The sequence below is a fragment of the Pigmentiphaga sp. GD03639 genome, from assembly GCF_029845405.1.
Lineage (GTDB): Bacteria > Pseudomonadota > Gammaproteobacteria > Burkholderiales > Burkholderiaceae_B > Pigmentiphaga > Pigmentiphaga daeguensis.
Genome location: NZ_JAOCLR010000007.1, coordinates 1 through 230,686 on the forward strand (window position 1 = coordinate 1; position 230,686 = coordinate 230,686).

Annotated in this window: 199 protein-coding genes, 1 tRNA gene and 1 pseudogene (1 of these 201 cut by a window edge); 85 read left to right on the plus strand and 116 right to left on the minus strand. The window is 67.9% G+C overall.

Going from position 1 to position 230,686, the window contains the following annotated elements:
* Positions 1-153: 153 nt before the first annotated feature.
* Positions 154-1,053 carry a LysR family transcriptional regulator gene (locus N5K27_RS09400; protein ID WP_279815947.1) on the minus strand — a complete coding sequence of 300 codons (900 nt, stop codon included), beginning with the start codon at positions 1,051-1,053 and terminating at the stop codon, positions 154-156.
* Positions 1,054-1,176: 123 nt separating this feature from the next.
* On the opposite strand from N5K27_RS09400, the gene N5K27_RS09405 reads away from it, so the two are divergent.
* The 7 genes from N5K27_RS09405 to N5K27_RS09435 all read left to right on the plus strand — a co-directional run bounded on the left by N5K27_RS09405 (position 1,177) and on the right by N5K27_RS09435 (position 7,127).
* Positions 1,177-2,439, plus strand: coding sequence for an alpha-hydroxy acid oxidase (locus N5K27_RS09405; protein WP_279815949.1), 1,263 nt, complete (start codon positions 1,177-1,179; stop codon positions 2,437-2,439).
* Positions 2,440-2,523: 84 nt separating this feature from the next.
* Positions 2,524-2,910, plus strand: a complete 387-nt coding sequence (locus tag N5K27_RS09410) for a RidA family protein (RefSeq protein WP_087839872.1) — start codon at positions 2,524-2,526, stop codon at positions 2,908-2,910.
* Positions 2,911-2,955: 45 nt separating this feature from the next.
* Positions 2,956-3,840 (plus strand): polysaccharide deacetylase family protein, encoded by an 885-nt coding sequence (locus N5K27_RS09415; protein ID WP_087839873.1) that lies wholly within the window; start codon positions 2,956-2,958, stop codon positions 3,838-3,840.
* Between the two features lie 24 nt (positions 3,841-3,864).
* Complete coding sequence (locus tag N5K27_RS09420; RefSeq protein WP_087839874.1) at positions 3,865-4,857, plus strand: tripartite tricarboxylate transporter substrate binding protein; 993 nt, start codon at positions 3,865-3,867, stop codon at positions 4,855-4,857.
* A gap of 16 nt (positions 4,858-4,873) precedes the next feature.
* Positions 4,874-5,350, plus strand: coding sequence for a RidA family protein (locus N5K27_RS09425; RefSeq protein WP_087839875.1), 477 nt, complete (start codon positions 4,874-4,876; stop codon positions 5,348-5,350).
* Between the two features lie 25 nt (positions 5,351-5,375).
* Positions 5,376-6,344 carry a tripartite tricarboxylate transporter substrate binding protein gene (locus N5K27_RS09430; protein WP_087839876.1) on the plus strand — a complete coding sequence of 323 codons (969 nt, stop codon included), beginning with the start codon at positions 5,376-5,378 and terminating at the stop codon, positions 6,342-6,344.
* A gap of 9 nt (positions 6,345-6,353) precedes the next feature.
* On the plus strand, positions 6,354-7,127 hold the full coding sequence (locus N5K27_RS09435; RefSeq protein ID WP_087839877.1) for an SDR family NAD(P)-dependent oxidoreductase: 774 nt from the start codon (positions 6,354-6,356) through the stop codon (positions 7,125-7,127).
* Between the two features lie 145 nt (positions 7,128-7,272).
* On the opposite strand, the gene N5K27_RS09440 is transcribed toward N5K27_RS09435, so the two are convergent.
* From N5K27_RS09440 to N5K27_RS09475, 8 genes are all read right to left on the minus strand, one after another.
* On the minus strand, positions 7,273-13,548 hold the full coding sequence (locus N5K27_RS09440) for an autotransporter outer membrane beta-barrel domain-containing protein (RefSeq protein ID WP_279815954.1): 6,276 nt from the start codon (positions 13,546-13,548) through the stop codon (positions 7,273-7,275).
* A 146-nt stretch (positions 13,549-13,694) separates the two neighbouring features.
* A complete protein-coding gene (gene lon / locus N5K27_RS09445; RefSeq protein ID WP_087839879.1) occupies positions 13,695-16,124 on the minus strand; it encodes an endopeptidase La in 2,430 nt (809 codons plus the stop codon).
* A 44-nt stretch (positions 16,125-16,168) separates the two neighbouring features.
* On the minus strand, positions 16,169-16,573 hold the full coding sequence (locus N5K27_RS09450; RefSeq protein WP_087839880.1) for an Hsp20/alpha crystallin family protein: 405 nt from the start codon (positions 16,571-16,573) through the stop codon (positions 16,169-16,171).
* 39 nt (positions 16,574-16,612) lie between these two features.
* Positions 16,613-18,235 (minus strand): efflux transporter outer membrane subunit, encoded by a 1,623-nt coding sequence (locus tag N5K27_RS09455; RefSeq protein WP_087839881.1) that lies wholly within the window; start codon positions 18,233-18,235, stop codon positions 16,613-16,615.
* A gap of 13 nt (positions 18,236-18,248) precedes the next feature.
* Positions 18,249-19,364: an ABC transporter permease gene (locus N5K27_RS09460; RefSeq protein ID WP_279815957.1), complete on the minus strand. Its 1,116-nt coding sequence runs from the start codon at positions 19,362-19,364 to the stop codon at positions 18,249-18,251.
* Between the two features lie 3 nt (positions 19,365-19,367).
* The gene (locus N5K27_RS09465; protein WP_087839883.1) at positions 19,368-20,507 is read right to left on the minus strand and encodes an ABC transporter permease; all 1,140 of its coding nucleotides are present in this window, start codon (positions 20,505-20,507) and stop codon (positions 19,368-19,370) included.
* Entirely contained in the window at positions 20,504-22,264 is a 1,761-nt protein-coding gene (locus N5K27_RS09470) for an ATP-binding cassette domain-containing protein (protein WP_087839884.1), read from the minus strand. The genes N5K27_RS09465 and N5K27_RS09470 overlap by 4 nt, the downstream gene beginning before the upstream one ends.
* Positions 22,261-23,277, minus strand: coding sequence for an HlyD family efflux transporter periplasmic adaptor subunit (locus tag N5K27_RS09475; protein WP_087839885.1), 1,017 nt, complete (start codon positions 23,275-23,277; stop codon positions 22,261-22,263). The genes N5K27_RS09470 and N5K27_RS09475 overlap by 4 nt, the downstream gene beginning before the upstream one ends.
* A gap of 72 nt (positions 23,278-23,349) precedes the next feature.
* On the opposite strand from N5K27_RS09475, the gene N5K27_RS09480 reads away from it, so the two are divergent.
* On the plus strand, positions 23,350-24,072 hold the full coding sequence (locus N5K27_RS09480) for a CerR family C-terminal domain-containing protein (RefSeq protein WP_243724414.1): 723 nt from the start codon (positions 23,350-23,352) through the stop codon (positions 24,070-24,072).
* A gap of 3 nt (positions 24,073-24,075) precedes the next feature.
* On the opposite strand, the gene N5K27_RS09485 is transcribed toward N5K27_RS09480, so the two are convergent.
* The 10 genes from N5K27_RS09485 to N5K27_RS09530 all read right to left on the minus strand — a co-directional run bounded on the left by N5K27_RS09485 (position 24,076) and on the right by N5K27_RS09530 (position 34,762).
* On the minus strand, positions 24,076-25,062 hold the full coding sequence (locus N5K27_RS09485; RefSeq protein ID WP_279815961.1) for a tripartite tricarboxylate transporter substrate binding protein: 987 nt from the start codon (positions 25,060-25,062) through the stop codon (positions 24,076-24,078).
* A gap of 256 nt (positions 25,063-25,318) precedes the next feature.
* Positions 25,319-26,566, minus strand: a complete 1,248-nt coding sequence (locus N5K27_RS09490; RefSeq protein WP_279815962.1) for an amidase — start codon at positions 26,564-26,566, stop codon at positions 25,319-25,321.
* A complete protein-coding gene (locus tag N5K27_RS09495; protein ID WP_279815963.1) occupies positions 26,563-27,615 on the minus strand; it encodes a 2,5-dihydroxypyridine 5,6-dioxygenase in 1,053 nt (350 codons plus the stop codon). Before N5K27_RS09495 ends, N5K27_RS09490 begins: the two co-directional genes overlap by 4 nt.
* Before the next feature lie 39 nt (positions 27,616-27,654).
* Positions 27,655-28,668: an alpha/beta fold hydrolase gene (locus N5K27_RS09500; RefSeq protein ID WP_279815965.1), complete on the minus strand. Its 1,014-nt coding sequence runs from the start codon at positions 28,666-28,668 to the stop codon at positions 27,655-27,657.
* Positions 28,669-28,682: 14 nt separating this feature from the next.
* Positions 28,683-29,180, minus strand: a complete 498-nt coding sequence (locus tag N5K27_RS09505; RefSeq protein WP_132979250.1) for a flavin reductase family protein — start codon at positions 29,178-29,180, stop codon at positions 28,683-28,685.
* A gap of 26 nt (positions 29,181-29,206) precedes the next feature.
* A complete protein-coding gene (locus N5K27_RS09510) occupies positions 29,207-29,500 on the minus strand; it encodes a putative quinol monooxygenase (RefSeq protein ID WP_132979249.1) in 294 nt (97 codons plus the stop codon).
* 12 nt (positions 29,501-29,512) lie between these two features.
* Positions 29,513-31,000 carry a 4-hydroxyphenylacetate 3-hydroxylase N-terminal domain-containing protein gene (locus N5K27_RS09515; protein ID WP_207958596.1) on the minus strand — a complete coding sequence of 496 codons (1,488 nt, stop codon included), beginning with the start codon at positions 30,998-31,000 and terminating at the stop codon, positions 29,513-29,515.
* A 56-nt stretch (positions 31,001-31,056) separates the two neighbouring features.
* Positions 31,057-32,049 carry an ABC transporter permease gene (locus tag N5K27_RS09520; protein ID WP_207958595.1) on the minus strand — a complete coding sequence of 331 codons (993 nt, stop codon included), beginning with the start codon at positions 32,047-32,049 and terminating at the stop codon, positions 31,057-31,059.
* A gap of 4 nt (positions 32,050-32,053) precedes the next feature.
* A complete protein-coding gene (locus N5K27_RS09525; protein ID WP_165963059.1) occupies positions 32,054-33,613 on the minus strand; it encodes a sugar ABC transporter ATP-binding protein in 1,560 nt (519 codons plus the stop codon).
* A 96-nt stretch (positions 33,614-33,709) separates the two neighbouring features.
* The gene (locus tag N5K27_RS09530) at positions 33,710-34,762 is read right to left on the minus strand and encodes a substrate-binding domain-containing protein (RefSeq protein WP_132979247.1); all 1,053 of its coding nucleotides are present in this window, start codon (positions 34,760-34,762) and stop codon (positions 33,710-33,712) included.
* 318 nt (positions 34,763-35,080) lie between these two features.
* Between N5K27_RS09530 and N5K27_RS09535 the strand changes: the two genes are divergently transcribed.
* The 5 genes from N5K27_RS09535 to N5K27_RS09555 all read left to right on the plus strand — a co-directional run bounded on the left by N5K27_RS09535 (position 35,081) and on the right by N5K27_RS09555 (position 43,409).
* Complete coding sequence (locus tag N5K27_RS09535; protein WP_207958594.1) at positions 35,081-35,722, plus strand: TetR/AcrR family transcriptional regulator; 642 nt, start codon at positions 35,081-35,083, stop codon at positions 35,720-35,722.
* Between the two features lie 142 nt (positions 35,723-35,864).
* Positions 35,865-40,196 (plus strand): DEAD/DEAH box helicase, encoded by a 4,332-nt coding sequence (locus N5K27_RS09540; protein WP_132979246.1) that lies wholly within the window; start codon positions 35,865-35,867, stop codon positions 40,194-40,196.
* 193 nt (positions 40,197-40,389) lie between these two features.
* Positions 40,390-41,412 (plus strand): amidohydrolase family protein, encoded by a 1,023-nt coding sequence (locus tag N5K27_RS09545; RefSeq protein WP_087839888.1) that lies wholly within the window; start codon positions 40,390-40,392, stop codon positions 41,410-41,412.
* Between the two features lie 184 nt (positions 41,413-41,596).
* Entirely contained in the window at positions 41,597-42,433 is an 837-nt protein-coding gene (locus N5K27_RS09550) for a fumarylacetoacetate hydrolase family protein (protein ID WP_279815975.1), read from the plus strand.
* Between the two features lie 34 nt (positions 42,434-42,467).
* A complete protein-coding gene (locus N5K27_RS09555) occupies positions 42,468-43,409 on the plus strand; it encodes a VOC family protein (protein ID WP_279815978.1) in 942 nt (313 codons plus the stop codon).
* A gap of 123 nt (positions 43,410-43,532) precedes the next feature.
* Here N5K27_RS09555 and N5K27_RS09560 read toward each other — a convergent pair whose 3' ends face one another.
* Together N5K27_RS09560 and N5K27_RS09565 are read right to left on the minus strand one after the other, a co-directional pair.
* On the minus strand, positions 43,533-45,212 hold the full coding sequence (locus N5K27_RS09560; protein WP_279815981.1) for an FAD-dependent monooxygenase: 1,680 nt from the start codon (positions 45,210-45,212) through the stop codon (positions 43,533-43,535).
* Positions 45,213-45,234: 22 nt separating this feature from the next.
* Positions 45,235-46,218: a tripartite tricarboxylate transporter substrate binding protein gene (locus tag N5K27_RS09565; RefSeq protein WP_087839891.1), complete on the minus strand. Its 984-nt coding sequence runs from the start codon at positions 46,216-46,218 to the stop codon at positions 45,235-45,237.
* A 107-nt stretch (positions 46,219-46,325) separates the two neighbouring features.
* Between N5K27_RS09565 and N5K27_RS09570 the strand changes: the two genes are divergently transcribed.
* The gene (locus tag N5K27_RS09570; protein ID WP_087839892.1) at positions 46,326-47,219 is read left to right on the plus strand and encodes a LysR substrate-binding domain-containing protein; all 894 of its coding nucleotides are present in this window, start codon (positions 46,326-46,328) and stop codon (positions 47,217-47,219) included.
* 9 nt (positions 47,220-47,228) lie between these two features.
* Here N5K27_RS09570 and gtdA read toward each other — a convergent pair whose 3' ends face one another.
* Genes gtdA through N5K27_RS09585 form a run of 3 tightly spaced genes read right to left on the minus strand, consistent with a single transcriptional unit; the run spans position 47,229 to position 50,319 of the window.
* A complete protein-coding gene (gene gtdA / locus N5K27_RS09575; RefSeq protein ID WP_279815986.1) occupies positions 47,229-48,260 on the minus strand; it encodes a gentisate 1,2-dioxygenase in 1,032 nt (343 codons plus the stop codon).
* Positions 48,257-49,447, minus strand: a complete 1,191-nt coding sequence (locus tag N5K27_RS09580; RefSeq protein WP_279815988.1) for a 3-hydroxybenzoate 6-monooxygenase — start codon at positions 49,445-49,447, stop codon at positions 48,257-48,259. The genes gtdA and N5K27_RS09580 overlap by 4 nt, the downstream gene beginning before the upstream one ends.
* On the minus strand, positions 49,444-50,319 hold the full coding sequence (locus N5K27_RS09585; protein ID WP_087839895.1) for a fumarylacetoacetate hydrolase family protein: 876 nt from the start codon (positions 50,317-50,319) through the stop codon (positions 49,444-49,446). The genes N5K27_RS09580 and N5K27_RS09585 overlap by 4 nt, the downstream gene beginning before the upstream one ends.
* A 115-nt stretch (positions 50,320-50,434) precedes the next feature.
* On the opposite strand from N5K27_RS09585, the gene N5K27_RS09590 reads away from it, so the two are divergent.
* The 3 genes from N5K27_RS09590 to N5K27_RS09600 all read left to right on the plus strand — a co-directional run bounded on the left by N5K27_RS09590 (position 50,435) and on the right by N5K27_RS09600 (position 52,440).
* Positions 50,435-51,328 (plus strand): LysR family transcriptional regulator, encoded by an 894-nt coding sequence (locus tag N5K27_RS09590; RefSeq protein WP_087839896.1) that lies wholly within the window; start codon positions 50,435-50,437, stop codon positions 51,326-51,328.
* Positions 51,329-51,389: 61 nt separating this feature from the next.
* Complete coding sequence (locus N5K27_RS09595; RefSeq protein ID WP_087839897.1) at positions 51,390-51,866, plus strand: hemerythrin domain-containing protein; 477 nt, start codon at positions 51,390-51,392, stop codon at positions 51,864-51,866.
* Between the two features lie 94 nt (positions 51,867-51,960).
* Positions 51,961-52,440, plus strand: coding sequence for a hemerythrin domain-containing protein (locus N5K27_RS09600; protein ID WP_087839898.1), 480 nt, complete (start codon positions 51,961-51,963; stop codon positions 52,438-52,440).
* 31 nt (positions 52,441-52,471) lie between these two features.
* On the opposite strand, the gene N5K27_RS09605 is transcribed toward N5K27_RS09600, so the two are convergent.
* Positions 52,472-53,854: a gluconate:H+ symporter gene (locus tag N5K27_RS09605; protein ID WP_087839899.1), complete on the minus strand. Its 1,383-nt coding sequence runs from the start codon at positions 53,852-53,854 to the stop codon at positions 52,472-52,474.
* Positions 53,855-53,973: 119 nt separating this feature from the next.
* Between N5K27_RS09605 and N5K27_RS09610 the strand changes: the two genes are divergently transcribed.
* Positions 53,974-55,917 (plus strand): FAD-binding monooxygenase, encoded by a 1,944-nt coding sequence (locus N5K27_RS09610; RefSeq protein ID WP_087839900.1) that lies wholly within the window; start codon positions 53,974-53,976, stop codon positions 55,915-55,917.
* Positions 55,918-55,936: 19 nt separating this feature from the next.
* On the opposite strand, the gene N5K27_RS09615 is transcribed toward N5K27_RS09610, so the two are convergent.
* Positions 55,937-56,680: a sulfite exporter TauE/SafE family protein gene (locus N5K27_RS09615; protein ID WP_279815993.1), complete on the minus strand. Its 744-nt coding sequence runs from the start codon at positions 56,678-56,680 to the stop codon at positions 55,937-55,939.
* Between the two features lie 158 nt (positions 56,681-56,838).
* On the opposite strand from N5K27_RS09615, the gene N5K27_RS09620 reads away from it, so the two are divergent.
* The 4 genes from N5K27_RS09620 to N5K27_RS09635 all read left to right on the plus strand — a co-directional run bounded on the left by N5K27_RS09620 (position 56,839) and on the right by N5K27_RS09635 (position 62,057).
* Positions 56,839-57,369 (plus strand): sigma-70 family RNA polymerase sigma factor, encoded by a 531-nt coding sequence (locus N5K27_RS09620; RefSeq protein ID WP_279815995.1) that lies wholly within the window; start codon positions 56,839-56,841, stop codon positions 57,367-57,369.
* Entirely contained in the window at positions 57,366-58,319 is a 954-nt protein-coding gene (locus N5K27_RS09625; protein ID WP_279815997.1) for a FecR domain-containing protein, read from the plus strand. Before N5K27_RS09620 ends, N5K27_RS09625 begins: the two co-directional genes overlap by 4 nt.
* 86 nt (positions 58,320-58,405) lie before the next feature.
* The gene (locus N5K27_RS09630) at positions 58,406-60,883 is read left to right on the plus strand and encodes a TonB-dependent receptor (protein WP_279816000.1); all 2,478 of its coding nucleotides are present in this window, start codon (positions 58,406-58,408) and stop codon (positions 60,881-60,883) included.
* A 4-nt stretch (positions 60,884-60,887) separates the two neighbouring features.
* On the plus strand, positions 60,888-62,057 hold the full coding sequence (locus N5K27_RS09635; RefSeq protein ID WP_279816003.1) for a PepSY-associated TM helix domain-containing protein: 1,170 nt from the start codon (positions 60,888-60,890) through the stop codon (positions 62,055-62,057).
* Between the two features lie 28 nt (positions 62,058-62,085).
* On the opposite strand, the gene N5K27_RS09640 is transcribed toward N5K27_RS09635, so the two are convergent.
* Both N5K27_RS09640 and soxC read right to left on the minus strand, forming a co-directional pair.
* Positions 62,086-62,661 (minus strand): c-type cytochrome, encoded by a 576-nt coding sequence (locus N5K27_RS09640; RefSeq protein ID WP_279816006.1) that lies wholly within the window; start codon positions 62,659-62,661, stop codon positions 62,086-62,088.
* Entirely contained in the window at positions 62,648-63,970 is a 1,323-nt protein-coding gene (soxC, locus tag N5K27_RS09645; protein WP_279816009.1) for a sulfite dehydrogenase, read from the minus strand. Before soxC ends, N5K27_RS09640 begins: the two co-directional genes overlap by 14 nt.
* 153 nt (positions 63,971-64,123) lie before the next feature.
* Here soxC and N5K27_RS09650 point away from each other — a divergent pair, with 153 nt between their 5' ends.
* Positions 64,124-64,756, plus strand: coding sequence for a TetR/AcrR family transcriptional regulator (locus N5K27_RS09650; RefSeq protein WP_279816012.1), 633 nt, complete (start codon positions 64,124-64,126; stop codon positions 64,754-64,756).
* 46 nt (positions 64,757-64,802) lie between these two features.
* On the opposite strand, the gene N5K27_RS09655 is transcribed toward N5K27_RS09650, so the two are convergent.
* Both N5K27_RS09655 and N5K27_RS09660 read right to left on the minus strand, forming a co-directional pair.
* Positions 64,803-65,975, minus strand: coding sequence for an FAD-dependent monooxygenase (locus tag N5K27_RS09655; RefSeq protein ID WP_279816014.1), 1,173 nt, complete (start codon positions 65,973-65,975; stop codon positions 64,803-64,805).
* 68 nt (positions 65,976-66,043) lie between these two features.
* On the minus strand, positions 66,044-67,015 hold the full coding sequence (locus N5K27_RS09660; protein ID WP_279816016.1) for a tripartite tricarboxylate transporter substrate binding protein: 972 nt from the start codon (positions 67,013-67,015) through the stop codon (positions 66,044-66,046).
* Between the two features lie 134 nt (positions 67,016-67,149).
* On the opposite strand from N5K27_RS09660, the gene N5K27_RS09665 reads away from it, so the two are divergent.
* The 6 genes from N5K27_RS09665 (at position 67,150) to arsH (ending at position 71,302) form a co-directional block, all read left to right on the plus strand.
* On the plus strand, positions 67,150-67,941 hold the full coding sequence (locus tag N5K27_RS09665; protein ID WP_279816018.1) for an IclR family transcriptional regulator: 792 nt from the start codon (positions 67,150-67,152) through the stop codon (positions 67,939-67,941).
* Between the two features lie 254 nt (positions 67,942-68,195).
* Positions 68,196-68,540: a helix-turn-helix domain-containing protein gene (locus N5K27_RS09670; protein ID WP_176400786.1), complete on the plus strand. Its 345-nt coding sequence runs from the start codon at positions 68,196-68,198 to the stop codon at positions 68,538-68,540.
* 31 nt (positions 68,541-68,571) lie between these two features.
* A complete protein-coding gene (locus N5K27_RS09675) occupies positions 68,572-69,063 on the plus strand; it encodes an arsenate reductase ArsC (RefSeq protein WP_087839903.1) in 492 nt (163 codons plus the stop codon).
* A gap of 9 nt (positions 69,064-69,072) precedes the next feature.
* Positions 69,073-70,140 (plus strand): ACR3 family arsenite efflux transporter, encoded by a 1,068-nt coding sequence (gene arsB, locus N5K27_RS09680; protein WP_087839904.1) that lies wholly within the window; start codon positions 69,073-69,075, stop codon positions 70,138-70,140.
* A 21-nt stretch (positions 70,141-70,161) separates the two neighbouring features.
* Positions 70,162-70,584, plus strand: a complete 423-nt coding sequence (arsC, locus tag N5K27_RS09685) for an arsenate reductase (glutaredoxin) (protein ID WP_087839905.1) — start codon at positions 70,162-70,164, stop codon at positions 70,582-70,584.
* On the plus strand, positions 70,562-71,302 hold the full coding sequence (gene arsH, locus N5K27_RS09690) for an arsenical resistance protein ArsH (RefSeq protein WP_165963058.1): 741 nt from the start codon (positions 70,562-70,564) through the stop codon (positions 71,300-71,302). Before arsC ends, arsH begins: the two co-directional genes overlap by 23 nt.
* 137 nt (positions 71,303-71,439) lie before the next feature.
* Here the strand turns inward: arsH and N5K27_RS09695 are convergent.
* Both N5K27_RS09695 and acs read right to left on the minus strand, forming a co-directional pair.
* Positions 71,440-71,529, minus strand: a tRNA-Ser gene (locus N5K27_RS09695).
* A 424-nt stretch (positions 71,530-71,953) separates the two neighbouring features.
* Positions 71,954-73,933 carry an acetate--CoA ligase gene (gene acs, locus N5K27_RS09700; protein ID WP_279816029.1) on the minus strand — a complete coding sequence of 660 codons (1,980 nt, stop codon included), beginning with the start codon at positions 73,931-73,933 and terminating at the stop codon, positions 71,954-71,956.
* A gap of 239 nt (positions 73,934-74,172) precedes the next feature.
* On the opposite strand from acs, the gene N5K27_RS09705 reads away from it, so the two are divergent.
* The 3 genes from N5K27_RS09705 to N5K27_RS09715 all read left to right on the plus strand — a co-directional run bounded on the left by N5K27_RS09705 (position 74,173) and on the right by N5K27_RS09715 (position 76,973).
* Entirely contained in the window at positions 74,173-74,811 is a 639-nt protein-coding gene (locus tag N5K27_RS09705) for a YqhA family protein (RefSeq protein WP_242621400.1), read from the plus strand.
* 67 nt (positions 74,812-74,878) lie between these two features.
* A complete protein-coding gene (locus N5K27_RS09710) occupies positions 74,879-76,390 on the plus strand; it encodes a fumarate hydratase (RefSeq protein WP_132979235.1) in 1,512 nt (503 codons plus the stop codon).
* A 184-nt stretch (positions 76,391-76,574) separates the two neighbouring features.
* Entirely contained in the window at positions 76,575-76,973 is a 399-nt protein-coding gene (locus N5K27_RS09715) for a hypothetical protein (RefSeq protein ID WP_132979234.1), read from the plus strand.
* Here the strand turns inward: N5K27_RS09715 and N5K27_RS09720 are convergent.
* On the minus strand, positions 76,954-78,279 hold the full coding sequence (locus tag N5K27_RS09720; RefSeq protein WP_279816034.1) for an MFS transporter: 1,326 nt from the start codon (positions 78,277-78,279) through the stop codon (positions 76,954-76,956). The two genes, N5K27_RS09715 and N5K27_RS09720, sit on opposite strands and share 20 nt — an antisense overlap.
* A gap of 23 nt (positions 78,280-78,302) precedes the next feature.
* Positions 78,303-78,710 carry a heme-binding protein gene (locus tag N5K27_RS09725; RefSeq protein ID WP_087839910.1) on the minus strand — a complete coding sequence of 136 codons (408 nt, stop codon included), beginning with the start codon at positions 78,708-78,710 and terminating at the stop codon, positions 78,303-78,305.
* Between the two features lie 252 nt (positions 78,711-78,962).
* Here N5K27_RS09725 and N5K27_RS09730 point away from each other — a divergent pair, with 252 nt between their 5' ends.
* Positions 78,963-79,598 carry a C40 family peptidase gene (locus tag N5K27_RS09730; protein WP_132979233.1) on the plus strand — a complete coding sequence of 212 codons (636 nt, stop codon included), beginning with the start codon at positions 78,963-78,965 and terminating at the stop codon, positions 79,596-79,598.
* Here the strand turns inward: N5K27_RS09730 and N5K27_RS09735 are convergent.
* The 3 genes from N5K27_RS09735 to lptF all read right to left on the minus strand — a co-directional run bounded on the left by N5K27_RS09735 (position 79,552) and on the right by lptF (position 82,252).
* On the minus strand, positions 79,552-79,944 hold the full coding sequence (locus tag N5K27_RS09735) for a DUF2325 domain-containing protein (protein ID WP_087839996.1): 393 nt from the start codon (positions 79,942-79,944) through the stop codon (positions 79,552-79,554). The genes N5K27_RS09730 and N5K27_RS09735 overlap by 47 nt on opposite strands.
* A gap of 121 nt (positions 79,945-80,065) precedes the next feature.
* The gene (locus N5K27_RS09740; protein ID WP_087839912.1) at positions 80,066-81,013 is read right to left on the minus strand and encodes a CysB family HTH-type transcriptional regulator; all 948 of its coding nucleotides are present in this window, start codon (positions 81,011-81,013) and stop codon (positions 80,066-80,068) included.
* Between the two features lie 159 nt (positions 81,014-81,172).
* Positions 81,173-82,252, minus strand: a complete 1,080-nt coding sequence (gene lptF / locus N5K27_RS09745; protein ID WP_132979232.1) for an LPS export ABC transporter permease LptF — start codon at positions 82,250-82,252, stop codon at positions 81,173-81,175.
* A 76-nt stretch (positions 82,253-82,328) separates the two neighbouring features.
* Here lptF and N5K27_RS09750 point away from each other — a divergent pair, with 76 nt between their 5' ends.
* The 6 genes from N5K27_RS09750 (at position 82,329) to N5K27_RS09775 (ending at position 88,414) form a co-directional block, all read left to right on the plus strand.
* Complete coding sequence (locus N5K27_RS09750) at positions 82,329-83,837, plus strand: leucyl aminopeptidase (RefSeq protein ID WP_087839914.1); 1,509 nt, start codon at positions 82,329-82,331, stop codon at positions 83,835-83,837.
* Between the two features lie 13 nt (positions 83,838-83,850).
* Entirely contained in the window at positions 83,851-84,282 is a 432-nt protein-coding gene (locus tag N5K27_RS09755) for a DNA polymerase III subunit chi (protein ID WP_087839915.1), read from the plus strand.
* Positions 84,283-84,288: 6 nt separating this feature from the next.
* Positions 84,289-84,693: a hypothetical protein gene (locus N5K27_RS09760; RefSeq protein WP_087839916.1), complete on the plus strand. Its 405-nt coding sequence runs from the start codon at positions 84,289-84,291 to the stop codon at positions 84,691-84,693.
* Between the two features lie 108 nt (positions 84,694-84,801).
* Positions 84,802-87,651, plus strand: coding sequence for a valine--tRNA ligase (locus tag N5K27_RS09765; protein WP_087839917.1), 2,850 nt, complete (start codon positions 84,802-84,804; stop codon positions 87,649-87,651).
* 155 nt (positions 87,652-87,806) lie between these two features.
* Positions 87,807-88,115, plus strand: a complete 309-nt coding sequence (locus N5K27_RS09770; RefSeq protein WP_279816043.1) for a type II toxin-antitoxin system RelE/ParE family toxin — start codon at positions 87,807-87,809, stop codon at positions 88,113-88,115.
* The gene (locus tag N5K27_RS09775) at positions 88,112-88,414 is read left to right on the plus strand and encodes an addiction module antidote protein (protein WP_087839919.1); all 303 of its coding nucleotides are present in this window, start codon (positions 88,112-88,114) and stop codon (positions 88,412-88,414) included. The genes N5K27_RS09770 and N5K27_RS09775 overlap by 4 nt, the downstream gene beginning before the upstream one ends.
* A gap of 17 nt (positions 88,415-88,431) precedes the next feature.
* On the opposite strand, the gene N5K27_RS09780 is transcribed toward N5K27_RS09775, so the two are convergent.
* From N5K27_RS09780 to N5K27_RS09795, 4 genes are all read right to left on the minus strand, one after another.
* Positions 88,432-89,556: an SGNH/GDSL hydrolase family protein gene (locus N5K27_RS09780; RefSeq protein ID WP_132979230.1), complete on the minus strand. Its 1,125-nt coding sequence runs from the start codon at positions 89,554-89,556 to the stop codon at positions 88,432-88,434.
* A gap of 108 nt (positions 89,557-89,664) precedes the next feature.
* Positions 89,665-89,892: a sulfurtransferase TusA family protein gene (locus N5K27_RS09785; RefSeq protein WP_087839997.1), complete on the minus strand. Its 228-nt coding sequence runs from the start codon at positions 89,890-89,892 to the stop codon at positions 89,665-89,667.
* A gap of 38 nt (positions 89,893-89,930) precedes the next feature.
* Positions 89,931-92,546, minus strand: coding sequence for an alanine--tRNA ligase (gene alaS, locus N5K27_RS09790; RefSeq protein ID WP_087839921.1), 2,616 nt, complete (start codon positions 92,544-92,546; stop codon positions 89,931-89,933).
* A 164-nt stretch (positions 92,547-92,710) separates the two neighbouring features.
* Positions 92,711-92,902 carry a YqaE/Pmp3 family membrane protein gene (locus tag N5K27_RS09795; RefSeq protein WP_087839922.1) on the minus strand — a complete coding sequence of 64 codons (192 nt, stop codon included), beginning with the start codon at positions 92,900-92,902 and terminating at the stop codon, positions 92,711-92,713.
* Between the two features lie 356 nt (positions 92,903-93,258).
* Here N5K27_RS09795 and N5K27_RS09800 point away from each other — a divergent pair, with 356 nt between their 5' ends.
* Positions 93,259-94,119: a CAP domain-containing protein gene (locus tag N5K27_RS09800; protein WP_279816050.1), complete on the plus strand. Its 861-nt coding sequence runs from the start codon at positions 93,259-93,261 to the stop codon at positions 94,117-94,119.
* 30 nt (positions 94,120-94,149) lie between these two features.
* Here the strand turns inward: N5K27_RS09800 and N5K27_RS09805 are convergent, their stop codons facing one another.
* From N5K27_RS09805 to N5K27_RS09855, 11 genes are all read right to left on the minus strand, one after another.
* Positions 94,150-94,809, minus strand: coding sequence for a hypothetical protein (locus N5K27_RS09805; protein ID WP_279816052.1), 660 nt, complete (start codon positions 94,807-94,809; stop codon positions 94,150-94,152).
* Between the two features lie 9 nt (positions 94,810-94,818).
* Positions 94,819-96,387 carry a type II secretion system protein gene (locus N5K27_RS09810; RefSeq protein WP_279816055.1) on the minus strand — a complete coding sequence of 523 codons (1,569 nt, stop codon included), beginning with the start codon at positions 96,385-96,387 and terminating at the stop codon, positions 94,819-94,821.
* Positions 96,388-96,396: 9 nt separating this feature from the next.
* Positions 96,397-96,981, minus strand: coding sequence for a prepilin-type N-terminal cleavage/methylation domain-containing protein (locus N5K27_RS09815; RefSeq protein WP_087839925.1), 585 nt, complete (start codon positions 96,979-96,981; stop codon positions 96,397-96,399).
* 9 nt (positions 96,982-96,990) lie between these two features.
* On the minus strand, positions 96,991-98,094 hold the full coding sequence (locus tag N5K27_RS09820) for a general secretion pathway protein (RefSeq protein ID WP_279816057.1): 1,104 nt from the start codon (positions 98,092-98,094) through the stop codon (positions 96,991-96,993).
* Entirely contained in the window at positions 98,091-100,016 is a 1,926-nt protein-coding gene (locus N5K27_RS09825) for an ATPase, T2SS/T4P/T4SS family (protein ID WP_087839927.1), read from the minus strand. Before N5K27_RS09825 ends, N5K27_RS09820 begins: the two co-directional genes overlap by 4 nt.
* Positions 100,013-100,543, minus strand: coding sequence for a hypothetical protein (locus tag N5K27_RS09830; protein WP_279816058.1), 531 nt, complete (start codon positions 100,541-100,543; stop codon positions 100,013-100,015). Before N5K27_RS09830 ends, N5K27_RS09825 begins: the two co-directional genes overlap by 4 nt.
* A complete protein-coding gene (gene pilO2 / locus N5K27_RS09835) occupies positions 100,530-101,843 on the minus strand; it encodes a type 4b pilus protein PilO2 (RefSeq protein ID WP_279816060.1) in 1,314 nt (437 codons plus the stop codon). Before pilO2 ends, N5K27_RS09830 begins: the two co-directional genes overlap by 14 nt.
* Before the next feature lie 6 nt (positions 101,844-101,849).
* On the minus strand, positions 101,850-103,409 hold the full coding sequence (locus tag N5K27_RS09840) for a hypothetical protein (RefSeq protein ID WP_132979227.1): 1,560 nt from the start codon (positions 103,407-103,409) through the stop codon (positions 101,850-101,852).
* A gap of 54 nt (positions 103,410-103,463) precedes the next feature.
* Positions 103,464-104,270 carry a TcpQ domain-containing protein gene (locus N5K27_RS09845; RefSeq protein ID WP_165963056.1) on the minus strand — a complete coding sequence of 269 codons (807 nt, stop codon included), beginning with the start codon at positions 104,268-104,270 and terminating at the stop codon, positions 103,464-103,466.
* Between the two features lie 139 nt (positions 104,271-104,409).
* Positions 104,410-105,387 (minus strand): tripartite tricarboxylate transporter substrate binding protein, encoded by a 978-nt coding sequence (locus N5K27_RS09850; RefSeq protein ID WP_279816064.1) that lies wholly within the window; start codon positions 105,385-105,387, stop codon positions 104,410-104,412.
* A gap of 47 nt (positions 105,388-105,434) precedes the next feature.
* Positions 105,435-107,081: a GMC family oxidoreductase N-terminal domain-containing protein gene (locus tag N5K27_RS09855; RefSeq protein ID WP_279816067.1), complete on the minus strand. Its 1,647-nt coding sequence runs from the start codon at positions 107,079-107,081 to the stop codon at positions 105,435-105,437.
* Between the two features lie 264 nt (positions 107,082-107,345).
* Between N5K27_RS09855 and N5K27_RS09860 the strand changes: the two genes are divergently transcribed.
* From N5K27_RS09860 to N5K27_RS09875, 4 genes are read left to right on the plus strand one after another with little or no spacing between them, the layout of a single operon-like run.
* Positions 107,346-108,824, plus strand: coding sequence for an aldehyde dehydrogenase (locus N5K27_RS09860; protein ID WP_279816069.1), 1,479 nt, complete (start codon positions 107,346-107,348; stop codon positions 108,822-108,824).
* A 58-nt stretch (positions 108,825-108,882) separates the two neighbouring features.
* Positions 108,883-110,052, plus strand: coding sequence for an enolase C-terminal domain-like protein (locus tag N5K27_RS09865; RefSeq protein WP_279816072.1), 1,170 nt, complete (start codon positions 108,883-108,885; stop codon positions 110,050-110,052).
* A gap of 37 nt (positions 110,053-110,089) precedes the next feature.
* Complete coding sequence (gene pcaC, locus N5K27_RS09870) at positions 110,090-110,467, plus strand: 4-carboxymuconolactone decarboxylase (protein ID WP_279816075.1); 378 nt, start codon at positions 110,090-110,092, stop codon at positions 110,465-110,467.
* Complete coding sequence (locus N5K27_RS09875) at positions 110,464-111,339, plus strand: NAD(P)-dependent oxidoreductase (protein ID WP_279816077.1); 876 nt, start codon at positions 110,464-110,466, stop codon at positions 111,337-111,339. Before pcaC ends, N5K27_RS09875 begins: the two co-directional genes overlap by 4 nt.
* A gap of 10 nt (positions 111,340-111,349) precedes the next feature.
* Here N5K27_RS09875 and N5K27_RS09880 read toward each other — a convergent pair whose 3' ends face one another.
* The 7 genes from N5K27_RS09880 to N5K27_RS09910 all read right to left on the minus strand — a co-directional run bounded on the left by N5K27_RS09880 (position 111,350) and on the right by N5K27_RS09910 (position 118,753).
* Positions 111,350-112,474 (minus strand): PrpF domain-containing protein, encoded by a 1,125-nt coding sequence (locus N5K27_RS09880; RefSeq protein WP_279816080.1) that lies wholly within the window; start codon positions 112,472-112,474, stop codon positions 111,350-111,352.
* A 31-nt stretch (positions 112,475-112,505) separates the two neighbouring features.
* On the minus strand, positions 112,506-113,489 hold the full coding sequence (locus tag N5K27_RS09885; RefSeq protein WP_279816082.1) for a tripartite tricarboxylate transporter substrate binding protein: 984 nt from the start codon (positions 113,487-113,489) through the stop codon (positions 112,506-112,508).
* On the minus strand, positions 113,486-113,995 hold the full coding sequence (gene leuD / locus N5K27_RS09890; protein ID WP_279816084.1) for a 3-isopropylmalate dehydratase small subunit: 510 nt from the start codon (positions 113,993-113,995) through the stop codon (positions 113,486-113,488). The genes N5K27_RS09885 and leuD overlap by 4 nt, the downstream gene beginning before the upstream one ends.
* 12 nt (positions 113,996-114,007) lie before the next feature.
* Positions 114,008-115,273: a 3-isopropylmalate dehydratase large subunit gene (locus N5K27_RS09895; RefSeq protein ID WP_279816086.1), complete on the minus strand. Its 1,266-nt coding sequence runs from the start codon at positions 115,271-115,273 to the stop codon at positions 114,008-114,010.
* A gap of 11 nt (positions 115,274-115,284) precedes the next feature.
* Positions 115,285-116,184 (minus strand): isocitrate lyase/PEP mutase family protein, encoded by a 900-nt coding sequence (locus N5K27_RS09900; RefSeq protein ID WP_279816088.1) that lies wholly within the window; start codon positions 116,182-116,184, stop codon positions 115,285-115,287.
* Positions 116,178-117,689: an FAD-dependent tricarballylate dehydrogenase TcuA gene (gene tcuA, locus N5K27_RS09905; RefSeq protein ID WP_279816091.1), complete on the minus strand. Its 1,512-nt coding sequence runs from the start codon at positions 117,687-117,689 to the stop codon at positions 116,178-116,180. Before tcuA ends, N5K27_RS09900 begins: the two co-directional genes overlap by 7 nt.
* 71 nt (positions 117,690-117,760) lie before the next feature.
* Complete coding sequence (locus N5K27_RS09910; protein WP_279816093.1) at positions 117,761-118,753, minus strand: tripartite tricarboxylate transporter substrate binding protein; 993 nt, start codon at positions 118,751-118,753, stop codon at positions 117,761-117,763.
* A 175-nt stretch (positions 118,754-118,928) separates the two neighbouring features.
* Here N5K27_RS09910 and N5K27_RS09915 point away from each other — a divergent pair, with 175 nt between their 5' ends.
* Together N5K27_RS09915 and N5K27_RS09920 are read left to right on the plus strand one after the other, a co-directional pair.
* The gene (locus tag N5K27_RS09915; RefSeq protein ID WP_279816095.1) at positions 118,929-119,855 is read left to right on the plus strand and encodes a CysB family HTH-type transcriptional regulator; all 927 of its coding nucleotides are present in this window, start codon (positions 118,929-118,931) and stop codon (positions 119,853-119,855) included.
* A gap of 49 nt (positions 119,856-119,904) precedes the next feature.
* Entirely contained in the window at positions 119,905-120,648 is a 744-nt protein-coding gene (locus tag N5K27_RS09920) for a metallophosphoesterase (protein ID WP_279816098.1), read from the plus strand.
* A 4-nt stretch (positions 120,649-120,652) separates the two neighbouring features.
* Here the strand turns inward: N5K27_RS09920 and ugpQ are convergent, their stop codons facing one another.
* The 12 genes from ugpQ to N5K27_RS09980 all read right to left on the minus strand — a co-directional run bounded on the left by ugpQ (position 120,653) and on the right by N5K27_RS09980 (position 132,176).
* A complete protein-coding gene (gene ugpQ / locus N5K27_RS09925; protein WP_279816100.1) occupies positions 120,653-121,429 on the minus strand; it encodes a glycerophosphodiester phosphodiesterase in 777 nt (258 codons plus the stop codon).
* Positions 121,426-122,877 (minus strand): extracellular solute-binding protein, encoded by a 1,452-nt coding sequence (locus tag N5K27_RS09930; protein WP_279816103.1) that lies wholly within the window; start codon positions 122,875-122,877, stop codon positions 121,426-121,428. Before N5K27_RS09930 ends, ugpQ begins: the two co-directional genes overlap by 4 nt.
* 42 nt (positions 122,878-122,919) lie before the next feature.
* Entirely contained in the window at positions 122,920-124,170 is a 1,251-nt protein-coding gene (locus N5K27_RS09935) for a D-amino acid dehydrogenase (protein WP_279816104.1), read from the minus strand.
* Positions 124,171-124,309: 139 nt separating this feature from the next.
* The gene (locus N5K27_RS09940) at positions 124,310-125,521 is read right to left on the minus strand and encodes an FAD-dependent oxidoreductase (RefSeq protein WP_279816106.1); all 1,212 of its coding nucleotides are present in this window, start codon (positions 125,519-125,521) and stop codon (positions 124,310-124,312) included.
* Positions 125,518-126,090 carry a MarR family winged helix-turn-helix transcriptional regulator gene (locus tag N5K27_RS09945; RefSeq protein ID WP_087839998.1) on the minus strand — a complete coding sequence of 191 codons (573 nt, stop codon included), beginning with the start codon at positions 126,088-126,090 and terminating at the stop codon, positions 125,518-125,520. The genes N5K27_RS09940 and N5K27_RS09945 overlap by 4 nt, the downstream gene beginning before the upstream one ends.
* A 34-nt stretch (positions 126,091-126,124) precedes the next feature.
* The gene (locus N5K27_RS09950) at positions 126,125-126,445 is read right to left on the minus strand and encodes a 2Fe-2S iron-sulfur cluster-binding protein (RefSeq protein WP_087839938.1); all 321 of its coding nucleotides are present in this window, start codon (positions 126,443-126,445) and stop codon (positions 126,125-126,127) included.
* 11 nt (positions 126,446-126,456) lie between these two features.
* Positions 126,457-127,656, minus strand: coding sequence for a cytochrome P450 (locus tag N5K27_RS09955; protein WP_087839939.1), 1,200 nt, complete (start codon positions 127,654-127,656; stop codon positions 126,457-126,459).
* A 33-nt stretch (positions 127,657-127,689) separates the two neighbouring features.
* Positions 127,690-128,409, minus strand: coding sequence for an ABC transporter ATP-binding protein (locus tag N5K27_RS09960; protein WP_279816110.1), 720 nt, complete (start codon positions 128,407-128,409; stop codon positions 127,690-127,692).
* Positions 128,406-129,146, minus strand: coding sequence for an ABC transporter ATP-binding protein (locus N5K27_RS09965; protein ID WP_279816112.1), 741 nt, complete (start codon positions 129,144-129,146; stop codon positions 128,406-128,408). Before N5K27_RS09965 ends, N5K27_RS09960 begins: the two co-directional genes overlap by 4 nt.
* A complete protein-coding gene (locus N5K27_RS09970) occupies positions 129,143-130,141 on the minus strand; it encodes a branched-chain amino acid ABC transporter permease (RefSeq protein ID WP_087839942.1) in 999 nt (332 codons plus the stop codon). Before N5K27_RS09970 ends, N5K27_RS09965 begins: the two co-directional genes overlap by 4 nt.
* Entirely contained in the window at positions 130,138-131,001 is an 864-nt protein-coding gene (locus tag N5K27_RS09975) for a branched-chain amino acid ABC transporter permease (protein ID WP_279816115.1), read from the minus strand. Before N5K27_RS09975 ends, N5K27_RS09970 begins: the two co-directional genes overlap by 4 nt.
* 11 nt (positions 131,002-131,012) lie before the next feature.
* Positions 131,013-132,176 carry an ABC transporter substrate-binding protein gene (locus tag N5K27_RS09980; RefSeq protein ID WP_279816117.1) on the minus strand — a complete coding sequence of 388 codons (1,164 nt, stop codon included), beginning with the start codon at positions 132,174-132,176 and terminating at the stop codon, positions 131,013-131,015.
* Between the two features lie 296 nt (positions 132,177-132,472).
* Here N5K27_RS09980 and N5K27_RS09985 point away from each other — a divergent pair, with 296 nt between their 5' ends.
* From N5K27_RS09985 to N5K27_RS10000, 4 genes are read left to right on the plus strand one after another with little or no spacing between them, the layout of a single operon-like run.
* The gene (locus N5K27_RS09985) at positions 132,473-135,604 is read left to right on the plus strand and encodes a response regulator (RefSeq protein WP_087839945.1); all 3,132 of its coding nucleotides are present in this window, start codon (positions 132,473-132,475) and stop codon (positions 135,602-135,604) included.
* A 20-nt stretch (positions 135,605-135,624) separates the two neighbouring features.
* A complete protein-coding gene (locus N5K27_RS09990) occupies positions 135,625-136,446 on the plus strand; it encodes a CheR family methyltransferase (RefSeq protein ID WP_087839946.1) in 822 nt (273 codons plus the stop codon).
* A 1-nt stretch (position 136,447) separates the two neighbouring features.
* Positions 136,448-137,062 (plus strand): chemotaxis protein CheB, encoded by a 615-nt coding sequence (locus N5K27_RS09995; protein ID WP_087839947.1) that lies wholly within the window; start codon positions 136,448-136,450, stop codon positions 137,060-137,062.
* A gap of 12 nt (positions 137,063-137,074) precedes the next feature.
* Positions 137,075-138,235 carry a hybrid sensor histidine kinase/response regulator gene (locus N5K27_RS10000; RefSeq protein WP_132979218.1) on the plus strand — a complete coding sequence of 387 codons (1,161 nt, stop codon included), beginning with the start codon at positions 137,075-137,077 and terminating at the stop codon, positions 138,233-138,235.
* Here N5K27_RS10000 and N5K27_RS10005 read toward each other — a convergent pair.
* The 3 genes from N5K27_RS10005 to N5K27_RS10015 all read right to left on the minus strand — a co-directional run bounded on the left by N5K27_RS10005 (position 138,223) and on the right by N5K27_RS10015 (position 142,965).
* Positions 138,223-140,559, minus strand: coding sequence for an ATP-dependent DNA helicase (locus tag N5K27_RS10005; protein WP_279816124.1), 2,337 nt, complete (start codon positions 140,557-140,559; stop codon positions 138,223-138,225). The two genes, N5K27_RS10000 and N5K27_RS10005, sit on opposite strands and share 13 nt — an antisense overlap.
* A 100-nt stretch (positions 140,560-140,659) precedes the next feature.
* Positions 140,660-141,850, minus strand: coding sequence for an acetylornithine transaminase (locus N5K27_RS10010; protein WP_087839950.1), 1,191 nt, complete (start codon positions 141,848-141,850; stop codon positions 140,660-140,662).
* A 68-nt stretch (positions 141,851-141,918) separates the two neighbouring features.
* Positions 141,919-142,965: a CDP-6-deoxy-delta-3,4-glucoseen reductase gene (locus N5K27_RS10015; RefSeq protein ID WP_087839951.1), complete on the minus strand. Its 1,047-nt coding sequence runs from the start codon at positions 142,963-142,965 to the stop codon at positions 141,919-141,921.
* Between the two features lie 32 nt (positions 142,966-142,997).
* On the opposite strand from N5K27_RS10015, the gene N5K27_RS10020 reads away from it, so the two are divergent.
* On the plus strand, positions 142,998-144,038 hold the full coding sequence (locus tag N5K27_RS10020; protein WP_087839952.1) for an NAD(P)-dependent oxidoreductase: 1,041 nt from the start codon (positions 142,998-143,000) through the stop codon (positions 144,036-144,038).
* On the opposite strand, the gene N5K27_RS10025 is transcribed toward N5K27_RS10020, so the two are convergent.
* Both N5K27_RS10025 and N5K27_RS10030 read right to left on the minus strand, forming a co-directional pair.
* Entirely contained in the window at positions 144,035-144,694 is a 660-nt protein-coding gene (locus N5K27_RS10025) for a LysR substrate-binding domain-containing protein (protein WP_279816273.1), read from the minus strand. The two genes, N5K27_RS10020 and N5K27_RS10025, sit on opposite strands and share 4 nt — an antisense overlap.
* 48 nt (positions 144,695-144,742) lie before the next feature.
* Positions 144,743-144,850: pseudogene (locus tag N5K27_RS10030) on the minus strand (LysR family transcriptional regulator); the annotation flags it as partial.
* Here N5K27_RS10030 and N5K27_RS10035 point away from each other — a divergent pair.
* Complete coding sequence (locus N5K27_RS10035) at positions 144,822-145,283, plus strand: hypothetical protein (protein WP_256369617.1); 462 nt, start codon at positions 144,822-144,824, stop codon at positions 145,281-145,283. The pseudogene N5K27_RS10030 and the gene N5K27_RS10035 overlap by 29 nt on opposite strands.
* 67 nt (positions 145,284-145,350) lie before the next feature.
* Here N5K27_RS10035 and N5K27_RS10040 read toward each other — a convergent pair whose 3' ends face one another.
* The 8 genes from N5K27_RS10040 to N5K27_RS10075 form a co-directional block, all read right to left on the minus strand.
* Positions 145,351-145,965: a LysE family translocator gene (locus tag N5K27_RS10040; RefSeq protein ID WP_087839955.1), complete on the minus strand. Its 615-nt coding sequence runs from the start codon at positions 145,963-145,965 to the stop codon at positions 145,351-145,353.
* A 16-nt stretch (positions 145,966-145,981) separates the two neighbouring features.
* The gene (gene panD, locus N5K27_RS10045) at positions 145,982-146,347 is read right to left on the minus strand and encodes an aspartate 1-decarboxylase (protein WP_087783350.1); all 366 of its coding nucleotides are present in this window, start codon (positions 146,345-146,347) and stop codon (positions 145,982-145,984) included.
* 148 nt (positions 146,348-146,495) lie between these two features.
* The gene (thpD, locus tag N5K27_RS10050) at positions 146,496-147,428 is read right to left on the minus strand and encodes an ectoine hydroxylase (protein ID WP_087839956.1); all 933 of its coding nucleotides are present in this window, start codon (positions 147,426-147,428) and stop codon (positions 146,496-146,498) included.
* 67 nt (positions 147,429-147,495) lie between these two features.
* Entirely contained in the window at positions 147,496-147,894 is a 399-nt protein-coding gene (locus N5K27_RS10055; RefSeq protein WP_087839957.1) for an ectoine synthase, read from the minus strand.
* Positions 147,891-149,210: a diaminobutyrate--2-oxoglutarate transaminase gene (gene ectB / locus N5K27_RS10060; protein ID WP_087839958.1), complete on the minus strand. Its 1,320-nt coding sequence runs from the start codon at positions 149,208-149,210 to the stop codon at positions 147,891-147,893. The genes N5K27_RS10055 and ectB overlap by 4 nt, the downstream gene beginning before the upstream one ends.
* A 93-nt stretch (positions 149,211-149,303) precedes the next feature.
* Entirely contained in the window at positions 149,304-149,837 is a 534-nt protein-coding gene (gene ectA / locus N5K27_RS10065) for a diaminobutyrate acetyltransferase (RefSeq protein WP_132979214.1), read from the minus strand.
* Between the two features lie 67 nt (positions 149,838-149,904).
* Positions 149,905-150,432 (minus strand): MarR family transcriptional regulator, encoded by a 528-nt coding sequence (locus N5K27_RS10070; protein ID WP_087839960.1) that lies wholly within the window; start codon positions 150,430-150,432, stop codon positions 149,905-149,907.
* A gap of 204 nt (positions 150,433-150,636) precedes the next feature.
* On the minus strand, positions 150,637-152,868 hold the full coding sequence (locus N5K27_RS10075; RefSeq protein ID WP_279816136.1) for an acyl-CoA dehydrogenase: 2,232 nt from the start codon (positions 152,866-152,868) through the stop codon (positions 150,637-150,639).
* 127 nt (positions 152,869-152,995) lie between these two features.
* Between N5K27_RS10075 and N5K27_RS10080 the strand changes: the two genes are divergently transcribed.
* The gene (locus N5K27_RS10080) at positions 152,996-154,078 is read left to right on the plus strand and encodes an exonuclease domain-containing protein (RefSeq protein ID WP_279816139.1); all 1,083 of its coding nucleotides are present in this window, start codon (positions 152,996-152,998) and stop codon (positions 154,076-154,078) included.
* A 22-nt stretch (positions 154,079-154,100) separates the two neighbouring features.
* On the opposite strand, the gene N5K27_RS10085 is transcribed toward N5K27_RS10080, so the two are convergent.
* Positions 154,101-154,307: a hypothetical protein gene (locus N5K27_RS10085; RefSeq protein ID WP_087839963.1), complete on the minus strand. Its 207-nt coding sequence runs from the start codon at positions 154,305-154,307 to the stop codon at positions 154,101-154,103.
* 99 nt (positions 154,308-154,406) lie between these two features.
* On the opposite strand from N5K27_RS10085, the gene N5K27_RS10090 reads away from it, so the two are divergent.
* Both N5K27_RS10090 and N5K27_RS10095 read left to right on the plus strand, forming a co-directional pair.
* A complete protein-coding gene (locus N5K27_RS10090) occupies positions 154,407-155,438 on the plus strand; it encodes an NADP-dependent oxidoreductase (protein ID WP_279816142.1) in 1,032 nt (343 codons plus the stop codon).
* 87 nt (positions 155,439-155,525) lie between these two features.
* Complete coding sequence (locus N5K27_RS10095) at positions 155,526-155,987, plus strand: secretin and TonB N-terminal domain-containing protein (protein WP_279816145.1); 462 nt, start codon at positions 155,526-155,528, stop codon at positions 155,985-155,987.
* Here N5K27_RS10095 and N5K27_RS10100 read toward each other — a convergent pair.
* The 7 genes from N5K27_RS10100 to N5K27_RS10130 form a co-directional block, all read right to left on the minus strand.
* Complete coding sequence (locus N5K27_RS10100) at positions 155,974-157,317, minus strand: sigma-54 dependent transcriptional regulator (RefSeq protein WP_087839965.1); 1,344 nt, start codon at positions 157,315-157,317, stop codon at positions 155,974-155,976. The two genes, N5K27_RS10095 and N5K27_RS10100, sit on opposite strands and share 14 nt — an antisense overlap.
* Positions 157,310-159,214: an ATP-binding protein gene (locus tag N5K27_RS10105; protein WP_087839966.1), complete on the minus strand. Its 1,905-nt coding sequence runs from the start codon at positions 159,212-159,214 to the stop codon at positions 157,310-157,312. Before N5K27_RS10105 ends, N5K27_RS10100 begins: the two co-directional genes overlap by 8 nt.
* A 92-nt stretch (positions 159,215-159,306) precedes the next feature.
* Positions 159,307-160,281: a tripartite tricarboxylate transporter substrate-binding protein gene (locus N5K27_RS10110; RefSeq protein ID WP_132979209.1), complete on the minus strand. Its 975-nt coding sequence runs from the start codon at positions 160,279-160,281 to the stop codon at positions 159,307-159,309.
* 12 nt (positions 160,282-160,293) lie between these two features.
* Positions 160,294-162,507 (minus strand): DUF6351 family protein, encoded by a 2,214-nt coding sequence (locus N5K27_RS10115; protein WP_279816149.1) that lies wholly within the window; start codon positions 162,505-162,507, stop codon positions 160,294-160,296.
* 221 nt (positions 162,508-162,728) lie between these two features.
* Positions 162,729-163,796 carry an AI-2E family transporter gene (locus tag N5K27_RS10120; RefSeq protein WP_087839968.1) on the minus strand — a complete coding sequence of 356 codons (1,068 nt, stop codon included), beginning with the start codon at positions 163,794-163,796 and terminating at the stop codon, positions 162,729-162,731.
* Positions 163,797-163,809: 13 nt separating this feature from the next.
* Positions 163,810-164,424: a trimeric intracellular cation channel family protein gene (locus N5K27_RS10125; RefSeq protein ID WP_207958600.1), complete on the minus strand. Its 615-nt coding sequence runs from the start codon at positions 164,422-164,424 to the stop codon at positions 163,810-163,812.
* Between the two features lie 101 nt (positions 164,425-164,525).
* Positions 164,526-165,428 carry a LysR family transcriptional regulator gene (locus N5K27_RS10130; RefSeq protein WP_279816152.1) on the minus strand — a complete coding sequence of 301 codons (903 nt, stop codon included), beginning with the start codon at positions 165,426-165,428 and terminating at the stop codon, positions 164,526-164,528.
* 126 nt (positions 165,429-165,554) lie between these two features.
* Here N5K27_RS10130 and N5K27_RS10135 point away from each other — a divergent pair, with 126 nt between their 5' ends.
* The 4 genes from N5K27_RS10135 to N5K27_RS10150 all read left to right on the plus strand — a co-directional run bounded on the left by N5K27_RS10135 (position 165,555) and on the right by N5K27_RS10150 (position 169,657).
* Positions 165,555-166,814, plus strand: a complete 1,260-nt coding sequence (locus N5K27_RS10135) for a flavin-dependent oxidoreductase (RefSeq protein WP_132979208.1) — start codon at positions 165,555-165,557, stop codon at positions 166,812-166,814.
* 226 nt (positions 166,815-167,040) lie between these two features.
* Positions 167,041-167,559 carry a VOC family protein gene (locus N5K27_RS10140; protein ID WP_132979207.1) on the plus strand — a complete coding sequence of 173 codons (519 nt, stop codon included), beginning with the start codon at positions 167,041-167,043 and terminating at the stop codon, positions 167,557-167,559.
* Between the two features lie 35 nt (positions 167,560-167,594).
* Positions 167,595-168,806, plus strand: a complete 1,212-nt coding sequence (locus N5K27_RS10145) for an alpha/beta hydrolase (protein ID WP_132979206.1) — start codon at positions 167,595-167,597, stop codon at positions 168,804-168,806.
* 32 nt (positions 168,807-168,838) lie between these two features.
* Positions 168,839-169,657: an IclR family transcriptional regulator gene (locus N5K27_RS10150; RefSeq protein WP_279816159.1), complete on the plus strand. Its 819-nt coding sequence runs from the start codon at positions 168,839-168,841 to the stop codon at positions 169,655-169,657.
* On the opposite strand, the gene N5K27_RS10155 is transcribed toward N5K27_RS10150, so the two are convergent.
* From N5K27_RS10155 to N5K27_RS10175, 5 genes are all read right to left on the minus strand, one after another.
* Entirely contained in the window at positions 169,650-171,356 is a 1,707-nt protein-coding gene (locus tag N5K27_RS10155) for a TRAP transporter large permease subunit (RefSeq protein WP_087840001.1), read from the minus strand. The two genes, N5K27_RS10150 and N5K27_RS10155, sit on opposite strands and share 8 nt — an antisense overlap.
* 2 nt (positions 171,357-171,358) lie before the next feature.
* Positions 171,359-171,982 carry a TRAP transporter small permease subunit gene (locus N5K27_RS10160; protein WP_087839975.1) on the minus strand — a complete coding sequence of 208 codons (624 nt, stop codon included), beginning with the start codon at positions 171,980-171,982 and terminating at the stop codon, positions 171,359-171,361.
* 109 nt (positions 171,983-172,091) lie between these two features.
* Positions 172,092-173,180 (minus strand): TRAP transporter substrate-binding protein, encoded by a 1,089-nt coding sequence (locus N5K27_RS10165; protein WP_087839976.1) that lies wholly within the window; start codon positions 173,178-173,180, stop codon positions 172,092-172,094.
* A 189-nt stretch (positions 173,181-173,369) separates the two neighbouring features.
* Positions 173,370-174,344 carry a tripartite tricarboxylate transporter substrate binding protein gene (locus tag N5K27_RS10170; RefSeq protein WP_132979205.1) on the minus strand — a complete coding sequence of 325 codons (975 nt, stop codon included), beginning with the start codon at positions 174,342-174,344 and terminating at the stop codon, positions 173,370-173,372.
* 85 nt (positions 174,345-174,429) lie between these two features.
* Positions 174,430-175,344, minus strand: a complete 915-nt coding sequence (locus tag N5K27_RS10175) for a ferritin-like domain-containing protein (RefSeq protein WP_087839978.1) — start codon at positions 175,342-175,344, stop codon at positions 174,430-174,432.
* A 174-nt stretch (positions 175,345-175,518) separates the two neighbouring features.
* Between N5K27_RS10175 and N5K27_RS10180 the strand changes: the two genes are divergently transcribed.
* Genes N5K27_RS10180 through N5K27_RS10190 form a run of 3 tightly spaced genes read left to right on the plus strand, consistent with a single transcriptional unit; the run spans position 175,519 to position 177,583 of the window.
* The gene (locus N5K27_RS10180; protein WP_087839979.1) at positions 175,519-175,899 is read left to right on the plus strand and encodes a RidA family protein; all 381 of its coding nucleotides are present in this window, start codon (positions 175,519-175,521) and stop codon (positions 175,897-175,899) included.
* 35 nt (positions 175,900-175,934) lie between these two features.
* On the plus strand, positions 175,935-176,642 hold the full coding sequence (locus N5K27_RS10185) for a TetR/AcrR family transcriptional regulator (RefSeq protein ID WP_132979204.1): 708 nt from the start codon (positions 175,935-175,937) through the stop codon (positions 176,640-176,642).
* Positions 176,639-177,583 carry an alpha/beta hydrolase gene (locus N5K27_RS10190; protein ID WP_279816165.1) on the plus strand — a complete coding sequence of 315 codons (945 nt, stop codon included), beginning with the start codon at positions 176,639-176,641 and terminating at the stop codon, positions 177,581-177,583. Before N5K27_RS10185 ends, N5K27_RS10190 begins: the two co-directional genes overlap by 4 nt.
* Here N5K27_RS10190 and N5K27_RS10195 read toward each other — a convergent pair.
* The 12 genes from N5K27_RS10195 to N5K27_RS10250 all read right to left on the minus strand — a co-directional run bounded on the left by N5K27_RS10195 (position 177,466) and on the right by N5K27_RS10250 (position 191,852).
* Positions 177,466-178,878, minus strand: a complete 1,413-nt coding sequence (locus N5K27_RS10195) for an MATE family efflux transporter (protein WP_087839982.1) — start codon at positions 178,876-178,878, stop codon at positions 177,466-177,468. The genes N5K27_RS10190 and N5K27_RS10195 overlap by 118 nt on opposite strands.
* Before the next feature lie 13 nt (positions 178,879-178,891).
* Positions 178,892-180,190 carry an MFS transporter gene (locus N5K27_RS10200; RefSeq protein WP_087839983.1) on the minus strand — a complete coding sequence of 433 codons (1,299 nt, stop codon included), beginning with the start codon at positions 180,188-180,190 and terminating at the stop codon, positions 178,892-178,894.
* Between the two features lie 12 nt (positions 180,191-180,202).
* Complete coding sequence (locus N5K27_RS10205) at positions 180,203-180,808, minus strand: TetR family transcriptional regulator (protein WP_087839984.1); 606 nt, start codon at positions 180,806-180,808, stop codon at positions 180,203-180,205.
* 68 nt (positions 180,809-180,876) lie between these two features.
* Positions 180,877-184,020 (minus strand): CusA/CzcA family heavy metal efflux RND transporter, encoded by a 3,144-nt coding sequence (locus N5K27_RS10210; RefSeq protein ID WP_279816171.1) that lies wholly within the window; start codon positions 184,018-184,020, stop codon positions 180,877-180,879.
* 23 nt (positions 184,021-184,043) lie between these two features.
* A complete protein-coding gene (locus N5K27_RS10215) occupies positions 184,044-185,237 on the minus strand; it encodes an efflux RND transporter periplasmic adaptor subunit (RefSeq protein WP_279816173.1) in 1,194 nt (397 codons plus the stop codon).
* 12 nt (positions 185,238-185,249) lie between these two features.
* The gene (locus N5K27_RS10220) at positions 185,250-186,359 is read right to left on the minus strand and encodes a TolC family protein (protein ID WP_347944597.1); all 1,110 of its coding nucleotides are present in this window, start codon (positions 186,357-186,359) and stop codon (positions 185,250-185,252) included.
* Positions 186,360-186,579: 220 nt separating this feature from the next.
* Positions 186,580-186,924: a cation efflux protein, CzcI family gene (czcI, locus tag N5K27_RS10225; protein ID WP_087837435.1), complete on the minus strand. Its 345-nt coding sequence runs from the start codon at positions 186,922-186,924 to the stop codon at positions 186,580-186,582.
* 101 nt (positions 186,925-187,025) lie between these two features.
* Positions 187,026-187,448, minus strand: a complete 423-nt coding sequence (locus tag N5K27_RS10230; RefSeq protein WP_132979199.1) for a hypothetical protein — start codon at positions 187,446-187,448, stop codon at positions 187,026-187,028.
* 99 nt (positions 187,449-187,547) lie between these two features.
* Complete coding sequence (locus N5K27_RS10235) at positions 187,548-188,390, minus strand: amidohydrolase family protein (protein ID WP_087837437.1); 843 nt, start codon at positions 188,388-188,390, stop codon at positions 187,548-187,550.
* Positions 188,391-188,408: 18 nt separating this feature from the next.
* A complete protein-coding gene (locus N5K27_RS10240) occupies positions 188,409-190,049 on the minus strand; it encodes an AMP-binding protein (RefSeq protein WP_279816178.1) in 1,641 nt (546 codons plus the stop codon).
* A 9-nt stretch (positions 190,050-190,058) separates the two neighbouring features.
* Positions 190,059-190,820, minus strand: a complete 762-nt coding sequence (locus N5K27_RS10245; protein ID WP_132979198.1) for an SDR family oxidoreductase — start codon at positions 190,818-190,820, stop codon at positions 190,059-190,061.
* Between the two features lie 36 nt (positions 190,821-190,856).
* A complete protein-coding gene (locus tag N5K27_RS10250; RefSeq protein ID WP_132979197.1) occupies positions 190,857-191,852 on the minus strand; it encodes a tripartite tricarboxylate transporter substrate binding protein in 996 nt (331 codons plus the stop codon).
* Between the two features lie 116 nt (positions 191,853-191,968).
* On the opposite strand from N5K27_RS10250, the gene N5K27_RS10255 reads away from it, so the two are divergent.
* The 5 genes from N5K27_RS10255 to putA all read left to right on the plus strand — a co-directional run bounded on the left by N5K27_RS10255 (position 191,969) and on the right by putA (position 199,124).
* Positions 191,969-192,880, plus strand: a complete 912-nt coding sequence (locus tag N5K27_RS10255; RefSeq protein WP_087837441.1) for a LysR substrate-binding domain-containing protein — start codon at positions 191,969-191,971, stop codon at positions 192,878-192,880.
* On the plus strand, positions 192,877-193,764 hold the full coding sequence (locus N5K27_RS10260) for an oxygenase MpaB family protein (RefSeq protein ID WP_279816182.1): 888 nt from the start codon (positions 192,877-192,879) through the stop codon (positions 193,762-193,764). Before N5K27_RS10255 ends, N5K27_RS10260 begins: the two co-directional genes overlap by 4 nt.
* A gap of 65 nt (positions 193,765-193,829) precedes the next feature.
* The gene (locus tag N5K27_RS10265; RefSeq protein WP_087837443.1) at positions 193,830-194,534 is read left to right on the plus strand and encodes an MBL fold metallo-hydrolase; all 705 of its coding nucleotides are present in this window, start codon (positions 193,830-193,832) and stop codon (positions 194,532-194,534) included.
* A gap of 117 nt (positions 194,535-194,651) precedes the next feature.
* On the plus strand, positions 194,652-195,338 hold the full coding sequence (locus N5K27_RS10270; protein WP_279816185.1) for a metallophosphoesterase: 687 nt from the start codon (positions 194,652-194,654) through the stop codon (positions 195,336-195,338).
* A 42-nt stretch (positions 195,339-195,380) separates the two neighbouring features.
* Entirely contained in the window at positions 195,381-199,124 is a 3,744-nt protein-coding gene (gene putA / locus N5K27_RS10275; RefSeq protein ID WP_279816188.1) for a trifunctional transcriptional regulator/proline dehydrogenase/L-glutamate gamma-semialdehyde dehydrogenase, read from the plus strand.
* A 10-nt stretch (positions 199,125-199,134) separates the two neighbouring features.
* Here putA and N5K27_RS10280 read toward each other — a convergent pair whose 3' ends face one another.
* Genes N5K27_RS10280 through N5K27_RS10295 form a run of 4 tightly spaced genes read right to left on the minus strand, consistent with a single transcriptional unit; the run spans position 199,135 to position 201,961 of the window.
* On the minus strand, positions 199,135-199,434 hold the full coding sequence (locus N5K27_RS10280; protein WP_087837446.1) for a hypothetical protein: 300 nt from the start codon (positions 199,432-199,434) through the stop codon (positions 199,135-199,137).
* A 2-nt stretch (positions 199,435-199,436) separates the two neighbouring features.
* Entirely contained in the window at positions 199,437-200,177 is a 741-nt protein-coding gene (locus N5K27_RS10285; RefSeq protein WP_087837447.1) for an ABC transporter ATP-binding protein, read from the minus strand.
* Positions 200,165-200,932, minus strand: a complete 768-nt coding sequence (locus N5K27_RS10290; protein WP_176400659.1) for an ABC transporter permease subunit — start codon at positions 200,930-200,932, stop codon at positions 200,165-200,167. The genes N5K27_RS10285 and N5K27_RS10290 overlap by 13 nt, the downstream gene beginning before the upstream one ends.
* A gap of 15 nt (positions 200,933-200,947) precedes the next feature.
* The gene (locus N5K27_RS10295; RefSeq protein ID WP_087837448.1) at positions 200,948-201,961 is read right to left on the minus strand and encodes an ABC transporter substrate-binding protein; all 1,014 of its coding nucleotides are present in this window, start codon (positions 201,959-201,961) and stop codon (positions 200,948-200,950) included.
* Positions 201,962-202,406: 445 nt separating this feature from the next.
* Between N5K27_RS10295 and N5K27_RS10300 the strand changes: the two genes are divergently transcribed.
* Genes N5K27_RS10300 through N5K27_RS10315 form a run of 4 tightly spaced genes read left to right on the plus strand, consistent with a single transcriptional unit; the run spans position 202,407 to position 210,771 of the window.
* A complete protein-coding gene (locus tag N5K27_RS10300) occupies positions 202,407-205,943 on the plus strand; it encodes an indolepyruvate ferredoxin oxidoreductase family protein (RefSeq protein ID WP_279816195.1) in 3,537 nt (1,178 codons plus the stop codon).
* Positions 205,944-205,986: 43 nt separating this feature from the next.
* Entirely contained in the window at positions 205,987-207,159 is a 1,173-nt protein-coding gene (locus N5K27_RS10305) for an isovaleryl-CoA dehydrogenase (RefSeq protein WP_343927927.1), read from the plus strand.
* Between the two features lie 22 nt (positions 207,160-207,181).
* Positions 207,182-208,783 carry a carboxyl transferase domain-containing protein gene (locus N5K27_RS10310; RefSeq protein ID WP_279816201.1) on the plus strand — a complete coding sequence of 534 codons (1,602 nt, stop codon included), beginning with the start codon at positions 207,182-207,184 and terminating at the stop codon, positions 208,781-208,783.
* A gap of 23 nt (positions 208,784-208,806) precedes the next feature.
* Positions 208,807-210,771 carry an acetyl/propionyl/methylcrotonyl-CoA carboxylase subunit alpha gene (locus N5K27_RS10315; protein WP_087837451.1) on the plus strand — a complete coding sequence of 655 codons (1,965 nt, stop codon included), beginning with the start codon at positions 208,807-208,809 and terminating at the stop codon, positions 210,769-210,771.
* A gap of 13 nt (positions 210,772-210,784) precedes the next feature.
* Here N5K27_RS10315 and nhaA read toward each other — a convergent pair whose 3' ends face one another.
* Entirely contained in the window at positions 210,785-212,155 is a 1,371-nt protein-coding gene (nhaA, locus tag N5K27_RS10320; protein ID WP_279816204.1) for a Na+/H+ antiporter NhaA, read from the minus strand.
* 132 nt (positions 212,156-212,287) lie between these two features.
* On the opposite strand from nhaA, the gene N5K27_RS10325 reads away from it, so the two are divergent.
* From N5K27_RS10325 to wrbA, 4 genes are all read left to right on the plus strand, one after another.
* Positions 212,288-213,319, plus strand: a complete 1,032-nt coding sequence (locus tag N5K27_RS10325) for an NAD(P)-dependent alcohol dehydrogenase (RefSeq protein ID WP_087837452.1) — start codon at positions 212,288-212,290, stop codon at positions 213,317-213,319.
* Positions 213,316-214,026 (plus strand): glutathione S-transferase, encoded by a 711-nt coding sequence (locus tag N5K27_RS10330; RefSeq protein ID WP_087837453.1) that lies wholly within the window; start codon positions 213,316-213,318, stop codon positions 214,024-214,026. The genes N5K27_RS10325 and N5K27_RS10330 overlap by 4 nt, the downstream gene beginning before the upstream one ends.
* Before the next feature lie 44 nt (positions 214,027-214,070).
* Positions 214,071-214,943: a peptidoglycan DD-metalloendopeptidase family protein gene (locus tag N5K27_RS10335; protein WP_279816206.1), complete on the plus strand. Its 873-nt coding sequence runs from the start codon at positions 214,071-214,073 to the stop codon at positions 214,941-214,943.
* 95 nt (positions 214,944-215,038) lie between these two features.
* Positions 215,039-215,638: an NAD(P)H:quinone oxidoreductase gene (wrbA, locus tag N5K27_RS10340; RefSeq protein ID WP_087837454.1), complete on the plus strand. Its 600-nt coding sequence runs from the start codon at positions 215,039-215,041 to the stop codon at positions 215,636-215,638.
* Between the two features lie 37 nt (positions 215,639-215,675).
* Here the strand turns inward: wrbA and N5K27_RS10345 are convergent, their stop codons facing one another.
* Together N5K27_RS10345 and N5K27_RS10350 are read right to left on the minus strand one after the other, a co-directional pair.
* On the minus strand, positions 215,676-216,068 hold the full coding sequence (locus tag N5K27_RS10345) for a DUF4168 domain-containing protein (RefSeq protein ID WP_087837455.1): 393 nt from the start codon (positions 216,066-216,068) through the stop codon (positions 215,676-215,678).
* A 236-nt stretch (positions 216,069-216,304) separates the two neighbouring features.
* Positions 216,305-217,720: an MDR family MFS transporter gene (locus tag N5K27_RS10350; protein ID WP_087837456.1), complete on the minus strand. Its 1,416-nt coding sequence runs from the start codon at positions 217,718-217,720 to the stop codon at positions 216,305-216,307.
* A 132-nt stretch (positions 217,721-217,852) separates the two neighbouring features.
* On the opposite strand from N5K27_RS10350, the gene N5K27_RS10355 reads away from it, so the two are divergent.
* The 10 genes from N5K27_RS10355 to N5K27_RS10400 all read left to right on the plus strand — a co-directional run.
* Complete coding sequence (locus N5K27_RS10355) at positions 217,853-218,467, plus strand: DUF2501 domain-containing protein (protein ID WP_347944606.1); 615 nt, start codon at positions 217,853-217,855, stop codon at positions 218,465-218,467.
* Between the two features lie 105 nt (positions 218,468-218,572).
* Positions 218,573-220,690, plus strand: a complete 2,118-nt coding sequence (locus tag N5K27_RS10360) for a hypothetical protein (RefSeq protein WP_279816208.1) — start codon at positions 218,573-218,575, stop codon at positions 220,688-220,690.
* 123 nt (positions 220,691-220,813) lie between these two features.
* On the plus strand, positions 220,814-221,941 hold the full coding sequence (locus tag N5K27_RS10365; RefSeq protein ID WP_165963054.1) for an ABC transporter substrate-binding protein: 1,128 nt from the start codon (positions 220,814-220,816) through the stop codon (positions 221,939-221,941).
* Between the two features lie 76 nt (positions 221,942-222,017).
* Positions 222,018-223,898 carry an ABC transporter permease gene (locus tag N5K27_RS10370; RefSeq protein WP_279816211.1) on the plus strand — a complete coding sequence of 627 codons (1,881 nt, stop codon included), beginning with the start codon at positions 222,018-222,020 and terminating at the stop codon, positions 223,896-223,898.
* 130 nt (positions 223,899-224,028) lie between these two features.
* The gene (locus N5K27_RS10375; protein ID WP_279816214.1) at positions 224,029-224,889 is read left to right on the plus strand and encodes an ABC transporter ATP-binding protein; all 861 of its coding nucleotides are present in this window, start codon (positions 224,029-224,031) and stop codon (positions 224,887-224,889) included.
* A complete protein-coding gene (locus N5K27_RS10380; protein ID WP_207958592.1) occupies positions 224,873-225,664 on the plus strand; it encodes an ABC transporter ATP-binding protein in 792 nt (263 codons plus the stop codon). Before N5K27_RS10375 ends, N5K27_RS10380 begins: the two co-directional genes overlap by 17 nt.
* A gap of 2 nt (positions 225,665-225,666) precedes the next feature.
* Positions 225,667-227,382, plus strand: a complete 1,716-nt coding sequence (locus tag N5K27_RS10385; RefSeq protein WP_087837462.1) for an FAD-binding protein — start codon at positions 225,667-225,669, stop codon at positions 227,380-227,382.
* Positions 227,379-227,750, plus strand: coding sequence for a 2Fe-2S iron-sulfur cluster-binding protein (locus tag N5K27_RS10390; RefSeq protein ID WP_087837463.1), 372 nt, complete (start codon positions 227,379-227,381; stop codon positions 227,748-227,750). Before N5K27_RS10385 ends, N5K27_RS10390 begins: the two co-directional genes overlap by 4 nt.
* On the plus strand, positions 227,740-228,288 hold the full coding sequence (locus tag N5K27_RS10395; protein WP_087837464.1) for a winged helix DNA-binding protein: 549 nt from the start codon (positions 227,740-227,742) through the stop codon (positions 228,286-228,288). Before N5K27_RS10390 ends, N5K27_RS10395 begins: the two co-directional genes overlap by 11 nt.
* On the plus strand, positions 228,285-230,686 hold the 5' portion of the coding sequence (locus N5K27_RS10400; protein WP_087837465.1) for a hydantoinase B/oxoprolinase family protein. 1,264 nt of this gene lie beyond the right edge of the window; 2,402 of the gene's 3,666 nt are visible here — the first part of the coding sequence; the start codon lies at positions 228,285-228,287; its stop codon lies off the right edge, out of view. Before N5K27_RS10395 ends, N5K27_RS10400 begins: the two co-directional genes overlap by 4 nt.

Below are 230,686 nucleotides of genomic sequence, written 5' to 3' on the forward strand. Positions count from 1 at the left end.
GAAGCGGCCGCCACGCGGGCCACGCTGGGCGGCATGGGCTTCGACGTCGCCCCCGGGGCCCCGTCGCAACTGGGCGCACTGATCGCGAAGGACCTCAAGCTGAACGCGAAGCTGGTGCGCGACGCCAACATAAGGCTCGACTAGGGCCTGTTCCTACAGCAGCCGGTTCCGTGCCGAGAAGTCGATGGCCTGGCGGGCGATGGCCAGCATGCCGGGCACCACCGGCCGCGTATCGTCCCGCCGCCAGCGGAACGAATAGGGCAAGGGCCCCAGCGCGGGCGAGCTCTTGAGCACCCGTATGCGGCCGCGCCTGGCCAACTCGGCGGCCCAGGCGGCGGGCAGCATCCCCACGCCCACCCCTTCGCTGACCAGGCCGGCGATGGCCCCCCAGTTGTTGCAGATCAGGCGCTGGCGGACATCCAGTCCGCTGTCGTTCAACCAGTCGTCCAGCAGCCTCGTGGTGCCGGCGCCCAGCGCCAGCGTGATCAGGGGATGGGCGTCCAGCAGGCGATCGCTCATCGCGCTTGCCGCGGGCTCGGTATCCGAGGCGATCACCCACGAGAAACGGGCCTCTCCTATGCGTTCGGAACAGATGTCCGGGCGGGGCGAGCGGCCGGCGATCACGGCGCAGTCGAGCTGGCCGCTTTCCAGTCCGTGCTCCAGGGCCGCGCCCACCTCCACCGTGGGCTCGACCACGAGGTCGGGATGCTCGCGCCGCGCCAGCTTCAGCAGCCGGGGCAGCCAGGTCAGCGCCGTCAGCTCGCCCACGCCTATGCGGCACCGGCCGGTCAAGCCGGTATCCACCGCCACGCAGCGCCGCACGGCTTCGGCTTCCTGCAACAGGTTCCATGCCCGGGGAACCAGTCTGCGCCCCGCCTCGCTCAGCTCCGCCCTGTGGCCGGAACGGTCGAACAGGCCCACGCCCAGCGACTGTTCGAGTTCGTTGATGCGCTTGGACAGCGAGGAGATGGACAGGTGCAGGCGCTCCGCCGCGATGGCGAAGCTGGCGCAGGTAGCCGCCCAGTAGAAGGCCTCGAGTTGCTTGAGCGTCATGGCGTGGCGGGCGGATCTATTTTCCAAAAAGCGAAATAGCTTATTGGGATTTTATCGCTTTCTTCATACAAGCAGGGTCCGTAGAGTGGCGTTCGACTGGAACTACCGCACGCCGCGATCCCGATGAGCGCCAACGCCGACCCCACGCCTACGTCCCTGCCTTTGGGCACAGCTCCGGCCCAGCCGTCCTCCCGGCCGGCCGGGCTGGACGAGCCGCGCATCCTGCGCGAGGCCCTGTGCCTGGACGACTTCGAGGATCTGGCCCGGCGGCGCCTGCCCCGCCCCATCTTCGGCTACGTCGCCGGCGCCGCCGAGCGCAACAGCTCGCTGCGCGACAACGCCTCGGCCTTCGCCGAGTACGGATTCGTTCCCCGCACCCTGGTCGACGTGTCCCGGCGCAGCCAGTCCATCACGCTGTTCGGCACGCGCTATGCGCGTCCCTTCGGCATCGCCCCCATGGGCATCAACGCGCTGTCGGCCTACCGGGGCGACATCGTGCTGGCCGCCGGCGCCGCCGAGGCGGGCATGCCGTCGATCATGAGCGGCAGTTCGCTGATCCCGCTCGAAGACGTCGCCCGGCACGCCCCCGGCACCTGGTTCCAGGCCTACCTGCCCGGCGACACCACGCGCATCGATCCGCTGATCGACCGCGTGGCGCAGGCCGGCTACCGCACCCTGGTGCTGACCGTGGACATCCCCGTCATGGCCAATCGCGAGAACAACCTGCGCACGGGTTTCTCGACGCCGTTGCGCCCCAGCCTGCGGCTGGCCTGGGACGGCGTGAGCCATCCGCGCTGGCTGTGCGGCACCTTCCTTCGCACGCTGGCCCGGCACGGCATGCCGCATTTCGAGAACTCGTTCGCCACCCGCGGCGCCCCCATCCTGTCCGCCCGCGTCATGCGCGACTTCACCGCGCGCGACCACCTGAACTGGGAACACGTGGCCCGCATCCGCCGGCGCTGGCAGGGTCATCTGGTGCTCAAGGGCATCCTGCATCCCGCCGATGCCGCGCGCGCCCGCGAACAGGGCGTGGACGGCATCATCGTGTCCAACCACGGCGGCCGGCAACTCGACGGCGCGGTGTCGCCGCTGCGCGTCCTGCCCGCCATCGTCGAGGCGGCGGGCGGCCTGGCGGTCATGATGGACGGCGGCGTGCGCCGCGGCACCGACGTGCTCAAGGCGCTGGCGCTGGGCGCCCGCTGCGTGTTCGTGGGCCGGCCCTTCAATTACGCAATGGCGGTAGCGGGTGGCGCGGGCGTGCGCCATGCCGTCCGGCTGCTGGGCGACGAAGTGGACCGCGGCATGGCCATGCTGGGCGTCAACACGCTGGACGAACTGGATGCCGGCTTCCTCGCACCCGTGGGCGCAGGCCGCCGCGCCGCCTGAAGGACAACGACCACCTTTTCGCGGCGGGCCCCGCGCCCGCCGCCTCCTCCACCCCTGGATCCATCGAACACGGAGATCTCCGCCATGACCAAGACCGTCATCTACAGCCCCAACGTCACCCGCACCAAGGCGCCCCACGCCCACGCCGTGCGCACCGGCAACCTCGTCTTCGTGTCGGGCTGCCCCGCCTACTTCGGCGAAATGCAGCTGGCCAAGGGCGACTTTCCGGCACAGATGCGGCAATGCCTGACCAACCTGAAGAACATCCTGGAAGAAGCCGGCTCCAGCCTGGAAAAGGTGGTGAAGGTCAACATCTTCCTGGACCGCCGTGCCGACTTCGACGAGATGAACGAGATCTACCGCGAGTTCTTCGGCAACGACTCCATGCAATGGCCCGCCCGCACCACCGTCGAGGCCCGTCTGCCGCGCAAGGACTTCCTGCTCGAGATCGAATGCGTGGCTGAAGTCTGATCACCTTCCCGGCCGCCACCTCCCCGCCATCGCAAGGACCATCCCATGCCCGCACCCACCCTAGACGTCCATGCCGGAGGCCAGGAATACCTCCTGCCTCCCGATTTCCTCTGGCCCGGTGGCAAGCGCATCGCCGTGTTCTTCCGCGTCGCCTGCGAAGGGTGGTCGGACGGCGCCTGGCCCTCGCTGGGGCCGATGGGCAATCCGCTCAAGCCCGGCGTGCCGGACCTGAACGCGCTGGGGTGGGTGGAATACGGCATGCGCCGCGGCATTCATCGCATCCTGGACATCCTGGAACAGCATGACATCCGCAGCACGATGATCATCTGCGGCGTGCTGGCCGAGCGCTATCCCGACGTGGTGCGCCGCATCGCGGATGCAGGGCATGAGATCGTCGCCCATTCGTACGGCATGGACGTGATCCCCGCCTACCTGGACGAGGAACAGGAACGCGCCAACCTGGCGCGCACCACGGCGCTGTTCGAACAGGCCACCGGCCGCCGGCCGCAGGGCTGGATCAGCCCGCGCGCCACGCCCAGCCCGCGCACCGCCCGCCTGCTGGCCGAGGCCGGCTACCAATGGCACGGCGACACCATGAACGACGACCTGCCCTACCTGGTCCGCTTCGGCGACCGCGAGATCGCCGCGTTCCCAGGCGGCATGGAGTTGAACGACACGCCCATGTACATCCGCTACGGCAATTCGCCGCGGATGATGGTCGAGATGTTCGATGACTGGCTGGACTACGTACGCACCCGCGAGAAAGGCGCCGTGCGCATCGACCCGTCCATCCACGCCCACGTGTTCGGCCGCATCACCGGCATCCATGTGTTCGAACAACTGATCGAAAAGGCCAAGGCCGCGGACGACATCTGGATAGGCACGCGCCAGGAAGCCATCGCCCACGTGCGCGCCGCCATCAGGCGCTGATTCCCTTCCCACCCGGAGGTTTCCATGAGCACCAGCCACCCCCGCATCCGGCGCGCCCTGCTGGCCGCCACGCTGTCGACGCTGGCCTGCGCCGGCACGCCCGCCCTGGCGCAGGCGCCCTTTCCCGACCGGCCGCTGAAGCTGGTGATCGGCTTCGCGCCCGGCGGCTCGACCGACGTCGTGGGCCGGATGATCGCGCAGAAGATGTCCACCGAGCTCGGCAAGCCGGTGGTCGTCATCAATCGTCCCGGCGCCTCCGGCGCCATCGGCACCGCCGAAGTGGCGCGCGCCGAACCCGACGGCTATACGGTGCTGGTGAACATCGTGACCACGGCGGTCATCAACCCGCTGACACAGAAGAACCTGCAATACGATCCCATCAAGGACCTGCAACCGGTCGCCATGGTGGGCAAGCTGCCCAACGTGATCATCCTGAACAAGAACGTGCCCGCGCGCAATCTGCAGGAATTCATCGCCTGGGCCAAGGCCAATCCCGGCAAGGTGACCTTCGGCACGGGCGGCGCCGGCGGCGTGCAGCACCTGTCGGGCGAACTGCTGGCCAAGATGGCCGGCATCCAGATGACGCACGTGCCCTACAAGGGCGCCGCGCCGGCCATCCAGGACCTGCTGGCCGGCAACATCACCGCCGTGTTCGACAACGTGACCGGTCCGATCAGCCTGATCAAGGCGGGACAGGTCACGGCACTGGGGGTGACCACGGAAGAGCGTATCGCCGTGCTGCCCGACGTGCCGACCATCGCCGAGTCCGGCCTGCCCGCGTTCAAGAACTCGAGCTGGATCTCCATCTTCACCCGTGCCGGCGTCCCGCCCGCCGTGCTGGCCCGCCTGGAGTCGGCCGTGCTGGCCGCCGCCCGGGATCCGGAAACGGTGGCCAAGCTCAAGGAGCTCGGTGCCGTCCCCTCGCCCATGAACACCGCCGAACTCGACCGGTTCTGGCGCTCCGAATTCACCTATTGGCGCGACGCCATCAAGGCCGCCAACATCTCTCTCGAATGACAAGGAAGCAAGCACCATGTCCGCGATCGAAAACCGCCTGAAGGAACTGGGCATCACGCTGCCCGACGCGCCCGTCATCAAGGCAAACCCGGCCCTGGTCCCCGGCGTGGCCGCCGGCGGCCTGTTCTTCTGCCAGGGCACCCTGGGCCACACCAACGGCGACTTTCCCTACCTGGGCAAGGTCGGCGACAAGGTCACGGTGGAAGAGGCCTACCAGTCGGCCCGACTGTGCGCGATCAACCACCTGGCCCAGGCGAAGGCGGTGCTCAAGGACCTCGATCGCATCGTGCGGGTCGTGCAACTGGTGGTGTACGTGAACGGTGCGCCGGGCTTCGAGCGCGCACCCTATGTGTCCAACGGCGCGTCCGACCTGTTCGTCGAGGTGTTCGGCCCGGAACGCGCCGCCATGGCCCGCGCCAGCCTGAGCGTGCCGGACCTGATCTACACCGCGCCGGTCGAGACCTTGTGCACCTTCGAAATCACGCCGGCTTGACCGCCTCCACGCGACAGGATCCCTCATGAAATCCTCCCTACGCATCGCGGCCGCCGTTGGCCTGATGACGGCCGCGGCCTGCGCCGCCGCCCAGGACTACCCGGCCAAGCCCATCCGCCTGATCAGCGCGTGGACGCCCGGCGGCGCCAACGACATCCTGGCCCGCGCGCTGGGCCAGGCCATCTCCCAGCGCTTCGGTCAGCCCGTCGTGATCGAGAACCGCCCCGGCGCCTCGGGCACGATAGGCACCGCCCACGTTGCCCAGTCGCCCGCCGACGGCTACACGATCACGCTGGGCAGCATGCCTTCGTACTCCACCGCGCCCAGCATGTTCCCCGACCTGCGCTACGACCCCATCAAGGACCTGACGCCCATCGCCTTCGTGGCCATCGTCCCCAATGTGCTCGTCGTCAACCCGTCGCTGCCGGTCAAGTCCGTGCCCGAGCTGCTGGCCTACGCCAAGGCCAATCCGGGCAAGCTGGCGTTCTCGTCCGTCGGCAACGGTTCATCGTCCCACCTGGGCGGCGAACTGTTCAAGCTGATGGGCCACGTGGACATGACGCACGTGCCGTACAAGGGCACGGCGCCGGCGCTGGTCGACCTGGTGGGCGGCCGCGTGCAGCTGGCCTTCGAGAACATGCCGGCGCTGCTGCCCCTGATCAACGGCGGCCAGTTGCGCGCGCTCGCGGTCACGTCCCGCTCGCGCTCGGCCCTGCTGCCGCAGGTCCCGACCGTGGACGAGGCGGGATTGAAAGGCTACGAGATCGGCGCCTGGTACATGATGTTCGCGCCGGCCGGCACCCCGCGCAAGATCGTCGACAAGCTGAACGAGGCGGTCAACGCCGGGCTGCAGCAGCCGGACATCCGCCAGCGCCTGAAGGATCTCGGCGCCGAGATCGTCGGGGGCACGCCCGAACAGGCCGCGGACTTCCTGAAACGCGACCTGGCGCGCTGGACCGACGTCATCAAGCAGGCCCACATCGTCTTCAACTAGGACCCGCCCATGAACGCTTCCCTGTGGAACACCATGCGGCTGGACGGCCGCACCGCGCTGGTCACGGGCGCCGGCAAGGGCCTGGGCCGGGCCATCGCGATGGGACTGGCGCAGGCCGGCGCCAACGTGGCGCTGCTGGCACGCACGGCACGGGACGTCGAATCGGCCTGCGAGGAAATCCGCGCGACCGGCGCCCGCGCCCTGCCGCTGGCCGCCGACGCGACCGATTCCGCGCAGGTCGACCGCGCCGTCTCGGCCGTGCTCGAGGAATTCGGCACGCTGGACATCCTGGTGCACTCGGCCGGGGGCAGCCAGCGCAAACCCGTGCTGGAACTGGCCGACGATGAATGGAAGCGCCTGATCGGCGCCAACCTGGACTCGACCTTCTATGTCTGCCGCGCGGCGGGACGGGCCATGCACGCGCAAGGCCGCGGCTCCATCATCAACATCGCCTCGGCCGCCGGCCTGCGCGGCCGGCCCAACAACTCCCCCTACAGCGCGGCCAAGGCGGCCATGATCAACTTCTCGCGCGCGCTGGCCATGGAGTGGGCGCCGCAGGGCATCCGCGTCAACACCCTGGCGCCGGGGCGTTTCCTGACGCCACTGACTGAAGGGGAAATGAGCGATCCGGCCAAGCACGCCGCCTTTGTCAGGAACGTGCCGCTGGGCCGGATCGGGCGGCCCGAGGAATTGAAGGAGATCGTGGTCTGGCTGGCCTCCGACGCCTCGGCGTTCGTGACCGGTTCGACCATCGTGATCGATGGGGGGCAGACGCTGCTTTAGGTGGAATCGACGGTCGTGAATGGCAGGGATCAGGTTCTTGAACCGTCCTTGATCGGTGCGGTGGGGCGGCTCGCGTTGGGGCGCAGCGAAGCCGGTCCCGGCACCCCGGACAAGACCGGGTAAAGAACCCAATTCAACCCAACCCCTAGAACCGCACCCCCAGCTTCAGGCTGGCCGTCTGCGCCACCAGATGCTCGCCCGCCTGGATCCCGTACTCCGCCCGCAGCGACCACGCATCGGCCGACATCACCTCGATGCCGGCCGTCGCGCTGCCGAATACCCCCGGCACACGGGTCGACAACGTGAACGCATCCTGCGGCGCCACCGCCAGCCGCACATCGGTCGACACCTTGCGCCCCGCCACCAGCCCCACGCCCAGCGCAAGATAGGGACGCGCGACCGCCTTGCCCATACTGACCTTGCCGCCGAACTCGATGCTGGGCGTCAGCACCGCGCTCCACCGGTCGCTGGCGTCGTGCACCAGGTCGAAGAGGCCCGCGCCCGACTCCCTGTATCCCGGCGTGCGATCGTAGATGAGGTCCAGGTCCGCATACGGCTTGGCGTACCAGTCGCCGAACGAGAACTGATAGGCGGCCCGGGCACGCGCCGCCAGCTGGTAGGAATCGGGCTTGCTGGTCGCTCGCGCGGCCATGCCCGGCAGCACGATGCTTCGCGCCTGGTCCGATTCCTCGTAGCCCCCCATCAGCGCGCCGGCGAACTGCCAGGCCCCCGTCTGCCGCTTCAGCGTCAGGCCGGCATGGAAGCTGTCGCTGGCGATGCGCACGGTGTTGTCCGCGGAATAGGTATTGGTGCGGCTGTAGCTGGCCGAGGCCCCCAGGAACCAGTCCGGCGCCAGTTGGCGCTGCACGCCGAACTGCACCGTGGTCTGCCGGTTGTCGTAGCCTGCGCCGTCGGCGGACGCCGAACGGTCGAAGCGGCCGCCTATCACACGCGCCCACGCGCATTCGCCCTCGGCCAGCTGGACGCTTCGATCGCTGAAGTGGGGGCAGCTCATCATCCGGTCCAGCGCCGAGTGAAGTTCGTAGGTGCGGTTGCTCGCGCGGCTCAGCGCCGCGTCGGAGGCCACCGCGCCCAGCGCTTTCACATACGCATCCGTACCTTCCAGCCGCGCGAAGGGATCGAACAGCGTCGTCAGGCCGCGATCACCCCGGTCCCACAGGGTTTGCAGGTAGCCGGCGATGCTGGCCTGGTTGGCGGTCAGGCCCAGGTTCTGCGGACGAAAATTCGCCTGGGGCGTGACCCATAGCTGGCCGTCGCTGGTCAGCGACACGTCGTAGTTCACGACCGGCGATTGCCCCGCAAGGCTGAACGAGCCCGTCGGCGTGGTATTGAATTGGGCGATCAGCATGGGCTGGCCGCCGGCCAGGTTGTGCCCCAGCACCAGCAGGCTGCCGCCCAGTTGCGCCGGCCCGCTCACGCCGATCACGTCGGCCAGTCCGCCCGCGCTGAAATCGACGTCGGCCTGGAAGACGCCTCCCGGGCCTTGCGTGAAACCCTGCATGAACGTCGTCTGGTACGAACCACGCTGGTCGACCGGACCTCCCGGGTTGAACACCCCCTGGTTGACCAGGGAGGCGTCCAGCCGCTGGCCGCTGGCCAGCACCGCGCCCGGGTGATTGACGAAAGTACCTCGGGCAGCGTCGCCGCTCGTGACGCTGCCGATGAACAAGCCGTAGTTGTCCACGGCCACCCGGCCGGAGGCATCGATCGCGGTCGCGCCGGCTATCAGGCCCTGGTTGGAGACCGAGGTGGCGTTGTCGGTGACCGTCCGGATCGCCGTGCCACTGGCAACGTCCGCGTAGACGGCGGACGATGTGCCCACGCCTATAGTGACGGCACCGCCGCTGTCCTGCGCCGCGCTGCCGGCGCTCACGGCCAGGATGGCCGGCGCGCCGCCGCCCTGCGCGGTGACCAGGGAACCCGTGCCCAGCCCGATGTTGATTGCCCCACCCGCGCTGCCCGTTCCGCCGCCGCTGCTCCGAACCTGGATGCCGGCTTCCGAGAAGACGGCGCCGCCGCCCAGGCTGAGCGCGGCGATGGCAGGCGCGTTCCGGCCCTGCGTGGCGACCATGACGCCCACCTGCACGTCGACCGCGCCGCCATTGCCTGCGCCCCCCGCCACGTCGACGGCCTTGACCAGGGTGTCGTCGTAGCTGACCGAGGACAGGTCCCCGGCCAGGCCTCCGCCGCCACCCACGCTCTGCGCCAGCACGCCGATGGCGCCCGCCCCTTCGGTCAGCACCGAGCCTTCGACGTTCACGTTGACCGCGCCGCCCGCGCCCGAGCCCTGCGACGCGGGCGCGGCCAGCGTAGTCCTGCCCGCGGCCGTCGACAGGCCGGCGATACCACCCCCGCCGCCCACGCTTTGCGCCAGCACCCCCACGGCGTTCCTGCCCCGCGTGTCGATGGAGCTGTTGACCGCCACGCGCGCATCGACCTGGCCGCCGTCGCCCACCGCGCCGCCCAGCGCTCCCAGCGCGACGCTGGCGGTGGCCTGCGCCTGCCCGCCACTCAACAGGCCCACGTAGCCGCCACCCGCGCCCACGCTTTGCGCCAGCACGCCGAAGGCCAGGTCGCCCGAGGTCTGGACCATCGTATGGGTGATCGTGCTCGCCCCTTCGTCGTATTTGCCGGTGGTCACGGAAACGTGTCCGCCGTCGGTCCGCACGGCTTCCTGGTTCGACGCATCCATGCCCAGCGTCACTTGCGCCGGCGCCAGCATCGGCGCCGCGGCGGCGCTGGTGGCCAGCGTCGCCGCTCCGCCTCCGCCGCCTATGCTCTGGGCCATCACGCCATGGGACAGCGTGCCGGACGTGACGATGTTGCCGCCGGTCGTGGTGACCGTCGCGTCGCCGGCGTAGACGGGGGGAATCGAGAACCCGCCCACCACGCTGATCTTCCCGCCCAGCGAAATGACCGGCGCCTGTGCCGCGTGCCCGGCTCCCAGCCCCGCCGCGTCCAGGCCGTCGATGCTGATCGAGGCCAGTCCGCCCCCGCCGCTCACGCTCTGCGCGATCACCGCCGGCGCATCGTCGCCCTGGGTACGGACCTGTCTCGTCGTGACCGAGGCGCCGCCACCGCTCATCACCGCCGCCTCCGACATGAAGCCCGGCAGGGTCCGGCTGCCTCCCATCGTGATCGTCAGCGGCGCTTCCGTCTGTCCGGCCGGCGTGGCCAGCCCGCCGGCCCCGACCAGGAAGCTCGACACCTCGGCCTTGCCACCGCCCCCGCCCACGCTTTGCGCCACGATGCCGGGCGCATGGTCGCCCCTCGTCGCCACCACGCTGCCCGCCGCGCTGGCATCGACCGTGGCCAGGCCGCCATTGCCGCCGCCCCCTCCGCCGCCGCCCACGGTCACGTTGATGTTGCGGGTCAGGGACATACCCTTGGACGCCAGGAGTTCGGCGATCTGGTCGATCTTCTCCAGGATCTCGGCGGCCTGGTCGCCGCCGTGCGCTTTCACCAGTTCGGCCAGGTCCTGTTCCGAGACCGTGCCCACGCCCCCGCCGCCACCCACGCTTTGCGCCAGGATGGCGGCCGCGGCCTTGCCGGCGGTCGAGACCGTGCCGGTGTTGGCCACCTGCACCGTGCCCCCCTGCCCGCCATCGCCGGCATTCCCGCCCACCGACAGATTGGTGCCTATCGAAGGCGCCAGGGAAACCACGTTGCTGACGCCTTCGTTGGCGGCCTTCAGCAAGGTGTCGATCGCGGACAGCAGGCTGGATGCGCCCGCCGAGCCGATGGCCCCGGACCGCCCGCCGCTGCCGGCGATGCTTTGCGCAATGATGCCCGCCGACGCCAGGCCCTGTGTCGCGATGGCGCCGTCGTTGGCGACGGCGACGTTGCCGCCATTGCCGCCACTCCCGCCGTTGCCGCCGACCCGGGTATCGAGCGCGTAGCTCAGCCCTCCGAACGAGATCGAGCTGGGCGCTTCCTCCAGCCATTCGGAAACCTTGGCCAACGTCTCCAGGAATGCGGTGGGCGACCCGACCACGGGTTCGAACGAACGCTCGGTCTCCTGCTGGACGAGGCCGCCGTTGCCGCCCCCGCCGCCCACGCTCTGCGCCAGCACGGCCACGGCATGGTCGCCGGCGGTGGTGATCGCGCCGCCGCCCTGGTTGTGTACCGAGATCGCCCCGCCGTGCCCCCCGCTGCCGCCCTCGCCCCCGGTCGTGACGCCGTAGCTGATGGTGAAGCTGGACGCGCCTATCGTCGTCGGCCGCAGCGGCGCGGCCGCCACGCCGCCGCTGCCGCCACCGCCGCCGCTGCTTTGCGCGAAGATGCCGTGGCTCTCGTGCCCCGAGGTGGCCACCGTGCCGGCATTGGCGATGTCGACCTCCCCGGCGTTGCCCGCCGAGGCGCCGCGGCCGCCCACCGTAACCTGGATGCTGGCCGTGCCCGACGGGATGTCCGGCCCCAGTTCCGGCGCGATGGTCGCCTGCACGGACTCGGCGAACGCGCCGTTGCCGCCTCCGCCTCCGACCGACCGGCCGACCACCGCGCTGCTGAGGGCCCCCGAGGTCGTGACCGAGCCGCCCGGACCGAGCCCGATGGCGACGTGCCCGCCCGCCCCGCCCGCGCCGCCGTCTCCGCCGGTGGACAGCGCGACGCCGACCAGCACGCCCACCGAGGCCGCCTTGGCCGATCCGCCGTGCCCGCCGCCCCCGCCTATGCTTTGCAGCATCACGCCGGTGGAGCCCGCGCCCTGCGTGGCGATCCGTCCGGACGAGGTCAGCGACAAGTCGCCGCCATCGCCCGCGACGCCGCCCCGGCCGCCTATCGCCATCGACACGATCAGGCCGGTGCTGTCGGCATCGCCGCCCACGCCGCCGCCACCGCCGGCGCTTTGCATGAGCACCGCGCCGCTCTGGTCGCGCGTGGTGGAAATGCTGCCGGTATTGGTCACGCGGCCGGCGCCGCCATTGCCCCCGCCGCCGCCGTTGCCGCCCACGACGAACCACCCGGCCGCCTCGGCGCCCGCGCCGCCCTCGCCGCCGGACGCCTGGGCGACGATGCCGAAGGATCCCGTGCCCGTGGTCCCGTCATCGTCCTCGGCGCCCGCGCCGGCGATCGCGATCGAACCGCTGTTGGTGATGTCGTAGGCCAGCGCGCCCACGCCGCCGCCGGAACCGCCGCTGCCGCTGTGGCCCGACAGCCCGCCATCGCCGCCCTTGCCGCCGTCGCCGCCCGCGACCCGGACCTGGATGCCGCTGGAATAATCGCCGTAGGTGGCGATCCGGCCCGAATTGGCGATGGTGACGCCGCTGGCCGACCCGCCGTCGCCGCCGTCATGTCCTGACGACCAGGAGCCGGCCCCGCCATCGCCCCCCCTGCCGCCCTGGCTGCTGGCCAGGATGGCGGCGGACGCCGTGCCGTGCGTCGTGATGGCGCCCGCGTTCAAGACGGTGACATGCCCGGCGTTTCCACCGCGATTGGCGCGCACGTCCTGGGCGGGTTCGCCCTCGTCGCTTCCTTCCGCGCCTCCGCCCCGGCCGCCCTGGGTGCGCGCGATCACGCCTGCCGTTCCCGTGCCGTCGGTAGTGATGGAACTGCTGCCGTCGATGCTGACGCTGACATCGCCGGTGTCGCCGCCCTGCCCTGCCGTGCTGTGTCCGCCACCGACGCCGCCGTGAAAACCGTCCCCGCCCCGGCCCCCGACGGACTGGGCCAGCACGCCGGCGGTCTCCGACTGCCCCGTGCCGCCGGACACGGTCACGGACGTTCCATAGCTCAGGTTCACGCTGGCCGCGCCCGCATTGCCGCCGCGCCCGGAATCGCCGGACGGCAGGATGTCGCGGATCGAGGGTTCCTGGCCCGCGCCGCCCAGGGAATCGACCCATATGCCATAGGTCCCGGCCGTGATGCCGGTGCCCGAGACCACCACGCTCGCGTCGTGGCCGTCTCCGCCCTCGCCGTAGCGCCGCCCCCCGCTCTGCATCGCCCACCTGCCTCCGTCGCCGCCATGCGAGGCGGCGCGCAGCCCGACTCCGCCGCTGCGCAGGGTGCTGTCCAGCAGGTTGTAGCCCAGCGTCGCGCCCTCCCCGCCGTTGCCGCCCCAATGGTTGTAGTTCGTATCGCCCGGGTCGGTGGAACCCTCGCTGTCGCCGCCATGGCCGCCGCTCACGTCCACGAAGACCGCGGTGCCGGCGCCGACCGAGACGTTCAGCGACGAATCGGACGCGCCGACGAAATCCGCGCCATTGCCGCCGTCCGAGCCGTTGTGGTCATGGCAGCAGGAACCATCGGCGCCCCGGTAGTCGTGGACGACCTGGGCCTGCACGGTACCGGCCAGCGACGACAGGGCGGCCAGCGTCGCCGCCGCCAGGAGGTCCAGACGGAACGGCCGCCTGCAAGCGCCTTCGTTGCCGGCGGCCGTCGGGGAATGCGGATACGTCGTCATGTGCGTACGGGTCCCATGCGCGAGAACTCGACAAACGAACGCAACCGTGCGTTTGTCGTACGCGAACGATCTTATTTGTCAGGATGCGGGCACCGCAATCCCTGCCGACGAATCGACACTGCCAGCCGACGAATGACATCAGGCCATCAGCTGGCCGTCGTCTCCCCCGGCTTGCCGGCCTGGCCCACCGCGCGGATCGCGTCCTCGACCGTCTCCAGGAAAATGAACTGGAGCTGCTTGCGGGATTCCTCCGGGATGTCGTCGACGTCCTTGCGGTTGCGCGCCGGCAACAGCACGGTCTTGATGCCGGCCCGCAACGCGGCCAGCACCTTTTCCTTGATGCCCCCGACCGGCAGGACCAGTCCGCGCAGGCTGATCTCGCCCGTCATCGCCCGGTCCGAGGGGACCGGCGTATTGGTCATCAGCGACGTCAGCGCGACGAACATCGCCACGCCGGCGCTGGGGCCGTCCTTGGGAATCGCGCCCGCCGGAACATGGACGTGGATGTCGCTGTGCTCGAACAGCGCGGGATCGACATTCAAGGAGGCCGCACGGCCCTTGAGCAGCGTCAACGCCGCCTGCACGCTCTCGCGCATGACCTCGCCCAGTTGTCCGGTCAGGATCAGCCTGCCGTTGCCCGGCGTGCGGCTGGCCTCGATGAACAGGATGTCGCCGCCGACCGGCGTCCAGGCCAGCCCGGTAGCCACGCCCGCCAGGCCGGTACGCATGGCGATCTCGCTTTCGAAGCGTGGCGCGCCCAGGATCGCATGGACCTCGTCCACGTCGATGCGCACGTGCTGCGCCGTCCCTTCGGCGACGCTCATGGCGGCATGGCGGAAGGTACTGCCGATCTCGCGCTCGAGATTGCGCACGCCGGCTTCGCGGGTATAGCCGTTGATCACCTCGTGGATGGCCGCGTCGGTGATCTCGCACTGCGTGGGCGCGAGGCCATTGGCCTCGAGCTGGCGCGGCACCAGGTAGCGGCGCGCGATCTGGGCCTTCTCCTCCTCGGTGTAGCCCGGCAGCGTGATGACTTCCATGCGGTCGCGCAGCGGCCCGGGAATGCCGTCGAGCACGTTGGCCGTCGCGATGAACAGCACCCTGGAAAGATCGAAGGGCACGCCCAGGTAGTTGTCGCGGAAGGTATCGTGCTGCTCGGGATCGAGCACCTCGAGCAGCGCCGCGGCGGGATCGCCCTGGGCGCTGGCGCCCAGCTTGTCCACCTCGTCCAGCATCATCACGCAGTTGTTCGAACCGGCCTTGTGGATGGCCTGGATCACGTTGCCCGGCAACGCGCCGATGTAGGTGCGCCGATGGCCGCGTATCTCGGCCTCGTCGTGCACGCCGCCCAGGCTCAGCCGCACGAACTTGCGTCCCGTGGCCTTGGCGATGCTCTGGCCCAGCGAAGTCTTGCCCACTCCCGGCGGCCCCGCAAAGCACAGCACCGGACTCTTGCCGGTGGGATTGAGCTTGCGCACGGCCAGGTACTCCAGGATGCGGCGCTTGATCTTGTCGAGCCCGTAGTGGTCCTCGTCCAGGATCCGCCGGGCCTCGGCGATGTCGATGCGGTCCTCGGTGGATACCGACCAGGGCAGCTCGATCAGCCAATCCAGGTAGGTGCGGATCATCGAGTACTCGCCCGATGCCTCGGGTATGCCCTCCAGCCGCTTGAGCTCCTTGCGCGCCTGCTTCTCGGCCTCTTCCGGCATGCCGGCCTTGGCGATGCGCTCGCCCAGCTCCGCCAGTTCGGCGCTGTTGCCCTCGGCCTCGCCCAGTTCCTGCTGGATGGTCTTGAGCTGCTCGCGCAGCATGACCTCGCGCTGGCGATCCTCGAAGCGCGCCTTGGTCTGCTGGTCGATGTCGCGGCTGATGCGCAGCACCTCGATCTGGTGCATCATCAGGGCCAGCACCTTGTCGGCCCGGGCAACGACGTCCACGGTCTCGAGCACGTCCTGCTTTTCCTCCGGCCGGATCTCCATCAGCCCGGCGATGAAATCCGTCAGCAGCGGCGCCGAGGTCATGTTCTGGATGGAGCCCGCCAGTTCCGCCGGCGCCTGCGGCAACAGTTGCAGGATGTCCAGCGCGCGCGCCTTGAGCTGGATCAGGCGCGCCTCGATGTCCGAGGTCATGATCTCCGGATCCTCGAAGCGCTGGACCCGCGCCACCATGAACGGATAGCCCTGCAGCAGCTCGATGATGCGGAAACGCTGCACGCCCTGGCAGATGACGTGGTGCGTGCCGTCGGGCGTGGTCACGTAGCGCATGACGTTGGCCACCGTCCCCATGGGATGGAGGTCGCCGTCGCCCAGCTCCTCGGCCTCCGGGTCGCGCTGCAGCACGACTCCCACCTGGCGGCCGGCCCGTGCGGCCTCCTGCGCGCCGCGCACGGTGCTGTCGCGGCCGATGGAAATGGGCGCCACCAATCCCGGGAAAAGCACGAGATTGCGCACCGGGACCAGCGTCAACGCGTCCGACGGCAGCGCGATCGATGGCGCCGGCCCCTGGCCCGCGGGCTGCGCACCCTGCGCCTCCTGCCGTTCCTGCCCCGATTGTTGGTCTCGAAATTCGTTTGCCATGGCTTCTTACCTGTCCCCGGTTCGAGTTGCGGCGTGCCGCCGGTCTATCCCAGCTTGAGCAGGGTCAGCAGGAGGCAGCCGTCCACCATCCTGTGCTCCCGGATTTCGAACGCGCCCGGCGGCAGCGCGATGCGCCGCTCGAAGCGGCCGTAGGGAATTTCTATGCGGCGGATGTGGGCCTCGGCCGGCGCCGGCAAGGGGCGTTCGCCCACCACGGTAAGCGTCGGCCCGTCGATCAGCACCTGGACCTGGTCGGGCGCGACGCCGGGCAGCGCGACCAGCACGGACAACGCCCGGCCGGTCTCGAAGATGTCGATGGGGGGTTCCCAGGTGGGCCCCTGCGGGCCGCCGTGGCCCGGACGGAAGAATTGGCGGTGCAGGTTGTCCGCCTGCTCCAGCAGCCTGACCGCGTCGATCCACATGGCGTTGGACGGTTTGCGATAGATCATGGTCCTTGTCCTTGCTCGGGGCGCCCCGATGGCTCCAAATTAAGGCGGCGCGTGGCATCTGGCAATAGGGGATGGAAAGGCCGCACCCCGCCGCCGGGCCGGAACGCACGCGGGGCGCGGGGTCGCGGATTCGTAACAGATGTCGCAGTCAGTGGCGGGGACGCCCGGCGCCACCTGCCCGCCCCCGCCTATGGCCTTGTAGATCGCGACCAGCCCGATACGCAGTTGACTGTCGCTCTGCGCCAGGTCGCGCCTGGCTTGCGACAAGGTGCGCCGGGCGTCGAGTTCCGGCAGGAAATCGGTCATCCCGCCGGCGTGGCGGGCCCGGGCCAGTTCGAGAGCGTCGCTGCTGGCGCGCAGCCTGCGGCGCAGCTCGATATTGCGCCGGCGTTCGGCGCCGTACCCGGTCAGGGCATCGTCGATCTCCTGCCACGCCCGCAACACCGTCTGCTGGTAGGACACCGCCGCCTCCTGCTGCGCCAGTTCGCGCAGCGCCACGGTGGAGCGTCGCCGCCCCCGGTCGAACAGCGGCAACGACAGGCTGGGACCGACCGACCAGCGCCGGCTGCCCCATTCGCCGAACCTGCCGTCCTTGAACGACTCGTAGCCGAAACTCGCGCCCAGCACGATGCGCGGATACAGGTCGGCCGTCGCGATGCCGATGTCGGCCGTGGCCGCATGCAGCCGCGCTTCGGCCGCCCGTATGTCGGGCCGGCGCAGCGCGACCTCGGAAGGCAGCCCCAGTGCCAAATCGGGCATGGGGGCGTCCGTGTCCCGGGTTTCCGCCAGCATGTCCCGCAGCGCCCCGGGAGGCTGGCCGGCCAGGAACCCAATGCGGTTGGCCGCCGCGGCCTCCTGCGCGCGCAGCGGCGCCAGCCGGCCGGTCAGGTCGGCCAGCAACGCCTGTTGCCGCGACACGTCCAGCGCATCGATCTGCCCGCCGTCCCGCCGCGCCTGCAAGATGTCCAGGGACTCCCGCGCCGCGGCGATATCCTCCTGCAACCATTGCAATTGCGCCTGGATGCCGCGCAGTTCGAAATAGTCGCGCGCGATCTCGCTGGCCACCGACAGCCGCGCCTGCGCCAGCGCCGCCGCCGATGCGTCCACGTCGGCATCGGCCGCCTCGATCGAACGTGCGACCCGGCCCCACAAGTCGATTTCCCAGGACATGTCGAAGCCCGCCTGGTACAGCGTGAACGGGTCGCTCAGCACCGAGACGAGCTGCTCGCGGTTGTCGGGCGCGATCGCGTCCAGCAGGCGGGTGCCGGCGCCGTACTCGCTCTGGCGCTGGCGCGACACGCCCGCCGACAAGCCCACGTCCGGCCCGCGCTGCGCGGCCACGGTCTGCCGCATGAGCCGGCTTTGCGCGAAACGCAGCGCCGCGGTCCGCAGGTCCGGGCTCGCCTCGCGTGCCTGCGCCAGCAGCGCGTCCAGCCTCGCATCCTGGAAGGTTTCCCACCAGCGCTCCGATGGCGCCGCCGTGGAGACGGGATCGCGCAAGGCCTCGGGAGCGCCGCGCCAGCTGTTCCAGTCCGCGGGCTGCGCGGGGGCGGGCGCCGTGAAGTCCGGCCCCACGGCCGCGCAACCGCCCAGGCACGACACGAGCAAGGTCGCCTGCAGGAAAAAACGGGTCCCGGGCCGGCGGATCGGATCGCATGCCATGCTTGGCCTCCAGTCAAACCAGACGATGGCGGAACAGCCACGCCGCCAGCGGCAATGTGAGCGCGCCCAGGACGAACATGGGCACGAGGTTGCGCCACAGCGACGGCAGGCCCGCGCCCTCCAGGTACACGCGCTGCACGAGGTCGATGGCGAAGCGCAGCGGATTCGCCAGGGTAGCGACCTGCACGGGATCGGGCATGTTGCGCACCGGCGTGGCCAGTCCCGACAACAGCATCAGCGGCATGATCAGCACGAAGGTGTAGAGCATGGCCTGCTGCATGTTGACCGAGACGGCCGAGATGGACAGCCCGATTCCCACGCAGGCCACGGTGAAGATCGCCAGTCCCGCGTAAAGCGTCGCCAGCGACCCGGCCATGGGAATGCGGAACCAGAACAGCGCGACGCAAAGAATGATGGACGATTGCACGAGGCCGATCAGCACCGGCGGAACGGCCTTCCCGAGCATGATCTCCATGGGCGTATAGGGCGTCACGAGCAACTGGTCGAACGTGCCCTGTTCGCGCTCGCGCGCGACCGAGAGCGCGGTCAGCATCAGGGTCTGCATCATGCTGAGCGCGGCGATCAGGGCCGGCATGATGTTCCAGCGCGTCTCGAGGTTGGGGTTGTACCAGACGCGCGGCACGGCGGTGACCGGCATCCCACCGCCGCGCAGTTCGGCGTTGTAGGCCGCCACGATCTCGGCGACGTGGGCCGATGCCTGGCCGGCGGTGGTCGAGTTGCGGCCATCCAGGATGACCTGCAAGGGGGCCTCCTGCCCCTGGGCCAGCCGGGCCTCGAAGTCCGGCCCGAATTGCAGGACCAGCAGGGCGTCGCCGGCATCCACCACGCGCGCGATGTCGCGGGGCGCGGTCAGCGTGGCGACGCGATGGAAGACCCCGGTGCCGTCCAGGCGTGCCAGCAGCCGGGCCGACGCCGCGCCCTGGCTCTGGTCCAGCACGGCGTATGGCACGTTGGTCAGGTTGTAGGTCGCGGCATAGCCGAACACGACGCTCTGGAGCAAGGCGGGAACGACCAGGATCGCCCGGTTGGCGGGATCCTTCAGGATGGCCAGCAGTTCCTTGCGGCACAGCTGGGCCAGGCGTCGCCAGAAGTCGATGAAGGCATCCATGCGTCAGTCCAGCCTCTTGCGCGTGACCAGGCGCGCCACGCCCAGCAGCACGACGGCGTAAGCCGCCAGGATGGCGCAGTTCCTGGCCACCAGCGGCCAGTTGTTCCCGGCCAGGAACAGCGACTTGATCAACTCCATGAAATAGGTGGCGGGCAGGATCTGCCCGATCACCCGTATGGCCGTCGGCACGTTGCGCAGGTCGAACATGAATCCGGACAGCATCAGGGCCGGCAGGAAGCTGGCGATCAGGGCCACCTGGCTGGCCAGGAACTGGTTGCGGGTCACCGACGAGATCACCAGGCCTATGCCCAGCGCGACCAGCAGATACAACATGGCGCTGAACAGCAGGACCGGCAGCGATCCGTACATGGGCACGTGGAACAGGAAGGCCGCGGCGGCCAGGCACAGCGCCAGCCCGATCATTCCCACGCAGAAATAGGGAATGATCTTGGCCAGCAGCACTTCCACCGGCCGCACCGGCGTGACGAACAGCGACTCCAGCGTACCCCGTTCCCACTCGCGCGCCATGACGAGCGCCGTCAGGAAGGCCCCCACCAGCGTCATGATCAGCACGATCAGCCCGGGCACGAGGTACCACGTGCTGTCGTTGGCGGCGTTGAACCACATGCGGTCGACCACCTGGACCCGGCCCGCGCCCGGCCCCGCAGCCTCGCCGCGGTCGGCCCGCTTCTGGCTCCACGAGGCCAGCGCGCCGGCGACGTAGCCGCGTATCATGGTCGCGCGGCTGGCGTCCGCGCCTTGCAGCAGGACCTGCACCTGCGCGTCGCCGGCGGCCAGCCGCCGCGAGAAATCCGCCGGCACCAGCACGGCGGCATCCACCTCCCGCGCGCGCATCAGCGCGTAGGCCTCGTGCGCCGAGCCCACCACGCGGGGCGCCAGGTAGCCCGGCGTGGACAGCCCGGCCACCACGTCGCGCGCGACCGGCGAGGCATCGTCCAGCACCACCGCCACGGGCGCGTTCCGGACATCCAGCGACAATCCATAGCCGAAGATCAGGATCAGGACGATGGGCAGCGCGATGCCCATCATCAGGTTGGCGCGATCACGCAGCAACTGCCGCACTTCCTTGCGCGTCAGCGAGACCAGGCGCCGCCAGAAGCCGCCGGACCGGGATTCGCTCATGCCGTGGCCTCCGCGGTCTCCTGCCTGCGGCCACGCTCGACGATGCCGATGAATGCCTCTTCCATGTTCATGCGATGCGCGGCCGTCTCGCCCGCCTGTTTGCGCACCTGCTGCGGCGTGCCCAGCGCCAGCAGCCGCCCGGCATCCTGAATGACGATGCGATCGCAGTACTCGGCCTCTTCCATGAAATGCGTGGTCACCACGATGGTGGTGCCGTCGGCGGCCAGCGTCGTGATCCGGCGCCAGAACTCGCGCCGCGCCAGCGCGTCGGCGCCGCTGGTGGGCTCGTCCAGGAACAGGATGTCGGGCTCGTGCAGCAGGCCGACCGCCATCGCCAGCCGTTGCTTGTAGCCGCCCGGCAGGCGTCCGCTAGCCGCTCGTGCCTGGGTTTCGAGCCCGAACTGCGCCAGCACCGCCGCGATGCGCGCGCGCAGGCGCTCGCCATGCAGGCCGTAGGCGCTGCCGAAGAACGTCAGGTTTTCCATCACGCTCAGGTTGCCGTACAGCGCGAACCGCTGCGACACGTAGCCGACGCGGCGCCGGGCCCGCGCCGGCGCCGTACGCAGGTCCACGCCCGCCACGCGCAGGAAACCGCTGCTGGCGGGCAGCAGTCCGCACAGCATGCGGAAGGTCGTCGTCTTGCCCGCGCCATTGGGGCCGAGCAGGCCGAATATCTCGCCCTTGTTCACCGTGAAGCTGGTGCGGTCCACGGCGACGAAATCGCCGAACTTGCGCACCAGGTCGCGGACCTCGATGATGGCTTCGCCGCTGGCGGCCGTCGCGCTCGGCACGGGCAACGGCGCTGCCTCGGCTTCCGGCCGGCGTTCTCGAAGCAGCACCATGAAGCCGTCTTCCAACCTGGCCGCGACCGGCCGCCAGGCCAGGGAGCGTCCTGGCTCTTGCGCGGGTTCGCCCCGCGCCGCCGGGCGACGGATCACGCGCACCTCTCCCCCCTCTGGCACGGCATCGATGACGCGGGCCGTGTCGTCCAGCAGGCGCGCCTGCAGCAGCCGGGCCGGCTCGCCCGGCGGCGGCGCCGCCACGAAGCACAGCCCGCGCGCGGGCCGGCGGATATCCTCGGGCCCACCCTGCGCCAGCAGCCTGCCTTCATGCAGCACGAACACGCGGGCGCAGCGCTCGGCCTCGTCCAGATAGGTGGTGCTGACGATCACGGACAGGCGCTCGTCGTCGACCAGTTGCCGGACGATCTCCCAAAGCTCCCGGCGCGACAGGGGATCCACGCCCACCGTGGGCTCGTCCAGCAGCAGCAGTTCCGGCGACCGGACCAGCGTGCAGGCCAGCCCCAGCTTCTGCTTCATGCCGCCGGACAACTTGCCCGCCGGGCGGGCGGTGAACCGGCCGAGATCGGTCATCTCCAGCAGGCGCGCATAGCGCTCGCCCCGCCGTTGCCGGGGCACGCCATGCAGGTCCGCGTACAGGTCCAGGTTCTCCTGCACGCTCAGGTCCTCGTACAGGCCGAAGCGCTGCGGCATGTAGCTGATGCGGTTCTGCACGGCCTGGGGATCCGCAGCGACGTCGATGTCCAGCACCCGCAGTTGTCCCTCGGCCTTCATCAGCCCCGCGACCAGGCGCAGCAAGGTCGTCTTGCCCGCCCCGTCCGGCCCGACCAGCGCGGTCAGCGCGCCCGCGGGCGCGTCCAGCGAGATGCCGTCCAACGCCACGACCTCGCTTCCCCCGCGCGCGGCCGGAAAACGCTTGCGCACGCCGCGCGCCACGACGACGGCGGCCTCGCTCATCTGGCCGGTGCTCCGTCGTCCCGCCGGTCCGGCGCGATGCGCACGGTGGCCGGCATGCCCAGCCGCAGCCGGTCCTGCGGGTCGTCCACGAGCACACGCATCTCGTAGACCAGGCTGGTCCGCAACTCCTCGGTCTGCACGTTCCTGGGCGTGAATTCGGCCACCGACGAGATGTAGCCGATACGTCCGGCGATGGGCCGGTCGGGCTGGCTGTCGGTGAATACCTCGGCCGCCATGCCCGGCCTGACGCGTCCCAGTTGCGGCTCCGACACATAGACACGCACCCACTTGGGATCGGCGATCGCCAACGTATAGGCGGGACGCTGGGGCGAGGCCATGTCGCCGGGTTCCAGCAGCCGGGCGCGCACGACGGCGTCGGCCGGCGCCTTCAGTTCGGTCTGCTCCAGGCGGTAGGCGACCAGCGCCAGCTCGGCCCGCGACACCTCCAGTTGCGCCTCGGCCTGCGCGATGTCTTCCCTGCGCGGTCCGACACGCGCAAGTTGCAGTCCCTTGCTGCGGCTGTCCCATTGTGCGCGCGCCACCCGCAGGCGCGATTCGGCATTGTCCAGGTCCTGCTGGCTGACCCCGCGTCCGCCGGTGTTCGCGGCGATGCCCCGGAGGCGCGCGAGCTGCTGCTGCGCCAGTTCGACCTCGGCCTGGGCCGACGCCACCTGTGCCTGCGCCTGCGCCACTTCCTCGGGCCGGGTGCCGTTGCGCAGCCGCAGCAGCGCCTGCTCCTGCACCGCGATACGCGCGCGGGCCTGGACCTCCTGCAAACGCAGCGAACGGTCATCCAGCACCGCCAGGACGTCGCCGGCCTTGACGCGGTCGCCTTCCTCGACCCGCATCCGGACCACCCTGTCGCTGCCGTCGAACGCCAGCGTCACCTGCCGGATATCGACGTTGCCGTATAGCGTCAAGCCATCCTGTGCGGGCGCCGGGCGCAAGACATACCACGCAGCCCCCGCCAGCACCGCCGCCACCAGCACGCCCCCTGCCAGCACCTTCTTCATCGCCGCCGCCCTTGGAAACCGTCGGTCGGCAAATTATATAACTCAAATTTCAATTTGATGTATGATTTTTACATGCCCACTCCCGCGTCCCCGGCGCCTTCCCGCATGGCCGTCACGTCCCGACCGTCGATCCCCGCCCGCTCTCCACGCATGGACGGCGAAGCCACCCGCGCCCGCATCCTGGAGACCGCCGGGCAACTGTTCGCCGAGCGGGGCTACGCGGACACCACCAGCAAAGCCATCTGCGAGCGGGCACAATGCAACATGGCCGCGGTCAACTACCACTTCGGCAGCCGCGACGGTCTCTACCTGGCTTTATTGAAGGAAGTCCACAAGCATCTGATCAGCCTGGACTACCTGACGCGCCTGGCGCACAGCGCCCAGCCCCCGCGGCGCAAGCTCGAGGAATTCCTGGACGGACTGACGGCCAGCCTGCTCAATGCCGACAGCTGGCACATCCGCCTGTGGGCACGCGAGGTGCTGGCGCCCTCGCCCCACCTGGACGGCATCATCGAGGCCGAGGCCCTGCCGAAGTTCGGGCTCATCAGCGCCATCATCGGCGAGATCACCGGCATCCCCGCCGGGGACCCGGCGCTGACCCGGTGCGTGCTGAGCGTCATGGCGCCCTGCATGGTGCTGCTGATCGTCCACCGCGACATGAACAGCCCCATCCAGGCACTGTTCCAGCAGCCGGCGGCGGACCTGGCCGCGCACCTGAAGACCTATGCGTTCGCGGGACTGGATGCCATCGTCGCCACCCGCCCCCCGCGCCGGTCCGCGCGCAAGCCGCGCTGACGCCTACTCCGCCTGCAGGCCGTGGCGCGCGACCACGTCCTTCCAGCGGGCGAATTCCTTGCGGTTCAGTTCCGCGAATTCCTCGGGCGAAGTCAATACGACGTCATAGCCCTTCTCGAGCAGGTCCTTGCGCATCTGCGGCGCCCCCATGATCGCGCCGATCTCGTCGTGCAGGCGCTGGACGATGGCCTTGGGCGTGCCGGCCGGCGCGTACATGCCCACCCAGATCGACAGGTCGTAGTCGGGATATCCCGACTCGGCCACCGTGGGCAGATCGGGCACCAGTTGCGAACGCAGCCTGCCGGTCTGGGCCATGGGCTTGAGCTTGCCCGAGGCCACGTTCGCGCGCGAGGCCTCGACCGTGCTGATCAGCATGGTCGAGCTGTTCTGCATGACGTCCATGGCCGCCACGCCCATGCCATTGGCCGGGATGTGGCGCATCTTCGTTCCCAACATGTCCTGCAGCACCAGGGAATACAGATGGGTGGTCGAGCCCGGGCCCGGCGAACTGTAGCTGACCTCGTCGCCCATTTTCTTCAAATAGGCGACGAATTCCGGAAAGGTCTTGGCCGGCACGGACGGGTGCGTCAGGATCAGCATCTGGCCCGAGGCGATCTGCCCGATGGGCGCGAAATCCTTGACCGGATCGTAGGGCGTCTTGCGCGAAGCCGGGGTGATGACATGCGTGTTCAGGGACATCATCAACGTGTAGCCGTCGGGCGCGGCCTTGGCCACGTAGGCGGTGCCGATGGCGGCCGCCGCGCCGGGCTTGTTCTCGACCACGACGCTCTGGCCCAGCCGCGCCGCCAGCTTCTCGGACAAGAGCCGCGACAGGGTATCGGGGCTGGTACCAGGGGTATAGGGAACGACGATCTTGATCGGCCGCGATGGATAGTCGCCCCCGGCCCTGGCGGCGGCCGGGACGGCGACACCAGCCAGGCCCAGTGTCACGGCAAGCGCGGCCCGGGTGGGCGAAAAGCTGCGTTTCATGTTGTCTCCTCATCTATCTGGCAGTTCCCGGCGATATGCAGGTGAACCCCCATTCGGTTCTGCGGCCGACGAGGTCCGGCGCCCGGCGCGTACTGCCAGGCGTCGAACACTCTAACAAACATACTATATGCTTTTTTTGAGGAATGGCGGCCGGCCTAAGGGAAGTCACCAAGGCGTACCGATGTGTTTGATTCACGCCAGCAGATGCTGGGTACTCCGGAAGCGGCGGCGGACGATTGAGGAGATCAAGCGCGTTTCAAGTACGCTGCAACCTGGCCTCGACCCACGCGCCGACGGCCAGTAGACCGGCATCCTCCCCGGGCGCTGCGACCAGTTGTATGCCCAGCGGCAAGCCGCGGGGCCCCTTCCCCACCGGCAAGCCCAGGCAAGGCGCCCCCAGGGCCGTCCAAAGAATGCACATCAACGGGCTGCCGGTACCTTCAACGGCCGGTGGCGCCTCGCCCAGTGCGGCTGGGGCTATCCAGGCATCAAAGCCGGCCAGGTGCGCGCCAAGTTCCGCTTTCAAGCATCTCAGCGTTTCCTTGGCCATGCGGTAGCTGGCATGGGAAACGCCTTGCCCTTTCTCGCACAGGCCATTGAAAGCCGCGCTCAAGCGGTCGGTGTAATGCCTGTATTCAAAGGCGTAATTGCGTGCCACTTCATAGGCCATTACCAGGCCGTGGCAATCGAAGGCCTGCTCGAAGCTTTCCGGCAATTGGACAGCCTCGACGGTGGCGCCGCCAGCGGCAAGCATCCGGGCGGCCTCCTCCACGGCTTGGCGGGCCGCCGGTTCCACGAACTCCCATTGGCGCGTGCGACACAGCCCCAGGTACGGGGCGCGCATGGGCACGGTCAAGGGCTCGACGGCTTCACCGTTCAAGACCTGGCGGATGCGCGTGACCGGTTCGACCGAGCCAGCCACGATGCCCAGGCTATCGAAGGACTGAGCGAGCGGGCGTATACCCGAAAGGCCGAAGGCATCGTGGCTGCCTTTGTAGCCGACCACGCCGCAATAGGCGGCCGGCCGGATCAGGGAACCGGCCGTCTGGCTCCCGAAGGCTGCGTCCACCATGCCGGCGGCAACCGCCGCAGCCGAACCGCTGGATGAACCGCCGGGCGTGGCTGCGAAATCATGCGGATTGCGTGTCTTGCCGGCAGCGAAATAGGCGAACTCGGTACTGACCGTCTTGCCCAGCACCAGTGCCCCGGCATCGCGGCAAGCGGCCACGCAGCCGGCGTCCCAGGCCGGCCGGCGGTCGGCATAAGGGTCAAAGCCCAAGCCAGTCGGCATGTCGTGCGTATCGATAATGTCCTTCACGCCAATGAGCATGCCGTGCAGCGGCCCTCCGGGCCCGCTGCGGTCGATCTCGCGCGCCGCGCGCCATGCCTCGTTTTCATCCAGCCATTGCCAGGCGTTCACGCGGGCCTCGCGCTCGGCGATGCATGCAAGCGCTCGGCGCAGTGCCTCCTGGGCAAGCCCCGCCGCCTTTTCCTCCTCGCTCATGGACGTTCGATCCGCATGTCGTCGGGAATCACATCGCCGTTCAGCACCATGGGCTCGCCGTCCAGATACAGGCTCGCCCCCTTCATCACGATGTCGAGATGAGCGGGCGTATCGCGGGAGCCGCCCACGTCGGTATTGGGGCCGGTAGACCACAACACATTGCCGTAGAAGGCGCGGCCGTCCTGGCCGATGGCCGACTCCTTGTCGATCAAACTGATGCCGTTCCACAGTGCCATCTCGTCCAGGCCCCAGCCCACGTGAGCCATGGCATAGGCATCGGGATCCTTCCACGCCTCGAAGAAATGCTTCAGGTGCATGGCATCGAAGCCCCCCTCGATGTTCTCGATGAAGCCGTCCTTTACCGTGATGTGGATCTCGCTGCGCACGAACTCCTTGAACGGAAAGATGATGTCGCCTTCTCGGAGCACGATCTTGCCGTGGCTTCTGCCCTCGTTCGGCCAGGTGTAGGCAAACACGCCGGGGAAATGATCCCAGCGGCCCGGCTCGTCGGTAAAACCGTACTGCACGATGGGCTTGTACTGGCCCAGCTCGTAGGTAATATCGGTACCGGCGTCGTTGGTAAACCGCAGCGTCCTGGCCGCGGCCAGCCGGCGCCCCGCCGCCTCCGAACGCGCTCGGCTGTTTGGCCGGGCCAACATGCGCTCGAGAATCTCGGGCGGTTCCACCACCATCAGTACCCGCGTGCCGGCCTTCTGGATTTCGACCTGTTCGGGGGAATGCAACAACCCGATCAGATCGATCAAAATATTCGCCTTCTTCAACACCTCGACGCCGGACCGGTGGCCGGTCAATGCCGAGCGCCCCCAGACTGCGCCAAGGGCCGTGGTGGGCGTTCCGAAGGATTTCACGGGTGCAGGCAAGTTCAGGTTAAAAACTTCCGCGCCGAGTTGCTGGCCCGCGGCAAGGAAGGCATCGACGTAATCCTGGCGCGTATTCGGGCCGCTCAGCACCGCCAGGGTTTCACCCGGCGTAACTTTGCACAGTTCGAGTTCGCGCCGGCACAGCGCAAGCAAATCAAGAGCGCTCATGAAGTTCTCCGTTGGTCGGTGAATGTGAGTCGTGATGGTTCATGCGTCCAGCCAAGCACGTACGGTCTTGCGCAAGAAGGCCGCGTCGGCCGGATTCTGCGCAGGGTTGCCGGCCAGGTGCCCCCAGTCGCTTGGAATCACGGACAACTGCCCCCGGCGCAGGTGTGTCAACTCGGCTTCGTTGTCAGCCACGCGAAAGTAGAGGTCCGAGCGTCCCGGCAGCAGCAACACCCTGGCCTCGATCGAGGCCAGGGCCTTGGACAAATCTCCGCCAAAGCGTTCTGCGTCGCTGATGTCGCTATGCCACCACGTCGTCAGGTGGGCGTAGAGATCGGACGCATGGCGGGCAGCAAATCGCGGCGTCCATACTTTGTCGAGATAGTCCTGCAGGCTGCCCATGCCGGGGATGATCCGATAGTCGGCATGGCGGTAGAACTCCTGGCTCAACGCCCAGCCTGCATACACGCTGCCGAAAGCACGCAGCGCCGCTTGCGGCCGCTGGCTGAAACGTCCATTCCCCTGGTATTCCGGGGCGGCTTCCAACAGCGCCTTCAGCCCTTGCAGGAAAACGCGGTTGTGCGGTGCCGTGCGCGCGCTTCCGCAATTGACCACGATGCTATCGACCAAGCCGGGAGACCGCACAGCCCAGTGATAGGCTTGCTGCGCGCCCATCGACCATCCGTAGACGCACGCCACGCGCTCGATACCGAACACGTCTCCAAGCAGGCGGGCTTGCGCGCGCACATTGTCCCCGCTGGTCACCAGCCTGGGAAAATCCTTGTTGTTCGACGGACTGGAAGACAGGCCATTGCCGAAAGTGTTCATGATCACGATGAGCCATCGCCGCGGGTCCAGGATCCTGTCCGGACCGATGATCCATTCGACGTCCTTGTCATGCGCGCCGAAGCTGGTCGGATAAACGATGACGTTGTCCCGTTCGGGCGAAAGCGTGCCGAAGCTCTTCCAACACAGTTTGGCGTCCGGCAGGATCTCGCCGGATTGCACGGGGAAATCCCCAAATTCGAAGGTGCCGGATTTGAACTCGATATCCATGGCAAGGACTTCCTTCAGGCCAGCGCCAAGCGGCGATAAGTCCGATCGGCATAGATCAAAGGGTGATCCGCGCCGATTTCGATGGCGAGTACTTCGCCCACGAGAATGCGATGAGTACCGAACTCGAAGGTACGGGCGAGGCGACAGTCAAAGCTGCATAAAGCGCCCGGCAGCATGGGGGCCCCGGTCACGCCGCGAGTCCAATCCGCGATGCCGAAGCGATCTTCACGATACTCCGGCACCATCCCGGCGAAGACGTCGGCTACGCGCGATTGGTGCTCGGCCAGAATATTGGCGCTGAATACGCCGTTCTCCAGCAATGCGCCCAGGGCCTGGCTCTGGCGATGCACACAGCACAGCACAGACGGCGGTTCGACCGATAGCGAGACGAGCGAGGACACGGTCAGGCCCGCGCGTCCCGCCGAGCCGTCGGTTGCCAACACCGTGACCGACGAAGCCATGGTGCGCATGGCCTGGCGGAAATACTCTTTGTCGACGACTACCGCTTCCATGATCTTCTCCTTCACGCCAAAGGCGCCTAGAGGTCCAGCGCCACATAACGCTCGATGCGCCGCTCATCCAGGCAGGGCGGAATGGCCTTCTTGGCCCATTGTTCGAAATGCGGTGTGGCCTGGTGCGCCAAGTAGGCCGCTTCGTCCGTGTAAAGTTCATAGAGAAAGAAACGTGCCGCATCCTCCGGATCGCGGTGAAAGCGATAGGACAGGCAGCCCGGTTCGGCCCGGGTAGCCTTGGCCAGTTCGGCCACCGCGGCCAGGAACGACTCTTCCATCCCGCTTTTCACGACATATGCCACGCAAGAAGAGAAATTCATCGCCGTATTCCCTCAGATGCCCGCCAGATCGCGCGCGACGCTCATGACATTCTCCCGCGGGTATTCCTTGTAGAGACGCTCGCGCAGGAAATTGGCCGGAGTCGCATTGACGTTCTCGAACAGCTCGGTGCGGCCCGCATGGGAATCGGTAGTCAGGTCCCAGATGAAGTTCATCAGGCGATTCTTGTCGCGTGCGCTCATATTGCGTCCGGGCAGCAGTTCATCGAGTAGCGGACCGATCTCGCTGTTGGCGAAGTCCGCCTTCTGGAAGCGCATGACCAGCCCCTGGCCGCATAGCTCCTGCACGGTATGGATGATGCGCGGGTATTGCTCTATGGAATGCAGGCGGCCGGCGGTCAGCATGTTCACGTCCGGCGCCAGCACGCCGTTCTCCGAAGGTTGGGCCAGCCGTTCGGCTGCGACCACGAACGCCTTGAGTGTCTGGGCATAGCAGATCAACTCGGCCAGGTACGCGCGAACCTGCGGGATCTGAGCCGTCCCCAGCACGTCCATGACGAGCTGGCCGATGCCGACGAAAAGGTCGGCCTTGACGGCCAAGCGGCTCAGAATATGCCAGTGCACCCACAACGTGACCGGCCCATATAGCTTGAGCAGCTCCGGATCGCCGACGTTGAACAGTCGCTCGTTCGGCACGAAAACATTGTCGAAGATGATGAGCTGGTCAGACTCTTCGCCGCGACTGGCGAGCGGATGGTCGAAGGGGTCGGCACCAGGGTGCGAGACCGACTCGCGGCAGACCAGCTTCAGGCCTTCGGTCGCGACCGGGATCGCGCCCCAGACACAGCCTTCTGGCGGGAAATCGGGGCGGGTCAGGTTTGAAAAAATGATCTCGTCAGCCTGGGCGGCTATGGACCCGACCGATTTTGCGCCACGCAGGATGACGCCATCCTTGCGCCGCTCAACCACGCGCAGCAATCCCTTGGAGGCCGAAGAGCCCGCGGAGCGGTCGGCCTGCGGGTCAGCCAGCACCTCGGCCGCGATGATGTTGTTCCTGCGGCCGTACTCGATATAGGCATCGATATTGCGCGAGAAGTCCACGTCCTGGCTGGCATTCTCGAAAATGGGCCTGCGCGCATACAGGCCGACCGCGATCAGCGGTGCGAGGTCGGGCGGACGGCCGAAACTGCCTGCCGTTTTCAGCGTGGTGTACTCGATCAGCTTGCGGCGCTCGACGAAGTCCTCCGGCTTGGTGATCAACTGCCAGGAACGGCTGGTGCGTGCGCCGTCGTCCCCAACGATAGTGGTTACCTCCCGCAGGGCCGGGTCGAACTGCGCGTCGAAGGTTTCAGCCAGCAGCGAGATGCCCGGCCCCAGCACCGGGTTCGCGGTCACGTCCTCGACTTCTTGTCCGCCAGTCCAGACACGACGTCCGTCGCGAAGCGACTCAACGTATTCCTTGCCTGTGCGCAGACAGCCTTCCTTGGCCTCATGGGCGAGGGTCATCGAGGCTCCTTCCCCGAGTGTCAGGGTTGCATCCATTTGCTATGACTCCTGTTCGATAGCACGGTTGTGTCGGGACCGATGCCAACCGCGGCTCATTCGCCGCGCTGGCTCCGGCGAGTCTTGTCGAGCACCACGGCGGTCAGGATGACCAAGCCGGTCATGAGGGTCTGCATGAAAGAAGACACCCCCATCAGGTTCAACGAGTTAGAAAGCATGGAAAGGATCACTGCGCCGTAGAGCGCATGCAGCATCGAGCCGCTGCCACCGGTCAGGGCGATGCCGCCCAGCACCACGGCCGCGACCGAGTGCAGTTCCAGGCCGGCGCCGGCCATGGGTTGCGCCGAGTTGACCCAGGCCGTCAGCACGATGGCTGCCATACCGGCGGTCAACCCGCTCATGACATAAACCAGCACGGTGTAGAAACGCACATCGATGCCGGAGGCGTAGGCTGCCTTGGCGCTGGAGCCGATGGCGTAGAAATAGCGGCCGGCCACCGTAAAGCGCAGCAGCAGGATGCCCAGCAGCAGTGTCACCACGGCGACCAGTGTCGGTACCGGAACGCCAGCCACCGCGCCGTAGCCGAACAGCTCGATGAAGGAATCGGGCATGTCGTAGATGGGCAGGCCGGACGAGGCCATCAGGGCCAAGCCCTGGCACACCGACAACATGCCCAGCGTCACGATAAGCGGTGAGGCGCGGAAACGTGTCACGAACAGACCGTTGACCAGGCCGACCACGGCGCCGGTCAGGAGCATCGCAAGCAAGCCGGCGAACATGCCGAACTGGTTCATGACCAACACGCCGTACACACCGGACAGCGCCAGATTGGCCGCCAACGAGAGATCCAACCCTCCAGTGATCACCGCCAGCGCCTGGCCTACCGACAGAATCAGCAATGGCGCGGTCTGCCGGCTTAGGTTCAGCAGGTTCTCAGCAGTCCAGAAACGGGGCTCGACAATGCCCGTCACCGTCGCCAGCAGGGCGATGAAGGCCGGAAGTATGTAGTCCTTGCTCCGGAAACGCTTCATGGGCTTGGCAGCATGGCCGCTTAACTCCTGGCTCACGTCCATCTCGCTCGTCGTCACGGTCTTACTCCACATGGGCGGCGGGGACCTGCATGGCCGCGCGCCCCAGCACGCCGGCAATGACACGGTCTTCGTCCGCCATTGAAGGATTGATGATTTCGTCGGTCATGCGGCCCCGGTAGATGGTGTAGACCCGGTCACAAAGGGTCAGCGTTTCCGTCAGGTCGCTCGACAACACCAGGAAGGACTGACCGGCGTCGGCCCGCGCCTGGATGCTTTCGTAGATGTCGTGCTTGGAACCGATGTCGATCCCCGCGGTCGGCTCTTCCATCACCAGCACTCGGGGATCGGAGCCGAGCGCGCGGCCGATCAGTACTTTCTGCTGATTCCCGCCGCTCAGGCTGGTGATGGCCTGCTCTTCCGAGCCGAAGCGCACGCGAAGCGCCTTGAGCGCCTCGTGTGCCTGGCGTTTTTCGCGGTCGCCCCGGATCAGGCCGAAACGCGCATGTTTACGCAGCGAGCACAAAGACAGATTCTCCCGAATCGACCGTTGAGGCAGGATGCCTTGCTCCTTGCGGTCCATCGCGAGATAGCTCAAGCCCAGCATGCGGGCCTGCGAAGGCCCGCGCGGCCGATAGGGCCGGCCCTCGAACAGCATCTCGCCGGCGAGCGGCGGCGAAATGCCGGCCAGCGCCCGGGCCAGGGCCTCACGGCCACTCCCCACCACGCCATAGACGCCGACAATTTCCCCACGCGCCACGGTCAGATCCACCCCTCCGCAGCCGTCTCCGGTACGCAGACCCGAAACCTGCAGCACGATTTCGCGCGAGGACTTGGAGCCGCGCCGCTGCTGTCCGCCGAACTGCCGACCGGTCAGCATTTCGATCAGCGCCTGCTCGTCCAGCCGCTCGTCCACGGCAACTGTGCGGGTGATACGGCCGTCGCGCATGGTGCTGACCGTGTCGCCGATCTCGAATACCTCGCGCATGTGGTGGGTAACATAGAGAATGGCCGTTCCGCGCGCCTGCAAGCGCCGCACCAAGGCAAAGAAGGCCACTTTCTCATGCTCGCTCAGTGCCGAAGTCGGCTCGTCGGCGATCAGCAACCGGGGGCCTTGCAGCAACGCCTTGGCAATTTCCAGCATCTGCTTCTCGCCTACGGTCAGCGCCCCGACCTGTTCGTCCAGAGGCAGGTCGAGCGACAATTCCTCCAGCATGGCACGAGCCCGCTCGCGCTCCGTGGCGCGCGTCAGCCGGCGGAAAGGGTAGCTGCCGCGCTCGGTACCCAGGAACAGATTCTCGACAACGCTCAAATGCGGAGCCAGCGACAGCTCCTGGAAGATGATCGAAATGCCTTGGGCCCGGGCGTCTTTCGTGCTGCGAGGCGCGACAATCTGTCCGCACAATCGGATCTCGCCGCCGTCGGCGACCTGTACGCCGGCCACGATCTTCGCGAGCGTCGACTTCCCGGCGCCGTTCTCGCCCAGCATGATGTGCACTTCGCCAGCGCGTACGCACAACGAGGCATCGGCCAGCGCCTGCGTAGCCCCAAAGGCCTTGGAAAGCCCCGACACTTCCAATACCGGTGTGCCGGCAGCGCCGTCGTTCAGATGCGACTCAGTCATGATTCCGCTCATATCAAGGACCGGAGAGTCAGCGCCGCCCCGTGCCCCGGCTTGCAGCCGAGGCGACACCTGGCAATCGGGACAGCGTGCCCGCGCTTACTGAAAAGACGGTACCTGCCAGCTTGCCGGCGGGCGGTCGTAGTTCGATAAGTCGTAGCCCGCCAGATCCTTGGCGGTCATCTCGACCAGCGGAACATGGAACTCGGGGTAAGGCACGGCACCGGCCGGGGTCATCTCGGGCAAAGGCTCGCCGTTCAGGAGGCGGGTGAGCACCTGTATGGCTGAGCGGCCCATCAGGATCGGCTGTTCGGAAACCACTACCGCCACCTGCCCTTCCTGCATCAGCGTCACGGTACGGTCGGTAATCGTGCCGGTCGCGACCTTGGCCTTGCTCTTCATGCGCTTGACCGCCATACCCGCACCGATACCCAGGTTGGCGGCTGCGGTATAGATGAAATCAGCCTCCGGATACTTCACCAGCAGGTCCGAAGCTTGAGCCAGGCCGTCCTCGAGCTTGGTATCGCCCCGGAAGGTATTGCCCAGCAGCGTCATGCCAGGGCACTTCTTCGCGCGGCCTTGCACACCGTCAAAGCGCAGCTTGTTCCAGGCCGGGCCATTGGGCCCTGGCACGGTAATGACCTTGGCCTTGGGGTTCTGGCGGCAGATATAGTCAGCCAGCATCGCACCCACCTCGACCTCGTCGATGGTGACGCCGGCCTGCACCAGCTTGCTGTTGACCGGCACGCCAACAGCAATTACCTTCACGCCCTTGTCGGTCAGGCGCTTGATCGCACGGTCGAAACCGTCGTAGTTGGTTGCCCCAAGAATGACCGCGTCCAGATCGATGGTGGATAGGCTCTCGAGTTGCGCAATCTGCTCTGCCACCTTGCCATAACCGCCCGCGCCCATCAGCCTGACGATTTGCACGCCAGCCGGAGCTGCTTCCTGGGTCAGGCCGTAGGCGATGCCCTTCCAGTAATCGTCGACGAAGTGGACCAGCGTCACGCCGACGCGGTAGGGCCTCTTTGCCTTCGTTTCCTTGATCACGCCACGCAGGCGATCGGGGTTTTCCGCATGCGCGGACGCACAGCCGATTGCCACCGATACCGCCACTGCAACACCTGACAACGCTTTACGGATCATGCTCATTTCACATTCCCCTTGTGTATGCGCGATCCTCGCGGATCCGCGTTTTCCCAGCGTGTCTCCCCGGTTCTTATGGGCCTGCTTCTGGTGCTTGCTTTGGTGCTTACTGCTCTCGAACGGTGCGTGCCAAACCCTTTCCCGAATACGTCTGCGACGGCAAAACCGGGTTTATCGAATGCAACTCATTTTTCGAATACTATTCGAATTCGAACGTGAGTCAAGAATATTTTTTTAAACTTAGGGTATGCCTGAAAACAGAGAACCTTACGAAGGTGCGCGAGCGCCAAGAACTTCACACCACTGCACAAAGGAAGAAAAGCAATGACCATGCCGGACTCGCCCCGGGCGGAATCGCGCAGTGAGAGAAAACGTCGACAGAATCGCGAGGCGCTGATCGAAGCGGGGTACCAACTCATCGCCGACAAGGGCATCGACGCGGCAACGATGTCGGAGATCGCCGAAATGGCCGACGTCAGCGCGGGCACGGTCTACTACTACTTTGACTCCAAGGACGAGCTCGCCATGGCGGTCATGGAGCGGGTGATGGAAAGGCTGGCGTGGCGCATCAGCGTCGCCACCAAAGGTTTTGACGATCCCGCCAGCGTCTACGCCTTCGGCGTACGCTCCACCATCCAGATCGCCACGACCGACCAGCGCTGGAACTGGTTGCTGCGGCGCTCTGAAGTCATCGCCGACGCGATGTTCCGGGTGCTCGGTCCGCACGCCACCCGCGACCTTCGCCTGGCCGCGGCCGCCGGCCGCTTCCACTTCGAGGATGCCGAACTCGTCTATCGGCTGACCACTGATGCTATCGTCGGGATTTGCCGCGCCATTTGCGACAACCAGCTGAGTTCCGCCAGCATCGACGAAGCCGTCATCCTGCTGCTCGGCATGGCCGGCATGCCTCGCGCCGAGGCAAAGAAAATCTTCCGCAAGAAATGGCCGAAGCTGCCGGAGGATTGAACAGTCCCGCACCGCCCGCACGGCGCCGCACCGTTATGACGCCTATACCATCACTTTGACGCGCTGGCTGCCGGCGAATCGAGGCATCTTGGCCGATTTTCGGCCGGTTGCGATCCGGCGCGGCGCCCTCATATAGTGGGGCATGACTTCCGCCCGCCATCCCGTGGATGCCCTTGAAGGCTTTCACCCCGCCGTCGCCGCGTGGTTCCGCCGCACCTTCGGATCCGCCACCGACGCCCAGCGGTGCGCCTGGCCGCACATCCGCGCCGGCCGGCCCACGCTGGTCGCCGCGCCGACCGGTTCCGGCAAGACGCTCACTGCCTTCCTCGCAGCCATCGACGAGCTCGTGCGCGAAGGCGTGGCGGCGGGAGGCGCGCTTCCTGATGCCACCACGGTGCTTTACGTCTCGCCGCTGAAAGCCCTTTCCAACGACATCCAGGTCAATCTGCAGACACCGTTGGAGGGCATAGGCGCGGAGCTGTCGCGCATGGGGCTGCCGGACCCCGGCATCCGCACCGCGGTGCGCACGGGGGATACCGAGGCCCAGGCCCGCCATGCGATGCGCAAGCGGCCCCCCCATATCCTGGTGACTACCCCGGAATCGCTGTATGTCTTGCTGGGCTCGGACAGCGGACGCCGCATGCTCGCCGACACGCGCAGTGTCATCGTCGATGAAATCCATGCGCTTGCCGGCAACAAGCGAGGCAGCCATCTTGCCCTGAGTCTGGAGCGGCTGGACGCCCTGTGCGGCAAGCGGCCGGTACGCATAGGCCTGTCTGCCACGCAGAAGCCCCTTTCCGAGGTAGCCCGTTTCCTGGTCGGCAGTGCGCCCCAGTCTGGCTGCGAAATCGTCGACATCGGCCATACCCGGCGGCGTGACCTCGGCATCGAATTACCGCCCGTTCCTCTGGAAGCCGTCATGGCCACGGACGTCTGGGACCGGGTCTACGATCGCATGGCGGAACTGGCAAGCCAGCATCGCACCACCTTGGTTTTCGTCAATACCCGGCGCATGGCCGAGCGCGCCGCACGCCACCTGGCCGAGCGTCTGGGCGAGACGGCCGTCGCCGCCCATCACGGCAGCCTGGCCAAGGAGCACCGGCTGGATGCCGAGCAACGGCTCAAACGGGGCGAATTACGCGTGCTGGTTGCCACCGCGTCGCTCGAACTGGGTATCGATATAGGCGACGTGGAACTGGTTTGCCAAGTCGGGTCGCCACGCGGCATCTCGGCCTTCCTGCAGCGCGTGGGCCGTGCCGGACACCAGGTAGGCGGCGTGCCGAAAGGGAGGCTGTTCCCCACGTCGCGCGACGACCTGGTCGAATGCGCGTCGCTGCTCGACGCCGTGAGGCGCGGCGAACTCGACACGCTGCGGATGCCGCGCGCGCCGCTGGACGTGCTGGCCCAGCAGTTGGTGGCCGAGGTCTCGTGCCAGGAGTGGAAGGAAGAAGAACTCTACGCGCTGGTGCGGCGCGCGTATCCCTACGCCAGCCTGGAGCGCGCCGCCTTCGATGCCGTGCTGCGCCTGCTGGCCGAAGGCTATGCCGGCCGCCAGGGAGTGCGGGCGTCGTACCTGCATCGAGATCCCGTGGCCGGCACGCTGCGTGGCCGCCGCGGCAGCAAGCTGACCGCCGTCACGTCCGGCGGCACGATTCCCGACAACGCCGATTACGCCGTGCTGCTGGAGCCGCAAGGCCTGATGATAGGCACGGTGAACGAGGACTTCGCGGTCGAAAGCCTGGCCGGCGACGTCTTCCAGCTGGGCAATACCTCCTACCGCATTCTGCGTGTCGAAGCCGGCCGGGTACGCGTGGAGGATGCGCATGGCGCCGCCCCCAGCATTCCCTTCTGGCTTGGCGAAGCCCCTGGCCGCAGCGACGAGCTTTCCGCCGCCGTAGCGCGGCTGCGGGCCGATGTCGAACGCCTGCTGGGGTCGGGGCCGCTACCCGATATCGATGCCGGCGTCCGCGGCCTGCAGGAAACCATCGGCCTGGACGCTGCGGCCGCGCGTCAGATCGTCGAGTATTTCGCCCGCGCGCGCGCAGCGCTCGGGCGGCTGCCTACCCAGGACGTCCTGGTCATGGAGCGCTTCTTCGACGAATCCGGCGGCATGCAGCTGGTCATCCATTCGCCCTGGGGCAGCCGGCTCAACCGCGCCTGGGGCCTGGCGCTGCGCAAGCGATTCTGCCGCAGCTTCAATTTCGAACTGCAGGCCGCGGCGACCGAGGACACCATCATCCTGTCGCTGTCCACCAGCCACAGCTTCCCACTCGATGAAGTCTGGCGCTATCTGCATACGAATACGGCCGAGCACCTGCTGATCCAGGCCTTGCTCGATGCGCCCTTGTTCAACGTCCGCTGGCGCTGGAACGCAACCACCGCGCTCGCGCTGCCGCGCTACGTGGGCGGCAAGAAAGTCGCCCCGCAGTTGCAACGCATGAAGAGCGACGACCTGCTGGCCGCGGTTTTCCCCGACCAGGCCGCCTGCCTGGAGAACGTGGTGGGCGAACGCGAGATTCCCGACCATCCCCTGGTGGCCCAGACCATAGACGATTGCCTGCACGACGCGATGGACGCCGAAGGCTGGCTGGCCCTGCTGCGCCGGATCGAGCGCGGCGACATCGCGTTGATCGCCCGCGACCTCCCTGCTCCCTCGCCCTTGGCCATGGAGATCCTCAGCGCACGCCCCTATGCCTTCCTCGACGATGCGCCGCTGGAAGAGCGTCGCACGCAGGCGGTTCACGCCCGTCGTTGGACCGACCCTGCCTCGGCCGACGATCTGGGAGCGCTCGACGCGGACGCGATCGCGGCAGTCGCCGCCGAAGCGTGGCCGGAAGTGCGCAACGGCGACGAAATGCAGGAGGCCTTGATGAACCTGGCGTGCGTGACCGACGCCGAGGCCGCGGCCAACGAAGGCTGGCCGGACTGGCTCGGGTCCCTGGCCGCAGGCGGACGGGCGGCACGCCTGTGCGTGCAGCCGGGGACCGGTTTGTGGGTGCCGGTCGAACGGCTCGCGTGCTTGCGCGCGGTCTATCCCGGCGCCGGCGCCGAGCCCGACATCGCCATTCCGGCGGGCTACGACGAATCGTGGGAGCAGGAGGCGGCACTGGTGGAGGTGGTCAGGGCGCGCCTGGCCGGCTTCGGGCCACGATCGCTGCCGCGCATCGCCTCCGACTTGTCCTTGCCCGAACCCGCCGTGGCCGCAGCCCTGGCCGTGCTCGAGGCCGAAGGCTACGTCATGCGCGGCCGCTTCCACCCGCAGGCACGGCAGGAAGAATGGTGCGAACGGCACCTGCTGGCCCGTATCCACCGCTACACCATCAAGCGCCTGCGCCGCGAGATCGAGCCGGTCGAACGGCAGGACTTCATGCGCTTCCTGCTGGCGTGGCAACACGTCGCGCCGGACGCCCGCCTGCAAGGCCCCGGCTCCCTGCCACAGGTCATCGACCAGTTGGAAGGCTACGAAGCCGCTGCCGGAGCCTGGGAATCGGACATCCTGCCGGCGCGGCTCGACGCCTACTCGCCCGGCTGGCTGGACGGGTTGAGCCAGGCCGGCAAAGTGGTCTGGATGCGCCTGGCGAGCCAGGGCAAGTCCACGGCCGGACCGGTGCGCGCCACGCCCATGGTACTGCTGCCCCGGCGCCACCTTGGCCCCTGGCAGGCGCTCGTGCCGCCAGACCACCAGGCCGAATTGTCGGCACGCGCGCAGCGGGTGCGCGAGGCACTGGCCAGCCACGGCGCGATGTTCTTCGACGAACTGCTGGGCGACACCCGCCTGCTGCCCAATGAACTGGAAACGGCGCTGGGCGAACTGGTCGCGGCGGGCGCCGCGAACGCCGACAGCTACGCCGGCCTGCGCGCGCTGCTCGTCCCCGCGTCCCAGCGCACCGCCCACCAGCGTCGGCGTTCGCGCCACGGCACGGCCCCGAACCAGATGGACCAGGCCGGCCGCTGGGCGCTGCTGCGCCGGCCCGCCGCCACCGACCCCGCGCCCCCCGGCAAACGTACGCGTACGGATCCGCAGGTCCTGGAACACATCGCCCAGGTCCTCCTGCGCCGCTACGGCGTCGTCTTCTGGCGCCTGCTGGAACGCGAGGCCCGCTGGCTGCCGCCGTGGCGCGAGCTGCTGCCCGTGCTCCACCGCCTGGAGGCCCGCGGCGACGTGCGGGGCGGCCGCTTCGTGGCCGGCCTGGCGGGCGAACAGTTCGCGCTGCCCGAGGCCATCCCGCTGCTGCGCGGCATCCGGCGCCGCGAGCCCGGCGGCGAACTGGCCTGCGTCTGCGCCGCCGATCCGCTGAACCTGGCGGGCGTGCTGCTGCCCGGGGAAAAGATACCCGCGCTGGCCGGCAACCGCGTACTGTATCGCGACGGACTGCCCGTGGCCGCCGCCGTCGCGGGCGACATCCGCTATCTGGTCGAGGCCGCGCCCGACGAGCGCGAGCGGCTGCGCGCGGCGCTGGTGGCGCGACGCTGAAGTCCCCCCGGCGGCCCCTCCCGGCCGCGCAAACCCGAAAAGCAGAAATGCGGAAAACAGCGGGTATCGCGCAAGTGCAAGCGGCTACAATTGCGCGTTGCGTAGGCGGCCCACGGGCCGTCCGGATTCTCCCCCATCGATGGCCCCGCGGCCCCGGCCGACGCCATCCTTCGCCACACAGGAATTGCGCAGCATGATCATCGATTGCCACGGTCACTACACGACCTCGCCTGCCGCCCACAACCAATGGCGCGACCAGCAGAAGGCCAACTTCAAGGCCGGCGGCGACATCGACCCGGCCTATCCCGATATCTCCGACGACGAGATCCGCGAGACCATCGAGAAGAACCAGCTGCGCCTCCTGCGCGAGCGCGGCGCCGACATGACCATCTTCTCGCCTCGTGCCTCCGCCATGGAGCCCCACGTCGGCAACGAGAACGTCAGCCAGGTCTGGGCCCGCCGCTCGAACGACCTGATCAAGCGCGTCGTCGACCTGTACCCCGAGACCTTCATCGGCGTCTGCCAGCTGCCGCAATCGCCCGGCGTCTCCATCGCCAGTTCCATCGCCGAGCTCGAGCGTTGCGTCACCGAACTGGGCTTCGTCGGCTGCAACCTCAACCCCGACCCGTCCGGCGGCAGCTTCAGCGCCCCGCCGCTGACCGACCGCTCGTGGTATCCGTTCTTCGAGAAAATGGTCGAGCTGGACGTGCCGGCCATGATCCACGTCTCGGGTTCGTGCAACTGCGCGATGCACGCCACCGGCGCCTACTACCTGGCCGCCGATACCATCGCCTTCATGCAGTTCATCGAAGGCGACCTGTTCCGCGACTTCCCGACGCTGCGCTTCATCATTCCCCATGGCGGCGGCGCCGTGCCCTACCACTGGGGCCGCTACCGCGGGCTGGCCGACATGCTCAAGCGCCCGCCGCTGGCCGAGCACGTGATGAAGAACGTCTACTTCGACACCTGCGTCTACCACCAGCCCGGCATCGACCTGCTGTTCGAGGTCATCGACGTCGACAACATCCTGTTCGGTTCGGAAATGGTGGGCGCGGTGCGCGGCATCGACCCCCAGACCGGGCACTATTTCGATGACACCAAGCGCTACATCGACGCGCTGGACATCCCGGCCGAAGACAAGCGCAAGGTGTTCGAACTGAACGCGCGCCGGGTCTATCCGCGCCTGGACGCGCAACTGAAGGCACGGGGACTGTAAACCGCGGTTTCCCCCTTGCCTGACGGGGCCTGCCGGCCTCCAAAGGCCTCCACCGATACTTGTCAGGTATCGGTGGAGAAAACCCGCCATCTTTTCCCCATCGCTCCCCCGCTTTACGCTTGCATCGGGCACAAGGGCGTGCTCATTCTTCCCGCACGCCCCATAACAGAGACAGGAATCCCCGATGCGCTACGTCCGCTTCCTCCACGACGGCACCCCCTACCTCGGCACCCGCGAGGGCAACAAGATCCGGATCCTGGGCGAGGAATCGATCGAATCCCTGCTGGCCGCCGGCATCGACCTCGAAACCTACGCCGGCACCCGCGGCGGCGGCAAGCTGGTGGACGAGGCCGACGTCGCCTACCTGCCCGTCGTCGAGCATCCGGCCAAGATCTTCTGCATCGGCCTGAACTACGCCGACCACACCAAGGAAAGCAAGTACGAGCAGCCCGCCTATCCCACCATCTTCCCGCGCTACGACACCAGCCTGGTCGGCCACGGCCAGCCCATCGTCCGGCCTCGTGTGTCCGACTCCCTGGATTTCGAGGGCGAACTGGCGGTGGTGCTCAAGCGCGGCGGCCGGCACATCCGCAAGGAAGACGCACTCGACTGCGTCGCCGGCTATGCCTTGTTCAACGACGGCTCGGTGCGCGAATACCAGTTCCTGTCCCCGCAATGGACGGTGGGCAAGAACTTCGACGCCACCGGCGCCTTCGGCCCGGAACTGGTCACCGCCAGCGAAGTCCCCCCCGCGGCGCGCGGCCTGCGCCTGGAAACCCGCCTGAACGGCGAAGTGGTCCAGTCGGCCAGCACCGACGACATGATCTTCGACATCCCCACGCTGATCAGCGTCATCAGCGAAGCGATCACGCTCGAACCCAGCGACGTCATCGTCACCGGCACGCCCGCCGGCATCGGCTGGGCTCGCACGCCCAAGTTGCTGATGCGCGCCGGCGATGTCTGCGAGATATCGGTGACCGGCTTCGCCACCCTGCGCAACCCGATCGCCGACGAAAACTGAACGTCCGGCCACGACCGCACGACGGAGGAGACTCATGACCACACAGACCCAGCATGGCGCGAGCGCCCGGCAAGCCGCGGTGCACTCCATCGACCACTACGCGTTGATGGTTCCGGACCTGCCCCTCGCCCGCCATTTCCACGAGGCCTTCGGCCTCACGGTCGAGGACGAGGGCCATGGCCTGGCGCTGCGGGCGCGGGACGGACACGTCTCGGCCCGCCTCCACGCGGGCCCGCGCAAGGCGCTGGCCTACCTCAGCTTCAATTGCTATGCCGGCGACCTGGCGGCCATCCGCGCTCAGCTGGAGCAGGCCGGCGTCGCAACGGCCGCCGGCGTGCCGCACGCCACCGCCGAGGGCATCTGGTTCCACGACGCGGACGGCAACCTGATCCAGGTCAAGGCCGGCCCCAAGATCACCCCGGACGCCAAGAGCCCGCTCGACGACATCCACGTGCAGGCCGACGCGCGCGGCGCCCGCTTCCGCAGCCAGGTCGCCCAGGTCCGCCCGCGCCGCCTGTCTCACGTGCTGCTGTTCACGCCCGACGTCTCGCGCGCGCTGGCTTTCTATGAAAAGACGCTGGGCCTGAGGCTGTCCGACCGGTCCGGCGACGGCATCGCCTTCACCCACGCCCCGCATGGCTGCGACCATCACCTGGTTGCCTTCGCCCGCAGTTCGGCACGCGGCTGGCATCACTCGGCCTGGGACGTGGCCAGCATCGACCAGGTCGGCCAGGGAGCGGCGCAGATGGCCGCAGCGGGCTACACGCGCGGATGGGGAACGGGCCGGCACGTGCTGGGATCGAACTTCTTCCACTACGTGCGCGACCCGTGGGGTTCGTACTGCGAATACTCGGCCGACATCGATTACATCTCGGCCGAGCACGGGTGGCCCTCGGGAGATTTCCCGCCCGAGGACAGCCTGTATCAGTGGGGGCCGGACGTGCCGCCGGACTTCATTCACAACACCGAGGCCTGATCGAGCATACATGCCGGTCGATGCGACCGGCATGCAGACTCCACCCCACTGCTGGCCCTGGCCAGCGAAATACGCGAAGCGGTCGAGGACGGTGCGTTCGCGCAATGGTGCCGCCGGCGGCGGTCAGCCCATCCGCCCCCGGCCTGTCGCCCGGGCCAGCGTCGACCGCGCATCGGCCCCCGCCCGCCCCCGCCAGGCGATATGGTGGTCCGGCCGGATCAACACCCGCTCGGCGCCATAAAGCGCCCGCGCGGCGTCATCGTCGAGCTCCAGCACCTCCAGGCCCAGGCCGTACTCGTCCGCCACCGCGTGCCACGCCTCGCGCTCGGCGGCCGGCAGCACGCCAAAGGCAAGCAGCGTGAAGTCGCGCCCGAACAGGTCGAACAGCACCTTGCCGCGCACGACGGCATGCGGCGCGCGCGACCCCGGCAAGGCCAGGGGCACGTAGCGGTTCGGATCGTCTTGCGGCGCGGGACCTGGCTCAACGGCGACGATGGGACTGTCCAGGTAGCGCACGCCCAATTGCAGGCCGGGAATGTTGAACTCGCTGGCCACGTGCGCGGCCAGGCGGCGGCCGAGCTCGGCGCGCGCCCGCACGCCGGCCTCGCTCTCTTCCTCGATGTCGGCGCCGGCGCGCAGGTTGCCGATGCTGTCCGCCATGCTGCGCGCGAAGGCCGTATTGCGCAGCGCCATGGGCCGGCGTTCGCGCTCGTAGCTGTCCAGCAGCGCGGGCGGGGCCGCGCCCTGGATGACGGCGGCCAGTTTCCAGCCCAGGTTCACCACGTCGTCGATCGAGGTGTTGTAGCCCATGCCTCCGGTGGGCGTGAAAAGATGCGCGGCATCGCCCGCCAGGAACACGCGGCCACCGGCCATCCTGTCCGCCACCAGCGTATAGCCGGCCACCCAGGGCAGGCGATCGATGAGTTCGAAGTCGAATTCCCTGCCCACCACGGCATGGGCGGTGGCGACCGGATCGATGTCGCCAGGCGCCTGGCCGGGGGCCAGTTGCACGGCAAGGAGGAAGGTCTCGATGCCGTCCACGGCGATCAGCAGCCCCCGCTGGCGCGCGTTCACGGCCCAATACTGCCAGGCGGGCTGCTTGCCGATCGCGTCGTAGAGCCGCCTGGACCGGAAGTAGATGGACAACATCTGGCCGCCGAAGAAATCGCGCTGCTCGCTGCCCTGTCCGGAATAGCCCACGCCCAGCGACTTGCGCACCAGGCTGCGGGGACCGTCGCACCCGACGAGGTAGCGCGCTTGCAGTTGCCACGCCTGACCACCGCCTTCGGGTTCGACCGTGGCCGTGACGCCCTGCTCGTCCTGTTCGACGGCCACCGCGCGCTGCCCCAGGCACAGCCGCACGCTTGGATACGCGGCCGCGCGCCGGCGCAGCACCGGCTCGATCAGCATCTGCTGCACCCGATGCGGCAGCTCGGGAGTCGGCCACGCATCGCTGCCGTAGTCGCCGGCATTGTCCGGAGCATGGCCGCCGGCCTCGCTGCGCCGAGCCGCCTCGCCGCGGCTCGGGATCCTGAACCGCGCCAGCTCGTGCTCGGCCAGCTGCGTGCAATAGACCACGTCCTGCGGATAATCCGGCGGCAGGCCCAGGGCCCGGATCTCGTCGGAGAAACCCCGCCGGCGATAGTGCTCCATGGTCCGGGCCGAGGTCGCGTTGGCCTTGGGAAAGGCCGGCGGATCGGCATCCTCTTCCAGCAGGACGCAGGGAATGTCCCGGCACCCGAGTTCGATGGCCAGCATCAGGCCGGCGGGACCGCCGCCGACGATGGCGACTTCTGTCTGCATGGTATTCACGGTAAGGCTTCCTTCAGTCCGTCGTCGCCCCCGTGCGCCGCACCATCTCGGCATAGCGGGGAGTGTCCTTGCGCATCCACTCGGACACCGTCGCGCCGGGAACGGCGGCGGGCACGAATCCGAACGTGGCCATCCTGGCCTTGACCTCGGGCACGTCCAGCGCCGCGCGCACCGCGCGCGAGATCGCCTCGACCCGCTCGGCCGGCGTGCCCGCCGGCGCCACCAGGGCGACCCAGGTGGAGGCATCCACGCCCCGGGGTCCGCCCGCCTCTTCCAGCGTGGGCACGTCGGGCAGGGCCGACGATCGCTGGCCGTCGGCCACCGCCAGCACGCGCAGCTTGCCGGCCTGGATCAGCGCGCCGGCAGTGGCGTACGAACCCAGCGCCCAGGTCACTTCTCCGTTGGCCACGGCCGCGTACAGTTGCGCGGTGTCCTTGAACGGCACGTGCAGCATCTGCGTGCCCGTGGCCGCCTCGACCTGCGCGGCGCCCAGGTGGCCAGGGCTGCCGACCGCCCACGAACCGTACGTCACCTTGCCCGGCGAAGATTTGGCCGCGGCGATCAGCTCGGCCACCGACTTGACCGGACTGCCGCTGGAGACCACCACGAAGAACGAGGTCCGGTACAGCCCGCCGACGGGGACATAATCCTTGACCGGGTCGTAGGGCAGCTTGCGGAACAGGCTGGGATTGATCGCCATGTGGCCCACGTCGACGACGCCCAGGTCATAGCCGGTGGCCGCGGCGCGGCGCACCGCCTCCATCGAGATGAAGCCGTTGCCGCCCGGCCGCGGTTCCACCACGACGGCCTGGCCCCAGTCCTTGGACAACTGCTCGCCCACCATGCGGGCTACGGCATCGGGGCCGCTGCCCGCCGGAAACGGGCTCAGCAGCCGCACCGGCCGGGTGGGAAAGGCATCCGGCTGCGCCGCGCCGGCGGCCATGGGCTGCAATGCCATGGCGCAGAACAGGGTTGCCGCGAATCTGGCTAGGGTCATGGTTTGTCTCCGTAATGGGGTACTTGTTGTCGGAGACGAGTCTAGGTAAGGTCAGTGCTTACAGAAAGATGGCAAAATCCTTCCATCGATACCTAGGCGTTATCGACATGAAACTGCACCACCTGCGCGACTTCGTCGCCATCGCCGACGCGCACAGCGTGCGCGGCGCCGCGCGGGCGCTGGGCCTGGCCCAGCCCGCCCTGACCCGCAGCCTGCGCGAACTGGAAGGCGAACTGGGCACGCCCCTGCTGGAGCGGCACGCGCGCGGCGTGGTGCTGACCCCCATCGGCCAGGCCTTCTACGGCCGCGCGCACGCCGCCATGGCGGAACTCCAGCGCGGGCGCGAAGAAGTGGCGCAGTTGCTGGGCACCCCATCGGGCACGGTCACCGTCGGCCTGTCCAGCGCGGTCTGGCTGGTCATGGCGGCGCGGGCGCACCAGGGGTTCCGCAAGAAATATCCAGGCGTGCGGCTGCGCATGATGGAAGGCTTCTTCTCCATGCTGGAAGGCCGCCTGCAGGACGGTACCCTGGATTTCTTCATCGGTCCCCGGCCCGCGCGCCCCATCGGCGACGGCTACAAGGTGGACCTGCTGTTCCACAATGACCGGGTGGTCGTGGGCCGCAAGGGCCATCCCCGGCGCCACGCCACCAGCCTGGCGGAACTGGTCGACGAGGACTGGGTCCTGACGGGCGTGCGCGAACGCGTGGAGGCCGAATTCGAGGATGCCTTCGCCAGCCAGGGGCTGCCCCCGCCGGTGCCCATGACCCAGGCCGAATCCATGGTGGGCGTGGCGGCGCTGCTCAGCTCGACCGATGCGCTCGCCATGCTGCCGCGGCAGTGGCTGCAGGCCCGCCTGTTCGAAGGGGTGATCGAGGCCATCCCGGTGCGCGAGCACATCGAGGGCCCGGACATCGTGCAGATCTCGCGCGCCGGCGTACCCTTGACGCCGGCGGCGGCCTATCTGTCCACCTTGTTCGAACGCGCCGCGGTCTCGATGTGACCGCGGCCCTCAGCCCGCCTGCTCGCGCCAGATGTCCAGGCTCTGCTGCGCCGGCCGGTCCGAGAAACTGAACAGGACGGTATCGGCATCCGCATGCAGGGTGTAGGGCATCCATGACGGGCAGACGAACACGTCGCGCTGGCCAAAGCGCAGTTCCCGTCCGCCTATGCGGCACGTCCCGCTGCCTTCTCGCACGGCATAGACGGTGGCGTCGGTCGAACGATAGGCCGCGCCGTCGAAACCGGCCGGCAGGTACTGCAGGAACGTACCCATGGTCGGCATGGGCCACCCGCCGGTGACGGGGTTGACGTATTGCAGCTTGTGGCCCCAGCACGGATGCGGCGCCTGCGACCGCGCGAAGGCCAGCAAGGCCTCGCGGCTGCGCGCGTACGGGTACCAGCACAGCGGCGAGGTCCGGCTGGCCGGCTCGAAACCCACCGGCTTCATCGTCGCGCCGAAGGCCGCCAGGTTGTCCGCGCCATCGCCGCCCTGCCCCAACGGCGCGGCCTCGCCCTTCTCCATGAATTGCGCGTCGAACAGTTCCACGATGGGCACGTCCAGCCCGTCCAGCCAGACCATGGGCTCGTCGGAGGGATTGCCGTGGTCGTGGAAGGCCCACGACGGGGTGATGACGAAGTCCCCCTCCTCCATCGCGATCCGGCGTCCGTCCACCGCCGTATAGGCGCCCTTGCCCTGCAGGACGAAACGCATGGCCGACTGCGAGTGGCGATGCGGCGGCGCCACTTCGCCGGGCAGGATGAGCTGCAGCCCCGCATACAGGCTGTGCGTGATGCGGGACCGGCCGCGCAGCCCCGGGTTCTCCAGCACCAGGACCCGGCGCTCGGCCTCTTCGGCGCTGATCAGGTTGCCCGCGTCCCGCAGGTAGGGCCACATGGTTGCCCACGGCCAATGGCAAGGCTGGCAGGGCGTGGACGGCGTGGGCGTGATCAGGCCGTGCAGCACTTCCCACAGCGGCGTGCAATGGCTGGCGTCGATGCGGCCGTAGAACGCCTCGCGCCGCGCGCGCATGTCGTCCGTCATCGCGGAATCTCCTTCGGGTCGTACATCCAGGCCATGCTTTCCATGGTCTGCTCCGCCGTCCTGGCGCCCAGGAACGCGTTGCGCAAGTCGCGCGTGGCGCCCGCGGCGTGGTAGGCATGCCCATAGAGCCGCGCCGTCAGCTGCGTGCGGGCGGTGCGCAGGTAGCGCGCCTGCTGGTAGTCCAGGAACGCGGCGGCCATGTCGCCCCGATGGGCCTGCACCTTGCCGGCCAGGCACACGGCATCTTCCATCGCCATGCAGGCGCCCTGCGCCAGGTATTGCAGCATCGGATGCGCGGCATCGCCCAGCAGCGTGACCCGCCCTTTGCTCCAGTTGGCCACGGGTTCGCGGTCGCACAGCACCCACATGCGCCAGGACTCGATCTTCTCGAGCATGCCCAGGACCAGGGGATGCGCGCCCTGGAAGCGCAGGTGCAGTTCCTCCGGGTCGCCGTAGGTATCCCAGCCGTCCTCGTAGCGATCGCTGTGGAACACGGCCACCAGGTTGAACAGCTCGTTGCCGCGCAGGGGGTAGTGGACCAGGTGATACTTGGGCCCCATCCAGACCACCATCGCGTTCAGCCGATTGCTGTCGGGCACTTCGTCGGCGCGCAGCACCGCGCGGTAGGCGATATGGCCCGAGACGCGGGGCTTGCCGTCGCCCACGATGCCCACGCGGATGGTGGACCAGAGCCCGTCGGCGCCGATCAGGGCCGCGCCAGTGAACGTCTCGTCACGTTGGGTACGGACCACGACGCCGTCCGGCGTGTCCTCGTAGTCCTGCACCTTGGTGGCGGCATGCAGCGTGACGCGCCCGCTTTCGCGGCAGGCTTCCAGCAGGACCGCATGCAAATCCGCGCGGTGGATCAGTCCGTAGGGCCGGCCGAAGCGTTGCGGGAACAGGCGGGCGACGGGCAGTTGGACCAACCGTTCGCCGGACAGCGCGTCCATCGCGACGATGTCGTCGGGAAACGAGGCCAGCCGGTTCACCTTGTCGGTGATGCCCAGCGCATCGAAAGTATGGAAGGCGTTGGGGCCCAGCTGGATGCCGGCGCCGATTTCCTTGAAGGTCTCGGCCTGCTCGAACACCGTCGCCGGGCGCCCGGTGCGCGCCAGCGCCAGCGCCGCTGCCAGACCGCCTATGCCGCCCCCCGCCACCAGGACCCTGGATGTATCGTCCGCGCTCATGCCGGGTCTCCCGCCTGCGCCTGGCGCACGGCCACCGTCATCCGGCCCACGCCGGCCACCTCGACGTCGATGACGTCGCCCGCCTCGACCGGCCCGACGCCTTCCGGCGTCCCCGTGAACAGCAGGTCGCCGGGATGCAGCGTGTAGAACGACGAGGCCAGCTCGATCAGCTCGGGTATCCCCAGCACGAGGTCCCGGGTATTGGCCCGCTGGCGCGGCTGGCCGTTCACGGTCAGCCAGAAATCCAGGTTGGCCGGATCCGGTACTTCGTCGGGCGTCGCCATCCATGGTCCCAGGACCGAATAGGTATCGATGGACTTGCGCAGGCTGCGCTCCTCCGGCCCGCGGGTGGTCATGTCCAGCCCCACGCAATAGCCGGCGATGTACTCGTACGCCCGCGCGGCGGGAATGTCGCGGCCGCGCCGGCCGATCACGACCACCACCTCGGCCTCGTGGTCGTTGCGGCGATCCGGATGCTTCAGGGCGACCCCCGCGGCCGGACCGACCAGGGAACTGGTGGCCTTCAGGAACAGGCCCACGCGCTGGATTTCGCCGACCTGGTTGCGATGATGGATTTGCGCATCGCTCCGGGCTTCGTCCAGGTGCTTCAGGTAGTTGACCGGCGCCGCGATGATCTTGCCCGGGCTGGCCACCGGGCTCAGCAGGGAAACGTCCTTCAAATGCAGGCTGGGCGCCCCCGGCAACAGGTCGCGGATGCAGCGCCGGACCACGTCCAGGTTGGCGATCAGCGGGTCGAAGGGCGGCAGCGGATAGGTATGGGCGGGCAGGACGGCAAGAGCGGGCGTGACGTCGCGGACCCGGTCCCCTTCCACCAGCCCCAGCCGGTCCGCGTCGAAGCGGCAAAGCAGCATGGATGTCTCCTTGCAGGAATGTCAGGCAGGAAGACTAGGGATGCCTCACTATTGCGTCAATCGACTAGAATTTATTCATCATATTTAAAAATACAATATCCCTTTCTCGCCCTCCATGAGCAAACTCGACCTGACGGACCTGCGCCTTTTGCAATCCCTGGGCCAGACCGGCACCGTATCGGCCACGGCCGACGAACTGGGCCTGAGCCAGCCGTCGGTCAGCATCCGGCTGGGCAAGCTGCGCCGGCACTTCAAGGACCCGCTGTTCGTGCGCACGTCCGCCGGCATGGTGCCTACGCCCCGCGCCGCCTCGCTCACCTCCGCGGTGCAGGGCGCGCTCGCCCTGTTCGACGGTACGGAAGGCCGGGACCCGGACTTCGATCCCGCCACGTCCGACCGGGTGTTCCGCATCTGCATGACCAACACCGGCCAGATGGTCGTCCTGGCCCGTCTGCTGAACCGCCTGGCCGAGATCGCCCCCCACGTACGCCTGGAGATACGAGACCTGGATCCGGACACGCCGCGCCGCCTGGAAACCGGGGATGCCGACCTGGCCATGGGCTACACGACCAGCATGCAGGCGGGTTTCCACCAGCAGACGCTGTTCAGCGAACACTATGTCTGCCTGGTCCGTGCCGGCCATCCGCGCGTCAAGGCGAAACTGACGAAATCCCAGTTCCTGTCGGAGTCCCACGTGGCCGTGATGACCACCGGCACGGCCCACTGGCTGCTGGACAAGGCGATCGACGACGCCGGCATCGTCCGCAAGACGGCCTTGTGGGTACCGTCCTTCCTGGGCCTGGAGGAAATCGTCGCCAGGACCGACCTGCTCGCGCTGGCCCCCATCCACCTGGCTCGCATCCTGGCCGCCCACGGAACGATCCGCTACCTGGCGGTGCCGTTCGATCTGCCGTCCTACCTGGTGCGCCAGTACTGGCACGAGCGCTATCACCGCGATCCAGGCTGCAAATGGCTGCGGGCGGTCGCGGCCAGCGTGTTCCAGGAGTAGCGGGCACGGCGTTTGCTAAGGGTCCCCACCTCAGTGAGAGGGGCACTCTGGAGAAACCCTTATGAACAAATCGACCATACCGGCCCCGCAAAAGGCCGCCCTGAGCCTGTTGCTGGACGACCATCGCAATGCCAAGAAGCTGTTCAAGCAGTTCAAGGACGCGGGATCCGACGCGGAAAAGGAAGAAATCGCCCAGACGGTCTGTAAAGAATTGACCATCCATACCAAGCTGGAAGAGGAAATCTTCTATCCCCTGGTCCGGCAGGAAGGCGGGGAACCCTTTGCAGACCTGCTGGACGAGGCGGTCGTGGAGCATGCCAGCGCCAAGGAATTGATCGCGCAGATCCAGGCGATGAAGCCCACCGACGAGATGTACGATGCCAAGGTCACCGTCCTGGGCGAATACATCAACCATCACGTCAAGGAAGAAGAAGAGGAACTGTTTCCCAAGATCGTCAGCAAGAAGATCGACCTGCGGGAAGCGGCGGACATGATGGCAACGCGCAAGGAAGAGCTGATGGGCACCGTCCCGGCCTGACGGCCGGGCAGCCGGGCGGGAGGCTTCGCTGCCCGGCTGCCCCCAAAAGCGGGGTACCATGTCCACCTGCTTGTCGATACTACCCAGAAGCCCCATGAAGCAAGAACCGACTTTGCGCGACGACAGCGCTCCTCGCCCGGAAAGCGACACCAGCTTTCTTTGGTCCGATGCCCGGCTGCTCGGATTCCACCCCATGGACGAGTCGCACAAGGAGTTCTACGACGTCGCCTTCCGGCTGCTGACCTGTACCCAGGACTCCGCGCCGGCCGCGCTGGACGCGTTCGAGGAACACGTGAAATCGCACTTCGGCCAGGAAGAAGAGTGGATGCGTACCACCGACTTCCCGCCGTCCGACTGCCACGTGCAGGAACACGAAGCGGTCATGAAATCCACCCGCGAGGTGCGCGAACTGTTCCTGAGCGGGCAGGCCGACGTGGCGCTGGTGCACGACTTCGCCCTGCACCTGTTCCAGTGGTTCCCCGGCCATGCCGACTACCTGGACGCGGCGCTGGCCGCCTGGATGAGCAAGCGGGCCTACGGCGGCAAGCCCATCGTGCTGCGGCGCAAAATATAAGGTGGAAATATAAGGCGGGAAGGCCGCCGCGCTACGCCAGCGGCGGCAGCAGGTTCATCAGCAGCACCATGGCCAGGCCGACCACGGCCACGATGGACTGCACCACCGAGATCGTCTTCGTCGCCTCGCCCATGGTCATGCCGAAGGACTCCTTCACCATCCAGTAGCCGGCGTGGTTCGCGTAGTTGAAGAACAGCGATCCGCAGCCGATCGACAGGGCCAGCAGCGGCAGGTTCAGCGTCGGGTCGGCGCCGGCCAGCGGCGCCAGCAGGCCCGAGGCGCCCACGATGCCCACCGTGGCCGAGCCGGTGGAGACCGACAGCAGCATGGAGATCATCCACCCCAGTACCAGCGGCGGCAGCGCGAAGGCCTGGGTCAGGTGCACGATGGCATCGCCCACCTTGGCGTCCGTCAGCACCTGCTGGAACGCCCCGCCGCCGGCGATGATGAGCAGGATGCCGGCCACCGGCTTCAGGCTGGCGCCCAGCGCATCGCGCAGCTTCTCGGCGTCGCCGTGCCGCGCGTAGACGAGCACGATGGCCGCGAACAGCACGCCGATCAGCATCGCGATGATGGGATTGCCCAGGAAAGCCGCCATCTTGAAGGTGAACGAGGATTTGGGCACCAGCATCTCGGCCAGCGCGTGCACCAGCATCAGGATGGCCGGCAGCAGCGCCACCAGCACGCCCAGCCCGATCCCGACCGGCCGGCCGGGGTCCGCCTTGCCCACCGAGAACTGGTCCACCAGCGCCTGGTCGGGCCGCACCGTCAGCCGCGGCGCGATGAAGCGGGCATAGACCGGGCCACCCAGCACGATCGAGGGTATCGCCGCGATGAAACCGTAGATCATGGTGGCGCCCACGCTGGTCTTGAGCGTGGCGATGGCGGTCAGGGGCCCGGGGTGCGGCGGTACCATGCCGTGCATGGACGCCAGCGCGGCGATGACCGGCACGCCCACGTAGACGTAGGCGGAGCCCTTGATGGCCTTCTGCTCCTCCAGCTTGCGGGCCACGCTGAAGATCAGCGGCAGCAGCACCACCAGACCCACCTCGAAGAACATGGGGATGCCGACGATGAAGGCCACCAGCGCCATGGCCCATGGAATGCTGGATGGCGACGCCTTCGTCAGGATGGCCCCGGCCAATCCGTCCGTCACCCCGGTGTCCGCCAGCACCTTGCCCAGCATCGCCCCCAGGGCGATGACGACGCCCACGGCTCCGAGCGTCTTGCCCGCCCCGTTGGTGATGGCCTTGACCAGGGTGTCGGGCGCCATGCCGGTGGCGAACCCCACCCCCACGCACACCACCAGCAGCGCCAGCAAGGGATGCAGCCGCAGCCGCGACACGATGAGCCCGACCAGCGCCAGCACGCTGATCAGGGCGGCCACCAGAAGCTGAATATCGTCGTGGGTCATGGTTTCCCTGTGGATGCCGAAGCCGTAGGAAAGAACTCGTACCGTTGCCCAGTCTATACGAAACACCCGGGGGGATAACTGAGATAATGACAGGGTCACTTTGCCGAATCCGATGCGCCATGCAATTCCATCTGAACGGGTTCAAGCCCGGCGACCCTGAAATCTCCGAACCTGCCGGGCACGCCGCGGGCCCGCGCGCCGACGCGCTGCCGGACGAGGTCGACATCCTGATCGTGGGCAGCGGCCCCACCGGCCTGACCCTGGCCACGCAACTGGCGGCCTTTCCCGACCTCAAGACCTGTATCGTCGAACAGAAACCCGGTCCCCTGCGACTGGGCCAGGCCGACGGCATCGCCTGCCGCACGGTCGAGATGTTCGAGGCCTTCGGCTTCAGCCGGCGCGTGCTCAAGGAAGCCTATTGGGTCAACGAGACCTCGTTCTGGAAGCCCGACGACGAACAGCGCGACCACATCGTTCGCAGCGGCCGCATCCAGGACACCGAGGACGGACTCTCGGAGTTCCCCCACGTGATCCTGAACCAGGCCCGCGTCCACGACTTCTACCTGGACGTCATGCGCAACGCGCCGTCGCGGCTCGAGCCCCACTACTCGCGCCGCCTGCTGGACCTGGCCGTTGCCGAATCCCCGGCCGGCGGCACGCCCACCCACCCGGTCACGGCGCGCTTCGAACGCACCGATGCCGGACACGAAGGCCAGGTCGAGACCGTGCGCGCCCGCTTCGCGGTCGGCTGCGATGGCGCCCACAGCGCGGTGCGCAAATCGCTCGGACGCGCGCTGCACGGCGAATCCGCCAACCAGGCCTGGGGCGTGATGGACGTGCTGGCCGTCACCGACTTCCCCGACATCCGCATCAAGTCGGCCATCCACTCGGCCAGCGAAGGCAGCGTGCTGATCATCCCGCGCGAGGGCGGCTACCTCGTGCGCCTGTACATCGAACTCGACAAGCTGAACGAGAACGAGCGCGTCGCCAGCCGGCAGATCACGTCCGACCGCCTGATCGCCGCCGCCCAGCGCATCCTGCGCCCCTACACCCTGGACGTGAAAGAGGTCGCGTGGTGGTCCGTGTACGAGATCGGCCAGCGCCTGTGCGACAAGTTCGACGACGTGCCCGAACAGGAAGAACACGCCCGCCTGCCACGGGTCTTCATCGCCGGCGACGCCTGCCATACCCACAGCCCCAAGGCGGGCCAGGGCATGAACGTCTCGATGCAGGACGGCTTCAACCTGGGCTGGAAACTCGCCGCCGTCCTGCGCGGCCAGAGCACGCCCCAGATCCTGCATACCTATTCCAAGGAACGCCAGACCGTCGCCAAGGAACTGATCGACTTCGATCGCGAGTTCGCCAAGATGTTCAGCGCCGCGCCCAAGGATCCTTCCAGGGACGACAGCGAAGGCATCGACCCGGCCGAATTCCAGCGCTACTTCGTCAAACAGGGCCGCTTCACCGCCGGCACCGAAACCCGCTATTACCCGTCCATCATCAGCGCGGAGCCGACCCACCAGGAACTGGCGCGCGGCCTGACCATCGGCATGCGCTTCCACTCGGCCCCGGTCATCCGCCTGGCCGACGCCAAGCCCATGCACCTGGGCCACGCGGTCAAGGCCGACGGCCGCTGGCGCGTGTTCGCCTTCGCCGATGCCGCGGACCCCGCCGCGCCGTCCTCGGCCATCGGGGAACTGTGCCGTTTCCTGGCCGGATCAAGCCAGTCGCCGATCCGCAAATACACGCCCGCAGGGGCCGACGTCGACGCCGTGATCGATGTGCGCGCGGTCTTCCAGCAGGGCCATCGCACGCTGGCGCTGGAAACCATGCCGTCCTTCCTGCTGCCGCGCAAGGGCCGCCATGGGCTGATCGACTACGAGAAAATGTTCTGCCCCGACCTCAAGAGCGGCCAGGACATCTTCGACATGCGCGGCATCGACCGCCGGCGCGGCTGCGTGGTGATCGTGCGGCCGGACCAGTACGTGGCGCACGTGTTGCCGCTGGATGCCCACGCCGAACTGGCGGGGTTCTTCGACGGCTTCATGGTGGAGGCAGGCTAGGAAGGCTGCGGCGCGCCAGCTACATCATGGACGCCACGCCCTGGATCAGGTAGACGGTCCCGATTCCCAGCACGATCGTCCGGGTCCAGCGGCGAAACTGCGCGTCGGTGATGCGTTCGAGCACGGCCCGGCTCAACGAGGTGCCGACCACGGCGCACCCGATGATCGCCACCCAGTGCCACCATTGGGCCGACAGCTCCGCCGCGCCCAGCGCGCCGCCGAAATACGCCAGCTTCGAGGCATGTCCCAGCACCTGGCACGTTGCCTTCGTCGCCACCACGGTCCGGCGGTCCATGGTGGTCGAGCGCACGAAGAAAATATCCAGCAGCGGCCCAGTGACGCCACTGAGCAGATGCATGACCTGGCACACGAAGCCGCATATTTCCGCGGCCATGCGCCGCTCCGCCTGGGGCGCCAGGCGGGCCGGCACCGCCAGCGCGATGAAAGGGCTCAACCCCAGCACGATCAGCGCCAGGCTGCGGCTGGGAACGAACCGGACGCTGAACATCAGCGCAAACGCGACGGCGGCCCCCATGGCGAAACGCCCCACGATCCGCCAATCGGTATGCGCGCGCCACAGCACCGCGCGCCAGACGTTCGACGCCAGCAAGGCCACGCTTTGCACGACCATGGCCGCCGAGACCGGCATCAGCAACAGCAAGGCGCCCATCAGCACCATGCCGCCCGCCATGCCGAATACGCCCGACAGGAAGGCGGCAAATACGGTCAACAGGCTGACAATGGCGAAAATTCCAGCCGTCATGGCTGCTCCCCCATGGAACCGTTTCATTACGGTTCTTTTTTCGCCGGCGAGTATAGCCCCGCCGCAACCCTGCTGGCCGCACTGCAAGAACAATAATGCGAATCGATATCATTTTGTGAGAAAATAGGAGAATTTCCTTGACCCTGTAAGGGGAACGCGTGTCCCGACCTGCCGACAGTGCCGCCAGTCAAGCGCTCGGCGGCATCTACGTCCAGCACAGCCAATGGCTGGTTGCGTGGCTGCAAAGAAAGCTGGGCAATCGCTCCGACGCCGCGGACATCGCCCAGGACACCTTCACCCGCATCTGGGCGGGCGCCAGGACGCACGCCATCCAGGACATCCGCGAACCCCGGGCCTACCTGACGACGGTGGCCAAGCGCCTGGTCGTCAACCACCTCGAACGCCAGTCGCTGCAACAGGCCTACCTGGCATCCCTGCACCTCTTGCCCGAGAACACCGTGCCATCGGTGGAAGCCAGGGCCATCCTGCTGGAAACGCTGGAGGAACTGGACGCGCTGCTGGACGAGCTGCCGGCCAAGGCCCGCACGGCCTTCCTGCTGTCCCAGCTGGAAGGCCTGTCCTACGAGGAAATCGCCGCGCACATGCAGGTCAGCGTGCGCACGGTTACCCGCTACATGGCGCAGGGTTTCAGGCAATGCCTGCAGGTCATGCTGGCCAACAAGACATGACCGCCGTCGACGCGCGCATCCTGGACGAAGCCGCGCACTGGCTCGCGCGCCGGCACGCGTCCGACTTCAGCGAATCGGAACACGCGGAACTCATGCGCTGGCGCGGCCAGAGCGCCATCCACGAACACGTCTGGCAACAGGCCGAGCGCCTGAAGGAACGAATGAGCGCCGTGCCCGCCCCGATGGGCATGGCCGTGCTGGGCAGGCCCCGTCGCGCGGCCGGCCGCAGGCAATTCCTCAAGACCGCCGCGCTGGCGCTCGGTGCGCCGGCGCTGGGCTGGCTGGCGTATCGCCGCCTTCCCTGGCAAGCCTGGAATGCGGAGTTCAGGACCGCCACCGGAGAACGCCGGTCGGTCACGCTGGCCGATGGCAGCCGCATCCTGCTGAACACGGCCACGGCCGTCAGCGCGGACTTCGATGGCACGTTCCGGCGGGTGCGCCAGCATGCCGGAGAGATCCTGGTGGAGACTGCCCATTCGGCCCGGTACGCGGACCAGCCCTTCATCGTCCAGACCGGGGATGGCGAAATGCAGGCCCTGGGCACGCGCTTCATCGTGCGCATGCACGAACAGGGCACCACCCTTTCGGTGCTGGACGGAGCGGTCGGCATCACCTCCGCCCGGTCCGCGCAGCGCACCGTCGTCCAGGCCGGGGAACGCGCCGAATTCGACAGCCAGGCGGTCCGTGCCGTGGCGGCGCTTCCCTCCGAAGCGGACGCGTGGACCCATGGCGTGCTCTATGCGCACGACATGCGGCTCGAGGACTTCCTGGCCGAGCTGGCGCGCTACCGGCCCGGTGTCCTGCAATGCGCCCCGGACGCCGCGGACCTGCGGGTCTCCGGCAGCTTCCAGGTCAATGACACCGCCCGCGTCCTGGATCTCCTGACCCGTACGCTGCCCGTACGGACCGAAGAACGGACCCGCTACTGGGTCAGGGTGGCCCGCCGCTAGGTTCCCTGTCCGGTTTTTGAATCTCGCCTGTCATATCCACTGAGCCTCTCTTCAACGGCCCACGACAGTCACGAGGATTCCACGACATGCCCCAACACCGCGCCCGCCACCCGCGGCCTTCGCGCCGCCTTGCCGCCGTCCTGGGCATGAGCGTCCTGGCCTTCCATGGCCAGGCTGCTCATGCCGCCACGCCCGCCGCCGGCCAGGTGCAGAAGGCGTATCGCATCCCCGCCGGACCGCTGGAGCCCGCCCTGATGCAATTCGCGGCCCAGGCCGGCGTCAATCTCAGCGTCGACTCGGCCCGGTTGCGCGGGATGAGCACCCCGGGCCTGTCCGGCTCGTTCTCCGTCGAGGACGGTTTCGCGCGGCTGCTGGAGCAAAGCGGCCTGCGGTTGCGGCAGATGGGGGAAGGCAACTACGCCCTGGAGCCCGTTCCTGGCGTGCGCGCGGCCGAGGCGGCAGCGGCCGCCACCGAAACGACGGAACTCGCCACCGTCACCGTCAGCGCCCGCACGCAAAACAACCTCACGGCGCCCGCCAGGCAGGTCACGGTGCTGGAAGGCGAGGAAATCCAGCAGCTGCGCCAGGGTTCCGACAGCCTGGCGACGATGCTGAGCAAGGCCGTCCCCGGCATGGCCGATTCCAGCCATACCATCACGGACTACGGCCAGACCCTGCGCGGCCGGAACATGCTGGTGCTGGTCGATGGCGTTCCGCTGAACACCAATCGCGACTCATCCCGGAACCTCGCCAACGTCAATCCCGCCGACATCGAACAGATCGAGGTGCTCCGAGGCAGCAGCGCCATCTACGGAAGCGGCGCCGCCGGCGGCATCGTCTCCATCCGCACCAAGCGCCCGGCGGGCGAAACCAAGGCCGAGACCATCGTCAGCGGCGTGACGCCGTTGTCCCGGCTGGGCAGCGCGGGACTGGGCGGCGAAGTGCAGCACTACCTGTCGGGCGGCGGCGACGTGGTCGACTACTCCGTCAGCCTGGGCGCACGGCACGTGGGTGGCTCCTACGACGGGGACGGGCATCGCATCGCGCCGGAGCCCAGCCAGGGCGACATGTTCGACGCCAACATCTACAACGCCTCGGCCAAGGTGGGATTCAAGCTGGCCGAGGACCAGCGGCTGCAACTGTCGGCCAGCCGCTACGACGCCAGGCAGGACACGAAGTACGCCTCGGACCCGTCGGTGGCCAAGCTGCCCCCCGGATCCGTGCCGGCCAAGTCCATCAAGGGGCTCCAGCTCGACAAGCAGAACCAGATCCAGAACACCATACTGGGCCTGGACTACGAGAACAGGAACGTGGCGGGCAGCACGCTGGCCGCGCAGCTCTACTACCGCGACTTCTTCACGCGCTTCTCCCCCTTCGACGCGCGCGCCGTTCCTGTCCGCGGCGGCAACGTCGACCAGGCCATGCAGAACTCGAAGGTCTTCGGCGGACGGCTGACGGTGAAGACGCCGCTGGGCCAGGACCGGAACACCCTGCTGGTCTGGGGCGCGGACTTCAACCACGAGCGGACCGACATGCCGCTCGACATCTTCGACCCCGCGGCCTATGACGCCAGCGGCGGCCTGGTGTTCAGGAAGACCGGCCGCGTGATGTACATGCCGCCGCTCACGACGCGCAGCCTGGGCGCCTTCGCCCAGGCCCAGCACAAGTTCAACGACCGCTGGTCCGTCGAGGGCGGCGCCCGCTACGAGCGCTCCCGGGCCAGCTTCGACGACTTCACGCCCCTGTCGCAATCGCGCGTCGCCAATCCCCAGCCGGTGGCGGGAGGCGCGGTGAACTATGGCGCCTGGACCTTCAACCTGGGCACCGTCTTCACCCCGGTCAAGGGCCAGGAACTCTATGCGTCGTACAGCCAGGGCTTCGAACTGCCCGACATCGGCGTCGTCCTGCGCAATGCCACGCCCAGCTTCAACATCGGCAATTCCAACCTGAAGCCCATCAAGACCGACACCTACGAGCTGGGCTGGCGCGGCCGTTTCGAGAACCTTCGGACCAGCCTGAGCGTCTTCCAGTCGCGGTCCGACCTGGGAGCGGTGCAGAGCTTCAACAACGGGCTGACCCTGCTCAGGACCAAGGAAAAGATCCACGGCGTGGAAGCCAGCCTCGACTACTTCAGCGACGATGACCGCTGGAGCGCGGGCGGCAGCTTCACCTGGATGAAAGGCCGCGAGCTTCCCCAGAACGCCGGCGCCTACCAGGACATGACCGGCTTCCGGATCCCGCCGCTGAAGCTGACGGCTTATGCCGAGTACCGCCCCAACAGCAGTTGGAGCCACCGGATCCAGATGACCTCGTACGCGTCCCGGGACTACCGCCTGAACGGCCAGACCAGCTTCGGACGCTACGACGCCAAGGGCTACACCACGGTGGACCTGGTCAGCCACTGGCGGATCGACGCGAAGAACCGGGTCTCGCTGGGCATCGAGAACCTGTTCAATCGCCACTACTACCCGCTCTACAGCCAGCTCCTGCGCAGCAACAACAACACCAGCCACCTGCCCGCGGCCGGCACGGTCCTGAAGATCAGCTACGCCCACACGTGGTAGCGCGGTGAAAGCGTTCGTTCGAGGGCTGCACCGCTGGTGCGGCCTCGCCATCGCCCTGTTCGTCGCGGCCACGGCCCTGACGGGCAGCCTGATCGCCTTCGAGCACGAACTGGATGCCTGGCTGAATCCGGCGCTGTTCAAGACCGGCGACACGCGCCCCGCCCTGCCCTTCGACACGCTGCTGGCACGCATCGAATCCCAGGATGGCCGCATCCGGGTGACGCAACTGCCGCTGGACACGCCGCCGGGCCAGGCCAGCGAAGTCCAGGTCGAAGCCCGGCCCGGCGCCACGGGTCCGGCCATCGACTTCGACCGCATGTTCGTCGACCCCGCGTCCGGCCGCATCCTGGGAACGCGCAAGTGGGGTGCCTGGAACTGGGATCGTGCCCACCTGATGCCCTGGCTCAACCGCTTCCACCGGAACCTCGCCCTGCCCGGCCAATGGGGCAACCGCCTGCTCGGATGGGTCAGCGTCGCCTGGCTGCTGATCTCGCTGGCGGGCCTGTACCTGACCCTGCCCACCCGCCCCGGACGGCCGTGGCGCTCCGCCTGGCGCATGAGTCTGGATGCGCGCGGACTGAAGCTGGTGAACGACCTGCACCGCACCATCGGCCTGTGGACACTGCTGGTGGCCCTGCCCATCGCCTTCACGGGCGTCTACCTCGGACTGGGCAACGAGGTCTTCAAGCCGATTGCCAGCCTGTTCGGGCCGGTCAGCCCGCATCCGGTCACGACGCGGGCGCCGGCGGCGGCGCCTTCGACCGCATCTGCCATCAGCCCCCGGCAGAGCGTCGCCCTGGCGCGGGCGCTATTGCCGGAGGGCACCCGGGACTACGAGCCCTGGTACTTCGGACACCTGGCGTCGCGCGGCATGTACCGGGTCGCGTTCAAGGAAAAAGACCTGCGCGAGTCCGCCTTGCGCGTGCGCTATGAACAGGTCTTCATCGACGACAGGACCGGCGAATTGGCGGGGCGCTTCGGCTATGCCAGCGGCACGCCGGTGGACCGGTTCCTGGTCTGGCAGTATCCGGTCCACTCGGGCAAGGTGCTGGGCCCCCTGGGCCGGGCGCTGGTCGCGCTGGGCGGGGTGCTGATCGTCCTGCTGTGCGTCGTGGGCGTGATGAGATACGGAATGAGGACGGCGGCGCCCCGCGCGTCCTCTGCTTCCGCTTAGCGCCCGCCCATGGCCGGCAGGGGCATGCCTATTTCTTCGAAAGGCAGTCCTTCATGCAACGGCCCGCCTTCACGTCGGGGCGATCATCGACATAGAAATTGTCGCGATTGGGCATCTTGACCTTGGCCAGGCTGGCGGCGTCCACCGTGGCGTTCGCCGGCAGAATGCCGTTCTTGTGCAGCAGGTAGGCCGTCACGCCGTAGACGTCGTCGTTGGACATCGACTGGGGCGCCTGGAACGGCATCGCCCGGCGGATGTAGTCGAACAGCGTGGTGGCGTAGGGCCAATAGCTGCCGATGGTCTTGAGCGGCTTGTCGGTGGTCAGGCTGCCCACGCCACCAGCCAGCGCGGGCCCCAGCCCACCCTCCAGCTTCACGCCGTGGCAGGCCACGCACATGGCCTGGTAGACCTTTTCCCCCTGGGACACGGTCCCCTTTCCGCGTGGCAGCCCCTTGCCGTCTATCGACACGTCGATGTCCCAGCCGGCAAGTTCTTCCTTGCTCAAATGGCGGCCGAGGTTCTCGTAGCCGGCCTGGCTCGCGGCCGGAACCAGCGCCGCCCAGAACCCGATGCCTGCGGCGATGAAGGCGTTACGCGCGTCCATTGGTCACCTCCCCGCTGGCGGCGATCCGCCATGGTTGAACCGAGTTGTTGTGGTAGAAGGAAACCTTCCCCCTGACCGAGATGAGCTGCTCCAGCGTGGGCTGCACGTAGCCGGTTTCGTCCATCGCCCGGCTCATGATCATCAGTTCCTTGCCGTTCCACTCGAACGGCGCGCGGAACGCCGTCAGCGCCTTGGAACGCACCGGCTCCTGCAAGGCGGCGGGATACCAGGTATTGCCGCCGTCGACGGACACATCGACAGCCGTGATCTTTCCACGGCCGCTCCAGGCGATCCCCCGCATCTCGTGCGTTCCCTTGCGGGTCAGGCGATGCGTGCCCGAGGGAGACGTGATGATCGACTTGCACTCCATGACGAACGAGAACTTGCGGGCGCGGCCGTCGGCCATCAAGTCCGTGTACTTGGCCGTTTCTTCCCGCGTATAGCCCGGCTGGTCCGTCACGTGCAGGCGCCGCAGCCACTTGATGCTCATGTTCCCCTCGAAACCCGGGACGAACAGCCGGATGGGATACCCCTGCTCCGGACGCAGCCGCTCGCCGTTCTGGCTGTAGGCCACGAGCACGTCGTCCAGGCATTTCTCGATCGGGATGCTGCGTGTCATAGCGGCACCATCGGCGCCTTCGGCCACGATCCATTTCGCCTTCGGATCCAGGCCCGCCCGATTCAACAGGGTCTTGAGCGGAACCCCCGTCCACTCCGCGCAACTGACCAGGCCGGCCACCTCGGCCGCGGTCTTCCCATAGGGCGGCAGGAACGAGGGGTTCCCCGAACACTCGAGGAAATAGACATGGCTTTCGCTGGGAAACTGCCGCAGCTCCTGCACCTCGAAGATCATCGGATTCTTCACCAACCCGTGGATCATCAGGCGGTGCTGCCGCGGGTCGATCTCCGGCACGCCCGCGTGGTGCCGTTCATAGAACAGGCCATTGGGGGTGATGGTGCCGTCCAGTTCCTGCAGCGGCGTCGTGCTGTAGGCCGACATCGGCTCCTTGAGGCCCGGGTACAGCTTTCTTGTCGCTTCGGTTTCGAACTTGGACGGCACCCCATAGGGCGAGGCCGTGGGCGCGCCCAGGGATTTCGTCCATGCCGGCACATTCGGCGGCAGATTCTTCTTCGCCACGTCGGGCGCAACCGCGGCCGCGCCCGATTGGGCAACGGCCGACTCCGACAGCGCCATGGTCGCCAGCGAGGTGGCCACCGCGGTGCTGCGCGCCAGGAACTGCCGCCTGCCGCCGGCAGCCGCCTCGACGGGCTCCGCCAGCGCGCGGCCTGATTTGTCTCGATTATTCATGCCCCCTCCTTGTCTCGTCCGGATCCCATCGATCCCAGCCTTCAACCCTGGCAGACCGACCGATCGGTCGGTCTGCCAGGCGGAGTGTACATGACCCGGCGCGCCGCGCCCACCCCGGCTCCCATTACAATTCCGGCTGATATCGACGGGGCGATGCGCCAACACATCGTGGTGAACAGGAAAACCGAAGAGCTTGCCGCCAACCGCGACCGTATCCTGGCCGGCGCGGCGGCGCTTTTCGCCCACAGAGGGTTCCATGCCGTGGGCATGAGCGAACTGTGCGCGGCGCTGAGCCTCAGCCGCGGGGCGTTCTACCACTACTTCCCCAGCAAGGAAGACTTGCTGGAGGAAATATGCCGGCGCTACATGGCCAAGCTTCTCCAGCAGGCCAAGCAGGCCAAGGCCGAGGTCGCCGACCCGGTGCTGCGGCTGCGGCGCCTGGGCGCCGAACTCATCGACGTCATCGGCGTCCATCGCGATGAACTGGCCGTCTGCTTCCGGGAAACCCTGTCCCTGAGCGACGACCGGCGCCAGGCGGTGCTGGCGCTGCACGCCAGCTACGAGAGGATCTGGAAGGAAACGCTGATCGAAGGCGAAAAGACCGGCGTCTTCGCGCCGTACTCGCGCTTCCGGCTCAAGGCGCTGCTGGGCATGTATTACTACAGCTATCTGTGGATCGACCCGGCCTCGCCGTCGGCGATGCACCAGACGCACGAGGCATTCGAGTCCATCCTGTCGACGGTCAGCGCGGCGGGCACGATGCTCCACCGCGCGCCGTCTTCATGAAGCCCATGGCTTTGGCGGGTGCCAGACGCCGGCACTCTGGCAAATCTCAAACAGGCAGCTTCGCAACGTCGTAGCCATAGATCCAATCCACCGGCAGCGGCGGCGGGGGTGGCGTCAACTGGTTATTGCGGAATTGATCGCGGGCCTGCAGTTGTACCTTTGCGGCTCGCGGTTGGCGTTCGCGCTGATAAGCCAGCAGCGCGCTGTCCAGATCGCCGCGTCCGTGGTCGAGAAAATGCGCCAGGGCGTAGCCGTCCTCCATCGAGACGGCGGCCCCTTGTGCGAGCGTCGGCATCATCGGATGCGCGGCATCGCCCAGCAATGTGATCCGACCACGCCCCCATTCCTGCAACGGGTCACGATCCCGGATTCCCCACTTGTAGACTTCCTGCGCGCGCGACATCACATCGAGCATACCCGGATGCCAACCCGCATAGGCTTTCAGCATATCGTCGATACGGCTGGGCACGGCCCAGTTCTCTTCCGCCCAATCGTCCTTGGCCACTCGGCCGGCAAAAATGTTGAGCAGTTCTCCCTTGCGCAGCGGATAGAAAAGAACATGCCCCGTTGGCCCGAGCCAGCCCGTATATTCGGAACCATCCAGAGGGACTGGCAGCGACGCCGACGCATCGCGCAATGCTTGCATGGGAAGAATGATGCGCCAGCAAATCTGGTGCGTGAAGCGCGCCTCGCGTTCGCCGAAAAGACACCTCGCGACCCGAGAGTGAATACCGTCGGCGCCAACCACCACATCGGCCTCGACTTGCCGGCCATCCGTCAAGGAGATGACCGCCCCTGACTTCGTGTTTTCGACCGATGCGCACTCCGCGTCGGTGTGGATGGTCCCTTCGGGCACAAGGCTGGCCAATAGCGAGTGAAGATCCGCGCGGTGCGCGGTGTGATAGCTCGCGCCATATTGCGCCCGCATGGCCGCGGGCAATGGCACGCGGTCTCGCACGGTGCCGTCGTCCCACTTGATGGACAGACGCACGGACGGCTCCGGGGCAAAGCGTCCGAAAGCCTCTTCTACGCCCAGCGCGCGCAACACCTTCACCGCATTCGGCGCCATCTGCAATCCCGCCCCCACCTCGCCGAGGTGCGAAGCCCGCTCATAGACCGAGACTTCGAAGCCTCGCTGATGCAAGGCCGCCGCCGCGGTCAGGCCGCCGATCCCAGCCCCGACCAGGGCCACCCTCGGCGCTCGGGAGATGGAAGACATGTGCATGGAAAATCCTTTGATGATGAAAAGTGTCGCCAGGCCGATTCGAAGGGTATGAGCCGTCCCGTTCAGGAAGCATCGACGGTGATGCCGCCGGCGCGAATCACCTGCTCCCAACCGCGGCGGTTCTCGTCAAGGAAGCGGCGAAAGTCCTGCGGGCTGCCGTCGAAGGTTTCCGAGCCCTGCTCGAGGTAACGTTGGGACACGTCCTGCCTGCGCATGGCCTTGTTCACGATTGCATTCAATCTTGCAATCACGGGTTGCGGAGTACCCGCCGGAGCCATGATGCCCAGCCATCCCACCGCCTCGTAATCCTTGAGGCCGGCCTCTTGAGCCGTCGCGACATCGGGCAGAACGGCAAGACGTTTGTTGCCTGTCACCGCCATCGCATTGAGCTTGCCGGCCTTGATATACGGCAAGGCTCCCTGCAGATCGCTGATCAGGAAATGGGTCTCGCCGCTGATCACCGACATGATGGCCGGGGCGTAGCCCTTATAGGGAACGTGTACCACCTTGGTTGAGGTCTGCTGGGCGAGCCGCTCGACAGCCAGGTGCGAGAAACTTCCAAGCCCCACCGACGAATAGCTCAACTTGTCCGGATTTCGGCGCGCGTATTGGACGAGGTCAGGCAGGTTGCGGGCAGGGACCGAGGGATGCGTGACGATCACCCCGGGCACCACCACCGCCAGCGCCACCGGGGTCAGTTCCTTGTCCGCGTCGTAGGGAAGTTTCTTGTACAGCGCAGGATTGGTTGAAATGTTGGTGCTGCCCAGCAACAAGGTATAGCCGTCCGCCGGTGCCTTGGCGACCAGGGTGGTTCCTATGATGGCGGCCCCCCCTGGACGATTCTCGACGACGACCGATTGCCCGAGCTCTTCCGACATTTCTGCGGCTATCAACCGCGCTGTCGCATCCGCAACGCCACCGGGCGCGAACGGCACGACGATTCGCAAAGGACGCTCGGGATAGGTCGCGGCAGCATGCCCGCCCCCTATGGCAAACATCAGCAGCCACGCTCCACGGCGGGGGAATTTCCTCATGTCTCCATCCTCTTGGGGAAATGGTCGCGGTTCATTCCACGAATTTATACAATGTATAAATTAATAATACTAAGTATAAATTTATTGTACGAGCTAAACTTGGTATGTCAAGACACACGCCACACACTGCCCTCATGGACGACGAATCGACTACGCGGGAGCCGCGCCGCATCAAATCCATCGAAGTCGGATTCCGGATTCTTCGGCTCTTGGAACAGGCACAGGAAAAACTGCTTCTGCGGGACATCGCTGTAGGGGTAGGCATGCCTGCCAGCAATGCGCATCTCTACCTGACGAGCTTCCTGCATGAAGGGGTCGTCGAGCGGGACGCGGCTACCGGCCGCTACGGGCTCGGCCCCTTCGCCGTGCAACTCGGCTCCGCGGCGCTACGACAGTCCAGCCTGGTCGAACGAGCCAAGGACCTTCTCAGTCAATTGCGCACGCAGACGCGCCACTCCGTATTCCTGGCTGTATGGGGCAACCGCGGACCGACCATCGTTTTCAAGATCGACGGCGACGAATACGGCCCCATGGGAGTACGCGTCGGACATGTGCTGCCTCTACTCAGCACCGCCACCGGGCGCGTATTCCTGTCGTGGCTCCCCGCCGAGCAGACGGGACAGCTCGTGGAGCAGGAGCGGTCGTCCAGTGTCAGCCTGGCCGGAAACTTCGACGCACGGATACGCGACGCAACCATCGTCGATATTGCGAAAGACGTCCGGCGCGACGGAATCGCGCGCACCGACTCAGCCATGAGCGGCGGATTTTCCGCGGCATCGGCGCCGGTGTTCGATCAAATGCGGCAACTGTGCGCCGCGATCACCACTCTCGGGCCAGAGCCCGACGACACCGCCGGTGCCCAATTCGAAGAAGCGCTGCGCAATACCGCCGACGAACTGTCGCGCAGGTTGGGAGCCCCCCGTTAGAGCGCGGGAAAGTGGCAATGGCTGCCAACGCCTGCGCGTAGTGTCGCGAAAGAGTTGCAGAAAAGCGTAAAAATCGAGGCCCTTTGAGTTCCCGATGAAATCAAAGGGCCTGCGGTTGCGCCCGGCGCATTCTCCACAATTGCTTCAACGATGATCATGTCCGTCAAGTGAAACTTCAGCCGTTCACCTGACGCAACTGGCACCGTTCCGCTTTCCAAAACCTGCAACATATTACTCACACAATAGTTCAATGAATGTTGTATCGTAGAATAATGAACGAGATCCAAGCCATCAATGCGCTCTCCGCCTTGGCCCATGCCCAACGGCTGCGAACCTTTCGCGCCCTGGTCGTAGCAGGGCCGGCCGGACTGACGCCGAGCACCCTGGCAGACCAGCTCCAGGTCGCCCGCAATACCCTGTCCTTTCACCTGAAAGAGTTGGCGCACGCTGGCCTGGTGACCGTGGAGCAACAGGGGCGCAACCTGATCTATCGCGCCGACTTCGCCCAGATGAACGGGCTGCTCGGCTATTTGACCGAACACTGCTGCCAAGGCGCCGCCTGTGAAATCTCCGGCGCCGACGCATGCACCGCATGTTGATTTCCCAATGAACTGCGCTCGCGAGACCCCCATGGAAAACAAGGCCTACAACGTTCTGTTCATCTGCACCGGCAATTCGGCTCGATCCATCCTGGCTGAAGGCTTGCTCAACGGACTGGGCAAGGGACGCTTCCGCGCTTACTCGGCCGGCAGCCATCCCAAAGGCGAAGTGCACCCGCAGGCACTGGTTACCTTGGAGCGCTTGGCTTTGCCGACCACGGGATATCGCAGCAAGAACTGGGACGAATTTGCGCGTGCCGATGCCCCGCCGCTCGATTTCATCTTCACCGTCTGCGACAACGCGGCGGGAGAGGTTTGCCCGATCTGGCCGGGCAAGCCGGTATCGGCCCATTGGGGCGTGCCCGACCCCGCCGCGGTGGAAGGGGATGATGAACAGCGCAAGGCCTTCCACGATGCAGCCATCGCGCTCAAACGCCGCATCGAGCTATTCCTGGCGCTGCCGATCCAGAAGCTGGACGGTATGTCTTTGCAGCACGAGCTGCAGAGCATCGGCAAGCGGTAAGGGGCCGGCATGTCTGCGCAGAATCCCGCGCTGGGATGTGCCACACCGGCGCCTTCAATGAGCATTTTCGAGCGCTACCTCACCGTCTGGGTACTGCTGTGCATCGTCATCGGTATCGCAGCAGGCCAGATCGCCCCCGGCATCTTCCAAGCGATCGGACACATGGAGGTCGCCCAGGTCAACCTGCCCGTGGGCCTGCTCATCTGGATCATGGTGATCCCGATGTTGGTCAAGGTGGATTTCGCTGCGTTGGGCCAGGTGCGCCGGCACTGGCGCGGCATCGGCGTCACCCTGTTCGTCAACTGGGCGGTCAAGCCCTTTTCCATGGCCTTCCTGGGCTGGCTGTTCGTGCGGCAGGTATTCGCCCCCTGGCTGCCGCAGGACCAGCTCGACAGCTACATCGCCGGCTTGATCCTGCTGGCCGCCGCGCCCTGCACCGCGATGGTGTTCGTCTGGAGCCGACTCACCGGCGGCGATCCCGTGTTCACGCTTTCGCAAGTAGCGCTGAACGACGCCATCATGGTGTTTGCGTTCGCGCCCATCGTCGGCCTGCTGCTGGGAATCTCGTCCATCACCGTACCCTGGGATACCTTGCTGACTTCGGTCGTGCTCTACATCGTCATCCCCGTGCTCCTGTCGCAGCTCTGGCGGCGCGCGCTGCTCAAGCGGGGCCAAGCCGCCTTCGAGCGCGCCATGGCCCGCATCGGCCCGCTGTCCATCGCGGCCCTGCTACTAACGCTGGTCCTGCTGTTCGCGTTCCAGGGCCAAGCCATCATCCAGCAACCGCTGGTCATCGCCATGCTGGCCGTCCCCATCCTGATCCAGGTCTTCTTCAACTCCAGCCTGGCCTACTGGCTCAACCGGCGTGTCGGCGAGAAACACGACATCGCCTGCCCCTCCGCCCTCATCGGCGCATCAAATTTCTTCGAGCTGGCCGTGGCGGCCGCGATCGCCCTGTTCGGCTTCCAGTCCGGCGCTGCATTGGCGACCGTGGCAGGCGTGCTGATCGAAGTTCCCGTCATGCTGCTGGTGGTGCGCGTCGTCAACCGGTCCCGTAACTGGTACGAGCGTGCCTAACATCCCACCTGGACCACTCCCATGAGCAACGTCACCATCTATCACAACCCGGCTTGCGGCACGTCGCGCAACACGCTCGCCATGATCCGCAACAGCGGCGAAGAACCCATCGTTATCGAATACCTGAACGAACCGCCGTCGCGCGAAACGCTCTCTCGGCTGATTGCCGACGCGGAACTGACAGTCCGGGAGGCGTTGCGCGTCAAGGGCACACCCTACGACGAGCTGGGCCTGGACGACCCAAAGTGGACCGACGAACAGTTGCTCGACTTCATCGGTAAGCATCCGATCCTGATGAACCGGCCTTTCGTGGTGACGCCGCTCGGCACCCGCCTGTGCCGGCCGTCCGAAGCAGTGCTGGACATCCTGCCTCGTCCACAGCAAGGGGCGTACACGAAGGAAGACGGCCAGGTCGTCGTGGATGCGGAGGGCCGTCGTGTCTGAACGTTGGCCAGACTTGCCGAATATTGACGAAACGCTTTTCACTCGTCCGGAGCTGGGCCAGTTTCAGTTCCCCTGGTCGCGGTCAGGGCAACCGCCCAGATTCCTGGTGCTATATGGCTCCGTTCGTCAACGGTCATACAGCCGGCTTCTGGCTCAAGAAGCCCGCCGGCTCCTCCAGGCCATGGGCGGAGAGACCCGGATTTTCAACCCTGTCGGACTTCCCCTTCCGGACAGCGTACCGGACTCCGACGCCAAGGTCCAAGAGCTGCGCGATCTCGTCCAATGGGCCGACGGCATGGTCTGGGTCTCGCCGGAGCGCCATGGCGCGATGACCGGCATCATGAAGGCCCAAATCGATTGGATCCCTCTATCCCTCGGCGCCGTCCGTCCTACACAGGGCAAAACGCTGGCGGTCATGGAGGTATCGGGCGGCTCGCAATCGTTCAATGCCGTCAACCAGATGCGGCTCCTGGGGCGCTGGATGCGGATGCTCACGATTCCCAACCAGTCTTCGGTGCCCAAGGCCTTCCTGGAGTTCGACGAGGCAGGACGCATGAAGCCGTCGAGCTACTACGACCGCGTGGTGGATGTCATAGAGGAACTGATGAAGTTCACGCTGCTCACACGCGGTGTTCGGGACTACCTGGTGGATCGATACAGCGAACGGAAAGAGAGTGCGGAGGAACTATCGAAGCGCGTGAATCAGCGATCGATCTGACGAACCAAGCATCACCGGGCTTCTCATTCAGGCGCAACACTTTGGCTCACGCCAGGCGACGGCGGGCAAAGAAAAAGCCGCTTTCCCTGGGGAGAAGCGGCTTTTTGGGCAACGGGTGCTAACCGTTGCGGTGTCCTTGGCGGACAGGGTGGGATTCGAACCCACGATACGCTTTCACATATACACGCGTTCCAGGCGTGCGCCTTCAACCACTCGGCCACCTGTCCTTGCTACCCAAGAGGCTGGGCAGAAGAGCCCGCAATAATACCAGATTGCGGGCCATGCAGCCAAGCCCCGCCATAAGGCCGAGCAAAAGCGTCCAGCATGGCACATTGCAATGCACAAAACCGTGCCACGCGGCAAGACGGGAACCAGAATGGGGAGTGAGCCGGGCACCAGATCGAACGATTTGGCGAGAATGGAGGAGACCGCTGCGCCTTGCCGTTATTGCCACGGCGGCCGACGCTCTAGGTCGTCGGCCGCGCGGGCGTTTTGCTTTTCTAAAGACTGCAGGGGTTTTGTCTCCTCCACTGCATAACGATATTCTGCGCCCGCAATTGGACTGTGACACTAGGGATTGACCCCTATTATGGTGCGGTGCGCACCACAGCTTTGGATACAAATGCACCAAAGCTGTGCATTCTACGACAATCAGAGCGCCTTGCCCAACTGCTCCAGGATGGCCGGGTTCTCCAGCGTGGAGACGTCCTGCGTGACCGATTCGCCCTGGGCGACCACCCGCAGCAGGCGACGCATGATCTTGCCCGAGCGGGTCTTGGGCAGGTTGTCGCCGAAGCGGATTTCCTTGGGTTTGGCGATGGGGCCGATTTCCTTGGCGACCCAGTTGCGCAGTTCCTTGGCGATCTCGGCAGCCTCGGCGTCGTCGGGCCGGGCCCGCTTGAGCACCACGAAGGCGACCACGGCCTCGCCGGTCAGGTCGTCCGGGCGCCCCACCACGGCGGCTTCCGCCACCATGGGGTGGGCCACCAGCGCCGACTCCACTTCCATGGTTCCCAGGCGATGCCCCGACACGTTCAGGACGTCGTCGATGCGGCCCATGATCCAGAAGTAGCCGTCGGTATCCCGATTGGCACCGTCGCCGGCCAGGTAGCAGGTACCGCCCAGTTCCTCGGGGTAGTAGCTTTTCTTGAAGCGCTCGGGGTCGCCCCAGATGGTGCGGATCATGGCCGGCCACGGACGCTTGACCACCAGGAAGCCGCCCTTGCCGAGTTCGACGTCCTCGCCGGTCTCGTCCACGATGGCGGCCATGATGCCTGGCAGCGGCAGGGTGCAGGATCCGGGCTTCAGGCCGGTGGCCCCCGGCAGCGGGGTGATCATGTGGCCGCCGGTCTCGGTCTGCCACCAGGTGTCGACCACCGGGCACCGTTCGCCGCCGACATTGTTGTAGTACCACATCCAGGCTTCCGGATTGATGGGCTCGCCCACCGATCCGATGACTCGCAGGCTGGACAGGTCGTACTTCTTCGGGTGGTGGTCGGGGCTGGCCTCGGCCGCCTTGATCAGCGAGCGGATGGCGGTGGGCGCGGTATAGAAGATGGAGCAGCGGTGTTTCTGGATGGTCTCCCAGAAGCGGCCGGCATTCGGATAGGTGGGCACGCCCTCGAACACGATCTGGGTAGCCCCCACGGCCAGCGGGCCGTAGGCGATGTAGGTATGGCCGGTGACCCAGCCTACGTCGGCCGTGCACCAGTAGACGTCGGACGGCTTGAGGTCGAAGGTCCACTTCATGGTCAGCGCGGCCCACAACAGGTAGCCCGCCGACGAATGCTGGACGCCCTTGGGCTTGCCGGTGGAACCCGAGGTGTAGAGCACGAACAGCGGGTGTTCGGCCTCGACCTGGACCGGCTCGCACTGGTCGGACTGGCCCTTCTCCACGTCGTGCATCCACAGGTCGCGGCCTTCGGTCCAGGCCACCTTGCCGCCGGTGCGGCGATAGACGACGACGTTCTTGACCGCCTCGCAGCCGCCCATGGCGAAGGCTTCTTCCACCGCGGGCTTGAGCGGGATGGTCTTGCCGCCGCGGACCTGCTCGTCGGCGGTGATGACCAGCGTCGCGCCCACGTCGACGATGCGCTCCTGCAGGCTCTTGGCCGAGAAGCCGCCGAACACCACGGAGTGGGTGATGCCCAGGCGGGCGCATGCCTGCATGGCGACCACGGCCTCGATGGACATGGGCATGTAGATGATGGAGCGGTCGCCCTTCTTGTAGCCCAGGGCCTTGATGCCGTTGGCGAAGCGCCCCACGCGGGCATGCAGTTCGCGGTAGGTGACCTTGGTGACGGCGCCGTCATCGCTCTCGAAGATGATGGCGACCTTGTCGGCGTTGCCGTTGGCCAGGTTGACGTCCAGGCAGTTGTACGAGACGTTCAGCTCGCCGTCGTCGAACCACTTGTAGAAAGGGGCATTGCTCTCGTCCAGCGTCCGCGTGAACGGCTTGCTCCATTGCAGGGTTTCACGCGCCAGCCGCGCCCAGAACCCCTCGAAGTCGCGCTCGGCCTCGTCGCACAGGGCCTGGTAGGCGGCCATGCCGGGAACGTTCGCCTGCTTGACGAACTCCGCCGAGGGTTGGAAAACACGCGTCTCGGTCAGCACTGAATCGATGGTAGACATCGCCTTGCGTCCTTTGATGGAAGTGATAGGGAGCGGATACCCATAGGTTACCGAAAGCCGGTGGTCCGTACGCGCTGCACTGCAACAAACCCACCCAGGGCACAGCGGATCCGGCTCCGCCGGTCCGCCAGTGCCGCCCCCTTGAGGGGGCGCGCGAAGCGCGTAGGGGGTGGTCCTTCCTCTTGGCATACAATTCCCGCCAAACCGTCATTCTGCGCGCCCCAGCCTACCTGGAAAACATGTCTTCCCCTCTCATGCCACCGGGGCTTTCCCGGACGGAACCCCTGCGCCCGCTGCCCAAGCTCATCTTCATGAGCCGGTGGCTCCAGTTGCCGCTCTACCTTGGTCTGATCGTCGCCCAGGGGGTGTACGTCTACCATTTCTGGGTCGAGCTGGTGCACCTGATCGAAGCGGCCTTCGGCAACAAGGAGGCCATTGCCATGCTGGCCGAGGCCGTGATGCCGGTCGTGCCCGGCGCCGCGCCCGCCGCACCGCCCACCAAGCTGACCGAGACCACCATCATGCTAGTGGTGCTGGGGCTGATCGACGTGGTGATGATTTCCAACCTGCTCATCATGGTCATCGTGGGCGGCTACGAAACCTTCGTCTCGCGGCTGCACCTGGAAGGCCATCCCGACCAGCCGGAATGGCTGTCCCACGTCAACGCCTCGGTCCTGAAGGTGAAGCTGGGCACCGCCATCATCGGCATCTCGTCCATCCATCTGCTCAAGACCTTCATCAACGCCGCGCACTACGACGCCAAGACCATCCTGGCGCAGGCCGGCATCCACCTGGCCTTCCTGCTGTCCGCGATGGCGATCGCCTATTGCGACCGCCTCATGGCGCCGATGCTCAAGCAGGACGCCCACGGACACTGACAGCACGGCCACAACCTCCCGGCGCGGCGGCATGCCAGCGCCCCACCCTTCTCTTTTCGGAGCGCCCATGACTACCGTCATCAAGGAAGAAGACCTGATCCAGTCGATCGCCGACTCGATCCAGTTCATCAGCTACTACCACCCCGTCGACTACATCCGCCACCTGGCCCGCGCCTACGAGCGCGAGCAGAATCCGGCGGCCAAGGACGCGATCGCCCAGATCCTGACCAACTCGCGCATGTGCGCCGAGGGCAAGCGCCCCATCTGCCAGGACACGGGCATCGTCAACGTGTTCATGAAGATCGGCATGGACGTGCGCTTCGACACCCGGCGCACTCTGCAGGAACTGTGCGACGAGGGCGTGCGCCGCGGCTACCTGAACCCGGACAACAAGCTGCGCGCCTCGGTGCTGGCCGATCCGCAGTTCGAGCGCAAGAACACCCGCGACAACACGCCCTGTGTGCTGAGCGTGGAGCTGGTTCCCGGCAATACCGTGGACGTGCAGGTCGCGGCCAAGGGCGGCGGCTCCGAGAACAAGACCAAGTTCGTCATGCTCAACCCCAGCGACTCGCTGGTGGACTGGGTGCTCAAGACCGTGCCCCTGATGGGCGCCGGCTGGTGCCCGCCCGGCATGCTGGGCATCGGCATCGGCGGCACGGCCGAGAAGGCCATGCTGATGGCCAAGCAGTCGTTGATGGAAGACATCGACATGTACGAACTGCTCGAGCGCGGCCCCAGCAACAAGCTGGAAGAACTGCGCATCGAGCTGTACGAGAAGGTCAACGCGCTGGGCATCGGCGCCCAGGGCCTGGGGGGCCTGACAACCGTGCTGGACGTCAAGATCAGCATGTTCCCGACCCACGCCGCTTCCAAGCCGGTGGCCATGATCCCCAACTGCGCCGCCACCCGCCATGCGCACTTCGTGCTGGACGGTTCGGGCGCGGCCATCCTGACCCCGCCGTCGCTGGACGAGTGGCCCGACGTGCACTGGGCGCCGGACTACAACAAGTCCACGCGCGTCAACCTGGACACGCTGACCAAGGAAGAAGTCGCCTCGTGGCAGCCGGGCCAGACCCTGCTGCTGTCGGGCAAGATGCTGACCGGCCGCGACGCCGCCCACAAGCGCATCCAGGACATGCTGGCGCGCGGCGAGAAGCTGCCAGTGGACTTCACCAACCGCGTCATCTACTACGTCGGTCCGGTCGATCCGGTGCGCGACGAGGTCGTCGGCCCGGCCGGCCCCACCACCGCCACGCGCATGGACAAGTTCACCGACATGATGCTGGAGCAGACCGGCCTGATCTCGATGATCGGCAAGGCCGAGCGCGGCCCCGTCGCCATCGAGTCCATCCGCAAGCACAAGTCGGCCTACCTGATGGCCGTGGGCGGTTCGGCCTACCTGGTGTCCAAGGCCATCCGCAGCGCCAAGGTCGTGGGCTTCGAGGACCTGGGCATGGAAGCCATCTATGAGTTCGACGTGCAGGACATGCCCGTGACCGTGGCCGTGGATGCCAACGGCACGTCGGTGCATGAAACCGGGCCGAAGACGTGGAAGGTCAAGATCGCTGAGATGGCTTGACCCCCCCTACGCGCTTACGCGCGCCCCCCAGGGGGCGGCACTGGCGGACCGGCAAAGCCGGATCCGCTGTGCCCTGGCAACTGCGGAGGCAACGGCGAGGCGGATGGAATTGTCCGACCCTATGCCCGCAGGATCGAGATGTTGCCTATGATCGCTCCTCGTTCTACGATCGAGAGCCGGCATCGTGCATGTTGAACTTTTTACCTCGCTGACAGCTGTGGGCGTATCGGAAGAGCGCGCCAAGGCCGTCGTGCTTGCCATGGACTCCGCTATGGATGCGAAAATCGACTATGGGCAGGAAGGCATGCGGCGGGACATCGAGAGCCTGCATCGGGATATACAGGCTCTTGATCACAAGATAGATCTCGGCTTGAACGCCCTGCGGGGCGAGATGAAATCCATGGAGCAGCGCACGGATGCCTCGCTGGCCGGACTGCGCGGCGAAATGCGCGCCATGGAAAGCCGGCTCGACACCAAGATCGATTCGGTCGGGCGTGAAATCGGTTACGTCAAGTGGTATGCCGCCTCGGCGGTGCCGGCGACCGCGCTGGTGCTCGGTCTGCTCAACTACCTGAAGGCGTAAGCCCTTCGGCCTCGTGGCCCCGCTTGACGCCGCGGGCCATGTCGACGTGCCGCAGCACCGCCAATCCGATCACGAAGAACAGTCCGGTGGACAGGATGCCCAGGCGGTGGTTGCCCTGGGTGGCCCAGGTCACGAGGCCGTAGGTCAGCGGGCCGATGATGGACGCGAGCCGGGTGGCGAAGGTCCACAGGGCGAAGAATTCGGCCAGGCGGGAAGCCGGTGCCAGGGCGCCGGTCATCGCCCGCCCGGCGCTCTGGCTGGATCCCATGCACAGTCCGGCGATGGTGGCGGCTGCCCAGAAGCCGCCCTGGCTGGTGGCGAAGAAGGCGATCAGCACCATCGCGATCCAGCCCAGCAGCGTGGCGGCCAGGGCCCGTTGGTGGCCGATGCGGTCCTCGACGAAGCCGAAGGCGAAGGCCCCGGCGGCGGCCGCGATGTTGACCAGGAACACCAGGGTCATGATCTGCGTCTGGCCGAACTTCATGACCTGCTCGGCATAGACGGCGGCCAGCGTGATGACGACGGCGATGCCGGCCTGGTAGAAGACGCCGCAGATCAGCAGCCGGCGGAAATCGGGGAAGGCACGCGAGTCGCGCCACGAAGCCGCGAGCTGGCGCATGACCGGCATGAAGCCTGGCCGCCCGCCAGCCGCGCGCGCGGGCCGGGCGCATTCGCGCAGGAACAGGAAGACCGGCACGGCGGCGGCGGCGAAGACCGCGGCGGTGACCAGCATGGTCCAGGGTACGAAGTCGGTGGCGGGCCGGCCCGCCGCCTGCGCCGCGATCACGACCGCCAGCGACAGTCCCAGGGTCAGCATGCCGCCCACGTAGCCGAAGCTCCACCCCCAGCCTGAAACGCGGCCCAGGTACTGGGGCCGGGCGAGCTCGGGCAGGAAGGCGGCGATGACCGATTCGCCCACGCTGTAGCAGACGTTGGAGATGATGATCGCGGGTACCGCGATCCAGAAGCCGCCCGGCCCGGCAAGCGCCAGGGCCGCCGTGGCCGCCACGCAGCCCACGGTGCTGGCCGCCAGCAGCCGCTTCTTGGCGGCCTGGGCATCGGCCCAGGCGCCCAGGCCGGGCATGGCCAGCATCACGATCAAATAGGACAGCGACAGGGTCGCCGTCCACGCCAGCGTGGCCCAGTGGGCATTGCCCGCCACCACGCCGACGAAATAGGCATTGAAGACGGCCGTCAGGACGACCGTCGTGTAGCCGGAGTTGGCGAAGTCATAAAGCGCCCAGGCGAAGACCTCGCGCCGGCGGACGCCCGGGTTCAGGGCGCCGCGCATGGACGGCCCGGACATGGCGGCCAACCCGGCTGGCGGACTCAGATTCCGAGCGCCGCGATGCCCGCGCGGGCGATCTGCGCATCTTCGTTGGACTTCACGCCGGACACGCCCACCGCGGCGATGGTCTCGCCTTCCACCACGACCGGCACGCCGCCTTCCAGCATGCCATGGATGGTGGGCACGGACAGGAACGAGGTGCGGCCATTGTTGACGACGTCTTCGTAGACCTTGGATTCACGGCGGCCCAGCGCGGCCGTATGGGCCTTGGAGGGGGCGATGTGGGCCGAGATCGCGGGAGCGCCGTCCAGCCGCAGCAGGCCCAGCAGGTGGCCGCCGTCGTCGACCACGGCGATGGAAACGGCCCACTTGTTGGCGAGCGCCTCGGCTTCGGCGGCGGCCAGGATTTTCTTGACGTCGTCGGCGGTCAGGACGTGCTTGGTCTTCATGGAGCGGAATCCTCGTTGGGGAAAAACGGGGATTGTAGGGCGTCCCCATGCCGGATTTATAGCTTTGCACGCACAAGTGCATTGACCTGGGCGCCGCCAAAGAGGTATCTTAGCGCCACTTTTGTATCATCTTGTGCCCAGCGTCCCCCTATACGAATGAAAAAGGCCCGCATTCCCCTTCGCCTCCCTGCATCCCGGCCACGATTCCCGGCCGGCGGGGCGAAGGTCCGGAAAGCGGGTGGGAAGCTGGCCATGCTGGTCGGGTCCGCGATACTGGCCGGCTGCGCCACGCAATCGCCGCCCTCCCCGCAGAACGGTCCCTCGGCCGCTGCCGATACGCCCGCCAAGCGCGTGGCGCGGTACAGCCTGCCCAGCCACCCCGTTCCATCGTGGAAAGACAGCATCTCCCCCGTGCCGTCCCGCACCGAACCGCTGGATCCGGAAAAGATCCTGTCGGGCCAATGGCAGGACGACAAGTCCGACGCCACCGTGGGCGGCCAGGCCGAACTGGCGGCCTACGCCCTGAATTACCTGGGGGTGCGTTACCGCCTGGGCGGCTCGTCGCCCGAGGCCGGCTTCGATTGCAGCGGGCTGGTAGCCTACGTCAGCCGTGAAGTCCTGGGCCTGCAACTGCCGCGCCGGGCCGAGGAAATCAGCCGGGTGGGCGACCCCATCGACATCGGCGACCTGCAACCCGGCGATCTGGTGTTCTACAACACCCTGCGCCGGAAATTCTCGCACGTGGGCATCTACCTGGGCGACGGCCGCTTCGTGCACTCCCCCTCGTCGGGAGGGGTCGTGCGGGTCGAAAGCATGGACATGGCCTACTGGAAGAAGCGCTTCAACGGCGCCCGCCGCCTGGCTTCCTCGGAATCAGCTTCACGCTGACTTCTTCCTGCGCGAGGCGGGCGCACGGCGCGCCCGCCTCGGCGCCGCACAATCCACAGTTCTCGAGCGCCTGCTGCATCGAACACACCGATCGCCGGCAGGCCACCACCTGTATGCCCGCGCGCTGGGCGGCCTGGCGGAAGGCCTTCATCACGTTGTGCCCGAGGAAATCGGTCAGCAGGATCAGCAACTCCGTGCCCGACGGCAGTTGCAGCGTCTTCTTCTGATGCGCCGGATCCCGCCCGCTGATATGGTGGGTGATGGCGATGTTGTGCCCCTTGAGCAGGTCCGGGATGTTGCCTAGCCGGTCTGCCCCGACCACGACTGCGCTGACTGCCATGACGATCTCCGTGATGTCGATTGCTTTCGCCAAATGATAATCATTCTCGTTATAGAGTCAACAAGAATGATATGAATTCTCATTTGATTAAACTGATCGACATCGCTCCGGAGATAGGAAAAGCCTGTCAGCCCTGGTCCGATGGCTTGATCGCATTCTGGACGACTTCCCGCGTCAGGCTGGGCGCCAGCAGTTCGACGAAGGTGTAGACGTAGTCCCGCAGAAAGGTGCCGGACTTCACGCCTATCCGGCTGGTGTGCATGCCGAACAGGCGCCCCACCGGCAGCCCGACCAGTCCGGTGTCGCGCCGGGGGTCGTAGGCGACCCCGGCGATGATCCCTATCCCCAGTCCCAGCTCGACGTAGGTCTTGATGACGTCGGCATCGATGGCCTCGAGCACGAAGTCCGGGTGGACATCCTGCGAGCTGAAGGCCTGGTCGATCGCGCTGCGGCCGGCGAAGGCGCGGTCATAGGTGATGACGGGATATTGCGCGAGCTGCTCCAGCGTCAGTTTCTTGGCCTGGGACGACGTCAGCTGGGCCAGGGGATGGTCCGGCGTGACCACCACCACATGCTCCCAGGTATAGCAGGGCAGCGTCACCATGCCGGGAGTCAGGGCCAGCGCCTCGGTGGCGACCGCCAGGTCGGCCTGCTCGTTCAGCACCATGTCGGCCAACTGGCCCGGACTGCCCTGGATCAGCGACAGATGGACCTTGGGAAACAGCTTGCGGAAGGCGGGAATCACCTGCGGCAAGGCGTAGCGGGCCTGGGTGTGGGTGCAGGCGATGGTCAGGCCGCCTTCGTCGCGCCGGGCATATTCGTCGCTGACCTTCTTGAGGTTGTCGACCTCGCGCATGATGCGGTCGACGATCTGCGAGACGGCCAGGCCGGGCTTGGTCAGGCCCTTGATGCGCTTGCCATGGCGTTCGAAGATCTTCACGCCGAGTTCGTCTTCCAGTTCGATGATGGCCTTGGACACCCCTGGCTGGGACGTGTAGAGCATCCTCGCGGCTTCCGTCAGGTTGAAGTCGCGGCGCACGGTTTCCCGGACGAATTTGAATTGCTGCAGGTTCATGGTGCGATTCACTATGGATCTGCCATCCAACCCGGACGGATGGGCCGTGGCAACCCATAGATCATAATGTAATATACGACATGCTATTTATTATATTTAGTAATTAGCATAGTCGGATTTCGCAGCATGGAGGCCACGGAACCTGCGCAGCCCCCGCGGCTAGGCCCCTTTCGGCGCCTTCACCCTGAGGCGGAAATACATCAGGGCCGCCGTCAGCGCGGCGACCGCCCCGTGCAACCCGACCAGGGCGACGAAGAAGTCCACCCGGCCGTTGTTCACCCAGGCCTTGGCCAGGTTGACCATGTTCAGGTAGAACAGGGCCACCAGCAGCGCGATCACGATGTCGCCGGAGCGGCCCAGCCGCGGATTCACCGCGCCCAGCGGAATGGCCAGCAGCGCCAGGTTGATGGCCAGCAGCGGCATGCTGACGCGCCAGAGCAATTCGCCGGCGGCGCCCTGCCCGCCTTCGCGCAGCAACTGCATGGTCGAGCGCGCCTTGGTGGACAGGTCATCGGCGGAAGGCGGGCCCTTGCTCTCCATCCGCACGCCGTATTTCTCGAAACTCATCAGGCGGAACTGCGGCGTGCCGGGTACGAATTCGTAGCGATGGCCGGATTCCAGCACCATGAAGCGGTCGCCGTTGGGCTGGTCCTCGAGCATGCCCCCGCCCGAGACCAGCACGTTGAGCCGGCCGTTCTCTATCCAGCGCGCGAACACGTTGCTGACCCGGTCCACGGCGTCGTTGGCGGACTCCACGTAGAACACCCGGTCGATCCCGCTGGACTCCAGGAACTGGCCCGGGGTGACCTTGGAGACGTCGGAACGCTGCTCGTAGCGCTGGCGGTACTCGGCGATCTGTTTCTGGGCCCAGGGCGAGGCGGCCAGGGTCAAGGTGGCGATCAATACCGCCGACGGAATGGCGAAGCGCAGGATGGGCCTGAACCAGTCGGCCAGGCTCAGGCCGCTGGAGAACCAGACCACCATCTCGGATTCGCGGTAATTGCGGGTGACCGTGGTCAGCACGGCGATGAACACCGAGACCGCGATGATGGTGGGCAGGGCGTTGATGGATGAGAACGCGGCGATGCCCGTGACCACGTCGGCGCCGATGCGGCCGGCCGCCGCCTCGCCCAGCAGGCGCACCAGCAGCACGCTGATCCATACGACCACGAGCGTGGAGAATACGACGCTGGCATGGCTGGTCAGTTCGTCTTTGACGGAGCGCTGGAACAGGGACACGGTACTGGCCTGTGCGAGGGGCCCGCATCTGCGGGATAATTGACAATCTCGCGACTACATACAGGAAGAATCGCGCATGGACTTTAGCACACAGACCTCCGCCCCCGAGAAAATCAAGACCGCCGCGCTGGTGGTCGGCGTGCACGCCGACGGCGTGCTGACGCAGGCGGCCGATGCCGTCGATCGGGCGGCCCAGGGCGCGGTGCGCGCCGCCGTCAAGACCGACTTCAAGGGCAAGGCGGGCGAAACGCTGGTGCTGAGGTCCCTGCCCGGCGTGGCGGCCCAGCGGGTCGTGCTGGCCGGGCTGGGGTCGCAGGAGGCCTTGTCGCCCAAGGCGCTGGCCGCCGCCCATCGCGCCGCCCTCGCCGCCGTCGCGGCGCTGGGCGTGACCGAGACCGTGTCGGCCCTGGCCGCCGTCCCCATGCAGTCGGCCGACGTCCGCACCCGCGCGCGGCTGGCTGCCATCGCGGCGGGCGAAGTCACCTACCGCTTCGACGCCACCTTCGGCAAGCGCGATGCCGTCAGCCGGCCCAAGCTGGCGCGCCTGGTCCTCGCGGTCGAGCGATCCGAGGCCAGGGAGGCCGAGGCCGGCCTGCGCGAAGGCAGCGCCATCGCCAACGGCATGTCGCTCGCGCGCGACCTGGGCAACCTGCCGGGCAACGTCTGCACCCCCACCTACCTGGGCGAGACCGCCAAGAAGCTGGGCAAGTCGCACAAGCTCAAGGTCGAGGTGCTGGACCGCAAGCAGATCGAGGCGCTGAAGATGGGCTCCTTCCTGTCCGTGGCGCGCGGCTCGGACGAACCGCCGAAGTTCATCGTGCTGCGCTACGAAGGCGCCAGGCAGAAGCCCGCGGGGCGCGGCAAGGCAGCCGCCGGCGGCCCGGTCGTGCTGGTCGGCAAGGGCATCACGTTCGACGCGGGCGGCATCTCGCTCAAGCCGGCCGCCGGCATGGATGAAATGAAGTACGACATGTGCGGCGCCGCCAGCGTGTTCGGCACGCTGCGCGCCGTGGCCGAGCTGGGCCTGCCGCTGGACGTGATCGGCGTCGTGCCCGCGTGCGAGAACCTGCCCAGCGGCCGGGCCAACAAGCCGGGCGACGTGGTGACCACCATGTCCGGCCAGACGGTCGAGATCCTGAACACCGACGCCGAGGGCCGGCTGATCCTGTGCGACGCCCTGACCTACGTCGAGCGCTTCAAGCCCTCCACCGTCATCGACATCGCCACCCTGACGGGGGCCTGCGTCACGGCGCTGGGCCACGTCAACACCGGCCTCTTCACCCCCGACGACGCCCTGGCCGACACGCTGACCAGCCTGTCGCGCCAGGCGCTGGACCCGGTATGGCGCCTCCCGCTGGACGACGACTACCAGGAACAGCTCAAGTCCAACTTCGCCGACATGGCCAACATCGGCGGCCCGCCGGCCGGCGCCGTCACCGCCGCGTGCTTCCTGTCGCGCTACGCCAAGGGCTATCGCTGGGCGCACCTGGACATCGCCGGCACGGCCTGGCGCAGCGGCAAGGACAAGGGCGCCACCGGCCGCCCCGTCCCGCTGCTGACGCAGTACCTGCTGTCCCTGGTCTGACGCCGTCCCGCCCATGACCGAAATCGACTTCGCCTTCAGCGCCCCCGACCGGCTGCGCACCGCCTGCCAGATCGCCACCCGCCGCCACCAGGCGGGGCACCGGCTGGTGGTGTACTGCCGCGACACGGGGCGCCTGAACGCCTTCGATCAGATGCTCTGGGCGCTGGACGACATTTCCTTCATCCCCCACGTCCGCGTCAACGATCCGCTGGCGGCCGACACGCCCATCGTGCTGACCGCCTCGGACGCGCCCACGCCCCACCACGACTGGCTGTTGAACCTGGACGACACCTGGCCGCCCATCTACACCCGCTTCCAGCGCGTCATCGAGATCGTCACCAACGATCCCGCCGACCGCGAAGCGGCACGGGCACGCTGGCGCTTCTACCAGGAGTGCGGCCACAACATCGTGCGGCACGACGTGTCGCGCCACCAGTTGCCCTGAGCCGATATGCAAGCCCCTTCTTTCCCTCCGCGCGACGACGCCGGCATCCCGCTCCTGACCGAAGTCCTGGACCTGCCGCAGCCGGCCAGGAAGGCGGAGCCGGCCCCTTTGCCGCCCGCTCCATCCTGGCCCGTGGCCGCGCCTGCCGCCGCCCCCGCCGCCCCGCCCGGTCCGGATGACGAAGACGGCATCGAGGCGCTGCGCGCCGCCATCCTGCAGGACCTGCTCGACCGGGTGGAACCCCTGCTGAAGACCCGCATGCGGGCCTCGCTGGAAGTGGCGGCCGCCCGCGCACTGGAAGACATCGCCTACAACCTGCGGGAAGAACTCGGCCGGCTGGTGGACGAGGCCGTCCAGAAAGAACTGATCCGGCGCGCCGCCGTCGAGAGCAAGCCCCTTTCCCCGCGCTGAAGAGACGCCGGCCGCCTGCCGTCAGCCTCTGAAGAATCCACTAAAATCCTCGGTTTGGCGCCTGCGGCGCACCGCCGCGCGCCCGACCGACGTATTTCCGGAACACCGATGACCTCAGCCTCTCCCCAACCTCAAACCGAGACCGACGAACTGCCCAAGAGCTTCGAGCCGGCCGCCATCGAGGCGCGCTGGTATCCGCTGTGGGAACAACGGGGGGACTTCAAGGCCGGGGTACACGTCCAGGGCCCCGACAACGGCCGGGCCTTCACCATCCAGCTGCCGCCGCCCAACGTGACGGGCACGCTGCACATGGGCCACGCCTTCAACCAGACCATCATGGATGGCCTGACGCGCTACCACCGCATGCGCGGGTTCGACACGCTGTGGATCCCGGGCACCGACCACGCCGGCATCGCCACGCAGATCGTGGTCGAGCGCCAGCTCGACGCGCAGAAGGTCAGCCGCCACGACCTGGGCCGCGACAAGTTCGTCGAGAAGGTCTGGGAATGGAAACAGCACTCCGGCGGCACCATCACCGGCCAGATGCGCCGGCTGGGCACCTCGCCCGACTGGACGCGCGAATACTTCACCATGAACGAGGACATGTCGCGCGGCGTGGCCGAGGTCTTCACGCGGCTGTACGAGCAAGGCCTGATCTATCGCGGCAAGCGCCTGGTCAACTGGGACCCCAAGCTGCTGACCGCCGTCAGCGACCTGGAAGTGGTCAGCGAGGAAGAAGACGGCCACCTGTGGCACATCCGCTACCCGGTCGACGGCAGCGATGCCGCCATCGTCGTGGCCACGACCCGTCCCGAGACCATGCTGGGCGACGTCGCCGTCATGGTCCATCCCGAGGATGAACGCTACCAGGCCCTGATCGGCAAGCAGGTCCGCCTGCCGCTGACCGGCCGCCTGATTCCCGTCATCGCCGACGACTACGTCGACCGTGAATTCGGCACCGGCGCGGTCAAGGTCACGCCCGCGCACGACTTCAACGACTATGCCGTGGGCCAGCGCCACGGCCTGCCCATGATCTCCATCCTGACGCTGGACGGCCGCATCAACGACGAGGCGCCCGAGGTCTACCGGGGGCTGGACCGTTTCGAGGCCCGTACCCGCATCGTGGCCGACCTCGAGGCCCAGGGCCTGCTGGCCGAGGTCAAGAAGCACAAGCTGATGGTGCCGCGCGGCGACCGCACCAACGCCATCATCGAGCCCATGCTGACCGACCAGTGGTTCGTCGCCATGAGCAAGCCGGCGCCCGAGGGCACCCACCATCCCGGCAAGTCGATCACCGACGTCGCGCTGGAAGTGGTGGCCGACGGCCGCGTCAGGTTCTACCCCGAGAACTGGACCACCACCTACAACCAGTGGCTCAACAATATCCAGGACTGGTGCATCTCGCGCCAACTGTGGTGGGGCCACCAGATTCCCGCCTGGTACGCCGACGACGGCCGCATCTTCGTGGCCCGCAACGAGCAGGAAGCGCGCGACAAGGCCGCGGCCGCCGGCTACGCCGGCGCGCTCACCCGCGACCCTGACGTGCTGGACACCTGGTTCTCGTCGGCGCTGGTGCCGTTCACCACGCTGGGCTGGCCCGAACAGACGCCCGACCTGGCGCGCTACCTGCCCTCGTCGGTGCTGGTCACCGGCTTCGACATTATCTTCTTCTGGGTCGCCCGGATGGTCATGATGACCACGCACTTCACCGGCCAGGTCCCGTTCAGGCACGTCTACATGCACGGCCTGATCCGCGACGCCGAAGGCCAGAAGATGAGCAAGTCCAAGGGCAACACCCTGGACCCGGTCGACCTGATCGACGGCATCGACCTCGACGGCCTCCTGGCCAAGCGCACCACCGGCCTGATGAACCCCAGGCAGGCCGAGAGCATCGCCAAGAAGACCCGCAAGGAATTCCCCGAGGGCATTCCGGCCTTCGGCGCCGACGCGCTGCGCTTCACCATGGCCGCCTACGCCACGCTGGGCCGCAACATAAACTTCGACCTGAAGCGCTGCGAGGGCTACCGCAACTTCTGCAACAAGCTGTGGAACGCCACCCGCTTCGTGCTGATGAACGTCGAAGGCAAGGACTGCGGCGTGGAAGCCGGCGCGGCGGTGGAATTGTCGGTGTTCGACAAGTGGATCATCAGCCAGTTGCAGCGCACCGAGGCCGAGGTCGCCAAGGGCTTCGACGACTATCGCTTCGACAACATCTCCACCGCGCTGTACCGCTTCGTCTGGGACGAATACTGCGACTGGTACCTGGAGCTGGCCAAGGTCCAGCTGCAGACCGGCAACGAAGCCCAGCAGCGCGGCACGCGCCAGACGCTGATCCGTGTGCTGGAAACCGTGCTGCGGCTGGCGCATCCCATCATCCCGTTCATCACGGAAGAACTCTGGCAGAAGGTCTCGGTGGTGGCCGGCAAGCGCCGCGCCGGCGAATCCACCAGCGTGGGCGTGCAGCCCTACCCCGCCGCCCAGGCCGAGAAGATCGACGAGGCCGCCGAAGCCGCGATGGCCGAGCTCAAGGCCCAGGTCGACGCCGTGCGCGCGCTGCGCGGCGAAATGAACGTGCCGCCCTCGCAGAAGGCGCCGCTGAACGCCACCGGCAACCGCGCCGCCCTGGAACGCAATGCCCCCTACCTGGCGGCCCTGGCCCGGCTGACCGAGGTCAAGGTGGTCGACCGGTTGCCCGACGTCGTCGGCGCCCCCGTGCAGGTGGTCGGCGACGCACACCTGATGCTGCACATCGAGGTCGACGTGGCCGCCGAGAAGATCCGCCTGGACAAGGAGATCGCCCGCCTGGAAGGCGAGATCGCCAAAGCCAACGGCAAGCTGGGCAACGCCAGCTTCGTCGACCGCGCCCCGGCCGCCGTGGTGGAGCAGGAACGCGCCCGGCTGGCCCAGTTCAGCGATACGCTGGACAAGGTGCGGGAGCAGCGGGCGAAACTGGGCTGACAGCGGATTTTCGACCGGCGAGAACGGCCCCTTCCGGGGCCGTTTCCTTATCCGCAACGCCCTCCCCCTGAACCGAAGGATGACAAAAAGATCACCCCGACGGTTGAAATATCGCTGCATGCTTGACAAACTGTCTCCACGAGGAGACACTTGGCATGCTGATCATCAAGAGAACGAACCAGTTCGCGGAATGGCTGCATCGGCTGAAAAGCCCAAGCGACCGTGGCGCCATCCTGATGCGGCTTCTGCGCGTCCAGCACGGGCTCTTTGGCGACATGCGTTCCATCGGCGAAGACATCCACGAACTTCGCCTGCATATCGGCCCAGGCTACCGGCTCTACATCGCACGGGAGGGTGCCGACATCTACGTCCTGCTCTGTGCGGGCATCAAGGACACGCAGAAACACGATATCGAACTCGCCAGGACCATCTGGCGGGACTTGAAGCGGGAGCGACACGCATGATAGCGCCGACAAAAACAACCACCGCCGAATTCGATGCGGCTGAATTCCTGCGAGACGAAGCAAGCATCGCCTGCTTTCTCGCGGAAGCGGCCGGCGACGCAAACCCCGACGTCTTTCTTGCCGCGCTGGCAGCCGTGGCGCGTGCGCGCGGCATGAGCGACATTGCGCGCAAAGCCGGACTGGGCAGGCAAAGCCTGTACAAAGCCCTGGCTCCAGGGGCCAATCCGCACTATCTGACCCTGCGCAAGGTCATGGACTCGCTCGGTGTCGTCTTCACCATTGCAGCCAAAGCCCCGTGACGCTCGCCCTGCCCGGCTCAACGAGCCGTCGTATCCCTGGCCACCCGGACCGGCTTGACCACCGCGCCAAAGCGATCGTGGATGAAGGCCGCCACCTTCTCCCCCCATAGCCGGTGCCCGGCCGTGGTCGGATGCATGGAATCCGCGAACAAATAGTGCTGGTCCGCGTCCGGCTCCACCAGCGTGGCGGGGGTGCACAGCAGTGCATCCACCTCGCCCTGCGACGCATCGTAATTGGTGCAGGCGGGCTTGTCGGTCACGGTCAGGCCCACCGCGGCGGGGTCGTCGACGGCATCGTCGATCAGGCCGGCCAGGTCGAACACCTGCACGCCCGTTCCCGACAGCCCGCCGGCCACGAGTTCGTTGTAGCCCTCGGACACGTCGGTGGCCAGGTCTTCCAGCTCGGTATTGCGGATGAACGGCAGCATGCCCAGGTCGGGAAGGTTGACGTATACGATCCGCTTGGCGCCGGCCGCGGACAGACGCTTGAGCTGGGCCACCATGGCGGCCGCCTTGGCCCGGACCAGCGCCTCCATCCGGTCGTCGGCATCGGACGCGGGTTCGGGCTCGGTGTCTCCCAGGGTCTGGAAGGCATCGAGGAAATCGTTGCCGCCGCCCTGCACCAGCACCAGTTCCGTCCCGTCGAAGCCTTTGTGCGTGGCCAGGTAGCGGTCGATCTGGGCCTTGATGGAAACGGCGGTCTCGCCCTGGAGTCCGCCATCGGCCGGGATGCCATCCGGAGCCGGCGCCGTCGCGGCGTCGGTCTCGATATGGGCACCGCCCTGCGCATAGCCATTGCCGCCCAGGTCCACGATGCGGCCGCCTTGCCCGCGCGGACCGAAATCGACCTGCTGGTTCGGCTTGATCGGCAGGCCCAGCGCGTCGGCCACCACTTCCACCCAGACCTCCCCGGGCTTGGTCGTGAAACGCTGCCCTGCCGCGCTGCGCGTGGCCGGGTCGGGATAGGTTGCGCCGGGATTGTAGGTGCCGACGTCGCTCAGGCTGTCGCCAAAGGACACGATGGCGCTGATCGGCCCGGTCACGACCGGGCGCACGGCGCGGTCGCGGAAGGCCATTGCCGCCAAGCCGCCCACGACGAGCAGCGCCAGGACCAGAAGCCAACGCAATGACGGTAGCCGCATGGGGGTCACCTTGGGGAGAACGGTCGCGCCGGCGAACGCCAGCTGCGGTATGACACGCCGCCCGACGGCAGGTTCAGCGCCGCGGGCGGAGAAAGTACCTGTGGCCCGTCAGCGGCGTTTCATGTAATGCACGAACACTTCGCCATCGTCGGTCTGCGCCAGCAGCTCGTTGCCGGTCTGCTTGGAAAAAGCCTGGAAGTCACGCACCGACCCCTTGTCGGTGGCCACCACCTTCAATACCTGCCCGCTCTCGAGCGTGGCCAGCGCCTTCTTCGCACGCAGGATGGGCAAGGGGCACTTGAGCCCCTTGGCATCCACCTCCAGATCGAACGCCACCGGTTCGGTACTCATTGCGCCTTCTCCCGCCGCACCGCTCACAGGCGGCCTTCCACCCAGCCCTGCACGCTGGCGAGCGCCTGCGGCAGGCCCGAGGGATCCGTGCCGCCGGCCATCGCCATGTCCGGCCGGCCGCCGCCCTTGCCGCCCACCTGCTGGGCCACGAAATTGACCAGATCGCCGGCCTTGACCTTGCCGGACACGTCGGCCGTGGCGCCGGCCACCAGGCTGACCTTGCCGCCGTCGACGGCGGCCAGCACGATGGCTGCGGACTTGAGCTTGTTCTTGAGCTGGTCCACGGTCTCGCGCAGCGACTTGGGATCGACCCCGTCCAGCTTGGCAGCCAGCACCTTCACGCCCTTGACCTCGACCGCCGAGGCCGCCAGATCATTGCCGGCGCTGCTGGCCAGCTTGCTCTTCAACTGGGCGATTTCCTTCTCCAGGCCCTTCAACTGGTCCTGCACCTGGCCGATGCGCGCCGGCAGGTCGCCCGGCTGCACCTTCAGCGCGCCCGCGGCCGAAGCCAGCGTGGCGTTCAGGTTCTGCAGATAGGACAGGCTGTTGTCGCCGGTGATGGCCTCGACCCGGCGCACGCCGGCGGCCACACCGCCCTCGCTCACGATCTTGAACAGGCCGATGTCGCCGGTGCGACCCACGTGGGTACCGCCGCACAGCTCGCGCGAAAAGCCGATGTCCAGCACCCGCACCTCGTCGCCGTACTTTTCGCCGAACAGCGCCATCGCGCCGCCCTTGACCGCGTCGTCGTAGGCCATCAGCTGCGACTGCACCGGCGTGTTGGCCAGCACCTCGCGGTTGACGATGGCTTCCACCTGCGCGATCTGGTCGGCGCTCATGGGGGCGTCGTGCGCGAAGTCGAAACGGGTCTTGTCCGGGTCCACCAGCGACCCCTTCTGCTGCACGTGCTCGCCCAGGACCTGGCGCAACGCCTTGTGCATCAGGTGGGTGGCCGAGTGGTTGCGCATCGTGCGCGCGCGGCGGACTTCGTCTACCTGGGCATCGACCGTGTCGCCCACCGCCAGCGAGCCCGAGACCAGCTTGCCATGATGGCCGAACACGTCGGCCTGGATCTTCTGCGTGTCTTCCACGTCGAAACGCGCCGCGCCCTGCACCAGCACGCCGGCATCGCCCACCTGCCCGCCCGACTCGGCGTAGAACGGCGTGCGGTCCAGCACCACCACCGCGGCCTGCCCGGCCTCGATGCGCGGCACCGAGGCGCCATCCACGTACAGGGCCGTGACCTTGCCTTGCGCGGCCAGGTGCGCATAGCCTTCGAATACCGTCTTGGCGCCGTCGTACGACAGGCCGGCGGCCATCTTGAACTTGCCCGCGGCGCGGGCCTGCTCGCGCTGGCGGGTCATCGCGGCCTCGAAGCCGTCCATGTCCACGTCCACGTTGCGCTCGCGGCAGATGTCGGCCGTCAGGTCCACCGGGAAGCCGTAGGTGTCGTACAGGTTGAACAGCGTCTCGCCGTCCAGCGCGGCGCCCGGCTTGAGCGCGGCCAGCGCGCCGTCCAGGATTTTCATGCCGTGTTCCAGCGTTTCGCCGAAACGCTCTTCCTCCTGGCGCAGTACCTGCTCGACCCGCGCCTCGGCCTTGGCCAGCTCGGGATAGGCCTCGCCCATCTCGGCCACCAGGTCCTTGACGATGCGATGGAAGAAGGGCTTGGTCTGGCCCAGCTTGTAGCCGTGGCGCAGCGCGCGGCGGATGATACGGCGCAGCACGTAACCGCGGCCTTCGTTGCCCGGGATCACGCCGTCCACGATCAGGAACGAGCAGGCGCGGATATGGTCGGCGATCACCTTCAGCGAGTTGTTCGCCAGGTCGGTACAGCCGGTTTCGCGCGCCGCGGCCTTGATCAGGTTCTGGAACAGATCGATTTCATAGTTCGAATGCACGTGCTGCAACACCGCGGCGATCCGCTCCAGGCCCATGCCCGTGTCCACGCAGGGCTTGGGCAGCGGGTTCAGGGTGCCCGACGCGTCGCGGTCGAACTGCATGAACACCAGGTTCCAGATCTCGATGTAGCGGTCGCCGTCTTCCTCGGGCGATCCCGGGGGGCCGCCCCAGATCTCGGGACCATGGTCGTAGAAGATTTCCGAGCACGGGCCGCAGGGACCGGTATCCGCCATCTGCCAGAAGTTGTCGGACGCGTAGCGCGCGCCCTTGTTGTCGCCGATGCGGACGATGCGCTCGACCGGCACGCCGATCTCGTTCTGCCAGATGCCGTAGGCCTCGTCGTCCTCCTGGTAGACCGTGACCCACAGCTTTTCCTTGGGCAGCTTGTAGACCGTGGTCAGCAGTTCCCAGGCGTAGTGGATGGCGTCGCGCTTGAAGTAGTCGCCGAAGCTGAAATTGCCCAGCATCTCGAAAAACGTGTGGTGCCGGGCCGTGTAGCCCACGTTTTCCAGGTCGTTGTGCTTGCCGCCGGCGCGCACGCTGCGCTGCGACGAGGTCGCGCGCTTGTACGGGCGCACTTCGTTGCCCAGGAAGACGTCCTTGAACTGGACCATGCCCGAGTTGGTGAAGAGCAGGGTCGGATCGTTGGCCGGCACCAACGACGAGGACGGCACCACGGTGTGGCCCTTGGACTCGAAGAACTGAAGGAACTTCTGACGGATCTCGGCGGATTTCATCGCTGCACGCAGGTAGGGGGATGAATCGCCAACTGCACCCGTTTGCATCCCCGGATAGATATCGAATCGTCAATTATAGAGGGACGGCGGCCCCGGGGTGCGCGCCCGGGCCGGAACGGGGAAAACGGGGGTGGATCGCCGGACCGGCGAGCGCCGGAGCCGGGCTACCGGCCTGCCATCGCCTTCTTGATCTTCTGATCGGTCTTGTACTGGCTGAGCGCGTAGACCGACCAGATCGCGGCCGGGATCCAGCCGATCAGCGTCAATTGCAGGATCAGGCAGAAGATGCCGGCGAAGGGGCGGCCGATGGTGAAGAACTGGAGCCAGGGAAGGAGCAGCGCGAGAAGCAGACGCATGGGACGGAATGGAAACGGTGATGCGGACATTCTACCGGTAAGGCAGGACGCCAGCCGGGCGACCCCTCGGCAACCACGTACGTGGAGCCCCGTATCTTGTGTCGGGCCAAGGACCCGTTAGACCGGATATCCCCCGGCTAGGGGCTCATTCGCCGCCTCGGAGATTCCCGGGCGGTGTCGCATCGAGGCTTGCCATGAAACGTCCATCACCCCCCATCGGGCCGGGGTCCTTCCCCGGCTTCATTTGCGCGCTTCCCCTGACTGCCATGCTGGCCGCCTGCGGAGGCGGCGGATCTTCTCCCCCGGCGCCCCCCGCCCCACCCCCTGGCCAGGAAACTACCCGGCCGATCACCGACATGCCCACGTCCAGCCATACGGGAGAGAAGCTGGCTGCGTTCACGCGACTCAACGAGGCCCGGCTGGCGGCCGGGGTCGGTGCCGTGGAACAGAATGCTCAATTAGATGCCGCCGCGCAGGCACATGCGACGTATCAGGTCAGGAACTATGTGAGGGGCCATGGGGAAGATCCGAATAAGCCGTGGTTCACGGGGACGGACTATGTCTCCAGGGCTACTGCTCAGGGATATACGGGAAAACCAGTCACGGAGGCTATTTCCTATTTCTCACCAGGCGTCGAGGCCATTGACTCTCTCTTGCATTCGGTCTACCACCTGTACGGGGTACTGGAGCCGCGAGCCAACCAAGTAGGTCTGGGCGTGGATTCCACGACAACACCCGCCATTTTTAGCAGTACCAGTATCACCTTTGGCGCAACCACCGCGAACTTGCAACCCATTCACACAACGTGGCACTGGCCAATTGACAAGCAGACGAACGTCAACCCCCGCTTCGTCCCCTCGAGTGAATCGCCAAACCCGGCCCCAGACCTGCTTGTTACCGGCACACCGATCATGTTCTGTGGCTCGGAAGGACACTACGCCCCGCTCGAAGTGTTGCGAGCCACTGCCCAAGAAGAACAGACTACTAGTTCGATTCAGATCCGACTCTTGCGCCATGCTTCCGTATACATCGACAAGGCCGTCGATGCTCAGATCGTCACTGACGGCAACCTGACGGCAACACATCGTGGCTGTGTATTCCTTCTACCCATTGCCGAACTGGAACCAGGCAAGACCTACAGAGTGGAAATCGAAGCAATCCAAGCGGGAAACAACATTGGAAAAGCTTGGACATTCTCAACGAGGGATGTCCACTAACTTGGAAGAGGAAGCATCCTCTTCCAAGCGCTATCCTGGCATCTCGTAGTAGCAAGAAGAGTAAAAGCTCCCGTTCTGGAAAAAATATCCGGAGTAGCCGTTGCCGGCAGGCTGTTGATGGCGGTTCTGGTTAGAAAACTTGCCATATCCGTTGCTGTAATGGTCCCAAGTGTATGTGGCCCAAGCGCTGGCGCTTCCCATATACCAGGGAAGACACGATGCCCCGGCAACGGTGATGGCTGAACTGCTGATCTCCAGCACAAGATTCGCGCTCATGGAGCCGGGAGCGGCCGCACACCTGGTGTCTAGTGGAGTCAGAACGCACAGCCGAGACCACTGATTGTTCCACTGCCCATGTGATTGGACTTCCGCGCCGCTTCCCTTCACCACAACGCGCAGGACGGCGGGCAGTTCATTCCAACCACTTCGACCATCCCACAGCTCACGGAAGTACAGTTCTGCACCAGCCATGCGGTCAAGCAACTCCTGAATGGTTGCGGGTGCTCGCGGCTCTTGAGGTATATCAACTCCGGGCGGCGTGACCGGACTATCCGGCATCACCCTCTTCGCCACCCCCGTTATATGCGTGGAATCCACCCAAGGTGTCCGCATCTGCGGCGGTGCCGGTTGCGCGCCGGCGTTCCATGAAACCAGGACGCAGCCCGCGCCCGCGGCGATGATTCGCTTCATTCTTCCTCCCTAGTATTTGCAATAGACCTGGGCGATGGCCTTGGCGGGACCGCCAAGAACCGTTCCGTCGTAGTCCAGCAGTTGCACCTGCCAGCCCGTCCCGGCGTCCACTGCCTTGCGGGTGAACGACGAAGCCTTGGAGGACTCGATCTGGGGCAACAGATAGATGAGCGGTGTGCCGGCGGCGGTACCAAGCCGGCCGCAGGCGGGTTTCTGGACGGTGTCGCCGGACGCGACGATCTGGCTGCCGGTCATGACGTAGCTGGACAGCAGGTCGTCGGCGCGCATCCAGACGCCAAGGCGGCAGACCAGGCCGGTGCCCGAGGCGGAGTCGGTGGCGAACGCGCCGTTGGGGGCGCAGGCGGCGCCGGTCGATGCCATGGCTGCCAGTTCGCGCCATGTGCCGCCGGCGCAGACCAGGAGGCCTCCGGCCGACGTGGGGGCGAATTCGGCGTTGGCGCCGGCCTCGGTGGATATCCGTGAGAGGCAGGGGGTGTTGGCCGCAGCCACCTCCCTGACGCCCAGCCGATCGACGGACACGCCGGCATGTCCGACGAGGTCGCGGCCGACGACCGAGAGCGCAAGGCCGGCCCCGGTCGCAACGATCATCTGGCCCGTGTTCACGCGCAAGGTGGGCTGCGCGTCGGCGGCGTCGAAGATCGATCCCCGGTCGGTGGACAGTCCCGCGGCGGCACGGACCCGCTGGCTGGCGACGATGCCCGAGACTGGATCGATCTGGACGATGCTGCCGTTGTCAGCCCGGAACAGGCCGGTCTTGGTCTGCAGCACGCCGGCGCACTGCACGGTCAGCACGCCGGTGTTGGTCGCCGTCAGGCAATCGCCGGCCGTACCCCGCAGCGCCAGGGAATCGTGCAACCGCACGCCGCCTCGCACATCCAGGCTCCCCTGCAGGTCGGGATTGCGGCTATCCCGCATGCGCACGAACTGCTGGAACAAGGTCGTATCCAGGCTTGCCAGGGCTCCCACGACACCCGCCGTCGCGCCCAATGGATTGGGAAGGACGTGTGTCGCGCCGCGCATCAGCGCCGGCTGGTCGGGATAGGCGGCGGCGCCGTATCCGGCGGTGGCCATGACGACCTGGGCCAGGATGCCGGGATCCGGCTCGGAAGCCCCCGGCGCGCGCAGCGGCGTGGCGGTATGCACCAGCGCATCCACCCTGCATCCGGTCCCTGGGCAGGAGCCGCTGCGCTCGACACGGATGGCGACAGCCTGGTTGAACGGCGTGCGATCGGGAAATCCGCGCTGCAGCAGGCCGGCCTCCCTCAGTTCGGCCAGGGTGGGCGCGAATGCCTGCGCCACGCCGGCAACGGGTGCTCCGCCGGCCAGCGCGTCGTAGTGCCGGACCAGGTAGCCATCCATGGCTCCCTTGATCGCGAGCAGGTACGTCCCCGTCGCCTGGGCCGCCGCGTCGTCCACCTCGCGCACCAGGCGGCTCCCCGCCAGGACGGCCAGCACCATGGCGATGCTGGCGGCGATGGCCAGTTCGATCAGGGTCCATCCGCGCTGGCGTGCCGCGCGGGCAGCCGGCGCGGCATGGAGAGCCGTCGTATGCGACATGGGCGCGCCCTATCGTGCGGTGAACGAGAAGGAGTTCGTATCGCCGCTGGTGCAGGCGGCGTCCGCGCCGGCGGCGTTATAGGTGCCCGCCGCTCCGCCGGTGCCCGGCTGCTTGACGGTGACACTGTTGATGACGATGCGCTCGGACACTCGCTGCATGACCGCGGCCAGCGCCGGGCATGCCGCTTCGTTGACCTTGTCCAGCGTCAGTCCGAAGGCATCCCCGGACGAAGTCAGGGTATCGGCAGCGAGCACGATCCTGCCGTCCGTGGCGCCCAGGCCATGCCGGACCGTGGCCGTGGCCCCCGAGCCCGCGACGGTGATGACGCTGCTGCTGCGCAGCGAATTGGCGAGCTGGGCGATTCCTATGCCCGTATAGGGCGTGTTGCCCAACCCCTGGCTGGAGACCTTGGTGCGCGCGATGAAGCGATGCAGTTCCTGCCCCACCGCCGGCACCTTGTTCTCGATGACATAGCCGTTGATGGCGGGAATGCCGATGATGGCGGCGATCAGGACGATGGCGGCGACGATGGCGACCTCCACCAGGGTGAAGCCCTGCTGGCGCCCGGGACGAACGTGAAGAAAGCGAGACATGGGGATACCTCATCGGCTGGAGTAATAGTTGGTCAAGGCGGAACGCATTTCGTTGACGACGCCGACATGCCAGAAGACCAGGGACAACGCGACGCCTACGGCGGCCAGCAGCAGCACCCAGCGGGCGGCGGCCGCTTTCCTGGCAACCTGTCCCAGCGACCGCCCCTCCAGGCGCACGCGCGTCTGCTGCAAGGCGCTGTCCATGCCGCGGGCCGAGATCAGGTCGGCCAGGAACCACAAGGTCTCGGGCTCGACGATGCCGGTGTCGAAGGTGGCGCTGCCCACGCGGCCGTCGTCGATATTCGCGATCATTCTTTCCAGGTGCCAGCGCCGCCACGGATTGGCGCCCTCCATCTGCAGTTCGAGAGCTTCGCGCAGCGCGGTACTGACGTTGCCGCGCCGCTTCACCATGGTCGCCAGCGACGCCAGGAAGCGTATGCCCTGCAGGTCCCGATACAGGCGCCAGACAAAATACCGGTCCAGCACACGGCGGACACGGCCGGTAAGGTTGGGCATGGACCAGGCCACGAAGTAGACGGCCAGGCCCACGGCCAGGGCGGACACGAACAGGTGCGCCTGGACGAGTTCGGCGAAGGCATAGAGACGTCGGGTCAGGCTGCCCAGGAACTCGTCGGGAACGGCACCGAACGCCCGCTTCAGGCGCGGCACGGTGAACATGGGCACGGCGACGATCATGCCGAACGAGACCAGCACGGCAGCAAGGGCCGTCGACAGCGTGGCGGACAACGTGCGCCGTGCCTCGTCGGCCAATCGCGTCACCGCCGCCACGTCGCGCAAGGTCTGTTCGAGCGCACCCGCGCCGCCTCGCTGGGCCATGCGAAGCAGGACCAGGTCGTCGTCCGGCAGCGTCGAACGCAGGGTCTCGTGGAGATCGCCGCCCGCATGCTGGTAGCGCGCCGCCCAGTACGCGGACAACACGCCCCGCGGATGATCTCCATAGCGCCGGGCGTCGTCCAGGAAGATATCGCGCAATGTCTTGCGGCCATTGCAGGCGTCCATGACATCGGCCAGATAGTCGTAGTAATCGGCGCGGCCGGGCCGGAACTGCGCCGCGCACCACGCGATGCGCGCGCGTTCGCGAAGCGTGTTCATGCCGGACGGCCTCCCCGTTCGGCATCCCGGCGGCGCCCGAGCGGCGCCTGCACCCGGCCGGAGGCCAACCTGCGGGGCCGCCTGCGCCCAGGCGGCACCTGTGGCGCGCGGGTCCTCCGCAGTTCGACGGTCTCGAAACTGACGAATCTCGGTTCGATGTCGCGGGGATCGACCAGCCCTTGCGACGCCTTGTAGATCGCGCACTCCATCGCCGTCTTGCCCGTCATGTCGGCATGATCGAACGCGCTGCGCCGCTGGAACCGGAAGTAGTCGCGCAACGCCAGCGTGTCCGCGTCGCGCACCAGCCGCAGGAACCCGTCGTCGACGGTGGGATCGATCATTTCGGCGGCGACGGTGCGCCCGGCGTAGCCATGCAGTTCCGGCAGGGTGCTCTGCCGGCAGGCGGGGCATCCATCGGGATTGCGAACCTTCAGCGCGTTGACGTCGATGGCGTACAAGGCATGGAGCCGATCGGCATAGCGTCGCCAGTGATCGGGCTCGTGGCTGGCCATGCCGCCCCCGCCGGCCCGGTCGAACAGGCTGGACAACGGCAAGGCGCAGGCGGGGCACAACGCCGGCAGCAGCGTCTGATAGACCAGGAGCTTCAGTATCCCGGGCGTCGCCAGCAGCCTTCGGGAAACGCCGATGAAGTCCGAGGCCAGGCGGTCCGGGATCAGGGCCGCGCCGCCCGCATGCGTCGTGGTGTACAGGTTGCTGCCCGAGCTGGCGAGGTCCATGAACGCCCTGCCGGTGGAGCGATCGCGTATCTCGCCGATGAGCAGGTCGTTCATGGCCGATCGCTTGATGGTCTTGAGCTTGGCGTCGAACTCGTTGGAAACCGAACCGTCGAGCGACCGGCTGACGCTGTTCTGCAGCGCGTTGGGAATGAGATATTCGACCGGGTCCTCGAGCGTGATGACCTTGCGGGTGGACGGGATGCGGGACATCATCGAGGCGATGGTGGTCGATTTGCCGGATCCCACCACCCCTGCCAGCACGATGGCTCCCCCTTCGGCCACCAAGGCGCGTTCGACCACTCGTACCTGGGAAGGCAGATACCCCAGCCGGGCGAAATCCGGGGGCTGTTCACGCATGTCCATGCGCAGCAGGCGCATGGTGACCGACGCCCCGGCATCGGTGGCGAGCGACGCCCAGCGCAACATGAACGACACCCCTTCCACATCGTGCAGGATGCTGCCCTGCTGCTCGATCATCGGGTCGAAGACCGCGCCGTTGCCGCCTTGTATATCCATGTAGGCGACGGCCAGCACCTCGCGCAGCGTACTGGTCTGCATGCCACGGAAGCGTTCGGGCATCACGTAGCGGCCGCCCAGGGTGTATCGGATCTCGGATTCCGGATGCGCGGATCGCAGGTTGACATGGATGTCGCTCGCACCGTGGCGCGCGCCCCAGGCGACGATGTCGTGGAAAGCCGAAGCCATGGAGCTCTTGACGGGATCGAGCAGTACCCGGCGGCGCGACCGCAGGGTATCCCCCGTGATCTGGCCACGCACGATCGACAGCAACAGCGTCGCCGGCACCACGACGCGGGCGGGACTGGCCAGCGTTCGGCCGCGCGCCTGCACCATGCGCTCGAACTCCTCGATCTGCTCGCTGCGCGCATAATCATCGACGGTGAACAGGGCCACCCGGCCGTCCTCGAGTTCGACGGGACAGAGCTTGTCCAGCAGGTTGCCGACGTCGAAGCCGGAACGCAGCACCCGCCGGAAGGCTGGCGTCATCCGGGCGAGCTGGTCGCGGCCGTCCAGCCGCATGACGAGCTCCGGGAACGCGATGCCCTTGCATGCGGACGGATCCTTTTCTTTGTCCGCGGACGCCGCGGCGGTAGCGCCCGACGCCCTCAGGCGGCTGCCGGCCAGCAGCGCCGACACGCCCGGCCGGCCCCAGATGAGCGGGCTCATGGCCGCGCTCCGAGTGCGGGAACGAGCATGGGCAGCATTGCCGGCGCCGGCGCCGGCACCGGCGCCATGCCGACCGAACCGGCTCCCGCCGCCGCGGCCGGCATGGGCACGGCGGGCGGGATGCAGGCCGAACGTTCTTCCGCGCCTTTTTTCAGATAGACGCAGCCGTCGTCGATACGCTGCAACCGATATTCCCGGCCCGGATGGATCGTACCGCGAGGCAGCTCGCTGCCCTGGCGATACAGCCGCGATTCGCCATTGACCAGCACGACCGCGTTCAAGCCCCCGCTCAAGCCATACAGGGAAGTCAGGACGATTTTGTCGCCATGGCGGGCCGGCGCCGCGGCCGACCTCGGGGCAGGCGCCTGGCGGGCTCGCTCCGCGGCCAGGGCGCGGGCGGTATCGATGCGTAGCATCTCGCGCACCTTGTCCAGTTCGCTTTCAGCCGCTTCCACCCGGGGATGGATCAGGAACAGGGCGGCGATCATGGTCATGGCGGGCCGCCCGCCCCACTCAATCACGCGCATAGAGGACTCCAGAAATGCCGGCCATGAGCCGGCTCCGATTCAAGGAAAGCTCGGCGTCGGGAGCGACGGTGAGCGAGGCCGACCGCCATTCGACCTGGCCGGCCAGCAGCTCCGGCATCAGGAACAGGGACCGCAACGGTCCTTCCAGCGCCAGCGGCCGCTCGAATATGGCCGGCATCGAAGGCGGCGCGGGGATGACGGCCCCGTATTCGTCGCGTGGAGGTTCCAGCCGCGCGGGCGCCGCGTCTCCCAGCGTGATGCCCGACAATAGCGGCATGACCTGCTGCAGGGCCGTGACGGTCTGGTCGTCATGCTCCTCCTGGCTCCTGAGCCGCGATGGCTCGAGCGCCTGGCCGCCGCCGGCGATGGAAAAGTGCGCCACGACGGCATCCATGGGCTGCCATGTCTCTTTCCAGCCTGGCGGGCGGGCCGCGAGAAAGCTGGCGTTGGTGGCCAGGCGATGCCCCCTGCCATACCCGGCGCGGCACGTCCAGCCCGGCCCGGCATCTCGCGTGCACTGGGCGGACGACAGCTTCCAGCCTCCCAATTCGGCGGGCAGCTCGGCCAGCGCATCCAGGACGGCCAGCCCGTCCTCCTGGGCGTGCAGGCGTACCCGCTGTCGAAAGGTCTCGAACACGCGGGCCCATGCCGCGTCGGGATCGATGCTTGCCGGCGCGGGCGCCTGGGTGCCGCCCAGGTGGCGATACCAGTCCCAGCCGGCCCGCAGCAGAAATGCGGCGGCACACCCCAGGGTCGCGACGACCAGCGGCCGCGGCAGCGTCGGCATGCTCCAACCGCATGGCTGGAGCCGGTATGGATCCGGCGATTCGCCCAGCAGCGCCGGCAGCGAGACGTCGCCGGAATTTTCCGAGTCGGCGTCCAGGACGACGAGTTCGTCGCCGTGATGCGCGGCCAGGGCGTCCAGGGCCTCCTGGGCATCGGCGGCGGTGTCATGGACGCGGTCCGAATGCGTGAGTACCTTGCCACCCTGCGAGGCGACCACCCATATGCGCCCGTCGGGCAGCGCCGCCCGCAGCGCGACCACCCCTTGCCTGTGGTCGGCGGCGAAGGCCAGCGCCCCGCTGTGGAGACTGGCCGCCAGGCCACGATCGGCACGGCTCAGACGGACCACGCCGACGGCCTCCGAACCGGGCGCATGGGCATAGTGCGAAGCCCTGGCCTCCCGAGCCTTCTGGCGCGCCCGCTGGTCCAGCCGGCTGCCCAGGATGGTGTGCCAGCGCATGCCCAGGACCAGCACGCGCTCGTCGCCGTCGAATCGAAGCAGGACGTAATCGTTCATGGCGAGTCAGAAGCCTTCCTCGACCTGCGCGGTGATGAGCACGACCGTATTGCGACGCTCGCGCGCGGTCTTGCCCGAGCCGCCCAGCAGCATCGGCGCCCCCTCGTCCAGCCGGCGCTTGTCGTACTGGTCCTGCGAGCGCTCGAAACCCGACACCAGCACCGGCTGGCCGGGCCTCAGCTCGACCTGCTGCACGGTCCCCATGCCATCCACGGTTTTCTGCTGCAACTGGACCTGGTTGCCGCTGGCGCCGAAAGTCAGCGTCTTGAGAGGCTGGGCGACCGTGTTGTCGTAGGCGATCGTGAGGAGGATCTGGCCGTCGTCCTGCGCATCGGGAATCACGGTCAGGAAGGACCCGACGGTTTCCTCCTTCTGCGTGACCGACGGCGCGGTGGACGTGCCCGCCGACGACGCGACGGTAGTGACCTGCACCTGGTCGATATAAGTGAAGGTGGTGCGGACCGCATGCGTGACCGGGCGCCGGTTCAGGGTCTGCAACGGCACCGTGGTATGGCGGGTGATGGTGGCGATCTCGCTCAGTGCCTTCAGTACCACCGCCGAGCCCTCCCAACGGCCGCCGGCGATGGACAGGCCCAGGCCCGACCCCGCGACGTCCGACACCAGCGATGCCGGGGAGCCGGCCTGGGCGGCATCCCGTGTACGGCGATAGACCAGGTTCCAGTCTATGCCTTGCTCGGTCTGATTCCTGGCCACCAGCTCGATCTCCTCGAACATCAGGCGCACGCGCCGGGTCAGGGCCTTGTTCTCGCGTTCCAGGAAAGCCGCGACACGGTCCAGCGCCTCGGGGGTGTCGGTGACGACGATGAGCCCCGAGGCGTCGCCATTGGCGACCAGCGTGCCGGCACGCGTGAGGAAGGGTTCGAGCTTGGCCTTGACCGCCCCCAGGGCGTCGCTGCCCGTCGATTCGATGCGCGTGGACGATGTGCTTTCGAAAGCGCCTGCGTTTCCGCCGCCCGCCCGTCCCAGGCTGGCGGCCGCGGAGGCCTTCAAGGTAAGCGCGCGTACGTTGAATACCCGGGTATCCGTGCGGAAGAAGACGATGGCGCCGGCCTGGTACTTCCAGTGCACGCCCAGGCGGTTGGCCGCCAGGTCCAGCAGGCGGGGCAGCGGATGCAGCCCCGTCGGCAGGCTGACCTGGACGGCGGACGGCGTCCCCGCGCCGGCCGCCTGCGCCAGGGTCAGGCGCGGAAGAAAGGCTTCCTGCGGCAGGAGCGCGTCCGGCTGGATACGCACCTGTATGCCGGTGGCAAGCGCAATCTGTTCGCCCAGCGTGGGCAGGTCGACCCGGCCTCCGGGAAACATCAATGCCGTCTCGACCGACGCCCGGAGCGCCTCGGGCAGCGTGACCTCGCGCGACAATGGCTGGGGCTTGCCCGCCAGCCAGGGCCGGGCGACTTCCTGGGCACGTGCGCGCCCGGGCCCGCCCGCCACGGACTGCTGGAACGGAATGCGGGCGGTGGCGATGTTGTCGGACGCACGCGCCGCGTCGGCGTCGATGTGGCGCATGGCCTCGAACTGCCCGCAGCCCGACACGAAAAGAACCATGGCCGCCGTGCCGCGGAGGAACCGCGGCGACACACTGCATGCATGGACCATGGCCTACCCCTGGCGTCCCGTCGGCGTGCTGGTACGGTCGCACGATTCCGCATGGGGGACGACGCGCAGCACGCGGTTCGAGTAGAAACACGGCTGCAGGGGATGGGTGGACAGTTCGGTGGAGGCCAGCAGTTCGCGCACGGCCGTCTTGAAGTCGCTGCCCAGGCTGGCCGACCCGGCAAGCGGTATGTCGACGTCGACCGTCCAGTGTTCGGGGTCGAAGGTCCAGCCCGCGGCCATGGCCCACCGCCGCAGGGCCTGGCGCATGGTCCGGTCCGCCGGCGTGGCGTCGTACGTTCCCCGACGGACGGGCGCGGGGTCCGCTGCGGGACGCCCGCTGCCGATGGCGACCGTCTGCCCCTGGACTGGCCCGGGATAGCCTGGTGCGGCGAAAGACGAATCGTCCGGGTCGGATGGGTAGCCGCCCGCTCCGCCGGAACCACTCGTGCCGGCGCGGCCGCGGCCCCCGTGGTACTGGGCACGCGCCACGACTTCGCCTATCCGCAACAGGTACTCGCCCGCCGTGCCGGCCACCACCGCGTAGCCGCCCTGCCATGCGACCGGCGCCAGCCTTTCCCCTTGCGCGCCGACGCTGAAGACGGCAGGCAACACCTGCCCGACGCGAAATTGCAGATAGGTCTGCCGCCCGTCGTCGAAGACCTGCACGGGCGCCACGCGCTTGTCGCCCACGATGCGATAGGAAAAATCGAAAGCGCCATCCCTGCCGGCGTGCGGCGCAGGCAGGGCTTGCGCCGCGGCGGTTCCGCAGGCGAGCCATGCGGCGGCGATGGTGATGAGACACGGATGCATAGAGGCCCCTTGGCAAAGCGGCGCGGCCAGACCGCGCCCAGGCATGCATCGTGCCGGGCAGCTCTGTGCCCGGGTAGCGTGTGAACTACTTACTGCCGGATGTTTTCATCCAGGTCCGGCGATGCGGGCAGGACATCCATCACTGTCCCTTCAGCCCCAGTTCGCGCACCAGCGAGCCCCACTTGACGTTCTCCTCGGCCATGAAGCGCGAGAACGCTTCCGCCGAATTCGGCACCACCTCGAATCCCATGCCGGTCAGTTTCTCCCTGACCTCCGGCTGCTTGAGCACCTGCAGCACTTCCCGGTTCAGGCGCGCGACGACGGCATCCGGGGTCCTGGCCGGCGCGACCAGGCCGAACCAGGTGATGACCTCGAAATCGGGATAGCCCGACTCGGCGATGGTAGGCAGGTCGGGCATGGTCGGGGACCGCGTCCTGCCCGTTACCGCGATGGGCCGCAGCTTGCCGTTCTGCACGTTGGGAAGCAGGCCGGAGATGCTGGACATCATCATCTGCACCTGGCCGCCCAGCAGGTCGACGATGGCGGCCGAATCCCCTTTGTAATGGACTGGCGTCAGCTCGACGCCGGACACCTTCTTGAACAGCTCCACGGACATGTGCGGCGAAGATCCCAGGCCGCCCGTCGCGTAGTTGAGCTTGCCGGGACGGGCTTTCGCGTAGTCCACCAGGTCGGCCACCGTGCGCACCGGCAACGCCGGGTCGACCACCATCATCAGGGGATTGTGGACGATGCGCACCACGCCGCGGAAATCCTTGATGGGGTCGTAACCCACATCCGGATAAAGGGCGGGTGCGACGGCGTGCGTGGTCTGGACCGCCAGATAAAGGGTGTAGCCGTCCGGCGCGGCGCGCGCGACGGCTGCCGCGCCGATCGAACCCGCTGCCCCGGCCCGGTTCTCCACGATGAAAGGCTGCCCCATGCGCTCGCCCAGGTGCTGTGCGATCACGCGGGCCACCACGTCGGTCGGGCCGCCGGCGGTGAAACCCACCACCACCTTCACCGGCTTGGCCGGATAGGCGGCCTGCGCCCAGGCGCCGGCGGGCGCCCACGGTAACGCCAACGACAACGCGAACGCGCAAGCCTTGAGGTTCAACATGATCGGTCTCCTGCCGGCCCGGCGTGGCCGTTCCGGCTCATGGTTATTCATGTACGGTGCCGGTTTCCATCCTCCAGCAGCATCTCGGCACCCTTTTCGGCAATGGCCATCGTCGGCACATTGGTCCCCGATGAAGGCAGGGTCGGGCAGATGGACGAATCGATCACCCTCAGGCCCTGCACCCCATGGACGCGCAACCTGGGATCGACCACGGACATGGGGTCCACTCCCATCTTGCAGGTCCCCACCATGTGCCAGGAGGTCTGCAAGGTCTCCCGGACATAGGCCAGCATGTCGCGGTCGTCGACCACGCCCGGTCCCGGACGGGTTTCGCGCACCACCAGGGGCTTGAGCGCCTCCATGCCGGCGATGCCGCGCGAGATCCGCATGCCGCGCAGGAACAGCTGCGCATCGTCCTCGTGCGACAGGTAGCGCGGATCCATGCTCGCCTGCCGCGTGGGATCCGGCGACTGGATGTGCAGCGCACCGACGGATTTGGGCTGGAGCGTGGTCACCCCGAACGTGAAACCGGGGAACATGTCCATGCCCGTGGTCGGGGTCCGGGCATAGCGGTCGCCCCCGGACAACGGTTGCAGGCGCAGGACGAGATCGGCCTGCTTCAGGTCGGGCCGGCTGCGGTAGTTCATCTGCGCCGTGGCCGAGCAGATGCTCAGCAGCCCTTCGCGCCGGAGGATGAACCGCAGCCCCTCGCGCAGCTTGCGCAGCGGGCTGCGCAGGACATCGTTGACAGTGATGGGCTGGGCGCACTCGAACGTCAGCCGGGTGTTCGGATGATCCCGCAGGTTTTCGCCCACGCCGGGCAGATGATGGATGGGCCGCACGCCGTGCTTGCGCAGAATGTCCTGGTTGCCGATGCCCGACAGCTCGAGCAGTTGCGGCGAGGCAAGGGGTCCCGCGCTCAGCACGACTTCCCGCCGCGCCGTGGCACGGCGGCGCTCCCCTGCCGCGAGGTATTCCACGCCGATTGCGCGCGTGCCCTCGAACAGCACGCGTGCCACCATGGCGCGCGTCAACACGGTCAGGTTGGGCCGCCGGCGGGCGGGCCGCAGATAGCCGGCCGCCGAATTGTTGCGCAGCCCCCGGCGGGTGGTGTACTGGAGATAGAACACGCCCTCGTAGCTACCGTCGTTGTAATCCGCCAGCTCGCGATAGCCGGCCTGCCGGCAGGCCTGGATGAAGGCATCGGACAAGGGATCGAACTTGTCCAGGCGGGTACAGTGGATGGGTCCGCCCCTGCCGCGGACCGCCGGATCGCCCTCGGGGAAATCCTCCATGCGCATGAATACCGGCAGCAGGTCGGCATACCCCCAACCCGTGCACCCCAGGTCGCGCCAGTGATCGTATTCCGCGGGATCGCCCCGTGCGAAAAGGTTGCCGTTGATGGCGCCCGAGCCGCCGATGACGCGGCCCCGCGTCCAGCGCTGCGGCTTGCCGTTCAGGTGCACCTGCGGCTCGGTCATGTAAGGCCAGGTCACCTCGGGATTGTTGATCAGGTTCACCACCATCAAGGGCACCTTGATGTTGATGTCGTTGTCACGGCCTCCGGCCTCCAGCAACAGCACCTGATTGCTCGGGTCCGCGGACAGGCGTTCCGCCACGATGCAGCCGGCGCTGCCCGCGCCGCACACGATGTAGTCGAACTGCGCATCCCGCGGCAATGATTCAGCAAACATCTCGCTCCTTTCTTCGGCCAGGCGCTCAGGTGAGTCGATGCGAACCTTGTTGGCGGCCCAAGGTACAGGAGCGGCAGCATTACAGAAAATAATATTTTTGAATCCTTCCATTCCGCATTCGCATCCTGACGATGCGCGCCGACGAGCGGATTCAGCATTCCCTGACCTGATACTGGAATGCCCAAATATTATTTTTCAGTCATGCCGCCCAAGAGTAAGTTTCCCTGGGGGGACGACACGCGCCCGGCCGAGGAGACACCGAACATGGTCCAGGAGTACCGGCTGTATATCGATGGTCAATGGCGGGACGGCGCGCGCGGCGCGATGTTCCCCGCGATCAATCCCTACAACCAGGAAGTCTGGGCCCAGGTCGCCGAAGGTACGCCGGAGGACGTCGCCGAAGCGGTTGCCGCCGCCCGCCGTGCATACGAGACGACCTGGCGCAAGGTGTCCGGCACCGAACGCGGGCGCCTGCTGCACCGGCTGGGAGACCTGCTCGACCGACACGCCGAACGGATGTCCGTCATGGAAAGCTCGGACAACGGCAAGGCCATACGCGAAACGCGCGCCCAGATGCATTACGTGGCGCGCATCTTCCGTTTCTACGCCGGCTACGCCGACAAGATCTGGGGCGCGGTGATTCCGCTGGACCAGCGCGACGTGTTCGACTACGTGGTGCGCGAACCCTATGGGGTGGTCGGCATTATCACCGCGTGGAACTCCCCTATCGCATTGCTGGGGAACAAGTTGCCGGCCGCCCTCGCGGCCGGCAACTGCGTGGTGATCAAGCCCTCGGAGCACGCGTCCGTCACGACCCTGGCGTTCTGCGAACTGGTCGAGGAAGCGGGATTTCCCCCCGGCGTGGTCAACGTGGTCACCGGGGACGCCGGGATCGGGCGCTCCTTGGTCTCGGGCCCGGGGCTGGACAAGATCAGCTTCACCGGCAGCGGCCGCGCGGGTCGCGAGATCGCCGCGGCCGCCGGGCGCAATCTCGTTCCCGTGACGCTGGAGCTGGGCGGCAAGTCGCCCAACATCATCTTCGACGACGCGGACCTGGAGAAAGCCACGGTCGGTGCCCTGGCCGGCATCTTCGCCGCGGCGGGCCAGACCTGCATCGCCGGCTCGCGATTGCTGGTGCAACGCGCCGTGCACGACCGGGTGGTCGACGAGCTGTCCCGCCGCGCGGAACGCATCGTCATGGGCAATCCCTGCGATCCCGCCACGGAAATGGGTACGGCCGCCAACGAACCGCAATTCCGGCGCATCCTGGCCAGCATCGACGAGGGCAGGCGCGAGGGAGCCCGCCTGGTGACCGGCGGCGGCAAGGCAGACAGGCAGGACCTGGCGCGCGGCTTCTTCGTCCAGCCGACCATCTTCGCCGACGTGGACAACGCCATGCGGCTGGCCCAGGAGGAGATCTTCGGACCGGTGCTTGCCGTCATCCCCTTCGATGACGAAGCCCATGCCACGGAATTGGCCAACGGCACCGCCTTCGGCCTGGCGGCGGCGGTCTGGACCCGCGACATCTCGCGCGCCATGCGCATGACGCGCGAACTGCGCAGCGGCGTCGTCTGGGTCAACACCTATCGCATGGTCACGCCGCAGGCGCCGTTCGGTGGCGTCAAGGAAAGCGGATACGGACGCGAGCGCGGCGAGCAAGGGCTGTTGGAGTTCACGGTGAGCAAGAACGTCATGGTCGATTTCTCGACCGAGGCGCGCGACCCGTTCGCCGTCAAGGCCTGACGGTTCGCGCCGCATCGCCCTCCCCCGGGCCGGCGCGCCGGGAGCTACAGGAGACAACATGATCGAACGCATCGAGGTCCACGTGACCGAACTGCCCGTCAGGGTCAAGCGCATCTTCTCCAGCGGGTCGTACGACACGGGGCCTCGGGACCGCATCCTGGGCAAGCCGGTGCTGGTCCGCATCCACGCCGACGGCGTGACCGGCTGCGCGCAGATTCGCCCCATCAGCCCGGGCCATTTCGTCGCCGACACCACCCAGGGCACGGTGGCCGCCATCACCGAAATCTACGGCCCCGCGCTGATCGGGCGCAGCATCTTCGATATCGAAGGCATCAACGAGATGTTCGACCTGCGGCTGGCCGGCAATCCGGCGGCGCGGGCGGTGCTGGACATCGCGCTGTACGACGCCATGGGCAAGGCCCTGGACACGCCCGCGCATCGGCTGATGGGAGGAGCCTGCCAGCCGCGCATTCCGCTCGAATGGTCGGTCAGCCTGGCCGACGACCCCGCCGTCATGGTGGAAGAATCGCAGCGCGCCGTCTCGGAATTCGGCATCGGCGTCCTGTGCCTGAAAGCGGCCGACAGACGGGGATGGCGCCAGGATGTCGCCAACTTCGAACGTGTACGGCGCGCGGTGGGCGACGACATCGTCATCGGCGTCGACCCGAACACCGGCTGGAGCGTGGCCGACGCCCTGCGTGCCGTCGATGCGCTGCGCGAACTGGACCTGGGCTACATCGAGCAGCCCGTGGCCCGCCGCGACCTGCACGGCCTGGCCGCCATCCGGCAGGCCGCGCGCGGCATCCCGCTGATGGCCGACGAAAGCCTGTTCACGCTCCAGGACGCCCACGAACTCGCCCATGCCCATGCGGTCGATGCCTTCTGCATCAAGCTGTACAAGGTCGGAGGACTGACCGCCGCCCGGCGGATCGGCGCCGTCGCCCAGGCCGCCAACATCCAGCTCAATTGCGGCGGACTGGCGGTGCAGTCACAGTTGGAGGCGGCCGCGGCCGCGCACTTCTATGCCAGCACGCCGCGAAGCCGCATGTTCGGCGCCGGGGAGTTCCTGTTCGGGCTGAACACCACCGCACCGGACCCGCTGGTTCCGGAAACCGACTTCGTCGTCCGGGACGGCCACGTAGACGTGCCCACGGGCCCGGGACTGGGCGTCGCCATCGACGAGGAGGCGCTGCGACGCCACACCCTCCTGCAAGCCACCGTCCAGTAGAACCGCCTCGTGCCGAGGCCACAACCAAGGAGAAATCATGAATGAAGAACGCTACCAGGCAGGACTGAAGATCCGCCGCGAAGTCCTGGGCGACGCCTATGTGGACAATTCGCTGAAGCAGGCCGATGCCTTCGCGCGCCCCATGCAGGAACTGGTCACCGAGTATTGCTGGGGAGAGGCCTGGTCGCGCGCCGGCCTGGACCGGCGCACCCGCAGCATGCTGAACCTGGCCATGCTGACCGCGCTGAACAGGCAGCACGAACTCAAGGTCCACGTACGCGGCGCGCTGAACAACGGCGTCACCAAGGAAGAAATCGGCGAAGTGTTCATCCAGGCCGCCATCTACTGTGGCGTGCCCGCGGGGCTCGAGAGCGTGCGCAGCGCGCGCGAGGTCTTCAAGGAGATGGGAGTATGAAGAAGCCCCTCGTCGGCATCATCGGCCTGGGCCAGATGGGATTGCCCATGGCGGGCAACCTGCTCGCCGCCGGCCATCCCGTGCTGGGACTCGACGCCCTGCCCGTCCAGGCCCAGGCACTGGCGGGCCAGGAAGGCTATCGCGCGGCACCGGACCTGGCGGCGATGGCCGCCGCTCGGGTCGTCATCCTGATGCTGCCCGACAGCGACATCGTCGACGACGTGCTGTGGAACCAGGGGCTGGCGGCCTCCCTGTCCGCCGGCACACTGGTGATCGACATGAGCTCGTCCAACCCCACGCGCACACACGTCAACGCCGAGCGTCTCGAACAGGCCGGCCTGGCCTTCGTCGACGCTCCCGTCTCGGGCGGTGTCAAGCGGGCAAGGGAAGGCAAGCTCGCCATCATGATCGGCGGCCCGGACAGCGCCGTGGCCCGCGCCCGCCCCGTGCTGGAGGCGCTCGGCACCACGTTGGTCCACGTGGGCGGCGCGGGGTCCGGCCATGCCATCAAGGCGCTGAACAACTACATTTCCGCCTCGGGCCTGCTGGCCGTGGCCGAAGCCATGGCGGCGGCCCAGCGTTTCGGCATCGATCCGCACGTCGCCAACCAGGTGTTCAATGCCTCCAGCGGCAAGAACAGCGCGACCGAGCAAAAGGTGGAGCAATTCATCCTTTCGGGTACCTACGCCTCGGGCTTCGCCCTGGCGCTGATGCGCAAGGACCTGGAAACGGCGCTGGGCTTCATGGCGCAGATGCGTACGCCCACGGCTTTCGCGTCCTGCTGCGTGGACATCTGGCGCGATGCCGAGGCCGGCCTGCCGGCGCGCAGCGATCACACCGCCATTTATCGCTACGTGCAGGAAGGCGGTTGACGCGACGGCCTCAGGCCGGCGGCGGATGCCGGAGCAGCAGCGTTCCCTCGAACAGGCGACGCTGCGTCCGGTAGAATCCGCCCCGCTCCACGTTCCAGGCCCCATCGGCATCACGATGCACCACCGCCGTCACCGGCAGGACACCCGACGGCATGGCGATCCTGAGATCCCGCCCATGGACGGCGCCGCAAACACCATGAACCACGCTGCCCTCCAGCCGGGCGGCCGTGGCCAGGCAGACGGAAACGCCCAAGGGCAGCGCGCGGTGCGCTTGTCCGTTGGACAGGACACGGGCCTGGAAATCGGCGGCCGAACCGTCGGCGCAAGGCGCGACGAAGGCCACGAAGGGTACGGCCGTACTGGCGGTCGCGGCGGCTTCGTCGACCGCGACCCCCATGCGTATCGACGCCGCGACGCGTATGGCCTGCAGGCGGGCCATCAGCCGCGCGTCCGCCTCGATGGCCGCGGGCGCCTCGTCGCCCAGCAGGCCGAGGTCGGCCGCCCGGACGAACACGCAGGCATTGCTGGCATCCACCATGGATGCACGAACAGGGCCGAAGCCCGGGATCTCCAGCATGTCGGCCACGTTGCCGGTCGGCAACAGCCGGCCTGTCGTCGCTCCGGCGGGATCCAGGAAGTCCAGATGCAGCGGCGCCCCCGTCCCCGCTACCCCGGGGATCGCGAGGCCGCCTTCCACCGCCGCCAACCCTTCGTCCATGCCGAAGCGCGCCACGATGATCTTGCCGGTATTCGTATTGTGGATGCGCACCACCGCCTCGTCGCCTTGCACGCGGACCAGGCCTTCATCCACGGCGAACGGCCCCACCGCCGAAGACATGTTGCCGCAATTGGGCCGGAAATCCACGTGGGCGCTCTTGATCTGAACCTGTGCGAACGTATAGTCCACATCGGCGTCGGACCGCGAGGATGGCCCGATGACGCAGACCTTGGACAAGGAGGAAAGCCCGCCCCCCATGCCGTCGAGCTGGCGGCCGAAAGGATCCGGCGATCCCATTGCCGCAAGGAAGAGCGGCGCCCATGCCCGCCGGTCCGGAGGCAGGTCACGCCGGTGCAGCATCAGGCCCTTGCTGGTGCCGCCGCGCATGAACACGGCGGGCAGGCGATATTGCCTCACGGATGAATCTCCTGGAATGGGTGCCGTTGCGTCAGTCCACCACCGCGCCGGCATCCAGCACGGCCCGGCGCCATTTCCCGATTTCCCGGTCGAGGAACGTGGCGAACTCGGCCGGCGTTCCCAGCACCGGCTCGTTGCCATCGGCCGCCAGCATGCGTTCGAATGCCGGCTCGCGGCCGATCCGGGCGACGTCGCGCTGGATGCGATCGACCACGCCTGCCGGCGTTCCGCCTGGCGCCAGCAGGCCGTACCACGCGTTGACGTCGTAGCCAGGCACGCCGGCCTCGGCCATGGTGGGCAGGTCCGGCAGGACGGCGGACCGGCGCGCGCCGGTCACCGCCAACGCCCGCAGCTTGCCCGCCTTGACCTGGGGGACGGCCGACGCCAGCGCGCCGATATAGACCTGCCCCCGCCCGGCGACGACATCGTTGAGCGCTGCCAGCGCCCCCTTGTACGGAACATGGACCATGTCTACGCCGGCCATGGACTTGAGCAGCTCGGGCGCCAGGTGGTTGAGCGTGCCGTTTCCCGCCGAGGCGTAGATCAGTCCGCGCGGCTGCCGCCGCGCCAGGTCGATCAGTTCGCGGACGGACGTGGCCGGCACTTCCGGATTGACCACCAGGACGTCGGCCACCAGATTGATCAGACTGACGGGCACCAGGTCGCGCCGGGTATCGTAGGGCAGCGACCGATAAAGGCTAGGCGCGATGGCCAGGCTCACGTCGGTCATCAGCAGCGTGTAGCCATCCGGCGCGGCCCGGGCGACGGCCCGCGTTCCCAGCGTCGTGCCCGCGCCGGGCCGGTTCTCGACCACGACGGGCACACCCCATTCCTCGCCCAGCCGGCGGGCCAGGTGCCGGGCCACCAGGTCGATGCCGCCGCCCGGCGGATAGACCACGACGATGCGTACGGGCTGCGACGGAAATGCCTCGGCCGCCGCTGCCGCCGGCGCAAGCCCCGACACGGCCAGCAGGACGGCCAGCGACAGGCGCGGCATCCCGCCCGGCGCTCTCACGCCGCCCCCGCCGCCTGGCGCCGCGCCACTTCCCTCTTGACCCAGCCCGTCACGCCCCCCAGGTCGATGATTTCCTGGATGAAGGAAGGCAACGGTTCCACCCGGTGGTCCACGCCGTCCAGGCGCACGATGCCGCTGCGGGTATCGACCTCGATCGCCTGGCCGTCCCGCGCGGCGGACGCCACCTCGGGGCTGATCAGGATGGGCAGGCCCAGGTCGATGGACATCCGATAGAAGGTACGGGAGAAGCTTGCCGCGACGATGCAACCGATGCCCAGCGCCTTGAGCCCGAAAGGCGCCTGCTCCCGCCCCGAGCCGGCCCCGAAATTGCGGCCCGCCACGATCACGTCGCCCGGCCGCACCCGCCCCGCGAAGCCGGGATCGACCTCCTCGAAAATGTGCTTGGCGATCTCAGCCGGATCCAGCAGCGACAGATAGCGTCCCGGCACCATCACGTCGGTGTCGATGCTGTCTCCCAGCTTGTGTACCTTGCCCGAGAACATCATGGAACCTCTCCTTCAAAGGCGGGCCGGGTCGATGATCTCGCCGGCCACGGCGGTCGCCGCGGCGACATAGGAATTCCCCAGGTAGACCTGGGCGCCGGCATGGCCGCCGCGTCCCTTGAAATTCCGGTTGATGGTGGCGAAGGCCACTTCGCCGTCGTCGAGGGCGCCGTTATGCCCGCCGAAACAGGCGCCGCACGTCGGCGTGCTGACCGCGGCGCCCGCTTCGATGAACTGCTCGATCAACCCTTCCGCCATGGCCTGCATGTAGATTTTCTGCGTGGCGGGCACGATCATCGCCCGGGTCCCGCGCGCCACCTTGCGTCCCTTGAGGACGCTCGCGATCTGCCGCAGGTCGCTGAGCGTGCCATTGGCGCAGTTGCCCATGTAGACCTGGTCGACGTGGATGCCCGACAACTGGTCCACGGACACCACGTTCTCGGGCGAATAGGGCTTGGCGACCATGGGCCGCATGCGCGACAGGTCCAGTTCGTGCCTGGACGCGTACTGCGCGTCCGGGTCGGCGTTGACCAGGCTCCACGCCCGCTTGCAGGTCTGCTCCGCCCAGGTGCGCGTGATGTCGTCCGCCTCGACGATGCCCGTCTTTGCGCCCGCCTCCACCACCATGTTGCAGATGCCCATGCGTTCATCGATGTTGAATTCCGCGATGCCCGGGCCGCCGAACTCCATGGACCGGTACAGCGCGCCATCGACGCCGATGTCCTGCAGGATCTGCAGGATGACGTCCTTGCCGGTGACGTAAGGGGCCTTGGCGCCGTGCAGGTGGAAGCGCATCGATTCCGGCACCCTGAACCAGGTCTCGTCCAGCATCATGATGGCGGCCATGCCGGCCCAGCTCATGCCGGTCCCGAAGGCGTTGAATGCGCCGGCCGTGCCGGTGTGAGAATCGCCCCCGGCCACCAGGTTGCCGGGCCCGATGTATCCCTGCTCGGGAATGAGCGTGTGTTCGATGCCCCCTTTTCCCACGTCGAAGAACAGCTCTATGCCCTTGTCGCGCGCGAATCGGCGCATGTCCCCCAGCATCCGGGCACCGGCGGCGCTCGGCGCGGGCGCGAAATGGTCGCACACCAGCCCGATCTTCTCCGGCACCGCGACCTTGCCGCCGCCCATGTTGGCGAAATGGCGAAAGGCCACCGGCCCATTGGCATCGTTGAGCAGGACGAAATCCACCTTCGCCCTGACCACGCTGCCCGGTTCCACCTGCTGGTCGCCACCGATGCGGTGGGTTTCCAGGATTTTTTCCGCGATGGTCTGTCCCAACCTGGTGCTCCCTATTTGCGCACGAACTGCTGCTCGAGCTGGTTGATCTCCTTCAGGCCCATCAACGCATTGAGCTCCTCGAACGACACCAGCAGATCGGGTCGCTCGGTCACCTCCTCGTCGTCCAGCTGCGCGCCCAGGGCGGCAAGCGAGTTGGTAAGGCCCATGATGGCCGACGCGCTGAGCATCCGCCCGAACATGACCGCCGCCACGCCCATGTCCTGCAGCCTGCGGGCGGAAATCAGCGCGGTCGTCGACCGCTTGCGGATGGCGAAGCCCATGTTCACGCACAGGGGCTTGGACACATTGCGCACGACGGCGCGGATGTCGTCCTCGGTGGCCAGCGCATCCGCCAGCAGGAGGTCGGCGCCCGCCTCCGCGTACAGGTTCAGGCGCCGGATCGCCTCGTCCAGGCCGTGCGTGCCGAATGCGTCGGTGCGCGCCTTGATCACGAAGTCAGGATCGCGCCGGGCCTCGACCGCGGCATGGACCTTCTCGACCATTTCCTCGGCGGACACCACGCTCTTGCCCTGCATGTGGCCGCAGCGCTTGGGCCAGGACTGGTCCTCGATCATGATGCCGCCCACGCCGGCCTGCTCGAATTTCTGGATCATGTGGTAGACGTTGACGGCGTTGCCGTAGCCCGTGTCGCCGTCCGCCAGCAATGCCAGGTTGCAGGCGCTGGCCAGCCGCCGGCAAGCGGTCAGGTTCTCTTCCATGCCCATCAGGCCCACGTCGGGCTTGCCCAGGTTGGCCTCGCTCAGCGCCGCGCCCGACACGAATCCCGCCTGGTAGCCGAACTTCTCGACCAGCTTCACCGTGAAACCGTCGTAGACGGCATGCATGACCAGAATCTGGGGGGCATGTATCAACGCCTTCAGGCGCGCGCCCGGGCTCGGTGTGTTCAGCATTGCAGCTCCCGTTGGGACATGGCGAACTGCCCGGCGCTCTTGCCGGCCAGTCGGCCGAAGACGGCACCGCTGGTCAACCCGCTGGCGCCTGGATAGTTGAAGTAGAAGATGCCGCCGACCATTTCGCCCGCGGCGTACAGGCCTGGAATGGGATCGTGGCCGGTATCGACCACCTGCCCGTCGGTGTTGATCTTCAGGCCGCCGAACGTGAAGGTCACGCCGCAGGTGATGGCGAAGGCCTGGAACGGCGGCTTCTCGATCGGCAGCGCCCAGTTGGACTTGGGAACGTCCAGGCCCACGGTCCCCTTGCCATCCTTGATGTTGGGATTGAACGGCACGTCACGATTGACCGCCGCGTTGAATTCGCGGATGGTGCGCAGGCACTGCCCGGGATCCACGTCGTCGAGCTTGTGCACCAGCTCTTCCAGCGTATCCGCCTTCACCTTGGTCACATGGCGGGTCCGGTATTCGTCCAAGAGGAGATGCTGGACCTGGTCGTCGTAGATCTGCCAGGCGAACTGCCCCGGCTGCTCGAGAATCAGGTGCCCATACTTGGCGTAGGTGAAGTTGCGGATGTCGGCGCCTTCGTCCAGGAAGCGCTTGCCCAGCCCATTCACCATGATGCTGAAGGTATAGCTGTGGCGCTGGAAATGCGGCGTGACGTTCAGGTCGCCGAAATCCGTCGCGTAGCGCTCCCAGCCCACCGCGTGGCAGCCCGACCAGTGGCCGTAGGGCTGCGCGCCGATGCGCAGCGCCATGGCCAGGCCATCGCCGGTGTTGTACTTGGTGCCGCGCACCTTGGCCAGGTCCCAGCCCTTGCCCAGGTAGCGCGTGCGCCATTCGGCATTGGCCTCGAAACCGCCGCAGGCCAGGACCGTGGCGCGGGCGCGGATCTTCAGCTCCTTGCCGCCGATGCGCGCGACTACCCCCGAGACGCCGTTCACATCATGGAGCAGGTCTTTCACCCATGCTTCGTAGACGATCCGCACGCCCTTTTTCTCGACGGCGGCGTACAGGGCCTCGACCAGCCCCGGACCGCCGCCATAGGTGGCCAGCGGCGCGCCACCCCAGAACGTGAAGCGGCCGTCCTCCTTGTAGGCCTGGCGTCCGTAGTTCGGCATGAATTTCACGCCGTTTCCCTTCATCCAGTGCATGGTCGCGTTGCTGTTCCGCACGAGGATCTCGCACAGATCCGGATCCGTGCGGTGCTGCGTGATGCGGGCCATGTCGTCGAAGAAATCGCTCTCGGTGTACTGGCCGAAATCGGTCGTCGCGATTTCCTCTTCAGTCAGGTCCGCGGACAACGCCACGATGTCTTCCTGCCCGGCATACGCGAACCGGACCTTGCCGTCGGTATAGGCACTGTTGCCGCCGCGTTCCTCGAAAGGAGCCCGTTCGAGCAATACGACGCCCGCCCCCTGTTCGGCGGCCGACAGCGCCGCGCACAACGCGGCGTTGCCGCCGCCGACGATCAGCACATCGTGGATCGTTGATTCAAGACTCATGAATGGATTCCCCGGTCTGGTGTAAGCACTGTCCCGCCGGACTCGGCATCCCGCGTCCGCGCGCCCCACGCCTATTCGGCGGTGATCTTGGCCTTGGCGATGATGTCCGCCCACTTGTGCAATTCGGTCGCCATGTAGGACCTGAATTCGTCCGCCCCGCCGGCGGCGGGCTGGACGCCCTGGGCCAGCAGCTTTTCCTGGAAGTCCTTCCGCTGCAGGCTCTTGCGGATGGCATGGGAGAGCTTTTCCACCACCGGCGCCGGGGTGGCGGCGGGCACGAGGATCCCGTACCACGACGTCGCCTCGTAGCCCGGCACGCCGGCTTCCGCCAGGGTGGGCACGTCGGGCAGCGCCGGACTGCGCTCGCTCGACGATATCGCCAGCGGCACCAGGGAACCCTGGCGGATGTGGCTGAGCACGGCGGTAATGGAACTGAAGGCGACCGGCACCTCGCCCGACATGACGGCATTGGTGGACGGCGCACCGCCCTTGTATGGCACGTGTACCATCTGGACGCCGGCCATCGACTCGAACAGTTCCATCGACATGTGAGTGATGTTTCCCACCCCGCCCGACGCGTAGTCGACCTTGCCGGGCCGGTGCGACAGGTACTCGATCAACTGCGACACGGACCGTACCGGGAACTTGGGATTGACCACCAGCACTGACGGCCCGTAGCCGACCAGGGATACCGGAGCGAAATCACGGCCTGCGTTGAACGGCAAGCGGGGGAACATCGACGGCATGGCGATCGTGGCATTGGCCAGATAAAGCGTGTAGCCGTCGGGCGCGGAACGTGCGACGGAGTCCGCGCCGATATTGCCGGACGCCCCGGGTCGGTTCTCCACCACCACGGTCTGGCCGAATGCCTCGGTCAGGTTCTGCGCGATCACTCGCGCCACCACATCGGTCGCGCCGCCGGGCGCGAACCCCGATATCAGGCGGATGGTCCGCGTGGGATAGTCCGTTTCCTGCTGCGCGCCGGCCAGCGCCGGTCCTGAGATGGCAAGACAGGCCCAGACGGCGACACACCCACGCCGGGACCTGCGATCAAGGCGATACATGACCCATTCCTCCTTGGCGATCCCGTCTTGTGCGCGGGAGTTGTCGTGCCGGCAAGCGCCGGTTCGCTCGCGACGGCGACAGGGCCGCGCGACGAGGTCACTGTATCAAGGGGGTTAATAGGCTGCCAGAATATTGTGTTATCTTGCTATTCAAAAACAGAATGCTGGAGACGACATGAAACTTCAACAGTTGCGCTACGTGCTCGAGGTATTCCGGCACGGCAATCACATCTCCAATGCCGCCGAGGCCCTGCATACCTCGCAGCCCGGCATCAGCAAGCATCTGCAGCAACTGGAAGAAGAACTCGGGTTCGAGGTCTTTGCCCGCAAGCGCAACCGCATCGTTGGCCTGACCGAACCCGGCGAAGAAGTCGTGGCCATCGCCCAGCGCGTGCTCAACGACATCGACAGCCTGAAACGGCTGGGCGAAGAGCTTTCCTCGCGCGAAGGGGGCAGCCTGACCATCGCCACCACGCATACGCAGGCCCGCTACGTCCTGCCCCAGGTCATCGAGCGCTTCATCCGCCAGCATCCCAAGGTGCAGTTGCACCTGCGCCAGGGCAATCCGACGCAGATCTGCGAAATGGTGGAAGCAGGCGTGGCCGATCTTGCCGTGGGCACGGAAACCACGCGAGCCTTCCCGACGCTGGTCCGCATGGACTGTTTCGAGCTCGAGCGTTCCATCATCACCAAGGTGGGTCATCCGCTGCTCAAGATCCGCAAGCCCACCCTGCGCGACGTGGCGGCCTATCCGATCATCACGCACGACCCGGCTTTCAGCGGGCGATGGAAAGTGATCGACGCCTTCAAGCGTGCGGGCATCACCCCCAACATCATCTTCGGCGCGGTCGATGCCGACGTCAGCAAGACCTATGTCGAGCTGGGACTGGGCATCGCCGTCATGACCTCGGTCTCCATCGACCGGCAGAAGGACAAGGGGCTGCGCGCCATCGACGCCAGCCACCTGTTCGAACCCAGCATGACGTCGATTTCCCTGCGCATCAATGCCTATCTGCGCAACCACACCTTCGACTTCATCAGGATGTTCGCTCCGCACCTGACGCGGGACGCGGTCCGGGCGGCACTGCAAGAGGCCCGGTAGGCCGTGCTACGCTAGTCGATCCGTGCCATCGCCTCGGATTCCGACGACCATGCGCATCCGCATTCTGTCCGACCTCCACCACGAACACTTCAACGGCAATCGCCCGTTGCCCGACGTCGACGCCGACCTGGTCGTCCTGGCCGGCGACATCCATACGCACGATCTCGGCATCGCCTGGGCCGGCCGGGCCTTCGGCAAGACGCCGGTCGTCTACGTGCCGGGCAACCATGAGTTCTATTCCGCCCACATGGGCAGGCTGGACCGCAAGATGCGCGAGACGGCCCGCCGGCACGGCGTGCACCTGTTGCAGAACGAAGCAGTGGAGCTGGATGGCGTGCGCTTCCTGGGCACCACGCTCTGGGCCGATTTCGCGCTGTATGGATCGCCCGGCGATGAACTGGCGCAAGCCATGGCCGTACGCGTGATGCCCGATTTCAGCTGCATCGACACCGACCAGGGAAAGTTCACGCCGGCGGCCTGCATCGCCCTGCACCAGGCTGCTCGCGCCTGGCTGGGACAACAGCTGAACACGCCCCACACCGGCCCCACGGTGGTCGTCACCCACCATGCGCCCAGCGAACGTTCGGTGCCGCAGCAGTACAAGGGCAACCAGCTGTCGCCGGCCTTCTCGTCCAACCTGGACGACCTGGCGGCCAAGGCCGACCTCTGGATACATGGCCATACCCACACCTGTTTCGACTATCGCATCGGCAAGGCGCGCGTGGTGGCGAACCCGGGCGGCTATCCGGGCGAAAACGGGGAATTCGACCCCGGCCTGGTAGTGGAGATCTGACGGTTTACCGGAAGTCGGCGCCGATCAGGTCGTAGCGATCGGTGCACAGGGCATCCACGCCCCATGAGAAGAGTTCGCGCGCCCGCTCCGGATCGTTGACCGTGTAGCACATGAGGCCGTACCCCGCGGCCTTGATGTCGCGCGCCAGCCCGGCATCGAGCAAGTCGTGCCGGCAGTGCAGGGACACGCAATCCAGGGCTTCGAGCCGGGTCCGCCAGTCCGGCGGCACGCCCTCCACCAGGAGGCCGCGCGGAATGTCCGGCGCGGCTTCGCGCGCGGCGCCCAGCGCCTTGGCGGAAAAGGACGAGAACAGCGGCAACCCGGCGGGATCGGCAACCCCCGCATACAGATCCTGCACCATCTGCCCCACCACCTGCCCGGTATCCACGTCGTGGCCCGGGATGGGCTTGATCTCGATGTTCATCCAGACGCCATGGCGGCGCAGCCATTGCACGATGTCCTCCAGGCGCGGCACGGGCTCGCCCTGGAAGCGCGGATCGAACCAGGCGCCGGCGTCCATGCGCGCCAGGTCCGCGGACTCGAATGCGCCCACGTCTCCCACGCCGGGTACGGTGCGTCCGAGCCGGGTGTCGTGCATGAGGATGGGAACGCCGTCGGCGGCGAGCATGACGTCGAACTCGACGCCGCCGATGCGGCGGGCATGGGCCTCGCGCATGCCCGCCAGGGTGTTCTCGGGGGCCAGCGCGCCCCCGCCCCTATGAGCCACCACGCGGGGATAGGGCCAGGTCCTGATGGAAACGGCGCCTTCCCCGGTGGTCATTTCTTCGCGCTCATCACCGCCGACGACCGCGCCACGGCATCGTCCAGCCCCTGCTTGGGCGGCTTGGCGCCGTTCCAGACGGCGTTCAGTTCGCTGTTGATGATGTCGGTCACGCGATCGTAGTTGTTCAGGCGGAAGCCCCGCGTGAACTTGGCGGGCGGATTGGCCATGGCCCGCACCACGTTCTCGGCGCCGGGGATGTTCTTGTAGAACGACACCTCGGAGGCGCGATAGGCCGCTTCGGTCAGCGGCAGGAAGCCGGTCTTCTGGTGCCATTCGGCCGCCACCACCGGCGTGGCCAGGTAGGCGATGAAGGTGGCCAGCGCCTTTTGTTCGGCGGTGGAGTGGCCGCCCAGCGCCCAGAACGCGGAACCGCCCACGAACGGCGTGCTGGGACGCGACGCCTCTTCCTCGTAATAGGGCAGCGGCGCCACGCCGTACGAGAACGTCGCCTTGCCCTGAACCTGGGCCAGCGCGCTGCTGCCGCTGGTCAGCACGGCGCACTCGCCGGACGCGAACGCGGCATCGGCCTGGTCCTGGTCGGTGCGCACCGGGAACAGGTGGCTGCGGACCCAGCTCATCATCAGGGCCAGATGGCGGACGTGCAGCAGGTCGTTGGCCAGCAGTTGGGCGCCGTTGGGCCCTTCCAGCCCGTTGTTGCGCGTGGCGTAGGCCGTGTTGTGCATGGCCGCGAGGTTTTCCACGTGCACCCAGGTCTGCCAGCTCGTGGCGTAGGGACAGTTGACGCCATTCTGCAGCAGCGCGATCAGATGCGCCTGCATGTCGCGCCAGGTGCGCGGCGGGGTATCGGGATCCAGGCCCGCGCGCCGGTACAGGTCGCGGTTGTAGAGATAGACGGGGATGTCGGCCATCCAGGGCAGCGCCAGCAGGCGGCCCTTCGCATCGCTCATGCCGGCGGTGGTCTGCGGCAGGAACCAGCGCAGGTCCTTGATCGGATACTTGGCCAGCAATTCGTACATGGGCAGGATGGCTCCCTGCCGCGCGATGAACTCAGGCGAACGGTTGTCGGGCAGCTCGACCAGGTGCGGGGCGCGGCGCGCGCGCACGGCGGCCGTGCCATCCTCGATCAGCGCCTCGACCGAAGGCTTGGCCGTGACCTTGACCGTGAAGCCGTGCTGCTGCTCGTTGAAGCGCTGCACCAGCGAATCGAACTCCGCCGCCTGCTGCGGGTTCAGGGTATGCCACACCTGCAACTCGATCGGACCGGAAGGCGCGGCCATCGCGGCGGCGGCACCGGCGGCACCCGCGGCGCCAGCGGCCTTGGCGGCGCCCGCCGCCGGCTTCTTGGCCGGCGCGGCCTTGGTCGCCGGCTTGGCGCTGCCCTTCTTGGCGCCCTGCGCCGCTGCCGTGCCCAGGCCGCCCACGGCCAGGACGCCGGCGGCGAACACCGACACACCCCATTTCAACCAGCGCTTAGTCGGCTGCATCGATCCGTTCTCCGAAAACATGGTCAAGCTCAAGAGACACACTCACAAAAAGGGAAAATCCACCTGCGGCCGGCGGCCGCCTATCAGGTCGGCCAAGGCCTTCCCGGATCCGCAGCCCATGGTCCACCCCAAGGTGCCGTGCCCGGTGTTCAGGTACAGATTGGGCAGGCGCGTGCGGCCGATCAGGGGCACGTTCGACGGCGTGGCGGGGCGCAGTCCCGACCAGTACGACACCTTGTCGAAGTCCAGCGCTCCTGGAAAGAGCTCCCGCGTCAAGGTGGTGAGCGCCTGGCAGCGCACCGTGTTCAGAGCGCGGGAATAGCCGCTGAGTTCCGCGGTTCCCGCGACTCTCAGCCTGTCGCCCAGCCGCGAAAATACCACCTTATGGGCACTGTCCGTCAGGCTGACCGTGGGAGCGCGGGTGGAATCCGTAACGGGGTATGTCGCCGAATAGCCTTTGGCCGGATAGACCATGCAGGAAACGCCCAGCGGGCGCACCAGCTCCGGCGTGAAACTGCCCAGCGCGGCCACGAAGACGTCGCCCTGCACCTTGGCGTAGCGCCCGTGGGCGTCGATGGTCTCCACCGCCTTGACCCACCCGCCCTCGTCCAGCAGGCGCGTGATCTGGGTGGAGAAACGGAATTCCACGCCCGCCGCGGCGGCCTTCTCGGCCAATGCGGTGGTGAAGAGATAGACGTCGCCGCTTTCGTCGGCCGCGGTGTAGTCGGCACCGACGATGCGGTGGCTTTGCGGCGCCAGGGCCGGCTCCAGCGCCACCAGTTCCTCGGTACTGAGGATGCGGCGGTCGACGCCGTATTCGCGCATCAGGTCGGCCGCCTTCTGCGAAGCGTCGAATTCGGCCGGATCACGATAGAAATTGATGATCCCTTTCTCGAGATGATCGTAAGGGATGCCCAGTTCGGCGCGCATGTCCTGCAGGGTCTTGCGGCTGTAGGCCGCCATGTTGACCAGGGCCCGCACGTTGCGCGGCAGCCGGCCGGGCAGGCACTCGCGCAGGAAGGCCATGCACCACAGCCACTGGTGCCAGTCGGCGTGCAGCCGGAACAGCAGCGGCGCGTCGCCCCGGAGCAGCCAGCGCGCCAGCTTGAGCGGAGCCTGCGGATTGGCCCAGGGCTCGGCATACGAAACCGAGATCTGGCCGCCGTTGGCGAAACTGGTTTCCTGCGCCGGACCAGGCTGGCGGTCGATCACCGTGACGTCGTGGCCGGACTGGCGCAGCCACCACGCGCTGGACGTGCCGATGATACCGCTACCTAATACGACAACTCTCATTCTTGCTCCTCGGGCCTGGCGGACCATGTCCACCGCGGCGCCGCCCCGGCAGGCGGCGGAAAGCGTAAGTGTATCGCTCCCGAGGCGGCGGCATGCAAGCGCCCGGCCTCCGGCCGGAGGAGTTCGGCCGGGCCTGGCCTCAGGCCTTCAGCGGCACGGCCGGATCGGCCGCCGTGCCCTTGGCGGGCGACAGTCCGGCCTGCATGAGCTTGCGGGCCGTCATCTGGTCCACCGGCGAATTCACCGACTCGATGGCCCGCAGCGCGTCCCCGTCGAAATGCAGCACCGAGAAGCCGGTGCCGCGCGCCGCCGGCCGCACGACGCTTTGGTAGCCCGGGCGCCACAGGCCGGTGATCTGCAGGCGCGCCTCGCCCTGGTCCGACCAGAACCAGGGCACGGCGGTATAGGGCTGGGGATCGCCGCACAACCGGGCGGCCAGGGTGCGGGCCTGGTCGTTGGCGTTCTGCACCGATTCCAGCCGCAGCGGCTGCGGCCATGCGGGATGCGGGAAGGACGTGCAATCTCCGATGGCGGAGATGGCCGGATCCTCGGTGGACAGGGTGGCGTCGACCACGATGCCGTTGTCGCAGGCCAGGCCGGCGTCCCGTGCCAGGTCCACGTTGGGCGTCGCGCCGATGCCGGCGATGACGATGTCCGCGGGGACGGCCGCGCCGCCCGACACCACGCCCACCGCCCTGCCCTGCGCCATCTCCAGGCCGTCGACCGAACTGCCCAGGCGTATGTCCACCCCCGCCGCGCGATGCGTCTCCAGCAGGAAGGACGAGATCTCGGGCGACACCGAGCGCGTCAACAGGCGCGGCATGGATTCGAACACGGTCACTTCCTTGCCCAGGTGGCGGGCGGTGGCCGCGATCTCGAGACCGATGAAGCCGCCGCCCAGCACCACCACCCGCCGGGTGCCGGGCAGCGCATCGCGCAGTGCCCGCGCCTGGGCATAGGTGCGCAGATAGTGCACGCCGGGCGTCCCCACGGGTGCCTGCGGCAGTTCGCGCACGCACGCGCCCGTGGCCAGCACGAGGTGGTCGTAGGCCAGGTCTTCCTGCCCCGCGGCCGACGACAGCCGCAGGCGCTTGCCGGCCCGGTCAATGGACAACGCGCGGGTGCCCAGCCTCAGCGTGATGCCGGCCTGCTCGTAGAAGGACGCGCCGCGCAGCTCGGGCAGCGGCGCCTCCGGATCCTTGATCAGGGTCTTGGAAAGCGGCGGCCGGTGATAAGGGATCTCGGGCTCGTCGCTGACCAGGACGATGCTGCCGGGAAACTGCTTTTCCGCCAGCGAGGCGGCCAGCTGCGCGGCGGCGTGTCCGCCGCCCACGATAACGAGTCGGGTCATGTGCTTACCTTGCGTCGGCGCGGACCGCGGGGCGGGACCAGCCCCCGGGCTCGCTGGGTTTCCATGAAGGCGTCGGAGGTGGCGTCCACCATGGGCAGGTTCTCGTGCAGGCGCCGCAGCAGATCGATCAGCACGTCCACCTCGTCCGGCGCGAGCACCGACAGGAATGCCTGTTCGCGGTTGAGCGCGAACTTCATGATGCTGTCGTGCATCTCGCGCCCGCGCGGCGTGAACGCGGCGTGGCGCAATCTGCCGTCGTGGTCGTCGGAACTGAACGAGATCAGGCCCTGCGCATGCATGCTCTTGAAGGTCCGGCTGACCGAGGCCTTGTCCATGCCGATGAGCTGGCACACGCGCTGCGCGGTGACCTTGCCCTCGATCGCCAGCATGACCATGATCCGCCAGGTCTCGATGCCGACGCCGTAGGTCTCGAGGTAATGCTTGGACGCACCGCGCGCCAGCTTGTTGGCGATGAAGGTGAAATACGCGGGGGTATAGCGGTCTAGGTCGACGGCGGGGCCCTGCGGCGCGTCGGTGCGCGTCGGACGTTCTCGTTGTCTGGCGGTCATGCCTCGGGCACGCATGGCGTGCGTGGATAATGGGTTATTGGCTCTCCGGCAGCGTGAACGACAGCCCGGCCAGGTCTTCCGTCATTTTAACTTGGCAGCTCAGGCGGCTGCCGGGACGGCGCTCGGCGGCCGTGCACTCCAGCATCTCGTGCTCGGTGGGCAGCATGGCGGGCAGCCGGGCCAGGGCGGTCTCGTCCACATAGACGTGGCAGGTGGCGCACATGCACGAACCGCCGCATTCGGCGACGATGCCGGCCACCCCGGCCGACACCGCCGCCTGCATGATGCTGGTGCCCACCGGCACGTCCAGGGTGACACGCCGGCCGTCGGGCTGGATCAGATGAACTTCGGGCATACATCCTTCCTTCATGCTGCGTGGAGTTTCAGGGGCAGGCTCGCCAGCGCCCTGAGCGTGTTGTTCAGGCGCCGCGTGGGCGGCCCCAGCGGCTCGATGCGGCGCACGCGGCGGGCCAGCGTCGAGAGGATCAGTTCGCCTTCCAGCCGCGCCACGGCCTGCCCCACGCAGCCGTGCAGGCCCGAACCGAAGGTCATGTGGCCGGTGGCACGGCGCTCGATGTCGAACACGTCGGGGTCCTGCCACTGGCGCGGATCGCGGTTGGCCGAGGCCAGGAAGGTCAGCACCTTGGTATCCGAGCGGATGGGCACGCCGGCCAGTTCGCAATCGCGGCTGGCGGTGCGGAAGAAAGTCTGCACCGCCGCCTCGAAGCGCAGCGACTCCTCGAAGGCCTGGCGGGCCAGCGCAGGATTGGCGTGCAGCTTGTCCCATTGGTCCGGATGGTTCGCCAGGCACCACAGTGCATTGCCGATGCCGTTCACCGTGGTGTCCACGCCCGCCGACAGGAAGGAGCGCACCAGCATCGGCGCCTCGGTCTCGGTCAGCTCGCCGGTCTCGACCGCCTGGTAGATCTGGTCGCCGAATCCGCCCGGGCGCAGGTTCCGGCGCTGGCAGTTGGTCATGATCCAGTCCGTCAGCGGCTCGACCCGCTTGGCGGCATTGACCAGCAGCTGGTTGCGAGGGCCGAAGGCATTGAACACCATGTCGCCATAGGCCAGCAGGTTCTCGCGCCCGTCTTCCGTCAGGCCGACCGCGTCGGGAAACACTTTCAGGGGATAGGCCTCTCCCAGTTCCTTGACACCGTCTATCGTGCCCTTCTCCACCAACCGGTCGATCAGCGCCTCGGCCACCGCCTGGAATTGCGGACGGATCTGCTGCACGGTCCTGGGCGACAGGATGCGGCCCAGCACCGTGCGCGAGCGCGTATGCTGCGGCGGATCGGCCTCGAGGATCAGGCTGGGCGGCCGGAACGGCTTTTCCGTGCGGAAATTGGCGAGTCCGACGCCCGCCGACGAGATGAAGGTCTGCCAATCGTTCAGCACGCCATGGACCTCGGCATGCCGGGCAACGGCCAGGATGCCGTACTTCGGAATGTGTACCACCGGGCCGGCATCCCGCATCCGGCGGTGGTAGTCGTAGGGGTCGGTCAGGAATTCGTCGCTGAACGGGTCGAAATCGACCACGGGAATGTCGGCGGCTATATCGGTCATGTTCGCCTCACGGGTAGGTTCGGGGCATGGCCGTCACGCGACGGCCATGCCCAGGTAACGATCGAGAATGTCGTCGCGGGTACGCAGTTGCGCGCAGTCTCCCTGGTGGACCACGCTCCCGCGCTCCAGGATGACGCCCTGGCGGGCGAAGGCCAGGACCTCCTGCACCTGCTGCTCGACGATCAGCATGGTGGGCCCGCCCTGGGCCGCCAGCCGGCGGAAGGCTGCCAGCAGTTCCTGGCAGATCACGGGCGCCAGCCCCTCCAGCGGTTCGTCCAGCAGGAGCAAGCGCGGACGGCCAAGCAGCGCGCGGGCCACGGACAGCATCTGCTGTTCGCCGCCCGACAACTGGTTGCCCCGGTTGCGCCGCCGCTCGCGCAGTCGCGGGAATAGCGCGTAGGCCTGGTCGAGATCGCCGGCGGGAAAGCGCTTCAGGCCCGCCACCAGGTTTTCCTCCACCGACAGGGAAGGAAAGATGTCGCGGGTCTGCGGCACGTAGCCCAATCCCAGGCCGGCGCGTTCGTCCGGCCGGCAGCGCGTGATGTCGCGCCCCTCGAACAGGATGCGTCCCGCCTTGACCTGGGCCAGGCCCATGATGGCCTTCAGCGTGGTGGACTTGCCCACGCCGTTGCGGCCCAGCAGCGCGGTCAGGCTGCCCGCCTCCACGGCCATGCCCAGGCCGTTCAGCACCGTGACCGGGCCGTAGCCGGCCACCACGCCCTGCAGTTCCAGCAAGGGAGCGCCGGGGTTCATGCCTTCGCTCCCAGGTAGGCCGCCCGCACCTGGGGGTGGCGGCGGATCTCGTCCGGCGTGCCCTCGGCCATGATGCGTCCCTCGGCCAGCACGATGATGCGCTGCGCGAAACTGAAGACCAGGTCCATGTCGTGTTCGATCATCAGGATGGAAAGACTGCCGGGCAGCTCCTCCAGCGCCCGCAGCACGGTGCGCCCTTCCCCGCGCGGCACGCCGGCCATGGGTTCGTCCAGCATCAGCACCGAGGGCCGCAGCGCCAGGGCCAGCGCGATCTCCACCAGGCGCTGCTCGCCGTAGGCCAGGTCGCCGGGCGTCCGGCCCGCCGCCGGCTCCAGCGACAGGCGCTCCAGGATGGCCCAGGCCTCGTCGCGCACCTCGCGGTAGACGCTGGCAGGGCGCCACCACCGATGCGCCATGCCCTGCCGCGCATGGATGGCCATCTCGACCTGGTCCAGCACCGGCATGCGCGCGGGCAGCGTGGTGATCTGGAAAGTGCGGGCCAGACCGCAGCCCACTCGCCGGGCCTGCGGCAGGTGCGTCAGCCGCCGGCCCTCCAGCAGGACCTCGCCGCCGCTGGGCTTGAGCGCGCCCGAAATCAGGTTGACCAGCGTGGTCTTGCCCGCGCCGTTGGGGCCGATCAGGGCCACGCGTTCGCCGCGCGCCAGGTCAAAGGACACCGCGCGCGTCACGTGCAGGCCGCCGAAGGACTTGTCGAGCTTGCGTACGCTGAGCGTCATGCGGCCTCCTGCTTGCCGGCCCGCGCGCCATGGGCCCATGGCCGCGGCATCGCCCGGAACCAGGCCGCGAGGGATGCGCGCGGCACCAGCACGATCGCCATCAGCAGGCCGCCGATGACGAACAGCCAGTGGTAGGGATTGATCGACGACGCCGTGTGATGCAGGACCATGAAGATCGCTGCGCCGACGAGCGCGCCGTACAAGCGTCCGGCCCCGCCCAGTATCAGCATGACGAGCGCCTCGGCCGACAGCGAGAAGCCGAAGCTGTCCAGCCCCACGATGCCGCTGATCTGCGCCGATACCGCGCCCGCCATGCCCGCGAACAGGCCGGCGACCACGTAGATCTTCCACAACTGAAGCCCGACCTGCGTGCCCAGCGCGGGCATGCGCGGGCGGCATTGGTGGATACCGCGCACCGACAGGCCGAAGGGGGAATCGACGATGCGCTTGACGAGGTAATAGCTGCCGACAAGCACCGCCAGCGCGTACAGATAGGCAACCTTGCCTTCCAGGTCGAACGGCGCGATACCCAGGACGGGATCGATGACGAAGCCCGAGAGCCCGTCGTCGCCGCCGGTCCATCCGCGCAGCTTGTTGGCCAGGCTGTGCAGGATCTGCGCGACGGCCACCGTCAGCATCAGGAAGGTGAACCCCTGGTAGCGCAGCACCAGGAGGCCCGAGACGGCAGCGGTCGCCGCGCCCGCCGCCGCGCCCGCCGCCAGCCCCAGCAACGGGTCGGCGCTCCAGCGCAGCGCGACGATGCCGGCCGCGTAGGCGCCCATGCCAAAGAAGGCTACGTGGCCCAGCGTGGCCAGCCCCGCGATACCCACCACCAGATCCAGCGACAGGACGAACAACGCCATCACGGCGATGCGCGCCAGCAGCGGCCACTGGTCGGGCAACAGCAGGCCGCACAGGCCGACGCCGGCGATGATGGCGCAATGCCGCAGCGGCGACGACGGCGCCAGCGCGCGCTCGATATCCGCACGGCTCATGCGGCCCTCCTGAGCAGCCCCTGGGGCCGCGCCGACAGCACGAGGATCATGGCGACGAAAAAGAACAGGCTGCCGTATTCCGAGGCCAGGTACTTGCTGGCCGTCTCGATCACGCCCAGCAGCAGCGCCGCGGCCAGCGTGCCGGCAATGCTGCCCATGCCGCCCACGGCCACGACCACCAGCACCAGGACCAGGTACTTGAGGGCATAGTAGGGTTCGAGCGGCATCAGTTCGGCGCCCAGCACGCCGCCCAGCGCCGCCAGCCCGCAGCCGGCGGCGAAGGTCAGTCCGCCGACCAGGCGTATGTTGATGCCCAGCGCGGCGGCCGCATCCTTGTTGTCGACCGCAGCCCGCAGCCAGACGCCGAAGCGCGAGCGCGAGACCACCAGGCCGCACAGCAGCGCCACCGCGGCTCCCATGGCGATGACCAACATGCGCTGCATGGGCAGCGTGCGCATGCCCAGGTCGACCGAGCCGGCCAGCCAGGGCGGCAGCGGAATCAGTTGTACCTGCGGCCCGAAGACGAGATTGGTGGCGGCCACGAACACGAAGGCCAGGCCGATGGTGAACAGGACCTGGTCGAGCTCCGACCGGCGATACAGGCGCCGCAGGACGACGGCTTCCAGCACCGCCCCCAGCGCCGCCGTCAGCGCGACCGCGGCGGCGACGCCCGCAGCGTAGCCCCAGGACTGGGTGCGCACCAGCCAGGCGGCCAGGTAGCCGCCGGTCATGGCGAAGGCGCCATGGGCGAGATTGATGAAGCGCATCAGCCCCAGGGTGATGGAAAGCCCCACAGAGATGATGAACAGCACCATGCCGTAGGAAATTCCGTCGATCAGGATGTTGGCGAGAATGTGCATGGAGGCTGCGCCTACTTCCTGAGCCCGAAGTCCGGCTGCGGTCCGAAGTTCTCGATTTCGCGGTTGACCAGTTGGCCGCCGCTGCGCTCGACCTTGCGCAGATAGACGTTCTGGGTCACGTGGCGCGTGGCCGGATCGATGGACACGGGTCCGCGCGGGCTTTCCCAGGACAGCTTGCGGGCCGCCTCGATCGCCGCCGCGCCGTCGCGCTTGCCGCCGGTGGCCTCGATCATCCTGTGGATGACGGCCATGCCGTCCCAGGCGCCCACCGACGCGTAGTTCGCGATCGCATCCTTGCTCTGCCCGCGCAGCGCCTCGATGAATTTACGGTTGGCGTCGGAGTCGTGCGCGGCCGAGTAATGGAATGCGGTGGTCAGGCCCAGGGCGGCGTCGCCGAACTTCTGCAGGTCGAATTCATCGGTCTCCGCCGATCCCAGGAAGTCGATGCCGGCCGCGCGCAGCCCGTTCTCGTTGTAGGCCTTCACGAACCCCAGGTTGGGAGGCCCGCCGGGCAGGAAGACATAGACGCCCTGCGCGCCGCTGGCCTTGATCCGCTGCACGAAAGGAGCGAAGTCGGTGGTGCTGATGGGCATGCGGATGGACTCGACCACGGTGCCCCCGAGCCTGGCGAACTCGGTCTTGAAGGCCGTCTCGGCATCGACGCCGGGAGCGTAGTCAGTGACCGCGGTGACCATCTTGCGCTTGCCCTGCTTGTAGGCCCAGCGCGCGGCGGGAACGGTTACCTGCCAGAGGGTGTATGACGTACGGATGAAATAGGGCGACTTCTCGGTGATGTCGGAGGTCGCGGCGTTGAAGATGACCGTGGGCGTCTTCGACTGCGTGATGAGCGGCGCGACCGCCATCGCATTGGGCGTGAAGACGAAGCCCCCGAGGTAGTCCACCTTGTCCTTGACGACCAGTTCCTGCGCCAGCGCCTTCGTGCCGCTGGGATTGGGACCGCCGTTGTCACGGTAGAGCACCTGCACCTCGTGCCCGGCAAGCTTGCCTGCGTGGCTGGCCAGATAGGCCTCCACGCTGTCCTTGTAGAGCTTGCCGTAGTGGGCGAACGGGCCCGAGAACGGACCGATGACCCCCACCTTGATCGTCGCCGCCTGCGCCTGGGCGGCACAGGCCACCGCCGCGGCCGCGATGGCCCCGCCTATCAGCTTCCTCATGTCTCCTGCTCCTCGTCTCGTGGCGAATCTTTTGTGCAGTGAGGGCGATTCTGTGGCAAGAAAGTTGGTTAATCAACTAGTTGATTACCCTAACTTTCAGCTCGACCGTACGGGGCAGGTCCGCCGACGCGGAGGATCGCTCCGGGCGGCGCCGGTTTTGCACCTCGATTGATACCGATATATGCTTTTGCGCTTGCCGGCCGAGCCGCCCGCGAGCCACTCCCTCGGCCCCTTCCCTTTCGATGCCGGGCATGCGCCTATGCAGGCCTGCCCGACTCCCGCGCACGAAGACGCCCATGGCCCTGCCCCGCAACTTGTCGTCCTTCCATGTCTACCTGTTGACCGGCGCGATGGCCGCCCTGGTCTTCATCACGGACATCTTCACTCCCATCGGCTTCGTGGAGTGGATCCTCTATATCGCGCCGGTGACCGGCTGCCTGTTGTCCCGCGATCGCATGGCCCCCTACTTCGTGGCCATCGCCTGCACCATCCTGCTTGCCATCGGCTACGTCTGGTCGCCGACCAACGCCGAGCTGACGGCGATGGCGGCCATCAACCGGGTGATCGGGGCCATCACCCTGTTCGCGCTGGCGACGGTCGCCTCGCTGTACATCGACTCCGGCGCCAGGCTCCGGCGCATCGCCTGGATACAGGAAGGCAGGGTCAGGATGGCCACCGCGGTGCAGGGCGAGAACAGCGAAGCGGATTTCTCCACCGGCGTGCTGCGCGCGCTGGCGGACTATCTGGACGCGAAGGTGGGCGTGCTCTATTCCCTGGATGCCGGCAGGCTGCGCCGGGTCGCAGCCTGGGCGCTGCCCGAGGGCGAACGGGCGCCGGCCGAGATACCCATCGGCGACGGCGCCATCGGCCAGGCCGTGCTCGAGCGGCGGCCACTGGTCCTGCAGGGCCTTGCGTCCAGCCACCTGAAGATCGGCTCGGCGCTCGGCTCCACGGAACCGGCCGGCATCGTGGCGGCACCGCTGCTCGCGGACGGCGCCGTCGTCGGCGCCATCGAGCTCGGTTTCCTGGGAACGGATGGCGCCACGGCGGACGTCATCGACATGGTGCAGGCTGCCACGGAAGGCATAGGCGCCGGCCTCAGGGCGGCGCAGTACCGCACCCGCCTGGAGGCCCTGCTGGCCGAGACCAAGCGCCAGAGCGAAGAGCTGCAGGTCCAGCAGGAGGAACTCCGCGTTTCCAACGAGGAGCTGGAAGAACGGAGCCGGGCGCTCATGGATTCCCAGTCCAGGCTGGAGACCCAGCAGGCCGAGCTCGAGCAGACCAACCGCCAGCTGGAGGAATACACCGACAGCCTCGAGCGGCAGAAGAACAATCTCATCGCCGCGCAACGCGCCCTGGCCGAGAACACCCGCGCGCTGGAACGGGCCAACCAATACAAGTCCGAATTCCTGGCGAATATGTCCCACGAGTTGCGCACGCCGCTCAACAGTTCGCTGATCCTTGCCAAGCTGCTGGCCGAGAACCGGCACGGCAACCTGACCGACGAGCAAATCCGCTACGCGCAGACCATCCACTCGTCCAACACCGACCTGTTGCTGCTGATCAACGACATCCTGGACCTGTCCAGGATAGAAGCGGGCCATATCGACATCCAGGCCGAGCCCGTCACCGTCGACAGCATTCTGGATGCGATGCGGCGGTCTTTCGAACCTGTCGCCGGCCAGAAGCAACTGCAATTCCGCGTCGAACGCGGCCAGCATGCCCCCGAAGTCCTCGTGACGGACAACCAGAGGCTGCAGCAGATCCTCAAGAATCTCCTGTCGAACGCCTTCAAGTTCACCGAGACGGGCAGCGTGACCCTGCGCGTGGCGCCGGCCGGCGAGGAGCAGGTGCGCTTCGACGTGGTGGATACCGGCATCGGCATCGCGCCGTCGCAGCAAGGCGTGATCTTCGAGGCGTTCCGCCAGGCGGACGGCACCACCAGCAGGAAATACGGCGGAAGCGGCCTGGGGCTGTCCATCTCGAAGGAGTTCGCGCAATTGCTGGGAGGCGACATCACCGTTTCCAGCGAGGTCGGCGCGGGCAGCACCTTCTCGCTCACGGTGGCGATCCATGCGCCGCAGGAAGCCGCCTCCCCGGCCGGGCCTCCTGCGCGGAACGCCGCGCCTGTCCAGCCGACGCCGCCCGCAGTACCCGACGTGCCCGCGCAGCGCGCCTCGCCCGCCGCCCCGGAAGCGCCCGCGACACCGCGCCAGGACGCCATGCCTGACGATCGCCACCAGCTCACGCGGACAGGCAGGCTGATCCTGGCCATCGAGGATGATCTCGCCTTTGCCCGGATACTGTACGACCTGGCCCACGAGCTGGATTTCGATTGCGTGCTGGCCATGACCGCGGTCGAAGGCATGGAACTGGCCCGCAAGCTCCAGCCCTGCGGCATCCTGCTGGACATGGGCCTGCCCGACGATTCCGGCCTGAGCGTCCTGGAACGCCTGAAGCGCGATCCGGCCACGCGGCACGTGCCGGTCCACGTGGTCTCCGTTTCCGACTACACCGAGACAGCCCTGCAACTGGGCGCCATCGGCTACACCCTCAAGCCGTCGGCGCGCGAACAGCTGGCCGGCGCGATCCAATCGCTGGAAGCCCGGCTCAGGCAGCGCTTGCGCCGTATCCTCGTGATCGAGGACGACGCGGCGCTGCGCGGCAACATACAGCTGCTGCTGCAATCCCCCGGACTCGAACAGACGGGCGTCGGCACCATGGCCGACGCGCTGGAGCAATTGCGCACCAGGAGCTTCGATTGCGTCATCATGGACCTCGCGCTGCCCGACGGCTCGGGGTACGACCTGCTCGAGAAAATGGCCGGCGACGGTCCCTACGCCTTCCCGCCCGTCATCGTCTACACCGGACGCTCGCTGACCACCGACGAAGAGCAGCGGCTGCGCCGCTACTCGAAGTCCATCATCATCAAGGGCGCCCGGTCGCCGGAGCGCCTGCTGGACGAAGTCACGCTGTTCCTGCACAGCGTCGAGTCGGACCTGCCGCCGGAGCAGCAGCGCATGCTGAAGGAAGCACGCAGCCGCGACTCCGCGTTCGAGGGGCGGCGCATCCTCCTGGCCGAGGACGACATCCGCAACATCTTCGCGCTGTCGCAGGTCATCGAACCGCTCGGCGCCCAGATGGAAATCGCCCGCAATGGCCGGGAAGCGCTGGAAGCCCTGGCCCGCTCGAGCGACATCGACCTCGTGCTGATGGACATCATGATGCCCGAGATGGACGGATTGACCGCCATCCGCGAAATCCGCGGCCGCCCGCAGTTCGCCAAGCTGCCCATCATCGCGCTCACGGCCAAGGCCATGCCCGCCGACCGCCAGCGCTGCCTTGACGCGGGCGCGAGCGACTACATCTCGAAGCCGCTGGACGTCGACAAACTGCTCTCGCTATGCCGGGTATGGCTGCCTCAATAGGAAAGGACCAGGGAGCCCTCATGCCCACGGACAAGGATTTCGACCTGGAACTCGGCCTGCTGCTGGAAGCCATCTATCTCAAGTACCAGTACGACTTCCGCGACTACTCGCCCACTTCGCTGCGCCGGCGCATCGCGCAGGCGCTCCCTGCGTTCGACTGCAGGACGCTGTCCCAGTTGCAGGACCGCATCCTGCACGAACCCGAGGCGTTCCCCAGGCTGATGCAGTACCTGACCATCCAGGTCAGCGAGATGTTCAGGGATCCCGGCTATTTCAGGGCGCTGCGCGAGCACGTCGTGCCGGTGCTGAGAACCTACCCATCCATCAAGATCTGGGTGGCCGGCTGCAGCACCGGGGAGGAACTGTGGTCGCTGGCCATCCTGATGGAGGAGGAAGGACTGGGCGACCGCACGCTGTTCTATGCGACGGACATCCACCAGCAAGCCCTGCGCGCCGCGGAGGCCGCGATCTACCCCACCGAACGTATCGGCGAGTTCAGCCGCAACTACCTGGCCTCCGGGGGCAAGCGCTCCCTGTCGGACTACTACCATGCCGCGTACGGAGCGGCGTCGTTCGCCCGCTCGCTCAAGCCGCAGGTGGTCTTCGCCAACCACAGCCTCGCGACGGACAGCGTGTTTTCCGAGGTGCACCTGGTGTCCTGCCGCAACGTGCTCATCTATTTCAACCGCACTCTGCAGGACCGGGCCCTGGGCCTGTTCCGCGACGCGCTCGTGCGGCGGGGATTCCTGGGACTGGGCAGCAAGGAGAACATCCGGTTCACCGCCGCCAGCGAGGCATTCGAAGACTTCGTCCCGGCCGAGAAGATCTATCGGAAACAATGACATGGACACGGCGCCCTTCCCGTCGCACCTGGAGGCCATAGCCATCGGCGCTTCCACCGGCGGCATCGAGGCATTGAGCGAACTGCTTCCGGCGCTGCGCGACGGCCTGCCGGCCACGGTTGCCGTGGTCCTGCACATCGCCCCCGCCCAGCGCAGCATGCTGGCCGCCCTGTTCGCCGGCCGCTGCGCGCTGCCCGTGGTGGAGGCCGACGACAAACAGCCCGCCGAGGCGGGACATGTCTATTTCGCGCCGCCCGACTATCATCTGCAGGCCGAAGGCGACCGGACGTGGTCGCTCACGCAGGACGAACCGGTCAATCATTCCCGGCCGTCGATCGACGTGCTGTTCGAGACCGCTGCCGACGTCTACGGCCGCGGCCTGCTCGGCATCGTCCTGAGCGGCAACAGCAGCGACGGCACGGCCGGCTTGCTCGCCATCCGCCGCGCGGGCGGCATCACCTGGGCGCAGGACCCGGATACGGCGCCCGCTCCCATCATGCCACGCAGCGCCATCGAGGCCGGCGCGGCCGACGCCGTATTGCCACTGGCGGCCATGGCGGCCGCCCTGCGCAAGCTCGGCACGGCCCGGGGCGGCGCGCCGGCGGACCAGATCTAGAAGGAAAAACGCATGCCACGCTCAGTGAAGATTCTCGTGGTGGACGACATCGAGGAAAACATCGTCGCGCTGGAGGCGCTCGTGCAGCGTCCCGACGTGGAGCTGCTGCGGGCCAATTCGGGGCCGGAGGCGCTGGAGCTGCTGCTCGGACACGACGTCGCCCTGGCACTGCTCGACGTGCACATGCCGGGCATGGACGGCTTCGAACTCGCGGAGCTGATGCGCGGCAGTCCCCGTACCCGCCACGTCCCCATCATTTTCCTGACCGCCGCCGACCGCAGCACCCATCGGACGTTCCGAGGCTACGAAGCCGGCGCGGTGGATTTCCTCTACAAACCCCTCGACCCCCACATACTCCGCAGCAAGATCGACGTCTTCATACAGTTGCAACACCAGCGCCTGCAACTGGCCGAACAGCTCGACACACTGACGCAGTTGCTGCGCACCAACGAAATGTTCGTCGCCGTATTGGGCCACGACCTGCGCAACCCGCTGTCGGCCATCGTCAACATCTCGGAAGTCCTGGTCCAGACCGCCACGGACGACCGGACGCGGGACTGGGCGGGCCGCATCCGGAACAGCGGGACCCGGATGTCGCGCATGGTGGACCAGATGCTGGACCTCGCGCACATGCGCACGGGAACGCTCACCCTGGCCATCGGACACGAGCCGGTCGATCTCGCCGGTCTGTGCCGTGGCATCGTGCAGGAACTGGACCCGCTGGACGACCGGCGCGCGATCCGGCTGGAGTGCTCCGGCGACACGCACGGGCATTGGGACCAGGACCGCCTGCAACAGGTTTTTTCCAACCTGCTCGGCAACGCGCTGCAGCACGGCATACCGGGAGAGCCGGTGTCCATCAGCATAGACGGAACGAATGACGGCTCCGTCACGGTCAAGGTGGCCAATTCTGGCTCGCTCGACCCCGACGTCCGCACCCGGCTGTTCCAACCCTTCGCCACCACGGCGGGCCGGTCGCGGCCCTCCGGCGGGCTCGGGCTGGGCCTCTACATCGTCAAGGAACTGGTAGCCATCCACCAGGGCCGGTTGACGGTGAATTGCGACACCGAGGGGCTGACGGTCTTCGAAGTCGTCCTGCCGCGCCGATCCGGAACCGCCGGCGAAAACAAGGTCCCGGCCTCGCTGGCCGCGCCCTTGGCTCACCGCCGCTGAAGGGGCTCGTCCGCCCCGGGCCCCACCCGCCACCAGGCGGGAAAGAGCTGCCGCACCTCGGGCCGCCCGTACCGATCATCGATCAGCACCAGCACGCCTTCGTCGTGCTCGGTCCGTATCACCCGTCCGGCGGCCTGCACCACCTTGCGCAGGCCCGGATACAGGTAGGTGTAGTCATATCCCCGGCCGAAGCGGGCTTGCATGACGTCCCGCATGCGTTCGTTGACGGGATTGACCTGCGGCATCCCCAGGGTGGCGATGAACACGCCGATCAGCCGCGAACCCGGCAGGTCCACGCCTTCGGCGAAGGCGCCTCCCAGCACGGCAAAGCCCAGCCCCTGTCCGCCTTCGACGAAACGGGCCAGAAAGCCGGCGCGGCCGGCCTCGTCCATGTCCGGCGTCTGCACCCAGATGGGCCACTGCCCGCCATGCTCGCGTACGCCCTCGGCCAGGCGCCGCACGTAGTCGAAGCTGCTGGCGAACACCAGGTAGTTGCCGGGCCTGGCCGCGTATTGGCGCACGATCAGGCCGGCGATGGCCGGCACCGAGCGCTCGCGATCGCGGAAACGCGTGGAGATGTGTCCGGCGATCCGCACCGACAACTGCGTGGGCCTGAACGGCGCCCGCACCTCCATCCAGCCCGTGGACGCCGGCAGGCCCAGCGTATCGCGATAGAAGCCGGATGGCGCCAGCGTGCCCGAGAACAGCAAGGTGGCGTGCGCCGCCGCATGGCGGGGCGCGAGAAAGGACGCCGGCACCACGTTGCGCAGGCATAGCGTGGAAACCGGGCGGCGCCCGGGTGCAAGCGTCACGTCGAACAGGGAATGGGAGCCGAACTGCTCCGCCAGGCGGATGAAGTGCAGCGCATCGAAGTAGAAGCGCTGCAACGCCGGCGCCATTCCCACGGGCGTCTCGGCCAGGCGGTCGGTAATCGATGCCGTCGCTTGCTGCAACGAGGCCAGCCACGCGGCCGGCACGGCCGGATGGCATTGATAGGGAGCCGTCTGCAGGCGGTTCCATGCGCTCCACTGCCGGCGCACGGCATTCAGCGGGCGGCGCAGCGCGGGAGGCGCGGCGGCGAGCGCGGCCTGGAACGCGGACTGGTCGACGCACGCGCTGTACATGCCGCGCGCCCGCTCCACCAGGTTGTGGGCTTCGTCCACCAGTACGGCCACCCGCCAGCCCTGGGTAACCGTCAGCGCGTACAACAGTCCGTTGCCATCGTAGTAGTAGTTGTAGTCGCCCACCACGACGTCGCTCCAGCGCGCGAGTTCCTGTGCCAGGAAGTAGGGACATAGACCATGGGACAGCGCGATCTCCCGCACGCGCGGCCGATCCCAGCGGCCTGCGGCCGCGACCGCGTCGGCGCGCGCCGCGGCCAGGCGATCATAGAAGCCGCGGGCCAATGGGCAATCGTCGGGATGGCACGCGCGGCCTGGATGCTCGCAAGCCTTGTCGCGCGCCACCAGCTCCAGCGTGCGCAGCGGAAGCCTGCCTGCGGCGCCCGCGGCCAGCCGGTCGATCGCGTCGAGGGCCAGCGCGCGGCCGGAGCTCTTGGCGGCCAGGAAGAAGATCTTGTCCAGGCGTTGCGCCGCGCAGGCTTTCAGCGTGGGAAAAAGCGTGCCCAGCGTCTTGCCTATGCCGGTGGGCGCCTGCGCCATGAGGCACAGGCCGTCGCGTGCCGTCCGGAAGGCGGCCACCGCCAGTTCGCGCTGGCCGGTGCGCAAGCTGGCGTACGGGAACGCCAGCGACGCCAGGGCGCTGTCACGGTCCTGGCGATGCGACCGTTCGGCCAGCGCCCATGCCAGGAAACGTTCGCATTGTTCGTTGAAGAAGGCCTTGAGCTCGGCGGCGGAAAGCCGTTCCGTCAACACCGTCTCGCGCCGGCTGGCGACGTCGAGGTAGACCAGGGCCAGTTCCAGTTCCGTCAATCCCCGCTCGCGGCACAGCAAGTGCCCATACATCCGGACTTGTGCCCAATGCAGGGCGCGGCGGTGTCCGGGCAGCGCATCGAGCCGGCCACGGTGCGTCTTGATTTCCTCGAGCCGGTTCGCCGCGCGATCATAGCCGTCCGCGCGGCCCCGGACGCGCAGCACGCCGTAGTCCCCCGACAGCGCGATCTCGGCTTCGTAGCCGTCTCCACGCCGTCCCGCGACCAGGACGTGTCCCGCCTGGCCCTCCTGGGCGGTCGGCGCGGGCGTGTAGCGCAGGTCGAGATCCCCCTGGCGCGCGGTGAACTCGCACAGGGTGCGCACGGCCACGACGTACGCGGGCGACGGGAGCTCGTCCCGCACCGGGGCGGTCCCGAACGACTGTATATCCATACAGTAATCATAGCAGCCCGCCCGCCGCCGGCGGCGCATGCAAAAAGCCCCTCGTCCGTGGGACGAGGGGCTTCGGGTCCGGCCGGTGCCGGGCGCCGGCCTACTTGCGCATCGACGCGATGATGCCGTCGAGCTGCTCGAGCATCTGGTCGATCTCGTCCGTGGATACGTTCAGCGCGGGCATGAAACGCAGCAGGTTGCCGCGCGGCGCATTTAGCAGCAGGCCATTGGGCTCGAGCGTGCGTGCGCGCTCGACGATGGCCGGGCCGTCCTCGCGGTCCATGACCAGCGCCCGCAGCAGGCCGTTGCCGCGTTCGCCGGGCATGCCCCACTTGGCGGCCAGCTTCACCAGGCCTTGCGACAGGTACTGGCCGCGCTCGCGCACGCCTTCCATGAAGCCGGGCGCGGCCAGCGCGTCGAACACCGCCACGCCGATGGCCGTCATGAGCGGGTTGCCGTTGTAGGTGCCCCCCTGGTCGCCGTGCTTGAACACGCAGACCTCCTCGCGCGCCAGCATCGCCGCCAGCGGTGCGCCCCCGCCTATGCCCTTGCCCAGCGTCATGATGTCGGGGCGCACCCCGGCCTGCTCGTAGGCGAACATCGTGCCCGTACGGCCCATGCCGGTCTGCACTTCGTCCACGATCAGCAGCAGCTTGCGCGCGTCGGCCAGCTTGCGCAGGCTTTGCATGAATTCGGTCGTCGCGGGAATGACGCCCCCCTCGCCCTGCACCGGCTCCAGCATGATGGCCACGGTCTGGTCGTCGATCAGCGCCTCGACCGATGCCAGGTCGTTCAGCTCAGCCTTGGGGAAACCGTCGACCTGGGGCGCGAAGATCGTGCTCCAGCCCGGCTTGCCCGAGGCCGACATGGTCGCCAGCGTGCGGCCATGGAAGCTGTGGTTGAAGGTGATGATCTTGAAGGCGCCCTGCTTGTGGACCTGCCCCCACTTGCGCGCGAGCTTGATCGCGCCCTCGTTAGCCTCGGCGCCGCTGTTGGCGAAGAACACGCGGTCGAAGCACGAAGCCTGGGTCAGGCGCGTGGCCAGTTCGATCGACGGCAGGTTGTAGAAGGCCGGCGACGGGTTCAGCAGCTGGCGCGACTGGGTCTCCACGGCCTTGACGATTTCCGGCGGGCAATGCCCCAGGCAATTGACCGCCCAGCCCTGGATGAAGTCGAGATAGCGCTTGCCTGCATGGTCTTCCAGCCACGACCCCTGCCCTCGGACGAACACGAGGTCCGGGCGCTGCGTGATCTCCATGAGGGCGTTGACGTTGAACTGGCCGAATTCCATGACTCAAACTCCTTGCGTGCCCGAGGGCGAAAAATGGAAAACCCGCCGACGCGGCGGGTCGATAAACATTACACCGTGTTGCGGGCGATGTCTGCCTCGGACGTGAAAGAGTCCGCATAAAACTCGTCATCGGGCAGTCCGCACTGTTGTACAAAGTCCCTATGCGCCGATTCGACCATGACGGGCGCGCCGCAGGCGTACACCTGATGGCCGGAAAGATCCGGCAGGTCGTCCATCACCGCCTGGTGCACGAAGCCCGTGCGGCCGGTCCAGGCATCCTCGGGCAGCGCGTCCGACACCACCGGCACGTACCGGAAATCCGGGCGGGCCGCGGCCCACTCCCGGGCCACCTCGTCCATGTACAGGTCGCGCGGGCGGCGGCCGCCCCAATACAGATGGACCGGACGGCGGATGTCCTTGTGGATCATGTGCTCGACCATGGCCTTGATCGGCGCGAAGCCGGTGCCGCTGGCCAGCATGACGATGGGCTTGTGGCTGTCCTCGCGCAGGAAGAACGAACCGAACGGGCCCTCGAAGCGCAGGATGTCGCGTTCCTTCAGCTGGGTCGCGCCCGCGCCGAACACGTGGTCGGTGAAGGCGCCGCCGGGCAGGTGGCGGATGTGCAGCACCAGCCCGCCTTCCTCGTGGGGTGCGTTCGCCATGGAATACGAACGGCGCCGGCCGTCCTTCATGATGATCTCGACGTATTGCCCGGCGTTGAAGCGCAGTTGCTCGGTGGCCGGCAATTGCAGGCGCACGATCCGCACGTCCGGCGCCGCCTCGGCCAGCCCCTGGACGCGGCAAGGCATCTTGCGGATGGGGATGTCGGCGATGCCCATGACTTCGCGCGCCTCGATGGTGAGATCGGTCAGCGGGCGCGCCACGCAGAACAGGGTCAGGCCCAGCTCGGCCTCTTCGGGCGTCAGCGTCTGGGCCTGGTGGGGTCCGAGCTCGATCTCGCCCGCGACCAGCTTGCCCTTGCACGACGAACATGCCCCATTCTTGCAGCTATAGGGCAACATTACGCCTGCCTGCAGCGCCGCATCGAGCACGGTCTGGCCATGTTCGACCGTGAACCGATGACCGCTGGGCAGAACGGTGACCTGATGACTCATCACCTGGATCCTATGAAAACGGTGGAAATACGATGAACATCCCGCAGCCTGCGCATGCCGCGCGCCTGGGTCGCCCGCGCCTGCTGATCGTCGGCTGCGGCGACACGGGCATGCACGTCCTGGAGCGGCTGGCGGGCCGCAGAAGGGTCTTCGCGCTGACGTCCAGCCCGCAGCGGCTGCCCGAGCTGCGCGCCGCGGGCGCCATCCCGCTGCTGGGCAACCTGGACTGCCCGCGGCAACTGGCCCGCCTGCGCGGTCTGGCAGCCGACGTCCTGATGCTGGCCCCCCCGCCCGGACAGGGCGAAGGCGATCCTCGCTCCCGCAGGCTGGCGGCCGTCCTGCGGCGGCCGGCCCCGAAAGCGCGCGTCCGGCCGGCTGCGATGGGCCCCGGCCCACGGCAAATCCGGCATCCCCCCATTGTAGCCAAACCACGCCGCGGCGCCCTGGCCGCCGGGGCGCTCACGGTGGTCTACGCCAGCACCACCGGCGTCTATGGCGACGCCCGGGGCCGCCGGCTGCCAGAAACCGCGCCCGTGCACCCCGCGTCCCCCCGCAGCCGGCGCCGGGTGGACGCCGAGGCCGCCTGGCGCACGCCCGGCCCGGCCCGGGCTCGCCGGGCGCGCCTGGGCCTGGCTCCCTGGCGCGCCGTCGTGCTGCGCATTCCCGGCATCTACGGGCGCGACCGCCTGCCGCTGGAGCGGCTGCGCGCCGGCCTGCCGCGCCTGGCCCCCGGCGAGGACGTCTACACCAACCATATCGAAATCGGCGACCTGGCCCGAACCCTGGAGGCCGCCCTGTATCGCGGACGGCCGCAGCGCATCGTCCATGCCGCGGACGGCCAGGACCTGAAGATGGGCGACTACTTCGATGCCGTCGCCGACGCCGCCGGCCTGCCTCGCCCGCCCAGCCTGCCGGCGGCCGGCGTCCGCGCCGCGGTCAGCCCGGCGATGTGGTCCTTCATGCAGGAGTCACGGCGGCTGGACAACCGCCGCCTGGTGACCGAGCTGCGCGTGCGCCTGCGTCATCCCACCGTCCGGCATGCACTGGACGCGTGGTATCGGCCCGCCGGCTAGGCCCGGATGCGGGCCTCGTGCGCCTGCCCCTCGGCCTGCAGCCAGGCGCGCAACGTCGCGATGGCCGGATCGGCCGACCGCTGTTTGTCGTGCACGAAGAAATAGTCGTCGGCCGGCGCCAGCACCTCGGGAAACAGCGCCACCAGCCGTCCGGCCTCCAGTTCCTCCTGCATCAGGTAGCGGGGACCCATCACGACACCCAGTCCGTCGAGCGCGGCTTCGACCGCCAGATAGGTATGGTCGAAGCCCAGGCTTGCCCGCGGCTGCAGATGCGGCACGCCGGCCACCGCCAGCCAGCGCTGCCAGTCGTCGGGCCGCATGTCGGCCGTCAGCCAGGTTTCCCGCTCCAGCGAGTCGATCGAGGCGGGCCGGCGCCTGACCGGTCCGGCCCGCAGCGGCGTCACCGCCTCTTTCATGAAAGGTGTCTCGACCAGGTGCGGCTCGCCGCTGCGGCCGCGCCGGATCGCCGCATCGACCCCGCCCGGCAGCGCGTGCGCGCGATCGCGCCGGTTGTTCAGCTGGATCTGGATGTCGGGATACTGGCGCAGGAACCCGGTCAGCCTGGGCACGAGCCAATGCAGGGTCATGGTGGGCGGCGCGCTGACCACCAGCTTGCGGCCGGCCTCGGGACGGGCGCGCTCCACCGCGCCCGCCATGCGGTCGAACGCGTCTCGCAGTTCGCCCGCCAGCACCCGCCCTGCCACGGTGGGCTCGAGCCGGCGTCCGCGCCGGTCGAACAGCGCCGCGCCCAGCCAGCGCTCGAGATTCAGCACCTGCTTGCTGATGGCGCCGTGCGATACGCACAGTTCCTCGGCGGCGCGCGACTATTCGATGCAGTACGTCGTGGCCGTGGCGCTGCTCAAGGGGCGCCTCGACCACCATGATTATGACGACGCCACCGCTGCCGACCCCCGCATCGACCGCCTGCGCGCGCTGACCCGCCTGGCCGAGGATCCGGCCTATACCCGGGAGCACCACGATCCGGCCATTCGAAGTTGCGCCAATGCCGTGCGGGTGACACTGGACGACGGTACGGCGTCGCCCTGGATCGAGACGCGGTTTCCCGCAGGCGACCCGTCGCGTCGCGATCAGGCCCTCCCGCTGCTGGCTGACAAATTCCACACGCTTTCAGCCCGCCGATGGCCCGACGGACGCGGCCGCGACCTATGGATACGGCTGAACGACGCCGCCAGCGCTGCGAACTGGCCTGCCGACGAGTTCCTGTCATCGCTCACACGCCTCTGACTGCCAGGCTTCATGCCAGCGAGGCATCCCGCAGCCATGGCCGGGAGCATGCGTGGCCGCGGGATGCCTATTCCCACACGATGCGTACCGCCAGGAACAGGAAAATCAGGCCCGCCAGCCGGTCCAGCCATACGCCGACCTGCGGCCGGCGCCTGAGCAACTGCCCCAGCAGGCCGGCGAACCAGGCGATCAGGCAGAACACGACCGCCGCCTGGACCATGAAGATCACTCCCAGCCACAGCATCTGCCAGTCGGGATGCCCGACCCAGGGATTGACGAACTGGGGCAGGAAGACCAGGAAGAACAGCGTGACCTTGGGATTCAGCATGTTGGCCAGCACGCTCTGGCCGAAGATGCGCGCCAAGCCGAGCGGCGGCGGGCCGCCCGTGGGCGAGAAGCCGCCTCGGCTGCGCAGTACCTGCACCGCCAGCCACATCAGGTAGGCGGCGCCAGCCAGGCGGATCGCGTCGAACGCCATGGGCGACGCCCGGAGCAGCGCCGCCACGCCCAGTACGGCCAAGGTGGTGTGGAACAGGCAGCCCGAGGCGAAGCCCAGCGCGGCCGCGATGCCGGCGGCGCGGCCCTGGCTGAGGGAGCGGGCAAGTACCTGGAGGTTGTCCGGGCCGGGCGCGATGGTCACGCCCACCGACAGGGAAAGAAAGAGCAGCAGATCGGCCTGCATCGGCGCACCGGCAGGCTCAGGACTTCCGGATCACTTCTTTGATGCGGTTGTTCTCGTCGACCAGGACCACGATGGGCTTGTGCTCGGCAGCTTCCTCGTCCGTCATCGGGCCGTAGGTGCAGATGATCATCAGGTCGCCCACGTGGGCGCGCCGGGCGGCCGCGCCGTTCAGCGAGATCTCCCCGCTGCCGCGCTTGCCCTTGATGATGTAGGTGGAGAAGCGCTCGCCGTTGTTGATGTTGTAGAGCTCGATGCGCTCGTACTCTTTCATGCCGGCGGCATCGAGGAAATCCTCATCGATTCCGCACGAGCCTTCATAGTTCAGATCGGCCTGAGTCACCGCGACACGGTGAATCTTGGCGCGAAGCATGATGCGTTGCATAACTCGGGTGTCCTAGGAAGCGGCCGCAAACGGCCAGGTGCGTTTATACCCGATCCCGGCCGGACCGCACCAATGGCGGCCTGGCGCCGCCTCCAGCGGCAAAGGGCGCCCGCAGGCGCCCTTTGCCGGCCGGACCGACGGCGCGCCGTCAGACCGATCGCAGGTAGCCGGGCTCCACCGCCTGGATGGGCGCGAAGCTTTCGCGCGTGGCGATGAACTCCGGCCGCGGATTCAGGCCGTACCTGGGGGGGTTCAGGGTATTTTCCACGCTGTTATACACCATGAACACGTTCGATCGCGGATAGGGCGAGATGTTGCTGTTCGAGCCGTGCATGATGTTGCAGTCGAAGAACACGACCGAACCGGCGGGCGCCGACAACACGTCGATGCCGCCCTGGTCGACCAGCAATTGCAGGCTGACGGGGTCGGGCACGCCGTACTCCTGCTTCTTCAGCGACTGCTTGTAGTGGTCCTGCGGCGTCTCGCCCACGCACGAGACGAATTGGCGGTGCGAACCGGGCACCACCATCAGCGGCCCGTTGCTGGCGTCGTTGTCGGTCAGCAGCACCGAGCAGCTCAGCGCCCGCATGGCCGGCATGCCATCCTCGACGTGCCAGGTCTCGAAGTCCGAGTGCCAGTAGAACTCCTTGCCCTTGAAACCCGGTTTCATGTTGGCGCGCGACTGGTGGATGTAGACATCGGAACCCAGGATCTGCCTGGCGATGCCGACCAATCGCATGTCCTGCGACATCCGGCCGAGCAGCTTGCTCAGCTTGTGCACCATGAACACCGACCGGACGACGTCGGTGCCCTTCTCGGTAATGGCTTCTTCACGGCGGCGGATGGCGGGGTCGCGCACCAGCCGCTCGACCTCGCGCTTGAGCGCCTGGGTCTCTTGCGCGGAGAAGAAATTCTTCAGCAGGATATAGCCGTTGCGCTCGTAGCCGCCCAGTTGCTCGGCGTCCAGGCCGGTACCCGGCTCCACCTTGGCGCTGCCGTACACCACGGGGTCGCGCCGCTGCACGATGCCGGCGGCGCGGTCGGCGCGCGAGGAATAGATATCGCGTGCGGGAGTAATCATGGTTGTCCTCCTATTCTCATGGGCGCCGCCCCGCCCGCCGGCGGGCGCGGCCCCTTGCCGAGGGCCGTCAGGCGACCTTCGCTTCGTCCAGGGGATAGACGCCTTCGGCGTCGTGCACTTCCTGGCCGGTCAGCGGCGGATTGAAGACGCAGATGACCCGCAGCGGCTCCTTGCCGCCGCGCAAGTAGTGCTCGTCGTTGTCGTTGAGCGCATAGACCACGCCCGGGCCGAGCTTGTAGACCTTGCCGTCGGCGACGGTCTCGATCTCGCCGTCGCCTTCGATGCACCAGACGGCCTCGACGTGGTTCTTGTACCAGATGTGGGTCTCGGTGCCGGGATGGATGATGGTCTCGTGGAACGAGAACCCCATGCCGTCCTTCTTCAGCAGCACGCGGCGGCTGGTCCAGGTCGGCGTGGATACTTCGTTCTCGGTGCCTATGATGTCCTTGATGTCGCGTACGATCATCGTCCCTTTCCTCCAAATTTCAATACACGGGCATTCGATTGCTTCTGGGCCAGCTGCTCGGCGGCCACCACCTCGGCCACCGCGCGGTCCAGCACTTCCAGCGCCTGCCGGAGCTGGCCTTCCTCGATGGTCAGCGCGGGCAGGAGCTTGAGCACTTCGTCGTTGGCGCCGGAGGTCTCGATGACCACCCCGCCCTTGAACGCCTGGGCCGCGATCTTGTTGGCCAGTCCCGGCACGCCGCTGACCAGGCCCTGGATCAGGCCGCGTCCCCGCACCGACAGGTCCGCCTCCGGATGGCTGTGGACCATGTTCTCCAGCCAGTCGCGCACCAGCGTCTCCTTGGCCTGGATCTCGCGGGTGAAGGCGCCGTCGCTCCAGTAATGTTCCAGCGCCTGCCGCGCGGTCACGAAGGCCAGGTTGTTGCCGCGGAAGGTGCCGTTGTGCTCGCCGGGCTTCCAGATGTCCAGTTCGGGCTTGATCAGCACCATGGCCATGGGCAGGCCGAAGCCGCTCAGGGACTTGGACAGCGTGACGATGTCGGGCTGGATGCCGGCCGACTCGAAGCTGAAGAAGGTGCCCGTGCGGCCGCAGCCGACCTGGATGTCGTCGACGATGAGCAGCATGTCGTGGCGGCGGCACAGGCGTTGCAGCTCCTGCAGCCAGCGCAGCGTGGCCACGTTCACGCCGCCTTCGCCCTGCACGGTCTCGACGATCACCGCGGCCGGGGTGTCCATGCCGCTGCTGCGGTCTTCCAGCATGCGCTCGAAGTACGCCATGGTGTCCACGTCCGGACCGAAATAGCCGTCGTACGGGATGAAGGTGGTGTTGCCCAGGCTCACGCCGGCTGCCTCTCGGTACTTGGCGTTGGCCGTGGCCGACAGCGAGCCGGCGCTCACGCCATGGAAGCCGTGCGTGAAGGAAACGATGTTCGGGCGCTGCTTGACGCGGCGGGCCAGCTTGAGCGCGGCCTCCACGGCGTTGGTGCCGGTCGGGCCGGTGAACTGCAGCGTGTACTTCATGCCGCGCGGTTTCAGGATCAGCCGCTCGAACGCTTCCAGGAAATCTTTCTTGGCCGAGGTGGCCATGTCCAGGCCGTGCACCACGCCGTCCGCCTGGACATAGTCCAGCAGGGGCTGCTTCAGCACGGGGTTGTTGTGGCCGTAGTTCAGCGTGCCGGCGCCGGCAAACAGGTCGATGTACTGCCGGCCCTCTTCGTCGAACAGCAGCGAGCCCTTGGCCTTGCTGAAGACGACCGGAAACGAGCGTATGTAGCCGCGGACTTCCGATTCGAGACGGTCGAAGATCTTGAGATCCATGGTTTTTCCCTCCTGTTTTGCTTCTAGAAGCGTGAAAGACGTATAGGCGGACCCGGACGAACCGGGACGGATACGAGGGGCATCCGGCCTTTGCTAGAACGGGCCGATGCGCAGCAGCCGCTCGTCCTCGTGCTCGGCCTGGCCGAACAGTTCGGGCGGAAACATGGGCTGCTCCACGCACTGGGCGCCGCGATCCTGCGCCAGCGCCGCGAACATGCGCCGCGACGGCTGGTTGGATGGGGACACGGTGGTTTCGATGCTGTGTATGGGCTGCGGCAGCGGCCTGGCCAGCAGGTGCTCGAGCATGCGCTGGCCCAGGCGACGGCCGCGTGCCATGGGATGGACCGCAACCTGCCAGACGAACAACACGTTGGATTGCTTGGGCGGAAGGTAGGCAGAAACAAACCCTGCCAATTGCCCTTGCCGGGTGGCCACTACGCAGGTATCGCGAAAGTGCCGGCACAGAAGAAGGTAGGCGTAGGTGGAATTGACATCCAGCGGCGGCGATTCCTGTATGAGTCGCTGGATGTCCGCGGCATCTTCGATTTCAGGTGGCCGGAGATCGAAATTCTCCAGGGCCGGATTGAATACCGCTGGTTGGATGAGCGTGTCGTCGATCGCTTTCAGACTACGACCCTCCTATGTTTCGCACGCCGGCGCCTTGCGGCGACGCACTGGGTTTGATGGCTCCGGGTCACACCGCCAGGCCCGACTCCGGAGACGTATCCGATGCATTGATGTCCAGGATGGGCGAGGTGTCCGAACCCGGGTTCTCCATCAGGCTGACGATGCGCTCGAGCGAGAGCGTGATCGTGGCCTGTTCCAGTTCCGGCAGCGCGCCCAGGGCATCGGCCAGCGTCTTCTGCAGCGGCGACGGTGCCTGGCTGGCCACCTCGCAGCCGGCATCGGTGGCCGATACCAGGACCGTGCGGCGGTCTTCCCTGCTGCGTTCCCGCTTGACCCAGCCCTTCTCCTCCAGCCGGTCGAGGATGCCGACGACCGTGCTCGGGCTGACCGAGATTTCACGGCTGATGGCCGTGGCCGTCAGCGGCCCCGACTCGATCACGGCCAGGAGACAGACCAGCTGCGGCGCGGTGATGTGGCTGCACGCCGCCAACTGCTTGGAGTGCAGCGCGATGTTGCGTGTGATGCGACGCAAGGCTCGCAGGATGCGCAGGTTGTAGTTGACGCCCGTGTCCGCGGCCGAGCCGATGTGGTCCATGTCCAGGAAATCGAAAGTGCTTGGTGAAAAAAAATCACTGCCCACAAATCAATGTAGAGCAATGATTTCAACTCAAATCATTCTAGTCAGAAAGACTCGGGGTGTCAACCCTACAAACCCTGGATTCCGATGTCAACGGCTCCGAAATTACCCTTATCCGCTTCGATTCCGCCGACATCCCGCTGAAACATGAAAAACCGGGGTTCAGCCTTGCGCCACGCGCTTTCCGGCCAGTTCGGCAGGGTCGAAACTATCGACCTCGACGACGTCGGCGATGGCGCGTTCCAGGTCTTCGAACATCAAGGCTTGGGCCGCGTCCACCTTTCCGGCGCGCACGCCGTCGCGCCAGTCGCGGACACCGGCATGGCGCAGCTCGTCCAGCACCGGAGCGGCACGCGCCGCGAGATCGAAGGCCTGTGCCAGCCTGTCCAGCGCCTCGCCCGGACGTGGCCGGGCCAACCCGGGCAACAGGCGATCGCGTGCCGGCGACGGCTCGAGCAGCCGCTCGGCGCAGGCCAGGGTGACGGCATCGGCCGGGCCGCGCCGGCGCACGCCCCGGGGCAGGCAGACGAACCGCAGCACCCCCGCGGCCGCCCGCGCGGGCAGATTGGCCAGCACCGCGTCCAGGCTCGCCTCGATGGCGGCGAGGCCGCTTTCCATGCACCACTGCACCAGCGGCAGGTCGTCGGGTTGCCGGCCTTCGTCGTGCCAGCGCTTGAGGACGGCGGACAGCAGATACAGCTCGGCCAGGATGTCGCCCAGCCGCGCCGACAGCATCTCCTTGCGCTTGAGCGCGCCGCCCAGCGTCGCCAGCGTGACGTCGGCCACCAGCGCGAATGCCGAGGCATAGCGGCCCAGTGCGCGGTAGTAGGGGGCGACCGGACCGGCCGAGCGCGGTGCCGGCGCGAACCGGCCACCGGTCCAGGCGCGGCCGAAGGCACGGAGCGCGTTGGCCGTCGCGTGGCCGGCATGACGCCAGAAGGTACGGTCGAATTCCTCCAGGCCCCTGGCCGGATCGCTGTCGGCCAGCGCCGCCATCTCGCGCATCAGGAACGGATGCGCCCGGATGGCCCCCTGGCCGAAGACGATCAGGCAGCGGGTCAGGATGTTGGCGCCCTCGACCGTGATGCCGATGGGGATGGCGCGGTAGACGTTGGACAGGTAGTTGCGCGGGCCGTCGATCACCGCCTTGCCCGCGTGGATGTCCATCGCGTCGTTCACCGCGATGCGCATGCGTTCGGTGGCGTGGTATTTCATGATGGCCGAGATCACGGCGGGCTTGTGCCCCGCGTCCAGCGCCGCGCAGGTCAGGCGGCGCGCGGCATCCACCTGGTAGGCCAGGGCCGCCATCCGGCCCAGCTTCTCCTGCACGCCCTCGAACTTGCCGATGGGAATGCCGAACTGTTGGCGCACGCGCGCATAGGCACCGCTGGTATGCGCCGAGAATACGCACGAGGCCGCCGCCAGCGATGGCAGGGAAATGCCCCGGCCCGCCGCCAACGCCGTCATCAGCATCTGCCAGCCCTGCCCCACCCGCTCGACGCCGCCGATGACCGCCTCCATGGGGATGAACACGTCCTTGCCCTGGTTCGGGCCATTCTGGAACACCTGCATCGCGGGCAGGTGCCGCCGGCCGATCTCCACCCCTGGCGTATCGGTGGGCACCAGCGCGACGGTGATGCCGATGTCCTCGCGGTCGCCCAGCAGCCGGTCGGGATCGCGCAGCTTGAAGGCGAGCCCGAGCACGGTCGCGACCGGCCCCAGCGTGATGTAGCGCTTGTGCCAGGTCAGCCGCATGCCCAGCACTTCGCGTCCCTGCCACATCCCCTTGCAGACCACGCCGTGGTCCACCATGGCGGCCGCGTCCGATCCCGCCTCGGGGCTGGTCAGCCCGAAGCACGGGATGTCGCGGCCGTCCGCCAGCCGCGGCAGCCAGTGCTCGCGCTGGGCGTCGGTGCCGAAATGCAGCAGCAGCTCGCCCGGCCCGAGCGAGTTGGGCACCATGACCGTGACCGCCGCCGTCAGCGACCGGGTCGAGATCCGCCGCACGACTTCGGAATGCGCGTAGGCCGAGAATCCCAGTCCGCCGTACTTGCGCGGAATGATCATGCCGAAGAACTTGCGTGCCTTCAGGAACGCCCAGATGTCGGGGGGCAGGTCATGCAGTTCCCAGTTGACCCGCCAGTCGTCGACCATGGCGCACAGCTCGGCCACCGGCCCGTCCAGGAAGGCCCGCTCTTCGTCGCTGAGCCTGGCCGGCGGCATGTCCAGCAGGCGGCGCCACTCCGGATTGCCGGTGAACAGGTCGGCGTCCCACCACACGTCCCCGGCCTCGATGGCCTCGCGCTCGGTGTCCGACATGGTCGGCAGCGCCTTCGCGGCCCAGCGGAACAGCGGCTTGGACAGCCATTCGCGGCGCCATGAGGATGCGGCCATCGGGATGTCTCCTTGTCGACTATCTACCTCATATAGTAAGCCGGCCGGAAGACGCGACCGCGGCCGCGCGCGGCCCGGGCAGGCATGGTCTGGTTAAATAGGGGCTGCTCGTTCTTCACCCATTCCCATGCATCCTCCCCGCCTGGCCTTCGTCGACCTGGAAACCACGGGCACGACGCCGCGCAGCGACCGCATCACCGAGATCGGCATCGTCCAGGTGGATGCTGACGGCATGCGCGAATGGAGCAGCCTGGTCCACCCGGGCCGCCCCATTCCCCCGGCCATTCAGTCGCTGACCGGCATCACGGACGCGATGGTAGCTGGCGCCCCACCCTTCGAGGCCCTGGCCGACGACATCGCCCGGCGCCTGGACGGCTACCTGTTCATCGCGCACAACGCCCGCTTCGACCACGGTTTCCTGCGCGAGGAGTTCGACCGGCTGGACCGGCCCTTCCGGCCCGATGTCCTGTGCACCGTCCGCCTCTCGCGCAAACTCTACCCGCAGTACCGCAGCCATAGCCTGGATGCGTTGATCGCCCGGCACGGCCTGCATGTGCATGCCCGCCATCGTGCGCTCGACGATGCGCGCCTGCTGTGGCACTTCTGGCAGGACATCCACCGCGAGTTTCCGGCCGGGCAGCTCGGCGAGCTCGTCGATGCGCTGGCCGGCCGCGTGCCCTGGCCCGAATACCTGGACCCGGCCCTGCCCCGCCTGCTGCCCGACGCCTACGGCGTCTACGTCTTGCGCGACGCGAACCACCAGCCGCTGTATGTCGGGCGGGCCTCCAGGCTGCGGGACAAGGTGCTGTCGCATTTCCAGCCGGGCGCCTGGAAATCGGCCAAGGCACGGCGCCTGGCCGAGCAGGTCCGGCACATCGAATGGCTGGAGACGGGCGGCGCCATCGGCGCCCTGCTGCACGAGAACCGGCTGTTGCGGACCCTGGCGCCGTTGCACAATCGCCGCGCGCGCACGCCCGCCCTGGCCGGCGACGCGCACTGGCCCTACGAAGGTCCGGTGGGGATACGCGAGGCCCGCGTCATCCACGTCGTGGAACGCTGGCAGTTCCTGGGCAGCGCGACCGACGACCAGGCCCTGTACGGCCTGCTGGACGGCGGGCGCGCCGAATACGACCACGAAGTCCACCGCATCCTGCGCGATCGGCTGGCGCAGGTCCCGCTACTGAGGCTGGACCGCGCACGCACGGACTGAGGGCGCGGCGGCGGACCGGCGGCTATTTCCCTCCCGGTCCCGCCACGTCGATGCCGCTGCCCGACAGCTTGTTCGACCTGGGCGAACGGCCCAGGTCATCGGCGGAAGTATTCCGGTCGTTCTGGCGGGCCATCTGCTCTCGCTTGAGATCGGTCTCGGCGGCCTGCCGCTCCGGCTTGCGGGCGGGCCGGGCGGCCGGCTCGGAAGGCTTGGTGGACGAAGGTTTCATAAATGCTCCGGACGGCTTATCGTTGATCCGATCCACCCGCGGGTGGATCATCGCCGATCAGCACGAGACGTGCCCGACCACGACCGCCAGGAGAACGACATGCCCCCGTCCGCGCCCATGAACCGCCGCATCGTCATGGCCAGGCGCCCCGCCGGCACGCCGGTGGCCGAGGATTTCCGCCTTGAAACCGAGGCGGTTCCCAGTCCGGCCGACGGCCAGGTGCTGCTGCGCACGCTCTACCTCTCGCTCGATCCCTACATGCGCGGCCGCATGAGCGACGCGGCCTCGTATGCGAAGCCGCTGGACATCGGGGACGTCATGCTGGGCGGCACGGTGTGCCGCGTGGCCGAATCGCGCCATCCTGACTTCGCCGCCGGCGACCTGGTCCTGGCCGCCAGCGGCTGGCAGGACTACGCGCTGTCGTCCGGCAAGGGGCTCACCCGCCTGCCCGCGGACCTTGCCCATCCCTCATGGTCGCTGGGCGTGCTGGGCATGCCGGGATTCACCGCCTACGTGGGCCTGATGCAGATCGGCACGCCCAAGGCGGGCGAGACGGTGGCCGTCGCCGCCGCGACCGGAGCCGTCGGATCGGTGGTGGGACAACTGGCCAGGCTGCACGGGTGCCGCGTGGTGGGCATCGCCGGCGGACCGGACAAGTGCGACCATGCGATCCGCGAACTGGGCTTCGACGCCTGCGTGGACCATCGCGCGGCCAACCTCGCCCAGCGCCTGGCCGCGGCCAGCCCCAACGGCATCGACGTCTATTTCGAAAGCGTGGGCGGAGCCGTGTTCGACGCCGTCCTGCCGCTGCTCAACCGCCATGCCCGCATCCCGCTCTGCGGCCTGATCTCGCAGTACAACGCCGTGCCGGGCGTCGAGGCCCCGGACCGCCTGCCCATGCTGATGCGCCTGGCGCTGACCAAGAGCCTGCGCATCCAGGGCTTCATCGTCTCGGACTGGTACGGATCGCTCTACCGGGAGTTCACCCGCCAGATGTCGGACTGGATCGCCGACGGGCGCATCAAGTACCGGGAAGACATGGTGGACGGGCTCGAAAACGCCCCCGCCGCGTTCATGGGTCTGCTGGAGGGACGCAATTTCGGCAAGCTGGTGGTGCGGGTCGCCCACTAGATGGGGCGCGGCGTGCTACCCTAGGGGCGTCATCGAACAATTACAAGCAGGTCGCGCCACGGCGCAGTCCCGCAACAGGAGACTCGTATGACGTGCCAAGTGATTCCCCTGCGGCCACGCCGCGCCAAACGGCGGACGTTCACCGTGCCGGGCAAATCGTGGATGGTCGCGGTACCCGTGGCCCTGTCGATAGGCTGGCTGCTGGCCCTGCCCGGCATGCCGCATGCGCAGGCCGGCCCGACGGCCTCGGCCGAGCACCGGCTGGATTTCGCCATTTCCAGCGGCGACCTGCGCCCTGCGCTCGAAAAATATGCCCGCCAGGCGGGCATACGGCTGTCGTTCGATCCTGCCCTGGTGGCCGGCCTGACGACGCCCGGGTTGACCGGCCGCTACACGATCCAGGACGGGCTGGACACCCTGCTGCTGGGCACCGGGTATACCGCGGCCCAGGAAGGCGGACGCTACGTCCTGATTCCCGAGCCGCCCGCCTCGGCCGGCAAGCGGCCGCCCAGCGGTCCGCGCCTGGTGGGCGCCCTTACGCCTGTTTGAAGTCGTCGGTGCTCAGGCCCAGCCTGTGCATCTTGTCGTAGAGCGTCTTGCGCGGCAGGCCCAGCATCTCGCTGGCCGCCGCCGTGCGGCCCGAGCAGTTCTTCAGCGCGTCCTCGATCAGCAGGCGTTCGAAGCTGGTCATCTGCTCTTCCAGCGAGCGCCTTGCGCTGGCCGCCGCGCCGGCCGGGCCGTCCTTGGCCAGCCCCAGCACGTAGCGGTCCGCCACGTTGCGCAGTTCGCGCACGTTGCCCGGCCAGTGATGCGCCATCAGCGACTGCAACTGGGACCCCGACAGCACCGGCGCATCCCGCCCATAGCGCAGGGCCGCCTGCAGGATGAAATGCTCGAACAGCAGGGGGATGTCCTCGCGCCGTTCGCGCAGCGGCGGGATCTCCAGCACCGCGACGCTCAGCCGGTAGTACAGGTCGGCCCGGAACGCGCCCCGCTCCGATTCGGCCAGCAGGTCGCTCTTGGTGGCGGCCACGACCCGGCAGTCCATGGGCTGAGGCTCGTTCGACCCCAGCCGTTCGAACACCCGCTCCTGCAAGGTGCGCAGCAGCTTGATCTGCAACACCATGGGCATGGTCTCGATTTCGTCCAGGAACAGCGTGCCGCCGCGCGCATACTCGATCTTGCCGATGCGCCGCTTGGCCGCGCCCGTGAACGCGCCGGCCTCGTGGCCGAACACCTCGCTCTCGAACAGCGTCTCGGGCATGCCGCCGCAGTTCAAGGCCGAGAAATGGCGATCGCGCCGGTTGCTGTGGTCGTGCAGGCACCGGGCCACCAGTTCCTTGCCGGTCCCGGTCTCGCCCACCACCAGCACGTCGGCGTCGGTATCGGCCAGGTCCTGCACCACCTTCCTCAAGGCCACCATGGCCGGCGACCGGCCCAGCAGCGCGCTTTCGATGGCGAGGCGATTGTCCAGCTGCCGCCGCAGGGACTGCACCTCGAGCGTCAGCCCGCGCTTCTCCAGGGCCCGCTGTACCACCTCGCTCAGGTGCTCGGAGGAAAACGGTTTTTCGATGAAATCGTAGGCCCCCAGGCGCATGGCCTGCACCGCCATCGAGATGTCGCCATGGCCGGTCACCAGGATCACCGGCAGGCAGGCATCGATCTCCAGCGCGCGGCGCAGCAGCTCCATCCCGTCCATGCCGGACATCTTCACGTCCGTCACGAGCACGCCCGGAAATCCGGGCACGACGTGCTTGAGCGCCTGCTCGGCCGACTCGAACGCCTTGACCTCGAGGCCTGCCAGTTGCAGCGCCTGCTTGCCCCCCAGCCTGACCGCCGGGTCGTCCTCGACGAACAAGACTGTCAATCCTTCATGCATCCACTGTCTCCTCCAACTTCGCCGGCCGCAGTTGCAGCACGAATTCCGCCCCGCCCCCCTCGCGGTTGCAGGCGCGCAGGCTGCCGCCGAAATCGCGCACGATGCCCGCCGAGATCGCCAGCCCCAGTCCCAAGCCCACCCCCTGCTCCTTGGTCGTGAAGAAGGGTTCGAACAGCCGGCGCATCACCTCGTCGGGAATGCCCGGCCCGCTGTCCAGGACCGAGATGACGACCCAGCCCCCCGCCTCCGTGACCGAGATCTCCAGGCGCCGCTCGTCGCTGCGCGCCATCGCGTCGATGGCATTGCCCAGCAGGTTGACCAGGATCTGTTCCAGCCGGTTGCCGTCGCAATAGGCGCAGGCATCGTCCGGAACGCTCAACCGCAGCTCGACCCGCTCCTGCCGCAGCCGCTGCTCGAGCAGGAAACAGGCGTCGGCCACGGCCACCGCGATCGAGGTCGGCTTGAGCAGGGCCGGCGACTTGCGCGCGAACTTCTTCAACTGGCCGGTGATCTTGCCCATGCGGGCGATCAACTGGCCGATCATGGTCAGATTCTCTTCGGCATCGGCCTGGCGTCCGCGCTGCAGCAGCACCGTGGCATTGTCGGCCAACGTGCGCAGCGCCGCCAGCGGCTGGTTCAGTTCATGCGTGATGCCGGCGGCCATCTGGCCCAGCGCCGCCATCTTGCCAGCCTGCACCAGCTCATCCATGGTGGACTTCAGCACTTCCTCGGCGCGGCGGCGCTCCGCGATCTCGGTCTGCAGGTGACGGTTGGCGTTGCTCAGCGCCTGCGTGCGCGCCGCCACCTTGCGTTCGAGCTCGTCGTGCGCCCGCTGCAGGGCCGCGCTGGCCGCCAGGCTCTGGGCGATGGCGCGCCGCCGCTGCTGCAGGTACAGGCCCAGTATGGCAAGGAACCCCATGGCCAGTGCCACCGCGATGGCCATGTTGCGGGCGCGCGCGTGGATGGGGGCCATGTTGGACAAGGCCATGAGCTTCCATTGCGTGCCCGGTATCTGGCGGCTCTGCACGAGATAGGACGGCACCAGGAAGTTGCCGCCCTCGCCCTCGCGCGCCGCTTCGTTGGTGAACTGCACGATGCGCACGCCCTCGGGCTGTTTGCCGACCTCGGCCATGCCCAGCGGCTCCAGCGATCCCGCGCGGTGGTACTGGCGCGTCACCGCCAGCTTCTGGAGCGTGTGGGACGACAGCGGCGCCAGCGTCTTGAACTTCCATCCCGGTACCGAAGTCAGGAAGATGACGCCGTTCTCGTCCACCACCACCACCTTCTCGTCGGCACGCAGCCAAGCGTCGTCGAGCTTGTCCAGGTCGACCTTCAGCGCCGCCACGCCCAGCATCCTGCCGTCGTGGTAGATGCCGTACGAGAAGTAATAGCCCGGGGACTGGCTGACGGTGCCTATGCCGTAGAAGCGGCCCGACAGCCCCTTGGCCGCGTCGATGAAATAGGGCCGGTACGAGAAATTGCGGCCGACGAAGCTGGGCGGGCGGTTCCAGTTGCTCGCGGCCAGCGTCAGCCCCTCCATGTTCATGACGTAGATCTCGGAAGACCCGGCCTTGCGGTTGACCGTTTCCAGGTACAGGTTGACCCGGGCGATCCGCTCGGGATTGCCGGGATCCTGCAGCAGCGCGATGACGTCCTTGTTCAGGGACAGGATGCCCGGCAGGTAGTCGTAGCGCGTCAGCTCGCTCTGCACCCCGCCGGCATAGATGTCGAGCCTGTGCTCCACCCCCTGGCGCAGCACCTGGATGCCGGTTCGTTCGCCCCAGATGTAGGCCAGCATCACCGCCAGGGCGGCGGCGAACAGGCAGACGCCGCCCCACACCAGGCGGCGCTTGGAAAAACCGCGGGCAGGCGGGTTGACGCTCAAGTCCCCATCCATGATTTTCGTGTTCTAGTGTCCGCAATTTATCCCAGGCACGCCAGGAAAGACATCGGAGCTTGCGCCACGTGGCGGCGCAAGCTCCTTTGCGTCTAGTCGGCGTAGACGCCGGCCGCCCGGATGATGGGCGTCCACTTGGCGATCTCGTTGCCGAGATGCTTGCGCAGCGAGTCGGGCCGGGCCCGTTCGCCGGTCGCCGCCTGCGCCCCCAGTTCCTCCATCTTCCCGCGGAACACCGGGTCCTGGACCGCCGCCTGCAGCGCGGCCGACAGCTTCTCGACCACGGCCGGCGGCGTGCCCTTGGGCGCATACATCGCGTGCCAGATCTTGACCTCGATGCCCGGCAGCCCCTGCTCGGCCGCGGCCGGGATGTCCTTGAACGCGTCGATGCGCGTGGACTGCATCGCCACGTAGGGCTTGACCACGCCGGCCTTGATCTGTCCGGCGACGTTGGTGGTCTGGTCGCACATCAGGTTCACCTGGCCGCCGATGAGGTCGGTCAGCGCCGGCGCGGTCCCCTTGTAGGGCACCGTGCCCAGCTGCGTGCCTATGGTGCTCATGAACAGGAGGCCGCACAGGTGCGAGGCCGACCCGATGCCGGCATTCGCCAGGAACAGCTTGCTGGAATTGGCCTTGATGTAGGGCAGCAGGTCCTTGAAGTTGTCCGGCGGCAGGCTCTTGGTGCCCAGCAGCACCATCGGCACGTCGGCGATCTCGCCGATCATCTCGAAGTCCTTGAGCGGATCGAAGCCCAACTGGCGGTACAAGGCCGGCGCGGTGGACATGCCGATGTGGTGGATCAGCACCGTATGGCCGTCGTTGCGTGCGGTGGCCACCTTCTTCGCGCCTATGGTGCCGCCCGCTCCGCCTACGTTCTCGATCACGATCTGGCCCTTCAGGTGCCTGGCCATGACGGCCGTCACGTCGCGCGCCACCTTGTCGGTGGGGCCGCCCGCGGCGAACGGCACGACGGCGACGATGGGCGCGCTGCCGGGGAAGTCCTGCGCCTGGGCCGGAGCGGCCAGCGCCGCCAGGACGCCGAGCGATAACATGGAAAGAAACTTCATTTCTATACCTCCTTAAGGACGAGTGATGTCGAACACCAGATTCCGGGGGGACGGGCCGAACGAAAGCCACGTGCCCTTGAGCGGCTGCTGCTCCACGCCGGGCTTGCTCCAGTCGCACACGCCGCCGGGGAAGATCTGCCGCAGGCGCTCCAGCTGTCCGGCATTCAGCGTGACCTTGTAGTCGGCCGGATCGACGGCCTTGAGCTGGCACTTGACGATGTTGTCGGCCAGCGGCGCGCCAGCCACCAGGCGCGGCGTGATGCCTGCCGGGTAGAGCTGGTTGCAGCGTCCGTCGCCATAGGCCGTGGACGGTTCGACGATCTTGTTGCCGCCACTGTCCCAGCAGGCATCCGCCAGCCCCGCGGGCTTGTGCGAGACGACCTTGCGCGACCTGGGCTGGTCGGAGGCGTCGCCCACCACGCCCATCAGCCACTGGTCCATGAGCTGCAGCAGGTTGTCGCCCACCGGGCCCGGTCCGAGCATGACGTGGTTGTCGAAATGCCCGTTGGCGGCCTTCAGGCGCTCGCGCACCGAGTACGAGTGGATCTTGTTGTGGATGTCGCCGTTCACCGCGTTGTCGAAGTAGTCGCGGTGCTCCAGGATGGCGGTCGAGGCCAGGCCGCCCCCGCCATGGGTGATGCGCCCCGACTGGTAGGCGCGGCGGATCGCGTCGATGTCGCCGGTCGTGCGGGCCGCCGTGGGCTTCAGGTCCACGTCCAGGCCGCCGATGTTGGCGTTCAGGTCCAGGAACTCTTCCACCGTGATGGCGCCGTCGTTCAGCGCCTTCAGTCCGTACTGCACGCCCACGTTGTCGATCGGCCGCAGCGCGAAGCCCCGGCTGTCCTTGCCGTAGACGTTCACCGTATGGTCATACACGGTGGCGCGGCTGCCGCCGGGGTTGTTGACCGGGTGATACTTCAGGCTTTCCTGGAACCCCGCCGGGAACGAGACCACCGGATCCAGCCGGCCGGCGCTGCCGCTCATGTTGGCGATGTTGCCGACCTGCAGGTAGCCGGAGATCGCCTTCTTCTTCTCGTCGCTGTAGGGCAGCCCGCCGGCGCGGTTGAAGTAGTTGTTCAGCAGCCGGGAATCGAAGACCTTGAACAGCGTGGCCGAGGTGACGTCCGGGAACACCATGTTCACGATGATGCCGTCGAACAGTCCGGGATAGTTGTCCGAGGTCTGGAAGCTCTGATAGGCGCCGCCCGATCCGCCGGTGCCTATCGTGTAGACCGGCACGCCGTAGGCCTCGATGAAGCGCTCCTTGGTCATCGCGACGGTCTCCGACGACAGCAGGTCGTTGCAGTTGGAGCCGAAGATGTTCAGCGTGGACGTGACGGCCGCGTAGCCCTGCTTCATCCACTCGTCGACGATCAGGGTGCCGAAGGTCGCGCCCTGCGTGTACCAGCCGCCCTGGCAGCCGCCGCCCAGCGGATACATCAGCTTGCCGTTCCAGGCCTTCGAACGCTTGTTCGGGCCGATCTCGCCGTCGTTGAGCGGATCGTGCAGCATCGCCGACTGGTAGATGCCGCGGTTGATCGTGCCCGTTTCCAGCCGCACGAGATATGGCACCGTGCGCTCGGTCGGCTTGCCCTCGTCGATGGTGATGGTGGCCATGTCGGCCGGATAGACCGTGGGCGTGTTCCAGCGGCTGTTGCCGCCCGACTTGTTCCGGTAGAAGTAATCGACCCGCGTATTGGTGGAGCAGTGCTCGCCGAACGGCCCGTCCAGCGTGCCGCCGCCCAGCCGGCCGAAGGTGGTGGTGGTGCACAGGAAGGGCTTCTGGTGGGGGCCGGAGATCATCGGCCCGGTGATGGGATAGTTCGTGACCTCCAGCGTGGCGGTCGCGTCCCCGACCTGGGCGCGCAAGGTGTTCTTGCCCAGCGCCATGCCGCTCACCAGCCCCTGCCAGGTGCGATCGCCGATCTTCGCGAACGCCCGCGACACGTCGCTCTTGTCCAGCATGACCACCGGCGTGCCGCTGACGCCGGCCGGCACCTCCAGCCGCACCAGCGCGTCGTCGCCCGTGACGTAGTCCGGCAGCGAGGAAACCGTGCTCAGCTTGAGGGCCGGCGCCGGCGGCGGTCCCGGAGGCGCTCCGCCATCCCCGTCATCCCCGCCGCAGGCCGTGGCCAGCACCGCGGCGGCGCCCGCCGCCAGGGCCAGCCGGCCCATTCCATATCCATGGGCGCGCGCCTGCCGCCCCCGTGTCGTCTCGGGTCTCATTCCTGCCTCCTCCTGTCATGTGTCTTGAATCTTCTCGTTACAGCGACGGAGGATTAGCAACACCCATGCCAACACGGCCCCGGCACGCGAACATGCGGCAAGGGCCTGTTTTCATTGGCGTTTTCGGGAGCCGGCGGGCAGAGGGAGCGACACGGGCGGCCAGAATTCCGCCATGCGGGCCGCCCGCCGTTCCGGAATTCCGCAACGGCGGGCGCGAGAGGTCAGTTCCGGTCGGGAGAAGGCGGACCGTCTATCGACGAGAACAGGTCCCACACGGCCATGAACAGCGCGGCGATCAGCGGCCCGATCACGAAGCCGTTGATCCCGAACAGCGCCATGCCGCCCAGGGTCGAGATCAGCACCACGTAGTCGGGCATGCGCGTGTCCTTGCCGACCAGGATGGGACGCAGCACGTTGTCGACCAGGCCGATCACCAGGATGCCGTAAAGGGTCAGGATGATTCCCTGCAGCACGGCGCCGGACAGGAGGAAGTAGACGGCGACCGGCCCCCAGATCAGCCCGGCCCCCACCGCCGGCAGCAGCGACAGGAAAGCCATCACGACGCTCCACAACAGGGCGCCCTTGATGCCCAGGATCCAGAAGATCAGGCCGCCCAGCATGCCCTGGGTGATGGCTACCACGATATTGCCCTTGACCGTGGCCCGCACGACCGCGATGAACTTGCGGAACAGGTGGCGCTTGTGTTCCTCGGTCAGCGGCAGGGCCTGGCGGATGCGGGCGGACAGGTCCGGGCCGTCGCGCAGCAGGAAGAACAGCAGATACAGCATGACCCCCAGGCTGATGACGAACTGGAAGGTGTTCTGGCCGATGTTCAGCGCCTGGGTGGCGAAGAACTGGCTGCCCCGGGTCGCGACCTCGGCCAGCTTGTTCTGGATGCTGTTCACGTCCACCAGGCCGAACTTCTCCAGCAGGCTGCGCGCGGTCGGAGGCAGGGCCGCCATGGCCTGGTCGAGGTAGCCGCGGAAATCGATGTCGCCCGCCTTGATCTGCTCGTAGAGTCCCGCGCCCTGGCTGACGATGGTGCCTGCGATGAGCGAGACCGGGATGATCACGATGAGCACGCACACCGCCAGCGTGGCCAGGGCCGCCAGGTTGTTGCGGCCGCCGAACGCAGCCACCAGCCGGCGCTGCAAGGGGAAGAAGATGATGGCCAGGATGGCCCCCCAGAATACGGCGCCGAAGAACGGCCACAGCAGCCAGCCGAACGCCAGCGTGACCAATACCAGCAGGAGCAGGAAGGTGCGGTATTGCAGAGAGGTCTGGCTCATCGAGGACGTTCCTTCAATGTTCGGGAGGCGTTCTGGTCGTGAAGACGGGCAGGGTCAGGCTCCAGCGGATGGCGACCATGCGGAACAGGAAGCCGGCCACCAGCGCGATGGCGGTGGCATGATCGTGCCCGACGCCGTAGCGCTGCAGCAACACGTACAGCGTGCCGGTCGCCAGCGCGACGGAGGCGTAGAGGTCGCGGCGCAGGACCAGCGGCACCTGGTTGCACAGGATGTCGCGCAGCAGGCCGCCGCAGATGCCGGTCACCATGCCCATCAGCACCACGATGGCGGGATGCGCGCCCGCGGCCTCGGCCACGTCGCAGCCGATCACGGCGAAGGCGACCAGGCCCAGCGCGTCCAGCAGCAGGAAGGCCATGCGCACCCGATGCATGTACCGGACCAGGAGCGCCGCCGCCAGGGCCGCCCCCACGGTGAAGAATAGATATTCGGGATGGGCCACCCAGCCCAGCGGATAGTGGCCCAGCAGCACGTCGCGGATGGAGCCGCCCCCCAGGGCCGTGACCGTGCCGACGACGCAGACCCCGAACAGGTCCATGCGGCGCCTCATGCCCATGATCGCGCCCGAGGCGGCCTCGGCGGTGATGGCGACCAGATAGATCACTTGCAGCAACATAAGCGGGGCCGCTCGGCCGTCTCCTTTTCCCTGCGCGCCGGAGCGGCGCGCGAACCACGCGGATTATCGCATCCGGCCGGACCGCGGGGCGCCTGCTAGGATCCGACGGCTGGCAGGGCCTGCATCAGGGTCGCGCGGAAGTCATCCAGGACAGGCGGCCCCTTGAAACCGCGCCGCGTCACCTGATAGAGGTCCAGGCTGACCGCCGGCTTGACCAGCAGATCGGTGGCCACCCGGTGGCGGTGGCAGGCGACCAGCGCGAACGTGGGGATGACCGCCGTGCCCAGCCCGGCTTCGACCATGGAGATCAGGGTCTCGAAGAAGTTGAAGCTGGCGCGGTCCTCGTTGCCGCGGCCGATCTTCTCCAGGTGCGGCTCGATCAGCCGCTGGATGGGATTCGCGGGCGGCAGGCCGAGCAACGGCACCTCGCGCAGGCTGGTCCAGGCCGCCGTGCCCACCGGCCGGCCCGGTACCCCGTCCGTCGGTGCGACGCGCATCAGCCGGAATTTGCCCACCGGCGCGCGGTCCAGCCCAGCCAGCGGCTTGAAGAAGAACCCCAGTCCGATATCGGCCTCGCCCGCCGCCACCAGCGCCTCGACCTGCTGCAGATCGGTATCGGCCAGCCGCAGTTCCACGTGGGGGTGGGATTGCTTGAACAGCTGGAACACCCGGGGCAGGATGTTGGACGAGATCAGCGGCGTGGCCGCGATGCGCAGCGTCTGCCTTGCGCGCCGGCCGGCCACGCCCAGCTTGGACACCACCTCCTCCAGGTCCCCCACCACCCGCTGCGCCACGGGCAGCAGGTCGCGGCCGGCCTCGGTCAGCACCACCATCCGGGTCGTGCGGTCGAACAGCCGGCAATCGAGCTGCTTTTCCATCTCGCGAATCATGATGCTGAGCCCGGCCTGCGTCATATGGGCCTTCTCGGCGGCGCGGGTGAAATTGCCGATCCGCGCGACGTGCAGGAACACCTGCAACTGGCGCAATGAGAGATTCATAAAACTCTAATATGTATTCATATCATATCTAAACTTCAAAAATAATACGTTCTGGCGCCTAATACCAGCACCAGCGGATCCCTGGCCAGGGATCCGCAAGAGAAAGTTCATCACGAGGGTACGAACATGAGCAGCAAAGAGGACGTGGTCATCATCGGCGCCGGGATAGGCGGGCTGACGCTGGCCCTGAGTCTCCACCAGGCCGGCATCGCCTGCCGCATCTACGAGGCCGTGCCCGAACTGCGGCCGCTGGGCGTGGGCATCAACGTCCTGCCCCACGCGGCGCGCGAGCTGGCCGAGCTGGGCCTGCTGCCCGAGCTGGACAAGGTGGGCGTGCGTACGCGCGAGTCCATCTTCTTCAACGAACACGGGCAATTCGTGTTCCGCGAAGCCGCGGGCCTGGCCGCCGGCTTCGACTGGCCGCAATACTCCATCCACCGGGGCGACCTGCAGACCGTGCTGTTCGACGCCGTCAAGCAGCGCCTGGGCCCGGACGCCGTGGTCTGCGGACAGCGCTGCACCGGCGCCACGCAGGACGGGGAATTGATCACCGCGCACTTCGTCTCGCCCGACGGCGAACGCCTGCCCGACGTGCGCGCCCGCCTGCTAGTCGCCTGCGACGGCGTGCACTCGGCCCTGCGCAAGCAGCTCTATCCACAGGAAGGCGCACCCCGCTATTCGGGCGTCAACATGTGGCGCGGGACCGCGGTATGGAAACCGTTCCTGAGCGAGGCCAGCATGGTGCGCGCGGGCTGGCTGGACGTGGGCAAGATGGTGATCTACCCCATCCGCAACGACGTCGACGGCAAGGGCAGCCAATTGATCAACTGGGTGGCGGAAATCACCGATCCCAATCCGGCCATCCGCGACTGGAGCCGGCCGGGCAGGCTGGAAGACTTCCTGCCTGCCTTCGAGGACTGGCATTTCGATTGGCTGGACGTTCCCGCCCTGATCCGGTCCTCGGACTCGATCCTGGAATATCCCATGGTGGACCAGGATCCCCTGCCCACCTGGACCCAGGGCCGCCTGACGCTGCTCGGCGACGCCGCCCACCCCATGGTGCCGCGGGGGTCGAACGGCGCGGGCCAGGCCATCATCGACGCCCGCTACCTGGCGGGCCAGTTGAAGCGGCGAGGCCTGACAGAGGAAGCCCTGCAGGACTACGACAAGGTCCGGGTCGCGGCGACCACGCAGGTGGTGCTGACCAACCGCACGAATCCGCCCGACGCCATCCTGCGCGAGGTCTACGAGCGGACCGGCGGCAAGCGCTTCGAACAGCTCGAACCCATCGTCTCCCAGGCCGAGCTGCAGGCCATCTCCGACAACTACAAGAAAGTCGCCGGCTACAGCCCGGCCGCGCTGAAGGCCCGGCCCTCCTTCCTCTGACCCCGGCGCGGTCCGCGAAGGACCGCCCCGCCCTTTCCGAGCCGCCCTCTGGGGCGGCTTTTGTTTTTGCAAATTCCGAAATTATTGAAAAATTTTATCGGAAAAAAACCGCCATATTTAAATTAAAAGTATCTGTTATTGATACTTTTTCAAAATTCGCCGACAATCTCTGCCACATCATCGACAGCCCCCACCGCCCCCGGCGCCGGGGGCAGAAGGAGACACCATGGCAACGCTCGTTCCCATACAAGGCCTGCACCACTACGCCTACCGGTGCCGCGACGCCGAGGAAACCTGCCACTTCTACGAGGACCTCCTGGGCCTGCCGCTCGCGCACGTGATCCGGGCCGACCACGTGCCCAGCACCGGCGAATACTGCCCCTACGTCCACATCTTCTTCGAGATGCGGGACGGCTCCTACATGGCCTTCTTCGACCTGGGCGACGGCCAGGCAGCCGAACCTTCCGCCAACACCCCCGACTGGGTCAACCACATCGCGCTGCAGGTCGAGTCCGAGGACGAACTCCGCGCGGCCCGCGCCCGCCTGGAAGCGGCCGGAGTCGAGGTCCTGGGCGTCACGGACCACGGCTTCGTCAGGTCCATCTACTTCTTCGACCCCAATGGCATCCGGCTCGAACTGACGACCCGCACCGCGCCCGCCGCCAAGCTCGACGAATTCAAGGCCTCGGCCCATGCCGAACTGGCGGACTGGGTCCGCACCCGGCCCTCGGCCGCCCATCGCTAACCGCCCGCCCCGCAACCCACAAGGAAATCCGCGTCATGTCCACGCCGTCCAAGCACACTTTCGACCGCATCCCCGTCATCCTGCAATTCCGCGAGCCGGTCGAAATGGTGGAAACCTACGGCTTCAACGGCAGCCAGGGCTATACCGTGCTCGAAGGCCAGCGGCTGGTGCCCCGCAACGTCCAGTCCAAGGTCGTGTTCCTCTTCATGCATCCGGCCTCGACGCTGCAGCTCCTGCCCATGCCCGTGGCGCTGGCCGAATCCGGCATGCACGTGCTGTGCGCCGGCAGCCGATACGCCAAGAACGATTCGGCCCTGATCATGGAAAAAGTGGCGGCCGACCTGGGCGCCTATATGCGCTACGCACGCGAAGACCTGGGCTACGAGAAAGTGGTGCTGGTCGGCTGGTCCGGCGGCGGCGCGCTGTCGCTGTTCTACGAGGCCCAGGCCGAGGCGCCCTCGATCACCCACACGCCGGCGGGCGACCCCTATGACCTGACGCAGGCCGGCCTGACGCCGGCGGACGGGATCATCTTCATCGCCGCCCACCTGAGCCGGCCGGAAACCCTGACCGAATGGCTGGACCCTTCGGTGCGCAACGAACTGGACCCCGAGGACCGGGACCTGGAATTCGACATCTACGCCCCCGACTGCCCCAACCGCCCCCCCTTCTCGCAGGACTTCGTGGCGCGCTTCCGGGCGGCGCAGCTGGCGCGCAATCGCCGCATCAGCGCCTGGGTGCTCGATACGCTGGACCGGCTCAAACGCTCGTCCTCGGGCGAACGGGAACGCGGCTTCGTGGTCCATCGCACCATGTGCGACGTGCGCTGGCTCGATCCCGCGGTGGACCCGAACGGGCGCAAGCCGAACTGGTGCTATCTGGGCGACCCGCGCGTGGTCAACTCCGGCCCCGCCGGCCTGGCCCGGTTCAGCACGCTGCGCAGCTGGCTGTCGCAATGGTCCTACGACCACTCCAACATCAAGGGTCCGGTGAACGCCGCGCGGATACGCCGGGTTCCCGTCTTGCAGATCGAGAACGAAGCGGACGACGCCGTGCCCGCCACCCACAATCCCCTGATCCATGCGGCGCTCGGCACCCCGGACAAGGAATTCGTGCAGATCAAGGGCGCGACCCACTACTACCTGGGGCAGCCCCGGGAACTCGCGCAGTGCATGGAGACCATCATCGACTGGACCCGCCGCAAGATCGCGGCCGACTTCGAGGCTCCGGCCGCCGCGCAGCGCTGACCGGGCAAGCCGGTCCGGGATTGATTACCATCATGCCTGCGAACGCGCCGGCCGGCATGGCCGGCGCGCCGAATACCAAGGTGCATCGATCCCCCATGTCCCAGTTCGCCAAAGTCCTCCAGGTCCTGGACCTTTTTTCCGAAGCCAGGACCACGCTGGCGGCAGAGGAAATCGCCGACCTGCTCGAAGTCTCCCGGCCCACCGCCTTCCGCTACGTCAAGCAGTTGTGCGAGACCGGCCTGCTGGCGAAGATCGCGGGGCGATACGCGCTGGGCGCGAAGATCATCGAACTCGACTACCGCATCCGGCGGACCGAGCCCATCATGCTGGCCAGCCGCGCCAGCATGCGCGAGCTGGCCCAGCGCACGGCCACGACGGTCGTGCTGTGCAACATATACGGCGACGAGATCGTGCACAGCCACCATGAGCGCGTGGGCGAACTCGCGCCCATGAGCCTTGACCGCGGCCACCTGATGCCCCTGTTCAAGGGCGCCGCCCCGGCGGTCATCCTCGCCAACCTGCCGGCCGCGCGCCTGAAGCGGCTGTACGAGCGGCACAAGGCCGACCCCGACGTGCTTGCCATCGCCGGCGACTGGCCATCCTTCGCCCGGCACTACAAGCGCATTCGCAAGGATGGGCACTACATTTCGCGCGAGGAGATCGACCCGGGCGTCATCGGCATCGCGGCGCCCATCTTCAACGACGGGCGCCACGTCGTCGGGGCCACCACCCTGGTCTACGAGAAAAAGCGCGAAAAACTGGTGAACGAGGAAGGCTATGCCGAGCTGGTGCGGCATTGCGCGGCGGCGGTGACCCGGGAGATCGCCGCCGCCGCGCCGCAGGCTACTTGAAGTCGGCGTTCGGGTCCCTGCCCTCCTGGCCCGAACCGGGCGCGGGCTCTTCCCCGTAGGCGCCCCCGCCGCCATAGCTCTCGCCGTACGAGCTGTCCACCTCGATCTTGACGCTGCCCGGGTCCACCGCGGCCTGGTCGCCCTTGTAGTGCATCACCAGTCCCGGCATCAGCATCACGACGGCCACCATCAGCAACTGGATCACGATGAAGGGAATCGAACCCCAGTAGATCTGGCCGGTGGTGACCTTGGCGATGCGCTTGCCCGTGACCTTGTCCAGGTAGTCTTCCTTGGGCGCCACCGAGCGCAGGTAGAACAGCGCGAAGCCGAAGGGCGGATGCATGAACGACGTCTGCATGTTGACCGCCAGCAGCACGCCGAACCAGATCAGGTCTATGCCCATTTTCTCGGCCACCGGCCCCAGCAGCGGCACGATGATGAAGGCCAGCTCGAAGAAGTCCAGGAAGAAGGCCAGCACGAAGGTCAGGATGCTGACGACGATCAGGAAGCCCCATTGGCCGCCGGGCACCGAGGTCAGCAGGTGTTCGACCCACAAGTCGCCGCTGACGGCCCGGAAGGTCAGGCCGAACACGGTGGAACCGATCAGGATGAACACCACGAAGCATGACAGCTTGGTCGTGGTGTCCATGGCCTGCTTGAGCAGGTTCAGCGACAGGCGCTTGCGCATGAGCGCCATCGCGATCGCCCCCACCGCGCCCATCGCGCCGCCCTCGGTCGGAGTGGCCACGCCGATGAAGATGGTCCCCAGCACCAGGAAGATCAGGAACAGCGGCGGGATCATCACGAAGGTGACCCGCTCGGCCAGCGCGGACAGCCACCCCAGGCGCAGCCATTTGTTGGCCAGCGCGATGATGAAGGCCGACACGCCCCAGATCAGCATGGTCAGCACGATGCGCTCGTCCACCGGCGCGGTGTCGTGTTCGAGATAGTCCCCGACCAGCGCCGCGATGCTCGCCGAGACCAGCATCAGCACCAGCAGCGACCGGCCGCCGCGCGTCCCATTGGGCTCCTGGAAGCGCCGGGCTTCCTCGGGCAGCGCGGGCGCGCTGTCCGGCTTGATCAGCGAGGCCAGCACCACGTACACGACGTAGGCGCCGGCCAGCAGGAAACCGGGCAGCATCGCGCCCCGGTACATGTCGCCGATCGACCGGCCCAGCTGGTCGGCCAGGATGATCAGCACCAGCGAGGGCGGAATGATCTGCGACAGCGTGCCCGAGGCCGCGATCACGCCCGAGGCCAGTCTGCGGTCGTAGCCGTAGCGCAGCATGATGGGCAGCGATATCAGCCCCATGGAGATGACCGAGGCCGACACCACGCCCGTGGTGGCCGCCAGCATCGCGCCGACGAACACCACGGCGATGGCCAGCCCGCCCCGCAGGGACCCGAACAACTGCCCGATGGTCTCGAGCAGGTCCTCCGCCATGCCGGAGCGCTCCAGCACCAGCCCCATCAGGGTGAAGAAAGGCACCGCCAGCAGCGAGTCGTTGGTAATGATGCCGAACACCCGCTGCGGCAGCGCCTGGAACAGCACCGGCGTCAGCAGGCCCAGCTCGATGCCGATCAGCGCATACAGCATGCCGTTGGCGGCCAGCGCGAACGCAACCGGGAATCCCAGCAGCAGGAAAACCACCAGGTTGGCGAACATGATCGGCGCCAGGTTCGCTATCAGGAAGTCGATCATCATCGGCCTCCCTGCGTGCTGCCGTGGGCGGCGGCCTCGCGGGCCTGCGCCTCGCGGGCGATTTCCTCGGCCAGCTCCTCCTCGGCGCTCTTGCCCCGGTCCCGCTCCCGCGGATCGGGCCCCTTGCCCATCAGGAAGGCCACGCACTTGATCAGGTGCGAGAGGCCGGCCAGCACCAGCAGGCAGAAGCCGACGGGGATCAGGAGCTTGACGGGCCAGCGCACCAGCCCGCCGGGGTTGGAAGACTGCTCGTCGGTCACGAAGGAATCGACGAACACGGGCCAGGACAGCCACATGATCAGCACGCAGGCCGGCAGGAGGAAGAACACGACGCCCAGGACCTCTATCCAGATCTGCGTACGCTGCGACAGCTTCTGCGCGACGATGTCCACGCGCACGTGTTCGTTCTTCAACAGGGTATAGCCCGCGGCCAGCAGGAAGATGGCGCCGAATAGGTACCACTGCAGTTCGAGCCAGGCGTTGGAGCTGGTGTGGAAGACCTTGCGCACGACGGCGTTGCCCGCGCTGACGACCACCACCACCAGGGTCAGCCAGGTGACGGCCTTGCCGACCAGCAGGTTCAGCCTGTCGACCAGGCGGGAGAAAGCAAGGAGAGCATTCATGGTTGTAGACCGATGCTGAACGAAAAACGCCTGGCGCGTGGCCAGGCGAGCGATTCATGCTTCCTGTGCGTGGCGGGGAACCGGGTAGGTAGCGCCACGCTGGGGCCTGTCACTTGCGGATGGTGGACATGTAGCCGTCGAAGTTGCCTTCGGCCACCCGGAACCATGGCAGCACGTTGCCGCGGAAGGCGACCATGCTGTCATAGACCTTCTTGAACTCGGGGCTCTTGGCGCTCATCTCGGCGTATACCTTGTTGGCCTCGGCATAGCAGGCGTCCATGACCGACTTCGGAAAGGCCCGCAACTGCGCCCCCTGCGAGATCAGCCGGCGCAGCGCCGCGGGATTCTCGGCGTCGTACTTGGCGATCATGTCGTTGGTGGCGGCCGCGCACGCCTGTTCCAGCACGGCCTGGTACTGCTTGGGCAGCTTGTTGTAGGCGTCCTGGTTCACGTACAGCGACACCTGCAGCGTGCCTTCCCACCAGCCCGGGTAGTAGTAGTTCTTGGCGACCTTGTGGAAGCCCAACTTTTCGTCGTCGTACGGACCGATCCACTCGGCCGCGTCGATGGTGCCCTTCTCCAGCGCCGGGTAGATGTCACCGCCGGCGATCTGCTGCGGCACCACTCCCAGGCGGGACAACACCGCGCCGGCGAACGCGCTGACGCGGAACTTCAGGCCCTTCAGGTCCTCGACCGACTTGATCTCCTTGCGGAACCAGCCGCCCATCTGGGTGCCGGTATAGCCGCAGGGGAAATTGACGACGTTGTACTTCTTGAACACCTCGCGCAACAGCTTGAGGCCGTCGCCGTGGCGCATCCAGGCGTTCATCTGGCGCGTGTTGAGCCCGAAGGGCACCGCCGCGTCGAAGCTGAGCGTGGGGTCCTTGCCGTAGTAGTAATAGGAGGCGCTGTGCCCGCATTCGATGGTGCCGTTCTGCACGCTGTCGAGCACTTGCAGCGCGGGCACGATCTCCCCGGCGGGAAAGGCGCGGATCGTGAACTTCCCGCCGGTGGCCTCGGATACATACTTGGCCACGGCTTCGCCACCGCTGTAGATGGCATCGGCGCTGCGGGGAAAGCTGGAGGCGAGGCGCCAGGTGACGGTAGGCGCGTCCTGGGCGAATACGGGTGCTGCCAACGTCACGCCGCCGGCGGCGGCGCCCACGGTTGCCTTGGTCAGAAAGGAACGGCGGTGCATGTGCGGGTCTCCCGGGTGGTTGTAACCGACGGGCGGCACCGGTCCTGTCAAAGGGCGTCACGAGACTGCAACCGGTGCAAAACAAGTGCCACCCATAGGTAGGGCAAATACATGATAACGGGACGCTCGAGCACTGCGTTCCTAAGGGAAACCCTGATCCCCAAAACGGGAATTGACATGAAACCACCATCAGTCCGTGCCTATCCTGGCCTCCCGGACAACCCGCTTCCACTTGGCCAGCTCGGATCGCAGCAGCTCTCCCAGCTGCTCCGGCGTGCTGGGTTCGGCCAGGGCCCCCAGCGAGGCGAACTGCTGCTGGACCTCGGGCAACCGGAGGATGGCGGCGATCTCGTCGTGCAGGCGCGCGACGATCGCGGGCGGCATGCCCGCCGGGCCGAACACCCCGGTCCAGACATCGACCTCTCCCTCGGGCAGCCCCAGCTCGCGCAAGGTGGGAACGTCCGGCAGCAGCGGGCTGCGCCGGGCACTGGTGATGGCAAGCGGACGCACCTTGCCCAGCCTGGCCTGGGGCGCCGAGGTCAACACCAGGTCGAACATGGCGTCGACGTGCCCCCCAAGCAGGTCGTTCAAGGCCGGAGCGCTGCTCTTGTAAGGGACGTGCAGCAGCGGAATGCGCGCGGCGCTCTTGAGCAGTTCCCCCGCCAGGTGGTTGGACGTTCCCGCCCCGGCCGACGCATAGGTGATGGGCTGGGCGCGCGTCTTCGCCAGCGCCAGGAACTGCGAAAAGTCGGCCGCCGGCAGCGACGGATGGACCACCAGCACCAGGGGCAGCGAATTCACCAGGGAAATGGGCGTGAAGTCCTTGACCGGATCGAAGTCGACCCGGTTGATGAGCGGGTTCATGACCTGGGAACTGACGCCGCCGTACAGGATGGTATAGCCATCCGGCGCCGCCATCGCGGCATGCTTGACGCCGATCGCCGTGCTGGCCCCCGGCCGGTTCTCCACGATCACGGGTTGGCCCAGCCGCTGTCCGAGCTTCTGGGCCAGCGCCCGCGTGAGCACGTCTGCGGTGCCGCCCGGCGCAAACGGCACGATGAAGCGGATCGGCCTGTCGGGATAGGACTGCGCCCGTGCGCCGGGCAAGGCCATACAGGTGAGCGAAATCCCGATTGCCGCTTGCATGCATAGAGTGCGAATCATGGTCGTATCCTCGGCTGCCGTTGGACGGCGCGCAAGACGTCGGCATCGCCGGCCGGTCGCCCCTTGCGAAGCCGGCCGGCACGGTTCACAGCGTGTATTCGGGCAGGTCTATGCCCAGTTGAGCCGCCTTGCTCCTGATCTCGGCCAACGTGGACACGAAGGCCTCGTGCTCGATTTCCGGGGGCGCCGCTCCCAGGCCGGCCTTGGCCACGACGAGGTCGAGCCGGGCGAACAGATCCTGCTCTTCGTTGACGTTGGACGACGAGTGGAACCCGCCCAGTTCGATGTTCTCGATGACGTCGATCATGGCCGTCCTCACATTCTCGCGGACTTCGTCCGAAACCTGCGGCAGGCGATACGCCAGGTATTCCCAACCCATGCCGATGTGACGGACCTCGTCGGCCAGGATCCGGCCCAGGACGGCCCGCGCGACGGGATCGGTGGTGTGGTGATAGCGGACGCGGAATATCTCGACCGCGAAGTACTCGCTGACGCAATGCCAGCAGGCCAGCACGGCCTCGGGGGTGTAGTCCGGGTTCATGCCGCGCTCGCGCAGGCCCGCCACCAGACGCTTGCGCGGCGCGCCTTCCGGCGGTTCGGGCAGGTAGCCGCCCAGTTTCTCCGCCATCAGGTACGAGGCCTCGATGTGCTTGGCCTCGTCCATGAACTTGGTCGCCAGGGCCAGCTTGATCATGCCCGGCCGGCCGCCCTCGAAGGCGAACCGCAGCAGCACGGTGGGCGATTCAGCCAGGCCGGTGTATTCGCTCCAGGCGCGCCGGCTCCAGAACACCCGGGCGGCATACAGCTCCTCCGGGGTGTACTTGCCCAGGTCCAGCTGGCTCCAGGGGATGTCCGTGACCGGATCCCAGTTCGATCCCTTGGCGACGGTCCAGATACGTTCGACGCGGGGCAATGCCTCCCCCAGGTTCAGCGGAAACCGCTGCTCGCGTATTCCGGGAAAGCCGGTGACGGGAATGAAAGACGACGGCTGTGCGGACATCTCGGCTCCTTGTGATTCCGTTTTCCTTAACTAACCAACTGATTAGTTAATAGTCTAGAAATCCCGGGCAAGGCATGTCAAGAAGATTCTTTCCGCAATGGTCTTTGACATGATCGATAGCCGATGCTTAGAATTAACCAACCAGATAGTTACTTATAGAACAGGGAGACCGGCATGATCACCAAGACACCCCTGGGGCCCTCGGGCCGCCCCTACTCCCAGGCGCTGGAGGTGGCCGGCGGCAAACGCATGGTCTTCGTATCGGGCCAACTGGCGCGAACCGACCCGGAACATGCCCGCCATGCGGGCGACCTTGGCCGGCAGGCGCGGGAAATCTTCGCCAACATGGATGCGCTGCTGCGCGAGGCGGGCGGGTCGCTGGCCGATGTGGTCAAGATCACGGCCTTCCTCACGACGCTGGACGGCTACGCGGACTATTCCGCGATACGCCGCGAAGTCTTCACGGACCCGCTGCCCGCCAGTTCCACGGTGCAGGTCTCGTCCCTGGTTACGCCGGGATGCCTGATCGAGATCGAAGCCATCGCGATACTATGAACGGCATTGGCCGCCCCCTTCGTAAAGAATCCTCCATGGCATCACGCACTTCGTCACTCCGCCCGAGGGCTACCCCCACCCCGCGCAAGGCCGTGCGCGACAGCGTCGCCACCCGCAGCGCGATACTCGACTCGGCCGAGAAGATCTTCGCCCGCGACGGGCTGCGCAGCACCCGCACCGAGGAAATCGCCGCGGGCAGCGGCGTCACCAAGGCGATGATCCACTATTACTTCGACACCAAGGAAGCCCTGTACCAGGCGGTGCTCGACCGCGTGTTCCAGGACCGCGAACAGGGTATGGACTTCAATTCCCTGCGCAAGCTTCCGCCGGTCGACGCGCTGCATGCCTTCGTCGAAAGGCTGCTGCAGCAGATGGTCGCCAAACCCCATCTCGGACCGTTGTTCGCGCTGGAGAACATCCAGAACGATGGCGCGTTCTACAACCGCAACGGCGGCAAGCTGTACCGGACGCTGGCCGACATCCTCGAGCGCGGCGTGGCGGACGGCTCGTTCCGGCAGCAGGACCCCGGCCATGCGGCCGTCAATATCATGGGCGCATGCGTACACTTCTTCAACGTGTCCTCGAACATCCGGACCCTGTGGCCCAAGGACAAGGCCGACTCCACCGCATCGATGATCAGCCACTGGCGGGCCGTGGTCGAGTTCGTCATGTGCGCGGTGCTGGCCCCGTCGTCGAGCCCGCGCGCCAGGACGCCCCGCCAGCCGCGGCTGGCCGCCCTATGAACGCGGCTCGAACGGTGGACGCGCTGCTGGCGCGCATCGGCCCGGCCTGGGGCGACGATATCCGGACGCATCGGGACCTGGTGCTGGATGCCTACACCTCCTTGCTGGACACGACGTCCGCCGCGGGCCCTGCCTGCACGCGCAACGTCGCCTACGGGCCCGACCCGCGCCACGTCCTGGATATCTATCGCGATCCCGCCCTAGCCGGTCCCCTGCCTGTCGTCGTGTTCATGCATGGCGGCGCCTACGTGCGGGGAGACAAGGACGTCACCTCGCGTGTCTACGCGAATGTACCCACCTGGTTCGCCCGGCAAGGCTACCTGGGCGTCAACCTGGAATACCGGCTCGCGCCCGGCGCGCCCTATCCCGGAGGGGCCGAAGACCTGGGACGCGCGCTGGCGTGGATGGAAGAGAACATCGGCTCCCACGGCGGCGATCCGGGCAGGATGGTCGCGATCGGACACAGCGCGGGCGGCACCCACGTCGCCCACCATGCCCTGGACCCGCAGTTGCCCTATCGGGGCAAGGGACTGCGGGCGGCGGCCATCCTGTCCGGCCGGCTGCGCGCCGATGCGCTGGCGGCCAACCCCAACGCCGCCGGGGTGCGAGCGTACTTCGGCAACGACGAGAGCCGGTACGAAGCGCTGTCGCCGGTCAGCATGGTGACGCCGGACTCCCTCCCGCTTTTCGTGGCGATCGCCGAGTACGAGAACCCGCTGCTGGACGTCTACGGCGCGGAATTCTTCCACCGCCTGCGCGCCCGCGGACACCGGGCGAACCAGTTCCTCATGCTGCCTCGCCACAACCACATGTCCATCATGGCTCACTTCGATACGGGCGAGGACTTCCTGGGGCGCCAGCTTTGCGATTTCTTCGAGCGATACGGCGCCCCGCCAAACCATGCGCCACGCGCGATGGCGCCCGCATTGATGGCGCCGTAGACCACCAGCGCCAGCGCCTGGGCCGCGAAAACTCCCGCCAGCCCCAGCCCCGCCGCGATCGCGGCCATCCCGCCGGTTGCGCTCAGGATCAGGCGCACGACGCTGCCGGTCACCGGCCACAGCAGCCGCCCCGCGCCCTGCGATGCGAAGTAGAGCGCCAGCCCCGCGCCGAAGAATCCGTAGGCGGGCCCCACGATGCGCAGATAGAGCGATCCGGTGGCCAGCATGTCGGGCTCGCTGCCGAACATCGACAGCCAGGCATGGGGGAAACAAGCGGCCGCCAGGCCTATGGCCTCCGCCACGACGAAGGCGCATCCCGCGCCGACCCAGGCGATGCGCAGCGCCCGGTCGTGCCGGCCCGCCCCCATCGCCGCGCCGACCATGGCGACCATGGGGCCGCCCAGGCCGAACACCAGGGGCACGAGCAGGTATTCCAGGCGCGAACCGGTGCCGTAGCCCGCGATGGCGGCCGGGCCGAAATGGCCGGTCAGCGCGGTGGCGATGCTGATGGCGATGTTGATCGCCACCGTGGAAACCGCGGCGACCAGTCCCACGCGAAGGATGTCGCGGAAAAGCGGCCAGCGCAGCGCCCAGCCCTTCCAGGTCAGGCGGACGATGCCGCGGCCCGAACAAAGAAAGGCCAGCAGCGCGGCGCTGCCCGCGGCATAGTAGACCAGCAGCGCGATGGCCCCGCCGGCCACGCCCAGGCCCGGCAGCGGTCCCCAGCCGAAGATGAGCAGGGGCGACAGCGGCACCAGCATGGCTGTCCCCGCGCAGGTGACCGCCGCGGGCAGGTTCATGTTGCCAGTGCCGCGCACGACCGACGCCAGCGAATTGAACAGCCACACCAGCGCCGACGCGCCGAAGATCCAGCGCGAATACTCCAGCGCCGCCTCGAGCGAACCGCCCGAGCCGCCCATGCGCCCGTACAGCCAACGGCCGCCCGCCAGCCCGGCCACCGTAAAGAACAGGCTGAACAGCAATCCGACCACGATCGCGTGGTGGACCAGCGAATCGGCGTCCTCGCGCCGGCCGCTTCCCAGCGCCCGGGCGATCGACGAGGAAATGCCGCCTCCCACCGCGCCGCCGGACAGCATCTGCATCAACATGACGGTCGGGAACACCAGGGCCACGCCGGCCAGCGCGTCGGTGCCGAGCCTGCCGACGAAATAGGTCTCGATGATGCCCGCGCTGGCCTGGGCGGCCAGCACCAGCGTGTTGGGCACCGCCAGCCGCAGCAGCGTGGGGACGATGGGAGCCTCGATGAGGCGGCGCGTGCGCGGATCGATGGACATGCGGCCGGCTCCGTCAGGCGGACCGCGCAGCGGCGGGCGCGGGCACGGGCGCCCGCCGGCGAATCAGGAAAACGACCAGCGCGGCCACCAGGCACGCCGCGCCCGCGGCATACAAGGCCGGCGTGTAGGTCAGCATCTGCGTGCGGACCAGCCCCGCGCCGTACGCGGCGATCGCGCCGCCGATCTGGTGGCCGGCGAACACCCAGCCGAACACCATGCCCGCCTTCTCCTTGCCGAATTCGGCCGCCGCCAGCTTGACCGTGGGCGGCACGGTGGCGATCCAGTCCAGGCCGTAGAACATCGCGAACAGCGACAGCCCATACAGCGTGAACTCCGAATGCGGCAGCCAGAACAGCGACAGGCCGCGCAGGCCGTAGTACCAGAACAGCAGCTTGCGATTGTCGTAGCGGTCGGACAGCCAGCCCGAGAGGATGGTGCCCACGAAGTCGAACGCCCCCATCATCGCCAGCACCGAGGCGGCCGGCAGCGCGGCCAGTCCGAAGTCGCCGCACAACGAGATGAAATGAGTCTGGATGAGGCCGTTGGTGCTCAGGCCGCAGACGAAGAAAGTGCCGAACAATACCCAGAACGTCCGGTTGCCGGAGACGGCGCGCAGCACCTGAAGAGGAGCCAGGAACGAGGGACGCGCCGTGGCGGGCGGCGCCGCCGCGGCGTGGGGATCGGCGCCATAGGGCGCGAGGCCGAGATCCTGCGGACGATCGCGCGCCAGCAGGAACGCCAGCAGCGCCACGGCCAGACAGCACGCCACCACCGGCGCCACCGCCATGCGCCAGCCGACATGTTCGATCAGCCAGGCCGCGGCCGGCAGGAACACGAGCTGCCCCGTGGCCGCGCTGGCCGTCAGCATACCCAGCACCAGTCCGCGACGCTGGTCGAACCAGCGCGTGGCGACCACCGCCCCCAGCACCACGGCCGTCAGGCCGGTGCCGAACCCCAGCAGCAACCCCCACAAGGCGACCAGGTGCCAGACCTCGGACATGCGCGTGGCCAGCAGCAGTCCGAAGGCCACCAGGACCATGGCCGTGCACATGATGCGGCGCAGCCCGTAACGTTCCATCAGGATGGCCGAGAACGGCCCCATCAGGCCGAACAGCGCGAACCGCACGGCCAGGGCCGACGAGATCTGGTCGACGTTCCAGCCGAACTCGCGGGACAGCGGTTGCAGGAAAGCGCCGGGCAGGCCCAGCGCGGCCGACGACGACAACATGGTCAGGAAGGCCAGCGCCACCATGACCCAGGAAAAATGGATGCCTCGCCGGGCCAGCCAGCGCGATACGGGATGGGCGAACACGATGCGGTCCTGTCAGGGCGTGGGAGAGGTATCGTCCGCGGGCAGCAGATGCCTGCGGGCCGCGTCCAGGATCTGGTCGGAAATGGGGTCGGCCGCCGTGGCCCGCGCCATCAGCAGCGCGCCCACCATGAGAGACAGTTCGACCAGCGCGCGCTCGCGGTCGGCCGCGGCATCACCACTGCCGTACAGCGCGGCCAGCGAGGAAACCAGCCCCTGGATGCCGTCGACATAGCTCCGGCGCACCGGCTTGTCGGCGGATTCCCGGGCCACGTCCACCGCCAGCGAAGCCGCCGGGCAACTGCTGCCGGCGTTGTCGCGTGCCCGCGGCGACAGGTAGGCTTCGACGATGACGCGCAGCGCCGCGGATGCGTCGGCCATGCCCGCTGTCCGTTCCCGCCAGCGTTCCCGCGACGCGGCGAAGGCCTTGGCGCAAGCGGCTGCGGCCAGCGCGTCCTTGGATTCGAAGTGCCCGTAGAAGCCGCCGTGGGTCAGCCCGGCCGCCGCCATGAGGTCGGCCACGCTGACTCCCTTGATGCCTTGTTCCCGGATCAGCCGCGCCGAGGCTTCCTCGATGGCGGCGCGGTTCTTCTCGGCCTGCTGTCGCGATACGCGGGGCATGTCGCCCTCCTGTGCATGAAGGGCGAATAATAAATGATGACTATAATTTATTCAATAGATGTCATTCATCATCTATTCTCCTCTCCATGCGCCTGGCGTCGGTAGGCCAGCCGGTACAGCGTGGGCAGAACCAGCAGGGTCAGGGCGGTGGACGAAATGATGCCGCCTATGACCACCGTCGCCAGGGGCCGCTGCACCTCCGCGCCAGTGCCGGTCGCCAGCGCCATGGGCACGAAGCCCAGCGATGCGACCAGCGCGGTCATCAGCACTGGCCGCAGCCGCGTGGCGGCGCCCAGGCGGACCGCCTCGTCCAGCGGATGGCCTTCCGCCCTGAGCGACCGGATGAAGGACAGCATCACCAGCCCGTTCAGCACCGCCACGCCCGAGAGCGCGATGAAGCCCACGGCCGCGGAAATGGACAGCGGGATGCCTCGCAGCCACAGGGCCAGCATGCCCCCGGTCAGCGCGAAGGGGATCCCGGTGAACACGATCAAGCCGTCGCGCAGGTTGCCGAACATGGCGAACAGCAGCGCGAACACCAGCAGCAGCGAGATCGGCACGACCCATTGCAGGCGCTCGGTGGCGGACTGCAACTGCTCGAACGTGCCTCCCCACGCCGTCCAGTAGCCGGGCGGGATGCGCACCGACGCCTCGATGCTGTTCTGGGCATCCGACACGAAGGAGCCCAGGTCGCGGCCACGCACGTTGGCGCTGACCACGATGCGCCGCTTGCCGTCCTCGCGGCTGATCTGGTTGGGACCGGGCGCCAGTTCGAAACGGGCCAGCTCGGCCAGCGGCACGAAGGCCACGCGGGCCTGGCCCTCGCCCCGGGGCAACGCCACCGGCAGTCGCTTGAGCGCCTCGATGTCGCCCCGCACGTTGTCGGGCAGCCGCACCAGGATGTCGAACCGCCGGTCGCCCTGGAAGAAGATGCCCGCCTCGCGCCCGCCCACCGCGGTGGCGATGGTCTCCTGCACCTCGGCCAGGCTCACGCCGTAGCGCGCGGCCTTCTGCCGGTCGACCGCGATGGTCAGCATGGGCAGGCCGGCGGTCTGCTCGGCCTTGACCGCATCGGCGCCCGGCAGGCGCGCCATGACCGCCGCGATCTCGGCCGCCGTGCGTTCCAGCTGTGCCATGTCGTCGCCGAAGATCTTGACGGCGACGTCGCTGCGCACGCCCGAGATCAACTCGTTGAAGCGCATCTGGATGGGCTGCGTGAACTCGTAGTTGTTGCCCGGCACGCCCTCCACCACTTTCCGGATGGCGGCCACCACTTCCTCGTGGGAACGGCGCGGCTGCGGCCAGGCATCCTGCGGCTTGAGCATGACATAGGTGTCGGCGATATTGGGCGGCATGGGATCGGAGGCGATCTCGGCCGTCCCGATCTTGGCGAACACCCGTTCCACCTCGGGCACCTTGGCGACCTGCTTCTCCAGCTCCTCCTGCATCGCGATGGCCTGGGACAGGCTGGTGCCGGGTATGCGCAGCACCTGCACCGCCAGGTCGCCTTCGTCCAGGTTCGGGATGAACTCCGCGCCCAGCCGCGTCGCGACGGCCAGCGCCAGTGCCACGGCCACCGCGCCGAAGGTCAGCACCACCGGCGTGTTGGCCAGCGAGCGGCTCAGCAGCGGCTCGTACAGCCGGCGCGCGGCGGCCATCAGGCGGTTTTCCTTTTCCTGGACGCGGCCGTCCAGCAGCAGCGCCACGGCGGCCGGCACGAAGGTGATCGACAGGATCATCGCGCCCAGCAGCGCCAGCACCACGGTCATCGCCATGGGATGGAACATCTTCCCTTCCACGCCGGTCAGGGCGAAGATCGGCAGGTAGACGATCATGATGATGAGCTGGCCGAAGATCAGCGGCCGCCGCGCCTCCTTCGAGGCCTCGAATACTTCGCCGAAGCGTTCGGCGCGCGTCAGCGCGCGGCCCGCGGCGGCCCGGGCGTGCGCGATCCGCCGCACGCAGTTCTCGACGATGACCACCGCGCCGTCGACGATGATGCCGAAATCCAGCGCCCCCAGGCTCATCAGGTTGGCGCTGACCTTGTAGGACACCATGCCCGTGAAGGTGAACAGCATGGACAGGGGAATGACCATGGCCGTGATGAGCGCCGCCCGGATGTTGCCCAGGAACAGGAACAGCACGACGATGACCAGGATCGCGCCTTCCAGCAGGTTCTTCCTGACGGTGGCGATGGCCTTGTCGACCAGCGTGGTGCGGTCGTAGACCGTCACGGTCTTCACGCCCGGCGGCAGGGTCTTGTTGATGGCCGCGAGCCGTTCGTCCACGGCGCGGGACACGGCGCGGCTGTTCTCGCCGATCAGCATGAACACGGTGCCCAGCACCACTTCCCTGCCGTTCTCGGTGGCGGCGCCGGTGCGCAGCTCGCGGCCCATCTGCACGTCGGCGATGTCCCGCACGCGTATGGGCTGGCCCTGGGCCTGGCTGACGATGACCTCGCGGATGTCCTCCATGGACCCGACCTGCCCGGGCGCGCGCACCAGGTACTGCTCGCCGCCCCGCTCGATGTAGCCGGCGCCGACGTTGACGTTGTTGCGGTCCAGCGCCGTCACCACGTCCGCCAGCGTCAGGCCGTGGGCGGCCATGCGTTCCAGGTTGGGCGCGACGAGATACTCCTTCGCGTAGCCCCCTATGGTGTTGATGTCGGTCACGCCGGGCACCGTCCGCAGTTGCGGGCGTACCACCCAGTCCTGGATCTCGCGCAGGTCCGCCAGCGTGTAGGGGCTGCCGTCCGGCTTGCGCGCGTCCAGCGCGGCCTCGACCGTCCACATGTAGATCTCCCCCAACCCGGTCGAGATCGGCCCCAGCGTCGGCGTGACGCCGGCCGGCAGGGCCTCGCGCGCTTCCTGGATGCGCTGGTTGACCAGTTGGCGGGCGAAGTGGATATCGGTGCCATCGCGGAAGATGACGGTCACCTGGGACAGGCCGTAGCGGGACAGCGACCGGGTCTGCGCAAGGCCGGGCAGTCCCGCCATGGTGGTCTCGACGGGATAGGTGATGCGCTGTTCGGTCTCCAGCGGCGAATAGCCCGGCGCGGACGTGTTGACCTGCACCTGGACGTTGGTGATGTCGGGCACCGCGTCGATGGACAGGCGGGTGAAGTTGTAGAGGCCCAGCGCGGCCATGCCGAACACCGCCAGCATGACCAGCCATCGTTGCTCGATGGCGAACCGGATGATCCGTTCGAACATGAGTGTCTTCCTGTCTGTCCGGTCTAATGGGTATGCTCGGCGCTGGCCTTGCCCAGCTCGGCCTTGAGCGTGAAGGTGTTGGTCTCGGCGTAGCGCGCGCCGGGAGCCAGGCCCTCGAGCACTTCCACCCGCATGCCGTCGCGGCGGCCGGTCTTCACCGGCTGCGCCTTGAAGCCACCGGGCACAACGGTAAACACCACGCTGTCATCGCCCACGGTCTGGATGGCATCGGCGGGCACGGCCAGGGCAACGGCTTCCTCGCCGCGCAGTACCTTGACGGTGATGAAGAGCCCCGGACGCCAGGCCATGCCGGGATTGGCGAGCGTGACGCGGGCGGTGGCCGTGCGGGTCTGCGCGCCCAGCAGCGGACCGACATAGGACACGGTGCCTTCGGCCGTCTCGTTCAGGGCGGAAGAGGAAATGCTGACCTTCTCGCCGACGCGTACCGCCGCCAGGTCCTGCGGGGCGACGATGAACTCGGCCCAGACCGTGCCCAGGTCGGCGATGGTGAACACGGCGGTGGTGTCGCCCACTGCCTCGCCCATGGCCATGTGCTTCTCGACCACCGTGCCGTCGAAGGGCGCGCGCAGCTCGTACTGGTTCAGCGCGGGCGCCTGGCTCGTCGCGCCCACGGCCCGGAGCTTCTGCGCGGCGTTCTGCACCGCGATCCTGGCCTCTTCCCGCGCGGTGCGCGCCTGCAGGTAGTCCTGTTCGGCGGACACCCGCTCCTCCCACAGCTTCTTTTCGCGCGCGAAGGTTTCCTCGGCCAGGTCCTCGCGCTTGCGCGCGGCCAGCAGTTCGCTGCGCAGGTCCGACAGCGACGTGCTGGCGATCACGGCCAGCACCTGGCCCTTGCGGACCTGCTGCCCCAGGTCCGCCGACACACGTTCGACGACGCCTGCCAGCCGCGGCACGACATGGGCCGTGCGGTCCTCGTTGAAGCGTATCTCGCCCGGGAATTCGCGGGTCGGCCGCAGTACGCCGGGGCCGGCCTCGGCCGTGCGTATGCCGGCCGCCTGGACCTGGGCCTCGCTCAGCCTCACCAGGCCGTCCTCGGCATGCTCGTCGGCGGAGGCGCCGGCCGGCGCCTGGCCACCATGGCCGTGGCCGTCGCCCTCGCCATGCGGAGCGGGCCAGAACAGCACGCCTGCCACCGCCAGCGCGCCCGCGATCAGGATGGCCGCCATCGCGGCCTTTTGTTTGCTTGTCGTCGACATGACAGGATTCCTTCAGCGGCCCAGCACGCGATCGATCGCGATGGCGGCCTGGTAGGTGTCGGCCAGCACGGCCAGATAGCGGATGCGGGCCTGGAACAGCGTGCGCTGGGCGTCCAGCACATCCAGGAAGCCGGACTTGCCGGCCTCGAACCCGCGGGTGGCTGCTTCATAGGCCTCGCGAGCGCCGGGCAGCACCGTGCCGCGCAGCGCGTCGGCGCTCTTGCGTGCCAGTTCCAGTTGCGCGGATGCCTGGCGCAGTTCCTGCGCAAGCCTGACTTGCAGGGCACGATGCACGTCGCGCGCCTGGTCGGCCCGCACGGTGGCCTCGTACAGGTTGCCCTGGTTGCGGTCGAACAGCGGCAGCGGAATCGACACCCCCAGCAGGGTCTGGTTGCGCCCCAGTTCGTTGTTGCGCTGCGTGCCTGCCGTCAACCTCACGTCGGGATAGCGCTTGCTGCGCTCGACCCCGACCACGGCGTCGCGGCGTTCGATCTCCAACCGGTGCGCCGCCAGCTCGGGCGCCTGCTCCAGCTCCCGCAACAGCGCATCGACGGGCGCGCGCGCGGGGAGTACGTCCAGGCTGCCCACGGCCTGGCCGAAGCGCGGATCGGGCTCGCCCCACAGCGACCCCAGCGCCCGCCTCGCTTCCTGCAAACGCGCCCGCGCCGCCTCGACCTCGAGGTCGGCGTTGGCCCGCTCGACGCGAGCCCGGGTCTCCTCCAGCGGCGGGACTTTGCCGGCCGCCACCCGCCGGGCCGCGATGTCCGCCGCCCGGGCCGCCACCTGCGCCGACCCGTTGGCCAGCGCCACGCCCTCCTGCGCGATCAGCAGGTCGAAGAAGGCGGCCACCGTGGCCGCGCGCAATTGCGCCCGGGCCCGCGTGAACTCGGCCACCGCCACGGTCTGCGCCCGCTCCGCGGCCAGGATGCGCGCGGAGCGCTTGCCGCCCAACTCGATGGGAATGCCCAGCTCCACGCTGGTGGTGCGCGAATCGCGCCGCGTATCCTCGACGGCGAAAGCGATGTCGGGATTGGGCAGGACGCGCGCCTGGACGACGCCGCCCTGCAAGGCCTCGGCCTCCTTGGCGGCAGCCGCCAGCGCCGGGTTGCCCGCGGCAGCCATGGCCAGCGCGGACTCCAGTGTCAGCGGACCGCCGGCGGCGGGCACCTGATCAAGAACGGGAACGGAAACGGGAACGGGAACGGGCCGCGGCCATCGGGCTGGACAAGGCGGCCGCCAGCCCGAGCGGCCATAGAAGTCTGCGCATCGAATTGCACCAGGGAAACGGTTGCGTGAATTCGGCGAGACGAAAGCAACGAGTGGAACGGCTGCGTCTCGCCGGCTAGACGAGCGCACGCCATTGGGGGCGTTCAGGCAGCGAGACGGGCGCCGCGGCCAGGAAGGCTGGCGACGCGGGAGAAAGGGCGTGGGCGATGCCTGCCTTGGGCAGGTCCGGCGTGCCGGCCAGGACGGCCTGCAGCGCGATCATGTGGCAGACCACACAATCGGGATGCACGGCTTTCTTGGCGTCGCCCTTGTCGCCGGTGTCCTGGTGGACGTGTTCGTGGTGGCCGAAGTGGGCCTGGGCCACCGTGCCGGTTTCGTGCTGGCAATAGGCGGCCGCCGCCGCCCAGGTGAACTGGAACGGCAGGAAGGCGATCATCAGCAGGATGAACAGGCGGCGCATCTGGCCATTGTAGCCTCTGGCGCCGCTGCACGCCTGCGGCCGCTTGTCGCGGGCCGGGCCTGTTCCCGCCGGGAAGAGCCTCGCGCAGGCCGGAAACAGCCCTAGCGCAGCAGCCGGCTGCCGCTGTTGCGCGAGCCGGAACGGTCTCCGGTTCCCTGGGACTGCGTGCCCGTCGAGGAATCGCGCCCGCCGGAACCGGTGGCTCCACGGTTGGGCGGCTGGTTTTGCGCGCCGCCCTGCGTGGTGCTGCCCGGATAGCCGGCCCCATCGGTGCCCTGGCCCTGCTTGCCGGCGGACGAGCCGCTGCTCTGGGCGTTGCCCGACGATCCCGACGGTCCGCTGTTCGCGCTGCCTCGCGTCGGGCTGTCGGAGCTGGACCCGCTGGGCGCATTGCTGCCGCCGCTCTGGCTGCTGCTGCCGCCCTGGCTGCCGCCGGCACCAGGTCCCGCCTGGGCCATGGCCAGCGGCGCCGCCAGGGCCATGCCCATGCAAAGCAGGATCTTTCTCGTAATGGGATGCGTCATGTCGTTCTCCTGAAAGCCCCTTTTCCAGCAGAAAACATGCCCGCCCTTCCTAGGGCCTGTTCACGCTGAAAGGAAGCGTGCACAGGCCGGGAATGGGCGCTAGAGGCCCAGCACGCGCTCCGCATTGGCGTGCATGACTTTCTCCATCACCGCGTCGCTGTAGCCCAGTTCCTCCCACTCCTTGAGAATGCGCGCATAGGGCAGGCTGGGGTAATCGCTGCCGAACATGATCTTGTCCTGCAGACGGCCGCGGATGTCGACCTTGAGGTTGCCCGGGAAGTGCTTGGGCGCCCAACCCGACATCTCCCAATAGACGTTCCCCTTGTGCAGGGCCACGGCGGTGGTCTCGTCCACCCAGGGCCAGCCGGGGTGCGCCATGATGATCTTCAGGTTGGGGAAATCGGCCGCCAGGTCGTCGATGGCGGCAGGATGGGCATGGCGTATGCGCGCGCCCATTCCTCCCGGCAGGCCGGCCCCCATGCCCGTGGTGCCGACGTCTATCATCACGGCCGCGCCCAGCGAGGCGATTTCCTCGAACAACGGGTAGTAGCGCGTGTCGTTGACCGCGAAGTGCTGCATGATGGGGTGGAAGTGAAAACCCATGAAGCCCAGTTCGCGCACCGCGGTTCGGGCCTGGCGTATCGCGATCTCGCCCTTGGCGGGCTCCAGCGCGCCCCAGCACTGGATGATGCGGCCGGGATGGCGTTTCCACATGCCGTGCACGTACTCGTTGGTGCAGGGCGGCGTGGCCACGGTGGTCTCCAGGTCCAGCGCGACCAGGCAGGCATCCACGCCGGCCGCGGCGAACTCGGCCACTACCTCGTCCTCGGGCTTGCCGACCCAGTTCCGCTTCCAGTAGGTGGCCAGGGCCTCGACGTACGGACCCTGGGCGTCGATCCAGGTCTGGGTGCCCGGATAGCAATGCAGATCGATGATGCGCATCTCGCGTCTCTCCTTCGCTCAGGCCGCGGCCGCCCTGGAGGCCACCATCTCGGCCAGGGATTTCTTGGACACCTTGCCGAAGGTGGACACCGGAAAATCGTCCAGCACCTCCAGCCGCTCGGGCAGCTTGAACTTGGCGATCTCGCGCGCCTTCAGGAAATCCACCAGCTCGGGCAGCGTCAGCGATGCGCCCGCCCGCAGCACCACGCACGCGCACATGCGCTCGCCCATGTCGGGGTCCGGCATGGGGACGCAGGCCACGTTCTGCACCGCGGGATGCATGAGTATCAGGTTCTCGATCTCTTCCGCGCTGATCTTCTCGCCGCCGCGGTTGATCAGGTCCTTCTTGCGGCCCTCGACGATGTAGTTGCCCGAGGGGTGCTGGCGCATGAGGTCGCCGGACCGGTAGAAGCCGTCGGGCGTGAACTGCCTCGCGTTGTACTCGGGCACGCCGAAGTAGCCGCGCAGCGTGTAGGGCCCCCGGCAGGACAGCTCGCCCACCTCGCCCGGTCCGACCTCGCGTCCCTCGTCGTCGATCAGCTTGATTTCGTCGTCGGGGCAGACCGGTCGGCCGCACGTTTCCATCATCACGTCCTCGGGATCGTCGTGGCGCACGAACATCAGCACGCCTTCTGACATGCCGAAGTTCTCCTGCACCAGCGCGGACGGAATGAGGCGACGGGTACGCGAGCGAACCTCGGGCTGCATGCGCTGCCCACCGCTCTGGATGAGCCGCAGCGAGGACAGGTCGTGGCGTCCGATGTCCGGATCGTTGATCAGGCGGATCAGCAGCGCCGGCACCACCTTGAGGTGCGTCACGCGGTGCTTCTCGATCAGCGCGAACATCTCGGCCGGACGGGTGTTCGCGTGCAGCACCACCTTGGCGCCGTTCAGCAGGAAGCCCTGTATGCCGGGACACGCCAGCGGCAGGTTGTGCGCGATGGGCAGCACCAGCAGCAGCACGGAACTGCCGTCCACCCGCGTGACCTCCGACGCGACCTTGGAGTTATAGGCGTAGTCGTTGTTGGTGCGCGGGATCAGCTTGGGGATGCCGGTCGTGCCGCCCGACAACTGGAAGATGCAGGGGTCCTCGGGATCGATGCGTATGTCGCGCAAGGCGGCCCGGTCTCCCGGAGCGGGGGTCTCGATCAGTTCGGGCAGCGAGTGCTCTCCCGGGCCCGCCGGGCCCAGCACCAGCCGCAGCCGCAGGCAGTCGTTCTCGTGCTGGATGCGGTCCACCACCGGACCGAAGGCGAAGTCGCCCTGCGACACGGGATAGACGCAGCAGCGCGCCTGCGACAGCCTGACGAACTGGCTGATCTCCTGGTAGCGATGGGTGACCAGCGCGGCGATGGGAATGGCGCCGATCTTCTGCAGCGCGAAATACAGGATCACGAACTCCGCCACGTTAGGCAGCGTGGGCACGACGCGATCCAGCGGCTTGAGCCCGAGCGCCAGCAGGTGCAGCGCCAGGTTGTCGCTCAGCCTGTCCAGGTCGGCGTAGGTATAGCAGCGGTCGCCGTCGACCAGCGCCACCTTTCCCGCATGGCGCGCGAACGCCTGCGCGAATTCCTGCGCCAGAGAACGATCCTGCCAGTAGCCTCGCTCGCGGTAGCGGCGGGCGAACTCGGGCGGAAAAGGAACGAATCCCTCGAGCATGGCGTCTCCTCAGGTCGAGCTGGTGTAACCGCCATCGATCACGACGATCTCGCCGGTGACGAAGCGGTTCGATTGGAGCAGGTTCAACATGGTCTCGGCCACGTCGTCGGCGGTCACGCAACGGCGCAACGGCGTGGCGCGGGCACGCTTGCCCATGAGATCGTCGTACCGGTCTCCCAGCATGCGCTGCATCCAGTCGCCTTCCATCCAGCCTGGCGCGACGGCGTTCACGCGGATATCCGGTCCCAGGTTCCAGGCCAGGGTCTTGGTCAGGTTCACGACCGCCGCCTTGCTGGCGGCATAGGGCAGGGGCTGGGGCCCGGGCCTGAGCCCGACGATGCTGGCCGTGTTGACGATGGCCGGATCCGTGCCCTTCCTGAGCAGCGGCACCGCGGCGCGCGTGACCTGGAAAAGCCCCCGCACGTTCACGGCGAAGGTGCGGTCCCACTCGCCCATGTCCAGGCTGTCCAGGTCGCGGACCTTCCAGGCCGCCGTCGTGCCGGCATTGTTGACCAGGGCGTCCAGGTGGCCGAACCGGTCGCCGACGGCGCGCATCATCTCGCGCACCGCGGCATCGTCGGCCACGTCGCACTGGAGCAGCATCGTGCGGGCCCCCAGGGCAGCCGCCTCGCTGGCCACTTCGCTGGCGGCCTTCGCGCTGGATGCATAGTTGATCGCCACGTCGTACCCGGCGCGCGCCAGGGCCAGGACCGCGCTGCGGCCGATACCGGTCGCGCCGCCGGTGACCAGCGCCTTTCTTCTCTCGTTCATCTGCATTTCCATCGTGGTTTGATCGGACGGCCAGGCCTATTGCGGCTGAATCGCCAGTTCCTGCACCGTGTTCTTCCAGACCGCCTGCTGGCCGCGCACGAAGGCCTGGAGATCGGCCGCGCTGCCATGCATGGGGTAGACGCCCAGGTCGGCCAGGCGCGAGACCAGCTCCTTGTCATCCAGCAGGCGATTGATGTCGGCATTGATCCGTTCGACGACCGGGCCGGGCGTTCCGGTGGGCGCGAACAGCGCGAACCAACCCAGCGACTCGAAACCCGGCAGGGTCTCGGCCACCGTGGGCACCGACTCCAGGCCCGGCAACCGCTGCGGCGAGGTCACCGCCAGGGCTCGCATCTTGCCGGCCTTGACGTGCTGGACCAGGGCCGGGATGCCGTCGATGGTCAAGGCCGCCTCGCCCGCCAGCACCGCGTTGATGGCGGCCGGCGACCCCGCATAGGGCACGGTGAAGAGCTGGAAACCGCCGGCCCGCGCCAGCATCTCGCCGGTCAGGTGCGGCACCGAGCCAGCCTGTGCCGCCGCGAAATTCAACGTTCCCGGCCTGGCCTTGCCTTCCCTCGCCAGGTCGGCCACCGAACGGATGGCGGACGTGCCGGGCACCACCACCATCATGGGGCTGGTGCCCACCGCGGCCACGGGCACGATGTCGCGATCCACGTCATACTGCGGCTGCTTGTAGAGCAAGGGCGTGAGTACCGCCGCAGCGGCGGGCACGAACCCCACCGTGTAGCCGTCGGCCGCGGATCGCGCCAGCGTCGACATGCCCGGAATGCCACCGGCGCCTGGCTTGTTCTCGACATACACCGACTGCCCCCAGGCGTGCGAGAGCCGGTCCGCGACCAGCCGTGCCACGACGTCGGGCGCGGCCCCGGGCGGGAACGGCACGATCATCCTGACCGGCTTGACGGGCCAGGTCTGGGCCCGTGCATCCTGAATCAACGACAGGGCGACGGCGAACCCTGCCGCCCATGCCAGCAGCCGGCCGTGCCGGCCCAAGGCCATGATGCGTTGCATGCTTGTCTCCTGCGCGTGCTATCAAGTTTTTCTGGTGAACGCGAGGTGACTGTAGAGAAGTGGCGGTGCTACGGACAAGATGTCAAAATCCCATGAGTGATTCGATTTTGATATCCATGAAACTCAATCAACTGCGGGATCTCGTGGCCATCGTCGAACATGGCGGATTGCGCGCCGCCGCCCGCCGGCTGGGCGTGGCGCAGCCGCTGCTCACCCGCAGCGTGCGCGGCCTGGAAAAGGAACTGGGCACGCCGCTGTTCGAGCGCCAGGCGCGCGGCATGGTCCTGACGCCGCTCGGCCGGCTGTTCCACGAACGCGCGCGCGGCATGGTCAACGAACTGCGCCGGGCGCGCGACGAACTGGCGCAGGCCCAGGGTTCGGGCGCCGGCACGGTCATCGCCGGCCTGTCCATCATGCCGCACATGGGCCTGCTGCCCCGCGCCCTGCCCGCCTTCCGGCGGCGCTATCCCCAGGTCTACCTGCAACTCATCGAAGGACTGTTCCCCGACCTCGAATCGCAGTTGCGCAGCGGCGCCATCGACTTCTACCTGGGCGCCGCGCCCGGCACCGTGCCGGCCGGCTTCATCGTCGAACGACTGTTCTCCAATACCCGCGCCGTGGTCTGCCGCAAGGGGCATCCGCTGGCGCGCTCGCGTTCGCTCAAGGCGCTGGCCGGCGCCGAATGGGCCCTGCCCTCGACCGACTACGACAATCAGGACGACCTGGCGCGGCTGTTCCAGGAATACGGCCTGCCTTCGCCGCGCGTGGCGCTCCAGGCCCGCACAGCGCTGTCGATGATGGTCGCGCTGGCCAACAGCGACCTGCTGGCGCTGCTGCCGGTGCAATGGCGGGAATTCGACCTGACGCGCGATTCGCTGCAGGTGATCGCCGTGCGGGAAAGCCTGCCCGCGCCCGACATCGTGCTGATCCGGCGAGCGGAGATGCCCATGACGCCGGCGGCCGAGCACTTGTGCGATCTCATGCAGCGCAATGCGCCATCCCTCCAGCCCACGCGGGGCCGCGCATGATACGCAGGCACATCGAAGCGCAGGTGCTGGGCCTGACCGGACTGGCGCTGGGCGGCATCGACTTCGAGCATCCGCGCGGCGATCCTGGCCTGTTCGGCCCCGGCTCGGCCTGCTGGAAGGTGCACGGCGATTTCACCTCCATGCTCATCGGCGGCATCGCCGCGCTGCTGATGCAGATGCTGCATCCCCTCGCGCTCGCCGGCGTATGGGATCACTCCAACTTCCGCCAGGACATGCTGGGCCGCCTGCGCCGGACCGGCCAGTTCATCTCGGGCACCACCTATGCCGCCACGGCGGATGCGGAGCGGCTGATCGCGCGCGTGCGCGGCATCCACGAACAGGTGCGCGGCACGGCTCCCGACGGCCGTCCCTACGCGGCCGACGACCCCGACCTGCTGACCTGGGTCCACGTGGCCGAGGTCAGCAACTTCCTGGCGGCGCACCTGCGCCATCGCGACCCCACGCTGTCCGGCGCGGAACAGGACCGCTACTACGACGAGATCGCGCTGATCGCGCTGCGCCTGGGCGCCCGCGAGGTCCCCCGTTCACGCGCCGAAGTGGTCGCCTATCTCGCGCGCATGCGGCCACAACTGGTGTGCGACGACCGCACCCGCGAGATCGCCCGTATCCTGTTGTCGCATCCCCCGGCCGTCAGCCCGCTGGCGCGGCCGGTAAGCCGGTTCATGATGGAAGCCGGCACGGCCTTGCTGCCCGGCTGGGCCGCCGACATGCTGGAACTGCGGCGCCCCGCATGGCGCGTGCGGGCGGCCGGCGCCGCGATCGGCGGCATCGCGCCGGTCCTGCGCTGGGCCGTGCGCAACGGCTCGGCGCACCGGGCCAAGCGCCGCATGGGACTGCTTCCTCCCTCCTCCGACGGGCTTTGACGGGCGGCACGCGAATGTCTAACATATATTCCATATAGAAATTTGCTTATTTCTTTAAGAAATATATGATCTTCCGCCAGTTCTTCGATGCCGACTCCAGCACCTACACGTACCTCCTGGCATCCCGCCGCGGGGGCGAGGCGCTGATCATCGATCCGGTCAAGGAACGCCTGGACCACTATCTGCAAGCCATCCGCGAACTGGACCTGCGCCTGGTTCACGCCATCGACACCCACACCCACGCCGACCACATCACCGCGCTGGGCGACCTGCGCGACGCCACCGCCTGCACCACCATCATGGGCGAACGCTCGCGCGCCGAGTGCGTCTCGCGCCAGGTCGGCGACGGCGAGCTGCTGCGTGTCGACGGCATCACGCTGCAAGCGCTCTATACCCCCGGACACACCGACGAATCCTTCAGCTTCGTGCTGGAACCGACCGCGCCTCGTGCCGTCTTCACCGGCGATGTACTGCTGATCCGCAGCACGGGCCGCACCGATTTCCAGGCCGGCGACGCCGGGCTGTCCTGGCACTCCATCGTCGACCGCCTGTTCGCGCTGCCCGACGACACCACGGTCTACCCCGCGCACGACTACAAGGGCTGGACCGCCTCCAGCATCGGCGAGGAAAAGCGGCACAACCCCCGCCTGGCGGGCAAGACGCAAGCCCAGTATGTCGAGATCATGGACAACCTGAACCTGCCCAACCCGCGCCTGATGGACGTCGCCATACCGGCCAACCTGGCCTGCGGCCAGGCGCCGGCCGCCTGATCCGCCGGCTGGCGTCCCGGAGCCGGGCGATCCAGGGCCCCGGGGGCCGTGCCCCCCATGCCCATCCCGCAGGGCATCCATGAAGGCCTATCATGGGATGTCAACCGATCGAGTCCCATGACCACGCTGCTCGTCCACCATGAACTCAACCGCCACGGCCGCGACTTCGCGGTCGGGGACATCCATGGCCATTTCACGCGGCTGCGAACCGCGCTGGACCATGCCGGCTTCGATCCCGCCATCGACCGGCTTTTCAGCGTGGGCGACCTGGTCGACCGGGGGCCGGAATCCGAGCAGGCGCTGGACTGGCTGGCCCTGCCCTGGTTCCATGCGATACGCGGCAATCACGAAGACATCGCGATACGCTACGCCAGGGGCAACCCCGTCGACCAGACCAACTACATCGCCAACGGCGGAGCCTGGTTCGTGACGCTGCCCCTGGCGCGGCGCCGGATCTACGCCGAGGCCTTCGCCCGCCTGCCGCTGGCCAGGGAGATCGAGACGCCGGCGGGGCTCGTGGGCATCGTGCACGCGGACAGCCCGGTGCGGGACTGGAGCAGGCTGCGCTGGTCGCTGCGGCTGTGGCGCGCGGCGCGGGACCGCGCGATGTGGTCGCGCGCCCGGCTGCAAGACGAAGATGTCGGCGGCGTTGCCGGACTGCGCGCGCTGGTGGTGGGCCACACTCCGGTGGAAGATCCCGTCGTGCTCGGGAACGTCCATCACATCGACACGGGCGGATGGATGCAGGACGGCCGCTTCACGCTGCTGGACCTTGCCACGCTGCGGGCCCCGGCCATGCGCTAGACTGGTTCCTGCCGGACGCCGTACGGCGACAGGAGGGCATCCATGCAGTCGACGACTCCCTGCCCCTATTCCTTCGAGGCCTTCCCGCCGGGCATCGCCCCGCAGACCGGAACACGCGCGGCCATCACCTCGGATTACCGGCGGGCGGAACACGAGATGGTCGGACGCCTGCTGGACGAGATCGGCCCCTCGTCCGACGACGGACCGGTCATGGATCTCGCGTGGCGGCTGGCGTCCACGCTGCGCGACGAGTCGGCACGCCAGGCGACCGAAGGGCTGGCGCAGATGCTGCTGCAGGAGTTCTCGCTCTCGTCCGAGGAAGGCATCGCGCTGATGTGCCTGGCGGAGTCGGTCCTGCGCATACCGGACACCGCCACCCGGGACGCGCTCATCCGCGACAAGATCAGCAAGGGCCGATGGTCGGCCCACCTGGGGCACAGTCCGTCGCTGTTCGTCAATGCCGCCGTCTGGGGGCTCCTGCTGACCGGCCGGCTGTATGCCGCCCACCAGGGATCGGGCCCGCAGGCGGCGCTGGCCGGCCTGGTCGAGAAAGGCGGCGAGCCACTGGTACGGCGGGCAGTCGATGCCGCCATGCGCCTGCTGGGCGACCAGTTCGTCGCGGGCCGCACCGTGGAACAGGCGCTGGACCGCTCGCGCGCCCAGGTGGCACGGGGCTACACCCATTCCTATGACATGCTGGGCGAGGCGGCCATGACCGAGGCCGACGCCCTGCGCTACACGGCCGCCTACGAACACGCGATCCACCGCATCGGCGCCTCGTGCCGGGACGGCACGCCCTACGAAGTCCCCGGCATCTCGATCAAGCTGTCGGCCCTGCACCCGCGCTACGCACGCAGCCAACAGGCACGGGTACAAGGCGAACTCTACCCCCGCCTGCTGTCGCTCGCGCGCGCGGCGCGCGGCCACGGCATGGGTCTCAACATCGACGCGGAAGAGGCCGCGCGCCTGGATCTGTCGCTGGACCTGCTCGAACGCCTGTGCGGAGAACCGGACCTGGAAGGATGGAACGGCCTGGGCTTCGTCGTGCAGGCCTACCAGAAGCGCAGCCTGCGCCTGATCGAACACCTGGTGGCCCTGGCACGGCGCGGCGGCCGCCGGCTCATGGTGCGCCTGGTCAAGGGCGCGTACTGGGACAGCGAGATCAAGCTCGCCCAGGTCCAGGGCCTGCAGGACTACCCGGTGTTTACGCGCAAGCCCCATACCGACATCGCCTATCTCGCCTGCGCGCGCAGGCTGCTGGCGGCGCCCGACGCGGTGTTCCCGCAGTTCGCGACCCACAACGCCCATACCCTGGCGGCCGTCTACCATCTGGCCGGGCCGCAAGGCTTCCGCCCCGGACAATACGAATTCCAGTGCCTGCACGGCATGGGCGAGCCCCTGTACGACCAGGTCGTCGGCGCGGCGCGGGATGGCGGCCTGGGGCGTCCCTGCCGCATCTACGCGCCGGTCGGCCCGCACGACACGCTGCTGGCCTACCTGGTGCGGAGGCTGCTCGAGAATGGCGCGAACACCTCGTTCGTCCATCGCGTGGCCGATCACGACCTGCCGCTGGAAGCCGTGATCGTGGACCCGGTCGCGGCCGCCCGCGACATCGGCGCCGGGGGCGGCTCCGTGGGTGCGCCCGACCCGCGCATTCCCCTGCCGCCGAACCTGTACGGCGCCGAACGCGTCAACTCGCGCGGGCTGGACTGGTCCGACGAAGCCTGCCTGTTGCAACTGTCGCATCGGCTGGCGGGCGCGGCCGGACGCACCTGGCTGGCCCGCCCCCTGCTGGACGACCAGGCCGCGCCCGGGCCCCTCCTCGAGATTCGCAGCCCCGCCCATCGCGGCGATCTGGTCGGCCATGTGCAGGAAGCCTCGCCCGCCGATCTCGAACTCGCGCTCGTGCGCGCCGGCCATGCCGCACGCCTCTGGCGCGACACGGCCCCCGCCGAGCGCGCGGCCATCCTGCGCCGCGCGGCCGACGGCATGGAGGACGAACGCGAGGCGCTGGCAGCACTGATGGTGCGCGAGGCGGGCAAGACCTTGCCCAACGCCTTCGGCGAAGTGCGCGAGACCGTCGACTTCCTGCGCTACTACGCCGCGCGCGCCACCGACGGCTTCGACGGCGCCCTTCACCGGCCGCTGGGTATCGTGGCCTGCATCAGTCCATGGAACTTCCCGCTGTCCATTTTCACCGGACAGGTGGCGGCCGCGCTGGCGGCCGGCAATACGGTGGTGGCCAAGCCGGCGGAACAGACTCCCCTGATCGCCGCCGAGGCCGTGCGCATCCTGCGCGCGGCGGGCGTTCCACCGGGCGCGCTGCAGATGCTGCCGGGGCGCGGCGCATCCATCGGCGCCGGCCTGGTCGCCGACGCGCGCGTGCAGGGCGTGCTGTTTACCGGGTCGGTGGAAGTGGCCCGGGACATGCGGCGCGTGCTGGCCGAGCGGCTGGGCAGCGACGGCAGGAGCATTCCGCTGATCGCCGAGACCGGCGGACTGAACGCCATGATCGTCGATTCGTCCGCCCTGCCCGAGCAGGTGGTCGCCGACGTGATGGAATCGGCATTCGACAGCGCCGGCCAACGCTGCTCGGCCCTGCGCCTGCTGTGCCTGCAGGAGGACGTTGCCGACCGGATCCTGGCCATGTTGCGCGGCGCCATGGACGAATACCGCATCGGCCGGCCCGACCGCCTCGAGACCGATGCCGGGCCGGTCATAGACGAAGCCGCGCGGGACGACATCGAGCGCCACGTCGCGGCCATGCGCGATGCCGGCCGCCCGGTCCACCGCTCGGGCCGCCTGGACGCGGAAGAATGCCGGCAGGGATGTTTCGTCGCGCCGACGCTGATCGAGCTGGAACGGCCGGACCAATTGCGCCGCGAGGTGTTCGGGCCGGTACTTCACGTGGTGCGCTTCGCGGGGCGGCATCTCGACAGCCTGCTGGAACAGGTGAACGACCTGGGCTACGGTCTCACGCTGGGCCTGCACACCCGCATCGACGACACGGTCGCGCGGGTGCTCGACCGGGCGCGCGTGGGCAACGTCTACGTGAACCGCAACATGATAGGCGCCGTCGTCGGCGTGCAGCCCTTCGGCGGCGAGGGCATGTCGGGCACCGGCCCCAAGGCGGGCGGGCCGCTGTATCTTCCGCGCCTGTTGTCCTCGGCCCCGCCAGACATCGCGATACGCGCGCTGGCCCCGCATCCTCCGGCTCCCGCCTGGCTGCAACCCACCCGCCCCGCCCGGCCGCTTGCCGCCCTGTGGGACTGGGCCCGCGACCAGGGCATGGCGGAGCTGGCCGACCGCTGCGCGACCTACGCCGCGCGGCTGCCCGAGATCGCCGCGGCCACCCTGCCCGGCCCCACCGGACAACTCGACGTCTACGCGCTACGTCCGCGCGGCAGAGTGTTGTGCATCGCGGACGAGACCTCCGACCTGCTGGCCCAGCTGGCGGCGGCGCTGAGCACGGGCAATGAAGCGCTCTGGCAGGCCGGCCACCAGACGGCAGCATTGCACGCGTCGCTGCCGGCCGGCGTCGCCGGCCACGTGGCCGTGGCCGATCCCGCCGCATCGTCGTTCGACGCGGTCCTCGTCCATGCCGTGGGCAATCGCCTGAAATCCATCTTGCGCCAGCTTGCCCGCCGCGCGGGCGCGATCGTGCCGGTAGTGGACCTGGCTCCGGGAGACGCGGCCATTCCGCTCGAACGTCTGCTGGTCGAACGATCGGTCAGCATCAACACCGCCGCGGCGGGCGGCAATGCCAGCCTGATGACGATGGGTTAGGGCCGAGGGCTCAGGCGCGCATGTAGGCCCAGCCCTCGGCCTGCCGCCGCGCGATGTGCAGCACCGCGGCCTCGACCACGGCGATGCCGGCCGGCGCCTCCAGCCCATTGGCCGCCAGCGTGTTTGCGCAAAGCCGAAGATGGACGTCGGTGGCATCGGGCTGGCCCAGGGCGGCCGCGACGGCGCCCGCGTTGGCCACCAGTTCGACCTGGGCCTGGCCGTCGGCCTTGAGCAGGTTGGCCAGGTTGCGCCGCCCCCGCTCCAGCGCCGCGGGCGTGGGCGCATGGATGACGAGCCTGAGGGCCGGCATGGTCAGTCCACTCCCAATTGCGCCGACAAGTGGGCCACATAGCGGCCGAAGTCGGCATGGCCGCGGTCGCGCGACCTGGGCAGGTCGATCACCAGGTTCTCGGCCACGTTCGCGGGACGCCCTCCCAGCACCACGACGCGGTCGGCCAGGAACACCGCCTCGTCGATGTCGTGGGTGACGAACATGATCGCCGCGTGCGTGGACTGCCAGATCCGCATCAGTTCGGCCTGCAGGTGGCGGCGGGTCAACGCGTCCACCGCGCTGAAGGGCTCGTCCATCAGCAGGATGTCGGGCTTGACCGCGAGCGCGCGCGCGATGCCCACGCGCTGGGCCTGGCCGCCGGACAACTGGTGCGGCCAGCGGTCGGCGAACTCGGCCAGCCCCGTCATCCGCAGGGCCTCGTCCACCCGGCCGCGCTTTTCGTCGGCATCGATGTCCAGGGTCTCGAGGCCATAGGCCACATTGCCGGCCACGGTGCGCCAGGGCAGCAGCCGGCCGTCCTGGAACACCACGGCCCGGCGGCGCCGGCCCGCGCGCTGCGGCAGGCGGAAGTGCATCTGCCCCGCCGACGGCGCGATCAGGCCGGCGGCGGTGCGCAGCAGCGTGGACTTGCCCACGCCCGAGCCGCCGACCACGGCCAGGAACTCGCCCTTGGCGATGTCCAGGGACAAGTCCTGGATGACGGGCCCGGGCGCGCCGGGATGGGTATACGAGAAACGATCGAATTCGATTACGGCCGCCACGACAGCACCCTTTTTTCCAGCCACCCGTAGCCCAGGTCGCAAATGGCGTAGACCAGCGATATGGCCAGCATGTAGACGACGACCGCCTCGTAGGCGCCCACGCCCGCCGCGGCGTTCATTTCCTGTCCCATGCCCGGCACCCCCAGCAGTTCGGCCGCGATCAGCGTCATCCATGCCTGGCCGATGCCGGTGCGCACGCCCGCCAGCGTGCCGGGCGCGATGGCGGGCAGCGTGATGCTGACAGCGCGCCGCCAGTAGCTGCCCTGCCCGAAGCTGCGCGCCAGTTCATAGAAGCGGGGATCGATGTTGCGAACCGCGCTGTAGGTGGCGAAGTAGTTCACCCAGAACACGCCGATGGCGATGACGAAGGCGGCGCCGGCGTGGCTGACCTTGAACCAGGCGATGGCGAACACCACCCAGGCCAGCGGCGGAATGGGCCGCAGCACGCGGGCCAGGTAGGCCTGGAACAGGTCGAAGCGCCGTATCGTCGCAGCGGCCAGGCCGACGGCGATGCCGGACACGGTGCCCAGCGCCAGGCCCCAGAAGTAATGGATGAGGCTGGAGCCGACGGCGGGCAGCAGGCGGCCCGAGGTCCATTCCTGCGCCAGCGCGTCGGGCAGCGCGAACGGATCGGGCAGCGTACCGGGATTGACCCAGCGGAACACGCCCGCCGCCTTCCACAACAGCACGAAGACGACGATGCCCGCCACGCCGTAGGCCGCGCGCACCGGCCACCCGGGATTCTTGACCATCATGGACGGCGCGCCGGGTTAGCGCTTGCCGGCGACGGCGTCATAGAAACGCGTGTCGAACAGCTTGGTCACGTCCACCGCGGGCCCCTCCAGCGTGCCGGTCTCGGACTGGAACTTCTGCAGCACCAGCGTCGCCGGCACGATGACATTGGGATCGGCCTCGAACTGCCCCTTGGAATTGCGGATCGACTTCTCGACCAGGTCCACCGGCAGGCGGCCGCCGCCCACGTATTTCTGCACCAGGGGCGCGGCCTTGGCCGGATCGGTATCCAGCAGCCGGGTCGCCGCGACGTGGGCGGCCACCAGCGACTTCACCAGTTCTGGCTTCTCGCTGATCAGCTTCTCGCGCACCAGCAGTACCGCGCCGGGCTGGCGCGGGAACAGGTCGGAGCCGCGCGCGACGACGCGGGCCTTGGGCGCGCGGGTCAGCACGGTGGTCACGGTGGGTTCGAGGATCACGGCGCCGTCCACCGCGCCGGTCAGCAGGGTCTGCTGCATCTGCGCCTCGCCCTGGTAGATCAGCTTGAAGGACGCGGGATCGACCTTGATGCGATTGCGCAGCCAGTATTGCAGGGCGGCCTCGGGCACCGCGCCCTTGGGATAGCTGGCGATGACGGGCTGGCGCCCCTTGTCCTTGGCGAAGCGGGAGAAGGCCGTGGCGGGATCGCCGGAGGCGAAATAGGGGGCGAGATCGCCCATGGCGACGAAGCTGACCTGTTCGACGATGTTGGAGGCGACGACCTTGATGTCGGCGCCCTTGCCGCGCGCCACCAGGGCTGGCCCGATGCCGACGTAGGCGATGTCGAGCTGCCCCGCCAGCAGGGCCTGCACCAGCGCCGGTCCGCTCTGGAACTGGACCAGCTTGGCCGGACCGCCGTCGGCCGGCAGGGTGCCCTGCTCGCGCGCGATGAACAACTGCGCGTCGGGCAGGATGGGCAGGTAGCCGATCTCCAGCGGCGCGGCCGCCGCCGTCTGGAGAGAAGCCGAGGCGAGGCCGACGGCCAGCGCGGCGGATGCGAAGAAACGTTTCATGGTGTTCAGAACCCGGAGTGATATCGAGCAGATTCTATATATTGTATTTAAATGTTTTTGACTGACTTAACAACTAAAAGAAATAAGCTTAAGCCCCTGCCGGCGTGGTATGTTGTGCTCATCACGCACCTTCTACATGCGGCCCCGCGCCGCTCGGGAGGAGGAAAGCCGGCCTGCCAGCCAGGCCGCGCCGACCGATGGTATGAACGCGAAGGCTCGCACAGCGCATGCTCCTGCCGGCCCGCCCACCCGGGCCGCGCGACCATGCTTCGGCCCGGGCCGCGCCGCCGCCTCCTCCAGCCTGCCGCCTACCCCTTTCGCCGTTACGCGGCCCGTCCATCCGACCGGGCCTTCAAGGCGCCATGCGGACGCCATCCGCCGCCCCGCGCGGCCGGTTGCCCCGCGCTACCCCCTTGCGCGCCCAACCCTGGACAGCGAGTGCATCATGAGCGCACATCCCGTCGAGACCGTCCTGACCCTGGACGACAAATACACACGGCCGCGCGGCCGCGTCTACATGACCGGCACCCAGGCGCTGGTGCGCCTGATGCTGGCGCAGAAGCAGCGCGATGAAGCGGCCGGGCTGAACACCGCGGGCTTCGTCTCGGGCTACCGGGGCTCGCCGCTCGGGTCGGTGGACCTGGAGATGTGGAAGGCCGCCCGGCACCTGGAGGCCCATCGCATCAAGTTCGTGCCCGGGCTCAACGAGGAACTGGCGGCCACCGCGGTCTGGGGCACGCAGATGGTCAGCCTGGACGCCCGGGCCACCGCCGACGGCGTGTACGCGCTGTGGTACGGCAAGGGCCCGGGCGTGGACCGCTGCGGCGACGTGTTCAAGCACGGCAACATCGCGGGCTGCTCGCGCCATGGCGGCGTGGTGCTGGTGGCCGGCGACGACCACGCCTGCAAGTCGTCCACCCTGCCCCACCAGAGCGAACACGCGTTCATCGCGGCCATGATCCCGGTCCTGAATCCGGCGGGCGTGCGCGAGCTGATCGAGTTCGGCCTGCACGGCTATGCGATGTCGCGCTACTCCGGATGCTGGGTGGGGCTGAAAGTCGTCAGCGACACGGTGGAGTCGTCCACCTCCATGGACATCGATCCCATGGCGGTCGACATCCGCGTGCCCGACACCTATCCCATTCCGGAAGGCGGCTTCCACATCCGCTGGCCGGACCCGCCGCTGGAACAGGAGAACCGCCTGCAGCGCGAACGCCTGTACGCGCTGCTGGAGTACGTGCGGCAGAACGGGCTGAACCGCCAGGACTGGTTCGTTCCGCGGGCCAGGCTGGGCATCGTGACCACCGGCAAGAGCTACCTGGACGTGCGCGAGGCCCTGGCCATGATGGGCATCGACGAGGAAGCCGCGCGTTCCATGGGGTTGCGGCTGCTGAAGATAGGCGTGTCCTGGCCGCTGGAGCCCGAGTGCATCTGCGAGTTCGCCGAAGGCCTGGACGAGATCCTGGTGGTCGAGGAAAAGCGCCAGATCATCGAATACCAGATCAAGGAACATCTCTACAACGCCTCCATTTCCGCCCGCCCGCGCGTGGTCGGCAAATACGACGAGACCGGAGAATGGGTGCACGTGCCGCACGACGGCATCCTGCTGTCGCCCAACGGCGAGCTGACGCCGGCCGCCATCGCCGGCGTGATCGCCTCGCGCATCGCCAAGGTGATCGGCCGCGAGGCCCTGGACGCCCGCGCGCTGCCCTACCTGGACGCGCGCAAGCCGCCGGAGGGCTACACCCGCGCGGCTCCCGGCGCGCCGCAGCGGCTGCCCTACTTCTGTTCGGGCTGCCCGCACAACACGTCCACCAGGGTTCCCGAGGGCTCGCGCGCGGTGGCGGGAATAGGCTGCCACTACATGGCGCAGTGGATGAACCGCCATACCGAGACCTTCACGCAGATGGGCGGCGAAGGCGCGACCTGGATCGGCCAGGCCTTCTTCACCGACACGCCCCATATCTTCGCGAACCTTGGCGACGGCACCTATACGCACTCCGGGTCCCTGGCCATCCGGGCCGCGCTCGCGGCCGGCGTGAACATCACCTACAAGATCCTCGTCAACGACGCGGTCGCCATGACCGGCGGCCAGCCTGTCGAGGGCGCGCCCACCGTGCCGCAGATCCTGCAGCAGATGGTGGCCGAGGGCGTGCCCCACATCCATCTCGTGAGCGACGAACCGGATGCGCTGCGCGAGCTTCCGGGCCTGCCGGCGGGCATCGCCATCAGCCATCGCGACCGCATGGACGACATCCAGCGCGAACTGCGCGAGAAACCCGGCGTGTCGGTCATCGTCTACGTGCAGACCTGCGCCGCCGAGAAGCGCCGCCGCCGCAAGCGCGGCAAGCTGGCCGACCCTGCGCGCCGCGTACTCATCAACGAGGAAGTCTGCGAGGGGTGCGGCGATTGCGGCGTGCAGTCGAACTGCGTGTCCATCCTGCCTCTGGAGACGCCGCTGGGCCGCAAGCGCACCATCGACCAGAGTTCGTGCAACAAGGATTTCTCGTGCGTGAAAGGGTTCTGCCCCAGCTTCGTCACGGTCGAGGGCGGCGCGCTGCGCAAGCCGGCGGCGCGGCAGGTGACACCGCCGCGGGACCTGCCGGCACCGGACCTGCCCGGACTGGAACAGGCCTGGAACATCGTCGTGACCGGCGTGGGCGGCACCGGCGTGGTCACGATAGGCGCGCTGATGGGCATCGCCGCCCACCTCGAGGGCAAGGGCGTCATCGTGCTGGACATGGCCGGGCTGGCGCAGAAAGGCGGCGCGGTGATGTCGCACGTGCGGCTCGCCGCCACCCCCGCCGCGCTGCACGCCACGCGGGTTCCCGCCCGCCAGGCCGACGTCGTGCTGGGCTGCGACCTGATGGTCGCCTGCGGCCAGGACGCCATCGACATGATGGCCAGGACCCGCACCCGCGCGGCGCTGAACCTGGACGTATCGCCCACCGGCGCCTTTACCCAGGACCCCGACTGGCACGCCTCGCCCGAGGCCATGCTGCAACGCGTGCGCGATGCGGCCTGGCAGACCGACGCGGTGGATGCCACCGAGATCGCCACCGGCCTCCTGGGCGACGCGATCGCCACCAACGTCTTCATGCTGGGCTATGCATGGCAGAAGGGCTGGATCCCCCTGCGCGAGGACTCGCTGATGCGGGCGATCGAACTGAACGCCACGGCCGTGGAGATGAACAAGGCCGCGTTCGCATGGGGCCGGCAGGCCGCGCTGGACCTGCCGGCGGCCAGCGTCGCCGCCGGGCTCAAGCGGCCCGGCACGGTGGTAATGATGCCGCCCCGGCCGTACTCGCTGGATGCCCTGCTGGCCGACCGCACGCAGCGGCTCGCCCGCTACCAGAACGCCGCCTATGCCGCCCGCTACGAAACCTTCGTGCGCGAGATCGCCGCCCTGGAAGAGGAACGGGTCTCGGGCAACCGGCTGGCGCGCACGGTCGCGGCCAGCCTCTACAAGCTCATGGCCTACAAGGACGAGTACGAGGTCGCCCGGCTGTTCGTCGAAACCGGCTTCGCCGAACGCGTCGCGCGCCAGTTCGAAGGCGACTACCGCCTGCGCTTCCACCTGGCGCCGCCTCTGTTCGCGCGCCGGGACGCGCACGGCCATCTGGTGAAGCAGGCCTACGGCCCATGGGTGCTGACGGCCTACAAATGGCTGGCCCGGGCGCGCCGGCTGCGCGGCACGCCTTTCGATCCGTTCGGCTACCTGCCCGAGCGGCGCGCGGAGCGGGCGGCGATCGGCTGCTACCAGGCCTTGATGCGGGAGATCGCCGCCACGCTTACTCCCGAACGCCTGCCCGTGGCGCTCGAACTGGCCCGGCTTCCGCAGGAAGTGCGCGGCTTCGGACACGTCAAGGAGGAGAACGCGCGCGTTGCCCGCATCAAGCAGGAGCGCCTGCTGGCCCGGTACGCCGAGCCCCCCGGCTCGACCTCGCCGCAGGAGCGCCGGGTCCCCCACGCCGTGGCCTGACACATCCTTCCCGCAGCAAGACAAGAACCGGAGAACCTCCATGATCCCGCTGCCTTCCCTGGACTTCGGCGTGAACGACACCACCGAGATGCTGCGCGAGGTCGTGCGCAGCTTCGCCTCCAACGAGATCGAACCGCGCGCCGCGGCCATCGACAAGGACAACGCGTTCCCCCGGGACCTGTGGAAAAAAATGGGCGACCTCGGGCTGCACGGCATGACGGTGGGCGACGACTACGGCGGCATCGCGCTGGGCTACCTCGCGCACGTGGTGACCATGGAAGAGCTGTCGCGGGCGTCGGCCGCGGTGGGCCTGTCCTACGGGGCACACTCCAATCTTTGCATCAACCAGTTGCACCGGCATGGCACGCCCGAGCAGAAGGCACGCCACCTGCCGCCGCTGGTCGCCGGGGATCACGTGGGCGCGCTGGCGATGAGCGAGACGACATCCGGCTCGGACGTCGTGTCCATGCGGCTGCGTGCCACGCGCAAGGGCGCGCGCTTCGTGCTGAACGGCTCGAAGATGTGGATCACCAACGGCGGCGACGCCGACACCCTGATCGTCTACGCCAAGACCGACCCCGACGCCGGGCCGCACGGCATCACCGCCTTCATCGTCGAGAAAGGCTTCCCCGGCCTGGCCTTCGGCGAGAAGCTCGACAAGCTCGGCATGCGGGGCTCCAACACCTATCCTGTGTTCTTCGACGACTGCGAAGTGCCGGAGGAAAACGTGCTGGGCGGCGTCGGCAACGGCGTGGGCGTGCTGATGAGCGGACTGGACTACGAACGCGCGGTGCTTGCCGGCGGACCGCTGGGCATCATGGCGGCCTGCATGGACGTCGTGCTGCCCTACGTGCACGAGCGCAAGCAGTTCGGACAGAGCGTGGGCGAGTTCCAGCTGATGCAGGGAAAGCTGGCCGACATGTACACCACCTGGCAGGCCTGCCGCGCATACGTCTACGCCGTGGCCCGCAGCTGCGACCGGCCCGGCCACGGCCGATCGCTGCGCAAGGATGCCGCGGGCGCCATCCTGTATGCCGCCGAGAAGGCGACCTGGATGGCCGGAGAAGCCATCCAGGCGCTGGGAGGCAACGGCTACGTCAACGACTATCCGACGGGACGCCTGTGGCGCGACGCCAAGCTGTACGAGATCGGCGCGGGCACCAGCGAGATCCGGCGCATGCTGATAGGCAGGGAACTCTTCGCCGAAACCCGCTGACCCCTTGCCCAGGAGCCAGGCCATGCATGCCCACACCAGCCGGCTGGATACCCGTTCCCCGGAATTCCAGGCCAATGCCGATGCCATGCGCCGCCTCGTGGCGGACCTGCGCGCGCGGGTGGCGCGGGCCGCGCTGGGCGGCGGAGACGCCGCCCGCGCCCGGCACGCCGCGCGCGGCAAGCTGCTGCCCCGCGAGCGCATCCGCCTGCTGCTGGACCCCGGTTCGCCCTTCCTGGAAATCGGCCAACTGGCCGCGCTGGGCCTGTACGGCGACGAGGCCCCGTGCGCCGGCCTGATCGCGGGCGTCGGCCGCATCCAGGGCGTGGCCTGCATGGTCGTGGCCAACGACGCCACGGTCAAGGGCGGCACCTATTACCCCATGACGGTGAAGAAACACCTGCGGGCCCAGGAAATCGCCGAGACGAACCACCTGCCCTGCGTCTACCTGGTCGACTCCGGCGGTGCCTACCTGCCCTTGCAGGACGAGGTCTTTCCCGACCGCGAGCACTTCGGCCGCATCTTCTACAACCAGGCCAACATGTCGGCCCGGGGCATCGCGCAGATATCGGTCGTGATGGGGTCCTGCACCGCCGGCGGCGCCTACGTCCCCGCGATGAGCGACGAAACCGTGATCGTGCGGGACCAGGGCACGATCTTCCTGGGCGGACCGCCGCTGGTGAAGGCCGCGACCGGGGAAATCGTCAGCGCCGAGGACCTGGGCGGCGGCGACGTGCACACCCGCGTCTCGGGCGTGGCCGACCACCTGGCCGAGAACGACGCCCACGCGCTGCACCTGGCCCGCCGCATCGTCGGCAATCTGAACCGCCCCGCCGCGCCCGCGCTGGCCGACGGCGACGAACCCGCGCACGATCCCGAGGAACTGTACGGCGTCGTGCCGCAGGACGTCCGCAAGCCCTGCGACGTGCGCGAGATCGTCGCCCGGCTGGTGGACGGATCGCGCTACGACGAGTTCAAGGCCCGCTACGGCCCCACTCTCTTCACCGGCTTCGCGCGCCTGTACGGCATGCCCGTGGGCATCGTCGCCAACAACGGCATCCTGTTCTCGGAATCGGCGCAGAAAGGCGCGCACTTCATCGAGCTGTGCGCCCAGCGGTCGATCCCGCTGATCTTCCTGCAGAACATCAGCGGCTTCATGGTGGGGCGCAAATACGAGAACGGCGGCATCGCCAAGGACGGCGCCAAGATGGTGACGGCGGTCGCCACCGCCCGGGTACCCAAGCTGACCGTCATCATCGGCGGCAGCTTCGGCGCGGGCAACTACGGCATGTGCGGCCGCGCCTACGGCCCCCGCTTCCTGTGGATGTGGCCCAACGCCCGCATCGGCGTCATGGGCGGCGAGCAGGCCGCCTCGGTCCTGGCCACGGTGCGGCGCGACACCGCGCAGTCGCGCGGCGAGGCCTGGAGCGACGAAGCAGAGGAAGCCTTCAAGGCGCCCATCCGCCGCCAGTACGAGACCCAGGGCCATCCCTATTACGCCACGGCCAGGCTATGGGACGACGGCATCATCGATCCCGCGCAGACGCGGCGCGTGCTGGGCCTGTCGCTGGCGACGGCATTGAACGCTCCCATGGAGCCGACCCGCTTCGGCCTGTTCCGGATGTAGCGCCCTTCAAGGAAAGCCCCATCGTGTTCGACAAGATCCTGATCGCCAATCGCGGAGAAATCGCCTGCCGGATCATGGCCACGGCCCGGCGGATGGGCGTGGCGACCGTCGCGGTGTACTCGGACGCGGATGCCGGCGCGCGGCACGTCCGGCAAGCCGACGCGGCCCGGCGCATCGGCCCCGCCCCGGCGCGCGACTCCTACCTGCGCGCGGACGCGCTGGTCGAGGCCGCGCTGGCCAGCGGCGCGCAGGCCGTCCATCCGGGCTACGGCTTCCTGTCCGAGAACGCGGCGTTCGCCGAGGCCTGCGAACGCGCGGGCCTGGTCTTCATCGGGCCGCCCGCCGGCGCGATCCGCGCGATGGGCTCCAAGTCCGCCGCCAAGGCCCTGATGGAAAGGGCGGGCGTGCCGCTTACCCCCGGCTATCACGGCGACGACCAGGATCCCGCGCTGCTGGCCCGCGAGGCCGCCCGCATCGGCTATCCGGTGCTGATCAAGGCCAGCGCGGGCGGCGGCGGCAAGGGCATGCGCCGCGTGGACCGGGCCGAGGACTTCGATGCGGCGCTGGCCGCCTGCAAGCGCGAGGCCGTGGGGGCCTTCGGCGACGATCGCATGCTGGTCGAACGCTACGTCCTGCGCCCGCGCCACATCGAGATCCAGGTCTTCGGCGATCGCCACGGCAACATGGTCCATCTGTTCGAGCGCGACTGCTCGGTCCAGCGCCGCCACCAGAAGGTACTGGAAGAGGCGCCCGCGCCGGGCATGACCGCCGCGCGTCGCGAGGCCATGGGCCGGGCCGCCATCGACGCCGCGCGCGCCGTGGGCTACGTGGGCGCCGGCACGGTGGAGTTCATCGTCGATCCCGGGGGCGCCTTTTATTTCATGGAAATGAACACGCGGCTGCAGGTCGAGCATCCGGTCACGGAAATGATCACCGGGCTCGACCTGGTCGAATGGCAGTTGCGCGTGGCAAGCGGCGAACCGCTGCCGCGGGACCGCCGGCCGACGGCCCCGTCCGGCCATGCGCTGGAAGCGCGTCTTTACGCCGAGGATCCCCATCAAGGCTTCCTGCCCGCGGCGGGGCGGCTGCGGCGCTTCGTGCCGCCTCCCGCGGCCCCCTGGCTGCGCCTGGACGCGGGCGTCGACGAAGGCGACACCATCTCCCCGCACTACGATCCGATGATCGCCAAGCTCGTCGTCCATGGCGCCGATCGGCGCGAGGCACTGGCCCGCATGCGGCAGGCCTTGTCCGCCTGCCGCATCGTGGGCCTGCCCACCAATCTCGCCTTCCTGTCGCGGCTGGTCGCCACGCCCTCGTTCGAACAGGCGGACCTGGACACCGGCCTGATCGAACGCGAACACGATCGCCTGTTCGGGCCCGACGAACCGCCGCCCCGGGAAGCGTGGCTACTGGCCGCGCTGGCCGAAATGCGGCACGTCGCCGGCACGACGCCGGCCGGTTCGCCGTGGCGCGCGGACGGCTGGCGCCTGAATGGCGACGCCGCCACGGCATTCCTGTTCGCGTGCGGCGGCGATCGCCGCGAAGTCTCGGTCAAGCCCGGGCCCGGAGGAATGATCGCCGTGCTGGACGGCTCGACGGTCTCCGTCTGCGTGCGCGGGGAAGATCCGCGACTGGAAGCGGCCCTGCCCGATCGCACGCTGCGGGCGGACGTCTACCGGGACGGGGCCCACCGCATCGTGTATTGCGACGGCTCGGCATGGACGTTCACACGGGTCGATCCGCTACTGGCCTGGAAGCAAGGAGCAGACACCGGCGGCGCCCTGACCGCGCCCATGCCGGGCCGGATGGCTGCGCATCTGGTGCCACCCGGCGCACGGGTAACCGCCGGCACGCCGCTGCTGGTGCTTGAAGCCATGAAGATGGAACACACGATCGGCGCCCCGTCGGACGGGCGGGTGAAGGCCTTCCGCTTCGCGGTGGGCGACGCGGTGAACGACGGCGACGAACTGGTGGACTTCGAGACCTGACATGCCACCGGGTTCAGGATGCGCCCTCACCCTGCGGCCCCGCCTTGTGCCGTTGCCTGGCCGCCAGCACGGCGCCCCACGCCAGCCCCGCCGTGGCCGCCACGGCCGATGCCGTCAGCACGCCCAGCTTCGCCGCCCCCAGCAGACTTTCGTCGCCGAACGCCAGATTGGCGATGAAGATGGACATCGTGAAGCCTATGCCCGCCAGCAAGCCTACCAGCACGACCCCGCCCCATGTCGCGCCGGCAGGCAACCTGCACCATCCCAGACGGACCGCGATCCAGCTGGCAGCGACGACGCCCAGCGGCTTGCCGATCACCAGCGCCGCCGCCACGCCCAGCATGACGGCCTGCGACGAGGACACCGACAGGTCCACGCCGTCCAGCGTGACGCCGGCGTTGGCCAGGGCGAACAGGGGCATGACGACATAGGCCACCCACGGATGCAGGGCCATCTGCACGCGCGTCACGGGCGCGACCAGCTCGCGCTGCGCCCATCGCAGCCGCCGCGCCTGCGCCGCCGTGCCACCGGTATCGGCGGCGCCCTCGCGCACCAGGAAATCCGCCGCGCGGCGCACGATGTCCAGCGGATGTTCGTGGCGCGGCGCGGGCAGCACCGGCGTCATCAGCCCCAGCACGACCCCCGCCAGTGTGGGATGCGCGCCCGTCTGCAACAGGCCGATCCACAGCACCGCGCCGGGCAACACGTAGGCGTAGGCGGTCCCCACGCCCATCCGTTGCAGGGCCAGCACCATCACGATGCCCACGGCGGCCACGAGCAATCCGCTGAGGTCCAGCCCGCCGGAATAGAACATTGCGATGATCAGCACCGCGACGATGTCGTCGATGATCGCCAGCGCCAGCAGGAAGATGCGCACGCTGGCGGGAATGGACCGGCCCAGCAGCGCCAGCACGCCGACCGCGAACGCGATGTCGGTGGCGGTGGGCACGGCCCAGCCCTGGCTTTGCGGCGCCTGGCCGTTGAACGCAAGATAGATCAGCGCGGGCACCGCCACGCCGCCCAGGGCGGCCGCCAGCGGCAGCGCCGCCTGGGCCAGGCTGGCCAGCGCGCCCTCGTGGATCTCGCGCCGTATCTCCATCCCGACCACGAGGAAGAACACCGTCATCAATGCGTCGTTGATCCAGAAATGCAGCGACTGCGAGACGACGTGGCTGCCCAGGCCGAAAGTCAGCGGCGCATGCCACAGCGCGTGGTAGGCGGAGGCGTAGGAGGAATTGGCCCAGACCAGGGCGGTGGCGGCGGCCGCCAGCAGCACGATGCCGCTGACGGCTTCGATGTGAAGAAATCTTTCCACCGCGAGCAGGGCTCGAGCGGCAAGATCCTGGGCGCGCGGAACGGGCCGGCGAGGGGCGTGTCGGTTCATCTGGATCATCCAAGAATCCCGCACCGGCGGCCCGACCGGTGCCCAGAACCTGCCCCCGCGTATACAGCGAGGACACCCGGCGTTATTTTATACGAACACGCGCCACATCCATCCTGCCCAGGAGAGTCCCTCATGAAAGCCGTTGTGCTCGGAGCCCCAGGCGGGCTCGACCATCTCCAGTTCGTCGACCTGCCCGACCCCGGATCCCCGGCGGCCGGGGAGATCCGCGTGCGCCTGCACGCGAGTTCCCTGAACTACCACGACTACCTCGTCGCCCTGCGCACGGACGAGCGCTACTTCGGCCGCATTCCGATGGCGGACGGCGCCGGCGTGGTCGAGGAGGTGGGCCCGGGGGTCGAGGAGTTCGCGGAAGGCGACCACGTGGTGTCCACTTTCTTCCCGCACTGGCTGGACGGCGAGGCGCGGGTGGGCAATTTCTCCACGGTTCCCGGCGACGGCGTGGACGGCTATGCGCGCGAGGCCATCGTCCGCCCGGCGACCTGGTTCACGCACGCTCCCCGCCATCTGGACCACGCCGAATCGGCCACGCTGACCACGGCCGGACTGACCGCCTGGCGCGCGCTGGTCGGCGACGGCCGGCTCAAGGCGGGCGACACGGTGCTGGCGCTGGGCACGGGCGGCGTCTCGATCTTCGCGCTGCAACTGGCCAAGGCCATGGGCGCGTCCGTCATCATCACCTCGTCGTCGGACGAGAAGCTGGCGCGCGCCCGCGCGCTCGGCGCCGACCACGTCATCAACTACCGCGACGATCCGCAGTGGGGCGACACGGTGCGCAAGCTTACCGGAGGCGGCGTGGACCACGTCATCGAGGTCGGCGGCCCGGGTACGCTGGCGCAATCCATCAAGGCGGTGCGCGTGGCGGGCCACATCTCGCTGATCGGCGTGCTGACCGGCGGCAGCGGCGAGATTCCCACGGCCGCGCTGATGGCCAAGCAGGCTCGCCTGCAAGGCCTGATCGTGGGCAGCCGCCGGCAGCAGCAGGAGATGGTGCGCGCCCTGGAGGCCATCGGCCTGCATCCCGTGATCGACCGTCGCTTCCCCCTCGAGAAGATCGCCGACGCCTTCCGCCACGAGGCCGCGCACGCCCATTTCGGCAAGATCTGCCTGGAGTTCCAGGCGCAAGACACGAAGGAGCCCGCATGACCTACGAGTTCTGGTACTGGAACGGCATACCCGGACGCGGCGAGTTCGTCCGCCTGGCGCTGGAAGCCGGCGGAATCCCCTACCGGGAATGCGCGCGCGAGCCGGGCGTCGATGCTTCGGACCTGGTGGCCGACATGCGCGCCGACCGCGACAGCCCTCCCTTCGCACCGCCGTACCTGGTCGCAGGAGACATGACGATCTCGCAAACGGCCAACATCCTGCTCTTCCTGGGAGAACGCCACGGCCTCGCGCCGAGCGACCTGGCGGGTCGGCTGTGGATCAACCAGATCCAGCTGACCATCGCCGACATGGTGGCCGAGGCCCATGACGTCCATCACCCCATCGCCTCCGGCCTGTATTACGAGGAGCAGAAGGCGGAAGCGCTGCGGCGCGCCAGCGATTTCCGCGCCCAGCGCATGCCCAAGTTCCTGGGCTACTTCGAACGCGTGCTGGCCCGCCGTGGCGACTGGATCGGCGGCGGCGGCCGCTGGACCTATGCCGACCTGTCGCTCTATCACCTGGTCGATGGCCTGCTGTATGCGTTCCCCCGGCGCATGACGACCCTGGCGCGCGACCATCCACGGGTGATGGCGCTGCACGCGCGCGTCGGCGGCCTGCCGGAACTCCAGGCCTACCTGGGCAGTGGACGGCGCCTGCCCTGGGGTGACGGCATCTTCCGCCACTACCGGGAACTCGACGGCGATTGAGGCGCGTTTGCGGAGAAACGGCGGCAGCCTGTACGCTTGGGGCGATGTCTTCTCCCGCCCTTCCCATGCCCGCCATGCTTGCCCGTTGCCTGCTGTGGACGGCCGCCCTGTGCGCCGCCTTGCCCGCCCATGCCGAAAGCTTCATCACCCGTCTTCTGAACAAGCCCGTGCCCGGCGGCGTGGCCGTGATTCCGCTGGGGGACGGCCCCGCCGCCCCCGTGGCCACCTATCTGGGCCGCAGGACGATGGTGCTGCGCGACGACGGCGGGCAGTGGATCGCCGTCGTCGGCATACCGCTCGGCACCAGGCCGGGCACGCAACGGCTGGCGGTGCAGGAGGAAGCGGGAACGCGCACGCTGGATTTCCAGGTGGGCAGCAAGACCTACGTCGCCCAGCACATCAAGCTCAAGAACAAGCGCCAGGTCAACCCGGACCCGGCCGACCTCGCGCGCATCGAGAAGGAAACCGCCGAACAACTGGCCGCCTACCGCGCCTTCCGCCCCCAGGGCCCCAGCAACGTCATGCTGGACCGCCCCGTTGCCGGCGGCCGGCTTTCCAGCCCCTTCGGCCTGCAACGCTTCTTCAACGGCGAACCCCGCAACCCCCATTCCGGCCTGGACTTCGCCGTGCCCGCGGGCACGCCGGTCAAGGCTCCCGCCGCGGGACGCGTGGTCCTGGTGGGCGACTACTTCTTCAATGGCAGGACGGTATTCGTGGACCATGGCCAGGGCTTCATCAGCATGTTCTGCCATCTGTCCGAGATCGGGGTGCGCGTGGGCCAGGAAGTGGCGCGCGGCGAGCAAATCGGACGAGTCGGATCGACCGGCCGCGCCACCGGTCCCCACTTGCACTGGAACGTCAGCCTGAACGACGCGCGGGTGGACCCCGCCATCTTCATCGGCGCCTTCAAGCCCTGAGAAGGCGCAACACTTCATTACACATCTTCCGCTTGCGCGCCGGCCGGGCGTATGGGATGAATACCTGGATCGCCCACGCCGTCCAAGGAGGTTCCATGAGCAAGGTCCTGGTTCTCTATTACTCGTCATACGGCCACATCGAGAAAATGGCCGAGGCCGTCGCCGAGGGGGCGCGCAGCGCGGGCGCCCAGGTGGACATCAAGCGCGTGCCGGAAACCGTGCCGCCCGACGTCGCCAAGAATGCCCACTTCAAGCTGGACCAGGCGGCTCCCGTGGCCACGGTGGCCGATCTCGAGCACTACGACGCCATCGTCATCGGCACCGGCACGCGCTACGGGCGCATGTCCTCGCAGATGGCGGCCTTCCTGGACCAGACCGGCGGCCTGTGGGCGCGCGGAGCGCTGAACGGCAAGGTGGGGGCCGCGTTCACCTCCACCGCCACGCAGCATGGCGGCCAGGAGACGACATTGTTCTCCATCATCACCAACCTGCTGCATTTCGGCATGGTGGTGGTGGGCCTGCCGTACAGCTACCAGGGCCAGATGACCCTGACCGAGATCGTGGGAGGCGCGCCCTACGGCGCGACCACCATCGCGGGAGGCGACGGCTCGCGCCAGCCCTCGGCGGCAGACCTCGCCGGCGCGCGCTTCCAGGGCGAACTGGTGGCCCGCACCGCCAACAAGCTGTTCGGCTGACCGCGCGCGAACATCGCGGGCATGCGCCCGCGATGCCTTACTTGGCCATGTCGCGGGCGCGCTGGGCCAGGCTGGGATTCTGCTCGACGGCCTGGCCGATGCCGTTGAACTCGTCCACCGTCAGGCCTTCGCGGTGCACGGCGTCGACCATCTTGTCATCGGCCTCCTTGTGCACCTGCTGCTGCGACGCGGCGTCCGTCGCGGCGTTGAGCCGCGGCGTGTACTCCTGCGAAATCATGGCCACCTTCTGCGCGGCGCTCACGAACTTGCGCAGTTGATCGTCCGACACATTGGCCGCGGGCTGGGGCTGCGTGGGCATCGCGCCCTGCGCGGGATCCGGCGCGGGCGCCTGCTGCGGGGCCTGCGCCATCGCGGCCGACGCCATCGCGATCAGGCAGGCGCCCACGGCGGGGACATAGCTTCGTTTCATGGCAATCTCCAAATGGGGTTCCTGGTGCCACCATCCTGCCAAAATCAGGCCGGGCGCCGGGTTGCCGTATGTATGCGAGAAAGCGCCACGGGCCTCACAGGCCGTAACATCCACGCCCCGCGCGGCCGTCATCCTTGCCATGGACGAGCCCCGGTGTGCCGCCGCACCAGGGTCTGGGGCCGGCACCTTCCGACGCCCCCGGCGCCGATGCGGGCCGCCGGCCGCGATGCCGACGCTTACATCTTGGCGGCGGGACGGCTCGCGCGTCCCACGGTAGTGGGCGGTATCCAGACCGTGGCGGCCATGACCAGCAACGAGATGACCAGCACCGCCCAGAACGTCATGTGCAGGGAGTCCTGCATGGCGGCCTGGATGACGGGATTGGCGCCGGCGGATTCCAGCGCGCGCTTGAGCTGCTCCGAGGAGATGGGCGCATCGCTGGTGGCCCGGGCCAGTCCGAAGTTGAACACCGCGCCCAGCGCGGTCGCTCCCAGGGTGCTGCCCAGGTTGCGCGCGAAGATGTTGGAGGCGGTCGCGCTGCCGCGGTCGGACACGTCCACGATCTCCTGGATCAGCACCAGCGAGCAAACGCCCATGAAGCCCATGCCCAGGCCCACGATCAGCGAGCCCGCTCCCGCCAGCACCGGCGAATTGTCCGGCGACAGCAGCAGGAATGCGCAGGCCCCGATCGGCACCAGTATGCTGCCCAGGAGCAGCATGGGGCGCAGGCCGTAGCGGGGAAACGCCTTGGCCGCCACGGTGGACCCCAGCGGCCAGCCCACCATGATCATAGTCAGCGCCAGCCCCGCCACCACCGGCGTGCGGTGCTGCACGCTCTGCACGTACATGGGCAGGAAGGTCGTCAGTCCCATGATCACCATGCTTCCCAGCAGCATCGCCACGTTCGCCGCCGCCACCGGACGCCGGCTCCACAAGGCGAAGGACACCACGGGATGCTCGGCGCGCCGCTCCTGCAGCACGAACAGGACCAGGCAGACGACGAAGGCGCCGGCCGCCATCCACGCGCGCGAGGCCTGGCCGTCGCCGGCGTCGGTCAGGGCGATCATCAGTGCCGCCACGGTGGCCGTGAACAGCGCGGCGCCGGTCACGTCGATGGACATCGGCCGCCGCTCACGCTGTTCATGCAGGAAGAACACGAAGCCCGCCGTGGCCAGGAGGCCCAGCGGCACGTTCATCCAGAAGATCCAGGCCCACGAGAACTGGTGGATGATGAGCGCCCCCAGCATGGGGCCCAGCACGCCGGAAATCGCCCATACGCTGGCCAGGTATCCCTGGACCTTGCCGCGCTCGCGCACCGGATACAGGTCGGCCACGATGGTCATGCCCACCGGCTGTATCGCGCCCGCCCCTATGCCCTGGATGAGCCGGAAGACGATCATCGAGGGCATGGACCATGCGAAGCCCGCCAGTATCGAGCCCAGCAGGAACGCGGCGATGCCGGCCAGCATCATCGGCTTGCGGCCATAGATGTCGGAAAGCTTGCCGAACACCACGGTCATCGCGGTCTGGGTCAGGAGGAAGGACGCGAACACCCAGCTGTACAGCTTCAGTCCGCCCAAGTCCCCGGCTATCTGCGGCATGGCGGTCGCCACGATGGTGGCCTCGATGGCGATCATGAACATGGAGGCCATCACCGAGGCAATGACGAGGGGGCGCGAGGAACGTGATACGGCGGAAGACACGATGCGGAATCCGTTGCGTAAGAGGTGGCCCGGTCGGGCCCGACGAGTGTAGAGCACGAGGCTGGATCCCGGAAATGCGGCATGTCAGCCGCTTGTCAGGATCGTGATCGGCAACCCGTTGTCAGCAGCGGTATCGGCCATTGGTTCGCGTCGCCAACCTGGTATACGCTTGAGCAGCATCCGGCGAGCGGCCCCGGCCCTTCACCGGACCATCCAAGCCGTCAAGGAGATCAAACATGTCGACCGCTGCCCCCCCGTCTTGCCGCCATCGCCCTGGGCCTGTTCCTGGGAGCCTCCACCTCCGCCCAGGCCCAGCTTCTGGATTCCGTCAAGGGCGCGCTGGGCGGCGGCGGCCAGCAATCGTCGGGCGGCGGAGGATCGCTGCTGGGCGGCCTGGGCGGCGCGTCCATGCCCTCGCTGGGTTCGGTCGGCACCGGCAACATCACGGGCATCCTGACCTATTGCGCGAAGAACAATTATCTCGGCGGCGGCGCGTCGTCCGTCAAGGACAAGCTGCTGGGCAAGCTGGGCGGCGAACAGCAGGCCCAGTCCGATCCCGGCTATCGCGAGGGACTGAGCGGCATCCTGGGCGGCAACAGCGGGCAGAAGATGGAGCTGGGAGGCGGCGGGCTCAAGCAGCAGATCACCGAAAAGGTCTGCGACCAGGTGCTGGAATACGGCCAGTCGCTGCTGTAGGGCCGGCACGAAAGGCCTGCTCCATGCCTTGACTCACGCCGAGGCACGAAAAATGCGGGAGGGCGCGGCACCATCCCGCATGACTCGTCCCGGAGCCGGCCGTCAATGGAACATGCCTGGCAATTCTTCCGCGCGGGCGGCGTCGATCAGGTATCGATCCGCTCGGGCGCCGATGTATGCCATCTCGATCAGCTGGATCAGAAATTATGGGTGGCGCTGGCCTGCCCCACGCGCGGCATCGAGTTCGACCCCCGCACCCTCGACCTGATCGATACCGATGCGGACGGCCGCATCCGCCCCCCCGAATTGCTGGCCGCGTGCCGGTGGACATGCGAGCGGCTGCGTGATCCGGACCGGCTGCTGCAAGGCGGCGACACGCTGGCGCTGGACGCCCTGTCCAACGGCGAAGCAGGCATACAACTGGCCGAGGAAGCCCGCCACATCCTGCAATTGCTGGGCAAGCCGGGCGATACCATCGGCCTGGCCGACGTCGCCGATCGCAGTCGCCTGCTCGCGGCCATGCGCTTCAACGGCGATGGCGTCATCACGGAAGACACGGCGGAAGCGCCCGCGGTCCGCGCCGCGATCCGCCGCATCATGGAGACCCATGGCGGCGTAGAGGGGCTGGACGGCAAGCCTGGCACGGACCGGGCGCGCGCCGACGCCTTCTTCGCCGAGGCCGCGGCGATCCGCCAATGGCGCGACAAGGTGTCGGGAGACCGCTCCGTCGTGCCGCTGGGCGACGACACCCCTGCGGCGATCCAGGCCGTGAACGCGGTACAGGCCAAGATCGAGGACTATTACGCGCGCTGCCGCCTGGCGGGCTACGACCGCCGGGCGGCTTCCGCACTGAACCCCTCGCAGGAGGAATACCGCAAGCTGTACGACGAGGCGCTGACCCTGGGTTCGGATCACATCGCCCGCCTGCCGCTGGCGGCCATCGCGGCCGATCGTCCGCTGCCGCTGCGCGACGGCGTCAATCCCGCCTGGGCGCAGGCACTCGAGACCTTCCGTACCCGTGCCGCGGAACCCCTGCTGGGCACGCCGCTCGACACCCTGCCGGAGCCGGCGTGGCGGCAGTTGATGGCGCGGCTGGAACCGGCCCGGAACTGGCTGGCCGCCAAGCCGCAGACACGGCTCGACGCCGTGGCCGTGGCCGACCTCATGGCCATGCTGGAGGACGGCACCGAAGCAGCGGTCAAATCCCTGCTCGACGCCGACGAGAAGATCGAGCCGCGCACCACGCGCATGGGCGATCTGGAAAAACTGCTGCGCTTCCAGCGCGACCTCGCGCACCTGCTCGACAACTTCGTCTCGTTCAAGGACTTCTACCGCCGCGAAGGCGCGATCTTCCAGGCCGGCACCCTGTACCTGGACGCGCGCAGCTGCGAGCTGACGGTGCGCGTCGAGGACGCGGCCCGCCATGCGGCCCTGGCTGGCCTGGCCAAGGCCTACCTCGTCTACTGCGATTGCCGCCGCCAGGCGGAGAAAATCACCATCGTCGCGGCGGTCACGGCCGGCGACGTGGACTTTCTTTTCGTCGGCCGCAACGGCGTGTTCTACGACCGCCAGGGCCGCGACTGGGACGCCACCATCGTCAAGATCATCGAGAACCCCACCAGCATCGCGCAGGCCTTCTTCTCTCCGTACAAGAAGTTCGTACGCATGATCGAGGAACAGGTCGCCAGGCGCGCCGCCGCCAGCGACGAGGCGGCGCAGGGCAAGCTGGGCTCGCTCGCGGCCAACCTGGTCACCGCCGACAGGAAGGACGGGACGGCACGGCCAGCCACGCCGGGCAAGGTCGACGTGGGCACCGTGGCCGCGCTGGGCGTCGCGCTCGGCAGCATCAGCACGGTCCTGGTGGCGGTCTTCACCAAGTTCGTGGACCTGGGCTGGTGGATACCGGTGGCGCTGCTGGGCATCGTCCTGAGCATCTCCGGCCCCAGCGTGCTCATCGCCTGGCTCAAGCTGCGCCAGCGCAGCCTGGGCCCGCTGCTGGACGCCAGCGGCTGGGCCATCAATGGCCGCATGAAGATCAACGTCAAGCTGGGCGGCTCGCTCTCCCGCATGGCGCGCATCCCGCCGGACGCGGGACGCAACCTGCGCGATCCCTTCGCCGAGCGGCACGGCAAGGCCTGGGGCCTGGCCATCGTCCTGGCCCTGGTCGCGCTGGCCTGGCTGGCCTGGCGCGCGGGACTGCTGGATACGGTCCTGGCGATATAAGCTTATTAGTAACAATACGTTGATGTTTTATTGACGAAAGCATAACGTTTACCTCCATCCACAGCCCCGCCGGCCTTCGCGCCGCCGCGGAGCCGTTCCTCCACCATCGACCCGAGAACCGACGTGCCGACGCGACTCCCCTTCCGCCGCCTGCTGGCGGCCACCGCTGCCTCCGGCCTGTTGTCCGCCCCCGCCCTGGCCGCGGAACCGCCGATCACCGTCGGCCTGTTCACCCACTTGTCCGGCAACTTCGCCGAATACGGCGCGAGCTTCAAGAACGCCATCGAGCTCTATCTGGACAAGGTCAATGCCGACGGCGGCATCAATGGCCGCCCGATCAGGCTGGTGGTCGAGGACGACCGCAATTCGCCGCAGGAAGCCGCCACCGTGGCGCGCAAGATCGTGGCCACGCCCGGCGTGGTGCTGGCCATCGGTTCCTGGTCGACCACGGCGTCGCTGGCGGCGGCGCCCATCTTCACCGAGGCGAAGATCGCGCAGATCAGCCCCACCTCGTCGCACCCGGACTTCAGCAAGCAGAGCCCCTACCAGTTCCGGCAGAACAATACCGACGACGTGCTGGCCCAGTACAACGCCGACACCATCCACAAGCAGCTCAAGGCCAACCGCATCGTCATCCCGTATTCGCAGGACGACTGGGGCCTGTTCACCGTCAAGGCCACCTCGGCCGCCATCGAGAAGGACGGCGGCAAGGTGCTGCTGACCGAGGCCGTGATGCCCAACGCCCGGGACTTCCGGCCGCTGGTCAGCAAGATCAAGTCGCTCAAGCCCGACGGCGTCTTCCTGGCCCTGCCCTACCAGGAAGCCTCGATCTTCATCCAGCAGCTGCGCCAGGCCGGCGTCGACATTCCGGTGGGCGGCGGCGTGCCGCTGACCTCGCCCAAGTTCATCGAACTGGCGGGCAAGGCCGCCGAGGGCGTGGTCGTGCACAGCATCTTCTTCGCCGGCGATCCGTCCAAGAAGGCCTTCGTCGACGCCTACCGCGCCAAGTACAACCGCACGCCGGACCAGTTCGCCGCGCTGGCCTATGACGCGGCCGGCGTGGGTGTGGCCGCCATCCGCCGCGTCGTGCAATCGGGCAAGCCGCTGACCGGGCAGAGTGTGCGCGACGAACTGGCGGGCGGCCCCGCCTACGAGGGCGTCACCGGCGTGACCAAGTACGAGAACGGCAACGTGCGCAAGGCGCCCACTTTCCTGGTGATCCGCAACGGCGAATTCCAACTGAACAAGTGATTTCCTTCAGCGCCTGCCGCCGGCCCGCCTCACGGCGCGGCCGGCGCAGCCTTTTCCGGCCACCGCACCCATACCCATGCTCGAATTATTCGCCAGCCAGATTCTGAACGGCCTGGCCATCGGCCAGGTCTACGCGCTGATCGCGCTCGGCTTCTCGCTGGTGTTCGGCGTTTCCAATCTCATCAACTTCGCGCAGGGCGCGCTGTTCATGCTGGGCGCCTTCATCGCCTTCACCGGCGTGGCCGTGCTGCAACTGCCGCTGCCCGTCGCGGCCACCGGCTCGGTGCTCATCGTCGCGCTGCTGGGCATGCTGCTCGAACGGGTGGCGCTGCGGCCGCTGGAGAACGCGCCGTACATCGCCCCGGTGCTGTCCACGCTGGCGATCAGTCTCATCATCGAACAGCTGGCCGAGATCGTCTGGTCGCCCGAGAGCCAGTCCTTTCCCGTATCGTTCGATGAAGCCACCTACTACTTCGGCAACGCCTACATCACCAGCACCGACCTGCTGATCTTCGGTTTCGGCGCGCTGGCCACGCTGGCCCTGACGCTGTTCCTGTCGCGCTCGTGGTGGGGCCGCGCGCTGCGCGCCACCGCGCAGGATCGCGATGCCGCGGCGCAACTGGGCGTGCGTACCGGCAGCGTGCGGCAACTGGCCTTCGCCCTGGCCGGCGCGCTGGGCGCCTTGAGCGGCGTGCTGGTCGCGCTCTATTTCAAGAGCGTGTTCCCGCAGATGGGGCTGCCCTTCGGCCTGAAAGGCTTCGCGGCGGCGCTGCTGGGCGGCTTGACCAGCACGCCGGGAGCGGTGCTGGGCGGCCTGCTGCTGGGCGTGGTCGAAACGCTGGCCAGCGCCTACATCGGCGAAGGATCGCGCGACCTGGTGGCGTTCTGCCTGGTGCTGGTCTTCCTGGTGTTCCGGCCGCACGGGCTGCTGGGCGACCGTCGCCTGGACGCGCTGGGCGGCGCCAGCGGCGCGGCGGGCGCCATGCCGACCACCAGCGTGCTGGCCTCGTCCTCCAGCCAGCGCGGCGCCGTGCGCGCCTGGGAACTCCCGCCCTGGGGCTTCCTGGCGGCAGCAGCCGTGCTGGCGCTGCTGCCGGCGCTCACGCAGAACGCCTATTTTCTGCAGGCCGTGGTCTACGCCATGATCTTCGCCCTGCTGGTGGCCAGCGTCACGCTGGTCTCCGGGGCGCTGGGCGTGCTGTCCATCGGACATACGGCCTTCTACGGCGTGGGCGCCTACGCGGTCGGGCTGCTGGCCCGCAATGCCGGCTGGCCGGCCGAGGCCGCGCTGATCGGCGCCGCCGCGGCCACCGCCTGTGTGGCGGTGGTGGCTGCCCTGCCGCTGCTCAAGCTCAGCGGCCACACGGCCGCGCTGGGCACGCTGGCCGTCGGGCAGATCGGCTATCTGGTGTTCATGAGCTGGCTGGACGTCACGCGCGGCCCCATGGGGTTCATCGGCATCCCGGCGCCCAGGCTGGCGCTGCTGGGCGGACTGCCGCTGCCGAGCCTGGCCGGCAAGTTCTGGCTGGTCGCGGCCGTGGCCGGGATCGCCCTGTTCCTGGCGCAGCGCCTGCTGGACTCCGGCGTGGGCCGGGCCTGGCGCGGCATACGCGAGGACCGGCTGGCGGCGCATACCGCCGGACTGCCGGTGCGCCGCTACCTGCTCGTGGGCTTCGCCTGTTCCGGCCTGCTGGCGGGCCTGGCGGGCGGCCTGTTCGCCTACGTGCAGAGCGTGGTCAGCCCCGAGAGCTTCACCGTCAGCGCCTCCATCCTGCTGTTGACCATCGCGGTGCTGGGGGGGCTGGGCAACCTGACCGGCGCGGCGCTGGCCGGCTTCGCGCTGACCCTGCTGCCGGAACTGCTGCGGCCCTTCGCCGAATGGCGCATGGTCGCCTACGGACTGGCGCTGCTGATCATGCTGCGCCTGCGTCCCCATGGCCTCCTCGGAGCAAGATGAAACCCACCCCCTACGCGCTACGCGCGCCCCCTCAAGGGGGCGGCACTGGCGGACCGGCAAAGCCGGATCCGCTGTGCCCTCGATCGAAACACGCGTCGCAACGGACTCCTCTTTGCCATGAACGACTGATATGACGACTCGCGATGAACAACGAGGACTGCGGGTGGAGCGCCTGAGCCGCCATTTCCGCGGCGTCAAGGCGGTGGACGACGTCAGCTTCGCCGTCACCCCGGGCCAGACCGTGGCGCTGGTGGGCCCCAACGGCGCCGGCAAGTCGACCCTGATCCAGTTGCTGAGCGGAGTCGAGAAACCTTCGTCGGGACATGTCTTCCTGGATGGCCGCCGCATCGACGGACTGGCCCCCGAGCGCATCGCCCGGCTGGGCCTGGGCCGCAGCTTCCAGACTTCGCGCGTGTTCCCCGCCCTGAGCGTATGGGACAGCGTGATGCTGGGCACCCAGGCCGGGCTGCTCGGCCGCGCGGGGTCCGCGCGGCTGGTCGATCCGCTGACCGAGATCGCCGGCGAGCTGCTCGGCCTGCCCGCCTGGCGCCGCCGCCGGGCCGAGGCAGAGGAACGCGCCCGCGCGGCCCTGCAACGCTTCGGCGAACGGCTCTGGCCGCGGCGCGACCAGCCGGCCTACAGTCTTTCGTACGCGAACCGCCGGCGCCTGGAACTGGCGCGCGTGCTGGCTGCCCGGCCGCGCTTCGTGCTGTTCGACGAACCGGCCGCCGGCATGAACCCCAGCGAAACCGCCGAACTCACCGATCTGTTGCTCGCGCTGCGCGCGGAACAGCCGCAGCTCGGCATCCTGGTCGTCGAGCACAAGCTGTCCCTGGTCCGGCGCATCGCCGACCAGGCCATCGTCCTCAATCAGGGGCGGATACTGGCCACCGGCACCCCGGCCGAGGCGCTGGACCATCCCGAAGTCGTCGAAGCCTACCTCGGCCGCGCGCGCAGGCGGCCGGTCAACTCGGATGCCCATCTTGGCTGAGCTGCCCTCTTCCTCCCCCCTGCTGCAACTGGACGCGGTCGACGTGCACTACGGCGCCGTCCAGGCCCTGTTCGGCGTCAGCCTGCGTGTCCAGGCCGGAGAAGTGGTCTCCGTGCTGGGCGGCAACGCGTCGGGCAAGTCCACGACCCTCAAGTCGGTGCTGGGCCTGGCCCGCCCGTCCAACGGACGCGTCCTGCTGGACGGCCGCGAGATCCAGGGCCTGGCGCCCGCCGAGGTCATCGGGCTGGGCGTGGCCAGCGTACCCGAGGGGCGCCGTGTGTTTCCGGACATGACGGTGCGCGAAAACCTGCTGCTGGGGGCCTACCCGCGGCGCCACGACAAGTCCGCCGTGGCCGCCGACCTCGACGAGGTGTTCCAGGCCTTCCCGCGCCTGGCCGAGCGCCGGGGCCAGCTGGCCGGCACGCTGTCGGGCGGGGAACAGCAGATGCTGGCCCTGGGCCGGGCGTGGCTGCGGCGCGGGCGCCTGGTCTGCATCGACGAGCCGTCGATGGGCCTGTCGCCGAAATTCGTCGATGCGGTCTACGAGGTGCTGTTCCGCTGGAAGGCGTCCGGCCAGACCATCCTGCTGGTGGAACAGAACGCCCGCATCGCGCTGGAGCTGGCCGACCGGGCCTATGTGCTGCAGCACGGCCACGTGGTGCTGCAAGGCAATGCCGCCGATCTCGCGGCGGACCCCGCCGTGCAGCAGGCCTACCTGGGCGCGGAAGCCCCGGCCCGCGAATTGGAGGGGGCGCTGGCCCCCAACGGAGAATGAACATGTCCCATCCCACCCTGCACACGCTGGAAACCGACGTGCTGGTGATAGGCGCCGGCGGTGCCGGCATGAGCGCGGCCATCGCCGCCTCGCAGGCCGGCAAGCGGGCCCTGCTGGCCGACCGCAGCCTGATCGGGCGCGGCGGCGCCACCATCATGGCCCAGATGACCGTGGCCGCCGCCCTGGGCGAACAAGGGCCGGACCACTGGCAGCATCACCTGCGCGACACGCTGACGGCGGGCCGCGGCCTGTGCAGCGAACCCCTGGCCCGGCTGCTGTGCGAGGAAGGCGTGGACGCGATCCGCCTGCTGGACCGCTGGGGCGTGGGCTGGGCCCGCGACGGCGAGCGGATGGCACAGACCCGGGCCCCCGGCCACGACCGCCCCCGCTGCGTCTACGTCGACTACCTGAACACCGGCCCCGCGGTGGCCAAGACCCTGCGCGCGCAGGCCGCGCGCGAGCCCGGCGTGCGGCGCGTGGGCGACCTGCTGGTGGTGGAACTGCTGCGCAAGGACGGCCGCGTCACCGGCGCCGTGGCGCTGCACCTGGGCTCCGGCGACCCGGTCCTGATACGGGCCGGCGCCACCATCATCGCCACCGGCGGCCTGACGCGCCTGTACCGCCGCAACAGCGCCTCGCTCAACATGGGCGGCGACGGTTTCGCGCTGGCCCTGCGCGCGGGCGCCCGGCTGATCGACATGGAGTTCGTGCAGTTCTTCCCCATCGGCCACCTGGCGCCGCGCCTGGTCGGCTTCGACCCCATCATGTGGGATCCCTTCCGCTACAAGCTGGGCGGCAAGCTGCTGAACAACCAGGGAGAGGAATTCGTCGAACGCTACGGCAACGCCGCCGAAGGCCAGGGCTACACCACCACCCGCGACGCCGCGACCTACGCCATCCTGAAGGAGGTCGAGGCCGGCCGCGGCACGCCGGCCGGCGGCGCGTGGCTGAGCTTCCGTCACGTGCCGGAAGACACGCTGCGCGCGGCGTTCGGCCCCATCATCAACAAGCTGGCCAAGGCCGGCATCGATCTGACGAAGCAGATGATAGAAGTGGCGCCCATCGCCCACTATCACATGGGCGGCATCCGGGTGAACACCGACCTCGCCACCGACGTGCCCGGCCTGTATGCCGCGGGCGAGGCCGTGGGCGGCGCCAACGGCGCGAACCGGCTGTCGGGCAACGCCATCACCGAGGCGATCGCCTTCGGACTGCGGGCCGGCCGCGCCGCGGCCGCCGACTGCCCGGAGCCGCCCTCGCTGGAAGCACTCGAGGCCCTGGCCCGCCCCTGGCTGCAACGGCTCGCGCCGCGCCACGGCGAGCCGGACGCGCTCAATGCCGCGTCCCTGATCGAGGAATTGCAGGCGCTCATGCAGGCGCACGTCGGCCCCTTCCGCACCGAGGCGGGCCTGCGGCAGGCTCTGGACGGGCTGGACGCATTGCGGACACGGGCCGGCAGCGACCTGCCGGGCGGCGGGCCGCAGGACCCGGTGCGGCTGGACACGCTGGACCTGCGCAACATGCTGCTGGTGGCCGAGGCCGTGACCCGCTGCGCGCTGGCGCGGCGCGAGAGCCGCGGCGCGCACCAGCGCGAAGACCATCCCGGGCAGGAAGACGCCTGGACGCTGAACCAGACCATCGCCTGGCGCGACGGCCAATGGACGCTGGCCACCCAGCCCGTCCAGCGCCTCGAGGCCACGCAGGAGGACATCGCATGACATCGACCAACGACTCCATCCGCCTGAAGATCCAGCGCGCCGGCGCCGGCACCGAGGCCCGCGTCGTCGAATACGACGTACCTCCCCAGGCTGCCGCGTCGCTGCTGGACGCGCTGCGCTGGGTGCGCGCGCACCAGGACGATACGCTGGCTTTCCGCTATGCCTGCATCAACGCCAATGCCTGCAAGGAATGCATGATGCGCCTGGACGGCAAGGTCGTGTACGCCTGTCTGGCCAAGCTCGAGCCGGGCACCTCGCACACGGTCGAACCCCTGCCGAACAAGCCGCTGGTACGCGATCTCGTGACCGAGATCGCGCCGCCCAAGGAACGCCTGTTCGCCGGCGAGGGCGACGACGATGACGAATGACGGCCGGCGCCCGGACGCGTCGGACGAGGCCGGCGAACGTCTGCGCATCCTGTCCTCGGCGCACCTGGCCACGGGTCCGCATGCCGAGCTGTCCGAGCTCGAGTTCGGGTTGATCATCGCCCACAATGCGTTCAGCCGCTGGATCGTGCGCTGCATGGCGGCGGCCGGCGCGGCCGACCTCGCGGTCACGGACGTGCTGGTGCTGCACCACGTCCACCATCGGAAGCGGGGCAAGAAACTGGCCGACATCTGCTTCACCCTGAACTACGAAGACACGCACGTCATCAACTACTCGCTGAAGAAACTGGCTGGCATGGGCCTGGTGCGCGGCGAAAAAAGCGGCAAGGAAGTGCTCTACGCCACCACCGGGGAAGGCGCGGCGCTGATCGATCGCTTCCGCGCCGTCCGGGGCCGCTGCCTGCTTGCCAGCGTCGAAGGCGAACTGGCCGACGGCGCCTCCCTGTCCGACGTGGCCCGGCGCCTGCGCATGCTGTCGGGCCTTTATGACCAGGCCGCCCGCGCGGCCTCATCGCTATGAATACAACCTCCTCTTCCCCCGCCGACGATGCCCGTTGGGAATTCTGGATAGACCGCGGCGGCACCTTCACCGACGTGATCGGACGCCGCCCCGACGGCTCGCTGGCGACGGCCAAGCTGCTTTCCGAGAACCCCGGACGCTACGACGATGCCGCCGTCGAAGGCATACGACGCCTGCTGGGGCTGGCTCCCGGCGAACCGGTACCCGCCGATCGCATCGAGGTCGTACGCATGGGCACCACGGTCGCCACCAACGCGCTGCTGGAACGCAAGGGCGAACGCGTGTTGCTGGCCGTCACCCGGGGCTTTCGCGACGCCTTGCGCATCGCCTACCAGAACCGGCCGCGCCTGTTCGACCGCGAGATCGTCCTGCCCGAACAGCTCGCCAGCCTCGTGGTCGAGATCGATGAGCGCCTGGCCGCCGACGGCGCCATCGTCGCCGAACTGGACGAGGCGCAGGCCCGGTCGGCCCTGGCCGAAGGCCGGGCGCAGGGCTACCAGTCCATCGCCATCGCGCTCATGCACGGTTACCGCAACCCGGCGCACGAACTGCGGCTGGCGGCGATCGCGCGTGAACTCGGCTATGCGCAGGTCTCCGCCTCGCACGCCGTCTCGCCGCTGATCCGCTTCGTCGCGCGCGGCGATACCACCGTGGTCGACGCCTATCTGTCGCCCGTGCTGCGCCGCTACGTGGACCGTGTATCGTCCGCCCTGCCCGGCGTGCGCCTGCAGTTCATGCAATCGAGCGGCGGCCTGACCGACGCCCGCGCCTTCCAGGGCAAGGACTCCGTGCTGTCCGGCCCCGCCGGCGGCATCGTCGGCATGGCCGGCGTGTCGGCCGCCGCCGGCTTCGACCGCATCATCGGCTTCGACATGGGCGGCACCTCGACCGACGTATCCCACTATGCCGGCGAATACGAACGTACCTTCGACACGCTGGTGGCGGGCGTGCGGCTGCGCGCGCCCATGATGAGCATCCACACGGTGGCCGCCGGCGGCGGATCCATCCTGCGCTTTGACGGCACGCGGCTGCGCGTGGGCCCCGAATCGGCCGGCGCCGATCCCGGGCCCGCCTGCTACCGGCGCGGCGGACCACTGACCGTCACCGACGCCAACGTCATGCTGGGCCGCATCCAGCCTGCGCACTTTCCCGCCGTGTTCGGTCCCGGTGGCGACCAGCCGCTGGATGCCGACGTGGTCCGCGCGCGCTTCGCCGAACTGGCCGGCGAAGTCGAGCGCGGCACCGGCCGCGCCACCACGCCCGAGGCGCTGGCGCACGGCTTCCTGGAGATCGCGGTCACCAACATGGCCAACGCGATCAAGCTGATTTCCGTGCAGCGCGGCTACGACATCACCCGCTACACCCTGACCACCTTCGGCGGCGCGGGCGGCCAGCATGCCTGCGCCGTCGCGGACGCGCTGGCCATGCCGCGCGTGCTGATCCATCCGCTGGCCGGCGTGCTGTCCGCCTACGGCATGGGCCTGGCCGTCGCCACCGCCGTGCGGGAACGCTCGGTGGAGCGCCGCTTCGACGACGACGGCCGCGCCGAGGCGCGCCGGGTGCTGGACGAACTGGGCGCCGCGGCCAAGGGCGAACTCCAGGCCCAGGGCTGCGAGGCGGCCGACATCCGGATCGCCGAGCGAGCCTATCTGCGCTACGAGGGTACCGACACCGCGCTGCCGGTGCCGCTGGGCGAGACCTCGGACATGCTGGCCGAATTCGAGCGCGCCTATCGCCAGCGCTTCGCCTTCCTGATGCCCGGCCGCGCGCTGGTGATCGATTCCGTGATGGCCGAGGCCACCGCCGGGCAAGGCCCCCAGAGCGCGCGCGCCGCCTGGTTCGGCCGCCCCGCGCGCGAGGCCGGCACGCAACTGCAGGCCCGCGACAGCGTCGCCATCCATGCCGGCGCATGGCAGGACAGCCCCCTTTACGCCGCCGCCGACCTGCGGGCCGGCGACGTCATCGCCGGCCCCGCCATCATCACCGATGCCAACGCCACCACCGTGGTCGATCCCGGCTGGCGGGCCACCGCGACCGCGAACGGCGACATCGTGCTCGAACGCGCCCAGCCCCGGCCCCAGCGCCGCGCCGTCGGCACCGAGGCGGATCCGGTGATGCTGGAGATCTTCAACAACCTGTTCATGTCCATCGCCGAGCAGATGGGCTGGCGCCTGCAGAACACCGCGCACTCGGTCAACATCAAGGAACGCCTGGATTTCTCGTGCGCGATCTTCGACGCACAGGGCGACCTCGTCGCCAACGCCCCCCACATCCCGGTGCACCTGGGGTCCATGGGCGCCAGCGTCCGGGCCGTCATCGACAGTACCCAGGGCACGCTGCGGCCCGGCGACGCCTACGTGCTCAACGACCCCTACGCCGGCGGCACCCATCTGCCCGA

Coding starts and splice junctions, on each gene's coding strand:
- N5K27_RS10095 (WP_279816145.1), top strand. CDS start 155,526: ATGACGTGCCAAGTGATTCCCCTGCGGCCACGCCGCGCCAAACGGCGG.
- N5K27_RS09435 (WP_087839877.1), top strand. CDS start 6,354: ATGAACGCTTCCCTGTGGAACACCATGCGGCTGGACGGCCGCACCGCG.
- N5K27_RS09800 (WP_279816050.1), top strand. CDS start 93,259: ATGCCCACGTCCAGCCATACGGGAGAGAAGCTGGCTGCGTTCACGCGA.
- ugpQ (WP_279816100.1), bottom strand. CDS start 121,429: ATGACCACCGGGGAAGGCGCCGTTTCCATCAGGACCTGGCCCTATCCC.
- wrbA (WP_087837454.1), top strand. CDS start 215,039: ATGAGCAAGGTCCTGGTTCTCTATTACTCGTCATACGGCCACATCGAG.
- N5K27_RS10390 (WP_087837463.1), top strand. CDS start 227,379: ATGACATCGACCAACGACTCCATCCGCCTGAAGATCCAGCGCGCCGGC.
- N5K27_RS09965 (WP_279816112.1), bottom strand. CDS start 129,146: ATGACGCTCAGCGTACGCAAGCTCGACAAGTCCTTCGGCGGCCTGCAC.
- N5K27_RS10085 (WP_087839963.1), bottom strand. CDS start 154,307: ATGAAACCTTCGTCCACCAAGCCTTCCGAGCCGGCCGCCCGGCCCGCC.
- N5K27_RS10220 (WP_347944597.1), bottom strand. CDS start 186,359: ATGGCTGCCGCGGGCAACCCGGCGCTGGCGGCTGCCGCCAAGGAGGCC.
- N5K27_RS09840 (WP_132979227.1), bottom strand. CDS start 103,409: ATGGTTCTTTTCGTGTCGGGCTGCGGGCAGTTCGAGGCCATGCGCCAC.
- N5K27_RS10205 (WP_087839984.1), bottom strand. CDS start 180,808: ATGCCCCGCGTATCGCGACAGCAGGCCGAGAAGAACCGCGCCGCCATC.
- N5K27_RS09510 (WP_132979249.1), bottom strand. CDS start 29,500: ATGAATTTCTCTTCTTGCGTGGCATATGTCGTGAAAAGCGGGATGGAA.
- N5K27_RS09425 (WP_087839875.1), top strand. CDS start 4,874: ATGTCCGCGATCGAAAACCGCCTGAAGGAACTGGGCATCACGCTGCCC.
- N5K27_RS09595 (WP_087839897.1), top strand. CDS start 51,390: ATGAACAAATCGACCATACCGGCCCCGCAAAAGGCCGCCCTGAGCCTG.
- ectB (WP_087839958.1), bottom strand. CDS start 149,210: ATGGATCTCAAGATCTTCGACCGTCTCGAATCGGAAGTCCGCGGCTAC.
- N5K27_RS10055 (WP_087839957.1), bottom strand. CDS start 147,894: ATGATCGTACGCGACATCAAGGACATCATAGGCACCGAGAACGAAGTA.
- N5K27_RS09640 (WP_279816006.1), bottom strand. CDS start 62,661: ATGGACGCGCGTAACGCCTTCATCGCCGCAGGCATCGGGTTCTGGGCG.
- N5K27_RS09515 (WP_207958596.1), bottom strand. CDS start 31,000: ATGGATGCAACCCTGACACTCGGGGAAGGAGCCTCGATGACCCTCGCC.
- N5K27_RS10270 (WP_279816185.1), top strand. CDS start 194,652: ATGACCACGCTGCTCGTCCACCATGAACTCAACCGCCACGGCCGCGAC.
- N5K27_RS09930 (WP_279816103.1), bottom strand. CDS start 122,877: ATGCAGCCGACTAAGCGCTGGTTGAAATGGGGTGTGTCGGTGTTCGCC.
- N5K27_RS10375 (WP_279816214.1), top strand. CDS start 224,029: ATGACGACTCGCGATGAACAACGAGGACTGCGGGTGGAGCGCCTGAGC.
- N5K27_RS09400 (WP_279815947.1), bottom strand. CDS start 1,053: ATGACGCTCAAGCAACTCGAGGCCTTCTACTGGGCGGCTACCTGCGCC.
- N5K27_RS10175 (WP_087839978.1), bottom strand. CDS start 175,344: ATGTCCGCACAGCCGTCGTCTTTCATTCCCGTCACCGGCTTTCCCGGA.
- N5K27_RS09980 (WP_279816117.1), bottom strand. CDS start 132,176: ATGAGGAAGCTGATAGGCGGGGCCATCGCGGCCGCGGCGGTGGCCTGT.
- N5K27_RS09945 (WP_087839998.1), bottom strand. CDS start 126,090: ATGACCGCCAGACAACGAGAACGTCCGACGCGCACCGACGCGCCGCAG.
- N5K27_RS09855 (WP_279816067.1), bottom strand. CDS start 107,081: ATGTTTGCTGAATCATTGCCGCGGGATGCGCAGTTCGACTACATCGTG.
- N5K27_RS09875 (WP_279816077.1), top strand. CDS start 110,464: ATGAAGAAGCCCCTCGTCGGCATCATCGGCCTGGGCCAGATGGGATTG.
- N5K27_RS10295 (WP_087837448.1), bottom strand. CDS start 201,961: ATGAAACGTTTCTTCGCATCCGCCGCGCTGGCCGTCGGCCTCGCCTCG.
- N5K27_RS09665 (WP_279816018.1), top strand. CDS start 67,150: ATGGACGACGAATCGACTACGCGGGAGCCGCGCCGCATCAAATCCATC.
- N5K27_RS10360 (WP_279816208.1), top strand. CDS start 218,573: ATGGAACATGCCTGGCAATTCTTCCGCGCGGGCGGCGTCGATCAGGTA.
- N5K27_RS09465 (WP_087839883.1), bottom strand. CDS start 20,507: ATGAGCGAATCCCGGTCCGGCGGCTTCTGGCGGCGCCTGGTCTCGCTG.
- N5K27_RS09975 (WP_279816115.1), bottom strand. CDS start 131,001: ATGCACATTCTCGCCAACATCCTGATCGACGGAATTTCCTACGGCATG.
- putA (WP_279816188.1), top strand. CDS start 195,381: ATGCAGTCGACGACTCCCTGCCCCTATTCCTTCGAGGCCTTCCCGCCG.
- N5K27_RS10385 (WP_087837462.1), top strand. CDS start 225,667: ATGTCCCATCCCACCCTGCACACGCTGGAAACCGACGTGCTGGTGATA.
- N5K27_RS10350 (WP_087837456.1), bottom strand. CDS start 217,720: ATGGCCTCCATGTTCATGATCGCCATCGAGGCCACCATCGTGGCGACC.
- N5K27_RS09915 (WP_279816095.1), top strand. CDS start 118,929: ATGAAACTTCAACAGTTGCGCTACGTGCTCGAGGTATTCCGGCACGGC.
- N5K27_RS10235 (WP_087837437.1), bottom strand. CDS start 188,390: ATGCGCATCATCGATCTGCATTGCTATCCGGGCACCCAGACCTGGATC.
- N5K27_RS09565 (WP_087839891.1), bottom strand. CDS start 46,218: ATGACCCTAGCCAGATTCGCGGCAACCCTGTTCTGCGCCATGGCATTG.
- N5K27_RS09775 (WP_087839919.1), top strand. CDS start 88,112: ATGATAGCGCCGACAAAAACAACCACCGCCGAATTCGATGCGGCTGAA.
- N5K27_RS09670 (WP_176400786.1), top strand. CDS start 68,196: ATGTTGTATCGTAGAATAATGAACGAGATCCAAGCCATCAATGCGCTC.
- N5K27_RS10280 (WP_087837446.1), bottom strand. CDS start 199,434: ATGCCGGCCCTCAGGCTCGTCATCCATGCGCCCACGCCCGCGGCGCTG.
- arsC (WP_087839905.1), top strand. CDS start 70,162: ATGAGCAACGTCACCATCTATCACAACCCGGCTTGCGGCACGTCGCGC.
- N5K27_RS10265 (WP_087837443.1), top strand. CDS start 193,830: ATGATCTTCCGCCAGTTCTTCGATGCCGACTCCAGCACCTACACGTAC.
- N5K27_RS10110 (WP_132979209.1), bottom strand. CDS start 160,281: ATGAAGTTTCTTTCCATGTTATCGCTCGGCGTCCTGGCGGCGCTGGCC.
- N5K27_RS09460 (WP_279815957.1), bottom strand. CDS start 19,364: ATGGATGCCTTCATCGACTTCTGGCGACGCCTGGCCCAGCTGTGCCGC.
- N5K27_RS09780 (WP_132979230.1), bottom strand. CDS start 89,556: ATGCGGCTACCGTCATTGCGTTGGCTTCTGGTCCTGGCGCTGCTCGTC.
- arsB (WP_087839904.1), top strand. CDS start 69,073: ATGTCTGCGCAGAATCCCGCGCTGGGATGTGCCACACCGGCGCCTTCA.
- N5K27_RS09655 (WP_279816014.1), bottom strand. CDS start 65,975: ATGTCTTCCATCTCCCGAGCGCCGAGGGTGGCCCTGGTCGGGGCTGGG.
- arsH (WP_165963058.1), top strand. CDS start 70,562: ATGCGGAGGGCCGTCGTGTCTGAACGTTGGCCAGACTTGCCGAATATT.
- N5K27_RS10090 (WP_279816142.1), top strand. CDS start 154,407: ATGCCCCCGTCCGCGCCCATGAACCGCCGCATCGTCATGGCCAGGCGC.
- N5K27_RS10245 (WP_132979198.1), bottom strand. CDS start 190,820: ATGAACGAGAGAAGAAAGGCGCTGGTCACCGGCGGCGCGACCGGTATC.
- N5K27_RS10325 (WP_087837452.1), top strand. CDS start 212,288: ATGAAAGCCGTTGTGCTCGGAGCCCCAGGCGGGCTCGACCATCTCCAG.
- N5K27_RS10395 (WP_087837464.1), top strand. CDS start 227,740: ATGACGAATGACGGCCGGCGCCCGGACGCGTCGGACGAGGCCGGCGAA.
- N5K27_RS10075 (WP_279816136.1), bottom strand. CDS start 152,868: ATGGCCGCATCCTCATGGCGCCGCGAATGGCTGTCCAAGCCGCTGTTC.
- N5K27_RS09710 (WP_132979235.1), top strand. CDS start 74,879: ATGACTACCGTCATCAAGGAAGAAGACCTGATCCAGTCGATCGCCGAC.
- N5K27_RS09720 (WP_279816034.1), bottom strand. CDS start 78,279: ATGTCCGGGCCGTCCATGCGCGGCGCCCTGAACCCGGGCGTCCGCCGG.
- N5K27_RS10150 (WP_279816159.1), top strand. CDS start 168,839: ATGCCTGCGAACGCGCCGGCCGGCATGGCCGGCGCGCCGAATACCAAG.
- N5K27_RS10115 (WP_279816149.1), bottom strand. CDS start 162,507: ATGAGACCCGAGACGACACGGGGGCGGCAGGCGCGCGCCCATGGATAT.
- N5K27_RS10025 (WP_279816273.1), bottom strand. CDS start 144,694: ATGGCGGGCGCGGTGGAGCGCGCCCGTCCCGAGGCCGGCCGCAAGCTG.
- N5K27_RS10260 (WP_279816182.1), top strand. CDS start 192,877: ATGATACGCAGGCACATCGAAGCGCAGGTGCTGGGCCTGACCGGACTG.
- N5K27_RS09530 (WP_132979247.1), bottom strand. CDS start 34,762: ATGAGCATGATCCGTAAAGCGTTGTCAGGTGTTGCAGTGGCGGTATCG.
- N5K27_RS09440 (WP_279815954.1), bottom strand. CDS start 13,548: ATGACGACGTATCCGCATTCCCCGACGGCCGCCGGCAACGAAGGCGCT.
- N5K27_RS09900 (WP_279816088.1), bottom strand. CDS start 116,184: ATGCTGAACACACCGAGCCCGGGCGCGCGCCTGAAGGCGTTGATACAT.
- N5K27_RS09820 (WP_279816057.1), bottom strand. CDS start 98,094: ATGAACACGCTTCGCGAACGCGCGCGCATCGCGTGGTGCGCGGCGCAG.
- leuD (WP_279816084.1), bottom strand. CDS start 113,995: ATGATGTTCTCGGGCAAGGTACACAAGCTGGGAGACAGCATCGACACC.
- N5K27_RS09630 (WP_279816000.1), top strand. CDS start 58,406: ATGCCCCAACACCGCGCCCGCCACCCGCGGCCTTCGCGCCGCCTTGCC.
- N5K27_RS09910 (WP_279816093.1), bottom strand. CDS start 118,753: ATGTATCGCCTTGATCGCAGGTCCCGGCGTGGGTGTGTCGCCGTCTGG.
- N5K27_RS09950 (WP_087839938.1), bottom strand. CDS start 126,445: ATGCCCGAAGTTCATCTGATCCAGCCCGACGGCCGGCGTGTCACCCTG.
- N5K27_RS10130 (WP_279816152.1), bottom strand. CDS start 165,428: ATGAATCTCTCATTGCGCCAGTTGCAGGTGTTCCTGCACGTCGCGCGG.
- N5K27_RS10230 (WP_132979199.1), bottom strand. CDS start 187,448: ATGACGCATCCCATTACGAGAAAGATCCTGCTTTGCATGGGCATGGCC.
- N5K27_RS10140 (WP_132979207.1), top strand. CDS start 167,041: ATGGCAACGCTCGTTCCCATACAAGGCCTGCACCACTACGCCTACCGG.
- N5K27_RS10195 (WP_087839982.1), bottom strand. CDS start 178,878: ATGTCCATCGATCCGCGCACGCGCCGCCTCATCGAGGCTCCCATCGTC.
- gtdA (WP_279815986.1), bottom strand. CDS start 48,260: ATGACGGACGACATGCGCGCGCGGCGCGAGGCGTTCTACGGCCGCATC.
- N5K27_RS10215 (WP_279816173.1), bottom strand. CDS start 185,237: ATGTCGACGACAAGCAAACAAAAGGCCGCGATGGCGGCCATCCTGATC.
- N5K27_RS09940 (WP_279816106.1), bottom strand. CDS start 125,521: ATGACCCGACTCGTTATCGTGGGCGGCGGACACGCCGCCGCGCAGCTG.
- N5K27_RS09570 (WP_087839892.1), top strand. CDS start 46,326: ATGAAACTGCACCACCTGCGCGACTTCGTCGCCATCGCCGACGCGCAC.
- N5K27_RS09995 (WP_087839947.1), top strand. CDS start 136,448: ATGGACACGGCGCCCTTCCCGTCGCACCTGGAGGCCATAGCCATCGGC.
- N5K27_RS09555 (WP_279815978.1), top strand. CDS start 42,468: ATGACCACACAGACCCAGCATGGCGCGAGCGCCCGGCAAGCCGCGGTG.
- N5K27_RS09410 (WP_087839872.1), top strand. CDS start 2,524: ATGACCAAGACCGTCATCTACAGCCCCAACGTCACCCGCACCAAGGCG.
- N5K27_RS09605 (WP_087839899.1), bottom strand. CDS start 53,854: ATGACCCACGACGATATTCAGCTTCTGGTGGCCGCCCTGATCAGCGTG.
- N5K27_RS10040 (WP_087839955.1), bottom strand. CDS start 145,965: ATGCAGGCCGATCTGCTGCTCTTTCTTTCCCTGTCGGTGGGCGTGACC.
- czcI (WP_087837435.1), bottom strand. CDS start 186,924: ATGCGCCGCCTGTTCATCCTGCTGATGATCGCCTTCCTGCCGTTCCAG.
- N5K27_RS09535 (WP_207958594.1), top strand. CDS start 35,081: ATGACCATGCCGGACTCGCCCCGGGCGGAATCGCGCAGTGAGAGAAAA.
- N5K27_RS10210 (WP_279816171.1), bottom strand. CDS start 184,020: ATGTTCGAACGGATCATCCGGTTCGCCATCGAGCAACGATGGCTGGTC.
- N5K27_RS10020 (WP_087839952.1), top strand. CDS start 142,998: ATGAACATCCCGCAGCCTGCGCATGCCGCGCGCCTGGGTCGCCCGCGC.
- N5K27_RS09495 (WP_279815963.1), bottom strand. CDS start 27,615: ATGAGCGCTCTTGATTTGCTTGCGCTGTGCCGGCGCGAACTCGAACTG.
- tcuA (WP_279816091.1), bottom strand. CDS start 117,689: ATGAGTCTTGAATCAACGATCCACGATGTGCTGATCGTCGGCGGCGGC.
- N5K27_RS10120 (WP_087839968.1), bottom strand. CDS start 163,796: ATGAGCCAGACCTCTCTGCAATACCGCACCTTCCTGCTCCTGCTGGTA.
- N5K27_RS09705 (WP_242621400.1), top strand. CDS start 74,173: ATGTCTTCCCCTCTCATGCCACCGGGGCTTTCCCGGACGGAACCCCTG.
- N5K27_RS10330 (WP_087837453.1), top strand. CDS start 213,316: ATGACCTACGAGTTCTGGTACTGGAACGGCATACCCGGACGCGGCGAG.
- soxC (WP_279816009.1), bottom strand. CDS start 63,970: ATGAATAATCGAGACAAATCAGGCCGCGCGCTGGCGGAGCCCGTCGAG.
- N5K27_RS09545 (WP_087839888.1), top strand. CDS start 40,390: ATGATCATCGATTGCCACGGTCACTACACGACCTCGCCTGCCGCCCAC.
- N5K27_RS10005 (WP_279816124.1), bottom strand. CDS start 140,559: ATGGATATACAGTCGTTCGGGACCGCCCCGGTGCGGGACGAGCTCCCG.
- N5K27_RS10170 (WP_132979205.1), bottom strand. CDS start 174,344: ATGATTCGCACTCTATGCATGCAAGCGGCAATCGGGATTTCGCTCACC.
- N5K27_RS10135 (WP_132979208.1), top strand. CDS start 165,555: ATGAGCAGCAAAGAGGACGTGGTCATCATCGGCGCCGGGATAGGCGGG.
- N5K27_RS09480 (WP_243724414.1), top strand. CDS start 23,350: ATGCCCACTCCCGCGTCCCCGGCGCCTTCCCGCATGGCCGTCACGTCC.
- N5K27_RS09960 (WP_279816110.1), bottom strand. CDS start 128,409: ATGAACCCCGGCGCTCCCTTGCTGGAACTGCAGGGCGTGGTGGCCGGC.
- N5K27_RS09625 (WP_279815997.1), top strand. CDS start 57,366: ATGACCGCCGTCGACGCGCGCATCCTGGACGAAGCCGCGCACTGGCTC.
- N5K27_RS10145 (WP_132979206.1), top strand. CDS start 167,595: ATGTCCACGCCGTCCAAGCACACTTTCGACCGCATCCCCGTCATCCTG.
- N5K27_RS09990 (WP_087839946.1), top strand. CDS start 135,625: ATGCCCACGGACAAGGATTTCGACCTGGAACTCGGCCTGCTGCTGGAA.
- N5K27_RS09825 (WP_087839927.1), bottom strand. CDS start 100,016: ATGAGCCCGCTCATCTGGGGCCGGCCGGGCGTGTCGGCGCTGCTGGCC.
- N5K27_RS09845 (WP_165963056.1), bottom strand. CDS start 104,270: ATGCATCCGTGTCTCATCACCATCGCCGCCGCATGGCTCGCCTGCGGA.
- N5K27_RS09615 (WP_279815993.1), bottom strand. CDS start 56,680: ATGACGGCTGGAATTTTCGCCATTGTCAGCCTGTTGACCGTATTTGCC.
- N5K27_RS10100 (WP_087839965.1), bottom strand. CDS start 157,317: ATGCATGAAGGATTGACAGTCTTGTTCGTCGAGGACGACCCGGCGGTC.
- N5K27_RS10160 (WP_087839975.1), bottom strand. CDS start 171,982: ATGAATGCTCTCCTTGCTTTCTCCCGCCTGGTCGACAGGCTGAACCTG.
- N5K27_RS10190 (WP_279816165.1), top strand. CDS start 176,639: ATGAACGCGGCTCGAACGGTGGACGCGCTGCTGGCGCGCATCGGCCCG.
- N5K27_RS10035 (WP_256369617.1), top strand. CDS start 144,822: ATGGCGCCGTGCGATACGCACAGTTCCTCGGCGGCGCGCGACTATTCG.
- N5K27_RS09805 (WP_279816052.1), bottom strand. CDS start 94,809: ATGAAGCGAATCATCGCCGCGGGCGCGGGCTGCGTCCTGGTTTCATGG.
- N5K27_RS09725 (WP_087839910.1), bottom strand. CDS start 78,710: ATGAAGACCAAGCACGTCCTGACCGCCGACGACGTCAAGAAAATCCTG.
- N5K27_RS10300 (WP_279816195.1), top strand. CDS start 202,407: ATGAGCGCACATCCCGTCGAGACCGTCCTGACCCTGGACGACAAATAC.
- N5K27_RS10185 (WP_132979204.1), top strand. CDS start 175,935: ATGGCATCACGCACTTCGTCACTCCGCCCGAGGGCTACCCCCACCCCG.
- N5K27_RS09795 (WP_087839922.1), bottom strand. CDS start 92,902: ATGCGTCTGCTTCTCGCGCTGCTCCTTCCCTGGCTCCAGTTCTTCACC.
- N5K27_RS09590 (WP_087839896.1), top strand. CDS start 50,435: ATGAGCAAACTCGACCTGACGGACCTGCGCCTTTTGCAATCCCTGGGC.
- N5K27_RS10335 (WP_279816206.1), top strand. CDS start 214,071: ATGTCTTCTCCCGCCCTTCCCATGCCCGCCATGCTTGCCCGTTGCCTG.
- N5K27_RS10250 (WP_132979197.1), bottom strand. CDS start 191,852: ATGCAACGCATCATGGCCTTGGGCCGGCACGGCCGGCTGCTGGCATGG.
- pilO2 (WP_279816060.1), bottom strand. CDS start 101,843: ATGAACGATTACGTCCTGCTTCGATTCGACGGCGACGAGCGCGTGCTG.
- N5K27_RS09420 (WP_087839874.1), top strand. CDS start 3,865: ATGAGCACCAGCCACCCCCGCATCCGGCGCGCCCTGCTGGCCGCCACG.
- N5K27_RS09660 (WP_279816016.1), bottom strand. CDS start 67,015: ATGAGGAAATTCCCCCGCCGTGGAGCGTGGCTGCTGATGTTTGCCATA.
- N5K27_RS09830 (WP_279816058.1), bottom strand. CDS start 100,543: ATGCGCGTGATTGAGTGGGGCGGGCGGCCCGCCATGACCATGATCGCC.
- N5K27_RS09755 (WP_087839915.1), top strand. CDS start 83,851: ATGACCGAAATCGACTTCGCCTTCAGCGCCCCCGACCGGCTGCGCACC.
- N5K27_RS10165 (WP_087839976.1), bottom strand. CDS start 173,180: ATGCACCGCCGTTCCTTTCTGACCAAGGCAACCGTGGGCGCCGCCGCC.
- nhaA (WP_279816204.1), bottom strand. CDS start 212,155: ATGAACCGACACGCCCCTCGCCGGCCCGTTCCGCGCGCCCAGGATCTT.
- N5K27_RS10355 (WP_347944606.1), top strand. CDS start 217,853: ATGTCAGCCGCTTGTCAGGATCGTGATCGGCAACCCGTTGTCAGCAGC.
- N5K27_RS09585 (WP_087839895.1), bottom strand. CDS start 50,319: ATGCTGCTTTGCCGCTTCGACGCGGACCGGCTGGGGCTGGTGGAAGGG.
- N5K27_RS10015 (WP_087839951.1), bottom strand. CDS start 142,965: ATGAGTCATCAGGTCACCGTTCTGCCCAGCGGTCATCGGTTCACGGTC.
- N5K27_RS09580 (WP_279815988.1), bottom strand. CDS start 49,447: ATGAGCGCGGACGATACATCCAGGGTCCTGGTGGCGGGGGGCGGCATA.
- N5K27_RS09560 (WP_279815981.1), bottom strand. CDS start 45,212: ATGCAGACAGAAGTCGCCATCGTCGGCGGCGGTCCCGCCGGCCTGATG.
- N5K27_RS09405 (WP_279815949.1), top strand. CDS start 1,177: ATGAGCGCCAACGCCGACCCCACGCCTACGTCCCTGCCTTTGGGCACA.
- N5K27_RS09505 (WP_132979250.1), bottom strand. CDS start 29,180: ATGGAAGCGGTAGTCGTCGACAAAGAGTATTTCCGCCAGGCCATGCGC.
- N5K27_RS09750 (WP_087839914.1), top strand. CDS start 82,329: ATGGACTTTAGCACACAGACCTCCGCCCCCGAGAAAATCAAGACCGCC.
- N5K27_RS10010 (WP_087839950.1), bottom strand. CDS start 141,850: ATGGAATTCGGCCAGTTCAACGTCAACGCCCTCATGGAGATCACGCAG.
- N5K27_RS10380 (WP_207958592.1), top strand. CDS start 224,873: ATGCCCATCTTGGCTGAGCTGCCCTCTTCCTCCCCCCTGCTGCAACTG.
- N5K27_RS10240 (WP_279816178.1), bottom strand. CDS start 190,049: ATGCTCGAGGGATTCGTTCCTTTTCCGCCCGAGTTCGCCCGCCGCTAC.
- lon (WP_087839879.1), bottom strand. CDS start 16,124: ATGGCAAACGAATTTCGAGACCAACAATCGGGGCAGGAACGGCAGGAG.
- N5K27_RS09955 (WP_087839939.1), bottom strand. CDS start 127,656: ATGACCGATATAGCCGCCGACATTCCCGTGGTCGATTTCGACCCGTTC.
- N5K27_RS09485 (WP_279815961.1), bottom strand. CDS start 25,062: ATGAAACGCAGCTTTTCGCCCACCCGGGCCGCGCTTGCCGTGACACTG.
- N5K27_RS09985 (WP_087839945.1), top strand. CDS start 132,473: ATGGCCCTGCCCCGCAACTTGTCGTCCTTCCATGTCTACCTGTTGACC.
- N5K27_RS09550 (WP_279815975.1), top strand. CDS start 41,597: ATGCGCTACGTCCGCTTCCTCCACGACGGCACCCCCTACCTCGGCACC.
- N5K27_RS10070 (WP_087839960.1), bottom strand. CDS start 150,432: ATGGACCACATCGGCTCGGCCGCGGACACGGGCGTCAACTACAACCTG.
- N5K27_RS10080 (WP_279816139.1), top strand. CDS start 152,996: ATGCATCCTCCCCGCCTGGCCTTCGTCGACCTGGAAACCACGGGCACG.
- N5K27_RS10105 (WP_087839966.1), bottom strand. CDS start 159,214: ATGGATGGGGACTTGAGCGTCAACCCGCCTGCCCGCGGTTTTTCCAAG.
- N5K27_RS09490 (WP_279815962.1), bottom strand. CDS start 26,566: ATGAGCGAGGAGGAAAAGGCGGCGGGGCTTGCCCAGGAGGCACTGCGC.
- N5K27_RS09770 (WP_279816043.1), top strand. CDS start 87,807: ATGCTGATCATCAAGAGAACGAACCAGTTCGCGGAATGGCTGCATCGG.
- N5K27_RS09500 (WP_279815965.1), bottom strand. CDS start 28,668: ATGGATATCGAGTTCAAATCCGGCACCTTCGAATTTGGGGATTTCCCC.
- pcaC (WP_279816075.1), top strand. CDS start 110,090: ATGAATGAAGAACGCTACCAGGCAGGACTGAAGATCCGCCGCGAAGTC.
- N5K27_RS09920 (WP_279816098.1), top strand. CDS start 119,905: ATGCGCATCCGCATTCTGTCCGACCTCCACCACGAACACTTCAACGGC.
- N5K27_RS09810 (WP_279816055.1), bottom strand. CDS start 96,387: ATGTCGCATACGACGGCTCTCCATGCCGCGCCGGCTGCCCGCGCGGCA.
- N5K27_RS09815 (WP_087839925.1), bottom strand. CDS start 96,981: ATGTCTCGCTTTCTTCACGTTCGTCCCGGGCGCCAGCAGGGCTTCACC.
- N5K27_RS09765 (WP_087839917.1), top strand. CDS start 84,802: ATGACCTCAGCCTCTCCCCAACCTCAAACCGAGACCGACGAACTGCCC.
- N5K27_RS09600 (WP_087839898.1), top strand. CDS start 51,961: ATGAAGCAAGAACCGACTTTGCGCGACGACAGCGCTCCTCGCCCGGAA.
- N5K27_RS09430 (WP_087839876.1), top strand. CDS start 5,376: ATGAAATCCTCCCTACGCATCGCGGCCGCCGTTGGCCTGATGACGGCC.
- N5K27_RS09525 (WP_165963059.1), bottom strand. CDS start 33,613: ATGACTGAGTCGCATCTGAACGACGGCGCTGCCGGCACACCGGTATTG.
- N5K27_RS09730 (WP_132979233.1), top strand. CDS start 78,963: ATGCTGGTCGGGTCCGCGATACTGGCCGGCTGCGCCACGCAATCGCCG.
- N5K27_RS09450 (WP_087839880.1), bottom strand. CDS start 16,573: ATGATCTATCGCAAACCGTCCAACGCCATGTGGATCGACGCGGTCAGG.
- panD (WP_087783350.1), bottom strand. CDS start 146,347: ATGCAACGCATCATGCTTCGCGCCAAGATTCACCGTGTCGCGGTGACT.
- N5K27_RS09610 (WP_087839900.1), top strand. CDS start 53,974: ATGCAATTCCATCTGAACGGGTTCAAGCCCGGCGACCCTGAAATCTCC.
- N5K27_RS09740 (WP_087839912.1), bottom strand. CDS start 81,013: ATGAACCTGCAGCAATTCAAATTCGTCCGGGAAACCGTGCGCCGCGAC.
- N5K27_RS09970 (WP_087839942.1), bottom strand. CDS start 130,141: ATGAGCCGTGCGGATATCGAGCGCGCGCTGGCGCCGTCGTCGCCGCTG.
- N5K27_RS09540 (WP_132979246.1), top strand. CDS start 35,865: ATGACTTCCGCCCGCCATCCCGTGGATGCCCTTGAAGGCTTTCACCCC.
- N5K27_RS09850 (WP_279816064.1), bottom strand. CDS start 105,387: ATGTTGAACCTCAAGGCTTGCGCGTTCGCGTTGTCGTTGGCGTTACCG.
- N5K27_RS10310 (WP_279816201.1), top strand. CDS start 207,182: ATGCATGCCCACACCAGCCGGCTGGATACCCGTTCCCCGGAATTCCAG.
- N5K27_RS09935 (WP_279816104.1), bottom strand. CDS start 124,170: ATGAGAGTTGTCGTATTAGGTAGCGGTATCATCGGCACGTCCAGCGCG.
- N5K27_RS09865 (WP_279816072.1), top strand. CDS start 108,883: ATGATCGAACGCATCGAGGTCCACGTGACCGAACTGCCCGTCAGGGTC.
- N5K27_RS10290 (WP_176400659.1), bottom strand. CDS start 200,932: ATGATGGTCAAGAATCCCGGGTGGCCGGTGCGCGCGGCCTACGGCGTG.
- N5K27_RS09650 (WP_279816012.1), top strand. CDS start 64,124: ATGCGCCAACACATCGTGGTGAACAGGAAAACCGAAGAGCTTGCCGCC.
- N5K27_RS10180 (WP_087839979.1), top strand. CDS start 175,519: ATGATCACCAAGACACCCCTGGGGCCCTCGGGCCGCCCCTACTCCCAG.
- N5K27_RS09455 (WP_087839881.1), bottom strand. CDS start 18,235: ATGGCATGCGATCCGATCCGCCGGCCCGGGACCCGTTTTTTCCTGCAG.
- N5K27_RS09860 (WP_279816069.1), top strand. CDS start 107,346: ATGGTCCAGGAGTACCGGCTGTATATCGATGGTCAATGGCGGGACGGC.
- N5K27_RS09415 (WP_087839873.1), top strand. CDS start 2,956: ATGCCCGCACCCACCCTAGACGTCCATGCCGGAGGCCAGGAATACCTC.
- N5K27_RS10370 (WP_279816211.1), top strand. CDS start 222,018: ATGCTCGAATTATTCGCCAGCCAGATTCTGAACGGCCTGGCCATCGGC.
- N5K27_RS09760 (WP_087839916.1), top strand. CDS start 84,289: ATGCAAGCCCCTTCTTTCCCTCCGCGCGACGACGCCGGCATCCCGCTC.
- thpD (WP_087839956.1), bottom strand. CDS start 147,428: ATGATTACTCCCGCACGCGATATCTATTCCTCGCGCGCCGACCGCGCC.
- acs (WP_279816029.1), bottom strand. CDS start 73,933: ATGTCTACCATCGATTCAGTGCTGACCGAGACGCGTGTTTTCCAACCC.
- alaS (WP_087839921.1), bottom strand. CDS start 92,546: ATGAAATCCGCCGAGATCCGTCAGAAGTTCCTTCAGTTCTTCGAGTCC.
- N5K27_RS10000 (WP_132979218.1), top strand. CDS start 137,075: ATGCCACGCTCAGTGAAGATTCTCGTGGTGGACGACATCGAGGAAAAC.
- N5K27_RS09470 (WP_087839884.1), bottom strand. CDS start 22,264: ATGAGCGAGGCCGCCGTCGTCGTGGCGCGCGGCGTGCGCAAGCGTTTT.
- N5K27_RS09475 (WP_087839885.1), bottom strand. CDS start 23,277: ATGAAGAAGGTGCTGGCAGGGGGCGTGCTGGTGGCGGCGGTGCTGGCG.
- N5K27_RS09675 (WP_087839903.1), top strand. CDS start 68,572: ATGGAAAACAAGGCCTACAACGTTCTGTTCATCTGCACCGGCAATTCG.
- N5K27_RS10255 (WP_087837441.1), top strand. CDS start 191,969: ATGAAACTCAATCAACTGCGGGATCTCGTGGCCATCGTCGAACATGGC.
- N5K27_RS10345 (WP_087837455.1), bottom strand. CDS start 216,068: ATGAAACGAAGCTATGTCCCCGCCGTGGGCGCCTGCCTGATCGCGATG.